The organism is Pseudomonas sp. LB3P93 (assembly GCF_054898025.1).
In genome coordinates, this window is the sequence record NZ_CM142713.1 from 5,099,109 (window position 1) to 5,329,794 (window position 230,686).

A 230,686-nucleotide genomic window follows, 5' to 3' on the forward strand; every position below is an offset into this window, starting at 1 on the left:
GCCTGCTGAACGTGGTCGACAACACCCGCGTCTACCCCGACTTCGCCCGCCTCTACGGCGGTGAACTGCTGGCGGTGGATAACTGGCTCAGCCAACTCGGCGTGCGCCAGCGCCAACGTCGCGGCCTGGGTCTGGAATTCCATCAACTGCGCGAATTCCGCGAAGGCGACAGCCTGCGCCAGATCGACTGGAAAGCCACCGCCCGCCAACGCACACCCATCGCCCGTGAGTATCAGGACGAACGCGACCAGCAGATCATTTTCATGCTCGATTGCGGCCGCCGGATGCGCAGCCAGGACGGCGAACTCGCCCATTTCGATCACGCCCTCAATGCCTGCCTGTTGCTCAGCTACATCGCCCTGCGCCAGGGCGATGCGGTGGGCCTGAGCACCTTCGCCAGCGACCGACCGCATTACCTCGCCCCGGTCAAAGGCACGGGCCAGCTCAACGTATTGCTCAACACTGTCTACGACCTCGACAGCACCCAACGCCCGGCCGACTACCAGGCCGCCGCCACGCAACTCCTGGCCCGACAAAAACGTCGGGCACTGGTGGTGCTGGTCACCAACTTGCGAGATGAAGACGACGAAGAACTGCTGACCGCCGTCAAACGCCTGAGCAAACTGCATCGGGTGCTGGTGGCGAGCCTGCGCGAAGACTTGCTCGACAATTTGCGGCACGCGCCGGTGCAAACCTTGCCGGAAGCGCTGGCCTATTGCGGGACGGTGGATTACCTGAATGACCGGGCGCAACTCCATGAGCGGTTGAGTGCTCATGGAGTGCCGGTGGTGGATGCCCGGCCCTCAGAATTGGGGGCCGAGTTGGTGACGCGGTATTTAGGGTGGAAGAAATCAGGAGCGATGTAATAGCGATAGTCGTGGAAGTAGCCATTCCTTGGTAAAAAAACGTGGCAATGTCAGGTAACGGCGATGTGCAACGCTGCAGTTAATACTTTCAATGATTGTAAAAATCCGAAAAACCAAAGAGCTAGCAAGGAGTAAATCATGGACGATAAATATCTATTCGCCTCTGTACTAACCAAAATCAACCAGAACCTGCTGGCACTGGGGGCGGCTATAGATGAGCTCACTATCTGGGCTGAGCAGAGAGGTGCGATCGAAGTCGCAGGTCACGTAAGAGATGTGCTAGAAACACTGGATCAAAATCAAGAATTTATCTCTTTGGCACTTCTCTCTGTATCAACTGATTTCAAAGGTGAGTAGGCATTCAAGTTTCTAGACCTTTTGCCCAAAGCTAAGAGTGACGCAGTGGAGATAAACGCTTTAGCAGTGGCTTATGGTCATGGTTAAAGTCCGCATTCACTCTGGTCCTACACGTACATTCAAGCAGCGGTACAACGGCTACATAACCAGGCGCATCTGCCTACAACCTGCGATGCCCCCGACTGACTGCGGTCGAGGGTCATCCCGATTTAAGGTTCTCCTATCGCTGCTCATCAGCGATCCAACAAGGAGTAACCCAATGTCGAAGGCTATACCTGACCCTTCCGAGCCTCCGTGCTCACCCTATGCCACTTTCGATCCAAAAAAACTTCATGCGGCCGCCCAAAAAGCTCTGAGCCACTATCTCACTCAAAAAAACACCAAATCGTGCTTTGCTAACGAACGCACCACCGAGGAACGCTCCATGAAAATGTTCACCGTTGTCCACGATGCCAATCCCGAGGCCCTGACCATCGAGACCTACGAAACCTTTTCTACGGTCAGCACGTTGCTACTCGACCTGGCCGACAGCCTGGAAGACAAGCCGCGGCATCTGGCGATGGCGATTTACCGGATGAGTGAGTTGGGGTTGATGCTGGTGGAGCGGTCGCTGGATAACGAGAAGGCGATCAAAGTGACCTGAGCTTTAGATATCAGGCGCCTGATCTGACGCCATCGCGAGCAAGCTCGCTCCCACAGGGTTCTGCGGCGTACACACGTTTTGCGAACGACGCCAGACACTGTGGGAGCGGGCTTGCCCGCGATGGCGGTAGTGAAAGCACCGCAGGGCTCACGCCGAGGCAGGCAACGGCTGAAAACTGAAGTACTGCGTCAACGCCTCCACCAATTGCCCATACTCCGGCGGTGCCCGTTGCAGGCTGAACCCGGCGTCGTAATGGTGGGGGGTTTCGTCTTCGTGGCACCACAGACAACACGCCGTCAGGTCAATGATCTGCTGGCAACCGTCGAGGGTGGGGATTTTCAAACGCAGGTCAAAGTCGACGCCCACCATCATGGGCAACTGGCTGATGAGCATCAGCCCGTCGGCGGACACATTGCCCAGGAAGCCGATGGGTTTGTCGGTGACGCTGTTGAACACTTTCAGAAAATACGGCAGTTGATGCCGCTCGATCCGGCGGTCGGTAAACATGCGCAATGGCCCAGCAAGGCCCTTAAGCAGGGCCGCACTAATGCTTCGGAACGTGCCTGTTATTGCTCTTGTCGAAAAGCCTGGCGCGCTCTCCCCGATCCCGGTGCGTCAGTCCATGAAACCGCTGACGCTTATTGCTGCCGATCACAGGTATGACCTCGGTTTAGAAACAAGGCTCTAAAACCGATCTCTTCGACTATAGCTCACCACCGCAGGGCGGCCAGCCTTTGCATGACAGCTGCAATCAGAACTGCGTCGGGCGCACGGCCGCTGCACTGCGCATCGGGTAATGACCCAGGCTCTGCAAGGTCTCCAGACGCGCACGGGCGCGGTAGGCGTATTCGCTCTGCGGGTAGGACGCGATGATGTACTGGTACGTCTGCGCCGCATCAATGAACAGCTTCTGCCGTTCCAGGCACAGGCCGCGCATCATCGACACTTCCGGCCACACATAAGGCCGCGCACGGCTGGAGCGTTCGACTTTCGACAGTTCGAGCATCACCTGCTCGCAATTGCCGCGATCGTACGCGCTGTAGGCGTTATTCAAATGATGGTTCATCGACCAACGGGTACAGCCCGTGACGCTGAGAACGCTGAGGGCAAGGGCGGCAATGGGCACGAATCGCATGGGGGTTCTCCTGTCTTGAGCTCTGTATCGACCCGTGAGCAAAAATCTTCAGGAATGTTCGGTTAAAGATATAAACGAATAAGTAGTGCAAACGAACAATGACTACATCCCCGGACCATAGTAGCCTCACTCAGCGCTTGAACTCAGGAGTCTTTGCATGTCCGTCCGTCGTACCAAAATCGTCGCTACCCTTGGCCCGGCCAGTAACTCGCCGGAAGTTCTCGAACAGCTGATTCTGGCTGGCCTGGACGTCGCCCGCCTGAACTTCTCCCACGGCACCCCCGACGAGCACAAGGCTCGCGCGAAGCTGGTGCGGGACCTCGCTGCCAAGCACGGCCGCTTCGTTGCCCTGCTGGGTGACCTGCAAGGCCCGAAAATCCGTATTGCCAAATTCGCCAACAAGAAGATCGAGCTGAAGATCGGTGATCAATTCACCTTCTCCACCAGCCACCCTCTGACCGAAGGCAACCAGCAAGTGGTCGGCATCGACTACCCGGACCTGGTCAAGGACTGCGGCGTGGGCGACGAGCTGCTGCTCGACGACGGCCGTGTGGTGATGCGCGTTGATACCGCCACCGCCACCGAACTGAACTGCACCGTGCTGATCGGCGGCCCGCTGTCCGACCATAAAGGCATCAACCGTCGCGGCGGTGGCCTGACGGCGCCGGCCCTGACCGAGAAAGACAAGGCCGACATCAAGCTCGCTGCCGAAATGCAGGTCGACTACCTTGCCGTGTCCTTCCCGCGTGACGCCGCCGACATGGAATACGCCCGTCAACTGCGCGACGAAGCCGGCGGTACCGCCTGGCTGGTGGCGAAGATCGAACGCGCCGAAGCCGTGGCCGACGACGACACCCTCGATGCCCTGATCGAAGCGTCCGACGCGGTGATGGTGGCTCGTGGTGACCTCGGTGTGGAAATCGGCGACGCCGAGCTGGTGGGCATCCAGAAGAAAATCATTCTGCATGCACGCCGCCACAACAAGGCTGTGATCGTCGCGACCCAGATGATGGAGTCGATGATCCAGAACCCGATGCCGACCCGCGCCGAAGTGTCCGACGTGGCCAACGCTGTGCTCGACTACACCGACGCCGTGATGCTCTCCGCGGAAAGTGCTGCCGGCCTGTATCCGCTGGAAGCTGTGCAAGCGATGGCGCGCATCTGCGTCGGCGCTGAAAAGCACCCGACCAGCAAGACCTCCAGCCACCGCATCGGCAAGGTCTTCGAAAGCTGCGACCAGAGCATCGCCCTGGCGGCCATGTACACCGCCAACCACTTCCCGGGCGTGAAGGCGATCATCGCCTTGACCGAAAGTGGCTACACGCCGTTGATCATGTCGCGCATCCGTTCTTCGGTGCCGATCTACGCGTTCTCCCCGCACCGCGAAACACAGGCCCGCGCGGCCATGTTCCGTGGTGTCTACACCGTACCGTTCGACCCGGCATCGTTGCCGCCTGAGCAAGTCAGCCAGGCCGCGATCGACGAGTTGCTCAAGCGCGGCGTAGTCGAGAAAGGCGACTGGGTCATCCTGACCAAGGGCGACAGCTACCACACCATCGGCGGCACCAACGGGATGAAAATCCTGCACGTTGGCGATCCGATGGTCTGAGTGACCGGTTGCTGAAAAACAAAAGCCCTGCCATGTGAATGGCGGGGCTTTTTGGTTTCTGATCCAGAAGATGTATAGCCTGGGCTAACGCCTTCGCGGGCAAGCCCGCTCCCACAGGGAGTGAGGTCGCCCACAAAATCGGAACCCAATGCAAAACCTGTGGGAGCGGGCTTGCCCGCGAAGGGGCCGGCCCAGTCACCGCATTATTCAATGCCGTTTGATAAAGGCTGACAACGCCGCCATCGCCTCAGGCGAGCGCAACCGCTGGGTGAACAACGCGCCCTCTTCCTCTATGACTTTACGCAGCTGTTCCCGGTCCGGGGCTTTCATCAATTGCTTGCTGATCCGCACCGCTTCCGGCGGCAACGATTCGAACCGCAACGCCATCTCCCGCGCCTTGGCCAACGCGTCTTCGCCACTGCCCAGTGCCTCGGTCGCAATGCCCCAAGCAGCGGCTTGTTCACCGCTGAAGCTCTCTCCGAGCAGCAGCAACTCCGCCGCTTTGGCATGCCCGAGCAGTCGCGGCAGGATCAGGCTGGAACCAAACTCAGGGCACAACCCGAGATTCACGAACGGCATGCGCAACCGCGCATCACGACTGACGTACACCAGATCGCAATGCAGCAACATCGTCGTGCCGATCCCCACCGCCGCGCCCGCCACGGCGGCGATCACCGGTTTGCGGCACTCCAGCAAGTTGAGCATGAAGTGGAACACCGGGCTGTCGAGGTTGTTCGGCGGTTGCTGGATGAAGTCGGCGATGTCGTTGCCGGCGGTGAAGCACTCGGCGTTGCCGGTGATCAGCACGGCGTTGATTTCGGGATCGGTGTCGGCCTGTTTCAGCGCTTCGGCCAGGTGGCTGTACATGGCGCGGGTCAGGGCGTTTTTCTTGTCGGGGCGGTTCAGGCGCAGGGTCAGCAGGCCGCGTTCGCGTTCAAGCTGGATGGCATCGGTCATGGCGAGTCCTGATCTGAGAGGTCAACTGTGGCGAGCGAGCTTGCTCGCGCTTGAGTGCGCAGCGCTCACAAAATTTTGGGGCCGCTGCGCAGCCCAACGCGAGCAAGCTCGCTCGCCACAAAATCAGCGCTCAACCACGGGGAACAAAGACATCCGCCAGCAGTTGGTTGCGCGGCAATCCGGCCAGGTACAAACGCCGGGCGAAGGCGTCGACACTGTCGGGGGCTCCGCAGACTAAGGCCAGTGTTTGCCGGGAAACAAGCCGCAGTTGCGCCAACGCCTGCGGCAACTCGGCCGGGGTCCAGCATTCGAGACTGAGGTTTTCACGCACATCGCACATGGCTTGCAGGGGTTTGGACAGGTAGTGCTCGCTGGCATCATGGGCCAGGTGAATGACGCGGATGGCGCCTTGGTGATCCTGACGCAACGCTTCGCGCAGCACACCGAACAACGGCCCCAACCCCGTGCCGGCGGCCATCAGCCACAGTGGCCGGGTGTTCCAGTCCGGGTCGTAGTGCAGCGCCCCGCCGCGCAGTTCGCCGAGGCGGATCGGGTCACCGATTTTCAGCTGTCGGGCCGCGTCGCTGAACTCCCCCGGCTGCCGACAGTCGAGGTGAAACTCCAGAAAGCGGTCTTCTTCCGGCAGGCTGGCCAAGGAGTAAGGCCGTGCGACTTTGCCCGCCCACAACACCAGATGCTGCCCGGCGCTGTAGCGCATCGGTCGCTCAGGAGTCAGACGCAGACGCAACACGCTGGCGCTCAGCCAATCGACGGCGGCGACCTGTGCCGGGCGGCCGTCGACTTGCGGATCGAAGGTATGCACCTGCAGGTCTTCGATGATTTGGCATTGGCACGCCAGTCGCCAGCCTTGCTGACGCTGATCGGCGCTCAAGGCATCGGGACGGCTGTCGCTGGGTAAGCCTTGAACGCATTGCACCAGGCACGCATGGCAACTGCCGGCGCGGCAACTGTAAGGCACGGCCACGCCGTTCTGATTCAGGGCATCGAGCAGGTTGCTGCCCGGCGCCACCAACCAGTGACGCTCGCCGACGCGCAACTCAGGCATCGACGTTCTCCCACGCCGCCGCGCATCGGTTGCGACCGTCACGCTTGGCGCGGTAAAGCGCCTGATCGGCGCGTTGCAAGGCGTCGTCGAGATCATCGCCCAGTTCCAGCAAGGTCATGCCGGCGGACAAGCTGAGGTGGGCGACGTTGAGTCCGATCAGTTCGACATCGGTGAACGCGATGCGCAGCCGCTCACAACAGGACGTCAGGCGTTCGGCATTGCAGTCGGGCAACAGCACCACGAACTCTTCGCCGCCATAACGGGCCAGTACGTCACCCTCGCGCAGGCAGGCCATGGCCACGGCGGCGAAGGCTTGCAGCACTTGATCGCCCGCGGCGTGGCCGTGAACGTCGTTGATGCGTTTGAAGTGGTCGAGGTCGATCAACGCCAGGCCATGCACCACACCGGCGTCCATCGCGTTCAGCTCGCGAGAGGCCAGGCGCAGGAAATGCCGGCGATTGAACAGCCCGGTGAGTTCGTCGGTGGCAACCAGGTCTTCGAGCTGGCGCATCATTCCGCGCAGGGTGTCCTGGTGCGCCTGCAAGGCAAACCGTCGTTGGCGCATACGCTGGCGCGAAGCCTGGACGTAACGGGCATACAGTTCCAGCCAGATCAGCACGATGAACAGCACGCACACCTGCAATGCGGCGAGCGCCGGGTCGGTCAATTCGAAGTGGTAACCCTCCCACAACGTGATCGCGCTGAAACTGAAAAACACCAGCAGCGCGCAGCGCACAAACGCACGACGCGAAAGATGGAACAGCCCGAACAACATGATCAGCAGGTAGAACACCAGGAACGCGCCGCGAGCCTCATCCAGATTGGCAATCAGCCACGTCTGCCAGCCCAGGCCCATCAGGATCTGCGCTTCGGTCAGGCTCGGGTCGGAAAATCGCAGGTTGCAGCCGCTGTAAAACAGCGCGAATAACGTCGCCTGAGTGATCACCACCAGCGCACTGCCGATGGCCACGCTGGCCAGCGGTTCATCGTAATGCCCGGTGAAAAACGCCAGCCACAGCAATACCAAAGCCAGGGCGTAGGTGCCGGCTGCGAGGGCAAAGCGTTTGAGCAAAAGCCGTTGGATGGCGTTATGGGTCAATCGTTGACTCACCGTGCGAAAGGAGGCTGATCGAGTGTCCTACTCTACAGACCGAATGCCACTTTAGTGGGGTGTCTGATAAATGACCATTCAATTTTCGGGGCAGAAAACTGGCGTCAAAAGCATGTCCCGTTTTCGCGTGAATCCTGGTTCCTTACACGGTCCCTGTAGCAGCTGGCGAAGCCTGCGTTCGGCGGCGAAGCCGTCGTAAAACCTGTGGTCATGGTCTGTCTGACACGCCAAGGTGCCCGGTCTCACGACGGCTTCGCCGCCGAACGCAGGCTTCGCCAGCTGCTACAAGGATCGTGGTGTTATGCGACCAACGATTGACTGTCGGCGGGTGTGCCCGGAACCGAGGCGCGGTATACTGCCGCGCCTTTTTAGCGTCGCGCCAGCATGCCCGGCGTGCCTTGAAAGGTGCTTGCGACCGACCGATGCACCCAAGCCGCAGGCACCTTATTGAATGTTCCCGAATTTTAGAGGAGCGCGACTCATGACCGTGATCAAGCAAGACGACCTGATTCAGAGCGTTGCCGACGCCCTGCAGTTCATTTCCTATTACCACCCCGTTGACTTCATCCAGGCGATGCACGAGGCCTACCTGCGCGAAGAATCGCCGGCAGCTCGTGATTCGATGGCACAAATCCTGATCAACTCGCGCATGTGCGCCACCGGCCACCGCCCGATCTGCCAAGACACCGGCATCGTTACCGTGTTCGTGCGCGTAGGCATGGACGTGCGTTGGGATGGCGCCACCATGGGCCTGGACGACATGATCAACGAAGGCGTGCGCCGGGCTTACAACCTGCCGGAAAACGTCCTGCGTGCCTCGATCCTCGCCGACCCGGCGGGCGCTCGCAAAAACACCAAGGACAACACCCCGGCCGTTATCCACTACTCCATCGTTCCGGGTAACACCGTGGAAGTGGACGTGGCGGCCAAGGGCGGCGGTTCCGAAAACAAGTCGAAAATGGCCATGCTCAACCCGTCCGACTCGATCGTCGACTGGGTATTGAAGACCGTTCCGACCATGGGCGCCGGCTGGTGCCCACCGGGCATGCTCGGCATCGGCATCGGCGGCACCGCCGAGAAAGCCGCTGTCATGGCCAAAGAAGTGTTGATGGAATCCATCGACATCCACGAGCTGAAGAAGCGCGGCCCGTCCAACCGTATCGAAGAGATGCGTCTGGAGCTGTTCGAGAAGGTCAACCAACTGGGCATCGGCGCCCAGGGCCTCGGTGGCCTGACCACCGTGCTCGACGTGAAGATCATGGATTACCCGACCCACGCCGCTTCGTTGCCGGTGTGCATGATCCCGAACTGCGCCGCCACCCGTCACGCCCACTTCGTGCTTGACGGTTCCGGCCCGGCTTCGCTGGAAGCGCCACCGTTGGACGCCTATCCGGAAATCGTCTGGGAAGCCGGTCCGTCGGCCCGTCGCGTCAACCTCGACACGCTGACCCCGGAAGACGTGCAGAGCTGGAAGCCGGGCGAAACCGTCCTGCTCAACGGCAAAATGCTCACCGGTCGCGATGCTGCGCACAAGCGCATGGTCGAGATGCTGAACAAGGGTGAAACCTTGCCGGTGGACCTGAAAGGTCGCTTCATCTACTACGTCGGCCCGGTTGATCCGGTGCGCGAAGAAGTGGTTGGCCCTGCCGGTCCGACTACCGCGACGCGGATGGACAAGTTCACCCGTCAGATCCTCGAGCAAACCGGCCTGTTGGGCATGATCGGCAAATCCGAGCGCGGCCCGACCGCGATCGAAGCGATCAAGGACCACAAAGCCGTTTACCTGATGGCAGTGGGCGGCGCGGCTTACCTGGTGGCGCAAGCCATCAAGAAATCCCGCGTGGTGGCTTTCGCCGAACTGGGCATGGAAGCGATCTACGAGTTCGACGTCAAAGACATGCCTGTGACGGTTGCTGTCGACAGCAAAGGCGAGTCGGTACACATCACCGGTCCTGCCATCTGGCAGCAAAAGATCAGTGAAAGCCTGGCGATTGAAGTGCAATAAGCGCTTTGGCTAACTAATAAAAAGGCGGCAGGAGCTATGCTCTTGCCGCCTTTTTTATTTGCCTTGCATATCTATGTCGAAGGTGGTGGATTTCAGCATGGGAATGCTCGACTTCGTCGTGATATGGTTCGCGCCCTCCGCAGACTTGTGTAATCCCCGGCATGTTTGAGTCTTCTCGCTCTTTGCGCATAACTCTATACACAATCTTTATCTTAGCTGGAGCCGCACTGGCTGCCGGTTTTGCCCTGCGTCACACCGAACGCCAAGCGCTGGTCGAAGACGCCGCGCGTGCCAATCAGCAATTGGCGCTCTACGCCAATTCCCTGCACACCCTGATTGATCGCTACCGCGCCCTCCCCGCCGTGCTGGCGCTGGACCCGGAGTTGCGCGGCGCGCTGAACGGTGAAGTGGGCCCCGAACAGCAGCTTGCGCTGAACCGCAAACTGGAAAAAATCAACGGCGCTGCGCAGTCCTCGACCCTGGAACTGCTCGACCGCACCGGCCTGGCCGTGGCCGCCAGCAATTGGCGTTTGCCCAGCAGTTACGTCGGCCACAACTACGGTTTTCGCCCCTATTTCAGCCAGACCCGCACCCAAGGCACCGGGCGCTTTTATGCCGTGGGCGTCACCAGCGGCATTCCGGGGTATTTCCTGTCCAGCGCGGTGACCAGCGACAGCGGCGAGTTCCTCGGCGCGATGGTGGTCAAGCTCGAGTTTCCAGAACTGGAACGCGAATGGCGTCAAGGCAGCGACACGCTGCTGGTCAGCGATGCACGTGGAATCATCTTCATCGCCAACCAGCCGGGCTGGCGCTATCGCCTGTTGAAACCCTTGAACGACAGCGATCATGCCGAGCTCAAGGTCACCCGCCAATACGACAAACAACCGCTGACACCGCTGGATTATCAATCGTTGCAGCGCTTCGACGATAACAGTGATCTGACCCGCGTCGTCGGTCCTGACGGCACGGCGAATTACCTGTGGGAATCCCTGCCGCTGACCACGGAAGGCTGGACCTTGCACTTGCTGCGCCGCCCGCAAGTCGCGTTCGAAGACAGCCGCAACGCCGCGCTCGCCGCTGCCGGGCTGTGGCTGGCGCTGGTGTTTCTGTTGCTGTTCCTCAACCAGCGCTGGCGTCTGGCCAAGATGCGCCAGCGCAGCCGTGAAGAACTCGAACAATTGGTGGAAGAGCGCACCCGCGACCTGCGCACCGCTCAGGACGGTCTGGTGCAATCGGCCAAACTCGCGGCCCTCGGCCAGATGTCCGCCGCCCTCGCCCACGAAATCAATCAGCCGCTGACCGCCCAGCGCATGCAACTCGCGACGTTGCGCCTGCTGCTCGATCACGGCCGGGTCGATGATGCTTACAAAGCGCTGAAACCGGTGGACGACATGCTCACGCGCATGGCCGCCCTCACCGGCCACCTGAAAACCTTCGCCCGCAAAAGCCCCAGTGGCTTACGCGAACGACTGGATTTGGCGGCGGTGGTGGACCAATCGCTGCAATTACTCGACGCGCGCTTGCGTGATGAGCAGGTCAGCACCGTGCTGCACCTGACGCGTCCGGCGTGGGTGCGCGGCGACGCGATTCGGCTGGAACAGGTGCTGATCAATCTCCTGCGTAATGCGCTGGACGCGATGCAGGACAAACCCTGCAAACGCCTGGAAATCCGCCTCGAAGCCGACGAGCAACTCTGGCGCCTGACCGTTACCGACAACGGTGGCGGCATCGCCGAAGAGCATCTGCCGAACGTGTTCGATCCGTTCTTCACCACCAAACCGGTGGGTGATGGCCTGGGCCTTGGCTTGGCCGTATCCTTTGCCATCGTTCACGAATCGGGCGGTCGCTTGAGCGCCGACAATCACGACAATGGCGCGGTGTTCACCGTGACCTTGCCCATCGACCTGGAGGCTCCCGGCCCATGCTGAACTCAGTGATGGTGGTCGACGACGAAAGCAGCATTCGCAGCGCCGTTGAACAATGGCTGAGCCTGTCGGGTTTTGAGGTGCAGCTGTTCAGCCGCGCCGATGAGTGCCTGGCGCAATTGCCCAGCCACTTCCCGGGCGTGATCCTCAGCGACGTGCGCATGCCCGGCATGAACGGGCTGGAGCTGCTGGCCGAAGTTCAGCGGCGCGATGCCGACTTGCCAGTGATTCTGCTGACCGGCCACGGTGATGTGCCGATGGCGGTCGAAGCGATGCGCGACGGCGCGTATGACTTTCTCGAAAAACCCTTCAGCCCGGAAACCCTCCTGAGCAGTTTGCGCAGGGCGTTGGACAAGCGTCGGCTGGTGCTGGAAAACCGCGCGCTGCATGAGCTGGCGGACAATCGCGCCAAACTCGACGCGACGCTGCTGGGCGTGTCCCGTGGCTTGCAGACGTTGCGTCGGCAGGTGCTGGACCTGGCGGCGCTGCCGGTCAACGTGGTGATCCGGGGTGAAACCGGCAGCGGCAAAGAGCTGGTCGCCCGCTGCCTGCACGACTTCGGGCCGCGTGCCGACAAGCCGTTTGTGGCGTTGAATTGCGCGGCGATTCCTGAGCAGTTATTCGAGGCTGAGCTGTTTGGCCACGAGAGCGGCGCGTTCACCGGCGCTTCGGGCAAGCGAATCGGCAAGCTCGAATACGCCGACGGCGGCACGCTGTTTCTCGATGAAATCGAAAGCATGCCGCTGGCCCAGCAAGTGAAATTGCTGCGGGTGTTGCAGGAGCAGAAGCTTGAGCGACTGGGTTCCAATCAGAGCATTCGCGTGGATTTGCGCATCATTGCCGCGACCAAACCTGATCTGCTGGATGAGGCGCGGGCCGGGCGGTTTCGTGAAGATTTGGCGTATCGCCTGAACGTGGCTGAATTGCGCCTGCCGCCCTTGCGCGAACGGCGTGAAGACATTCCGTTGTTGTTCGAATCGTTTGCGCAGAATGCCGCCGAGCGTTTGGGGCGGACATTTCCTCCATTGAGTGGCCCGCAGTTGAGCCATCTGCTGAGCCACGACTGGCCGGGCAATGTGCGCGAACTGGCGAACGTTGCTGAGCGGCAGGTGCTGGGGTTGGGTGAGCCGGAACCGGTCGGAATTGATCCCGGGCAGTCGCTGGCGGCGCAGGCGGAAGCGTTTGAAGCGCATTGCCTGCGATCGGCGTTGACCCGGCATAAAGGCGATGTGAAAGCGGTGCTTGAAGAACTGCAACTGCCGCGTCGGACCTTCAATGAAAAGATGCAGCGGCATGGATTGACGCGGGAGATGTTCTTCGGCGAATGATCGTTCCCACGCTCCGCGTGGGAATGCCTCAAGGGACGCTCCGCGTCCAGTGACGCGGAGCGTCACGGGCTGCATTCCCACGCGGAGCGTGGGAACGATCAATAGGCGGAAATCCGCTCATCCGCATATAAACCCTGAGCGACTATCCGCTCAACAAATCGTCCTACCCCCTCTAAACCGGCCCTCCTCCGATTGGCACACCTCCTGCTATAGCCCAGTCAGGCTGCGTTTCAACGCGCTCCACAAAAACAATTAAACGAAGGATCCTTCAATGGATAACTCCAACGCCCTGCCCCTTGGGTCGGCTGCCGTGCCCGCCAAAGAAAGAACCACCGCCAGTCGCATCAAGTCGATCTTCAGCGGCTCGGTCGGCAACATGGTCGAGTGGTACGACTGGTACGTCTACGCTGCCTTCTCCCTGTACTTCGCCAAGGCCTTTTTCCCGAAAGGCGACACCACCGCACAACTGCTGAACACCGCTGCGATCTTCGCCGTGGGCTTCCTGATGCGCCCGATCGGTGGCTGGCTGATGGGTCTGTACGCGGACAAGGCCGGTCGCAAGAAAGCACTGATGGCTTCGGTGTATCTGATGTGTTTCGGCTCGCTGCTGATTGCCCTGAGCCCCGGCTATGAAACCATTGGCATCGGCGCACCGATCCTGCTGATTTTCGCCCGCCTGCTGCAAGGCCTGTCGGTCGGTGGCGAGTACGGCACTTCGGCGACCTACCTCAGCGAAATGGCGACCAAGGAACGTCGCGGCTTCTACTCCAGCTTCCAGTACGTGACCCTGATTTCGGGTCAGCTCATCGCGTTGGCGGTGTTGATCGTGCTGCAACAAGTGCTGACCACCGAAGAGCTGTACGCCTGGGGCTGGCGCATCCCGTTCGCCATCGGCGCGCTGTGTGCCGTGGTCGCGCTGTACCTGCGTCGTGGCATGGAAGAAACCGAGTCGTTCACCAAGAAAGAGAAGGCCAAGGAAAGCGCAATGCGCACCTTGATGCGCCACCCCAAGGAACTGATGACCGTGGTCGGCCTGACCATGGGCGGCACCCTGGCGTTCTACACCTACACCACGTACATGCAGAAATACCTGGTGAACACCGTCGGCATGAGCATCTCCGACTCCACCACCATTTCCGCTGCCACGCTGTTCCTGTTCATGTGCCTGCAACCGATCATTGGCGGGCTGTCGGATAAAGTCGGTCGTCGTCCGATCCTGATTGCCTTCGGTGTACTCGGGACACTGTTCACCGTGCCGATCCTGACCACCCTGCACACGATTCAGAGCTGGTGGGGCGCGTTCTTCCTGATCATGGCGGCGCTGATCATCGTCAGCGGTTACACCTCGATCAACGCGGTGGTCAAAGCCGAACTGTTCCCGACCGAGATTCGTGCGCTGGGTGTTGGTTTGCCGTATGCGCTGACCGTGTCGATCTTCGGCGGCACCGCTGAATACATCGCGCTGTGGTTCAAGAGCATTGGTATGGAAACCGGTTACTACTGGTATGTGACGGCGTGTATTGCCGTGTCGTTGCTGGTGTACATCACCATGAAAGACACCCGCAAGCATTCGCGGATCGAGACGGACTGAGTCAGCCCGCGCAATAAAAACAGGGGCAGACCTTAACGGGTCTGCCCCTTTTCATTGAATAAACACAATCCCTGTAGGAGCCGGCTTGCTGGCGATGGTGTGTCAGCCAACACCCATGTCGCTGACATACCATCGCCAGCAAGCCGGCTCCTACAGGGATTGCGTCCGCTGGAAAATATGGGTTCATCCTTGCACTATGAACGCCATCCGCACAACGCCCAGGAATCCCTTCATGCCCGACGACATCCACTTCTACGAACCCGCCAACGGCCACGGCTTGCCGCATGACCCGTTCAACGCCATCGTCGGCCCACGCCCCATCGGCTGGATTTCCTCCCAGGACGCCAACGGCCGCTTGAACCTGGCGCCTTACAGCTTCTTCAACGCCTTCAACTACATTCCGCCGATCATCGGGTTTTCCAGCGTCGGCCGCAAAGACAGCCTGAACAACATCGAGCAGACCGGTGAATTCGCCTGGAACCTCGCCACCCGCCCGCTGGCCGAGCAGATGAACCAGAGCTGCGCCATGGTCGCGCCCGAGGTCAACGAGTTCGAACTGTCCGGCCTGACCCCGGTCGCCTCGAAAATCATTCAAGTGCCACGGGTAGCCGAAAGCCCGGTGTCCTTCGAGTGCAAGGTCACGCAGATCATTCAGTTGCAGCGGGCGGACGGTAACGTGGTGCCGAGCTGGCTGATTCTGGGCGAAGTGGTCGCCGTGCATATCGCCAAGTGGCTGTTGAAGGACGGGGTGTACGACACCGCCGCGGCAGAACCGATTCTGCGCGGCGGCGGGCCAGCGGATTACTTTCAGCTGGGGCCAGAGGCATTGTTCAAGATGTATCGCCCGGGGGCGGTCAAGTGATTACCAGAGCAGGTCGGCGTCTTCTTTGACGTCTTTGAGGCGGGTCAGCTCTTTGGCGGCGGCCAGATCAGCCTCGTTGGCAGTCTTGAAGATTTGCCCTTCAAGCACTTTGTGAAAACGTGGCGCACCGGTGCCACCGATGGCTTTGACGGCGATCGCGGCGTGGTAACCACCCTCGCCCGGTACTACAGCGGAAACAGCTTCGAAATGATCAAAGGCTTTACGTGCCATGTCGCGGATCCTGGCTGATTGAGAATGGAGCCATTAAACCCTCAACCCGCCATTTTGTGTACCCGTGACCGGGACTGCCACAGCGCCTGGTCGGCCGATACATCCTTGAATGTATGAAAATCCAGGCTGTTAACCACCAGCTCCTGCACCAGCTCGGCGAAAATCTCCATCGCAGGGGTGCCGAAATAAGCGGTCATCGCTTGCTGGTGAGTCCAGAAACCGGACACCAGCCACAACTCCGGATCGCATTGCGAATGCTGCAGGGAAAAGCTCAGGCAACCCGGCGCGTTGCGGGACGGCTCGATCAAGGCGCTCAGGCGCACACCGAGCTCCGCCGAACGCCCGGCGCGGGCACGAACAAACGCCATATGACTGACGGGGATCTGCGTAGACATGTTCAACCCTCCCAGGTACTCGAGTGGCAGCCGTGGGACGGGCTGCGACAGGATCAAAGGTTAAGCGCGCAGGTGGAAGCGCGGTTAGTCGATTCCTGCAGGCTTTTTGCACAATCCTGCGCGGCGTTTCGAATAACCTGTAACAACCTGTAAAAATCTTCATACCGATTAAACAAGGCTATCAAGCAAGTTTCCCTTGGCGGGCGCAGCCATAGAGGCACCGTTAATCCACTCAATGCAGAATCAGGCAAGGTTGAGGCAGGATGTGTCTACCGCTACGTCTTGCACAAACTTAAGCTCGGCTCATTACCCACCCCTCAGCGAGGATGCCCGGCATGTCGTCGTTCGATCACTTTCAAGCCCCGCTGGATGCCGACATGGAGAAACAGCGCGCTGAACTCGCTGCCATCATCCGTCGCAACACTACGGACGATGGCAATTATGCGACTGCCGTCGGCTCGCTGTTCATGTCCAGGCACAGCAAGTCCCATGACTTTGCCCCGGTGCTGGCCCAACCGGCGTTGTGCATCATGGCTCAGGGGCGCAAAGAGGTTCGGCTGGCCGACGAATTCTTCAATTACGACCCACTGAATTACCTGGTGGTCTCGGTCTCGATGCCGTTGAGCGGGCGCGTGGTGAATGTCACGTCTGAAGAGCCGATCCTCGCCGTGCGACTGGACATTGATCCAGCGGAAATCACCGCGCTGATTGCCGATGCCGGCCCCTTGGGCGTGCCCACCCGGCCGACGGGGCGCGGCTTGTATGTCGAACGGATCGATACGGCAATGCTCGACGCAGTGTTGCGTCTGGCCCGGTTGCTGGAAACCCCGAAAGACATCGCCATGCTCGCGCCGCTGATTCGTCGGGAGATTCTTTATCGGTTGTTGCGCAGTCAGCAGGGGCATCGGCTATATGAAATCGCGATCGCCAATAGCCAGAGCCACCGCATCAGCCAGGCAATCAAGTGGCTCAACGGCAACTATGAGCAACCGCTGCGCATCGATGATCTGGCGAAGGAAGTGAACCTGAGCGTGTCGACGTTGCATCACCGGTTCAAGGCGATGACAGCGATGAGTCCGTTGCAGTATCAGAAGCAGTTGCGACTGCAGGAAGCGCGGCGGCTGATGTTGGCTGAAGGGCTGGAAGCTTCGGCGGCGGGGTATCGGGTGGGGTATGAAAGCCCTTCGCAATTCAGCCGGGAGTACAGCCGGTTGTTCGGGGCGCCGCCGCTGCGGGATTTGGCGCGGTTGCGGTTGTCCGTCTGATCCGGATTCCGTGGAGTTGCGGATGACGCCATCGCTGGCAAGCCAGCTCCCACAGGGATTGTGGGTAATCACAAATTACGTGAACACCCATGAACCCTGTGGGAGCTGGCTTGCCAGCGATGAGGCCAGAAAATCCAGCAAGGCTCTAAAGTCAGGCGCCAAGCACGCGGCACGCCTCGGCCGGCAAGGTCACCGACACCGGATTGCCAATGCTCAACCCAAACCCCTGACACGGCGTGCTCAACGCCGTAAACGACACCCCGGAACACTCCACCGTCGTTTCAATCGTCGCGCCGATATCACGCACAAACGTCACCGTACCGAGCAATCGGTTCCCCGCCGTTGCCTGCGGATGCGACAGTTGCAGGTCCTCAGGACGAATCAGCATTTTCACTTTCTCACCGACCACAATGCTGCTGCAGATCGGCACTTCCAGCGCATCGCCACCCGGCAATCCAATCTTGCCGTTGCCCAGCGCAGTGGCCGGGAAGATGTTGCCCGAGCCGATGAAGTCCGCGACAAATTCGTTGGCCGGGTGCCGGTAGATTTCAATCGGCGTGCCCACTTGCTGCACCCGATGCTCACCCAACACCACCACGATATCGGCCATGGTCATCGCCTCGCGCTGATCGTGGGTCACCATGATCGTGGTGATGTTCAGGCGCTGTTGCAGCTGACGGATTTCCACCTGCATCGACTCGCGCAGCTTGGCGTCGAGCGCCGACAGCGGTTCGTCGAGCAGCAGAATTTTCGGGTGATTGGCAATCGCCCGGGCAATCGCCACGCGCTGGCGTTGACCGCCGGAGAGTTTGGCCACCGGGCGATCAATCATTTCCTGCAGCTGAATCAGCTCCAGCAACTCCACCACCCGCGCTTGCTGATCAGCTTTGCTGACGCCACGCAGTTTCAGCGGGTAGGCGATGTTCTCCCCCACCGTCATGTGCGGAAACAGCGCCAACGACTGGAACACCATGCCGAAATTGCGCTGATGCGCCGGCGTATGGCCGATGTCTTCACCGTCCAGGCGAATCTCGCCACCGCTCAGGGTTTCGAGCCCGGCGATCATTCGCAGCAAGGTGGTTTTACCGCAGCCCGACGGGCCGAGAAAACACACCAGTTTGCCTTCCGGCAAATGCAGGTTTACATCCTTTACCGCGCAGGCCGAGCCGTAATGTTTCTCGACGTTTTCCAGAATCAGACCAGACATATGAATCACCTCAAGAAATCAGAACGAAACGCCACCTTCACCGACCAGCTTCTCCAGCGCCCAGATCAGGACGAAGTCGATCAGCACGATCAGCACGGCAAACGAAAATACGGTGGGGTCGAGCGATGACACGGTGCGGCTGTACATCCAGATCGGCACGGTCATGACGTCGATGGTGTAGAGGAAATAGGTCACGGTGAATTCGTTGAACGAAACGATGAACGCCAGCAGCATGCCCGCCAGAATCCCCGACTTCATCAACGGCACCACCACATCAATAATCGCCCGCAGCGGTGAAGCACCGAGCATTTGCGCGGCCTCTTCGACTTCGCTGCCGATGGAGAGCATCGCCGCGGTGCAGTTCTTCACCACGAACGGCAACGCCAGAATCACGTGGGCAATCACCAGCCGCGACGTGGTCATCTGGAACGGCAGGCTGTCGAACACCAGCAGCAATGCCAGGCCCAATACCACCATCGGAAACACCAACGGCAGCGACATCAGTTGCAGCGCCACGGCTTTGCCACGGAACTCGCAACGGGTCAGCGCGTAGGCCGCCGGCACCGCCACAATCGTGGCGAAGACCATGGTCAGGCACGCCACCATCAGGCTGGTGGTCATGGCTTTGCCCAGGCTCAGCACATCACTGGAATCAGGCGACACGAAGGTGTGCCAGGCCGCCTTGTACCATTGCAGGCTGTAGCTGCTCGGCGGGAAGTCGAGGTTCGACGCACCGCTGAACGACATGACGATCATGGTCAGGATCGGCAACACCGCCAGCAGCAGGATGAAGCCTGAGAGGATGCCGGCAAACTTGCCGGTCTCGCCGGGCAGCAGGCCATAACGTTTCTTGGTCAACGTGCTCATTGCGAAGCCTCCAGCATGCGCCGACGACGGCCAGTGATGAATTCGGACAAGGTCATGATCGCGAGGGTGGTGACGATCAGCACCACGCCGGCAGCGGACGCGGCGGGCCAGTTCATCAGCGGGGCGATCTGGTCATGCACCATCACCGCCAGCATCGGCACGCGGCGGCCACCGAGCAGCAACGGCACCACGAAGCTGCTGGCGTTGTAGGCAAACACCAACGTCGCACCGGTGATGATCCCCGGCATGCTCATTGGCAGCACCACCTGGCGGAACACCTGGAAGCGACTCGCGCCCAGGGTAGCGGCGGCTTCTTCATACGTACGCGCAACGCCGCGCATGGCGCTGGCAATCGGCAGCACGGCCAACGGGAACGCTGTTTGCACCAGGCCCATCAATACGCCGTTTTGGTTGTAGAGCAGCATGATCGGGCGCTTGATCAGGCCCAGGCCCATCAGCGCCTGATTGAGCATCCCGCCCGGGCCGAGAATCACCAGCCAGCCGTAGCTTTGCAGCAGCAGGTTGACCAGCAACGGCAGCAGCACCGCCGCGAGGAAGATCCGTCGTACAAACGGTGAGGTCAGCCGCGACATGGTGTAGGCCACCGGGATCGCCAGCACCACCGCGATCACCGCGCTGATCAGCGCCAGGCGCAGGGTCAGCAGCAAGGACTTGAGGTAATAGGGTTCCAGCAATTGGGCGTAACTGGCCAGGCTGAACCCGGTCCATTCCGCGCCTTTGGTGCCGACGCTCATGCGCAGGACCAGCAGACTGGCGGCAATCAGCACGCCCAGAAACAGCATCGACGGCGTGAGGAAAAACCAGGCACGCGCCGTCGGCGAAACACCCCGGTTGGCGCGCGATGGAGCGGCGGCGACCGGATGAGTCAGAGGTTGGTGTTCCATAGCAAGGGTCTCGTCAATGGAAAGCAGCTGGCAAACACAGCCCTCAAAACCACCGAGCTTCCTGTGGGAGCTGGCTTGCCAGCGATGGCGGTCTGTCAGTCACATCTTGTTGACAGGACAGCCCTCATCGCGGGCAAGCCCGCTCCCACAGGGTTTTGCGGTGTTCGCGAGACTTGTGTTCGCCACTCGATCAGGAAGAAAAGATTTCCGTGTAACGACGAATCCATTGGTCATGCACAGAGGCCAGGAAGGCGTTGTCGTGCATGATCGCTTTCTCGGCAATCTGCTCCGGCGTGAGGATGTACGGGCTCTTGCGCGCTTCGGCGGAGATGATCGCCTTGGCGTTGACCGGGCCGTTGTAGATATCCTCAGCCATCTTGCCCTGCACCAGCGGGTCCAGAGAGTGGTTGATGAAGGCGTAGACCAGGTCGGTATCGCCCGGACGATTCTTCGGCATTACCGAGAGCATCAGGTCGGTGTAAAAACCTTCCTTCATGCCGAACGTGGCGCCCAGGCCGTAGGCCGGATCGCGAATCTGTTTCGGGAAGAAGGCCGGCGCGTACAGGCCGCCCATGTCCAGGGAACCGGTGCGGAACAGTTCGGCGATCTGGTTCGGGTTTTCACCCAGGGTCACCACACGATCTTTCAGCTCGGCGAGTTTCTTGAAGCCCGGCTCGATATTGTGCTCGTCACCACCGGCCAGTTTGGCGGCGATGATGATCAGGTCCATCGCTTCGGTCCAGTTCGGCGGCGGCAGGAAGATGTTCGGCGACAGCTCGGCGTCCCACAGGGCGGCGTAACTGTCCGGTGCTTCCTTGATGGTGCGGGTGCTGTAGACGAGGCTGTTGCACCAGAGCAAGTAACCGATGCCGTGGCCATTGGCGCCGGTGCGGTATTTCTCTGGTACGTCGACCAGGTTGGGAATGCGGTTGAGGTCGGGTTTTTCCAGCAGGTTGGCCGCGGCCAGGCCTTCAGCGCCGACGCCAGCCAGGGTGATGATGTCGTACTGCGGACGATCACCAGCTGCCTTGAGTTTCGCAACCATTTCCGACGTACTGCCGGTGCGGTCAGCGATGACCTTGCAGCCGTACTTGTCTTCGAAGGTGGCTGCGATATTTCGCAGTGCAGCGAGGCCGGTGTCATCGGACCAGGTCAGCAAGCGCAGGGTCTTGCCCTGAAAGCGCGTGTCGCTGGCATTGGCCTTTACGAAGGGCAGGCTCATGGCCGCCGCTGCCACCGAGGCCACGCCCACGGTTTTGATGAATTGACGTCTGTTCAGATCATGCTCGCCCATTACGGACTCCCTTTGTTTTTGTAGGTATAAGGCAGGTCGAAACTGTTGCATCCGCGCGCCCGGATCAGCGTTATCCCTCGTATTTTCGGGGGTTTGGCTGAACCAGCGGGTTCATCCTGAAGTCGTGTAAAACACCTGACTATCGATAAAAACTCATTGAAGCCATGACGCCAGCGCATGCCTCATCGCGAGGCATGCGCTGACCCTTTTCGAGCCGTCAGACCGCTCGAATCACGTGTTTGATTTCCTGGAAAGCCTGCAAACCCCACGGCCCCAATTCGCGGCCGATGCTGCTCTGTTTGTAGCCACCCCAGGCGGTCTGCGGAAAGATCACCTGCGGCGCGTTGATCCACACCAGCCCCGCCTGCAAGGCGTTGGCGACCCGATCCGCCGCCTCGGCGTCGCGTGTCACCACGCTGGCCACCAGACCGAACTGGCTGTCGTTGGCCAGGGCAATCGCCTCGGCTTCGGAGGCAAAACTGCGCACGCAGATCACCGGCCCGAAAATCTCTTCACACCACAACGCACTGTCGAGGGGCACTTCGGTGAAAATCGTCGGCTGCAAAAAATAACCGCGCGACAGGTCTGCCGGACGGTTGCCGCCGCAAATCAGCTTGGCGCCCGCGCTCAAACCACGATCGATGTGGCCCAGCACCCGCTGGTATTGCGCCTGATTGACCAGCGCGCCCATTTCCACGTTCGGGTCGAACGGGTCGGCGACGCGAATGGCTTCGGCGCGGGCCTTCAAACGAAGGAGGAATTCATCCGCCAGTTCATCAGCGACCAACACGCGGCTGGTGGCCGAACACATCTGCCCGGCGTTGAAGAAACCGCCGCCACAGGCCACTTCCACGGCCAACCCGATGTCGGCATCAGCCAACACCAGCAGCGAGGATTTGCCGCCCAGCTCCAGGCTCACGCCTTTGACGGTTTCCGCCGCGCGTTGCATGACCTGCACACCGACCGCGTTGCTGCCGGTGAAGGAGATTTTGGCGATGCGCGGGTCAGCCGACAGTGGCGCACCGACGGCCAGGCCCGTGCCACAGACGACGTTGAACACACCGGCGGGCAAGCCAGCCTCGGCAATGATCGTTGCCAGTTCCAGCTCTGGCAGCGGCGTGACTTCGGAAGGCTTGAGCACCACGCAGCAACCGGCTGCCAGGGCCGGGGCAAGTTTCCAGGCGGTGGTGACCATCGGGAAATTCCACGGCACGATCAGGCCGACCACGCCGCACGGTTCACGGCGCAAACGAGCGCTGAAATCGTCGGTCGGCAGCTCGACGTTGCTGTCTTGTCTGGCATCGAGGCCTTCGGCGAGACCTGCGTAATACTCGAACGTGGCGATCACGTCATCGACGTCGATGGCGGCTTCGAACAGCGGCTTGCCGTTGTTGCTCGACTGCAACTGCATCAAGTGGTCACGACCGGCCTGAACACCCGCAGCGATCTGGCGCAGGATCGCGCCGCGCTCGGTGCCGGTGGTTTTCGACCAGTCGCCGAAAGCCTTGGTGGCGGCGGTGACCGCTTGATCGACGGCTTGTCCATCGCCGCCATTCACGGTGGTCAACAGGGCTTCAGTCGCCGGGTTGATCACGCGCAAGTGTTCGTTGCCCGCCGACCATTGGCCATTGATATAAAGGCCGTCCAGAGTCGTCGGAAAGTTCATTTCGACACCGCCTTCATCCACGAAGTCTGATCGATTTCAATCAGGGTCGGGCCCTGACGATCAGCGGCGGTGCGCAAGGCACTGCGCAGTTGCTCGACACCGTTGACCGCTTCGGCAGCACAGCCCAACGCCTTGGCCACACCGATGAAGTCTGGGGTGTAGATGTCCACGCCCACCGGCTCGATGGCGCGGTTGACCATGTACTTCTTGATCTCTTCGTAGCCCTGGTTATTCCACAGCAGAACAATCACCGGGGTGCGCGCTTCAACCGCGCTGGCCAGTTCCGGCAGGGTGAATTGCAGGCCGCCGTCACCGATCAGGCACACCACCGGAGGACGCGCGCCGCCTTCAACGCTGCCACCGAGCCAGGCGCCAATCGCCGCCGGCAAGGCGTAACCGAGGGTGCCGTAACCGGTGGACGAGTTGAACCAGCGACGCGGGCGTTCCGGGTTGAAGGTCAGGTTGCCGGTGTACACCGGTTGGGTCGAGTCGCCGACGAAGACCGCGTCCGGCAATTCGTGCAGGACAGTTTCGAGGAAGCGGGTCTGGGCCAGGGCCGGCGCATCCCAAGTGGCGGCGAGGTCTTCGCGCAGACGGGCAGCACGGACCTGACCCCAATCGTTGCGGCGCTCGGCCAGCGAATGTTTGGACAGCTCGCTGAGCAAGGCTTGCGCGGCGTTGCGCGAGTCAGCCACCAAGGCGACTTTCGGCGGGTAGTTGCGCACGGTCTGGTCAGGGTCGATGTCCACACGCAGCAGCACGCCGGGAATTTCGAAGCCGCCGGCGAACGTGACGTCGTAATCGGTCTCGGCCAGTTCGGTGCCGATGGCCAATACCACATCGGCCTCGGCGACCAAGGCACGGGTGGCGACCAGGCTTTGGGTCGAGCCGATCAGCAACGGGTGATTGGATTCGAGCATGCCTTTGGCATTGATGGTCAGGGCCACTGGCGCGTCCAGCAGCTCGGCCAGTTCCGTCAGCTCCGCGGCCGCATCGATGGCACCGCCACCGGCAAGAATCAGTGGACGTTTGGCACCGGCCAGCAGCGCGGTCATGCGGCTGATCGCACTCGGCGAAGCACCGGCGCGGTCGATGTTCACGGGAAGGCTGGCGAGCAAGTCGTCAGCTTCTTCGACCAGCACGTCCAACGGAATTTCGATGTGCACCGGACGCGGACGACCGGCCTGGAACAGCGCGAAGGCGCGGGCCAACACGGCCGGCAATTCAGCCGCCGACATCAAAGTGTGAGAGAACGCCGCCACGCCGCCGACCAAAGCGCTCTGGTTCGGCAGTTCGTGGAGCTTGCCGCGACCGCCGCCCAACTGGCTGCGCGATTGCACGCTGGAGATCACCAGCATCGGGATCGAATCAGCGTAGGCCTGGCCCATGGCGGTGGTGATGTTGGTCATGCCTGGGCCGGTGATGATGAAGCACACACCCGGTTTGCCGCTGGTGCGCGCATAACCGTCGGCCATGAAACCGGCGCCCTGTTCGTGACGCGGCGTGACGTGGTTGATGCTCGAACGGGCCAGCCCGCGATACAGCTCCACGGTATGAACCCCAGGAATGCCGAACACCTGCTCGACCCCGTAATCTTCGAGTAACTTGACCAATACTTCGCCGCACGTCGCCATGTCTTTGCCCTTTTTGTTCGTTTGAGACGCCGGGCCTGCGCAGTGTTTATGATGCGTGGGCAGGTCCAGGGATGGCCTCATTGGAACGGGCGACACATAGCCGCAACAATGGATAAAAAGTCATACTAGCCATGTCCTCACGTCATACCTTGGATCCCCATGAAACGATTGCCTCCCCTGCCGGCGCTGCACACTTTTCTGATCACCGCGCAGTGCTGCAACTTCACCCGGGCCGCTGAACAGCTGTACATCACCCAGGGCGCGGTGAGTCGGCAGATCGCCGGGCTGGAAGAACATCTGGGTTATGAACTGTTTATCCGCCAGGCCCGCGGCCTCGACCTGACGGCCGAAGGACGCGAATGGCTGCCACGGGTCCAGCAGATTTTCGGCTTGATCGACGAGGCGGTTGAGCAGATCGGCGAGAAACGCAAAACCCTGCAACTCAAGGCGCCGACGTGCGTAATGCGCTGGTTGTTGCCGCGCCTGGTGCAGTGGCAACGGGAGCGTCCGGATGTGCCGGTGGAATTGACCACCACGGTGAAACACGGCGTGGATTTTCATCGCGAGCAGTTCGATGCGGCGGTGATTTATGGCGTACCGCCGGAGACGTCACTGACGTCCCATCGGCTTTTCGATGAGCAACTGACGCCGGTTTGCTCCCGGCCGTATCTCGAAGGGCCGGTGCCGTTGCAGGCGCCGGAGGATCTGGAACAACACATGCTGTTGCATCCGACCCGCGACGAGCGCGACTGGAAAGCCTGGCTGGCCAGCGCCAATATTCGCTTGAGCAATGTCGGCAAGGGTCAGCATTTCGAAACCCTGGACCTGGCGATGTCGATGGCGTCCCAGGGGACCGGTGTGGCGATTGGGGATTGGTCGTTGATCGGCGATGACCTGAGCGCTGGAAGGCTGGTCATGCCGTTTGAATTGAAGGTGAAAACGGGGTTGGCGTATTACCTGGTGTTCCCGGAAAAACCCGGGCCTTCGCCGAAGTTGCGCGAGTTGATGGGGTGGTTGGTGGAGCAGGCTCAGAGTCGCTGAGCCCCGAAAGCCTGACACGCCGATCGTTCCCATGCTCCGCGTGGGAATGCCTCTAGGGACGCTCCGCGTCCAGTGACGCGGAGCGTCACGGGCTGCATTCCCACGCAGAGCGTGGGAACGATCAGTGAGAGGGGATCAATACCCGACGGTGAACCGCTGCCGGGAGTGCTTCGGCGCTTCGACTTCATCAATCAGCGCAATCGCATAATCGGCGAACGTGATCCAGCTCCGCCCTGCACTGCTCACCAGTAAATCATCCTTCCCAACCCGAAACGAACCCGTGCGCTCACCTTCGACAAACTCTGCCGACGGCGACAGAAAGGCCCAGTCCAGATCCTGTTCCTGACGCAGGTTCTCCAGAAACAAAGCCCCGGCACCGGCCTCTGCCTTGTACTCGTCCGGGAAGCCCTTGCTGTCGATGACGCGAGTGCCGTCCGGCAGCAACAACGAACCCGCACCGCCCACCACCAGCAGACGTTTCACCCCGGCCCTTTTCACCGGCCCGACCACGGCGCTGGCGGGAAGGGTCGAAAAGTGCGCCGCGCTGATCACCACGTCATGACCCGCGACGGCCGCTTGCAACGCTTCGGCGTCAAGGGCATCAACGTTCCTGGCGACCACGCCAGCACGCGGGGTGATCTTCGAGGTGTCACGGGCGATGGCCGTGACGCTGTGACCACGACGCAGGGCTTCGTCCAGCAGTTGGCTGCCGGCACGGCCGGTGGCACCGATGATTGCGATTTTGCTCATGACGTTCTCCAGTTGGCTTGGGTATACGTGTATTCGTTTGGCACCCATCATTGTGGCGAGGGAGCTTGCTCCCGCTGGAGCGCGAAGCGCTCCCTGGCGCTGAGTCAGCCACACCGCATTCTCAGATTTTGCGACTGCTTCGCAGCCGAGCGGGAGCAAGCTCCCTCGCCACAGGTATCCTGCGGTTACATCAACTCACTCACCCCACTTCATCTCGCCCTTGGCGACTTTGGCGCTCAGCTCCAGCGAGCTCACTTCGCCCACTGCCGGGAAGCGTTTTTTCATCGCGGCGATCAGCGCGGCGGCGTCTTTGGCCTTGGGGGTTTCTTCGTCGAAGGCCTTGATGTAATCGGCGGTGAACTGCACGGCGGCCAGTGAACGGGCACTCTGACCCAGGTAATGACCCGGCACGATGGTTTTCGGTTTCAGGGTTTCGATGGAGTGCAGCGTAGCCAACCAATCGGCGTGGGATTGCGCGGTTTGGGTATCGGCCATCCACACGTGGATGTTTTCTGCGACGACCACGCCACCGACCACTGCCTTGATCGACGGGATCCATACAAAGGTCCGGTCCGGCTGCTTGCCGTCCAGGCCCACCACCTGCAACTTCTGCCCTTCCAGCATCAGGCTGTCGCCCTTGAGTACGCCTGGCACGATGGTTTTGGCCGGCACGTCGGTACCCATCTTCGGCCCCCAGAACGCCAGTTTGCCGTCGACGGTGTGCTTGATGTGATCAACGGTTGGCTGCGAGGCGAGCACTTTGGCGTCGGGGAACGCAGCGGTCAGGGTGTCGAGGCCGAAGTAGTAATCCGGGTCACCGTGGCTGATGTAGATGGTGGTCAGTTGCTTGCCGCTGGCGCGGATCTTTTCGACCACCTGTTCGGCCTGGGATTTGCCGAATTGCGCGTCCACCAGAATCGCTTCTTTCTCGCCGCTGACCAGCACCGAGGTCACCGGGAAGATCGCTTTGTCGCCCGGGTTGTAAACGTCCAGGGTCAGGGTCGATGCCGCCGCGGCATGGGCTGCGAAGCCGAGGGTGGCGGTGGCCAGCAAAATGCGCTTGAGAGAGGTGAGGCCGATCATCTGTTGCTCCGTGGTCCGAATGCCGTGTTTGGCGATGGGACAGAGCTTAGTTGCCTGACTCAGTACAAAAAATGCGATGCTTGAACATAGTTTGTTTCTGAAAGCGGGCAAATCATGGATCGTCTACAAGCAATGCGGGTGTTCGTCTCAGTGGTCGACCTCGGCAGCCAATCGGCCGCCGCCGATCATCTGGACCTGTCACGGCCGGTGGTTTCGCGTTATCTGGCAGAGCTGGAAGATTGGGTCGGCGCACGCCTGATGCACCGCACCACGCGCAAATTGAGCCTGACCGCCGCCGGCAGCGAAATCCTGCCTCGCTGTCGGCAGATGCTCGACCTGTCCACCGACATGCAAGCCGCCGTCAGCGAGCCGGATGAGGCGCCACGCGGCCTGCTGCGCATCAGCGTCAGCACCTCGTTCGGCCAGGCGCAACTGGCGGATGCCATGGCGGCTTACGTCAAACGCTATCCCGGTGTCAGCATCGACATGCAGATGCTCGACCGCACGGTGAACCTGGTGGATGAACGCATCGACCTGGCGATCCGCACCAGCAACGACCTGGACCCGAACCTGATCGCCCGGCGGCTGACGGTCTGCCGCTCGGTGATCTGCGCCTCCCCCGCTTACCTGCGCGAACACCCGACGCCGCAACGGGTCGAGGACCTGAGCCAGCACAACTGCCTGACCCATTCCTACTTCGGTAAAAGTCTCTGGCATTTCGAGGAAGACGGCGAGCCGGTGTCGGTGCCGGTGCAGGGCAACATCAGCGCCAACGAGGCCAGTACGCTGCTGCGCGCAACCATCGCCGGGGCCGGCGTGGCGATGCTGCCCAGTTATCAGGCGGGTGTGCATATCCACAACGGTGAGCTGATTCGCCTGCTGCCCCAGGCCGAGCCACGGCAGATGAGCGTGTACGCGGTGTACGCCTCACGCAAACACATGCCGGCGGCGCTGCGCAGCATGCTGGATTTTCTGGTGCTCAGATTCCCCGAAGAACCGACGTGGGATATCGGCTTGTAAACACTTCCCCTGTGGGAGCTGGCTTGCCTGCGATGGCGTCGTCACATCCAACAATGATGCCGACTGACAGCCCGCTATCGCGAGCAAGCTCGCTCCCACAGGGTTCATCAGTGTTCTGAATGGCGGGTTACATGCGCTGGACGTGTGACTGGCATCTCACCCGCGCTGACCTATGCTGAAAGGAGTACCTAAGGGTATTCGTTCAGAGGTCAACGCCATGAACATCAAAACAAGAAGATACCTCGCCATTTTCATCACCTGCGCGGCGACGTTGGCGCTGTATGGCACCGCCGCCTGGCGTGTCGAGCAGTTGCGACAACTGCCCCGTGAAACCGCGAGTTGTAATTACGAGCATTGCATTCCCCACAACGCGACCCTCAACGCCCTTCGGTAACGAAGGCGGTCAGGCCTCGTTGTCCTGATCGGCCTTCAAGCGGTCGCGAAACGCCTTGGGCGAGATCCCCACCCGGCGTCGGAACAGGCGCGTGAAGTTGGTCGGATCGGAAAACCCCAACACGTCAGACATTTCGTAAATGGTCATGCTGGTATAGGTCAGCAAGCGCTTGGCCTCCAGCAACTGACGCTCGTGCATGATCTGCAACGCCGGTTGCCCCGCCAGCTCACGGCAGGTGCCATTGAGGTGGGACACGGAAATCCCCAGCCGATGCGCCAGATCCTCGACCTTGACGTGCTGACGATACGTCTCCTCCACCAACTGGATAAATCCGTTGAGGTATTCCCGGGCCCGTTGCGGACGCTGACTGGCAGCGCGGCGCGAAATCACCTGACGGCTGACCCACACCATGATCACGCTGACCAGCGAATGCATGAGCATCTCGCGCGCGGGCTGGTGGCCGGTGTATTCGTCTTGCAGCGCCGAAAACAGGCTATTGAGGTAGTCGCTTTCCTTGCCCGCCGGGTAACTTTCGGCCTGGGCCAGTGCGCTAACCGAGTTGCCCAGTTGCGCCTGGAGATGGGCAACCAGCGGCGCGGCGAGGGTCACGACGAACCCTTCGACGTCCTCGGAAAACCGATAACCATGCACCGATAACGGCGGCAGGATCAGGATGGCCGGCTCAGTCAGTTGCGTCTGTTTGCCTTCGATTTCAAGCTCTGCCTGACCTTTGAAAACGAAGAGCAACTGGCATAAATCAGCATGACGGTGGGGTTTGATTTCCCATTGGTGTTCGCGGCTGCGTTTGGAAATGGTTTCACAGTGCAGCAAGTCGGGGGTCGGCCAGTCCAGGCTTTCACCGTAGAGCTTGAACACTGGAATCGAAGGCAGGTCAGGCTTGTTCATCACTTCAATCCAGGCCTCAAAGGGTTACGGGCGATAATCGCACCGATTGGCAGAATGTACAGGTATCGGCTCAGTTTTCACCTTCAATTGACAGACCCGCAAGAGAAAAATGCAAGCACTCGATCCATAAAAATCATTCACCGGCCGTGGTCGCGTGAAGCTTGCGAGTCATAAAAACAATGAAAATGCTGAAAACCCAAATCGCCATCATTGGCGCCGGTCCCGCTGGTTTGCTGCTCGGCCAGTTGCTGCATAACGCCGGAATCGACACCCTGATCCTCGAACGCCAGGCCCCCGACTATGTGCTCGGGCGTATCCGCGCCGGTGTCCTCGAACAAGGCATGGTAGAGCTGTTGCGCCAGGCCGGGGTGGGTCAACGCATGGACGCCGAAGGACTGGTCCATGGCGGTTTCGAACTGGCCCTAGACGGGCGTCGGGTGCACATCGATCTGCAAGCACTGACCGGTGGCAAAACCGTGATGATCTACGGCCAGACCGAAGTCACCCGCGACCTGATGGCCGCTCGTCGGGAGGCTGGCGCGCAGACCATTTACCAGGCCGCCAACGTCGTGCCGCATGGGATGAAAACCGCAGAACCGTTCGTGACGTTCGAGAAGGATGGCGAGACGTATCGCCTCGATTGCGACTACATCGCCGGGTGCGACGGCTTCCATGGTGTGGCGCGGCAGTCGATTCCCACGGAATGCCTGAAGGTCTTCGAGCGGGTCTATCCGTTTGGCTGGCTCGGCATTCTCGCCGATACGCCGCCGGTCCACGCGGAGTTGGTCTACGCCCGCCACGAGCGCGGTTTTGCCCTGTGCAGCATGCGTTCGGCGACCCGCACGCGGTACTACCTGCAGGTGCCGGCGGATGAGAAAGTTGAGGACTGGTCAGATCAGCGCTTCTGGGACGAGCTCAAATTGCGTCTGCCCTCTGCGTTAGCCGAATCGCTGGTGACCGGGCCGTCTATCGAAAAAAGCATCGCGCCGCTGCGCAGTTTTGTGGTCGAACCGATGCAGTACGGGCGCATGTTTCTGGTCGGCGACGCCGCGCACATCGTCCCGCCCACCGGTGCCAAAGGCCTGAACCTGGCGGCCAGCGACGTCAGCACCTTGTTCACGATTTTGCTGAAGGTTTACCGTGAGGGGCGTCTGGATTTTCTGGAAAAGTACTCCGAAATCTGCCTGCGCCGGGTCTGGAAAGCCGAACGGTTTTCCTGGTGGATGACTTCGATGCTGCACCGTTTCGATGATCACGACGCCTTTAGTCAGCGCATCTGCGATTCGGAGCTGGACTACTTCGTGCACTCCGAGGCGGGTCGAAAAACTATTGCAGAAAATTACGTCGGGCTTCCTTACGAGGCTATCGAATAGCCTGCTACCGACTTACACTGGCGAGCATACCCGCTCGCCTTGCCCTTGCGGGTCAATCATTGCCCGCAGGTTTTTACCCGTGACCAATCTCAACCAGCCTGAAACGCCTAAACCGGCCATTCGCAGCGTGTTGATCGCCCTGATGCTGGCGATTTTTCTCGGTGCACTGGACCAAACCATCGTCGCCGTCTCAATGCCGGCCATCTCCGCGCAATTCAAGGACGTCAGCCTGCTGGCCTGGGTGATTTCCGGCTACATGGTGGCGATGACCGTGGCGGTGCCGATCTACGGCAAGCTCGGCGATCTGTACGGCCGGCGCAAGTTGATGCTGTTCGGCATGGGGCTGTTCACCCTCGCCTCGTTGTTCTGCGGCATGGCCCAGAGCATGGAGCAATTGGTGCTGGCGCGGATCATTCAAGGCATCGGTGCGGGCGGGATGATTTCTGTCAGCCAGGCGATCATCGGCGACATCGTCCCGCCCCGGGAGCGCGGTCGCTACCAGGGTTATTTCAGCAGCATGTACGCCGTGGCCAGTGTCGCTGGTCCGGTGCTCGGCGGCTACATGACTGAATACCTGTCCTGGCGCTGGGTGTTTCTGATCAATCTGCCGCTGGGGCTGGGCGCCTGGCTGGTGGCCAATCGCACGCTGGTGGGGTTGCCCGTGCCGCAACGCAAACCGATCATCGATTACCTCGGCACCTTGCTGATGATCATCGGTTTGACCGCTTTGCTGCTGGGCATCACCCAAGTCGGTCAGGGCCACTCGTGGCGCAGCGCCGAAGTGCTGGGCCTGCTCGGGTGTGCGGTGTTGGTGCTGGCGCTGTTCGTCTGGCATGAACGCCGGGCGCGGGAGCCGTTGCTGCCGATGCACCTGTTCGCCAACCGCAACGCGATCCTGTGCTGGTGCACGATTTTCTTCACCAGTTTCCAGGCCATCTCGCTGATCGTGCTGATGCCGCTGCGCTTCCAGAGCGTCACCGGTGCCGGGGCCGACAGCGCCGCGCTGCACCTGTTGCCGCTGGCCATGGGCTTGCCGATCGGGGCTTATTTCGCCGGACGCCGCACGTCAGTGACCGGGCGCTATAAACCGATGATCCTGGCCGGCGCCCTCCTCATGCCGATCTCGATTCTCGGCATGGCGTTCAGTCCGCCCCAGGCTTTCGTGCTCAGCAGTCTGTTTATGTTGCTCAGCGGGATCGCCAGCGGCATGCAGTTCCCGACATCCCTGGTCGGGACGCAGAACTCGGTGGAACAACGAGATATCGGCGTCGCCACCAGCACCACCAACCTGTTCCGCTCGCTGGGCGGCGCGGTGGGTGTGGCGTTGATGTCGGCGCTGCTGCTGGCGTTGCTGCAGGATTCGAGCTTCGCCCACCTGGCCGGTTCGTCGATGATTGCCGAGGGCAGTTCGGGGAATGTTCTGCTGGATGGGTTGAATGCTGCGCCGGGAGATGCGCAGAACGCCTTGCGCGCCGAGTTGCTGCTGACCTTTCGGCATTTGTTGATGGTCAGTGCGGCGGTGTCGCTGCTGGGGTTGGCGGCGGCGGTGGCGATGCCGAATATGGTGTTGCGGGGCAGGGAGGATAAAGTCCGCTGATTCCTCCGACTGATCGTTCCCACGCTCCGCGTGGGAATGCAGCCCGGGACGCTCTGCGTCCCAAAGAGCCGAACGCAGAGCGTCCGTTGAGGCATTCCCACGCGGAGCGTGGGAACGATCACCAAAAACTCAAGGGCTGTAATACCCGACCGCCACCAGAAAATGCCCAACCTTTTTCAGGTAGGCATGCTTGTCCTCAACCTTGCCGGTCACCGGGTTTTTCCAGCGGTATGCGTATTCGCCGTCATCCTGTTTGGCAATCAGTGCCAGGATCGGCTCGCCCACCGGTTTGCCTTCCGGGTCCTTGATCTTGCCGAAGTCGGTGTTGATCAGCCGCAGGTTGGTGCCGTGAGCCACGTAACGTTGGGTGTTCAGGTCGACCACGAATACGTACAGGTCATCCTGCAAGTAACCGCCCTTCAGGGAGTTGATCGCGGTCAGCGTGCCCTTCTCGTCCTTGTCCAGATCGGTCGACGCTTTGTTCAGCAAGGCCATCGCCTGTTCCGCCGACGCCCGTGGCAGGTAATAACCCACGGCGATAATCCGCTGGCCTACGCGCTGGTAGAACACATGCTTGCGCTCGACCTTGCCGTCGGACCAGTTCTGCCAGCGATATTCGGCCTGCTGAATGCCATTGCCCTCGGGCACGTTCAAGGCGTCCTTGAAGGCTTTCTGCAAATCCGGCCCGAGGGTTTCAGACACATCACGCCCGATCAACGCCGAAGATGGTCCCCCGCTGGCGAGCATCACACCCTTGGTATCGACCACGAAGACGTAACGATCCTTGTCGACAAACTCGCCTTGGCGGCTGAACGCCGCGAAGGCCTTGTCGCCGTTGTCGTGGTAATAGGCTAAAGCTTTTTCCAGCAAGGCTTTGGCGGCCTGACTGTCATCCTTTTCCACCGTGGCGGCTTGAACCGGCCCCAGGCACAGCAAAAGCATCCCGCCGAGCACGGCTAACTTGTGCAGCCCCCCCATAATGCATCCCTCGTTCTTTTCGGTGTTTCAAGAGCGTAGACGGGTTGGGGATATGTACGAATATTCAGGAAAGCGCAGGCCATTGCGGCAGACGGGGGTTGTGTGGCGAGGGAGCTTGCTCCCGCTGGGGCGCGAAGCGGCCCCAAAACCATTCACCGCCGATATTCAGTTAGATCGGTGGTGCCTCGTTGACGACTGCTTCGCAGCCGAGCGGGAGCAAGCTCCCTCGCCACAGGTGTGCAGCGAACGGGCTATTGCGCCCGGGCGCGCAGTTGTTGCTGCAAATTCTGGATCTGCGCCTGAAGGGTGTTGATGTTGCGGGTGGTTTGCCCGCGGAAAGCGTCGAACTCCGCAATATTGGTGGCGCCTTGCGCAGGCGCCGGACGGTTGTCCTGCTCGCTTTTGAGAACAATCATGTCTTGTTCCAGACGCTCGATGGCGGCGCTCGGGTTGCCTTGTTTCTTCAGCGCGACGATGTCGGCGCCGAGGCTTTTGAGCTGGGCGTCGAATTTGCTGCTGTCGTCCGGGGCGCTTTTCAGCGCGGCCAGCTCGGTGCTCAAGGCTTTGACCTGAGCCTGCAATTGCGTGTTGGCGGTCTGGTGTTCGGTGCTCTGGGCGGTGATCTGCGCCAGACGCTTGTCCAGATCGGTGGTTTGCGCGGTCATCTGTGCCAGACGCTTGTCCAGATCGGTGGTCTGACCGACAACACCCTGCTGCTGCTTGCCCTGATCCTGCAGTTGGGTTTCCAACTGCTTGATTTGCAGCTTCAAGGCTTCGCTGTCGCTGGTGACGTTGGTCTGGCTGGCGACCACCTTGCCGGAAATGTCCTGCAAGCGCCCCGCCGCATCCTCACTGATGCGCGCGAAACTTTCCTGGGTGGCCACGAGTTGCTGTTCCATCAGCGAAATCTGCTGAAAGCTCCACCAGGCAAGGCCGGCGAAGGCAAAGAACAAGGCGCCGACCAAGGCCCACAGAGGGCCGGTGCTGGCACTTTTGACTTTGACCACCGGCGCCGTCCGCGAATGCACGGAGGTGCGAGTAGAGGTCGGAAAATCATCGTCATCGGGGACGTCTGCGCGCAGGCTCGGTAAATCGAAATCGTCGTTGGCATCGTTACGCATGGACATTGAGTCAACCTTTGTGGAACGCGGTGATCGCTATATGCGGCGAGTATAAACCCCACTGCCGCACCGATTGACCCTCAACGCTAAACTCGGTTCAGTGCTGGCGGATGGGTGACTCGAAAGTCAGCGAATGTCCTGGGCCTTCCACCAGCCACAGAATTCATCAAGGGCCGTCCAGAGACTGACTTTCGGATCGTAATCCAGATAATGCCGGGCGCGGCTGATGTCCAGGGTGAAATTTTTGTTCATGACCTGCATGCCCAGTCGCGACAGCGTCGGCTCGGGACGCCCCGGCCACAACTTGCACACCCCTTCGTTGAGCGCGGCAACGCTGTAGGCCAGACCGTAGGAACGGTAGCGCGTCACTTGTGGGACTTCCATCTTGCGCATGACGTAATTGACCACGTCCCACAACGGCACCGGTGTACCGTTACTGATGTTGTAGGCCTTGCCCAGTGCCGAACCGCTGGCCAGCAAGCTGCTCAGTAACGCTTCATTGAGGTTTTGCATGCTGGTGAAATCGACCTTGTTCAGGCCGTTGCCGATGATCGCCAGGCGTCCCTTGCGCTGCATCTTCAGCAGGCGCGGGAAGATGCTCATGTCACCCGCCCCGGTCACGAAACGCGGGCGCAGGGCCAGGGTTTCGAGACCGAATTCCTGTGCGCCAAAGACTTTTTGCTCGGCGAGGAACTTAGTGGCGGCGTAGGGATGCTTGAAACGTTTAGGCACCTGTTCTTCGGTCAGCCCCAGATGATCACGGCCATCGAAGTAGATCGACGGCGACGACAAATGCACCAGACGCCTAACCCGCTGCTTCAGGCAGGCCTCGACCACGTTTTCGGTGACTTGCACGTTGCCTTGATGAAAGTCCTGATAACGCCCCCATAACCCGACCGCGCCGGCGCAATGCACCACGGCTTCGACATCGGAACACAGCTCGCGCGCCAGTTCCGGGTCGCTCAAGTCGCCCGGGATAAAATCGGCGCCACGGCGCACCAGGTGTTCGACGCTTTCGGCCCGGCGACCGTTGACCCGCACGTCCAGGCCTTGCTCCAGGGCGAAACGCGCAAAGCGTCCGCCAATGAAGCCGCTTGCGCCGGTGACCAGAATTTTCATGTAGAGCTCCGATGTGTTTCGTTTTGCGTAATGCGTGAGTCTTGACGCTGCCCGTCAGTCCAACGGCACCAGCCATTGTTTCGACGAGCGCACCAATTGATCGGTCAACAACCCCAGAAGCTGACCGCCGTTGCGCCAATGATGCCAGTACAGCGGCACATCGATGGGCTTATCTGGCAAAAGCTCCAGCAAAACACCGCGTTCCAGTTGCTCGCGCACCTGCAATTCCGGCACCAGGCCCCAGCCCAGTCCGGCCTCGGTCAAGCGAATGAAGCCTTCAGACGATGGGCATAAATGGTGCTCGAAACCGCCATCGACACCGAGGGACGCGAGGTAGCGATGCTGTAGGAAATCGTCCGGGCCAAACACCAGCGCCGGGGTTTTGGCCAGCAGATCAGCCCGCACGCCTTCAGGAAAATGTCGGGCGATAAATGCTGGACTTGCCAGCGCTCGATAACGCATGGCGCCCAATAACACGCTGCGCGCGCCAGCCACCGGACGCTCGCTGGCGCAGATGCACGCGGCCACTTCGCCAGCGCGCATGCGTTTAAGGCCGACCGTCTGGTCTTCGACGACCAGATCCAGCAGCAGGTGTTGCTCGGCGCAGAAATCACTGACGGCTGCGGCCCACCACGTGGCAAGGCTGTCGGCATTCAGGGCGATGCGCAGACGCTCCGGCTGGCCTTCTTCATCCAGCGCCGGGACCAGCGTCTGTAGATCGCGCTCAAGCAAACGCACCTGCTGGACATGGTTGAGTAAGCGCCGCCCAATCTCGGTGGGCGCCGGCGGTGTGACCCGCACCAACACCGGCTGGCCGACCCGCGCTTCCAGCAGTTTGATGCGCTGGGAGATCGCCGATTGCGACAAACCCAGCACCTGCGCGGCGCGTTCAAATCCGGCCTGCTCGACCACTGCGGCCAAGGCAGAAAGCAATTTATAGTCGAACATCAGTTTTCCTAATGAGCGATCAGCATGATTGGTTTTTCTTATACCGCGTTGCACCGGAGAATGGCCAGCAAGAACTCTTGAACAAGGATCACCGACATGGCTGGCGAAACTTCATTGGCAACGCTGCTGCGCAGCATGAGCCCGCAGCTCAACGACGGCGAATACGTGTTCTGCACGCTGCGCGACGGCCAGTTGCCCGCCGGTCTCGAGATCGTCGGCAGCTTTCGCGAGCAGGAAGGCCTGACAGTGATCCTGGAACGTTCCCACGCCGAACAGGCCGGTTTCAGCTTCGACTACGTCGCGGCCTGGATCACCTTGAACGTGCATTCGGCCCTCGAAGCCGTCGGCCTGACCGCCGCCTTCGCCACGGCACTGGGCCAGGCCGGCATCAGTTGCAACGTGATTGCCGGTTACTACCACGACCATTTATTCGTCGGTCAAACCGATGCCCAACGCGCCCTGCAAGTACTGCGGGATCTGGCGGCCAACGCGGAGTAAACCTTATGTGGCAAAGCTATGTGAACGGCCTGCTGGTGGCCGCTGGGCTGATCATGGCGATCGGCACGCAGAATGCGTTTGTGCTGGCGCAAAGCCTGCGACGTGAACATCACCTGCCGGTGGCAGCACTGTGCGTGACTTGCGATGCCTTATTGGTCGCCGCTGGAGTGTTCGGACTGGCGACGGTGCTGGCGCAAAACCCGACCCTTTTGGCGGTCGCCCGCTGGGGTGGGGCTGTATTTCTGATTTGGTATGGCAGTCAGGCGCTGCGTCGGGCGTGCTCGAAACAAAGCCTGCAACAAGGTGAAAACCAGACCGTGCGCTCACTGCGCGCAGTGATGCTCAGCGCCTTGGCCGTGACCCTTCTCAACCCGCACGTTTATCTGGATACGGTGTTGTTGATCGGCTCTCTCGGCGCGCAACAAACCGAGCCCGGTGCTTATGTGGTGGGGGCCGCGAGCGCGTCGTTGTTGTGGTTTTTCACCCTGGCACTGGGCGCAGCATGGTTGGCGCCATGGTTGGCCCGGCCGAGCACCTGGCGGATTCTCGATCTGTTGGTGGCGGTGATGATGTTTGCAGTGGCGTTTCAATTAATCGTCGCGCCCTGATTATTCCAAAAGGCTCTGGAACCTCTATTCCACACAGTTGTTGCGTGGTTATGCCGCACCCCCGGTGCTATGATCCGATCCGATGCGCCGCAAAGAGTACAAACTCCCCGGCGCTTGTCTGGCCGCCCGTGATCGGCCTTGCGCTCACCGCAACTGACCTGATTAGGAGAATCATCATGGCTTTCGAATTGCCGCCGCTGCCTTACGCACACGATGCCCTGCAGCCGCACATTTCCAAGGAAACTCTGGAATACCACCACGACAAGCACCACAACACCTACGTCGTGAACCTGAACAACCTGGTGCCAGGCACCGAGTTCGAAGGCAAGACCCTGGAAGAAATCGTCAAATCTTCCTCGGGCGGTATCTTCAACAACGCCGCTCAGGTCTGGAACCACACTTTCTACTGGAACTGCCTGGCGCCAAACGCCGGCGGTCAACCAACCGGCGCGCTGGCTGAAGCCATCAACGCTTCCTTCGGTTCGTTCGACAAGTTCAAAGAAGAATTCAGCAAAACCTCCATCGGCACCTTCGGTTCCGGTTGGGGCTGGCTGGTGAAAAAGGCTGACGGTTCCCTGGCCCTGGCCAGCACCATCGGCGCCGGCAACCCGCTGACCAACGGCGACACCCCGCTGCTGACCTGCGACGTCTGGGAACACGCTTACTACATCGACTACCGCAACGTTCGTCCGAAATACGTCGAAGCGTTCTGGAACCTGGTCAACTGGAAATTCGTGGCTGAGCAATTTGAAGGCAAAACCTTCAAGGCTTAAGATCGACGCCAGACAAAAAACCCGGCTTTTATGCCGGGTTTTTTATGGGCTGGAGAAAAGTCAGAGAGCCCTGAGCGGCCTTGAAAAATGGGTCGGCTGTCCGGCCGCCTCGCGAGCAGGCTCGCTTCTACAGTTAATTTGCGTCGTACGCAGAATTCGCGAACGACAACGCCCTCTGTGCGATTGAGCCTGCTCGCGATGAACGATTACGCGGTCCTTGAAACGCTACGCCGGATCGACGTTATCCAAGGCCCGGTTCACCGCCAACTCCGCCAGCATGATGACCTGCTGAATCGCCAGCACCGTGTGGCGCTGCGGGCCGATCAGATTCGCGGCGAAATCACTGGCCATGACGCTGGCCGAGGCCAGGGACTCACAGGCTTGGGCCAGGAGACTTTCGGTGTCCATGTCGGGGGCGATCATGAACATCGTGCTGGGGCGACGGGGTTTTTCCGTGTATTGGTCTGGCGGGTCGAGGTAGTAATCGAGGGCGCGTTTTATGGCTTCGCGGTCTTTGATGAGCGCTTCGGCTTCGGGGGTGGGGGGGGTGATATTGAACGGTGGATCGGGAATTAATTTGTCCATTGAATTTCTCCAGCGTTGGAGCCTCCACTTGCCGCTTCTCACACGGCGAAGAGGTGGCAGCTATGTGCGAGGTGAGAAGACCGGTTATGGACACCCGGCCGGACCGAAGTCCGCCCGCACACAGCCGCCATAACGCAATTACTGGCAGCGAGTAAGCTGGCGGCGATTATGCGTGTACAGACACTGGATGACCATAAGTTGCCGGGCTCTCACACCCGGTCGCTGAGTTTTCAGCGACACCCAGAGGTTAGAGAGACTGCTTCCTACCCGGCAACCTGAAAAATGCGTGGGAAATCGCTGTGTTTCTTACACATCTTTCAACACACAAAAATGGAACGCGGAGCGTCCCGGGCTGCATTCCCACGCAGAGCGTAGGGAACGATCAATCGGGGAATGCAGGAAAGAGAATGGTCGGCTGTCAGGCCGCCATCGCGGGCAGGCCAGCTCCCACAATGGATCTGCGCACACACTTCGCTCTTCACCACTCAATAGGCCGAGCGTTAGCTCGCCTGCTTTTGATTTTGATCTGCCCGCCCCGTCGGGAGGCTGAGTGGAGGTGTTCATCCGGGGAGTGGCGCGCAGCGCCGTTCGACGCAGTCGAACACGCTGCATGTAGGTCGTCGCGAAGCAGACCGGAGGGCAGTGTCCCCGGATGGATACCGGAGCGAAGGAACGCCGAGCCTAGGCGAGGGGCCGGACGTTGGGGCGAAGACCTTTGCTTCCTTTGGGGCGTTTGCCAAAGGGAGTCGCCGTAAGGGCGAAACCATAAGTGGCCGTTACCGCAGCAATGGATATGTACACAACCCACAAGAACATGGTCGGCTATAAGGCCGCCAAGCAACCAAGCCAATCTCCGACAATGAAACCAGCGTTCAGCCCCTTGCCCCCACGCCACAGCAGGCTACCATCAACAAACGGAAAAATAGTCCCAATCCCGCTCAAGTTGAAGGACCCAACAACCGACACAGTACTAATAGGCCAAATACTCAAAACAACAGCATTTCTGCCAAGCTACCGGCAAAAAACCCTGAGATTGATTGTCCCTTTGACTGCCAACACGGGATTGCCAATACTCATGGCAACTTGATGCTACCCGCACGGAACAAGGAATCCCCCTTTGAAGCTGGAACTCAAGAACAGCTTGTCGGTGAAGTTGCTCCGGGTCGTGCTCCTGTCGGCATTGATCGTCGGCGTAGTCTTGAGCTGCGCGCAGATCGTTTTCGATGCCTATAAAACACGCCAGGCCGTGGCCAACGATGCCGAACGCATCCTCGACATGTTCCGCGACCCCTCCACTCAGGCCGTCTACAGCCTGGACCGGGAAATGGGCATGCAGGTCATCGAAGGCCTGTTCCAGGACGACGCCGTGCGCCAGGCCTCCATCGGCCATCCCAACGAAGCCATGCTCGCGCAAAAATCCCGAGAGTTGCAGCATTCAAACAGCCGCTGGCTGACCGACCTGATCCTCGGCAAAGAGCGCACCTTCACCACCCAACTGGTAGGGCGCGGCCCCTACAGCGAGTATTACGGCGACCTGAGCATCACCCTCGACACCGCCACCTACGGGCAGGGTTTCATCGTCAGCTCGGTGATCATCTTCATCTCAGGCGTGTTACGCGCCCTGGCCATGGGCCTGGTGCTGTACCTGGTCTACCACTGGCTGCTGACCAAACCGCTGTCGCGAATCATCGAACACCTGACCGAAATCAATCCGGACCGCCCCAGCGCACACAAGATTCCGCAGCTCAAAGGCCACGAAAAGAACGAACTGGGTATCTGGATCAACACCGCCAACCAGTTGCTCGAATCCATCGAACGCAACACCCACCTGCGCCACGAAGCGGAAAACAGCCTGCTGCGCATGGCCCAGTACGACTTCCTCACCGGACTGCCGAACCGTCAGCAATTGCAGCAGCAACTGGACAAGATCCTGGTCGACGCTGGCAAATTGCAACGTCGGGTTGCGGTGCTGGTGGTGGGCCTGGACGACTTCAAAGGGATCAACGAACAGTTCAGCTATCAGACCGGCGACCAGCTGCTGCTGGCCCTGGCCGACCGACTGCGCGCTCACAGTGGTCGCCTCGGCGCCCTCGCCCGTCTCGGTGGCGACCAATTCGCCCTGGTCCAGGCCGATATCGAACAACCTTATGAAGCCGCTGAACTGGCGCAAAGCATTCTCGATGATCTGGAAGCGGCGTTTGCCCTCGACCATCAGGAAATCCGCCTGCGCGCGACCATCGGCATCACCCTGTTTCCCGAGGACGGCGACAGCACCGAGAAACTGCTGCAAAAAGCCGAGCAGACCATGACGCTGGCGAAAACCCGCTCGCGCAACCGTTATCAGTTCTACATCGCCAGCGTCGACACCGAAATGCGCCGCCGCCGCGAGCTGGAAAAAGACCTGCGCGACGCCCTGCGCCGGGACCAGTTCTACCTCGTCTACCAACCGCAGATCAGCTACCGCGATCACCGGGTGGTGGGCGTCGAGGCGCTGATTCGCTGGCAGCATCCCGAGCATGGCCTGGTGCCGCCCGACCTGTTCATCCCGTTGGCCGAGCAGAACGGCACCATCATCGCCATCGGCGAATGGGTGCTGGATCAGGCCTGCAAACAACTGCGCGAATGGCATGACCAGGGGTTCATCGACCTGCGCATGGCGGTGAACCTGTCCACGGTGCAACTGCACCACGCCGAGCTGCCGCGGGTGGTCAACAACCTGCTGCAGATGTACCGCCTTCCTCCTCGCAGCCTGGAGCTGGAAGTCACCGAAACCGGCCTGATGGAAGACATCAGCACCGCCGCCCAGCATCTGTTGAGCCTGCGTCGCTCCGGCGCATTGATTGCGATCGACGATTTCGGCACCGGTTATTCGTCCTTGAGCTATCTGAAAAGCCTGCCGCTGGACAAGATCAAGATCGACAAGAGCTTCGTGCAGGATCTGCTCGATGACGACGACGATGCCACCATCGTTCGGGCGATCATCCAGTTGGGCAAGAGCCTGGGCATGCAGGTGATTGCCGAAGGCGTGGAAACCGCCGAGCAAGAGGCCTACATCATCTCCGAAGGCTGCCACGAAGGTCAGGGTTACCACTACAGCAAACCGCTGCCGGCGCGGGAATTGAGTGCCTACCTGAAACAGGCACAGCGCACTAACGCGGCGATCCTCTAAAAAACGCCCCCTTTGTAGCGCTGGCGCAGCTCTTGTGGCGAGGGAGCTTGCTCCCGTTGGGTGGCGAAGCCGCCCCAAACCCTGCACCCACGGTTCTGACAGAAAACCCAGTCAATCTGATGCGACTGCTGCGCAGCCGAGCGGGAGCAAGCTCCCTCGCCACAAGGCTGTGCCAGCCAGCCATCGTGTGAATAAGAAATATTTCCAGCTACAACCCTTTACACATAATGCGAAAGATTTGCATTATGTCGCAGTTTTGCGCACTCGCTGCGCCATACCACCCCCTCTCGAAGCAGGATGTTCGCCATGATTCGTATGCCTCTGGCTACCGCCAGTCTGTTGGCCATCGCTATTTCCCTCGCCGGTTGTGGCGAAGGCAAAGACAAAGCTGCAGCTCCAGCGCCTACGCCGGCCGCCAGCACGACCGCGCCGGCTCCAGCCACCGCACCTGCCGCTACCAGCAAAGTCGACGAAGCCGCCGCCAAAGCCGTTGTCGCGCATTACGCCGACATCGTCTTCGCCGTTTACAGCGATGCCGAATCCACCGCGAAGACCCTGCAAACCGCCGTCGACGCCTTCCTCGCCAAGCCGAACGCCGACACCCTGAAAGCCGCCAAGGCTGCCTGGGTTGCTGCCCGCGTTCCTTACCTGCAGAGCGAAGTGTTCCGTTTCGGCAACACCATCATCGACGACTGGGAAGGTCAGGTGAACGCCTGGCCACTGGACGAAGGCCTGATCGACTATGTCGACAAATCCTACGAGCACGCACTGGGTAACCCGGGCGCCACGGCCAACATCATCGCCAACGTCCAGGTTCAGGTCGGCGAAGACAAGATCGACGTCAAAGACATCACCCCGGAAAAACTCGCCAGCCTGAACGAGCTGGGCGGTTCCGAGGCCAACGTCGCCACCGGCTACCACGCCATCGAATTCCTGCTCTGGGGCCAGGACCTGAACGGCACCGGCCCTGGCGCCGGCAAACGTCCAGCCTCCGACTACCTGGAAGGCAAAGGCGCCACTGGCGGTCACAACGATCGTCGCCGCGCTTACCTGAAATCCGTGACCCAGCTGCTGGTCAGCGACCTGGAAGAAATGGTCGGTAACTGGAAGCCGAACGTGGCCGACAACTACCGCGCCACCCTGGAAGCCGAACCGGTTGATACCGGCCTGCGCAAAATGCTGTTCGGCATGGGCAGCCTGTCCCTGGGCGAACTGGCGGGCGAGCGCATGAAGGTTTCCCTGGAAGCCAACTCCCCTGAAGACGAACACGATTGCTTCAGCGACAACACCCATAACTCGCAGTTCTACGATGCCAAGGGTGTGCGTAACGTCTACCTGGGTGAATACACCCGTGTCGACGGCACCAAAATGACCGGCGCCAGCCTGTCGTCCCTGGTGGCCAAAGCCGACCCGGCTGCCGACACCGCACTGAAAGCCGATCTGGCCGCCACTGAAGCCAAGATGCAGGTCATCGTCGATCGCGCCAACAAAGGTGAGCACTACGACCAGTTGATCGCCGCCGGCAACACCGCTGGCAACCAGATCGTCCGTGACGCTATCGCATCCCTGGTCAAGCAGACCGGCTCGATCGAAGCCGCCGCTGGCAAACTGGGCATCAGCGACCTGAACCCGGACAACGCTGATCACGAGTTCTGATCAACGCTGGCTGAGTAAAAAAGGCGACCTTCGGGTCGCCTTTTTCATACCCCGCGCCGATCGTTCCCACGCTCTGCGTGGGAATGCCTCAACGGACGCTCCGCGTTCGGCTGTTGATGTGACGCAGAGCGTCACGGGCTGCATTCCCACGCAGAGCGTGGGAACGATCAGCTGATGCACATCAACCAAACGATAATTCCTCTTATTCAATCCCCCCTGCCCTGTTAGACTTTGCGCCCTTGTTTTGCTCGTCTTGCAGGATGTCTGATGCCCTCGCTGCTTCTTCGCTTGTCCGCACTGTTTCTGGCCCTGGGCCTGAGTGCCTGCGATGACGCCCCGCGTTTTACCAAGGCCGAACCCGGTGAAGCCCGGTCCGGTGGCGCAGCGACCGTGCGCAAGACCGATCAGAATTCCTTCTCACTGCCCTCCGCTAACCTGTCGCCATCACGGCGCGTGGATTTCAGCGTCGGCAACAGCTTCTTCCGCAACCCCTGGGTAATCGCCCCCTCGACCACCACCGCCCGGGACGGCCTCGGTCCGCTGTTCAACACCAACGCCTGTCAGGGCTGCCACATCAAGGACGGTCGCGGTCATCCGCCGACGCCCGATGCGGCGAACGCAGTATCGATGCTGGTGCGCCTGTCGATCCCGGACGCGCCTGCCTATGCCAAAGTCATTGAGCAAATCGGCGTGGTCCCCGAGCCAGTCTACGGCGGCCAGTTCCAGGACATGGCCGTGCCCGGCGTGACCCCGGAAGGCAAAGTGCGTGTCGATTACACGCCCGTTCCGGTCCGTTTCAAGGACGGCACCGAAATCGAGCTGCGCAAGCCAAGCCTGAATATTACCCAGCTGGGTTACGGCCCGATGCACCCCGACACCCGTTTCTCGGCGCGTGTTGCCCCGCCGATGATTGGTCTGGGTTTGCTCGAAGCCATCCCCGACGAGGCGATCCTGGCCAACGCCGAGGCTCAGGCCAAGGACAAAAACGGCATCGCCGGACGTCCGAACCGGGTCTGGGACGACGTGCAGCAGAAGACTGTCCTTGGACGCTTCGGCTGGAAAGCCGGGCAACCGAACCTCAATCAGCAGAACGTTCACGCGTTCTCCGGCGACATGGGCCTGACCACCAGCCTGAGGCCGTTCGATGACTGCACTGAGGCACAAACCGCGTGCAAGCAGGCCCCCAACGGCAACGGCCCGAATGGCGAGCCGGAAGTCAGCGATAACATCCTGCGCCTGGTGCTGTTCTACAGCCGCAACCTCGCCGTACCGGCCCGTCGCGACGTCAACGCGCCTGAAGTGCTGGCCGGCAAGAACCTGTTTTTCCAGGCCGGCTGCCAGTCCTGTCACACGCCGAAATACACCACCGCCGCCAACGCTGCCGAACCTGAATTGGCCAATCAAGTGATTCGCCCTTACAGCGATCTGCTGCTGCACGACATGGGCGACGGCCTGGCCGACAACCGTAGCGAATTCCAGGCCAGTGGCAGCGACTGGCGCACCCCGCCGTTGTGGGGCATCGGCCTGACGCAGGCGGTCAGTGGCCACACCCAGTTCTTGCATGACGGTCGCGCGCGCAATCTGCTTGAAGCCGTGCTCTGGCATGGCGGCGAAGCGCAAGCGGCCCAGCAACAGGTTTTGTCTTTCAATGCCGAGCAGCGCGCTGCGTTGCTGGCGTTTTTGAATTCCCTTTAAACCGTATTCCATAGCGGGAGCCCGACATGTTCCGTCCCAAATTGTTGTTCACCAGCCTTGCCGCACTCGCCCTCGGCGCTTGCTCGCCACAGGACCCGCAAGCCGTCACCTCGGCCGCCATCGCCAAATCGGTGATCCTGCCGACGTACACCCGCTGGGTTGAAGCCGACCGCCAATTGGCCGTCAGTGCGCTCGCCTACTGCGAAGGCAAGGAAAACCTCGACACCGCCCGCGTCGATTTCCTGCACGCGCAGAAAGCCTGGGCCGAGCTGCAACCGTTGCTGATCGGGCCGCTGGCTGAAGGCAACCGCGCCTGGCAGGTGCAGTTCTGGCCGGACAAGAAAAACCTGGTCGGCCGTCAGGTCGAGCAACTGGTCACCGCGCAGCCGCAGATCGATGCCGCGGCCCTGGCCAAGTCCAGCGTCGTGGTGCAAGGCCTCTCGGCCTATGAGTACATTCTGTTCGACAGCAAACCGGACGTGGCCAACGACGCGCAAAAAGCTAAATACTGCCCACTGCTGAAGGCGATTGGCGAGCGTCAGAAACTGCTGGCCGAAGAGATTCTGCAGAGCTGGAACAACACTGACGGCATGCTCGCGCAGATGAGCAAATTCCCCAACCAGCGCTACGCCGACTCCCACGAGGCCATCGCCGATCTGCTGCGTGTCCAGGTCACCGCTCTCGACAGTCTGAAGAAAAAACTCGGCACGCCGATGGGCCGTCAGACCAAGGGCGTGCCGCAACCATTCCAGGCGGACCTGTGGCGCAGCCAGTCGTCCCTGACGAGTATGGAAGCGAGCCTTGCCGCCGCCAAAACCGTGTGGGAAGGCGTCGACAACAAAGGCCTGCGCGGACTGTTGCCGAGCGAGCAGAAACCGTTGGCCGACAAGATCGATGCCGCTTACGCCGCGTCCCTGAAACTGTTCGCAAGCAATCAGCGCCCGCTGACCGAGATGCTCAACGACGATGCCGGTCGCCAGCAACTCAACGATATCTACGACAGCCTCAACGTCGTCCATCGCCTGCACGAAGGCGAACTGGCCAAGGCGCTGGGCATCCAACTGGGCTTCAATGCCAACGACGGTGACTGATGAGGGCGAGTGCCATGCTGCGACGTCAGGCTCTGACTTTAGGTAGTTTGCTGCTGGGAGCAGTGACACTGGGCGGCTGGACGCTGTTCAAGCAAAAGGACAAAAGCCCGCTGCTGCTTTCGGCACGGGACGATGGCGACGGCAAGCATTACGCCGTCGGTTATCGGCTGGACGGCACCCGGGTGTTCGTCACCCAGGTCGGCCAGCGTTGCCACGACATCATCAACCACCCGACGCTGCCGATCGCGCTGTTTGTCGCCCGACGCCCAGGCACCGAGAGTTACCTGATCGACCTGCGCGACGGCACGCTGTTGCAAACCGTGGTCTCGTTGCCGAACCGGCATTTCTACGGTCACGCGGTTATTCACAAGAGCGGCGACTGGCTGTACGCCACCGAAAACGACACCTCCGATCCGGGTCGCGGCCTGTTGGGTGTGTATAAGTTCGAAGGTGAGCGGCTGGTGCACAGCGGCGAGATTTCCACCCATGGCATCGGCCCGCATCAGGTGTCGTGGATGCCGGACGGCGAGACGCTGGTGGTGGCCAACGGCGGCATTCGCACCGAGGCTGAAAGCCGGGTCGAGATGAACCTCAACGCCATGGAGCCGAGCCTGGTGTTGATGCAACGGGACGGCACCCTGCTGAGCAAGGAAACCCTTGCCCAGCAGATGAACAGCGTGCGGCATTTGGGGATCGCCAGCGACGGCACCATCGTCGCCGGGCAGCAATTCATGGGGCCGTCCCACGAGTCTTCGGAGCTGCTAGCAATCAAGCGACCCGGGCAACCGTTCGTGGCGTTCCCGGTGCCGGAGCATCAGTTGCAGGCGATGGGGCATTACACCGCCAGCGTTGCGGTCCACAGTGACTTGCGCCTGATTGCGTTGACCGCCCCGCGCGGCAACCGCTTTTTTATCTGGGACATGGACAGCGGCGAAGTGCGCCTGGATGCACCACTTCCCGATTGCGCCGGGGTTGGCGCGGTGGCGGATGGTTTTGTCGTGACCTCGGGTCAGGGACGCTGCCGGTACTACGATTGCCGCCAGACAACTCTGGTTGCAAAACCGCTGGAGCTTCCCGCAGGGCTCTGGGACAACCACCTCCACCTCATCTAAACACGGTCCTTGTAGCAGCTGGCGAAGCCTGCGTTCGGCGGCGAAGCCGTCGTTAATCCTTGCACCTCGGTTTGCCTGACACACCGCAGTGCCTGATTTCACGACGGCTTCGCCGCCGAACGCAGGCTGCGCCAGCTGCTACAGGTCGCGGTGCCGCTCGCCTGTAATATCTGCCAGTTGGAATCCCCCTCCGACTCAGAGTAATGTGCCCCCCTGTCTCACCTGATTTTCTCCAAGGAAGTGGAAATATGCTGCGTCGCCGCATGCTGATCATGTTGGGTGTTGTTCTGCTGATCGTGCTGGTCCTGGCCGGTTATAAAGCCTTCTCCATCTACACGATGATCCAAGGCTTTTCCGCGCCGAAACCGCCGATCAGTGTCGCCGCGACCACTGCCGCCGAACGTCCGTGGCAAGCCCGCCTGCCCTCCGTTGGCACCCTCAAGGCGCTGCAAGGGGTCGACCTGAGCCTGGAGATTGCCGGCACCGTCATGGATGTGCAGTTCGAGTCCGGGCAGAAGGTCAAGGCCGGCCAACCGATCGTGCAGCTCGACAGCGGCGTGGAAAAGGCGTTGCTGGAAACCGCAATGGCGGACCTCGGGCTGTCCACCGTGAATTACAACCGCGGCAGCCAACTGGTGGGTAGCCAGGCGATCTCCAAAGGTGAGTTCGACCGACTCTCGGCGATCATGAAAAAGGATCAGGCCACGGTCAACCAGCTCAAGGCTTCGCTGGCGAAAAAGCGCATTCTCGCCCCGTTCAGCGGCACCATCGGCATTCGCCAGGTGGACGTCGGCGACTACGTGGCCAGCGGCACCATGATTGCCACCCTGCAAGACCTCAGCAGCCTCTATGTCGACTTCTTCGTGCCCGAGCAATCAGTGCCGAAGATCGGCGTCGGCCAGTCGGTGCAGATCATTGTCTCGGCCTACCCGACACAGACCTTCCCCGGCACCATCAGCGCCATCAACCCGAAAGTCGAAAACAGCACCCGCAACGTGCAGGTCCGCGCGACCCTGGCCAACCCGGACGGCAAACTGCTGCCGGGCATGTTCGCCAGCCTGCAAGTGATGCTGCCCGACCCGCAGCCGCGCATCGTCGTGCCGGAAAGCGCGATTACCTACACGCTGTACGGCAACTCGCTCTACGTCGTCGCGCAGAAAAAAGCCGAAGACGGCAGCCTCGAAAAAGACGACAAAGGCCAGCCGATCCTGATCGCCGAACGGCGTTTCATCGAAACCGGCGAGCGCCGCGACGGGCTGGTGATGATTACCAAAGGCGTGCAGAACGGCGAAAAAGTGGTCACGGCCGGTCAGATCAAACTGGACAACGGCGCACACATTGCCATCAGCGACGACAAGACCCTAGCCGAGAAGAGCAGCCAGCCTCGCGTTGACTGATCAAGGAATCCACATGGCTTTTACTGACCCGTTCATCCGCCGCCCGGTGCTCGCCACCGTGGTCAGCCTGTTGATTGTACTGCTGGGCTTTCAGGCCTGGAGCAAGCTGCCGCTGCGCCAATACCCGCAAATGGAAAACGCCCTGATCACGGTGACCACCGCGTACCCCGGAGCCAACGCCGAAACCATTCAGGGCTACATCACCCAACCGATGCAGCAAAGCCTGGCCAGCGCCGAGGGCATCGACTACATGACCTCGGTCAGTCGCCAGAACTTTTCGGTGATCTCGATCTACGCGCGCATTGGCGCTAACAGCGACCGTTTGTTCACCGAGCTGCTGGCCAAGGCCAACGAGGTGAAAAACCAGCTGCCTCAGGACGCCGAAGACCCGGTGCTGAGCAAGGAAGCCGCCGACGCCTCGGCACTCATGTACATCAGTTTCTTCAGCAAGGAGCTGAGCAACCCGCAGATTACCGACTACCTTTCGCGGGTCATCCAGCCAAAACTGGCGACCTTGCCGGGCATGGCTGAAGCCGAGATTCTTGGCAACCAGGTGTTCGCCATGCGCCTGTGGCTGGACCCGGTGAAGCTGGCCGGTTTCGGCCTGAGCGCCAGCGACGTGACTAACGCGGTGCGCCAGTACAACTTCCTCTCCGCCGCCGGTGAAGTGAAAGGCGAGTATGTCGTCACCAGCATCAACGCCAACACCGAGCTCAAATCCGCCGAAGCATTTGCCGCGATTCCACTCAAGGTCGATGGCGACAGTCGCGTGCTGCTCAGCGATGTCGCGCGGGTCGAGATGGGCGCGGAAAACTACGACTCGATCAGTTCCTTCGGTGGCACCCCCTCGGTGTACATCGGCATCAAGGCCACACCGGGCGCCAACCCGCTGGACGTGATCAAGGAAGTACGCAAGATCATGCCGGACCTGGAAGCCCAGCTCCCGCCCAACCTCAAAGGTGAAATCGCCTACGACGCCACACTGTTCATCCAGGCCTCGATCGACGAAGTGGTGAAAACCCTCTTCGAAGCCGTGCTGATCGTGATCGTGGTGGTGTTTCTGTTTCTCGGGGCACTGCGGTCGGTGGTGATTCCGGTGGTGACCATTCCGCTGTCGATGATCGGCGTGATGTTCTTCATGCAGATGATGGGTTACTCGATCAACCTGCTGACCCTGCTGGCGATGGTGTTGGCCATCGGGCTGGTGGTGGACGACGCCATTGTGGTGGTGGAAAACATTCACCGGCACATCGAGGAAGGCAAGACGCCGATGGATGCAGCCCTCGAGGGCGCCCGGGAGATCGCCATGCCGGTGGTCTCGATGACCATCACCCTGGCGGCGGTCTATGCGCCGATCGGCTTCCTGACCGGGCTTACGGGGGCGCTGTTCAAGGAGTTCGCCCTGACGCTGGCCGGGGCGGTGGTGATCTCCGGCGTGGTCGCACTGACCCTGTCGCCGATGATGTGCGCCCTGCTCCTGCGTCACGATGAAAACCCGAGCGGTCTGGCCCATCGTCTGGACATGATTTTCGAAGGCCTCAAGCGCCGATACCAAAGCATGCTGCACGGAACCCTCAACACCCGGCCGGTGGTGCTGGTGTTTGCGGTGATCGTGCTGTGCCTGATTCCGGTGCTGCTCAAGTTCACCAAGTCGGAACTGGCGCCCGACGAGGACCAGGGCATCATTTTCATGCTGGCCAACGCCCCGCAACCGGCCAACCTCGACTACCTGAACACCTACACCGACGAATTCATCACGATCTTCAAGGAGTTTCCCGAGTACTACTCCTCGTTCCAGATCAATGGATTCAACGGCGTGCAATCGGGGATCGGTGGTTTCCTGCTCAAACCGTGGAACGAACGTGATCGCACGCAGATGGCAATCCTGCCCGAGGTCCAGCGCAAACTGGAGAGCATCTCGGGTTTGCAGATCTTCGGCTTCAACCTGCCCTCCCTGCCCGGCACCGGCGAAGGGTTGCCGTTTCAGTTCGTCATCAACACGGCCAACGATTACGAAGCGCTGCTGCAAGTGATGGACCGGGTGAAAAAACGGGCGATGGAGTCCGGCAAGTTCGCCTTCGTCGACGTCGACCTGGCCTTCGATAAACCCGAGGTCGTCGTGGATATCGACCGCGCCAAGGCTGCGCAGATGGGTGTGTCCATGCAGGACCTGGGTGGAACACTGGCGACGTTGCTGGGTCAGGCGGAAATCAACCGTTTCACCATTGAAGGCCGCAGCTACAAGGTCATCGCTCAGGTCGAACGAGCTTTCCGGGACAACCCGGACTGGTTGAACAACTATTACGTGAAGAACACCCAAGGCGAATTGCTGGCCCTGTCGACCCTGATCACTGTCACCGACCGCGCGCGGCCGCGGCAGTTGAACCAGTTCCAGCAACTCAACTCGGCCATCTTGTCGGGGGTTCCGCTGGTCAGCATGGGTGAAGCCATCGACACCGTGCGCCAGATCACGCTAGAAGAAGCGCCGGCTGGTTTCGCCATGGATTACGCCGGCGCGTCGCGGCAATACGTTCAGGAAGGCAGCGCGCTGTGGGTGACCTTCGCCCTGGCGTTGGCGATCATTTTCCTGGTGCTGGCAGCCCAGTTCGAAAGCTTCCGTGATCCGCTGGTGATCCTCGTGACCGTGCCGCTGTCGATCTGCGGCGCGTTGATTCCGTTGTTCCTGGGCTGGTCGAGCATGAACATTTATACCCAGGTGGGGCTAGTGACCTTGATCGGGCTGATCAGTAAGCACGGCATCCTGATCGTCGAATTCGCCAACCAGCTACGCAAAGAGAAAGGCCTGACCCCGCGCGAGGCTGTGGAAGAAGCGGCGGCGATTCGATTGCGTCCGGTGTTGATGACCACGGCGGCGATGGTGTTCGGCATGGTGCCGTTGATCATCGCCACGGGCGCGGGGGCGGTCAGCCGGTTCGATATCGGCATGGTGATCGCCACCGGGATGTCGATCGGGACGTTGTTCACATTGTTCGTGCTGCCCTGCATCTACACCCTGCTGGCCAAGCCCGACTCTAAAGCGAACCCATAACCCCCTGTGGGAGTGAGCCTGCTCGCGATGGCTGTTTAACATTCAACAAATGATCGTTCCCACGCTCTGCGTGGGAATGCAGCCCGGGACGCTCTGCGTCCCATCAACAGCCGAACGCGGAGCGTCCGTTGAGGCATTCCCACGCGGAGCGTGGGAACGATCGGCACATCCGGGCAAAAAAAAAGGCCTCGCATTTTGGCGAGGCCTTTTATGTTGGCTTCAATGTGTTCAACTCTGTGGCCTCATTCCTTGAGAAAGTCCGAACATGAACAGCAATAGATCATGATCGGGTTGTGATGCCACGGCTGCCTTGGCAACCCGTGGCAACGGACAGTGAGCATCAGTGCTCACTGAACTGAGGACTTGCGTGCGGGGCTGCTCCCACGCCGCCACCGCCAATGAAGCAACTGCCAAGGCTCCTATCAAAAAAACACCTCGCGCAATTTCTAGTTTCATTGCTATAAACCTTTGATAGCGCTGCCAAACGCCGTCTCATAAAAATAGACGAGTTTGCGCCAGTCCGTCGTGCTGAACGACGAGTGGCGACGCAGTTGCTTCATGTCATGAGCGGCCGCGCGATAGGCGGTCAAGCGCTGTCGGCACTTCTCCAGATCGATCAAGGCAATCTCGACCTTGGCCGAGTCGTCTTCGCCGGTAACCCGCACGAATACGTGCTTGATATAGATGCAGCTGTGCTGCCAACGGCCCTTGTGCATGCGGGCCAGATTGTCGGCCAGTTCCTTCAAGACGCGATCATGCACCACCTCGCCGTGGCGCTCGCGACCGCCCCCGGCGTACCAATGTTCGAGCTCCTCAAAGCCGTCCAACGACTTGGTCACCAGCAATGCGCGCCATTTGTGCACAGGGTCGCGCTGTGCGCCGCAGAAAACGATTTCCGGAACTCGCACATCAAGCGCGCGCAGGCCAATGAGCGCATCCTGCTCGCGCAACACGGTCGGGCGGCCGAATGGGTGCTGCCAGCTGCGATAGATATGCCCGGTCTGCCGCTTGGCGTAGAGCAGTTGTCCATCGCTGCCCATGACACGCTCCACGCCACTTTCTCCACCGCGACGGACGTTGGGTTCTTCTACCCATTCACCGCGCTGATTCCAGAAGTAGTCGAAGCGGTCCTGAGAAGCGACGTCCGTTTCTGCTGCACATTGCACTGCCATCCTGTTACCTCTTGCGTAATACGTAAACTCGCCACATGGCATAGAGCGGTAAAAAGTCCAGTTGTTCCTGGATACGGAACCCCGCCTGTTCGAACTCCTTCTCTACCGTGGCCGCCGGTAACACAAACCGGTTTTGGTAACCTTCCTGCCCACGCCGCTTCTCTGAACGCTTGCGTTTCCAGGCCTTGAAATTGCCGTCCACCCACAACGAAAGGATCACGCTGTCACGCGTGACTCGTTCAAATTCGCGCAGAATGGCCAGTCGATGCTCGGCTTCACCGATGTGATGGAGCAAACGCATGCAGAAAATGCTGTCGACGGCGTTGTCGGGCAAGGCGATGTCGAATGCAGAAGTGTGCAAGGGTTGTACCCGCTTTACCACATCGGCAGGTTGCGCCTGGGTGGCAATCTTCAGCATTGACTCGGAGTTGTCGGCCCCGATGATCGCGCGATTGGCCTTTTCAGCCAGCAATGGCCAGAAACGCCCCGCACCACAAGGCAAATCAAGGACCAGCCCAGGCTCGCCGACCAGCGCCAGCGCCTTTCGCGCCAGCTGCTCGTCACGCCAGTGGGACAGTCGACGACCGAGGCCATCCTGATGCTTTCGCAAGTATCGTTGAGCGTGCTGATCGTCGTATTTTTCGGAAAAATCTAGTTTGATCGGGCCGTCCATCATTAAGGTCTCCTGAACTTCTGATGACATCTACCTTAGGTAGCGTAGTGTCAGCGTCAGGTCATGCCTTTGTGAAAAAATTGTTATGTAAACGCGCAATCATTTCAAGGTTTTTCAGAGTGACAGTCATGGCTCGGGACGGCTCGATTTCTAAGCACCGCTATCCTTGACTCAACGCCACTTCAAAACGACAGCCATTGGGCTCCATGTTGGTCAGGCTGACGGTCCAGCCCTGGTTCTCGCAGATCCGCTGCACCAGTGACAGCCCAAGTCCCAGGCCTTCGCCGCGCTTTTCGCTGCCGCGCACGAAAGGTTCGAACATCGCCTCGCGTTTTTCCTCGGGAATGCCCACGCCGCTGTCCTCGACCGTGAAACCGGTGGCCGTGAGGGTCAAGCGGATGAACCCGCGTTCGGTGTAATGCAGTGCGTTACGCAACAGGTTGCCCATGACGGCGTGCAAGAGGGTTGCGTTGTAGCAGGTGCCGGGCGGACTGCCCGGCTCAAAGATCAGATTCAACCCCTTGGCTTCAATCGGTTCGCGCCATTGGTTGAGCAGCCCATCGGCGACCTGACTCAGCGACTGCTGCGGCGCGATGCTGGCGTCTTCTCGCTGGGTCCGGGCCAACATCAGAAACGTCTGCACCAACTCGCGCATCTCTGCGCACGCGCGGGCAATTCGTTCGACCTGGGCACGGCCGCGCTGGTCGATACCGGGGTTTTCCAACAGCAGCTCACAGGAGCTGGCCAGCACCATCAACGGCGTGCGCAGTTCGTGGCTGACGTCGCTGGTAAACAATCGTTCACGGGTCAACGCCTGGCGCAAACGCCCAAGGGTGGCGTCGAACGCAACGGCCAGCTCGCCCACTTCGTCGGCGGCATAATCCGGTGCCAGAGGAGGCGCCAGCCCCAGCAGTTGATCGCGATGACGCACCTGACGGGCCAGGCGCACCACCGGCGCCATCACTTTGCGCGCCAGCACCCAGCCGAGAAAGACCGCCAGCGCCAGGCTCAGCACGAAGCCCACCAGCACTACGGCAAACAGCACCCGCTCACGCTCTTCAAAATCGCTTTGGTCCTGAAGCAATACGTAACGCCGTCCATCGACGATTTCGACCATCGCGTGATACGACAGTTGCTCGCGAAAAACCTCGTGGAAACCGGAGTCCAGGTGCCGCAGATCCTTGGGCAACTCGAAATCCCCCGGCCCGCCGCTGAAATAGAACAGCTGATCCGGCTCGGGACGGTGGCTCCAGTCCGAGACGCTGTCCATCAGCAACAGCCGTTGCAGATCGCCGCCCAGCCCGGCCGAAATCAACTTCTCTTCGACCAGGTGCACGGTCGCCACGATGCCCATGGCGAAGGCGCCTGCCACCAGTGCGCTCATCAGCGCAAAGGCGATGATGATCCGCTGGGCAAGGCTCTGCTTAAACTCCATCACGGCCCTCGGCCAAGCGATAACCCACACCGTGCACGGTTTGCAGCAAGGGCTTGGCGAATGGCTTGTCGATCACCTGACGCAGTTGATGGACGTGACTGCGCAAGCTGTCGCTGTCCGGGCAGTCATCGCCCCACAGGGCTTCTTCGAGAATTTCGCGGCGCAATACATGCGGGCTTTTCTGCATCAGCACGGCCAGCAACTTCAGGCCCACCGGGTTGAGTTTCAGCAGACGACCTTCGCGCGTCACCTCCAGGGTGTCGAGGTCGTAGCTCAAATCGCCCACCTGCAAGGTTCGACGACCGCCGCCTTGGGCACGACGCATGACCGCCTCGATGCGGGCCGCCAGTTCAGACAGGGCGAACGGCTTGATCAGGTAGTCATCGGCACCGGACTTGAAACCTTGCAGCCGGTCATCCAGCTGATCGCGCGCGGTGAGCATGATCACCGGCGTGTCACGGCGGGCGTCTTCGCGCAGGCGTTTGCACAGGGTGTAGCCGTCGATGCCGGGCAACATGATGTCGAGCACGATCAAGTCGTAATGCTCGGTAGCCGCCAGGTGCAGGCCCGACAAACCGTCCTGCGCGCAATCCACGGTGTAGCCCTTGAGCCCCAGGTAATCGGCCAGATTGGCCAGGATATCGCGGTTGTCTTCAACCAATAGAATTCGCATGGGCACCTCCTCCGTACACAGTAACGGCCGTCGTGGCCCGCGCAGCTTAAGGCCAAGTGTGGCTCAGGGCTAGGACTGCGTGCAGTTGTAAATCCGATAGAAAAAGCCGATGACGGCTTAACAAGTTTTTCACTATCGATTCACACGCCGACGACAGTACGAGGTTCAGACTCCGCGCGGATGCGCTCTCCAGAACCCTTCACCGACCAAGGAATTGCCATGGCTTCGACCGCTGCCCGCCCCGCTTCCAGACCGCTCAATTTTTGGGTGTGCCTGGGTGTGCCCGCTATCACGGCGATCATATTGGTGCTGCTTGAACTGACGTCGCTGGACATGGACCTGGCCAAATTGTTCTACGACCCGGTCGCCGGGGATTTCATCGGGCGCCACAGTTACTTCCTTGAAAACATTCTGCATGACCGCGCCAAGCAAGTGGTCATCGCGTTTTCGGTGTTTGCCATCTTCGGCTTCATTGGCGCCTTTTTCGTGGACCGGCTCAAACCGTTCAAACGTGAACTGGGCTGCCTGGTGTTGTCTCTGGCGCTGGCGACCTCGTTTGTGACACCGGTCAAAGCGGTGACGGCGGTGCAATGTCCGTGGAGTCTGGAGGAATTCGGCGGCCACGAAACCTACAGCGAATTGCTTAGCCCGCGCCCGCCCACCGACAAGCCTGGCCGTTGCTGGCCGGGCGGTCATGCGGCAACCGGGTTTACGCTGTTTGCGCTGTTCTTTGTACTGCGTGACCGGCGTCCGCGCCTGGCGCGCCAGGCGTTTGTGTTTGCGTTTGCACTGGGGACGGTGTTTTCGGTGAGCCGGATGATGCAGGGAGCGCACTTCTTTTCGCACAACGTGTGGACGGCGATTTTTTGCTGGTTGATTTGCTTGGGGTCGTATTACTACATCTTGTACCGACCGGCGACCAGGATTGAGGCGATGGCCAAGACCAATCCGGTTAACGCCTAAAATACAAACCAATGTGGGAGCGAGCCTGCTCGCGATAGCGGTGTGTCAGCCACATCCATGTTGACTGATCCACCGCTATCGCGAGCAGGCTCGCTCCTACAGGGGTCTGGTGTGGTCTCAGAATCCGGGCAATAAAAAACCCCGCCTGCTTTCGCAGGCGGGGTTTTTATGTACGGGGTAAGGCTGGCTTACATCATGCCGCCCATGCCGCCCATACCACCCATGTCTGGCATACCGCCGCCAGCTGGGCCGTCTTCCTTGATCTCGGCGATCATGGCTTCGGTGGTGATCATCAGGCTGGCAATCGACGAAGCCGCTTGCAGAGCCGAACGAGTCACTTTAGCCGGGTCCAGGATACCCATTTCGATCATGTCGCCGTATTCGCCGGTTGCAGCGTTGTAACCGTAGTTACCCGAACCCTGCTTGACCTTGTCGACCACTACGCTTGGCTCGTCGCCGGAGTTGGCAACGATCTGGCGCAGTGGCGCTTCAACAGCGCGACGCAGCAACTGGATGCCAACGTTCTGGTCATCGTTGTCGCCTTTGAGCTCGGAGATAGCCTGCAGAGCGCGAACCAGTGCCACGCCGCCGCCAGGTACCACGCCTTCTTCAACGGCTGCACGGGTAGCGTGCAGGGCGTCTTCAACGCGGGCTTTCTTCTCTTTCATTTCAACTTCGGAACCCGCGCCAACCTTGATCACTGCAACGCCGCCGGACAGCTTGGCCAGACGCTCTTGCAGTTTTTCACGGTCGTAGTCGGACGAAGTGTCAGCCACTTGCTGACGGATTTGCAGAACGCGAGCCTGGATATCAGCTTCAACGCCGGCGCCGTCGATCACGGTGGTGTTTTCTTTGGACAGGATCACGCGCTTGGCATTACCCAGGTGTTCCAGGGTAGTGCTTTCCAGGCTCAGACCGATCTCTTCGGAAATAACGGTACCGCCAGTCAGGACAGCGATGTCCTGCAGCATGGCCTTGCGACGGTCGCCGAAGCCTGGAGCCTTGACGGCTGCGACTTTAACGATGCCACGCATGTTGTTCACAACCAGAGTCGCCAGGGCTTCGCCTTCAACGTCTTCGGCCACGATCAGCAGTGGACGGCCGGCTTTGGCAACGGCTTCCAGTACTGGCAGCATTTCGCGGATGTTCGAGATCTTTTTGTCGACCAGCAGGATCAGCGGACCGTCCAGCTCGGCAGTCATGGTCTCTGGCTTGTTGACGAAGTACGGGGACAGGTAGCCACGGTCGAACTGCATGCCTTCAACAACCGACAGTTCGTTTTCCAGGCCCGAGCCTTCTTCAACGGTGATCACGCCTTCTTTACCGACTTTTTCCATGGCTTCGGCAATGATGTCGCCGATGGAGCTGTCGGAGTTGGCCGAGATGGTGCCGACCTGAGCGATGGCCTTGGTGTCAGCGCAAGGCTTGGACAGGGCTTTGAGCTCTTTGACGATCGCGATGGTCGCTTTGTCGATACCGCGTTTCAGGTCCATCGGGTTCATGCCGGCAGCGACGGCTTTCAGGCCTTCGTTGACGATCGATTGAGCCAGAACGGTAGCGGTGGTGGTGCCGTCGCCTGCGTCATCGTTGGCACGGGAGGCAACGTCTTTGACCAGCTGCGCGCCCATGTTTTCGAAGCGATCTTTCAGCTCGATTTCTTTGGCAACGGACACGCCGTCCTTGGTGATGGTCGGAGCGCCGAAGCTCTTCTCGATGATCACGTTACGGCCTTTAGGGCCCAGGGTCGCTTTTACTGCGTCAGCCAGGACGTTGACACCGGCGAGCATTTTTTTACGGGCGGAATCGCCGAATTTAACTTCTTTAGCAGCCATGATCGATATTCCTTAAATACTTTGTAGTAGCGGGAAAATGAGCGGGGAATCAGCCTTCGATAACAGCGAGGATTTCGTTCTCGCTCATTACCAGCAGGTCTTCGCCGTCGACTTTCACGGTGTTGCTGCCGGAGTAAGGACCGAACACAACCTTGTCGCCGACCTTGACGGCCAGTGCACGCACTTCACCGCTATCCAGCACTTTGCCGGTACCGACAGCGAGGATTTCACCGCTGTTGGCTTTCTCGGCAGCCGAACCTGGCAGGACGATACCGCCAGCGGTTTTCTTTTCTTCTTCGCTGCGACGGATGACGACGCGGTCATGCAGAGGACGAAGCTTCATTGTCGATCTCTCCTAATTGTGGTTTTCATCGGCCGGTGTATTCCCGGCGGGTTTAACAAATCCGGCGGTGCCGGGTGCGGTTCGTCAAGCGAACCGCGGAAGTCTGTCTGGCGTGATCGCCAGAAACCTTGCGGTGACCGTTACATAAGGGCGCATAAGCTTATTACAAGGGCGGGGATCGAAATTTTTTGCATCAATGCCCTGAAAACGAACACGGCACCCGAAGGTGCCGTGCAGCTGAAACGCTTTACTTGGAATCGCGATGTTCGAACTCGCCTTCGATCACGTTGGGCTCACGGCCCAGCGGCTGCTGAGGAGCAGGACCGCCACGTGGTTGAAGATCGTCGGCGAACGCACGCTGACGGATCGCCGCCTCTTCGGCGCGCTGGCGCATTTTATTGGCCAGCAATCGACGGGAGATCGGCAGCAGCATGATCAGACCCAGCACGTCAGTGACGAAGCCCGGCAGGATCAACAGACCGCCCGCCAGGGCCAGCATCAAACCTTCCAGCATGGTCTGGGCCGGCAGCTCGCCGCGGTTCAGGCTTTCACGAGCACGCAGCGCGGTGGCCAGTCCGGCGATACGCAGCACGAACACGCCGAGCATCGAGCCGAGAATGATCAGCAGCAGGGCCGGGAAAAACCCGATGGCCCCGCTGACCTTGACGAATACGAACAGCTCCAACACCGGAAACAGTACAAAGAGCAATAAAAAAGGGCGCATCAAATGGTTCCTCAACGCAAGAATGCCTTGCCAGTCTTCCCTAGATGACGTCGCCGTTTCGTGAATTCAAGCGTCGGCCACTTCATTTTTCGGCCAATGCTCGGCGTGAGCCAGGAAAACCAAGGCTTCCCGCACTTGTGTCGGCGTATTACAAGGCGCTTGAAACGGTAGCCAGTACAGGGCCTGACCGATGCGCAGGTGCATGCCTTCGCTGTCGATACCCGCCAGTTGCGCCGGCTCGGTTTTCGGCAGGCCTGCCAACTCGACGTAATGGGCGATGGCTTTGGCGTGATCGGCATTCATGTGCTCGACCATGCTCAGTTCGGCCTTGCCGGCGAACGGGTTGGCCAGGGTCAGATGATCGACCCAGTGAATCGCACCGAAACCGCCAATGTAGCGGTGACGCACAGGCTTGAGCACCCAGAAATCGAAATCGTGGGCCTTGTGGTAGCTCTGCGAATCCGGGAAAAAACGGTAGTAACGCTCGGCTGCCGCTTCGATCGCGACCTCGTCTTCGAGCTTTTCCGCTTCAGCCAGGTAAGTCAGACGACCAACGGCTTGTACGTCGTCGGCCTCACGCTCACCCACAAACAGCGAGCATTTCGGATCTTTCTGCAGGTTGTGGGTGTGCTGGGCGATGCGGCTGATCAGGATCAGCGGCCGGCCCTGCTCGTCGAGGCAATAGGGAACCACGGAGCCAAACGGGAAACCGGGCATCGACTTGGAGTGCGTCGACAGCACCCCGCGGTATTCCTTGAGAAGCAATTCTCGGGCATTCTTGGCCGCTTCAACGCTCAATTTATGACTCCTTATATAGAATCCGTCAAAAAAACGGACAGGCGCCTGGGGATAAGTTCCAGTACGCCATCGGGGCAGTTCTCATGTGCAACCAGGCCACATCAGGTGCAGATCGAGAGGCCCTCTAGGAAGGAAACCACTCTGAACCTGCTATTGGGGCATGCGAATGCAACTCACTGACAAAGTAATCATTATCACTGGCGGTTGCCAGGGTTTAGGCCGTTCCATGGCCGAGTATTTCGCAGGTAAAGGCGCGAAGCTGGCATTGGTGGACCTGAACCAGGAAAAGCTCGACGACACCGTCGCGGCCTGCAAAGCCAAGGGCGTCGAAGCTCGGGCTTATCTGTGCAACGTTGCCAATGAAGAGCAAGTGACGCACATGGTCGCCCAGGTGGCCGAAGATTTCGGCGCGATTCATGGCCTGATCAACAACGCCGGGATCCTGCGTGACGGCCTGCTGCTGAAGGTCAAGGATGGCGAAATGACCAAGATGAGCCTGGCCCAATGGCAGGCCGTCATCGACGTCAACCTGACCGGCGTGTTTCTGTGCACCCGTGAAGTCGCGGCGAAAATGGTCGAGCTGAACAACAGCGGTGCGATCATCAATATCTCCTCGATCTCCCGTGCCGGCAACGTTGGCCAGACCAACTACTCCGCCGCCAAGGCTGGCGTGGCTGCGGCGACCGTGACCTGGGCCAAGGAACTGGCGCGTTATGGCATTCGCGTGGCGGGCATTGCGCCGGGCTTTATCGAAACCGAGATGACGTTGGGCATGAAGCCTGAAGCGTTGGAGAAGATGACGGCCGGGATTCCGCTCAAGCGCATGGGCAAACCGGAAGAGATCGCCCATTCGGCGGCGTACATTTTCGAGAACGACTACTACACCGGCCGGATCCTGGAAATGGATGGCGGGTTGCGGATCTAAGGCCCCCATAGATCAATGTGGGAGCTAGCCTGCTAGCGATTGCGGTGGTTCAGCCAACATATTTGTTGAATGCGAATCCGCTATCGCTAGCAGGCTAGCTCCCACAGTTGATTGTGTTTCAGATCATCAATCGTCGCTGATGGTGATGTTCGGCATCGCCGGTGTCGCCGCTTCCTGCAACACAATCCGCGCGCCAACGTGGCGGGCGAGTTCCTGGTACACCAGCGCAATCGGGCTGTCCGGCTCGGCGATCACCGTTGGCTTGCCGCCATCTGCTTGCTCGCGGATTGCCATTGCCAGCGGCAACGACGCCAGCAGTTCGACGCCATATTGATTGGCCAGCTTCACCCCGCCACCTTCACCGAACAGATGCTCGGCATGCCCGCAGTTGGAGCAGATGTGCACGGCCATGTTTTCCACCACGCCCAGCACCGGGATGTTGACCTTGCGGAACATCTCCACGCCTTTGCGTGCGTCCAGCAGCGCCAGGTCCTGCGGCGTGGTGACGATGACGGCCCCGGCCACCGGGACTTTCTGCGCCAGGGTCAACTGGATGTCACCGGTGCCTGGCGGCATGTCGATGACCAGGTAATCCAGATCGCCCCAGGCGGTTTGCGTGACCAGTTGCAACAGCGCGCCGGAGACCATCGGCCCGCGCCAGACCATCGGGGTGTTGTCGTCGGTCAGGAAGGCCATGGACATCACTTCGACGCCATGGGATTCGATCGGTACGAACCACTTCTGATCCTTGACCTTTGGTCGGGTGCCTTCAGGAATGCCAAACATGATGCCTTGGCTCGGACCGTAGATGTCCGCGTCGAGAATCCCGACTTTGGCGCCTTCACGGGCCAGGGCCAGGGCGAGGTTGGCGGCGGTGGTGGATTTGCCTACACCGCCCTTGCCGGAAGCCACGGCCACCACGTTCTTGACGTTGGCCAGGCCCGGAATCTGCGCCTGGGCCTTGTGCGCGGCGATCACACTGGTGATGTCAACGCGAGCGCTGGTCACGCCGTCGAGGCCTTCGATCGCCATTTGCAGCATCTGCGACCAGCCACTTTTGAACAGACCGGCGGCATAACCCAGCTCCAACTGAACGCTGACGCGATCGCCCTGGATGTCGATGCCGCGCACGCACCCGGCGCTGACCGGGTCCTGGTTCAGGTAAGGGTCGGTGTATTGGCGAAGGACGGCTTCCACCGCTGCGCGATTGACGACGCTCATGGGCAACTCCGATAGCAAGACTGGAAAATCAGGCGGGTATCCTACGCCGGAGACTCATTTGTGGCGAGGGAGCTTGCTCCCGCTCGGCTGCGAAGCAGTCGCAATCAGGTTGACGCGATCCTTCTGACAGAGCCGGGTTGTAGGTTTTGGGGCGGCTTCGCCACCCAGCGGGAGCAAGCTCCCTCGCCACAAAAGCTCCCCCCCACCAAACTAATCCATAACTGCAGTTTTTTGCGATCGCCGCATCTGGATACAGGCACACGGGGTGAAAAATATGCGCCGGCGCTTTATAGTGGCCGACCTCCGTTTCATCAAGTAGCCGAGCCCCATGTCCGAGCCACGCAAGATCCTCGTCACCAGCGCCCTGCCCTATGCCAATGGTTCGATCCATCTTGGCCACATGCTGGAATACATCCAGACCGATATGTGGGTGCGCTTCCAGAAGCACCGCGGCAATCAATGCATTTATGTCTGCGCCGACGACGCCCACGGTTCGGCCATCATGCTGCGCGCGGAAAAGGAAGGCATCACCCCGGAACAACTGATCGCCAACGTCCAGGCTGAACACAGCGCCGACTTTGCCGAGTTCCTGGTGGACTTCGACAACTTCCACTCCACTCACGCCGAAGAAAACCGTGAGCTGTCGAGCCAGATCTACCTGAAGCTGCGTGACGCCGGGCACATCGCCCAGCGATCGATAACCCAGTATTTCGACCCGGAAAAGAAAATGTTCCTGGCCGACCGCTTCATCAAGGGCACCTGCCCGAAATGCGGCACTGAAGACCAGTACGGCGACAACTGCGAAAAATGCGGTGCAACCTACGCACCGACCGACCTGAAGGATCCGAAGTCGGCGATCTCTGGCGCCACCCCGGTGCTCAAGGATTCCCAGCACTTCTTCTTCAAGCTGCCGGACTTCCAGGAAATGCTGCAAGCCTGGACCCGCAGCGGCACGTTGCAAGAAGCCGTCGCCAACAAGATCGCCGAATGGCTGGATGCCGGCCTGCAACAGTGGGACATCTCCCGCGATGCGCCGTACTTCGGTTTCGAGATCCCCGACGAGCCAGGCAAGTACTTCTACGTCTGGCTGGACGCGCCGATCGGCTACATGGCGAGCTTCAAGAACCTCTGCGATCGTACGCCGGAGCTGGACTTCGACGCGTTTTGGGGCAAGGACTCCACCGCCGAGCTGTACCATTTCATCGGCAAGGACATCGTTAACTTCCACGCCCTGTTCTGGCCTGCAATGCTCGAAGGCGCCGGTTTCCGCAAGCCTACCGGCATCAACGTGCACGGCTACCTGACCGTCAACGGTCAAAAAATGTCCAAGTCCCGTGGCACCTTCATCAAGGCCCGGACCTACCTGGACCACCTGTCGCCGGAATACCTGCGCTACTACTACGCGGCCAAGCTGAGCCGTGGCGTCGATGACCTCGACCTGAACCTCGAAGACTTCGTGCAGAAGGTCAACTCCGACCTGGTCGGTAAAGTCGTCAACATCGCCAGCCGTTGCGCCGGCTTCATCCAAAAGGGTAACGGCGGTTTGCTGGTGGCCGGCAACGCAGCGCCAGAATTGACCGAAGCGTTCCTCGCTGCAGCACCGAGCATTGCCGAGGCCTACGAGGCTCGTGACTTCGCCCGTGCCATGCGCGAGATCATGGGCCTGGCCGACCGTGCCAACGCCTGGATCGCCGACAAGGCGCCGTGGTCGCTGAACAAACAGGAAGGCAAGCAGGACGAAGTCCAGGCCATCTGCGCCCTGGGCGTCAACCTGTTCCGCCAACTGGTGATCTTCCTCAAACCGGTTCTGCCGTTGCTGGCCGCCGATGCCGAGGCGTTCTTGAACGTCGCGCCGCTGACCTGGGACGACCACGCCACCCTGCTCAGCAACCATCAGCTGAACGAGTTCAAGCCGTTGATGACCCGTATCGACCCGGTAAAAGTGCAAGCCATGAGCGACGCCTCGAAAGAAGACCTGACCGCCAGCCAGACCGACACCGGTGATGCTGCGCCTGCCGGCAACGGCGAACTAGCCAAGGATCCGCTGTCGCCGGAAATCGAGTTCGACGCCTTTGCTGCGGTCGATCTGCGCGTTGCGTTGATCGTCAAGGCCGAACACGTGGAAGGGGCCGACAAACTGCTGCGCCTGACCCTGGATATCGGTGACGAGCAACGCAACGTGTTCTCCGGGATCAAGAGTGCTTATCCGGACCCGTCCAAGCTCGATGGCCGCCTGACCATGATGATCGCCAACCTCAAGCCGCGCAAAATGAAGTTCGGTATCTCTGAAGGCATGGTGATGGCAGCCGGCCCTGGCGGTGAAGAAATCTACCTGCTCAGCCCCGACAGCGGCGCCAAGCCGGGTCAGCGCATCAAGTAAGGTTCTGCGGTAAATCGATCCCACAGTCGTGCCTGGCGCGACTGTGGGATTTTCATATCTGGCCCCACCCTCCGTCCTTGCCGGATAATGCCTAAGCTTTTTAGACCGCTCTGTTAAAAAGCCCTATTTCTACCGGCACGATCATGACCGAGATGCTTCTTACGCTTATCAGCGCTGCCCTGATCAACAACCTCGTGTTGCACTGGCCGCTGGGCGTCGATCCGTTGCTGGGCAGCGAGCGCGATCAGGTTCATGCCCTGGGCATAGCGACGACGTGCCTGATGCTGGTTGTCGGCCTGTTGAGCTACTCGGCCTGGCACTGGCTGCTAGTGCCGCTGGAACTGACTTCGCTGCGTCTTTTCGTGTTCCTGCCATTGAGCGTTCTGCTGATTGGCCCACTGCTGAAGCTGCTGTCGCGGTTACTTCCCAGACTTGCGTTCGATGGCCTCTGGCCTCTGCTGCTGGGCAACGCGGGTGTTCTTGGGCTGACATTGCTCAACGCCCGGGACGACCAAGGATTTTTTCACGCCACTGCCCTGTGCCTCGGCGCCGGGCTGGGGTTCTGGCTGGTGCTGAGTCTTTTCAGCGACCTGCGCCAGCGCACTCTCGATAACGATGTTCCCCTGCCCTTTCGTGGCCTGCCGATCGAGTTGATCGGTGCCGGATTGATCGCAGTGGCTTTTCTCGGATTCAGCGGGCTGATCAAAACATGAGTCTGATTCAACGCATCGACGCCCTCTTGCCGCAGACCCAATGCGGCAAGTGCGGCCACCCCGGATGCAAGCCGTACGCCGAAGGCATCGCCAGCGGCGAGCCGATCAACAAGTGCCCGCCAGGGGGCAGCGAAACCATCTCGGCGCTGGCTGGCTTGCTGAAAGTGCCGGTGCTGGAACTGGACGTCAGTCGCGGTTCGGCACCGGCGCAGATCGCCTATATTCGTGAAGCGGAGTGTATTGGCTGCACCAAGTGCATCCAGGCGTGCCCGGTGGATGCGATCGTCGGCGCGGCCAAATTGATGCACACGGTGATCGTCGACGAATGCACCGGTTGCGACCTGTGTGTCGCGCCCTGCCCGGTGGACTGCATCGAGATGCGGCCGCTGCCCTTGGCCACGGTGCTGCCGATTGTCGGTGGCCTGGCGTTCAGCCTTGAAGAACAACGCGCCCGGACGGCCAAACGCAATCATGCGCGGCGCCGCTTCGAACAGCGCAACGCCCGATTGCAGCGTGAAGAAGAACAGAAACTCGCCGAACGTCACGCCCGCGCCCAGCGCGCCGTGCCGCACAAGGATGTGACGACGCTCGACCCGGTTCAGGCTGCGCTTGAGCGGGTGCGCGCGCAGAAAGCGGCAAACGCCGATGCGGCGTTGAAAAAAGCCAAGATCGATGTGGCGATGAGTCGCGCACAACTGAACAAGTCGCTCAAGGCTTTCGGGCATCCGCCGACCTTCGAGCAGCAGTCGCAACTGATCGTGCTGCAACAGCAGTTCGAAGCGGCGGAGCAAGCCTTGGCGCAGTTGGAAAGTAGCGCGCCGCCAACACCGGCGCCGGTCGCTCCAGCGAAGGACGCCGAGCTGAAACGGGCGAAGATCCAGCTGGCCATGCGCCGCGCCGAACTCAATAAAGCGCGAGCCAGCGAAGCCGCGGTCGAACAGATTGCAGCGCTGGAGCTCGCGGTGAAGGACGCCGAGCGCCAGGTGGATGCTTATGTCGCCCCTTGAATCGGTGGACGAACGCCTTCAGCAGGCCATGAAGCTGGTGTTGCTGGCCACCGTGCCGGGCATGCTGGTGTTGTTTTGGTTGTATGGCTGGGGCGTGTTGATCAACCTGATTCTGGCGACCGTCACCGCATTGGCCGTTGAAGCAGCGGTGTTGCAGCTGCGCAAGCGATCGATCAAACCAACCTTGAGCGATGGCAGCGCCCTGGTCAGCGCGACGTTGCTGGCGTTGGCCTTGCCGCCTTATTGCCCGTGGTGGCTGACGGTCAGTGCGGCGGCGTTCGCGATGCTTGGCAAACACCTCTACGGCGGCGTCGGCAAGAATCCGTTCAACCCGGCGATGCTCGGTTTTGCCCTGGTGCTGGTGACCTTCCCCCAACAGATGACCCTTTGGCCGTCATCTCACGGCATGAATCTGCTCGGTGGTTTGCAGCAGGTCTTCGGCTTCGGCCAGACGCCGGATGCCTGGGTCCAGGCCACGGCGCTGGACAGCCTGCGGATCAACAAAAGCCTGACCATGGACGAACTCTTCGCCGGCAACCCGGCGTTCGGCCGCCTCGGCGGACGCGGCGTGGAATGGGTCAACCTGGCCTTTCTCGCTGGTGGCGCGTTTCTTCTGCAACGGCGGGTGTTCACTTGGCACGCACCGGTCGGCATGCTCGCCAGCCTGTTCATCATCAGCCTGCTGTGCTGGAACGGGTCGGGCTCGGACTCCCATGGCTCGCCGCTGTTTCACCTGCTCACCGGCGCGACCATGCTGGGTGCATTCTTTATTGCCACTGAGCCGGTGTCCGGCGCGAAAAGTCCCGGTGCCCGACTCCTGTTCGGTGCCGGCGTGGGATTGCTGACCTACCTGATTCGAACCTGGGGCGGTTACCCGGACGGCGTGGCGTTTGCCGTGTTGCTGATGAACCTTTGTGTCCCGGCGCTGGAGCGGTTTGTCGCGTCCAGGCAGGAGCAGGTTGCCCCATGAACCGAGCGACGAGCGTTGTGATGCTGGTGCTGCTGGCCGGGCTGGGGATTGGCGCGACGTACTTCGTGCAACACACCAGCGAACCGCGCATCAGCGCGCAACAGCGCTTGATCGACAGCCGCAACCTGCTGGACCTGCTTGCGCCCGACAGCTACGACAATCAACCGCTGGACCAGCCGCTCGCCCTCGAAGACATCCGCTTGGCTAACAGTATGCTGCTGGGTGGCTATCTGGCGACCAAGACCGGCCAACCTCGTGCGGTGTTACTGCGCAGTCAGACGCTGGGCTACGAGGGCTCCATCGAGCTGCTGATCGCCATCGGCGCAAACGGCAAGTTAATCGGGGTCAAAACCCTCAAGCAATCGGAAACCCCTGCACTGGGCGGCAAGATCGCAGACTGGCCCAATGCCTGGCTTCAGTCATTTATCGGCAAGTCTCGAGCCGACCCCGGCGACATGGGCTGGGCCTTGAAAAAAGACCAGGGCCAATTTGATCAGATAGCGGGCGCGACCATTACTTCAAGAGCAGTGATCAGCGCCGTCCATGACGCGTTGCGCTACTTCGATGAACATCCGCAGCAGCTGATCGGGAGCAGTGTTCATGAGTAAGTCAGCAACGCTGCGCAACTCACTGATGCTTGCGCCTTTGATCGGCGCTACGGATGCCTGGCTGACGGCTCTGGGCCTGTGGGTGATGTTCTTCGTGGTGATCAATGCTTATGACATCAGCATGGGCGTCTTGCGATCACGGCTGGTCCCGTCCACCCGCTTGCTTGCCAGCATCCTTTTGGCTGCCACGTTGACCAGTTGTGCGGAGCTTGCCGCGCAGGTCGGGTCACTTCAATGGCATCAGCACGTGGGGATCTATGCAGGATTGATCGCCGTGCAATGCGTGGTGCTGGAACACAATGGCTTTTTTCAGGGATCGCGACTTGATCGACTGCGCTTGTGTAGCCTGTTTGGCGCGCTGATAGTCGGCATTGGTCTGCTGCGCGAACTTATCGGCACCGGCGGCCTGCACTTGGCCACGCTGGTCCCTGGCGGATTCATTCTCCTGGGACTGCTGATTGCCGCCTGGCAAGCCTGGAACCGCCCGACTCCCTCACACTGACTGATTTCGAGGAAACGCACTGCCCATGAATGCCGCAAAACGTCTGGAAATTTTCCGCAGGTTTCACGAAGACAACCCGGAACCGAAGACCGAACTGGCCTATTCCTCGCCGTTCGAATTGCTGATTGCCGTCATTCTCTCCGCCCAGTCAACCGATGTCGGCGTGAACAAGGCCACCGCCAAACTCTACCCGGTGGCCAATACACCGGCGGCGATTCATGCCTTGGGGGTTGAAGGGCTGTCTGAATACATCAAGACCATCGGCTTGTTTAACAGCAAAGCAAAAAACGTGATCGAAACCTGTCGCTTGCTGGTGGAGCGCCATGGCGGCGAAGTACCGCAGACCCGAGAAGAGCTGGAAGCGCTGCCCGGCGTCGGCCGCAAGACCGCCAACGTGGTGCTCAATACCGCTTTCCGCCAACTGACCATGGCCGTAGACACCCACATCTTCCGGGTCAGCAACCGTACAGGCATTGCGCCAGGCAAGAACGTGGTCGAGGTGGAGATGAAGCTGATGAAGTTTGTCCCCAGGCAATACCTGCTCGATTCCCACCATTGGCTGATCCTTCATGGACGCTACGTTTGCCTGGCCCGCAAGCCTCGTTGCGGTAGCTGCCGGATCGAAGACCTGTGCGAATACAAGCAAAAGACCTCGGACGATTGAGGCGCTATTAGATTTATTGATGCATCGATTGAAAAAATCTTTTTTACCCGCCGGGAGATTGTCGATATAAGGGGCGCCAAAGGCAGTCTTAGCCTGGAGTTAACCTTATGAGCACTGGCAAAGAGCAATTGGACGTAGAAGACGACTTCACACCCGTTGAGGCCGATGACGCTGAACCGGTGGTTGAAGTGGCGAAGACCAACCTGAGCAAACGCCGCACCATCGACAATCTACTGGAGGAGCGCCGACTGCAAAAGCAATTGGCCGATTACGATTTTGACTTGTGACACCTAAAAGCCTCCCGAAACGGAGGCTTTTTACTAAGTGCCAATCCCTCAATCACCCGTGCACTCATACCAGCCCATTGCGTTGAGCCAGCTCAATCAGGTCGACCAGGGAGCGAGCATTGAGTTTCAACAACAGGCGGGTCTTGTAAGTACTGACGGTTTTATTGCTGAGAAACATTCCATCGGCAATCTCCTTGTTTGTCTTTCCTCGGGCCAATTGTTGCAGCACCATCATTTCGCGCCCGGACAGACGATCAACCATATCGGCTTCACTGGCATTCCCAAGACTTGAGCGCACCGTATGCAGTGCTTGATTCGGGAAGTAACTGTAGCCAGACAGTACGGCCTTTATCGCACTGAGCAATTCAGTGAGATCCTGCTGTTTGCAGACATATCCCGCGGCACCGGATTGCATGCAACGCATGGAAAAATGTCCGGGTGCCTGAGAGGTCAATATCAGAACTTTAAGAGGCATGGCCGTCGATGTCAGGCGCGCTATGACTTCCAGCCCATCCAGCTTGGGAATTCCAATATCCAGAATGACAATATCCGGCATCAGTTCGCGGGCTAGTTGTAACGCATCCACACCGTTATCTGTTTCTGCAATGACTTCGTAGCCATGACGCTCCATCAGCATACGTACCGCAAGACGAATGACGGGGTGATCATCCACGATCAGCACTTTATTCATGGGCAAGTCCAATTTCGCTGTTCGAATTTTTAGAGCCCGCACAATAGCCTAGTCGTTTCATCCGTGGCATGCCGCCCCCCTCGGCCACCTGCAGCGAGAGACATTCCCTACAAACAAGAAGGATAAGTCTTACAAAAATCCGAGGAATACTGTGTGTCTTAAATTTTACCGCCCACTCGAGGCTCAGCCTTTTAGAATATTTTTTTATCGATTTACATCAGGAAATCAAAGAAACGGGATTCTATCCGAACGACCCTGCAAGTACTGACGATTGAGCTACGCTTAAAAAGCAACCGATTTTGTCAAATCAAGATTCACGCTAGATAGTTAAAACCTCAGTTTCCACTCAGTCCTGCACAACAAACTCAATATCAAGCAACACTTCAAAAACAGAAACCAACACACTTATTAAAACAAGCACAACAACAGTACCCAGCTCGCAAACAATACAGCTATTATGGCACCCATTAAAAAACCAACTAACAGGAAAACCAAAAAAACAGTATAAGCCCTTCCCCGCCACACCTTAACTTACCAATAACCGAAGCCTCTCCATAAATCTATCGAGAAAAGACAATCTTTCATGAGCAAAAAACATGATCAAATTCAAAACCAGAATTACCAACCCCATGACAATCATTGCTATATTTGCAACCTTATCTGAGACATCGGCCGCTATTTCTCTTCCCTTTCTTGGCAATGAGGAACGAGAGATCTATATCTGGTTCCTGATCAGCTTCCCCTTTTATTTGCTTTTTCTATTCTTCGCCACACTCAACTTCAACTATCGATCACTTTACGCACCCTCTGATTTTGAGAAAGGAAAGCATTTCATAAAGGCCATGACCGATGCCGATCACTCGCAAAGCAACACACCCGAGCATTTAGTGGAGCATCACATACGCTCAACGGTGTCGCTAAAGGATCTGCATATCATCGACGCACGGTGGATGAGTAACAAAGTGGATTTCAACACCTTGATGGAGAAGGTCCAGCAACCACAGGAAAACCCTGCACGCGTGATCGTGTTTCTCACGTGTACCGATTCAGAGGCATTGCTGATGGATGGCGCGCACAAGCATTCGAAACAAACCAGGAAACGCAACAGCACTACGTTCTGGATTGCTTACAATCTGAGCTCACATGGCATGACGACTATGGCTTGAAAACCGATTGCAGAAGATCGCTCTCGAAGGACGATCAGAGAGCAAAGGCAGACGAAATCAAAACAACAAGAAAGTTGAAACATAATGCCCGGCAGGAATACTCCCTTCTTCAGATATGTGGCCTTGTCATCGACAAGGCCACATTTCCATTACCGTCGTTACAGCTTCAAAGGTCTCAGAAAAGCTTCCGGCCTTTGTTTGCAGCAATGCGCATACGCAAGGCGTTGAGCTTGATAAAGCCCGCCGCGTCGGCCTGGTTGTAGGCGCCGCCGTCTTCTTCGAAGGTCGCGATGTTGGCATCGAACAACGATTCGTCGGACTTGCGACCGGTGACGATCACATTGCCCTTGTACAGCTTCAGGCGCACAACGCCATTCACGTGTGCCTGGGAAGCATCGATCATCTGTTGCAGCATCAGACGCTCAGGGCTCCACCAGTAACCGGTGTAGATCAGGCTGGCGTATTTAGGCATCAGCTCGTCTTTGAGGTGAGCCACTTCGCGGTCCAGGGTGATCGATTCGATCGCACGGTGAGCGCGCAGCATGATCGTGCCGCCAGGGGTTTCGTAGCAGCCACGGGACTTCATGCCCACGTAACGGTTCTCGACGATGTCGAGACGGCCGATACCGTGTTCGCCACCGATACGGTTCAGGGTCGCCAGCACGGTGGCCGGGGTCATTTCGACGCCGTCCAGTGCAACGATGTCGCCGTTGCGGTAGGTCAGTTCCAGGTATTGCGCCTTGTCTGGAGCCTTCTCCGGGGAGACGGTCCATTTCCACATGTCTTCTTCGTGCTCGGTCCAGGTGTCTTCCAGCACGCCGCCTTCATAGGAGATGTGGAGCAGGTTGGCATCCATCGAGTACGGGGATTTTTTCTTGCCGTGGCGCTCGATCGGGATGTTGTGCTTTTCAGCGTAATCCATCAGCTTTTCACGGGAGAGCAGGTCCCATTCGCGCCACGGAGCGATCACTTTCACCCCTGGCTTCAAGGCGTAGGCGCCCAGTTCGAAACGAACCTGGTCGTTACCCTTGCCGGTGGCGCCGTGGGAAATGGCGTCAGCGCCGGTTTCGTTGGCGATTTCGATCAGGCGTTTGGCGATCAACGGACGAGCGATGGAAGTACCCAGCAGGTACTCGCCTTCGTAAACGGTGTTGGCGCGGAACATCGGGAAAACGAAATCGCGCACGAACTCTTCGCGCAGATCGTCGATGTAGATCTCTTTCACGCCCATGGCCTGTGCCTTGGCGCGTGCAGGTTCGACCTCTTCACCCTGACCCAGGTCAGCGGTAAAGGTCACCACTTCACAGTTATAAGTATCCTGCAGCCACTTGAGGATCACCGAAGTGTCCAGGCCGCCGGAATACGCCAGAACGACCTTGTTTACGTCCGCCATGCCATCACTCCACGGGGTTCTACGGAAAGCCGTGAAGTCTACCGGTCATACGGAATAATTTACAGAGGCGCGACAGCTTATGACGACGAAGCGACAGATTCTGTCGAGCGAGCGACGATTTCGTCGGGTTCAGGAAGTCGCCGGGGCGCTTCCCGGTGTCGTGGTTTGCGGCGCAACTTTCTCGGTCGGTGCTACCCGCTCCAGGCGCACTGCAACCCGGCGATTCTTCGCGCGATTGCTGGCATTGGTGTTTGGCGCCACAGGGTATCGCTCACCGTGGAAACGCATGGTGATCTGCGATTCCTGAATGCCATTGGCCTTGAAATAGTCCATCACCGCCAGCGCCCGGCGGCGTGACAGCTCGCGATTGGTCAGGCGATTGCCGCTGTTGTCGGAGTGCCCGTCGAGCTCGATGTGATTGACCGTCGGATCAGCCTTCATGAACTCCAGCATCACCTGCAACTGAGACTTGGCTTGCGGATCGAGATCGACGCCTTCACCCGGGAAGCCAATCTCGGACTGTTTGACCTGCTCGAAATTCTTCGGCAGCAGTTTCGCCACGCACACCTGATAGTCGTTGAAGGCCTTGCTGAACTTGACCGGCAACAGGCGCACTTCAGACACCCGGCCATCGCCTGAGGAATGCCGAATGACCGGACTGCGGCCGTCCATCAACCCGCTGATCAGGCGCCCGGCCTGCACTTGCGAACTGTTGAACAACACGTTGCCGCTGCCGATTCTCACCGAACCCAGGTTGATATCGCCACGTCCCGGCTGCCACGGCGCGGCGGCCGCCAGCAAGGTCGCGGAACCACCGCCGATCATCGCGTTGTAGGCTTTCAGACGAAACGTCGCCTGCTCGCCGGCACGGCGCACGAATTCACCCGAACCAAAATCGGTAATCGGTTGAGTCAGGCGGCATTCGAACTTGTCACCTTCGACCGTCCACTCGATGCTCTCCAGACGGGTCTGGAAAGTGAGCGCCATCGCAGGGAGGCTGGCAAACACACTGAGCAAGGCTAAATAACGCTGGCGCACGGGAGGCTCCACTGGCTTCTACAACAAAAAGACCGACACACATATTTACGGCATACCTGTTGGATATCGGAAGGTTCCTGCAAAACTTGATAGCGAGTGCCTGAGAGAGTCTTTTCCGGTAGCATTCCCCTCAGTTTGACCCGCCTGGAATCCCCTCATGTCCGACCGCCTGACCCTGCTGCGTCCCGACGACTGGCATATTCATCTTCGCGATGGTGCTGTGTTGACCAATACCGTTGCGGATGTCGCGCGCACCTTTGGTCGCGCCATCATCATGCCCAACCTCGTACCTCCGGTGCGTAACGCCGCTGAAGCCGACGGCTATCGCCAGCGGATTCTCGCTGCACGCCCGGCCGGCAGTCGTTTCGAACCGTTGATGGTGCTGTACCTGACCGACCGTACCCAGCCCGAAGAAATTCGCGAGGCCAAGGCCAGCGGTTTCGTTTACGCCGCCAAGCTGTACCCGGCCGGCGCGACCACCAACTCGGACTCTGGTGTCACCAGCATCGACAAGATTTTCCCTGCACTTGAGGCCATGGCCGAAGTCGGGATGCCTTTGTTGATTCACGGTGAAGTCACCCGTGGCGATGTCGATGTGTTCGACCGCGAAAAAATCTTCATCGATGAGCACATGCGTCGTGTGGTCGAGCGTTTCCCGACGCTCAAAGTGGTGTTCGAACACATCACCACCGCGGACGCCGTGCAGTTCGTCAACGAGGCTTCGGCCAACGTTGGCGCGACCATCACTGCGCATCACCTGCTGTACAACCGCAACCACATGCTGGTGGGCGGGATTCGGCCGCACTTCTATTGCCTGCCGATCCTCAAGCGCAATACCCACCAGGAAGCCCTGCTCGATGCCGCCACCAGCGGCAGCGACAAGTTCTTCCTCGGCACCGACTCGGCGCCCCACGCCCAGCACGCCAAAGAAGCGGCCTGCGGCTGCGCCGGCTGCTACACCGCTTATGCGGCGATCGAGATGTATGCCGAAGCGTTCGAACAACGCAACGCGCTGGACAAGCTCGAAGCCTTCGCCAGCCTCAACGGCCCGCGTTTCTACGGCCTGCCGGTGAACACCGATCACATCACCCTGGTCCGCGATGAGTGGACCGCCCCAACCAGCCTGCCATTTGGCGAGCTGACCGTAATCCCGCTGCGCGCCGGTGAAAAACTGCGCTGGCGCCTGCTGGAGGAACACGCGTGAGTGAAGACCATTTCGACGACGAACAGGACGGTCAAGGCGGCGGAGGTGGTTCGCGCCACCCGATGGCTGCTCGCTTCCGTGGGTACCTGCCAGTTGTTGTCGACGTTGAAACCGGTGGTTTCAACTCTGCCACTGACGCCTTGCTGGAAATCGCCGCGACCACCATCGCCATGGATGAAAAAGGGTTTGTGTTCCCCGATCACACCTATTTCTTCCGCGTCGAGCCTTTTGAAGGCGCGAACATTGAAGCGGCCGCGCTGGAATTCACCGGGATCAAACTCGATCATCCGCTGCGTATGGCTGTGAGCGAAGAAGCGGCCCTGACCGATATCTTCCGCGGCATCCGTAAGGCCCTGAAAGCCAACGGCTGCAAACGGGCGATTCTGGTCGGGCACAACAGCAGCTTCGATCTGGGTTTCCTCAACGCAGCTGTCGCGCGTCTGGACATGAAACGTAACCCGTTTCATCCGTTCTCCAGCTTCGATACCGCGACCCTCGCCGGTTTGGCCTACGGTCAAACCGTACTGGCCAAGGCTTGCCAGGCGGCGGACATCGACTTTGATGGTCGCGAGGCTCATTCGGCACGCTACGACACCGAGAAGACGGCCGAGCTGTTCTGCGGCATTGTCAATCGCTGGAAACAAATGGGTGGCTGGGAAGACTTCAACGACTGATCACGGTCGCTGGATTTATCCCGCCCATAAAAAAACCGGCCTCAGCGGCCGGTTTTTTTATGCCTGACGCTTGGGCTTACAGCGCCGCAGCGTGCTCGGTCAGGTAAGCCGAGACGCCTTCTGGCGAAGCGTTCATGCCTTTGTCGCCTTTTTTCCAGTTGGCAGGGCAAACTTCGCCGTGCTCTTCGTGGAATTGCAGCGCGTCGACCAGACGGATCAGCTCTTCCATGTTACGGCCCAGCGGCAGGTCGTTGATGATCTGTGAACGGACAACGCCTTTGTCGTCGATCAGGAACGCGCCACGGAAAGCCACGCCGCCTTCGGACTCAACGTCGTAGGCCTTGGCGATTTCGTGCTTCATGTCGGCAGCCATGGTGTAACGAACCTGGCCGATACCGCCATTGTTCACCGGGGTGTTGCGCCATGCGTTGTGGGTAAAGTGCGAATCGATCGATACCGCGACCACTTCAACGTTACGAGCCTTGAAGTCAGCCATGCGGTTGTCCAGAGCGATCAGCTCGGACGGGCAAACGAAGGTGAAGTCCAGTGGGTAGAAGAACACCAGGCCATATTTGCCTTTGATGGCCGAGGACAGGGTGTAGCTGTCTACAATTTCGCCATTGCCGAGAACGGCAGGTACGGTGAAGTCCGGGGCTTGTTTGCCTACGAGTACGCTCATTGAATATCTCCTGGTCTATTAACGTGAAGAACTGGGTTCGCGTCAGCCTGCCACCCTCAGGCGACAGCCCTGTGACACGACCCCCTTCGCAAGGACCGACCATCATACACGGCGTTTTTGAGCTGTCCTCAACGGTTTTTCACCGGTGCATCAAATTGACCGTCGCGGCAGCTAATGGCAGATCGCCTGGCGGAAAACCGTTCGTCAGTCTCATGCGCTTATAACGCAAAGCTTTCAGAAACCACTTTGACAATCATTCTCGTTAACATTAAGATCCATCGCAATTGAGTCACAACCAGCGACGGTTCTCACTTATGTATGTCTGCCTCTGCACTGGCGTCACCGACGGTCAAATCCGCGATGCAATCTATGAAGGTTGCTGCAGCTATAAAGAGGTCCGTCAGGCTACCGGCGTAGCCAGCCAATGTGGTAAATGCGCCTGCCTTGCCAAGGAAGTGGTGCGTGAAACCCTGACCAAATTACAATCGGCCCAGGCTGCGATTCCTTTCCCTGTAGAATTTACTGCCGCGTAAATACCGTATTCCAAAGAACCGGACTTGATGTCCGGTTTTTTTATGTCTGGAAATCAACTGCTTACGCTCTAGACGCGGAACACAAACATTCTTATTCCGATTAATTTTCACTTAAGTTTCAATAACTTAGGTTTGACACTCTTAGTTGTGCGGCTCAAACTCAGCCGTATAGACAGCTAATACAGGGCAGGACCCCATCATGAAAGGCGACATTACAGTCATCCAGCATCTCAACAAGATCCTTGCCAATGAGCTGGTCGCGATCAATCAATACTTTCTGCATGCGCGCATGTACGAAGATTGGGGTCTGAACAAGCTCGGCAAGCACGAATACCACGAATCCATCGACGAGATGAAGCATGCGGACAAGCTGATCAAGCGCATCTTGTTCCTTGAAGGCCTGCCGAACGTCCAGGACCTGGGCAAGCTGCAGATCGGCGAACACACCCAGGAAATGCTTGAGTGTGACCTGCGTATCGAAAAAACCGGTCACGCCGACCTCAAGGTCGCCATCGCTCATTGCGAAACCGTTGGTGACTTCGGTAGCCGCGAACTGCTCGAAGACATTCTTGAATCCGAAGAAGAACATATCGACTGGCTGGAAACCCAACTAGGCCTGATCGATAAAATCGGTCTTGAGAACTATCTGCAATCGCAGATGGGCGAAGACGAGTAAGTTAGCACCCGCTAAATTCGAGACAATAAAAAGCCCCGCACTCTTTAAGAGGCGGGGCTTTTTTATGCCTTTGCTCTTGTAGGAGCGAAGCTTGCTTCGCTCCTACAAGTATCGGATCAGGCTTCGGTCTTGTTTGCAGCAGCCGCTTCAACAGCCGCCTTGATCGTGGTCTGCAACGAACCGTCAGCAGCCATCTCGGTCATGATGTCGCTACCGCCGACCAGCTCACCACCGACCCACAGTTGCGGGAAGGTTGGCCAGTTGGCGTATTTTGGCAGGTTGGCGCGGATTTCCGGGTTCTGCAGGATGTCCACGTACGCAAACTTTTCACCACATGCCATCACGGCCTGCGCGGCTTTCGCGGAGAAGCCACACTGCGGGGCATTCGGCGAACCTTTCATGTAAAGCAGAATGGTGTTGTTAGCAATCTGCTCTTTAATCGTTTCGATGATATCCATGAAGCACCTCGGCTGAACTTTCCGACTCAAGGGTCGGCACGGTGGCGCATTGTAACGGAAAGCCGAGCGCCATGCTCGGTCTCCCCGACAGACACGATCAAGCCGCCGCCACGGTCACCGGAACACCGTTCAACGCCGCATTCCCCGACAACTCGTCGAGCTGACACTCATCGGTCAGGTCATTGGCGCTAGAACCGGGTTGACCACTGGCAATTGTCATCTGCACGCCAGGGCGGGCATGGCCCCACCCGTGAGGAAGGCTGACCACGCCTTTCATCATATCCAGGCTGGCGACCACTTCAACTTCGATCACGCCGACCCGCGAACTGACCCGTACACGCTGCCCATCGCTGAGTCCCCGACTGCCCAGGTCGTCCGGGTGCATCAACAATTGATGACGCGGCTTGCCCTTCACCAGACGGTGGTAGTTGTGCATCCACGAGTTGTTGCTGCGCACATGGCGGCGGCCAATCATCAACAATTCATCAGCAACTGGTGCTTGCAGCGCGGCGAACCGGGCCAGGTCAGCGAGGATCACGGCCGGCGCGGCCTGGACTCGCTGATTCGCTGTTTTCAGGCGCGGTGCCAGGTTGGATTTAAGCGCGCCCAGATCGACGCCATGCGGGTGATCGAACAGCGTCGCCAGCGAAAGCTTATGTGCCGAGGCATCGCCATAAAACCCCATCCGCAGACCACGATCAATCATCTGCGCGGGAGGAATGGTCGGTTTCAGTTCCTTGCCGGTCTTCGCGGCAAAAGCCTGGGCCAGGCCGACAAAGATCTCCCAGTCATGTAACGCACCTTCGGGTTTGCCCAGGATCGCCCGGTTGAAACGGGTCACGTTGCGCACCGCGAACATGTTGAACGTGGTGTCGTAGTGATCGTTTTCCAGTGCCGAGGTCGATGGCAGGATCAGGTCGGCATAGCGCGTGGTTTCATTGATGTACAGGTCGATACTGACCATGAACTCCAGCCCGTCCAGCGCCTGTTCCAACTGTCGGCCATTGGGTGTGGACAGCACCGGATTGCCGGCCACGGTGATCAGCGCACGAACCTGCCCTTCCCCACCCGTCAGCATCTCTTCCGCCAGGGCCGACACCGGCAACTCGCCGCCGTACTCGGGACGCCCGGACACGCGGCTCTGCCACAGATTGAAATGTCCGCCCGATGTCGAGGCCACCAGATCCACCGCCGGTTCGGTGCACAACGCACCTCCGACACGGTCGAGGTTGCCGGTGACCAGGTTGATCAGTTGCACCAGCCAATGACACAACGTGCCGAAGGCCTGGGTCGAGACGCCCATCCGGCCATAGCAGACCGCTGTCGGGGCCGCCGCGAAATCCCGGGCCAGTTGGCGAATCTGTTCTGCCGGCACCGCGCACAAGGGGCTCATGGTTTCAGCGGTAAAGGTTGCGATCGCCTGACGCACCTCTTCCAGACCATCCACCGGTAAATGGCTGTCGCGGGTCAGGCCTTCGGTGAACAAGGTGTTGAGCAACCCGAACAACAGCGCCGCATCGCCACCGGGGCGCACGAACAGATGCTGATCGGCCATCGCCGCCGTTTCGCTGCGACGCGGATCAACCACCACCACTTTACCGCCCCGGGCCTGAATCGCCTTCAGGCGCTTCTCCACGTCCGGCACGGTCATGATGCTGCCGTTGGAGGCCAGCGGATTACCGCCCAGGATCAGCATGAAATCGGTATGGTCGATGTCCGGAATCGGCAACAGCAAGCCGTGGCCGTACATTAAATGGCTGGTCAGGTGATGAGGCAACTGATCGACCGAGGTCGCGGAAAACCGGTTGCGGGTTTTCAGCAGGCCCAGGAAGTAATTGCTGTGGGTCATCAAGCCATAGTTGTGCACGCTGGGGTTGCCTTGATAAACCGCCACTGCGTTCTGCCCGTGACGCTCCTGAATCGCGGCCAGGCGCTCAGCGACAAGGCTGAACGCGTCTTCCCACTCAATAGGCTGCCATTCGCTGCCCACTCGCAGCATCGGCTGCCGCAGGCGATCCGGATCATTCTGAATGTCTTGCAGGGCAACCGCTTTGGGGCAGATGTGCCCGCGGCTGAACGTATCCAGCGGGTCGCCTTTGATTGAGGTGATTTGCACGCCATTGCCTTCGACCTCAGAGGTCTCGATGGTCAGGCCGCAGATGGCTTCACACAGGTGGCAGGCACGGTGATGGAGAGTCTTGGTCATGGCCAGTCTCTGTTTTATTCTGGGCGGGCAATATCGACCGCGGGAACAAAACTATGGCGCGTGACCCGCGACTGCGCCAGCGACGTTCGTCTTGTGAATCGGCCACCATCAGGCCAGCCGATGGCCGCGCACAATCAGTTCGGCGGCAACCGGGGCGGCGCCTGCAACTGGATCTCCTGAACGGTTTCGATCTGTTCCTGGGCGACATGTACGCCGGTGAGCTCGCCGATCAGTCGCCAGTGCTCGTCGAGCCCGGTGCTGATGGTGGCCATGCGGTCGATCATGCGTCGACCGGCCGCCTTGGTCACTTCGTCTTCACTGCGCATCAACTCGAAGGACATCGACGTCATGGAAGCAGTGAGGTGGGTCAAGGAACGGGCCGTGAGGCCGAGTAAATCCATTAACAGCTGTTCTTTCGATTCCATTCCGAAGGCTTCCTGCGTCACTCGTGAGTTAGTTATAACCCAGCACTTTGCATAAGCAAATGTTTCAGGCCAGACACAGGGACGGCCGGCGCCATGAAGACTTGTCAAAACATGATTACGACCGCACGGAGACTCTCTGAAACCTCACTGCGGCTGAGAAATCTTCAATGCCTTCTTTTTAAGTGGTGAGGTCAATGCCGTCCATATTCCGCCGACAGCCAGCCAAAGCATGACGCCGGACCCGATCAGGATGATCGCTTTCTGGTTTGCCAGGATGCCCAGCTGATGAGGCTCGGCTTGATAAACCTGCAAAGCAATATCAATGACGCTCACCACGGTGAACCACGCGACCACCAAGGCAGCGCCATGCTTCAGGTCGGGCGTCGATCGGGCGAGTAGCGAAGCCCCCAGATAGATTCCAATTGCGATCAATCCCCCCATTACCAAAAACTGGGTCGAATCAATCTGCAATCGCGTCATCCTTGAAATTCTTCACACCGATAAAAGCGCCAACGATGGCGCCGACCACTGCGCTCGGGACGCCCGGGTAAATCGTGCTGGCGATAATCGCGAAGCCCATGACCGTGGAAATCACCGCCATATCGAATGCCGGGGAAACACGACGAAGTCGTGTAAGGCCAGTGTGTCCGGTTCTATTGATCGCCATACAGCGCTCCCTCCCTGGGAGTGTTTGACTTTACGCAGTCGAGAATCCGCAATGGGGCGGATAATACCCGAGCGCAGCCCGATACCCGGCACCTGAAAACGTAACAGCAAACGACTCCGCCACGCTGAAACGGCCCATTAACGCAGCGCTGCTCAAAGGCAAAGAGCTGTGCACAACGGGCCACTTACTCTTCGCCGGATGGCGGCATTTATTGCATTCCAGCTTCGGCAACGTGTACAAATGTTGCTCTGGGCCTGCGCAACCTGGATCAATGCCACGGTGCACAGCTCAAACGGTTGTAAAGCTTGAAACATGTTGGAAGCTGTAAAAACAGCCCCTATTGGAAAAACGCGACATTTAATGTCAATATCGCGCCTCCCCCTATTTCGTCGCCCCGTGCGGCTTACGCCGCAGGTCTCGCCCGTTTTTCAGTTAAACAAGGCTTTGAGTATCTGCGGTCTGTTGCAAAAAGGTAGTCAATGATGAGCGCAAGGCACTTTCTCTCCCTGATGGATTGCACGCCCGAAGAGCTGGTCAGCGTGATCCGTCGAGGCGTTGAGCTCAAGGACCTGCGTAACCGCGGCGTACTGTTCGAGCCTCTGAAAAACCGCGTGCTCGGGATGATTTTCGAGAAGTCCTCGACCCGTACCCGGATCTCGTTCGAAGCCGGCATGATCCAGCTCGGCGGTCAGGCGATCTTCCTGTCGCCGCGCGACACTCAGCTGGGCCGTGGCGAACCGATCGGCGACGCCGCCATTGTCATGTCGAGCATGCTCGATGCGGTGATGATTCGTACGTTTTCCCACAGCACATTGACCGAATTCGCCGCCAATTCGCGCGTCCCGCTGATCAACGGCCTGTCCGATGATCTGCACCCGTGCCAATTGCTCGCCGATATGCAGACCTTCCTCGAACATCGCGGCCCGATTCAGGGCAAGACCGTGGCCTGGATCGGCGACGGCAACAACATGTGCAACAGCTATATAGAAGCGGCGATCCAGTTCGACTTCCAGTTGCGCATTGCCTGCCCTGAAGGTTTTGAACCCAACCCGCAATTCGTGGCCACGGCCGGTGATCGCGTGACTATCGTTCGCGATCCGAAGGAGGCCGTGCGTGGCGCTCATCTGGTGAGCACCGACGTCTGGACGTCCATGGGCCAGGAAGAAGAAACCGCCAAGCGCCTGAAGCTGTTCGCACCGTACCAGGTGACTCGCGCCCTGCTCGACCTGGCTGCCGAGGATGTGCTGTTCATGCACTGCCTGCCAGCCCACCGGGGTGAGGAAATCAGCCTCGACGTGCTCGATGACAAGCGCTCTGTGGCCTGGGATCAAGCGGAAAACCGTCTTCACGCACAAAAGGCCCTGCTCGAGTTTCTCGTCCCGCCTTCGTACCACCACGCATGAGCCATCCACTACTGCTTAACCTGCGCAACCTCGCCTGCGGCTATCAGGACCAGCGAGTCGTGCAGAACCTCAACCTGCATTTGAATGCCGGCGATATCGGTTGCCTGCTAGGGTCTTCAGGTTGCGGCAAGACCACTACGTTACGGGCGATTGCCGGTTTCGAACCGGTGCACGAAGGTGAAATCACGCTGGCGGGCGAGACCATCTCCCGCGCCGGTTTTACCCTCGCCCCGGAGAAACGCCGGATCGGCATGGTGTTCCAGGACTACGCGCTGTTTCCACATTTGAGCGTGGCCGAAAACATCGCCTTCGGAATCCGCAAGCATCCACAAAAGGATCGCGTCACCGAAGAACTACTGGAACTGGTCAACCTGAAAAACCTGGGTAAGCGCTTCCCGCATGAGTTGTCCGGTGGCCAGCAACAGCGTGTCGCACTCGCCCGCGCACTGGCACCGGAACCGCAATTGCTGTTGCTCGACGAACCGTTCTCCAACCTCGATGGCGAACTGCGGCGCAAACTCAGCCATGAGGTGCGCGATATTCTCAAGGCCCGCGGCACCAGCGCTATTCTGGTGACCCACGACCAGGAAGAAGCCTTCGCAGTGAGCGATCACGTGGGGGTGTTCAAGGAAGGTCGGCTGGAGCAGTGGGACACGCCCTACAACCTGTATCACGAACCGCTGACGCCGTTTGTGGCCAGTTTCATTGGCCAGGGTTATTTCATTCGTGGCCAGTTGAGCAGCCCGGAGTCGGTGCTGACCGAGTTGGGTGAACTGCGCGGCAATCGTGCTTATACCTGGCCGACTGGCAGCGCGGTGGACGTGTTATTGCGCCCGGACGATATCGTTTACGCACCCGACAGTAGTTTGAAGGCGCGGATTGTCGGCAAGTCTTTCCAGGGTGCGTCCACGTTGTACCGTTTGCAGATGCCAACCGGTGCACAACTGGAGTCGATTTTCCCGAGCCATGCTGATCATCAAGTCGGTGCCGAGGTCGGTATTCGCGTCGAGGCTGAACACCTTGTGTTATTCCAGGCGTCGGGCAGCACGGCGGCGCAGATTCCGGTAGTAGAGTCCGGTGTCCGCCGCTACAGCACCGCCAGCTGAAGCATAAAGACTAAATGTGGGAGCTTGCTCGCGATGGGTGCGTGTCAGTCAACGATGATGCTGACTGATACACCGCTATCGCGAGCAAGCTCTCTCCCACATTGGATTTTGTGGTTAACCGAGGATGAGGATTCCACTCGCCACCAACGTCGTATTCCCACCAATCGTCACCCAATCCCCTTCCAGCCGGCAGAACAACTCCCCCGCCTCGCCTCGAGCACTCACAAGCGTTGAGGCTCAACTTACCCCTGCCAGATTCAACTGCGACCTATGTCGGCAAACTTTGCCTGAGTGTGTTCGGCTAACACGGCCGGCGCCAATTCAACTTCCAGACCGCGCCGACCGGCACTGACAAAAATGCTGGCAAAGGGCTGTGCCGAATTGTCGATGAAGGTGCGCAAACGCTTTTTCTGCCCCAACGGACTGATACCGCCCAACAGGTAACCCGTCGCGCGTTGCGCAGCGGCAGGATCGGCCATTTCGACTTTTTTCACGCCCGCAGCGTGAGCCAGATGCTTCAAGTCCAGACTTCCGACGACCGGCACCACCGCCACCAGCAATTCACCTTTCTCACTGGCTGCCAGCAGGGTCTTGAACACTTGCGCCGGGTCCAGTCCCAGTTTCTCTGCAGCCTCCAGCCCATAGGACGCAGCCTTCGGATCATGTTCATAACTGTGCACGCGATGTTCGGCTCGAACTTTTTTCAACAAATCCAATGCGGGGGTCATGGCAGCTCCAGACTGGGCGGCAGTAGAAAAATCCTGCGCTGGATTCTAGGACATTGATCGGCAAAAGGCTCTATTACGTCACTGTTTCAAAGGCTTGGCAGCGCCTTGCGCCGTTCGTCCAGGTTGAGGCTGCTGCGTGAACGATACGATCATTCACGTGACTAATAGTTGAAATGTGACTGACGGTTCACTTTCGACCTTTGACAGCGGCGTTTCTTGTCTATATTTTTTCGAATCTGAATACTGTACGAATGTGTCATCGTAGCACCCAGCAGCAGGCCGAGAGCAGAATGGGGATTCTGCCTCGGTGGAAAACGCGCTTTGGCCATGATGAAAGAAGCGCCAGACAACAACAAAAACGAGGTTTTCAATGACAACTGCTTTACAACAACCGTCGCTCTCAAGCCAATGCATGGCCGAGTTTCTGGGCACTGCACTGCTTATCTTTTTCGGCACCGGTTGCGTTGCTGCGCTCAAGGTCGCGGGTGCCAGCTTTGGCTTGTGGGAAATCAGCATCATCTGGGGCGTCGGCGTGAGCATGGCGATCTACCTGACCGCCGGGGTTTCCGGGGCTCACCTCAATCCTGCCGTGAGCATTGCCCTGAGCATTTTTGCCGACTTCGAAAAGCGCAAACTGCCGTTTTATATCCTCGCTCAAATTGCCGGCGCGTTCTGTGGGGCATTTTTGGTCTACACGCTGTACAGCAATTTATTCTTCGATTTCGAACAAACTCACCATATGGTTCGTGGCACCCAGGCCAGCCTCGAACTGGCGTCGGTGTTCTCCACCTTCCCCAACCCGGCCCTCTCCACCGCCCAGGCTTTCCTGGTTGAAGTGATCATCACCGCTATCCTGATGAGCGTGATCATGTCCCTGACCGACGACAACAATGGTCTGCCAAAGGGGCCTCTGGCACCGTTGCTGATCGGCCTGCTGATAGCAGTGATTGGCAGCTCGATGGGCCCGCTGACCGGTTTTGCGATGAACCCGGCGCGTGATTTCGGTCCGAAGCTGATGACTTTTTTCACAGGCTGGGGTGAAATTTCCCTCACTGGCGGCCGTGATATCCCGTATTTCCTGATTCCGATTTTTGCACCGATTGTCGGTGCCTGCCTCGGCGCTGCCGCGTATCGCGGGCTGATTGCCCGTCATCTGCCCAACGCCACAGCTGCTACAAAGGACGCAACACCGGCCATTGACGGCAAACCAAGAACTTCTTGATACCGTAGGCGCGTGATCCTGCCCATAAGATCGCGCGCCGGACCTCTCTCCCTTTTTTCGTCCAAGGCAATCGACATGACCGACATTCAGAATAAGAACTACATCATTGCCCTCGATCAGGGTACGACCAGCTCCCGCGCGATCATTTTTGATCGTGACGCGAACGTGGTCTGCACCGCCCAGCGCGAATTCGCCCAGCATTACCCGCAAGCCGGTTGGGTCGAACACGACCCGATGGAAATCTTCGCCACCCAAAGCGCCGTGATGGTCGAGGCCCTGGCGCAAGCCGGCCTGCATCACGACCAGGTCGCGGCCATCGGCATCACCAATCAGCGCGAAACCACCGTGGTCTGGGACAAGACCACCGGCCGCCCGATCTATAACGCGATCGTCTGGCAGTGCCGCCGCAGCACCGAGATCTGCCAGCAGCTCAAGCGCGATGGCCACGAGCAATACATCAGCGACACCACTGGCCTGGTCACCGACCCGTACTTCTCCGGCACCAAACTCAAGTGGATCCTCGACAACGTCGAAGGCAGCCGCGAGCGTGCACGCAAAGGCGAACTGCTGTTCGGCACCGTCGACAGCTGGCTGATCTGGAAATTTACCGGCGGCAAGGTTCACGTTACCGACTACACCAACGCCTCGCGCACCATGCTCTTCAACATCCACACGCTTGAGTGGGACGCGAAGATGCTGGAGGTGCTGGATATTCCGCGCGAGATGCTGCCGGAAGTTAAGTCCTCGTCCGAAATCTATGGCCATACCAAAAGCGGCATCGCCATCGGCGGTATCGCCGGCGACCAGCAAGCGGCTCTCTTCGGCCAGATGTGCGTCGAGCCTGGCCAGGCGAAAAACACCTACGGCACCGGCTGTTTCCTGCTGATGAACACCGGCGACAAAGCCGTGAAGTCCAAGCACGGCATGCTCACCACCATCGCTTGCGGCCCGCGTGGCGAAGTGGCTTACGCGCTGGAAGGCGCGGTATTCAACGGTGGTTCGACCGTTCAGTGGCTGCGTGACGAACTGAAGATCATCAACGACGCCCACGACACCGAATACTTCGCCAACAAGGTCAAGGACAGCAACGGCGTGTACCTGGTGCCAGCCTTTACCGGTCTCGGCGCACCGTACTGGGACCCGTATGCCCGTGGCGCCCTGTTCGGCCTGACCCGCGGCGTACGCGTGGATCACATTATTCGTGCAGCGCTGGAGTCGATCGCCTACCAGACCCGTGACGTTCTGGACGCCATGCAACAGGATTCCGGCGAACGCTTGAAATCCCTGCGCGTGGACGGCGGCGCGGTCGCGAACAACTTCCTGATGCAGTTCCAGGCCGACATCCTCGGTACCCAGGTCGAGCGTCCGCAAATGCGCGAAACCACCGCATTGGGCGCGGCTTACCTGGCCGGCCTGGCGTGCGGCTTCTGGGGCAGCCTGGATGAGTTGCGCGGCAAGGCGGTGATCGAACGCGAATTCGAACCGACCCTGGACGAAACCGCCAAGGAAAAACTCTACGCCGGCTGGAAAAAAGCCGTCAGCCGCACCCGCGACTGGGAACCGCATGAAGGCGCTGAATAAGCTAACAGCAGGGTTGTAACTGGTAGGGAGCGGATTCCTGCGGCATCATGGGCAAATTTTGCACGGCAGCCAAAGGAAGCCCCATGAATCTGCCTCCCCGTCAGCAGCAAATCCTCGAACTGGTTCGCGAACGCGGCTACGTCAGCATCGAGGAAATGGCCACGCTGTTCGTCGTTACACCGCAGACCATCCGCCGCGATATCAATCAGCTCGCGGAAGCCAATTTGTTGCGTCGCTACCATGGCGGCGCGGCCTACGATTCCAGTGTCGAAAACACCGCTTACGCCATGCGCGCCGACCAGATGCGCGATGAAAAGCAGCGTATCGGTGAAGCCATTGCGGCGCAGATCCCGGATCACGCCTCGCTGTTCATTAATATCGGCACCACCACCGAATCGATCGCCCGGGCGCTGCTCAACCACAATCACCTGAAAATCATCACCAACAACCTGCACGTGGCCTCGATGCTCAGCGCCAAGGACGACTTCGACGTTCTGCTGACCGGTGGCAATGTGCGGCGCGACGGCGGTGTGGTCGGCCAGGCGAGTGTCGACTTCATTAACCAGTTCAAGGTCGACTTTGCCCTGGTCGGCATCAGCGGTATTGATGAAGACGGCAGCTTGCTGGACTTCGATTATCAGGAAGTGCGGGTATCACAGGCGATCATCGCCAATGCTCGGCAGGTGATTCTGGCGGCTGACTCCAGCAAATTCGGGCGCAACGCCATGATTCGCCTGGGGCCGATCAGCCTGATTGATTGCCTGGTCACCGATCAGCAGCCTGTGCCGGCGTTGGCGCAGTTGTTGAGTCAGCACAAGATTCGACTGGAAGTCGTTTAACCTCCCCTCGCATCTTAGTCGTCAGTACCGACGCCATCGCGGGCAAGCCCGCTCCCACAGGTTATGTGCAAACCCTGTGGGAGCGGGCTTGCCCGCGATGGCGATCATTCAAGCAATACACCTTTTGCGCTCTATCGCGCCTTTAAATGTTCGTAAATTTTCCTTTCGCGGCCCTTCGATCAGTATTTTCAATCGAAGTTGACTGGCTGTGGGCGGTTTAATGGGCTACTATTTTCGCAAATGAACATTAATGTTCGTATTCCAATACAGAAAATCAAAAGAGCCCGAGGCCAGCCGATGCCCACTTCTACCTTGCCTACGCCCCCTCTCGCTGAGGTCTACGACATCGCCGTCATCGGTGGCGGGATCAATGGCGTGGGGATCGCAGCGGATGCCGCCGGCCGCGGTCTTTCGGTGTTCCTTTGCGAAAAGGATGACCTGGCCAGCCACACCTCGTCGGCCAGCAGCAAGCTGATCCACGGGGGCCTGCGCTACCTCGAACATTACGAATTCCGCCTGGTGCGCGAAGCCCTCGCCGAACGCGAAGTGCTGTTGGCCAAGGCGCCACACATCGTCAAGCAAATGCGCTTCGTGTTGCCGCACCGTCCGCACCTGCGTCCGGCCTGGATGATTCGCGCCGGCCTGTTCCTGTATGACAACCTCGGCAAGCGGGAAAAACTCGAAGGTTCGAAAAGCCTGAAGTTCGGTCCGGCCAGCCCGCTGAAAAGCGAAATCACCAAAGGCTTCGAATACTCCGATTGCTGGGTCGACGATGCGCGCCTGGTGGTGCTGAACGCCATGGCCGCCCGCGAGAAAGGCGCCCACGTTCACACCCAGACCCGTTGCGTCAGCGCCCGTCGCACCCAGGGCCTGTGGCATCTGCACCTGGAACGCGCCGATGGCAGCCTGTTTTCGATTCGCGCCAAGGCCCTGGTAAACGCCGCCGGCCCGTGGGTTGCCAAGTTCATCCGCGATGACCTGAAGATGGAATCGCCGTACGGCATCCGTCTGATCCAGGGCAGCCACCTGATCGTGCCGAAACTGTACGATGGCGAAAACGCGCACATTCTGCAAAACGAAGATCAGCGCATCGTGTTCACCATTCCGTACCTGAACCACTTCACCCTGATCGGCACCACCGACCGCGAATACACCGGTGATCCGGCAAAAGTAGCGATCACCGAAGGTGAAACCGATTACCTGCTCAAAGTGGTCAACGCCCACTTCAAGAAGCAGATCAGCCGCGACGATATCCTGCACAGCTATTCCGGCGTTCGTCCGCTGTGCAACGACGAATCCGACAACCCGTCGGCCGTCACCCGCGACTACACCCTGGCGCTATCGGGCACTGGCGAAGAAGCGCCGTTGTTGTCGGTGTTCGGCGGCAAGCTGACCACCTACCGCAAACTGGCCGAGTCGGCACTGGCACAACTGGCGCCGTACTTCACGCACATCAAGCCAACCTGGACCGTCAGCGCGACACTGCCAGGCGGCGAAGACATGACCACCCCGCAGGCGTTGAGCTCGCTGATTCGCGACAAGTACGACTGGGTCCCGACTGAAATTTCACGCCGCTGGGCGACCACTTATGGCAGCCGCACCTGGCGCATGATGGAAGGCGTGCAGAACCTCAGCGACCTGGGCGAACACATCGGCGGCGGTCTCTACACCCGCGAAGTCGACTACCTGTGCAGCGAAGAGTGGGCGACCACCGCGCATGACATTCTGTGGCGTCGCAGCAAGCTGGGTTTGTTCACCACCACTGCCGAACAGCAGAAACTGGCGGATTACCTGAGCAAGGTCGAGCAGAACCGCAGCAAGATCGAAGCGGCCTGATCGCCGATCCGCTTGAACGAAAGCCCCTGAATCTCACGATTCAGGGGCTTTTTTGCAGGGGCTCATTGCGCCAGATGCAACAGCAGGAAATCAATGAACGCCCGCGATTTGTGGGGCAGATGCGGACTGTTGGGGAACACCACGTTGACGGACTGCGAGGGCAGCGAATAGTCGGGCAACAGGCGGATCAGCCGCTCGCTGGCGATGTCATCCTTGACCACCCACGCGGGCAGCACTGAGACGCCTAGCGACGACAACGTCATGGAGCGGATGGCCGTGGAAGAGTTGGATTCATATTGATTGATCCCGTTAATCTCGACAGTCCCCAATTGTGGATGGCGCAACCTCCACTGGGTCGGTGCCTGCAAGTTGCTGTTGGCAATCCACGGCAGCGAATTCAGGTCCTGAGGACTTTGCACCGGGTGACGCGCAAGAAACGCCTCGGTAGCCACCAGGACAATTTCATAATCCGCCAGTTTACGGCTCTTGAATGCCGAGTCCGCCAAGTTGCCTAAACGGATAACCAGGTCTAACTTTTCCGCCACCAGGTCATTGAGTGACGAGTTAAAGTTATAACAGAGTTTTATCTCCGGGTAGCGTTCTATGAATTGTGGTATCAACGGCAGAATATAAGCCTCTCCGTATTCACTGGTGGAACTGAAGCGCAACTTTCCGGAGACTCGGTTATGCCCTTTTAATACATTATCAAAGGCGTTATCGATATCCGCGACAATACCTTTGAATTCTTCATAAAAATCCTGACCGATTTCGGTTAGGGATATATTTCGGGTATTTCTAATCAACAGCGTCGCTGACAGCACGTCCTCCAGCGCCTTGACATGCAGGCTGGCCATGGCTTTGCTGATGCTCAGGTAATTGGCCGCCTTGGTGTAAGAACCAAAATCAACCACAGCCAGAAATGTCTGGACCCGATTAAGATGAGTGTGCATAGCAATATGGCTCACTGTTAAATCCTGTCAAACATTGTTTCAAGGATAGTCGTATCGACAGTTCAAGTCCACCGCCCCTATGCTTTGCGGCAAAGGGGAAACACCATGACCTATCGCTACAAAGTTGCACTGATATTCCTGATCGGCTTTTTTATAGACTGCATTAACATCTTTATGTCGGCGGTCGCATTACCGAGTATATCGGCGGCGCTACACGTAAGTACTTCAGACGTTGCCTGGGTGGCCAATGCTTATATTCTGGGGCTGACGCTGATCATTCCGGTCAGCACCTGGCTGGCCGGTCGTTTTGGCAGCCGGGAAATCCTCACCGCCTCGATGCTCGTGTTCACAGGCTCCGTGTGGATGTGCGGGCTGGCCAACAGTTTCAACGAGCTGGTGATCTGGCGCTTCGTCCAGGGGATTGGCGGTGGCCTGTTGATTCCAGTCGGCCAAGCGCTGACGTTCAACCTGTTCAAGGGTGAGCAGCGGGCGAAAATATCCACTTTGGTCATGGCCGTTGCCCTGATAGCCCCCGCTATTTCACCGACCATCGGCGGTGTCATCGTCGACAGCAGCTCCTGGCGCTGGGTGTTCTACAGCAACATCCCGTTCTCGCTGATCGCGGCATTGCTGTCCTGGTTCTGGATCAATGAAGCGCGGCCAACGAGTTTGCCCCGGCCCGACATCAAGGGCTTGCTGCTGGTCAGCGCGGCACTCGGCAGCCTGCTGATGGGTATGTCGTTGTACGGCGGCGACGCTCCGGCATGGGTGGCCGCCCTCTTCGTCATGGCCGGCGTTGCTTTCGTCGTGCTGTACGGGCTGCATTACCGCACCTGCAAAAACCCGATCATTGAACTGAGCCTGCTCAAAAGTAAAAAACTCAGCACCTCCATCTTTATCTATTACGCGATACCCGGTGTGTTCACGGGGGTCAACTTGATGAGCATCTTCTTCCTGCAAAACACCCTGCACTTCAGCGCCCGCCTGACAGGGATGTTCATGATCCTCTACGCCATCGGCGCGTTCATCGCGATGCTGATCTGTGGCCGGGTCTACAACCGGATGGGCGCAAAGCGCCTGTTTGCCCTCGGCATGCTGTTGCACAGCGCCGGCATCGCCACCCTGCTACTGGTGAACAATCCCTCAGATCTTCTGGTGATTGTCATCGCCTACAGCTTGATGGGGATCGGCGGCGGCATCGGAGCCAACACAGCACAAACCACGTCATTGATGGACTTCGAGGGCGGTGAAACCCACAAGGCCAGTGTCATCTGGAACATCAACCGACAGATGTCATTCAGCATCGGCGCCGCCCTCTTCCTGATGGTTTTCAACCTGCTCCTGAAGCATTTCGATACCACCCAGGCCTACCACGTGACGTTCGCCATTGCCGCGCTGGTGGGCCTGTTCCCACTCTTTCAACTGAGTCAGTTGAACACTCAAAAGGACTGTCATGCACAACAAAATAGTTGAACAGGCGCACCACAGCATTCATCACGTGCACGAGCTGATCCACACCCTGTTCACCGATGCCAACGGTAAGGGGCAGGCCGCGCTCGAACCGCTGATGTCGGCATTCGCCGAACACTTCACCATGGTCACCACCTCGGCCGCCATCGTCAGCCGCGCGACGGTCGAACAGATGTTCAAGGGCGCGGTCGGCGCCAAACCTGGCCTGGAAATCGTCATCAGCGACCTGCAGACGGTGTGGCAAGAAGGCGCCAGCGTGGCGATCCGCTACAAGGAAACCCATCGCCTCGACCAGCGCGAAAGCTCACGGATTTCGGTGGCGATCATTGGCCTGCATCACCACAACGCCCAATGGATCTACCTGCATGAAACGCCGCTAAGCCAGGAAAGCTGATTTTCGTATGAACTACACAATCACTGATTGCCGAATGCTCTCGGCCTCTATCAAAGAAATCACCGTCAGCCCGCAAACACCAGGGTGTGCAGCGCTGGACGCGGGCGCGCATTTCAAATGGTTCATCCCCGAACTGAATGAATGGCGGCACTACTCGGCGGTACAACTGGCGGACCGCATGACGCCGCATGGCAGCGTCGTCTTTGCCATCCGGCTCTCGGCCGACTCGGCCAGCAGTCGCTACATTCGTTCGCTGGCAGTCAACGACACGGTGCAGCTCGATGGCCCGTTCAATACGTTCACCTTCCCGCTCATTGAAGGCCTCGGCAGGGACATTGCGATTGCCGGCGGCATCGGTATTACGCCACTGACCGGGATCCTTCTTCACCTGACGTCATTGAATCGAAGCGCACACCTGCACTACTTCGCCAGGAGCGACGACGACGCGGCCTATGCCTTGCCCATGCAGGCACTGTTGCAGGAACGCCTGCACTTGCACTTCTCTGGCCAGCCCGATGGTCGCCCCTCTGTCAGCCAGGTGCTGGCAGATCTGGCACCACACGACCGGCTCTACGTCTGCGGTCCACAGGAGATGCTCAACGACGTGTTTTGCCATGCCGAGGCCAATGGCCTGGCGCGCGAGCGCATCCACTTCGAAATCTTCAACGTGGTTCGGGAAGACGATGCGTCAGCCTTTGTGATTGATGCCGTCGAGTCGGGTATCAGCGTCAACGTCAATCAAGACCAAACCTTGCTGGAGGCGCTGGAGGCTGCCGGCCTGGATCCGCTCTACGACTGCCGGCGCGGTGAGTGCGGTGTCTGCGCGCTGGAGGTCCTTGAGGGTGAAGTCGACCATCGCGATTTCATCATGAGCGAAAAAGAAGCTGCCTGTAGCGCAAGGATTTATCCCTGCGTCTCCCGGGCCAAAAGCCAACGCCTGAAGCTGGCGATCTAACGAGGAACACCGTTTGGACAATTACTTCAACGGCAGAGAAGTGCATAAATCGCTCTTCCTTGATCAACAGCTCTTCGACCAGGAACAACACAGCGTCTTCGCCGCCAGCTGGTGTTACGTGGGGCACGACAGCCTGATCCCACAGCCCGGCGACTTTTTCACCACCGACATTGCACAGCAACCCTTGGCAATGGTCCGGCAAAAAAATGGCGAGATAGTTGTTCTGCATAACCGCTGCCCGCACAAAGGCGTAAAAGTGCTGGCCGAGCCTCGCGGCAATGTCGGTCGGTTTATCCGCTGCCCTTACCATGCGTGGACATTCAAGACCGATGGCGAACTGTTGAGTATTCCAGTGAAAAAGGAATACGACGATTGCGACCTCAGCGCCTGCTCCGCCCACAAAGGCATGCAAGCCGTCGCGGCGGTGGAGAATTATCGCGGTTTTGTGTTTGTCCGCCTCCAGGCGGAAGGCATCGACTTCAACACCTTTTTCGGCGAGTCGTTATCGACGCTGGACAACATGGTGCTGCGCTCGCCCCTGGGCCAGTTGCGCGTCGTTGGCCAGCCGCTCCTGCACCGCCATCGCTGCAACTGGAAAATGGTTGTCGATAACCAGACCGACACCTGTCACCCGATGATTGCCCATGAGTCCTCGGCGGGCGAAGCGATTCGCTTGTGGAAGGAAACGAGCGACCAGACCAGCCCTTCGCCCATGGCGGTCGAGCTGTTTTCACCGTTCATGGCGTCCTACGAGTTCTTCGCCAACATGGGTATTCGCATCTGGCCCAACGGCCATGGGCATACCGGCGTCAGCAACTCAATCCATAAAGCCTATGCCGATATTCCGGGCTATTGGGACTTGATGGTCCAGAGCTATGGCGAACGCCAGGCCACCGAGATTCTCGAAGACACCCGACACAACACCGTCTATTTCCCCAACCTGATGGTCAAGGGACCGATCCAGACGTTACGGGTGATCAAGCCGATCAGCGCCGAGGAGACGGTGGTCGAGTCGTGGATCTTTGAATTGGTGGGCGCCCCCATCCAGTTGCTGGAACGAACCGTCCAGTACAACAACCTGATCAATTCCCCCTGCTCGATGGTTGCCCACGACGATGTGGAAATGTACGAGCGGGCAACGCAAGGGCTACGCAGTGATTCCAACGAGTGGGTCAACGTGGCGCGACTCTTTGAATCGAACGAATCCTATGAGCGGACCCAAGTGGTTTCGGGCACCAGCGAAATGGCGATGCGCAACTTTTACAACAGCTGGCAGCACTTGATGCGGGATAACCATGCAACTCGATCAGAACAATAAACACGCCATCGAACAGTTGATCGCCAGCGAAATCCATCTGTTGGACCAACAAGACTTCAGTGCCTGGCAACAACTGCTAACCCCCGAATACACCTACTGGATACCGTTGAGACGAGAACAGACCAGTCCTCTTCATGAGTCCTCTCTGCTGTATGAAGACCGGTTTCTGACCACGTTGCGCATCAACCGATTGGCCAACGCGCGTAACTACTCGCAACAGCCCAAGAGTCGCAGTTTGCATATTGCCCAGTGTTCGTCGATCCGCATGGAAGACAACGAAATGAGCGCATCGAGCAGCACCAACATGCTCTATTGCGAAGCCCGAGGGGACAGCGAATGGCATTACCCGGTCACCGTCGAGCATCAACTGATTAACGTCGAAGGCACCTGGAAAATCCAAGGCAAAAAAGTACTTCTGCTCAATCCCTCCCGAGCGATTGAAAGCCTGCAGTTAATCATCTGATTTATCGAGAACCCCACGTGAACGTAATGAGTAACGGCTTCGACGAAGCCACATTTCCCTGTTCTTTTCCGTATGTCGACTTGCTGTACGACTACGGCCAGTTTTTGCGCAATGCCATCGATGCAATTGGTTACTTGCCACCCGAAGTGGCCAGCAAACACATTGGCATCGTCGGCGCCGGGCTGACCGGGCTGGTCGCCGCCTACGAACTGCTCCGTGCCGGTGCCCAGCGAGTCACGCTGTTCGAGGCCGCCGAAGAACACTTGGGCGGTCGCTTGCTGACCCAGCGCTTTGACGATGACCACCCGCAATTCATCGCCGAAATGGGCGCGATGCGCTTTCCTCCCAGCGAGGTCGGGTTGTTTCACTACCTGAACCGTTTCGGCATCGAAACCACCGAAGCGTTTCCTGACCCCGGTGTCGTGGACACCGAAATCCACTACCGCGGCGAGACTCATCACTGGGCGGCCATGCAACCGCCACCGGCCATTTTCAGCACGGTCCATCGGGGCTGGAGTGCGTTTTTGAAAGAGGGCGTGACCTTCGATGACGGCACCTGCCTGGCGCCACCGTTATTACTGACCGAGTTACTCAAGCAACACAACTACGCGGAAGTGCAGCCGGAATGGCAGCGCTATCTGGATTACTTCGGCGACAGCTCGTTCTATTCGGCCATGGTGCAGATTTTCACCGGCAGCAACCCGCCCGGTGGACAACCGTGGCGCAAACCCGAAGATTTTCATCTATTCGGTTCGCTGGGGATTGGCTCGGGCGGTTTCCAATCGGTATACCGCGCCTCCTTTACCGAGATTCTGCGGCTCGTGGTCAATGGCCTCGAAGTCAATCAACGGCTGGTGCCGATGGGCATCTCATCGCTGTCGGAGTTGATTGCCGATACGTCATTCAACGGCATGCCCCTGCGCGACCGAATCTGCCGCACCCGCATCGAGTCCATCAACAAGGGCAAAAACGGTGAAATCCTGCTGGCCGGCAGCAATGGCGAAACCTATGCCTGCGACCGGGTGATTACCACGACCACCACCCGGGCGCTGCAAGTGAACATGAAGCTCACGCAGAACCAGGCCTTCGTGAATCGTGACGTGGCCCGGGCGATCAACGAAACCCACATGGTCGGTTCGTCCAAGCTGTTCATCCTGACCAAAGACAAGTTCTGGTTGAAACACGGTCTGCCACAAAACATTCAGACAGACACCTTGGTGAAGGGCGTGTATTGCCTCGATTACGCACCGCAGGACCCCGAGTCCTGGGGCGTGGTATTGATCAGTTACACCTGGGAAGACGACTCCCACAAGATGGTTTCAATGACCGACAAAGTTCAACGCTGCTTGCGCCTTGTCGATGAACTGGCCATGAGCGCACCTGAGTTTGCCAGCCACCTTCTACCGCTCAATGGCAACTACCAGCGCTATGTCCTGGAGTATGACTGGCTGACCGACAAGCATTCGCTGGGGGCCTTCAAACTCAACTTTCCGGGTGACGATATCTACTCGGAGCGCTTGTTCTACCAATTCAAAACAGCCCTCGATCCACAACAGGACACGGGATTGTACCTCGCCGGGTGCGGCTGCTCTTTCACCGGTGGCTGGGCGGAAGGCGCCATTCAAACAGCGCTCAACGGTGCCTGTGCGGTGATCAGCAGTCTGGGTGGCGACTTGATTGCCGACAATCCGCTGGACGGACTGCACGCTCAATACCGTTATTGCTGATGCCTTCATCGCAAGCCTCCCTCTCTATCGCCGAGACCGTTTTATGTACAGCCAGCTTTCAATTGAAGAACTTGTCAGCGGATTTCGCAGTGGTCGCCACTGCCTGGACACCTGGCACCAATCCCTGCGCGACAAACAGCTTGATCATCAACACCTGAACAGCTTCATCACCTTCGTCCCGGCGGCGTTCGAAGGCGCCCCGGGCGCCGACCGAGACGCTGGCCTGTATGGCATTCCCGTTTCCTTCAAGGACAACATCAATGTCAGCGGCATGCCGACCACCGCAGGAACGCCAGGCCTGGCCGCTTACTACCCGTTGTCCGATGCCGGGATTGTCGAGCGTTTCAAGACCCTGGGCGCGAGGGTCGTTGGTAAAAACAACATGCATGAACTGTCGTTCGGGGTGACGTCGGCCAATCAAACCCACGGCGCCGTGGTCAACCCGGCCGACGAACGCTACAGCGCGGGCGGTAGCAGCGGCGGATGTGCCGCAGCCGTGGCCGCCGGTCTGGTGCCCTGCGCCGTGGGTACCGACACCGGCGGGTCGGTGCGCATACCCGCGGCGTTCTGCGGGATCGTCGGGTTTCGTCCCACCACGGGGTGTTACCCGGTGGACGGCATCGTGCCCGTCTCCCAGACCAAGGACACGCCGGGGCTATTGACCCGCACACTGCAAGACTGTCAGTACATCCACCGTCACCTGACCGGGAACCACCCCGCGCCCCCGGACGACAACAGACCGCTACGGGTGGGCATACCGGAAAAATTCTTCTGGGCCGACCTCGACGAAAAAGTCCGACGCGATTGCTTTGCGGCTATCGAGTTGTTGGCAGATCGGGGCGTGGAGCTGGTTCCGATCGATGACCTGTTGATCGGGGAAATCAATGAGAGCATTCAGTTCCCATTGCCGATTTATGAGTTCTTTATCGACTTCCCGCGCTTCTTGATGAAAGAAGGCTGGGGCGACCAATTCCTCAGCATCCTGGCGCAGATCCAGGACCCGGGCATCAAGAAAATACTGACGGCGCAACTCGAGAGCCCGGCGATTTCGTACACCGACTATGTACAGGCATTGATGAGCAAACTGCAGCTGGGTCGTGAATACAACCGTCTGTTCAACGCCCATCAACTGGATGTGATTGCCTACCCCACCGTCAGTTGCACGGCACCGTTACTCACGGAGTGCGAGGCAGAAAGCAACTTCGAGACCTTCGTGCGCAACACTGACCCGGCGAGCAACCTTGCGGCCCCCAGTGTCACCCTTCCGGTAGCGGAAAAACACTCGCTGCCGGTGGGTCTCTCGTTCGACGCGTTGCCCGGGCAGGACAGTCTGCTGTTGGAAAGAGCCCGTCAGTTATCACGCTTGCTGGCCATGCGCTAACGCGCTGTCGGCGCCATTCACTGAATGGCGCTGATCCTTTCTCACGCGCGCCTGCCTCTTGGCCCGCCGAAAGAACAGCCCTCTAATAATTCAGATGCAGGCCTTGCCATGCGCAGCACTTCTACGTCCACTTCCACTCCCCCCGTCGCACTCGAACGGTCGCCCTCGGTGCTCGGCGGCGCCATGATGATCGGTGGCACCATCGTCGGCGCCGGCATGTTCTCGCTACCGGTCGTCATGTCCGGCCTGTGGTTTTATGGCTCCGTCGCGGTCTTGTTGTTTGCCTGGTTCTGCACCTTGCATTCCGGACTGATGATTCTTGAGGCCAACCTTAACTATCGCCCCGGTGCCAGTTTTTCAACGATCACCAAAGACCTGCTGGGTCGTCGCTGGAATGTGTTGAACGGCTTGAGCATCGTCTTTGTCCTGTACACGCTGACCTACGCTTACATCTCGGCCAGCGGTTCGGTGATTCATCACAGCGCCCAATCATTGGGAGTGAATCTGTCGGCACGCGCCGGGGGCTTGTATTTCACCCTGACGGTCGCGCTCATCGTGTGGCTGAGCACGGCAGCGGTGAGCCGGGTGACCACAGTGATCTTCGGTGCAAAGATCATCGCGTTCTTCCTGACCTTCGGCGGGCTGCTCGATCACGTGCAACCGGCGACACTGCTCAATCGAAACGCCACGGATAGCCACTACCTTCCTTACCTGCTGATGACCCTGCCCTTCTGCCTGACCTCCTTCGGTTTTCACGGCAACGTTCCCAGCCTGATGAAACACTTCGGCAAAGACCCGCAGCGTATCCGTGCCTGCCTGGTCAGCGGCACCCTCATCGCGCTTGGGCTGTACGTCGTCTGGATGGTTTGCAGCATGGGCAACATTCCCCGGGACGGGTTCAAAGACATCGCTCAGCGTGGCGGCAATATCGACGTGCTGATCAGCGCGTTGGGGACGATGCTCAACAGCGCGAAAATCGACGTATTCCTCAGCCTTTTTTCCAACTTCGCCGTTGCCTGCTCCTTTCTCGGCGTGACCCTGGGGCTCTTCGATTATCTGGCCGATGTGCTGGGGTTTGACGACAGCTCGCGAGGTCGCCTGAAAACCGCAGCCACCACCTTCTTACCACCCATGCTCTGTGGACTGTTGTGGCCCGAAGGGTTTATTCATGCCATCGGTTTCGCCGGTCTGGCGGCGACCCTCTGGGCCGTCATTACCCCGGCATTGCTGGCCCGCGCATCACGCAAACGCTTTGGCAGCCAGCGGTATCGCGTCTGGGGAGGCCAGCCCATGATTGCCCTGGTGTTGTTTTTCGGCATGATCAGCGCGATTTCCCATGTGCTGTTTTCACTGGGTTTGTTGCCGGTGTGGCGTTAGCGGTCTCGAACACCATTCGGTTTTCCGAACGCGACTTGCCGGTCGATTCGGTTAACCGGATTATCCTGCGCGAAAATTAACGCCACAAATATTTAATACCCTTATAAATCAATAACTTAATCTATATCGCCTGGCCTGGCACGAGTCATGCTCTACACTCTTGGACGAATGCCTGTTGCACCCCACTTCAGGAGCCGTCAGGCATTCGAAGCACAAAAGGGCCGATGAACTGGCTCCATAAAAAAAACAATGTCGAGGAAAATTTGATGCGCATCGTTCCCCATATCCTGGGCGCAGCCATTGCTGCCGCTCTGATTAGCACTCCAGTTTTCGCTGCCGAGCTCACCGGCACACTGAAGAAGATCAAAGAGTCCGGCACCATCACCCTCGGGCATCGTGACGCTTCCATTCCGTTTTCCTATATCGCGGACGCTTCCGGCAAACCGGTCGGCTACTCCCACGATATCCAGCTGAAAATCGTCGAAGCCATCAAGAAAGACCTGGACATGCCGAACCTCCAGGTCAAATACAACCTGGTCACCTCGCAAACCCGTATCCCGCTGGTGCAGAACGGCACCGTGGACGTCGAGTGCGGCTCCACCACCAACAACGTAGAACGTCAGCAACAAGTTGATTTCTCCGTCGGTATCTTCGAAATCGGTACGCGTCTTCTCTCCAAGAAAGACTCCGCGTACAAGGACTTCGACGACCTGAAAGGCAAGAACGTCGTGACCACCGCGGGCACCACGTCGGAGCGCATCCTCAAGTCGATGAATGCCGACAAGCAGATGGGCATGAACGTCATCTCCGCCAAAGACCACGGCGAATCCTTCCAGATGCTGGAATCGGGCCGTGCCGTCGCGTTCATGATGGACGACGCCCTGCTGGCCGGTGAAGCAGCCAAAGCCAAGAAGGCGGATGACTGGGCCGTGACCGGTACTCCACAGTCCTACGAAATCTATGGCTGCATGGTGCGTAAGGGCGACGAGCCGTTCAAAAAGGCTGTGGATGACGCCATCAAGGCCACCTACGCTTCGGGCGAGATCAACAAGATCTACGAAAAATGGTTCATGTCGCCAATCCCGCCAAAAGGCCTGAACCTGAACTTCCCGATGAGCGACGAGCTCAAGAAACTGATCGCCAGCCCGACCGATAAAGCGGCTGACGACAAGAAATCCTGATTTCTGACTAACCTTACCTCCTGAGAGGGCTACTGCTCTTTCAGGAGGTTGTCACTCCCTGCTGGCATTTTTGGAAACACTCGAACCGGTGGCTGTCGAGCCGCTCGTGTGTGCCTGACTACTATGGTTGGGCGGGAACGGAGCTTCCCCAGGCGGGCACTTGTACATCGATCGATCTGAGGGGAGACCCTAATGAATTACAACTGGGACTGGGGCGTGTTCTTCAAGTCCACCGGCGTGGGCAGCGAGATTTACCTCGACTGGTACCTCACCGGTTTGGGCTGGACCATTGCCATCGCCATCGTGGCCTGGATCATCGCCTTGACGCTGGGCTCGATTCTGGGCGTCATGCGCACCGTACCGAATCGCATCGTGTCGGGCATCGCGACCTGCTACGTCGAACTGTTTCGTAACGTACCGCTGCTGGTGCAGCTGTTCATCTGGTACTTCCTGGTACCCGATCTGCTGCCGCAAAACCTGCAGGACTGGTACAAACAGGACCTGAACCCGACCACCTCGGCGTTCCTCAGCGTTGTTGTCTGCCTGGGCCTGTTCACCACCGCCCGCGTTTGCGAACAAGTGCGCACCGGCATCCAGGCGCTGCCCAAAGGCCAGGAAGCTGCCGCTCGCGCCATGGGCTTCAAGCTGCCACAGATCTACTGGAACGTGCTGCTGCCCCAGGCCTATCGCATCATCATTCCGCCGCTTACCTCGGAATTCTTGAACGTGTTCAAGAACACCTCCGTCGCCTCGCTGATCGGCCTGATGGAATTGCTCGCACAGACCAAACAGACCGCCGAGTTCTCCGCGAACCTGTTTGAAGCTTTCACCCTGGCGACGCTGATCTACTTCACCCTGAACATGAGCCTGATGCTGCTGATGCGCATGGTCGAGAAGAAAGTTGCCGTACCGGGCCTGATCTCCGTAGGGGGTAAATGATGGAATTCGACTTCTCGGGCATCATCCCGTCCCTGCCGGGTTTGTGGAACGGCATGGTCATGACCCTGCAACTGATGGCGCTGGGCGTCGTCGGCGGGATCATCCTCGGCACAATCCTGGCGCTGATGCGCCTGTCCCACAGCAAGGTGCTGTCGAACATTGCCGGCGCCTACGTTAACTACTTCCGTTCGATCCCGTTGCTGCTGGTCATCACCTGGTTCTACCTGGCGGTACCGTTCGTGCTGCGCTGGATCACCGGCGAAGACACCCCGATCGGCGCGTTCGCCTCCTGCATCGTGGCCTTCATGATGTTCGAAGCGGCGTACTTCTGCGAAATCGTCCGGGCCGGCGTGCAGTCGATCCCCAAGGGCCAGATGGGTGCTGCCCAGGCACTGGGCATGACGTACGGCCAGATGATGCGTTTGATCATCCTGCCGCAAGCGTTCCGCAAGATGACCCCGCTGCTGCTGCAACAGAGCATCATCCTGTTCCAGGACACCTCGCTGGTCTATGCGGTCGGCCTGGTGGACTTCCTCAATGCCTCGCGTGCCAGTGGCGACATCATCGGTCGCTCCAATGAGTTCCTGATCTTCGCGGGTCTCACGTACTTCACAATCAGCTTTGCCGCCTCGCTGCTGGTCAAGCGTCTGCAAAAAAGGTTTGCCGTATGATCTCTATCAAGAATGTCAACAAGTGGTATGGCGACTTCCAGGTACTGACTGACTGCAGCACCGAGGTCAAAAAAGGCGAAGTGATCGTGGTGTGCGGGCCGTCCGGCTCCGGCAAATCCACCCTGATCAAATGCGTCAACGCCCTGGAACCGTTCCAGAAAGGCGACGTGGTGGTCGATGGCACGTCCATCGCCGACCCGAAGACCAATCTGCCGAAACTGCGCTCGCGCGTCGGCATGGTGTTCCAGCATTTCGAACTGTTCCCGCACCTGACCATCACCGAAAACCTGACCATCGCGCAGATCAAGGTGCTCGGCCGCAGCAAGGAAGAAGCCACCAAGAAAGGCCTGCAACTGCTTGAGCGCGTCGGCCTCTCGGCTCATGCCCACAAGCACCCGGGCCAGCTCTCCGGTGGCCAGCAACAGCGTGTGGCAATTGCCCGGGCGCTGGCGATGGACCCGATCGTCATGCTGTTCGACGAACCGACCTCGGCGCTGGACCCTGAAATGGTCAACGAAGTGCTCGACGTGATGGTGCAACTGGCCCACGAAGGCATGACCATGATGTGCGTGACCCACGAAATGGGCTTCGCCCGCAAAGTGGCGGATCGCGTGATCTTCATGGACCAGGGCAAAATCATCGAAGACTGCAAGAAAGAAGAGTTCTTCGGCGACATCAGCCTCCGCGCCGAACGTACACAGCATTTCCTTAACAAGATTCTGCAGCACTAAGAAAAACACCGCTCCCCTTGTAGGAGCCGGCTTGCTGGCGATCAACTATAACGCGGTGTTTCAGGTTAACCGCGGTGATGCGATCGCCAGCAAGCCGGCTCCTACAGGGGGCGGTGGTGGTCTTGAGATTTGTGTTGTGGTTGACCCAAGGCATCTGTGATGAAATGCGACCCCACTCTCTATCGCGCCGCGCCGCCATCACTCGCCGTGAAACCCCGTCTGATTCGCCATCTGTTCCTGCCACCGCTGGTCATCGCCCTGATGATCGGATTGGGTTACCTCGGCTTCTGGGTCAGTGAACACTACGGGATTCGCAGCCTCAGCGAGAACGGCCAGCGTCAGCTAGAACTGCACGCCCGCGCCGTCGAGAGCGAGATCAGCAAGTACACCTACCTCCCCAGCCTGCTGGAACTTGAATCCAGTGTTTCAAAACTGCTGGCCGACCCGTCACCGGAACACCGGCAGACCGTCAACGACTACCTCGAAGGCCTGAACCGGCGAAGCCGCAGTCGGGCTATCTACGTGATGGACACCACCGGCCGCGTCATGGCCAGCAGCAACTGGCGTGATGTTGACAGTTACCTGGGTGAAGACCTGTCCTTTCGCGCCTATTTCCAGAACGCCGTGCGCGGTCAGCCGGGGCGCTTCTACGGCATCGGCAGCACCAGCGGCGAACCCGGTTACTACCTGGCCCACGGCTTGGAAGAACACGGCAAGATCATCGGCGTCGCGGTGGTCAAGGTGCGCCTCGAAGCCATGGAAGAACGCTGGCAGCGCGCACGCCTCGAAGCCTTCGTCAGCGACGAGAACGGCATCATCATTCTCTCCAGCGATCCGGCGCGACGACTCAAGTCGGTTGTGCCATTGAGCGACGAAACCAAGGAAAAACTGGCTCGCAGTCTTCAGTACTACTGGTTCCCGCTGAACGAATTGCAGCCGCTGGCCCGGGAAAAACTGGCCGAAGGCGAGGAAAAACTGACCTTCCCCGCCAATAGCGAAGTGGAATCAGATGAAGAGGACATCAGCTACCTCTCGCAAACCCGCCCCTTGAGCGACACCCCGTGGAACTTCACCTTGCTCACGCCGCTCCAGGATTTACGCCGTGAAGCGATCAATCAGGGGATTCTGGTGGCGGTGGCGTTTGCCCTCGTGGCGTTCCTGCTGATCGCCTGGAACGAGCGGCGCAAAGTGATCGCCACCCGCCTCGCCGCCCGTGAAGCCCTGCAGGAAGCCAACAATCAACTGGAGCGTCGGATTACCGAACGCACCACCGACCTGCGTGCCAGCAACGAACGCCTCAAAGGCCAGATCCGCGAACGGCGTCAGGCCGAAGAGACGTTGCGCCGCGCCCAGGATGAACTGGTGCAGGCCGGTAAACTCGCGGCCATCGGTCAGATGTCCACCAGCATTGCCCACGAACTGAACCAGCCGCTGGCGGCGCTGCGCACCTTGTCCGGCAACACCGTGCGCTTTCTCGAACGCGGTCAACTGGACGTCGCCAGCACCAACCTCAAGACCATCAACGAATTGATCGACCGCATGGGCCGGATCACCGCCAGCCTGCGTTCCTTCGCCCGTCGCGGTGACGACAAAGGCCGGGCCAGCCTCGGCAAAGCGATGGATGCTGCCTTGCAACTGCTGGGCGGTCGCGTGGAGAGCGCGCATCTGCAAGTGCATCGTGACTTTAATGATGTGCAGGTGCAGATCGACCAGACCCGCCTCGAGCAGATTCTGGTCAACCTGATCGGCAACGCCCTCGACGCCATGCAGGCTCAACCTTTGCCCGAGCTGTGGCTGGAAGGCGAGGAGTTCGATGGCAAATATCGCCTGCGGGTACGCGACAACGGCCACGGAATCGACGCCGAAGCGCGCAAGCACTTGTTCGAACCCTTCTTCACCACCAAACCCGGCGAACAGGGCCTGGGCCTCGGCCTGACCCTTTCCGCCAGCCTGGCCGCCGCCACCGGCGGGCATCTGGGTGTCGAACACCCGGCCAGCGGTGGCACCACCTTCGTCCTCAGTTTACCGTTGGTAAGCCCCACTCACGCCGAGCCAATATGAACAACGACCTTAGTGTGCTGATCGTCGAAGACGACCCCCATGTGCTGCTCGGCTGCCAACAGGCGCTGACCCTGGAAGACATTCCCTGCGTGGGCGTGGGCAGCGCCGAAGAAGCGCTGGAACGGGTGGGCGACAACTTTGCCGGCATCGTCATCAGCGACATTCGCCTGCCGGGCATCGATGGCCTGGAATTGCTGACCCGGCTCAAGGCCCGCGACCGCAGCCTGCCGGTGGTGCTGATCACCGGTCACGGCGACATCTCCATGGCCGTCGGCGCGATGCAGAAAGGCGCCTATGACTTCATGGAGAAACCCTTCTCCCCGGAACGCCTGGTGGATGTCGCCCGTCGCGCGCTGGAGCAACGCAGCCTGGCCCGGGAAGTCTCTTCGTTGCGCCGGCAACTGGCGGAGCGGGACTCCCTTGAAGGCCGGATCATCGGTCGCTCGCCAGCCATGCAGAATCTGCGCGAACTGATTGCCAACGTCGCCGATACGTCGGCCAACGTGCTGATCGAGGGCGAAACCGGCACCGGCAAGGAATTGGTTGCACGCTGCCTGCACGACTTCAGCCGTCGGCACACCAAACAGTTCGTCGCGCTGAACTGCGGCGGCCTGCCGGAGAACCTGTTCGAAAGCGAGATCTTCGGCCACGAGGCCAATGCCTTCACCGGTGCTGGCAAACGGCGCATCGGCAAGATCGAACACGCCGACGGCGGCACGCTGTTCCTCGACGAAGTCGAAAGCATGCCCCTGCCCTTGCAGATCAAACTGCTGCGGGTGTTGCAGGAACGCACCCTTGAACGCCTGGGTTCGAACCAGAGCGTGGCCGTGGATTGTCGGGTGATTGCCGCGACCAAGTCCGACCTCGACGAGTCGAGCAAGGCCGGCGAGTTTCGCAGCGACCTGTATTACCGCTTGAACGTGGTGACCCTCGAATTGCCACCGCTACGCGAACGTCGCGAAGACATCCTGCAACTGTTTGAACATTTCCTGCAGCAGTCGTCCCTGCGCTTCGACCGCGCAGTGCCGGACCTGGACAACCAGACCCTGTCGAACCTGATGAGCCACGACTGGCCGGGCAACGTGCGCGAACTGCGTAACGTTGCCGAACGTTTTGCCCTCGGCCTGCCGGCGTTCAAGAAGTCCGGCGCCAGCGGCAGCAATCAGGGCCTGGCCTTCGCCGAAGCGGTGGAAGCGTTCGAACGCAATTTGCTCAGCGACGCGTTGCAACGCAGCGGCGGCAACCTGACCCAGGCCAGCCTGGAACTGGGGATGGCCAAGACCACGCTGTTCGACAAAGTCAAAAAGTATGGGTTGAGCCACTGATGGACCTGATGCTGAAAGCGGCGCTGGGTGCGGCTGTCGTGGTGATTCTGGCTGCACTGGCCAAGACCAAAAACTATTACATCGCAGGCCTGGTGCCGCTGTTTCCGACCTTTGCGCTGATTGCGCATTACATCGTCGGCAAAGGACGTTCGCTGGATGATTTGAAGACCACCATCGTGTTCGGGATGTGGTCGATCATTCCGTACTTCGTCTATCTGGCGACGTTGTATGTGATGGTCGACCGGATGCGGTTGGAAGCTTCGTTGGCAGTCGCGGCCGTCGCATGGCTGATGGCGGCCACCATCCTCGTCACCGTCTGGGTCCGCCTCCACGCCTGAGGCGCGCTGGGTTGTGTGATCGTTCCCACGCTCTGCGTGGGAATGCAGCCCGTGACGCTCCGCGTCACTGGACGCGGAGCGTCCCTTGAGGCATTCCCACGCGGAGCGTGGGAACGATCATCATCCCAGCGTTTCGTGGCTGGCCCGTCCCTTGCATTTACCCCCGAAAGCCCCCTCGGCCGGCCTTCATGATCGATGAAGCCGGTGTCTGGGAGGGTCTGCCAAGGGTGAATTGCGACCTTGAACATTTTAGATCTCGACCACAGCCTGACGGCCCAGGCGCCCATCAAGTGGCTGCTGGAAAGCGGCCGTGCGAAACGCCTCGACTTGCTCGACCTCGGCCCGAAACTGCGCCTGTGGTCCAGCGAACGGACCTGGCGGCGCTTCGCCGAACGCTTGCAGCAACGGCCACGCCACAGTGGCCCGCAACCGGAAATCTTCTTCGTCGGCTCCGGCGATTACCACCACCTGACCCCGGCCTTCCTGACTGATTTGCCGGAACCGGTGAGCCTGATCCATTTCGATAACCATCCCGACTGGGTCCGCTTCGCGCCGCGCCGGCATTGCGGTTCGTGGGTCAATCAGGCGCTGAAACTGCCGAAAGTCCAACGCATCGTCACCCTCGGCCCGTGCAGCGACGACCTGCAAAATCCGCAGCTCAAGGGCGGCAATGTAAAAGCGCTCAAGCGCGGCGTGTTGCAGCTGTTTCCGTGGCAGCACGCTCCCTCGAAAGTGTGGGGGCGGGTCGGTGACGGCGCCGGCCATCAACAGCAGGAAAACCTGCTGCACTGGCGCAATCTGGCGGAGCTTGACTGGCCAGTGTTTCTTGAACAGATGATCGCCAGCCTGCCCACTCGCGCGGTGTGGATCACCCTCGACAAGGATGTGTTGTCCAGCGAGGACGCGGCAACCAATTGGGATCAGGGCGGCATGCGCCTGAGCCATTTGTTGCAAGCCATCAGGGCCTTGGCCGCCAGCAAGCGAATCATCGGCATCGACATCTGCGGCGAGTACGCCCACCCGGCCTTCAGCAACGCACTAAAACGCTGGGAAGCCAAGTCCGACCAGCCCCCGGCCGAACGCTGGAGCGAAGCGGATCTGCTGCGCAATTCGGCGACCAATCAAGCGTTGATCGATCTGTTCGAGGAGTTGTTTCCATGACCTACACCGTGATTGTGCTGGTGGCGTTTTCCATTGTGCTGGACGTCATCGGCCAGCTCTGTTTCAAGCTCGGCCTGGACCGTTTGCCGGAACTCGAAGGCGGCTTTCGCCTGAATGCGTTCTGGGGCCAGGTGTTCAACGCGCCGCTGTTGTGGTGCGGGATCGGCGCTTACGTGATCGAATTTTTCGTCTGGCTCGAAGCCCTGTCCCGGGCGCCTCTGAGTCTGTTATTTCCGGCGGCGGCGCTGGCGTACTGCGGCGTGGTGCTGGCCGGCAAGCTGATCCTCGGCGAGACCGTCAGCCATCGGCGCTGGCTCGGCACCCTAGTGATTACGGCGGGCGTGATGCTCGTGTGTGTCACCCATGCATGAGGTTCAATCGATGATCAGAGGGAAGACCGACTGGCTGCAAGAGCGCCTCGGTACGGTGGTGCTGTGGGCGTTGTTGATCGGCTTTGAAAGCGCCGGCCAGATCGCCACCAAGGTCGGTGGTGATCAGCTGGGACAGATGGATTTCAACCTGCAATGGCTGCTGGCCGTGGCGGTTAATCCGGGGGTGTGGTTCGCGATTGCCTGCTACATCGGCGCGTTTTTCGTGTGGATGCTGATCTTGCGACGCAGCAGTTTGTCCCTGGCGTTTCCGCTGAGTTCGCTGGTGTTTGTCGGGGTTTTGCTCGGGTCGTGGCTGGGGTTGGGGGAGCAGATCAGTGTGCTGCACTGGGTGGGGGTGGCGGTGATTATGGGCGGGATTGCGTTGCTGGCCGAAGGCGAAGAAACCTGAAAATCACCTCAACTCCTGTGGCGAGGGAGCTTGCTCCCGCTCGGCTGCGCAGCAGTCGTAAAACAGGCTAACGCGGTACTCCTGGAGGAACGAGTTATCAGGTTTCGGGGCCGCTTCGCAGCCCAGCGGGAGCAAGCTCCCTCGCCACAAGTGCTCAGTTGAATTTGTAGGCCAGTGCCGCCTGCACTTCACCCTGGTTGGTATCCCCGACCTCTTTGACAATGCTGCTGTCCGCCGCAGACCCCGTCAGGTGAATCCAGCTCGCGCTCGTCAGCAACGACCACTGCGGCGCCAGCGGGAACTCAAAACTCTGGGTCAACGCCACATTCTGCAATCCACCACCGGCGTTATACGGGCGTATCCCTGAAGCCTGAGACTCTTCGCCACTCACTCCAAAAAACGTCTGATTCTGCCGGGCATCCGCAAAATGCGCGGTCAGATTGGAGCTGCCAATCACCCCGCCACCCAGTGGATAACCCACCTCCCCGCCGACGCGCCCCAGCACCCCGCCCTGGCCGCCGCGCCCGCCCACCGCTTGCCCGACCGACGCAAACACCCGCCAGAAATCAGCCGGCGCGTACTGCACGTAGCCGCCCACTTCGCCCATGTCCGGTACGTCGCGCAAGCCATGCAGCTCGCCGTTGGAGGTGCGCCCCGGCAGGTAATTCACGAACGGTCCGGCGCTAAAACCCTTGGCGTTCAACGCGTCCCAGGTCAGCCCGTCATCGGTACTGAGACTGACATCGCCCCAATCGAGATCGAGGTACGGCACCGGTCGGGTTTCGTAGCGGCTGCCGGTCGGATCGTGTGGCTGATAGCTGAGGCCAACCCCTGCCTCACCGGTAATGCCGTCCGCTGAAACGTTGGCCGAGAGGCACGTCAGCGCGGCGAATAGAGCAACAGTAATCCTCGACATGAGGCAATTCCTTGAGCTGGATATGCGCGCATCAATCCCCGAATCTCACTTCCCACGCAAGCACTCATGTTGTTTGTAGCGACCTACAAAAATTGTAGCTTCGCCGACACCCACACACGCAAAAACCCCAGCCCCACTGGGCCAAACCCGGTTGGCACAGTCCCTGCTCTACCCCCTTGGCAAGCGCAAACAGCGCATTCTGCCCAATAGGTACCGAGATGAATGACTGGCATATCGTGTGTGATTTCGACGGGACCATCACCCGCACCGACGTGATCGACAGCATCCTCCAACGGTTCGCCGACCCGAGCTGGGAAGCGATCGAAAACGAGTGGCGGGCGGGCGACATTGGTTCCCGTGAATGCCTCAGCCGCCAGCTCTCGCTGGTCAAGGCCACACCTTCCGAGCTGCTCGGATTCTTCGACACCATCGAGATCGATCCGGACTTCCCCGACTTCGTCGACCACGTCATCGGCCTCGGCGCGTCCCTTGAAGTGGTCAGCGACGGCATCGAGCAAGGCATCGCACGGATCCTGGCGCGCAACTACGTCAGCCTCTTGCCGATCCTCGCCAACCGCTTGCGCCAACTCGACCACCAGAGCTGGCGCATCGACTTCCCGCATGCCAGCGACGCCTGCCGCGCCGCCTCCGGCAACTGCAAATGCAAATCCACCCCCAGCACCAAACGGGTGCTGGTGATCGGCGACGGCCAGTCCGACATGTGCGTGGCGTCCACCGCCGATTTCGTGTTCGCCAAGGATCGCCTGGCCGAGCACTGCGAGCGCAACGGCATCGCCTACGCACGCTTCGACAGCTTCGCCGAACTGCCTGCGTTGCTGGCCCTGCTGCCAAGCGCCAACGCCGCCAACGCCACCTCTTTCAATGTAGAAACACAGGAACTCTTCCACCATGTCTGATATTCGAATCGCCACCGCAGAAGACCAGGTCCTTCTGGATAAAGAAGCCAAATACTGCTCCTACGGCGACACCGTTCACTACATCGATCCGCCACGCATCTTCAGCCGTTGCGAAGGTTCCTACGTCTGGGACACCGAAGACCAGGCCTACCTCGACCTGCAAATGTGGTACTCGGCGGTCAACTTCGGTTACGCCAACCCGCGCCTCAACAACGCGCTGAAACAGCAGATCGACACCCTGCCGCAGATCGCCAGCCAGTACCTGCACAAAGGCAAGATCGAGCTTTCGGAAATGATCGCCGTGGATGCGAAGAAGAAATTCGGCCTCGACGGTCGCGTGCACTTCAACGTCGGCGGTTCGCAGTCCATCGAGGACTCGCTGAAAGTCGTGCGTAACGCCACCAACGGCAAAAGCCTGATGTTCGCCTTCGAGGGCGGCTACCACGGTCGCACCCTCGGCGCCTCGTCGATCACTTCCAGCTACCGCTACCGCCGCCGCTACGGCCACTTCGGCGAGCGCGCCAATTTCATCCCGTTCCCGTACCACTTCCGTGGCCCGAAAGGCATGACCAAGGAAGAGTACGGCAGCCATTGCGTGCAGCAATTCGCCCGCCTGTTCGAGACCGAATACAACGGTGTCTGGGACCCGAAAGTCGGCCAGAGTGAATACGCCGCGTTCTACGTCGAGCCGATCCAGGGCACCGGAGGCTACGTGATTCCGCCGATGAACTTCTACAGCGAACTCAAGCATGTGCTGGATCAGCACGGCATTTTGATGGTGGTTGATGAAATCCAGATGGGCTTCTACCGCACCGGCAAACTGTGGTCGATCGAGCACTTCGACGTCAAACCGGACGTCATCGTTTTCGGCAAAGCGCTGACCAATGGCCTCAATCCATTGGGCGGTATCTGGGCCAAGGAAGAGCTGATCAACCCGAAAATCTTCCCGCCGGGTTCGACCCATTCGACCTTCGCCTCCAACCCGTTGGGCACGGCGGTGGGCCTGGAAATGTTCAAGATGACCAGCGAAGTCGACTACGGCGCAATGGTGATGAACAAGGGCAAATACTTCCTCGAAGGCCTGAAAGACTTGCAGAAACGCTACCCGATCATCGGCGACGTCGACGGTCTGGGCCTGGCCCTGCGCTGTGAAATCTGCGGGCCGGACGGTTTTACGCCGGACAAGGCAACACTGGATTTCATGGTCGAAGAAGGCATGAAGGGCGACATCGAAATCGACGGCAAACGCCTGGGCCTGATCCTCGATGTGGGCGGTTACTACAAGAACGTGATCACCCTCGCGCCGTCGCTGGAAATCAGCTACCCGGAAATCGACTTGGGCATCGCACTCCTCGACCGTTTGCTGCACCGGGCGATGAAAAGATGAGCCAGCCTGAGATCGACATGGGCGAAGGCAGCGCCGGTTTCGTTCTCGGCAACGGGGAGGTCGCGGTGTTGTTGATCCACGGCCTCACCGGCACGCCGACCGAACTGCGTCGGGTGGCCATGGGCCTGGCGAAGGCCGGTTGCACGGTCTACGTGCCGACACTCGCCGGCCACTGCGGGGACAACGCCGACCTGCAAGCTACCGGGTGGCGCGACTGGTACGAGAGCGCGCGCAACACCTTCATCGGTGTTCGGCGCAAACACCAGCATGTGTTCGTCGGCGGCTTGTCGATGGGCGCGGTGCTGTCGATGTACCTGGCCGCCGAGCATCCGGGGCAGATCGAAGGCTTGCTGCTGTACTCGACCACCCTGCGCTACGACGGCTGGAACATGCCCAAAGTCGCCGTGCTCACGCCGTTGCTGATGGCGATTCCGTATGGCGTGCACCTGTGTCGCTTCAACGAAAAATCACCGTTCGGCATCAAGGACGAACGCTTGCGCGCCATTGTCGAACGGCAGATGAAGGCCGGTGAAAGCAGCAATGCCGGGCTGCTGACCATGTCCGGGGTGAGTGTCCGGGAACTGCATCGGCTGGTGGCCGCGGTGAAAAAACGCATGCCGCAGATCACCACTCAAGCGCTGGTTTTGCACTCACGGGAAGACGACATCACCAGCCGCTGGAACGCTGACTATGTGGAACGCAAACTCGGCGGCCCGGTGGTGAAGATTCTGCTCGACGACTGCTACCACATGATCACCGTCGACCTGCAATACCGCCGTGTCGTGGAGCTGAGCGCGGACTTTATCCAGCACCGTTTCATGCAACAGGTATCCGCCCCGCAACCCGTGCGCCAGGACTACCGACAGCTGGCCTGACAGACGAACCTCACACGATCCCTGTAGCAGCTGGCGAAGCCCGCGTTCGGCTGCGCAGCAGCCGTAAAATCATGCGCTGCGGTGTATCAGACAAACCGAGTTGTCAGGGTTTACGACTGCTTCGCAGCCGAACGCAGGCTTCGCCAGCTGCTACATGAATTGCGTAACGACGCAACGTTGTGGGAGTCGGGCGATGGAGAAAACCGTGGGTAAATTTTAAGGAAACGATGTGATCACTGCCCTTGCCTTTTCGACGATCGAAGCCATCGACCGCGGTGCCTGGAATGACTGTTTCCCTGCTGAACTGGAGGACTGGGATTATTACCGGGCCGTTGAACAGGCGGGCATTGCTGATTTTCAGTGGCGTTATCTGGCGCTGTACGAAGACGAGGTGTTGGTCGCCGCCGCGGTAGCGTTCACCACTTCGTATTCGCTGGACACCACGGTTCAGGGTCCCGGCAAACGCGTCACCGAACAATTGCGTCGCTGGTGGCCGGGGCTGTTCGACGTACGCCTGTACGCCCTCGGTTCGCCGGTGGCCGAACAATGCCATGTCGGGACCGCACGCCAGATCGACCCCGCCCGGCGACCCACCTTGCTTGAGCAATTATTGACGCTGGCCCGCAACGACGCCGATCAGGCGGGCATCGGTCTGCTGGCGGTCAAGGATGCGTCCCACCGGGACCCGCAGTGGTTGCAGGTGTGCCAGGAGGCCGGCCTGCAAAGCATGCCCGGTCTGCCCAGCGCCGAACTGCCGATCCGTTTTGGCTCCGTGGACGCGTACCTCGGCACCCTCGGCAAATCCACGCGTAAAGACCTGCGCCGTACCTTGCGCGGGCAAGGTCCGCGCATCGAATGGCGGCGTTCTGTCGAAGACCTGCTGCCGCGAATGATGGCGCTGTACGAAGCCACCCTTGAGCGCAGCGACCTGACCTTCGAACGTCTGCCGCCGGGCTACTTTCGCCAGGTCCTTGAACACCTCGATCAACGCGCCGCGTGCGTGCTCTACTGGGTCGGCGAAGAGCTGGTCGCGTTCAACCTGGTGCTGCTGGACGAGCAACGCCTGGTCGATAAATTCTTCGCCCATGACCTGAGCCGAACCCGCGATCACAACCTGTACGTGCGCAGCTGGCTGGCCAATGTCGACTACTGTATTGAACACGGCATCCCGATCTACGCGTGCGGTCAGGCCGGCTATGCCAGTAAGCTGCGCCTGGGTTGCTCGTTTACCGGCAACACCGTGTTTTTCCGCCACCGCAACCGAGTGCTCGACGGCCTGCTGCGATGGGTGAAAATGTTCATTCGACCGGACCGTTCCGATTCCGCCATGGCTGCTGCGATAAGCGAAGCACGATGACCAAAGACCCACGCGCCACCACCCGACCTTTCGCCCTCTCCGGCTGGAGCCTGCAGCGCAAGCTGGTGCTCGCGTTCTGGCTGGTCAGCGTGATCCCGACCATGATCGCGGCTGAACTGGCGGCCACCACCCTGTCGCAGATTTTCGACAGCAACGTGCGGATCTGGCTGCAGGAATCGACCAAGATCGTCGAGGACGAGATCAGCGAGATCCTGCGGGATAACGCGCGGGCCGCGCAGTTGTTCCTGCGCTACACGCGCCCGCCCACAGATCGGTTGTCGAGCAAACACGACAAATTGACCAGCGACATCGCCGACTCCATGGGCATCGATGTCGTGGCGCTGGTGCGCAACAGCGATCACAAAGTGGTGTTCAGCACCGCCGCCGATGACATCGTCCGGCAAATCAGCACCGAGCCGAAAGCGGTGTTGCAGACCCTGCAAGTCGGCGGCGTCGCAACCGGCACCGTGGTGTCGACCTTCGAGACCGATCAGGACGGCGTCGATTACAAATTGGTGATCGCCACTTACCTGGACAGCAGTTTTCTCACCAGCGTCGCCGATGTGCATTCCCTCGACCTGCGCCTGTACCTGGCCAAGGCCAATGACTTCTCGGAGATCTTCTCCACCCAGCGCTTCGAAGATCACCCGGCCGCCGTGCCGGAAAAAATCGAACAGATCCTGCGCAACACCAAACAACCCATAGAACAATTCACCAATCGCTACAGCGGCATCTACCGGCCGATCCTCAACGAAAGCGGTGAACTGCAAGGCGTGATCTTCAGCGGTCTGTTGCGCCACACCAGCCTGGTCGGGCTGGTGAACCAGAGCAACCTGTTCATCCTGATTTTCCTGCTCAGTTCCGCGGCGTCCCTGGCGGTCGGCTGGTTTGTCTCGCAGCGCCTGACCAAGCCGTTGCGCGGGCTGTCCAAAGGCGTGCAAGCAGTGATTGCCGGGGATTACCGCCAGCGCCTGCCGGTCACCGGCGGCGACGAACTGGCGGAACTGAGCAGCACCTTCAACCACATGAGCGAACGCCTCGCCGAGTTGCAGCACCTGGAATCGCAACTGCGCCGCCGCGACCGACTGCATGCGCTGGGCGAAGTCGCCATGGGCCTGGCCCATGAAATCCGCAATCCGCTGGGCATCATCAAAACCGCCACGCAATTGCTGCACCGGCGAGCCGATTTGCCCGAGACCGACAAGCGTCACCTGGAATACGTGGTCAGTGAAGTCAGCCGCATCAACGACCTGATCACCGATTTCCTCGACTTCGCCAAGCCCAGCGCGCCGATGCGTTCGACCCAAGCGGCGCGACCGCTGGTGGATGAACTGATCGGCTTCTGCGCCCCGGAACTGGCCAGCCACAACATCGATGTGCGCATCGACGATCAGACCCCCGGCGCAACCCTTCACGCCGATGCGCGACAACTCAAGCAGGCCGGCCTGAACCTGATCGTCAACGCCATCGACGCCATGCCCGACGGCGGGCGGCTGACGGTCGGCATCAGTAGCGACGAGCACTACACCGTGATCAGTGTCTGCGACACCGGCCAGGGCATTGAACCGGACATGCTCGAACGGATCTTCACACCGTTCGTCACCACCAAGGCCTCGGGCACTGGCCTGGGGCTGGCCAAGGTATTCTCGATCATGGAAAGTCATGACGGGCGCATCGAATGCGTCAGTGAAAAAGATGCCGGGACCACCTTCACGCTGTACATTCCGGCCAACGGTGAAGACTTCGACGAGGGCAGCGATGACACATAACGTACTGGTGGTCGACGACGAGCCCAAGCTCTGCGACTTGCTGGCATCGGCCTTGGGTCAGAACGGCATTGTGGTGTTCACCGCCGGCAATGGCCTGCACGCACTCAAGGTGCTGGAGTGCGAGGACATCGACCTGGTGATCAGCGATTGGCGCATGCCCGGCATGGACGGCCCGCAATTGCTGGCGGAAATCAAAAGCCGTTTTCCGCAGCTGCCAGTGATCGTCATGACCGCCTACAGCACGGTGAAAAACGCCGTACAGTCGATGCGCAACGGCGCCTTCGACTACATCGCCAAGCCGTTCGACATCGACGAACTGGACATCACCGTCAGCAAGGCCCTGCAATTTCGCGACATCCTCAAAGACAACCAGCGCATGCGCGCCGAGCTCGATGAGCATCAGCAGATCGACAGCCTGATCGGCGACAGCCCGAGCTTCCGCCGGGTGCTGCACGCCATCGATTCGGTGCGCGAAAGCAACGCGACGATTCTGCTGACCGGCGAGAGCGGCACCGGCAAGGAAATGGTCGCCCGGGCGATCCACAAACATGGCAACCGCGCCGACAAACCCTTCGTCGCGGTCAACTGTGCGGCGATCCCGGAAGGGTTGCTGGAAAGTGAAATGTTCGGCCACCGCAAAGGCGCGTTCACTGGCGCAGTGGCGGATCGGGTCGGGCGTTTCATGCAGGCTGACAAGGGCACATTGTTTCTCGATGAAATCGGCGAAATGCCGCTGGCCTTGCAGGCGAAAATCCTCCGGGCGTTGCAGGAACGGGTGATCGAACCGGTGGGCGATCCGCGCGAGCGTAAAGTGGATGTGCGGGTGATTGCCGCGACCAACAAGAACCTGCTGGACGCGGTGGCGAACAAGGAGTTTCGCGAAGACCTTTATTACCGCCTCAACGTGTTCCCGATCCCCCTGCCGGCCCTGCGCGAACGGGCGGAAGACATCGCGCCGCTGGCCCGGCATTTTGCTCACACCCTGGGCGGTGCAGCGGGCAAGCGTTTTACCGGGTTCAGCCCGGAAGCCTTGCAGGCGATGGCCAATTACTCGTGGCCGGGGAATATTCGCGAACTGCAAAACTGCGTGGAGCGAGCGACGATTGTGGCGTCGGGGGCGGTGATTGAAGAGGAAGATTTGCCGGCTTATCTGTTTGCCTCAAACGCTGGCAGCAGCGGTGCCCTGATCACCGAAGGCAACGTGCCGGCGGATCTGGAAGCGGCGTTGGCCGAGGTCGAAAAGGCCTACATTCTCGCGGCGCTTGCACAGAGCAATGGCGTGCAGGCCGCAGCGGCGCAGTTGATCGGGATCTCCGAGCGCAGCTTCTGGTATCGCCTGAAAAAACTGGGCATCCACGTAGACAAAATCGTCAGGTAACCGCCCCCCTGTGGCGAGGGAGCTTGCTCCCGCTCGGCTGCGCAGCAGTCGTAAATCCAGCGAATGCGGTCTGCCTGGCTACAACGGTGCTGACATTGGGGCCGCTTCGCAGCCCAGCGGGAGCAAGCTCCCTCGCCACAGAAGCATTCCCGGTAATTAGCTCACGGTCCCGCCTTTTGATTCGCTCATGATCTGCCGAATCGCTCCGACGAATGTCTCAACCGGCTGCCCGCCACTGACCGCATACTGCCCGTTAAACACCACCGTCGGCACCGAACTCACCCCACGCGACAGCCAAAGCTGCTCTTCTTCGAGCACCTCTTTGGCAAACTCATCGGACGCCAGAATCGTCGCCGCCCGCTGCCGCTCCAGCCCGACGCTTTCAGCAATCTGCGCCAACTGCTGGTGATCGGACGGATTACCGCCATCGGTGAAATACGCCTTGAACAGCGCTTCTTTCAAATTGAACTGCAACCCTTCCAGCCCCGCCCAAAACAGCAACCGATGGGCATCAAAGGTGTTGTAGATACGGCTGTTGCCATCGGTGCGAAACGCAAACCCGACCTCGGCGCCACGGGCGCGGATCATCTCGCGGTTCTTCTGCGATTGCTCAGGGGTCGAGCCGTACTTTTCGCTGATGTGTTCGGTGATGTTCTGCCCTTCCGGCCCCATCTTCGGGTTCAGCTCGAACGGCTGAAAACGGATCTCGGCCTGGACCTCATCACGCAGCACTTCCAGCGCCCGGGTCAGGCCATACAGGCCAACCACGCACCACGGGCAAGACACGTCGCTGACGAAATCGATTTTCAAAGGGGTACTCATCATTCACCTCGCAGGCTGGAAAGACGGCGGAAAGTTTGAACGATACACCTGACAGCACTGAGGTGGGAGCCGTTGCTGCATTCCCTGTGGGACAGAGGTTTCAGCCATTCCACTATTCCTGTGGGAGCGGGCTTGCCTGCGATGGCGGTGTATCAGAAAAGTAGATAGCGACTGACACGCCGCCATCGCGGGCAAGCCCGCTCCCACAGGGTTTAGTGGTGTTTTGGAGGGTGTGTTTAGTTCTGTTTAAGGTTACTTCCTGAAAGCTACAGCGCCTTGCGCCGTCGCCTACAACCACGTCAGAATCCGCCGGCTTGTGCGCCTTGGGGGCCGTCGGTAACTTGGTTCGTGTCACTGATTCCCAGTGATCGGGTTTAGTAGCCCGGGTAGGTTTTGACGGCTGCACAAGTGTCATTCAGTCAGGTTTGTGCCTGCATTCGATGGCGGCTGTGCGCTTGGCGCCCTCGGGCGCGCCGGTTTTGAATCCTCCCGGTCTACTAACTTGCGCACAGCTGCCTCCCTCTTCGTTTAGTAGCGAGATGAATGCGGCTCAACCTGAGGATTTACTTATGTTCAAACTTACTCCGAACCCACCGGAAACCGACGACGTTTCGCCTTACGAAGCCCCGGACTCCAAAAAACTCAACGAAGCCGCCGACCGCGCCCTCGATTACTACCTCAAACCGGTCATCCCCAAAGACACTCCACGCCGGCCCAGCACCATCTACACCATCGCCCCCGACATCGATCACGAAACCCTGCTGGCCAACGCCTGTGAATCACTGGCGTCAGCCAGCGTCATGCTCAGTGATTTCGCCGGGTTGCTGGAAGGCCCGCAGCGCAACACTGTGCTTGGCATTCAGCAGTCGGTGATGCTGGGTGAACTGGCGGTGAACCGGATGCTGGATAACTTCGTTCCATCGACATAACCAAACTCCACGGTGAGTGAGGAGCTTTTGTGGCGAGGGAGCTTGCTCCCGCTCGGCTGCGCAGCAGTCGTAAAATCAGCCAATGTGGTTTGCCTGATACACCGCATGCGCAGGATTGGGGCCGCTTCGCAGCCCAGCGGGAGCAAGCTCCCTCGCCACAGGGTTTTGTCCACAGGTTTGATTGGGGGTTACAGGAGATTTGGGGTGGCTACCGGATCAATCTGCGCCCAATGCGAAGTGTCTTCGCGATGGGCCTGCAAGTACGGCAACACCGCCGCCAGCAACGGTGCCTTGAACGCTTCCTGGAATCGATGCGCCAACCCCGGAATCAGCTTCAACTGACTGCCGCGAATATGTGCGGCAAGGTGCACGCCATGCATCACCGGCAACAGCGGATCGGCAGTGCCGTGAACCACCAGCGTCGGAACGCGCAATTGGTTGAGTAATGCCACACGACTGCGCTCAGCCAGGATCGCCATGATCTGGCGCTTCACGCCTTCCGGGTTGAACGCACGGTCATAAGACAGCGCCGCCTGATGCAGCAACGCCTGCCGATCATCGCTCACGGTCGGGCTACCCAACGCCGCCAGCAAATCCGCCTGCTGTTCCAGCGCCACTTCGCGATTCGGTGCGCCACGACGGGACAACAACTGCACCAACGCCGCACTCGGCGCCGGCAAGCCTTCGGCCCCGGAGCTGGTCATGATCAGGGTCAGGCTCTCGACCCGCTGCGGCGCCATTGCCGCCATGTGCTGGGCAATCATCCCGCCCATGCTCGCGCCCAAGACGTGGAATTGCTCAACGTGCAACGCATCCATCAGACCAAAGGCATCGTCTGCCATGTCCGTCAGGGTGTACGGCGCCGACACCGGCAGACCGAGTTTGTAGCGCAGCACTTCGAAGGTCAGGTTGGCGTCAACGGGCGCTTGCCGCCAGGTCGACAGGCCGACGTCACGATTGTCATAACGAATCACCCGAAAACCCTGCTGACACAGCGCGACCACCACCTCGTCAGGCCAGTGAATCAACTGCCCGCCCAGGCCCATTACCAGCAGCAACGCCGGGTCGGACGCACGGCCGATGCTCTGGTACGCCAGGCTCACCTGCGCCAGATCGGCCTGTTGGGTGGGAACGTTGACATCGCAACGCGAAGCCGCCAAGGACGGCAGGCTGAATAACGCGGTCAGAAGAATGGCCGCCGATAAAAACAAAGCACGCATGAAAAACACCGAAACGCAGAACCCCAGTAGAGCGCGAGTTTGATGATGTTTGATCAAGCGCGCTGCCACAGTTACGTGACAGTTTGATGAAGATTGCCGAGCGGTCGTATTCGGACAGAAGATCGTTCCCACGCTCTGCGTGGGAATGCCTCAATGGACGCTCCGCGTCCGCTTCGGCAGGGACGCGGAGCGTCCCGGGCTGCATTCCCACGCAGAGCGTGGGAACGATCAGATCAAATCAGGCCAACTGACTGCGCAACTGCCGCGCCGCCGCCACCATGTTGACCAACGCCGCCTCAGTCTCCGGCCACGCCCGGGTCTTCAACCCGCAATCCGGGTTCACCCACAACCGCTCGGCCGGAATGCGTTTAACGGCTTTGCTCATCAACTTGACCATCTCCGCCGTGTCCGGCACCCGTGGCGAGTGGATGTCATAGACCCCCGGCCCGATGTCGTTCGGGTAGTCGAACGCTTCAAAGGCTTCCAGCAATTCCATGTCCGAACGCGAGGTTTCGATGGTGATCACGTCGGCGTCCATCGCCGCGATGGACTCGATCACGTCGTTGAATTCGCTGTAGCACATGTGGGTGTGGATCTGGGTTTCGTCCCGCACGCCGGAGGCGCTCAAGCGGAAGGCCTCCACCGCCCAGTCCAGATACTCCTGCCACTGCGCCCGGCGCAGCGGCAAGCCTTCGCGGAACGCGGCTTCGTCGATTTGCACGATCTTGATGCCGGCGTTTTCCAGGTCGACCACTTCGTCACGCAGGGCCAACGCCAATTGCTGCGCCTGGATTTTGCGCGAGACGTCTTCGCGGGGGAACGACCACATCAGCATGGTCACGGGACCGGTGAGCATGCCTTTCATGACCTTGTCGGTCAGGCTCTGTGCATACGTGATCCAGTCAACGGTCATGGCGTTCGGACGGCTCAGGTCGCCGTAGATGATTGCCGGTTTGACGCAGCGCGAACCGTAGCTCTGCACCCAACCGAAACGGGTGAACAGGTAGCCATCCAGTTGCTCGGCGAAGTACTCGACCATGTCGTTGCGTTCGGCTTCGCCGTGCACCAGCACGTCCAGGCCCAGGCGTTCCTGAACTTGCACCGCGTGGCGGATTTCACTGTGCATGGCGTCGGTGTAATCGTTGGCCGACAGCTTGCCTTGCTTGAAGGCCTGGCGTGCCAGACGGATCGAACCGGTTTGCGGAAACGAGCCGATGGTGGTGGTCGGGAACGCCGGCAGTTTCAAGCGCGCACGTTGCTGCTCGATGCGTTTGGCAAACGGCGAATGACGTTGGCTGTCCTTCTCAATGATGGCGTTTATCCGTGCCTGCACTTGGGCTTTGTGGATACGCGGTGACTCGGCGCGGCTGGCCTGGATCGCACGGCTCTCGGCAAGGGCGGTTTGCACCTTGGGCGATTGCGGATCGTTGAGCGCATCACGCAGCACGGCGATTTCCCCGCACTTCTGCACCGCAAAGGCCAGCCAGCTTTTCAACTCTGGGTCGAGTTTGTCTTCGCGTTCCAGGTCCACCGGGCTGTGCAGCAGCGAGCAGGAACTGCTCACCCACAGGTTGTCGCCAAAACGCTCTTGCGCCGGTTGCAGTTGCGCGAGGACTTGCTCCAGTTCGCAGCGCCAGACGTTGCGGCCGTTGACCAGGCCCACCGAGAGAATTTTGTATGTCGGCAGACGATCCAGCACCTGGCCGAGTTGATCCGGCGCACGCACGGCGTCGATGTGCAGGCCTTGCACCGGCAGGCCGACCGCCAGGCCGAGGTTGTCTTCCAGGCCACTGAAGTAGGTCGCCACGAGCTTTTTCAGCGGCGAGTATTGAAGGATGTGGTAAGCGCGTTCGAAGGCGTTTTTCCATTCTTGCGGCAGGTCGAGGGTCAGGATCGGTTCGTCGATCTGCACCCATTCCACGCCTTGAGCGGCGAGGCGGCCGAGGATTTCACCGTAGATCGGCAGCAGTCGTTCCAGCAGGTCGAGCTTGTCGAACTCGTTGCCTTTGGCCTTGCCCAGCCACAGGTACGTCAGCGGGCCGATGATCACCGGCTTGACGTTGTGGCCCAGCGCCTTGGCTTCGTCGACTTCGTCGAACAGCTGTTCCCAGCTCAGTTTGAATTGCTGGTCAGCGGTGAATTCCGGGACCAGGTAGTGGTAGTTGGTATCGAACCACTTGGTCAGCTCCTGGGCGTATTGCGCTTTGCTGTGTTCACCGCCGCAACAGGCAGCCGTGGCGCCTCGGGCCATGGCGAACAGGGTGTCGAGGGTCGGCAGGCCGCGCGAGTCCTTGGCACCGTCGAAACGCTCGGGGATCACACCGAAAGTCAGGGAATGGGTCAGCACCTGGTCGTACCAGGCGAAGTCGCCGACGGGCAGCAGGTCGATGCCGGCGTCTTTCTGCAATTGCCAGTGGGTGGCGCGCAGTTGGCGGCCGACGCTTTTCAGCGCGTCCTGGTCGAGGTCGCCCTTCCAGTAGGATTCGAGGGCTTTTTTCAGTTCGCGGTCAGCGCCGATGCGCGGAAAACCAAGTGTGTGGGCCAGAGCCATGGTGAATTTCTCCCTGTAAAAGATGGCGCTATTGTCGACAGCCAACCCAACATGAGACAAACTCAACCTTTTCGTGTTGATCACAAGTTTTCCTCATGGAGCCATCCGGTGCTTGAAATCCGTCACCTGAAGACCCTGCACGCCTTGCGCGAAGCGGACAGCCTGGTCGATGCCGCCGACCGCCTGCACCTGACCCAGTCCGCCCTGTCCCACCAGTTCAAGGAGCTTGAGGAACGGCTGGGGATGCCGCTGTTCGTGCGCAAGACCAAACCGGTGCGGTTCACCAGCGCCGGTTTGCGCCTGCTGCAACTGGCCGACGCCACCCTGCCGCTGCTGCGCGGCGCCGAGCGTGATATCGCGCGCCTGGCGGGCGGCACGGCGGGCCGATTGCACATGGCCATCGAGTGCCACAGTTGCTTCCAGTGGCTGATGCCGACCATCGATCAATTCCGCGATGCCTGGCCGGAAGTCGAGCTGGACCTGGCGTCGGGCTTCTCCTTCGCCCCGCTGCCGGCCCTGGCCCGTGGTGATCTGGATTTGGTGGTGACCTCCGATCCGCTGGAACTGGCGGGCATCACGTACGTGCCGTTGTTCACTTATGAAGCAATGCTCGCGGTGGCCAACCAGCACCGTCTAGCGAGCAAGGCCTACATCGTTCCGGAAGATTTGCTCACGGAAACGCTGATCACCTACCCGGTGGAACGCGATCGACTGGACATCTTCACCCGCTTCCTCGAACCGGCCGACATCGAACCGGCACAAGTCCGCACCTCGGAACTGACGGTGATGATGATGCAATTGGTGGCCAGCGGACGCGGCGTGTGCGGCATGCCCCATTGGGCGCTGCATGAATACAGCTCACGGGGTTACGTGAAGGCCAAGCGGCTGGGCGAGAAAGGATTGTTTGCGACGCTGTATGCGGGGATTCGCGCGGACATGCTGGATGCGCCGTACATGCGCGACTTTTTGCTGACGGCCAAGGACACATCGTTCTCGACACTCGACGGGGTCAGCGCCGTCCGTTAATACACTACATACCCCTGTGGGAGCGAGCTTGCTCGCGATGGCGTCGTGTCAGTTGATATCTGTATTGGCTGATACACCGCTATCGCGAGCAAGCTCGCTCCCACAGGGATTTCGTGATCCTCAGAGTTCACGCCACATGTGGATTTTGTCGAAGTAGTCTTCGCCGACGCGTACCGCCATGGGTTCTAGGCCGTACTGGATGAAGCCGCATCGCTGGTACAGGTTGAACGCGGCTTCGTTGCCGGCGGTGACGGTCAGCTGGATCAACTGCAGGCCTGTATGGTTCTGCGCTTCAGCCAGCGCCGCTTGCACCAGTTGCTGACCCAACCCTCGCTGCCGGACCTTTCCAGACACGTACATGCCAAACAGCGTTGCCTTGTGCCGGGCCTTTTCCCGGGGTTCCAAGGCCAGACCGACGATGCCTGCCAACTTGCCCTCGTCAAACGCCCCAAGCACCACATCAAGCTTGCTGGTCAGGCGCGACTCCCACCAACTCAGCGGCATCGCGGCGCGCTCGCGCACACTCGAGGTGAAAGCCTGCGGATGCAGGTCGTAGGCTTCCAGCATCAGTGCCCGATAGTCCAGGGCATGGCTGGCATCCAGTCGTTCAATCCACATGATCAAGCCGTCCGTCGTTGCTCAAGCATCAGTCGCACCGCCAGCGCTGACAGGACAAAGCCCATGAAATAACGCTGCACCGCCAGCCAGGTCGGGTTGTTGACGAACCATGACGCGATGCCCGCAGCGAAAATCGCGATCAGCAGATTGACGCAGAAACTGACGCTGATCTGGGTCAGGCCCAGCACAATGCTTTGGGTAAACACCGAGCCATGTTCAGGTGAGATGAATTGCGGAAACACCGACAGGTAAAACACCGCAATCTTCGGGTTCAGGGCGCTGGTGAGAAACCCCATGGTGATCAGTTTGCGCGACGAGTCCGGCGGCAACTGCTGCGCTTCGAACGGTGAACGCGCCCCGGGTTTGACTGCCTGCCAGGCCAGCCACACCAGGTACAGCGCACCGGCCCACTTCAACACTTCGTAGGCCATCGGCACAGCCAGAAACACCGCGGTCAAACCGGCCGCGGCGGCGAACAAATGCACAAAAAAACCCGCTACCACACCAAGCAACGACGTCACGCCGGCCTTGCGCCCCTGGCAGATCGAACGGGAGATCAGGTAAATCATGTTCGGCCCCGGCGTCAACACCATCAGCAACGCGGCAGCGGCGAATATCAGCAAATCTTGAAGCGGGATCATGGGGGCAATCCTAGTCCGTGAATGATCAGGCGATCGCAGTCAGCGAAGCTCGATAAAACGGCAGGATCAGGTCCCGTGTCAATGGCGCCAGCGTGAGATCGCCGTCGGTGGCCGGATCGATCCAGCACACTTCTTCGATCTCCGCGGCAGGCGATACGTCGGAATCGATGGTCAGCTGAAAGAGTTCGGCCTGTACGACAAAACCCGGCTCGTTGGCGGCCGGTGCCGAGAAAGGTCCCAGGTAGGTGGCGTGAGCGGGGTCGATGACCAGTCCAAGCTCTTCTTCCAGTTCACGGGCCAGGGCATGAACCGGTTGCTCGTGGGCCTCGATCTTGCCGCCGGGTTGCATGAAGGCCTCTGTGCCGCGCTTGCGGACCAACAGCGTGCGCCCGTCGGGGCCGATCAGCAGGGCGGCGGCAATGCGGATGATGCGGGGGGAAGTTGCGGTGGGAAGGGTCATGGATCGGAAAGGGCCTTGGGTGAAAGGCGCGAAGGATCACATGGGTATGGGTTCTGCGTCACCCCGAAAAAATCTCTGCACGGCACTGACCCCTCTGTGGGAGCGTGGCTTGCCCGCGATTCAGGCGCCGCGGTCTATCACGCACACCGCGTCATCGTTCATCGCGGGCAAGCCACGCTCCCACAGAGGATCAGTGCGGCTGAACGACCTCTGGCGCTTCGAGAATCGAAGCCGCAGGCTCCTCCGGCACTTTCACAAAAACACTGTACTTCGCCCCTTCCATCGCCTCGAAAGCGATCAGTTTCTCCACCAGCGGTCCGCTCAGCACCTTGCCTGCATTGAGCAGCAACATGCCGTTATCGGCATTGAGGTTGTGCGCCAGGATCATGCCGGCCACCAGGTCCCGGGTAGCCAAGACCTTGACCGTCGGATCGGCCAGCGACACATCGCTCAGGTAGGCGGCACAAACCTTAATGAAGTCCTCGACCAGATCAGGATCGTAGAGACGACCGGCGTACTGGCGGATATAAACCAAGGCTTCATCGCTGTTCATCTGGCGTTCAAGGATCAGCCCACGCTGCAACTCGATGAAATCCACCGCCAGTTTCAGCCACCGCGAACCGAGCGGAATCGCCTCGCCCTTGAGCCGGTCGGGGAAACCAGTGCCGTCCCAGCGCTCCTGATGGTGAAGGATCAGGCGCGCGGCATCTTTCATCGGGTCGAGGGTCATCAACAGCGATTCACTCTGCTTCGGATAACCGCGATAGCGCTCTTGATCGCTGTGGTGCAGCAGGTCCGCAGGCGTGGTCATCATGCTGTCGGTCCAACTGAGCTTACCGATGTTGTAGAGCGCCGCGGCCATGGTCAGGTCGCGGGTGCTGCCCTCGTCCAGGCCATGGCGTTTGCAGTACACCCGCACCAGTTCGATGATCTGCCGGTTCGTCTGCTTGGCCGGCGGTAAACGCAGGTTGGCCAGCAACGAAAACACCTCAGTGCCGGTGACATAACTGTGTTTGAGTTCTTCGTAGGCCAGGTCGAGCATGTCGGCGGTCTGCTGCAGCTCGGAGGTGCGGGACGCGACGTGTTTTTCCAGGGTCGCGTTGAGTAACTTCAATTCCTCGTTCCGATCCCACGTCTCCTGCACCAGGCGCAACCGTTCGCGCTCGGAATGCTGGTAGGCGAGGGATTGTCGCAACGTCAGCAGCAACTCCTCATCGTGCCAGGGTTTGCTGATGTAACGGTCAATCTGCCCCTCGTTGATCGCTTTGACGATCATCGTCAGGTCGGCATAACCGGTCAGCAAAATGCGCAGGGTGTCGGGATGGCGCTGGTGGATGTGCGCCAGCAGCGTCGCGCCATCCATATTGGGCATGCGCGCATCGCTCATCACCAGGTCGACGGGCTGTTTGCCCATGATGTCGAGGGCCTGGGCTCCGCTGGTGGCCAGCAGCACCTCGTAGGGTTGGCCGCGCAGGAGCCGGCGCAGACTATTGAGGATCGATTCCTCATCGTCGACCAGCAGAATGGTAGGTTTATAGGTGACAGTCGTGGGGAGTTGCTCTTCCATGGCATTACCTCAAGCGAAACGGGCGTTGTTGCGTCAGTCATCAGCCAAAACACTCCGTTTCTGGCCGTGCCTGAGCTACAGGCTAGATGATTTCCAGCAAGCCCCTGGAAATGATTCGTTTCAGTCACCCGGGCGAAGTGCTGCACGGGCGACTATGCTCTGCTAACTCGGATCCATTATCTGTACCGTTGCCACGTGATCAGGGAAAGGATGCCCCTATGAGCACACCGCTCCACACTGCCACCGCTCCCGGCGTATGCCTATGAATACGCTGCTGGCGCGTACCAACCGTCGGATTCTTATCGTCGATGACACCGCGTCGATCCATGCGGACTTCATCAAGATCCTCAGCCCGCCATCGATCGATGACGACGACTTGATCAGCGCTGAAAACGCCCTGTTCGGGACTCAAGCGACGGCCACACTGCAAAGCTTCATCCTCGATTCGGCGTATCAGGGCCTCGAAGCACTGGACAAGGTCGAGCGAGCGCTGGCCAACGACCTGCCCTACGCAATGGCCTTCATCGACATGCGCATGCCGCCGGGCTGGGACGGTCTGCAAACCATCGAACGGCTGTGGCAGGTCGATCCCAAGCTGCAAGTGGCACTGTGCACCGCCTATTCCGACTATTCCTGGGAAGACATCGATGAACGCCTGGAGCTGGGCGATCGTCTGCTGATCCTGAAAAAACCCTTCGATGCCATCGAAATCCGGCAGATGGCCAGCGCATTGACCGCCAAATGGCAGATGACCGAAGACGCAGCGCTGAAGATGTCGCTGCTGGAACAGGCCGTCGAAGAGCGCACCCGGGAGCTGTCCGATGCCAACATCATCGTGCAGAACAGCCCGACCATCCTGTATCGCCTGCGGGGCGAACCGTTGTTTCCGCTGATGTACATCTCCCACAACATCACCAAGTACGGTCACGTCGCGGCGAACCTGGTCGCCTCGGCCAATTGGGCCCAGGAGCTGATCCACCCGGACGACCAATCGAAGGTCGACACGGCCATGGCCCGGGTGCTGGACCGCCATGCGGCAGGCGCTTCCATCGAATTCCGGATGCGCACCGGCGACGGTGCCTGGCGCTGGGTCGAAAACCGCTATATCCCGGTGCGTGACGCCGAAGGACGTTTGCTGGAAGTCGAAGGCATCATCATCGACATCACTGAACGCAAGGTCGCCGAGGAGAAAATCGCCCTGCTGGCCCGCACCGACGGGCTCACGGGGCTGGCCAACCGGGCCACCCTGATCGAGCGCCTGCACCAGGCGTTCGCCGCGGCGCGTCGGGGCGCGACACCGTTCGCGATGTTCTACCTCGATCTGGATCACTTCAAACGAATCAACGATACCCTCGGTCATCCGGTGGGCGACCTGTTGCTGCAGGAAGTCGCCCGGCGCATCAAGGCCTGTGTGCGCGAAAACGATGTGGTCGCCCGCCTCGGCGGCGACGAGTTCGCCATCCTGCAACTGGACGTCGGCGACCCGACACAATCTGCATCTTTAGCCGCCAAGGTCCGCGATGCGCTGGTGCTGCCCTACTCCCTGGCCGGCAATGACGTACGCGTTTCGGTCAGCATCGGCATCAGCAGCTATTCACCGCTCATCACCAGCGCCGAAGGCCTGCTGAACCAGGCCGACATGGCGCTCTATCGCTCCAAGGAAAAGGGCCGCAACCAGTATCACTTCCACTCCGAGGAGATCAATCAGGAGGTGGTCGAGCGCATGACCATCGCCAACGATCTGAAAACCGCCATTGAACATGAAGAACTCGAACTCAATTACTGGCCGGAAGTCGACCTGAGCAGCGGCAGGATCCTCGGCATGGAAGCCCAGGTCAGCTGGAACCACCCCGAGCGTGGGTTGCTGGAAGCGCCGGCGTTCCTGCCGGCCGCGGAAAAAACCGGCACCATCATCGCCCTCGGTCACTGGGTGCTGGATCGCGCCTGCCAGCAAATGCGCCAGTGGCGCGACGAAGGCATGGCCCCGCCGGTCATTGCCATCAAGCTGTCCCTGGCCCAGCTGAAAAGCGGGCCCGAGCTGATCTATGACGTGCTGCGCACCACCGCGCGCTGGGAACTGTGCGCTTGGGACCTGCGCTTCGATGTCACCGAAGCGACCCTGGCCCAGACCAAATGGACCCACAACGATGTGCTGCCGCGCCTGCGGGAGCTGGGGGTGAAGATCGCCATCGATGACTTCGGCACCGAATATTCCTCGTTCGACTACCTCAAGACTTACCAGGTCAATCACCTGAAACTCGCCCAGGCCTTCATCGACACGGCGGCCCGCGACCCGGCGAGCGCCAATACTTTGCGTGCGATTATCAATTTCGCTCGCGATGTAGGGATCGGAATCATCGCTGAAGGTGTCGAAACCCAGGAACAGCGCAGTTCGCTGATGGCCACAGGCTCACCAATGAACGCTCAGGGTTACTTCTTCAGTAAAGCGGTCAGCAGCCAACAGGCCGCTAAATTGCTCAAAGCCGGCAGCATCATGCCCGCAAGCAACTACACCGGACCGATCCTGGACAACCCGCACGCCACGGAGGACAAGGAATGAAATCTCCGTCCGTCCAGACCAACCGGCGCATCCTGATCATCGATGACACGCCGTCGATCCATCAGGACTTTCGCAAGATCCTCGGCCCCGATTCCGAAGATGAGCGGACCCTGGCCGGTACCGAAGAAGCGTTGTTCGGCACGCAACAACGGGCTCGACTCGCCTTCCAGCTCGATTCCGCCTATCAGGGTCAGGAAGCCCTCGAACTGGTCAAGCGTGCCCAGGCCGAAGGGCGCCCCTACGCCATGGCGTTCACCGACATGCGCATGCCGCCGGGTTGGGACGGGCTGGAAACCATCGAACAACTCTGGAAGATTGACCCGCATCTGCAAATCGCGTTGTGCACCGCCTTTTCGGATTACAGCTGGGAAGACATGGCTGAACGGCTGGAGTTCGGCGACCAGTTGCTGGTGTTGAAAAAGCCCTTCGACAGTCTGGAAATCCGCCAGATGGCCAGCGCCCTGACCTGGAAATGGCAGATGACGCACGACGCGGAGACGAAAGTGCAAAGCCTGGAGCAAACCATCGAGGCGCGGGTCCACGAACTGCTGAAGGTATCCCACTTACTGCAATATGACGTATTGACCGAACTGCCCAACAGCACGCTTCTCGGTGATCGATTGAACCAGTCGCTGGCGTTGTCCCGCCGCCATGACAAGCAACTGGCGGTGATGTTTCTGGGCCTTGATCGCTTCAAGCGCATCAATAATGCCTTGGGCCATCCGGCCGGTGACGAGATGCTCAAACGGGTCGGGCATAGCCTGGTGTCCACGGTGCGCGAGTCAGATTCGGTGTTTCGCTACGGCGCTGACGAATTCGTGGTAATCCTCGCCGATATCCGCCATCCCCAACAGACCAAAGGCATCGCCGAAAAACTCTTGAACGCCATCTGCACGCCCCAGCACATCGCCGGCCATGACCTGAGCGTGACCGCCAGCCTGGGCATCAGCATCTACCCCGATGACGGCTTCGATGCCATCGCACTGATCAAGAAAGCCGAAACCGCGATGCGCAACGTCAAGGAAAGCGGCCCCAACGACTTCCGATTTTTCATCGACGAGATGAACCAGCGCGCCCGGGATCAGCAGAGCATCGAGTCGGGTATTCGCCTGGCATTGGAGCGGGACGAATTTGTCCTGCATTACCAGCCAAAACTGGACCTGAGCAACGGTGAGGTGGTCGGTGCAGAGGCCCTGATTCGCTGGCAGAAACCGGGGCATGGCCTGGTCTATCCGTCGGATTTCATTGGGGTGGCCGAAGACAGCGGATTGATCGTGCCGTTGAGCAAATGGGTGCTGGCCCAGGCCTGTCGACAAGCCTGCGCCTGGCAGGCAGCCGGCCTGCCGAAGCTGTGCATGTCGGTGAATGTGTCGGCCATCGATTTTCGCCAGCGAGGCTTTGTCGAAGGCATTGAACAGGTCCTCGAACAGACCGGCCTGGACCCGTCATTGCTGGAGCTGGAAATTACCGAAGGCGTGCTGATGCAGAACATCGATGCCACGGTCACCGCCCTGAACCGGATCAAGGCAATGGGGGTGCGGCTGGCCATTGACGACTTCGGCACCGGTTATTCCAGCCTGAGTTACCTGCGGCGTTTTCCCATCGACGTGCTGAAAATCGATCAGTCGTTCATTCGCGGCCTGAGCCGTGACAGCAACGACGCGGCACTGGTAAGCGCCATCATCAGCCTGGGCAAGAGCCTCAAGCTGACCATCATCGCCGAAGGGGTGGAAACCCTCGAACAGCTGGATTTCCTCAAGGCCCATCAGTGCGAGGAAGGCCAGGGTTATTACTTCAGCAAAGCCGTGGCGCCGGATGCGTTCGTGCAATACCTGACGTCGGTGAAATCCCCTCCTCCTGCCGCCACATGAACGATAAGCAGCGACACACAGGCCATCAGCCAAGGAATCATCAGATGTCGCCATCCTTCCATCGTCTTCTTCTGCTGCCCTTGCTCGGGTTTTGTTTGATCGCCAGCGGTGCGCCACTGAACGAGCCGCTCAAACCGCTGCCGGCCGTCCCACAGCAAAATCCTCTGCGGGTCGAATTGGGTCGCCAGTTGTTCAATGAGCCACGTTTGTCGGTCAACAGCAGCATTTCCTGCGCCAGTTGCCACCGCCTGGAAAGCGGCGGTGCCGACAACAAGGCGTTTTCCATCGGCTTCAACGGCCTTCCAGTCGCCATCAACACCCCCAGCGTATTCAACGCCAGCCTGAACTTCCGGCAGTTCTGGAACGGTCGCGCCGACACCCTGGAAACCCAAATCCACACCGTGGTGCAGAGCCCCAGTGAAATGGGCAGCAACTGGGAACACGTGGTGCAAACGCTGTCCGCCGATCCGGCTTATCAAACCGCGTTCGGCGACGCCTACCCGGACGGCGTGACCATGAACAATGTGCAAAACGCCCTGGCCACCTACGAGCGCACGCTGATCAGCGCCAACTCGCGTTTCGACCAATACCTGCTGGGTGACACCGACATTCTCACCCGCGAGGAGAAATACGGTTACCAACGCTTCAAGGACTACGGCTGCATCACCTGCCATCAAGGGGTCAACATCGGCGGCAACATGTTCCAGAAGTTCGGGGTGATGGGCGATTACTTCAAGACCCGAGGCAACTCGACCGAAACCGACCTGGGTCGCTACCTGGTGACCAAGGACGAGGAGGACCGCAACGTGTTCAAGGTCCCGAGCCTGCGCAACGTTGCGGTGACCGCGCCGTACTTTCACGACGGTTCGGCCAAAACCCTCGAAGACGCTGTGGACGTGATGTTCACGTTCCAGCTGGGGCGCATCCCCTCCGCCGAGGACAAGGTGCTGATCATCAAATTCCTCAAGACCCTGACCGGTGAATGGGAGGGCAAGCCGTTATGAAAATGTCCCGCCGACGCAGCCTGGCACTCCTCGGTGTCGTGGCCCTGATACTCGCCTCGATACTGCTGTTTCTGTACCTCAAATCCAGTTCGGACCAGACGTCGACCTACACCGAGTCCCGGGATCTGGTTTCCCGGATGAAACAGCTGAACGCGCAATGGGAAACGGAAATCCTCAAGGCCCGGATTGCCATCAACCATAACTACGATCCGCTGGTCGCACCGCTGACCGAGATGACGAAGCTGTGGCAACGGTTCGACACGATGGAATCGAATCACGGCCGCAACGACTCGCCCGTGTGGCTCACCAGCCATGATGCGTACCTGAGCGCCATCGAGGAAAAGACCCGGCTGGTGGAACAGTTCAAGTCCCACAATGCTGTGTTGCGCAACTCACTGGCGTTTCTGCCGACCGCCGAAGACGACATTCAGGAACCCCTCGCCCAGTTGCAGGACGGAGACAAACTGCAACTGCAAAACATCGCCAACGACACGTATGACCTGGTACTGAGCACCATGGAATTCGCCATGGTCACCTCTGACGGCAAGGCCGCCGAAATTCTGGTGGGCCTGAGCAAACTGAAAGTGAACAAACTGCGACTGCCGGAGCAATTCCACAGTCCGCTGGATATTCTCGACAGCCACATCCAGCTGATCCTGCGTGAACAACCGGTGGTCAACCGCTTGCTGGAAAACATCGAGGCCATTCCCGTGGCCGAAAGGCTGGACGACATCACCGATCTGCTGAACAACGATCAGCAGCGCACCGATGCCATCGACCAGCGTTATCACTTTTACATGCTGGTGTTTTCAGTGCTGCTGGTGCTGTTGCTGGTGTACCTGGCGATTCACCTGATGCGCAGTTTCACGGTGATCAATCGCGTCAACAAAGCCCTGAAAACCGCCAATGATGACCTCGAAAAACGGGTCGAGGAGCGCACACGCGAGCTCAAGGATACCCAGAGTGAACTGCTGGACACCGCGCGCCAGGCCGGCATGGCCGAAATCGCCACCAATGTGTTGCACAACGTTGGCAACGTGCTTAACAGCGTGAATATTTCCGCCGACCTGGTCAGTCGCAAACTGCGCAGCAGCAAGGCCCAGGGGCTGGGCAAGGCGATGCAGCTGGTCAACGAACATCAAGGCGATCTTGGCGCCTTTTTGACCCAGGACGAGAAAGGCAAGTTGCTGCCCGGCTACCTGAATCAACTGGTCGACGCCATTGCACTCGAACAACAAAGCATGACCGAAGAACTGGCCCAACTGACCAAAAGCGTCGACCACATCAAGGACATCGTCGCCACCCAACAATCCTATGCCGGCGCCAACAGCCTGATGGAACCGCTGCACATCAGCGAACTGCTGGAAGACGCTTTGCGCATGAACTCCGGCGCCCTGACCCGGCATCACGTCACGGTGGTCAAGGAATACACCGATGTGCCGCAGGTCATGGGTGACAAGCACCGGCTGCTGCTGATCCTGATCAACCTCATCAGCAATGCAAAATACGCCATGTCCGACCTCAGTAATCGTCCGCGACAAATGACCCTGGGGGTGAAAATCGTCGAAGACGCCACCCTGCAAATCAGCGTCAAGGATGATGGCGAAGGCATCGCGCCGGAGAACATGACGCGAATCTTTGCCCACGGTTTTACCACCCGCAAGGAAGGCCACGGCTTTGGCCTGCACAGCTGCGCACTGGCGGCTATCGAGATGAACGGCCATCTCAGCGCCCACAGCGACGGGCCTGGCAAGGGTGCGCAGTTCACCCTGCAGATCCCGCTGAAAACCGTTACGGAGGAGGCATGAGTGAACTTTCGAACCGGCGCATTCTGCTGATCGACGACACGCCGTCGATTCATGATGACTTTCGCAAGATCCTCACACCGGTTTCGGTGCAGCACGTCGAACTGGACGAGATGGAAGCCACGCTGTTTGGCAGTGAAGTCAAACCCGCTACCGCCCTGTTCGAACTCGATTCGGCCTATGGCGGGCAGGAAGGCCTGGGCAAACTCACCCAGGCCTTGCAGGAAAGTCGCCCCTACGCCCTCGCGTTCGTGGACATGCGCATGCCTGAGGGTTGGGACGGCGCGCAGACCATCGAACATCTGTGGCAGCAAGACCCGCGCCTGCAAGTGGTGGTGTGTACCGCGTACTCTGACTATTCCTGGGATGAACTGCTCGACCGGCTACAGGCCCATGACCGTTTGCTGATCCTGAAAAAACCCTTCGACAACATCGAAGTCCAGCAGATGGCCAACACCCTGCTGAACAAATGGGAAATGACCGAACGCGCCTATGTGCAGATGAGCCACCTGGAGCATCTGGTAGATCAGCGCACCACCGAGTTCAAACAGGCCAGCGAGGCGTTGCAGCGGGAAATCGACGAACGCAAACAGCTTGAATCGCAACTGGTGCAATCGGAAAAACTCGCCTCCCTGGGGCAATTGGCCGCCGGCGTCGCCCATGAAATCAACAACCCCATCGGCTTCATCTCCTCCAACCTCGGCAGCCTTGATGGCTACTTCAAGCAATTGCAGGAAATGCTCGATGCCTATCGCGAGGCCGAAGAAGCGATTGCTTCAAACGAGGTCATCGAACGGCTTGGGCAGTTACGTGAGCGGATCGAACTGGAATTTCTGCGCGACGACATCCCGTTGCTGATCAAGGAATCCAAGGAAGGCATCATCCGCGTCGGGCAGATCGTCAAAGACCTGAAGGACTTCTCCCGCGTGGACTCCAACCAGGAATGGCAGTGGACCAATCTGCAACAGGGCATCGAATCGACCCTGAACATCGTCGCCAATGAGCTCAAGTACAAGGCCGACGTGGTGAAGGCGTATCAGCCGCTGCCCGATATCGAATGCCTGCCGTCGCAAATCAATCAGGTGATCATGAACCTGATCGTCAACGCGTCCCAGGCGATGGGCCCGCAGCGCGGCACCATCACCCTGCGCACCGGGGTTGAAGGTGAACGGGTGTGGATTGAAGTGGCAGATACCGGGTCGGGTATTGCGCCGGACAGCCTGCAGAAAATCTTCGACCCGTTCTTCACCACCAAACCGGTGGGCCAGGGGACAGGGCTTGGGTTATCTCTGTCTTATGGGATTGTGAAGAAGCATCAGGGGGATATTTCGGTACGTAGCGAGGTGGGCGTGGGCAGCACGTTCCGCGTCGAGTTGCCCGTGCATCAAACAAATTCAGCGGCCTGAACACAATCCAAACTGTGGGAGCGAGCCTGCTCGCGATGGCTGCGTGTCAGTCACTATTAATGTTGTCTGACACGGCCTCATCGCGAGCAGGCTCGCTCCCACAGGGTTTCTCGGTGTCGGCGGGTTATGTGGCCTCCTGGAAATCCATCTCCGGTGGCTGGCGGCGGAAACCTCCGGTCAGCACCGCCAGGTACACCATGCCAATCGCCAGCCAGCTCAGGCCCAGGTAAATCGCCAGGTGATCGAGGCTGACCATCAGCCACAAATCTGCCGCCAGGCCAATGAAAGGGAACAACAGGAACAGCACGAATTCGCGCAGGCCTTTGTTCTCACCGCCGATCCAGTAGTGAAAGATCACCGACAGGTTCACCAGACTGAACGCCAGGAACGCGCCGAAGTTTATGAACGAGGTCGAGGTGGTGACGTCCAGTTTCAGTGCCAGCAAAGCCACCACCGCGCACAAGAGGATGCTGTTGACCGGGGTGCCAAAGCGTTCGTGCAAGGTGCCGAAGAACGATTTGGGCAGCACACCGTCGCGGCCCATGGCAAACAACAGGCGCGAACCGCTGGCCTGAGCCGACAAGCCCGACGCGAACTGGCCGACGATCAGGCCGATCAGGAAGATCGACACGAACAGGTCACCACCGATGTTGCGGGCGATTTCATAAGCCGCCGAGTCGACGCTGTCGAACTGGAACGATGGGTGCGCGATCTGCACGAAGTACGAGACGCTGACGAAGATCAGCCCGCCGATCAGGGTAATCAACATGATCGCCCGCGGGATGGTGCGGCGCGGGTCGCGGGTTTCTTCAGTCAGGGTGCTGACTGCGTCGAAACCGAGGAATGAGTAACAGGCGATGGCCGCGCCGCTCATGATCAGCGGCATCTGCATGTCGCCGTTGAAAAACGGTTTGATCGACCACAACGGCGTGCTGGCATCGCCACCGACGTAGTGGATGCACAACGCGACGAAGGCAATCAGCACCAGGAACTGCACCAGCATCAGCAAGGCGTTGATGCCGTTGGCCAGTTTCAGCCCGACGATGTTGATCGCGCTGGTGATGCCGATAAACGCCAGCACCCAGATCCACTGCGGCACGGCCGGGAACGCGGAGTTGAGGTAGGCGGCGCCGATCAGCCAGATCGCCATCGGCAGGAACAGGTAATCGAGCAGCACTGCCCAACCGGCGATGAAGCCCAGTTTCGGGCTGATGGCCTTGCGTACATAGCTGTAGGCCGAGCCTGCGACGGGGAACGCCGAGGCCATTCGGCCGTAGCTCATGGCGGTGAAAAACATCGCCACCAGTGCCGCCAAATACGCGGCGGGGACCATGCCGGTGGTGGATTGAGCGAGGATGCCAAACGTGCCGAGCACAATGATCGGCGTCATGTAGGCGATGCCGAACAGCACCACCGAACCCAACGACAGGGTGCGTTGCAAACGAGCCATGAGCGACTACTCCGAATTTATTAGATTTATGGGCAGAGCCGAGTTCGGCGCAAAATGATCGTTCCCACGCTCCGCGTGGGAATGCAGCCGGGGACGCTCCGCGTCCCAAAAGCGGACGCGGAGCGTCAGTTGATGCATTCCCACGCAGAGCGTGGGAACGATCGGTCATCTTCAGTTTTTAGGAATCAGCAACTCCCACACGCCACTAGCCCGCTCGACAATCTCACCCGGCAACTTCAACCGTTGATCATCCAGATACCGATAATCCTTGCGTGCCGCCTCCAACCGGCTGAAATCCAGCTCAACCGCAAACTGCCCTTCCTCCCGCCCGGCCTCGAACAACAAGGTGCCCAGCGGATCGACCAGCGCACTGCCACCGGCAAACACCAACCCGTCGTCGCTCTCTTCCACCCGGTTGACCATCAGCGCAAATGCCTGGTTTTCCTGGGCGCGAGCCATGATCGCGGTGCGGTGAGTCGGGCCGTATGGGTCCATGTTGCCGTTGGTGACGATCAGCAATTCGGCGCCCAGTTGCGCCAGGGCGCGGGCGGTTTCCGGGAACTCGATGTCGTAGCAGATCAACAGGCCGACCCGCACGCCGTTCCACTCGCAGGTGGCGTAACGGTCGCCCGCCTCGAACACGCCGCGATCCGACGCCCACAGGTGGGTCTTGCGGTATTTCAGGGCGATGCCTTCAGGGGTAATCAGCAGCGTGGTGTTGTAGAAGCGTCCGTTGTCGTTCTCGGCCATGCCGATCACCACGGCGATGTTGCGCTCGCGGGCAGCCGCTACGACGGCGCTGACCGTCGGTCCGTCCAGCGGTTCGGCGGTTTGGGCCACGGTGGTGGCGGACGGAAAGCCCATCAGGTGGGTTTCCGGGAAGACGATCAGTTGCGTGTCCGCATTGCAGGCAGCGATGGCCGCCAAGGCCCGTTCGAGGTTGTACGCTGTGCCGTTGTCACGGCCCGCCAACTGGGCGAGTTCGACTTTCATGGGTAGTCCTTGTTATGGGCCGGGCGGCAGAAAGATTGCCCGGTCTGTGTCTGTGCGCCAGTATGCGCAGCAAGCCACCGGCCGGGGAATCACGCCGCTGGGGTAACCCGATAGGGGTAGAGGCATGACACTTTCATTAGACGATATCGCTTGGCACCGCTCGGTCGGGCAACTGATCGACGCCCTGGACAAGCCCAATTTCTGGACGCAGCTGGTGCGCCTGCTGGATCAGTACGTGACCTTCGACAGCTGGGTTGCCCTGCTTTTCAGCGCTGACCAGCACCCGCAAGTGTTCGCCGAATGCCCGGGCGAGGACGGCAGCCCTGATCAGTTGTTCCAGGATTACCTGCGCGGCCTGTACCTGCTCGACCCGTTCTACATCGCTTGCCGCGAGCAGTCGCGCACCGGGCTTTATCGCCTGTCGGAAGTGGCGCCGGAGCATTTCGAGCTGACCGAGTATTACCAACGCTACTTTCGTCTGAATGTGGTGGCCGATGAAATCCAGTTCAATTGCCAGCTCGAAGGCGACCGCACGCTGTGCCTGTCGTTGGGCAGCAAGCAGCGTTTCAGCGGCCAGCAGATTGCCTTGTTGTCGCTGATCCAGCCTTGGGTACTCGGCCTGTTGCGCCAGCGCCTGCCCTACGAAATCAACGAAGCCGTGGCCCTCGCGCCAGCGCCGGTCCAGGGCGACTGGCGCGTTCAGCTGGAGGCTTCGGTGCAACAACTCAAAGGCGCGCAATTGACCGCCCGGGAGCTGGATGTCGGGCGATTGATGCTCAGCGGTTGCTCCAGTAAAGAAATCGCCCGTAAGCTGGAAATCTCTGCTGAAACCGTGAAAGTCCATAAAAAACACATGTACAGCAAGCTGGGGATCAAATCCCAGTCCGAGCTGTTTTCGATATTCCTCCAGGCGCAGAATGCCTGAGTGCGCAGTGGAGCGCTTTCGCTTTACTGTGGGAGCGGGCTTGCCCGCGATGAGGCCATCACATTCAACATTGATGTTGGCTGATAGACCGCCATCGCGGGCAAGCCCGCTCCCACAGGGATCTTCGAATCCGCTACACCTTGTGCGCTACACATGACCGAGTCCGAACCCAAGGAACCCGTATGAGCCTGTCACTCCTGAGCCGCTACGCCTTCTTTGCCGCTTGCGTGATATTCACCCTCGCCAGCCTGCCCTTCCTGGAACACGACTGGCTGTGGCCGATCACCGCCGTGACCGGCGTCTTGAGCCTCGTGGGCCTGTTCGATCTGCTGCAAAGCCCTCACGCGGTGCGGCGCAACTACCCGATCCTGGGCAATATTCGCTATCTGGTGGAGGGCATTCGCCCGGAGATCCGCCAATACCTGCTCGAATCCGACAGCGACGCCCTGCCCTTCTCCCGGGCCCAGCGCTCGCTGGTCTATTCGCGGGCCAAGAATGAAAGTGCCGACAAACCCTTCGGCACGCTGATCGATGTGTACCAATCGGGTTTCGAATTCATCGGCCACTCGATGCGCCCGGCACCGTTGAGCGATCCGAGTGCCTTTCGCGTCATCGTTGGCGGACCGCAATGCACCCAGCCGTACTCAGCCTCGGTGTTCAACATCTCGGCCATGAGCTTCGGCTCGCTCAGCGCCAACGCCATTCGCGCGTTGAACCAGGGCGCCAAACTCGGCAACTTCGCCCACGACACCGGCGAAGGCAGCATCAGCGCTTATCACCGGGAAAACGGCGGCGACCTGACCTGGGAACTCGGCAGTGGCTACTTCGGTTGCCGCACCCCTGACGGCCGTTTCGACCCGGAGCGCTTCGCCGCCCAAGCGCAAACGCCGCAAGTGCGGATGATCGAAATCAAAATGAGCCAGGGCGCCAAACCCGGTCACGGCGGCATTTTGCCCAAGCACAAGGTCACCAAAGAGATCGCTGAAACCCGTGGCATCCTGATGGGCGAAGACTGCATCTCGCCGTCGCGGCACAGCGCGTTTTCCACGCCGATCGAACTGATGCACTTCATCCAGCAATTGCGCGAACTGTCCGGCGGTAAACCGGTGGGCTTCAAGTTCTGCCTCGGTCACCCGTGGGAATTCATGGGCATCGCCAAGGCCATGCTGGAAACCGGCATTCTCCCGGACTTCATCGTGGTCGACGGCAAGGAAGGCGGGACCGGCGCGGCCCCCGTGGAGTTCACCGACCACATCGGCGTACCCATGCGCGAAGGTCTGTTGTTCGTGCACAACACGCTGGTGGGCCTGAATCTGCGCGACAAAATCAAACTCGGCGCCAGCGGCAAGATCGTCAGCGCCTTCGACATTGCCAGCGTCCTGGCCATCGGCGCCGACTGGGCCAACTCGGCGCGCGGCTTCATGTTTGCCATCGGTTGCATCCAGTCACAAAGCTGCCACACCAACAAATGCCCGACCGGCGTCGCCACTCAAGACACCCTGCGCCAGCGTGCGCTGGTGGTCCCGGACAAGGCCCAGCGCGTCTTCAACTTTCACCGCAACACGCTCAAGGCCCTCGCGAAAATGCTCGCGGCCGCCGGCCTCGACCATCCTTCGCAACTGTCGGCCAAGCATCTGGTGCGGCGCATGTCGGCAACCGAGATCAAGTTGTTCTCGCAGTTGCATGTGTTCTTGAAACCGGGGGAATTGCTCACCGGGGAAGTGAATGGCGAGTTTTACTCGCGGATGTGGCAGATGGCACGAGCGGACAGTTTTGAACCTAATGAGGTGATTGCTGCGTAAGGATCGACCTGCATGCCAGCCTTATGGGCAAGGCTGGCATCAGCGACACCTTCACGCTTCGCGCTCGCCATACAGGACAAATCTGGAAAAGAAGAACCCGCAGATCAGACTCAACAGCGAGAACGACGCGACGGTCACCAGCCCGTGGATTTTCCAGACATCGGCGTAATGTCCGACCACGAAACTCATTACTCCCATAAAGAACACATAGATCAGATAACGAACCACCGACGCCCCGGCCTCAAACGTGTAAAGCGCATGCACATAAAATGAAAACGTCGCTGCCACACAAAACGCCGAAAAATTGCTGGAGGCCTGGCTAAACTCGGCCGCTGTAGTCAGTACGTAAAATATCTGCCAATGAATCAGCGTATTGGCCACGCCAACAATCGCGTAAGTGGAAAACTCTTTCCATAAGGCTTTCATGTTCGTTCCTTGAACTCATTCCCGTTTCAGGTGGGTTTCAACCTAAAGACCGGGCCGGTGCGCGTCTACTGTTAGAACTAACAGGTAGCGCGGCATTCCAGACCAATGGTCACAGGGTTCACCACTGGAGAGAGGGGATCCGGGCGGGTTCTTTCATGACGATAAAACCGTAATCCCCCAACAGATAAATGCGATAGAACAGGCTGTCCACCAGCGGTGGATAACCCTGATACCCCACCAGCGTGGCGTTGCGCCGCTCCTTTTCCCTGACCACATTGGCGATGCCTGCCTTGGGCAGGTTTTCCGCGAGCATGAAAAAGTCGTTGTTCAGCAGGTAATGCAAAACCGGCATCTGCCTGAACGACCCGGCAGCCCCAATCAGCCAGTGATCGGAGTAAGTCACCGACATGTAAATACGCTTGGCTTCGCGCAACGCCGGACGAGATGCAATGTCGGCACTCAAGGTATACAGCGCCTGGCTCGCGAACGTCTTTTGTAACGTCAGCACCCGTCCATAAGCGAAGGCAAGCGAGAGCATCGCAATGAGCGGAACCAGCAACAGCAACGGCAGTTTTTCATGCACCGGCGCCAGCGCCCGATGACTCAGGTAGAACAGCAATACCAGCACGACAGCAAAGCCCATCAAGGTGCGGGCGCCTTCGTTGAAGTCACGGAAAAATAGCGAGGCCCCAGGCACCAGCAACATCAGGACGGGCAAGATCAACAGGCACAGCAAGCCGATCACGGTTTTTGTCAGCCCCGTATCCTCTCGCTCCAGTACACGTTGTCCTACGTGCACGGCACCGACGATGGCGCACAGCAACAACGCGGCGAACACCCAGGTAAAGCCGCCATGGAACAACAGCACGATTTTTTCCAGCACCCTCCCCGCATTGGTTTCAATTTGCTGCAACGGAGCCGCTGCCCCGTTCAACAACGCAGTACGGCCTTGAGTCATGAAGGAATAGGCGGTGGCGTAATAGATCAACCCGGCCAGCCCCACTTGTGCGACTTTGCTGCCGATCAATCGGTAGCACGCAGGCCATGCCAATTTGTCGTTCACCCCCCGCAACCACTCCAGGCAACAGAGCCCGAGAAACACATTGAAGCTGACCTGATAAAGCCCGATGGCCAATGCAATCAACGTGGCGGGGATCAGCAGTTGCTGGATGCGCGAAGGGCTTCGAAACGTGATCGCATAGATGACCGCCACCAGGCTCAGCGCCATGGTCGGCCCGTCGTATTGATACGACAGGTTTTGCAGGAAAAACGGGTTGTACCAAAGCGGCAGCAGCACCAGGCAATGGGCAAACGTGGGTTCGGGGAAGTAGTGGAACGTCAGCCGGGTCAGGGCCGTGCTCATCGCCAGCGTGGCGATCAACAGCGGTAACGGGAAAATATTCGGCGCGGCGCCGCTGAAGGTCAGCAGGTTGTAGAACCACTGCGCGAACAACCGGCCCTCCTGCGCCCAGCCAGTGCCGGCGGCCAAGGCACGCCAGTTGTCATCGATGTAGGGAAAATCTGCGAGGATCAACGGCAGGATGTAAATCAGCGTCGCAAAAACAAACATCAACCAGACCTGACGGCCTGTGAGCTCTTTGTCGAGCCATTCGCTGATCCGCATGCCGGCGCCTCTTGGGAATTCCGCCTTCAATCGATAAAGCTTTGAATCTCGACGGTAGTCAGAGATCGCCGACCTGCGCAGCTTTTAGACAAGCGGTTGCTCCCTCGGCGATGCACTGAGACATTCCGTAATATCCGCACTTTGCAATTGCCGGCGAATCCCTTCACCCTGCGCGCCGCCAATGTGCGGTGCGCAACCTTTTGTATCGCCGGCGTTCCTACTTCAACATCCGTTCAAGAGCCCGCAGCCATGACGAATGAACGCGATCACCGGATCGACTTTTTCCGTGGCCTGGCACTGATCTTCATTTTCTGGGATCACGTGCCCCACAACCCGCTGGGTCAGATCACCCTGCGTAACTTCGGCTTCAGTGATGCCGCCGAAATCTTCGTGTTCCTCGCCGGCTACGCCGCCGTTCTGGCCTACGGCAAGATCCTGGCCCGCGACGGTTACCTGATTGCCTGCGTAAAAATCCTGCGTCGTGCCTGGGTCCTGTATGTGGTGCATATTTTCCTGCTGGCAATGCTGATGGGCATCGTGTTCTTCGCCAACAGCCACGTGGAAACCCGCGATCTGGTCGAGGAAATGGGCATGCACCACTTCATCAGCAATCCGCAGCAAGCCTTGATCGATGAGTTGCTGTTGCGCTTCAAACCGAACCTGATGGATCCGTTGCCGCTCTACATCGTGCTGCTGGCAGGCTTGCCGCTGGTGCTGCCGATATTTGTGCGCAAGCCATGGATGGTGGTGGCGATGTCGTTCGCGGTGTACCTGACGGTGCCGTTGTTCGGCTGGAATCTGGCTGCCATCAAGGACGGCGTGTGGTACTTCAACCCCGTCGCCTGGCAACTTTTGTTCGTCCTCGGTGGTGCCGCTGCGATTCACGCGCAGCGCCCAGGCTTGCCCGACAGGCGCCCCTTACTGCGCCAGCCTCTGTTTTTGAGTGCGGCGTTGTACGCCGGCGTTGCCGCGGTGCTGACCGTATTATGGCGGTGGCCACAACTGCATGATTCGATGGTACCGGCCAGCCTGAGCAACTGGCTGTACCCGATCAGCAAGACCGACCTGTCGCCGGTGCGCCTGCTGCACTTTCTGGCGCTGGCGTATGTCACGGCGAAATTGTTGCCGGACACTGGCTGGACGCAGAACTGGCTGGCACAGCAATGCAGTCGCATGGGGCGTTACTCGCTGGAAGTGTTCTGCCTCGGGGTGTTGCTCGCGCCGCTGGCCGACATGGTCAATGCCCTGACCGACGATGCGTTTGCCATGCAGATCTTCACTGCGTTGGTGGGTGCGGGGTTGATGGGGTTGCTGGGTGTCTGGCTCGACTTCAACAAGCGGTTGAATACGCGAATTTCGGTGGTAGCCGCTTAAAGTCAAAACGTAAAAAGCCCCGCCTCTTTAAAGAGCGCGGGGCTTTTGCGTTTCAGGCGTTTCGACTTATGAAGCCGAGCGCACCGCACCTTGCGACACATTGGTCGGTTGCAACTTGAACACGTAGAACAACACCGTCAGCAATACCAGGAACGCCGGGCCGACATACAGCGCCACGCGGGTGTCCGGGAAGTACGCCATCAGGCCGACCACCAGCACCAGGAACGCCAGCGCCAGATACGAACTGACCGGGTACAGCCACATACGGTATTTGAGGCCGGCACGTTCGCTGGCACTCAGGCCTTGGCGGAATTTGAGCTGGGCCAGCAGGATCATTACCCAGGTCCAGATCGCGCCGAAAGTGGCAATCGCCGTCACCCAGACGAAGACCTTCTCAGGCACCAGGTAGTTGAGCAACACGCCCAACAACAACGCGCCTATCGACAGCAGCAGCGCACGACGTGGCACGCCGTTGTTCGAGGTCTTGGCGAAACCGGCCGGGGCCTGGCCATTCTGCGCCAGGCTGTAGAGCATGCGCCCGGTGCTGAAGATGCCGCCGTTGCACGACGACAACGCAGCAGTGATCACCACGAAGTTGATGATGCCGGCCGCGGTCTTGATGCCCAGGCGTTCGAACGTCATCACGAACGGACTGCCCTGAGTGCCGATTTCGTTCCACGGGTAGATCGACAGGATCACGAACAACGCACCGACGTAGAACAGCAGAATCCGCCAGAACACCGAGCCGATGGCATTAGGAATGGTCTTCTGCGGGTTCTTTGCTTCACCGGCAGTCAGGCCGATCATCTCGACGCCGAGGTAGGCGAACATCACCATTTGCAGGGACATCAACACGCCTTGCACGCCGTTGGGCATGAAGCCGCCGTGGGCCCAGAGATTGGAAATCCCCAGCGCCACGCCGTCGTTGCCGAAGCCGAACGCGATTACGCCGATGCCACCGATCACCATCGCGATGATGGTGACGATCTTGATCAGGGCGAACCAGAACTCGAATTCACCGAAGGCTTTTACTGCGATCAGGTTGATCGAACCCATGCTGATCAACGCGGCGAGCGCCCAGATCCAGCGCGGCACATCGGGGAACCAGACGCCCATGTACACCGCCACGGCGGTGATTTCCGCGACGCAGGTCACCAGCCACAGGAACCAGTAATTCCAGCCGGTCAGGAAGCCCGCCAAGGGGCCGAGGTAGTCTTGGGCGTAACGGCTGAAGGAGCCGGCAACCGGGTTGTGCACGGCCATCTCGCCGAGGGCGCGCATGATCACCAGGATCGCCAGACCGCCGATGATGTAGGACAGCATGATGGCGGGGCCGGCCATTTCGATGGCCTTGGCCGAACCGAGGAACAGACCGACACCGATACAGGCGCCGAGCGCCATCAAGCGAATATGCCGTTCGCCGAGTTCACGTTTAAGCGGGCCGCCCTGAGCGGTCTCGCCGTGGGGCAGGTGATTGCCGACTGGCATAGGGGTACAACCTCGTCTTGTTATTGGATATGACCACCGAGTGTCGAAGCGCTGACCGGTAAGTCATTGCTTCTGAGAAACCGGGCCTGCTTCGTGAGCAAACCCGTCCTGCAGGGACAAAACCTGCAAGATCAGCGGGGCGTGCAGTATAAAAAGCTTCCTACAGGGTTTTTCACTCTATAAACCACAACATTCAGCCGGAACTCTCGGGAAAAGCCCGGTTTGCGGAGGGGCATTACCTGGCTTTGTAAGATTTTTCACCGGCTGGAACGGCGCAGAGTATTGCACAGCATTGGTGCATCGTCATGTCCCTGCTCTGGCCTTACTTACCGCTCGACATGTCTAGCAAAGGCATTACAGACAGACTCGCACCTGTGGCGAGGGAGCTTGCTCCCGCTCGACTGCGCAGCAGTCGCAAAACCCGTGATCGCGGTTCTACTGAAACACCGCGTTGGCAAAATCCGGGTCTGCTTCGCAGCCCAGCGGGAGCAAGCTCCCTCGCCACAAATGCAACGTTTACGATTGAATCCTGCAGAAGTTTCGGAAATTTCAGTCAGCAAATACCGCTTCGTGTAGGCAGATTGGGAATTAGGGTTAGTGGCATTCACTGCACAAGGAAGCAACGGAATGCGTCCACACCCAAACTCACATCGCCTACGGCATGGGCGCTTTTCAGAACGAGGTCGGGCCTACCTCATCACTGCGGTTGTGCATCAACGACGCCCTCTTTTCACTGATTGGCAGTTGGGACGCTTGCTAGTAGCCGAGTTCAGGCGGGCTCATGACCAGGAATGGGTCAATTCTATTGCCTGGGTGATCATGCCTGACCATTTTCACTGGCTGGTGCAGCTGGAACAACGCTCTCTGACGCGACTCATGCAAGCCATCAAATCCCGCAGCACGCTCACTATTAACAAAGCATCAAACCGTCGAGGGGCTTTCTGGCAAATCGGCTATCACGACCGCGCAATCCGCGATGGAGAAGAACTTCTTCCGTTCGCTCGCTACATCGTTGCAAACCCTTTGCGCGCAGGGCTTGTGGATAAAATCGGTGACTATCCTTTATGGGACGCCTGCTGGCTTTGAAAACACGGTCTTAAAACTACATATCTCATTGTGGCGAGGGAGCTTGCTCCCGTTCGGCTGCGCAGCAGACGCAAACCTGCCATCTATTTTTATCAGACGAACCGCGATGGCCGGGTTCAGGGCCGCTTCGCAGCCCAGCGGGAGCAAGCTCCCTCGCCACAGGAGAGTGGGGATTATTTGAGATCTGTGTATCCACAATTTTTTCACCATCGCCAACCACCGACTAAGCTTCAGACAAGTCCGATCAATCTGCGTGAATGGATCAATCGACTATGGGCGCGTTATGGCAAACCGATACGAGTAAAACTGTGGTTCCGACTGAACGTGTGGATGAAGCGCCTATACCTGAAAAACCCCCTCGCAGTCGTACGAAACACGGCTGGGGGGCTTTCTGGTTGTTGCTGTTGATTATCCTGATTGTCCTGGGGCTCGCTGCCGCCAAGGAAATGCGCACCTCGAAGTTTCAATCCCGAGAGGTGAGCAAATTTGCTGCGTCTCTGAGTTATGAAATGAAACCCGGCCCCAGCGACGCGATTCGCTATCCAGGCGCGGGTCCTTTCGATTTGCGTCTGGGCTACAGCTCCCTGGGTGAATTCCTGCCGCGTTTAATCAAGCGTGACTACGTCATCGCGTCACAAACCCGCTTTTCTCAAAAGCTGATGGACTACACAGACAACGGCTTTTTCGTGCCCTACGCGGAGAAAATACAGACGGGATTGTCGATTACCGATTGCCAGGCGGCACCGCTGTACCAATACAAATACCCACAACAACTCTATTCAAGCTTCGACGCGATCCCGCCGGTGGTGGTCAGCAGCCTGCTGTTTATCGAAAACCGATTTTTGCTCGACCCCAAACAGCCCTTGGCCAACCCCGCCGTGGACTGGCCGCGGTTCGGCATGGCGATTTGGTCGCAAGTTGCCAAGCTGATACACCTGCCGGGCCAGTCGGCGGGCGGCAGTACGCTGGCGACGCAACTTGAGAAATACCGGCACTCGCCCGACGGCCTGACGGTGTCGGGCGCGGAAAAGATCCGGCAGATGATTTCCGCCACCGTGCGGGCCTATCAAGCGGGACCGGAAACCTTGCAGGCCCGGCAAAATGTGGTTCGCGATTACCTCAACAGCGTGCCGCTGTCGGCAGTACCGGGCCACGGTGAAGTGCATGGCATGGCCGAAGGTTTGCGCGTCTGGTACGGCGCCGATTTCAACCAGGCCAATGAACGGCTGGCCAGCACTGACACGGATCCCAAGAGCATGGCCGAAAAAGGCCTGGCCCTGCGTGAAATGCTCTCGCTGATGATCGCCCAGCGCCGCCCTTCTCACTACCTGACCAAGGGTCACGATGAACTGGCCGACCTCACCGACAGCCATATCCGCCTGCTGGCGGCGAATGGTGTGATCGATGCGCCCTTCGCAGCGGCAGCGCTGGCTAGCAAGGTGACGTACCGCGACTGGCAAACCCAGCCGACCATTCAGCCGATTGAAACCAACAAAGGCATCAGTGTGGCGCGCAGCCGCCTGGGCGGGCTGCTCAATCGTCCCCTGTACGATCTCGACCGCCTCGACCTGTCCGCCACCAGTACCCTGCAAGGCAATTTGCAAACCCAGACCACCGAGTACCTCAAGCACTTGGCCGACCCGGCGTTTGCGACACAAATCGGTCTGATGGGCGAACGCTTGCTCACCCCCACCAGCACCACCCAGGTGCGTTACAGCTTCACGTTGTTTGAACTGACACCGGACGGTGCGCGCGTGCGGGTGCAGACCGATAGCACCGACCAGCCGTTCGACATCAACGAAGGCAGCAAGCTGGAACTGGGCTCTACCGCGAAAATGCGCGTGCTCACCACCTACCTGCAAATCATGGCCGAGCTGCACGATAAGTACGCCGAAATGACGGTTCCGGAATTGAAGAAAGTCGACGTCCCGGATCAGGACCGCCTGAGCCGCTGGGCCGTCGATTACCTGATTCAGAACAAGGACCGCAATCTGTCGACCATGCTGGGCGCCGCGCTGGACCGCAAATATTCCGCCAGTCCCGGCGAAGCCTTTTTTACCGGCGGCGGGCTGCACACCTTCGTCAACTTCCGCAAGGAAGACAACGGCCGCATTCCGACCTTGCGCGATGCCTTGCGTGAGTCGATCAACCTGCCGTTCATTCGGTTGATGCGTGACCTGGTGCGCTACACCACGTATTCGGGCCCCAACAACAGCGCCGAATTGCTCAAGGATGATCGTGACCCGCGGCGTCAGGAATACCTGGCCAATTTCGCCGACCGCGAAGGCACCTCGTTCCTGCTCAAATTCTGGAAGAAGTACAAAAACAAGGACACCCAGGCGCGGCTCGATACCTTCCTCGACAGCATGCGCCCGACCCCGATTCGCATGGCGGCGGTGCACCGTTACCTGCTGCCGCAGGCCAGCCAGGAAAGCTTCAACACCTTCGTGCGCTCGCACCTCAAAGGCGCCAAGCTCACCGAAAAACTCACCGACGAACGCCTGCAACGGCTCTACGAGAATTACAGCCCCGGCGCCTACGACCTGCCGGATCAGGGCTTCATCGCCAAGGTTCACCCGCTGGACCTGTGGCTGATGGGCTACCTGCTGAACAACCCGGATGCGAAGTGGAGCCAGATCGTCAAGGCCAGCCAGTTCGAGCGTCAGGAAGTCTATAGCTGGCTGTTCAAGAGTCGTCACAAGGGCGCCCGCGACAGCCGTATTCGCACCATGCTGGAGATCGAAGCCTTCCTCGACATTCATCAGCGCTGGCAGAAAGTCGGTTACCCGTTCGATCACCTGGTGCCGTCGCTGGCCACCGCCATCGGCAGCTCCGGCGACCGTCCGGCGGCGCTGGGCGAGCTGATCGGCACCATCCTCAACGACGGTGTGCGCATGCCGACATTGCGCATCGACACCCTGCACTTCGCGGCGAATACGCCGTACGAAACCAAACTGATCAACGACCCGGACGCCGGCAAACGGGTAATGCCGTCCGAAGTCGCCACGGCCATGCGCGAGGCCCTGTCGCAAGTGGTGGATGCCGGTACCGCCAAACGTGTTTCCGGCAGTTTCATTACACCCGATGGCAAACCATTGGCCATGGGCGGCAAGACCGGGACCGGGGATAACCGCATCGAAGCCATTGGTTCCGGCGGGCGGATCCTGAGTTCGAAGTCGATCAACCGCACGGCCACCTTCGTGTTTTTTATCGGGGATAACCACTTCGGTACGCTGACCGCCTTCGTACCGGGGCGCACCGCCGAAGCCTTCAAGTTCACCTCGGCGCTGCCCGTGCAAGTGCTCAAGGGCATGGCGCCGATTCTCACGCCGTATCTGCAACCGGGTACGCATACACAATGCCTGCCGGTGGAGGTGGCACGACGCTGAGAAACGAGGGCGGTAATTAATTGTTTTCGGCATTGATAATTCCAATGCTTTACGAGGACGAACACTTATTAAGCAGCTGTAATTGAGACTTTTACTTTGAGCCTCGGGCGTTAGGCTGGTCACTCCACTTAACGCTCAAGGTTCATTAAAAGCATGACTGACTTACACGGACGTATATCAGCGCTACCGGCACCCGGGGCCGACAACAATAAGGGTCGCCACTACGGGTTCATCAATAGCCGAATCCACCCAACGTTCAAAGGCGCTTCACTGCAACGGATTCGGGAACTGAGCCTCACACAAACGGCTTCAGGGCATTGGGTACAAACCACCAAAGATTTCGATCACACGCCGTTACAAGACGCCAACCTTGAACTCTGGTCCGCTCAAAACACAGTCGACCGGGTAATGGATAAGGTACAAAGCGTCTATGAGTTCGCCGAACCGTTACTGACCGAGGCGTTACTGAAACAGTTCGGGGTCGACGTCGATGTAACGACAACGTGTTTGTATCTCTATCTACCGAAAAAGCTGCCCTGGTATGCCAGCGATCTCGGCGGTGTCGTTACCCGAACCGTTTCACTGCTGGACGCCGCCCTGCACAACTTCGCGAGCACAGAAACCTGTGAGGCAGACTCGAACTTCATCAGCCAGCCCGATGCGCGCGGGCACTTCGATATCCTGCCGATCAAACGCAAAATGTCCATCGCCCAGTTCCAGTCCCTGTGTCGCCAACTGGACATTGGCGCGCGCTACACGAAATACCTCGAGGAACAATTGCTGCCCAGTGACGGCCTCGCCCAGGGTTACCTGAAGCTCAAAATCGTCGAGAGCGAAAAAGCCGCATTCAAAGCGGCGGCTCAACTGGCCGTTCTGACGGGCGACATCGATGCCGATGCCAGTGACCTGGTCCTGAAGATGCTCGAAGGCCAGCGCAACCTCACCCGCAAAGGCCGGGTGATGCAATTCGCAGAATTGTCCATCCTTGACAGCCTGCTGACCGGCATCGTGTTGATCACACCGAGGCCGGAACAACGCATCAGGGACGTGACACCGGTGATTGTTTACGTCCCGCAAGACCCTGAGCACCCACTGAAAGAGTACCCCTCGACCGTCGCCTTCATGGATGAACTGACGCGTCAGCTGCGCGACAACGACGTCGTGTCGTCCACCGGCATGACCTACCAGCAATTCTTCAGTCGGTTCGTCGATCAATCAGACCGAGGGCATTTTTTCGGCGGGCTGCAACAACGCCTGTTCGAAGTGAAATGGCATCAGAAAGAGCCATTGGAGCAAGGGCCGAGCTGGCGGGAAGTTGCCGTCACCCATCCCAGCCTGCATTTCAAAGCCGCACCGATCCCCGACGAACTCTGGGAGTACCTCTTTCAGCAAAAGCTCAACAAGGTGCTCAATGACGCCCGACACATCGCCGTATCCACCGCCGATGCCGATACCGATGCCCGATGGGCCTGGTGGGAGAACTTCAAGAAAATAGCCTCGGACCTCTTCAACATCGCCCTGATGGTCGTCACGCCGTTCGTTCCGGGGCTGGGTGAATTGATGATGATCTACTCCGTGTATCAGATGACCAGCGACGTCATCGAAGGCATCGTCGACATGGCAATGGGGCTGTGGACCGAAGCCGCCGAGCATATTACCGGTGCAGTCACAGACTTTCTTTCTCTGGTGGCGTTTGCCGCCGGCGCGAAGATCGGTGAGCTTGCACGCCTGAAACTGTCGCCGCTGATCGAAGGCATGAAACCGGTGACACTGCCCAATGGCGAACCTCGTCTGTGGAATCCTGACCTCAAACCTTACGAGCTACCCGAAGTGAAGCTACCGGCGGATTCCAGCCCTGACGCGCAGGGGCTTCACGCTCACGAAGGCCAGGACATTCTGCCGCTGGATGACAAACACTATGCCGTGCAAAAGGACCCGCGAACCGGCAACTACCGCATCAAACACCCGCACCGCGACAACGCTTATTTACCCGAGTTGAAACACAACCGCCGCGGCGCCTGGACTCACGAAGGCGAAAACCCGCGAGCATGGGAGCGCCCGACATTGATGCGGCGTCTGGGCCACTCCGTGGACGGTTTCAGCGATGCAGAACTTGAGGACGTTCGTATCGCCAGCGGCACCGACGACGCTGCGTTGCGCCGGATGCACGTCGACAACACGGCCCCGCCACCGTTACTGGACGACAGCCTCACCCGCTTGAAAATTCAGCGCCAGACCCGCCAGGCCATTGAAAAAATTCGATCGGGACAGCCCCTGGATCCGTCCTCCTACTGGTTTGAACCGCTGGCGACTTACCTGGACGGCTGGCCCGCGGACAAAGCCCTGAAGGTCTACGAAAACACCGACAGGACCGGCCGGTTCCGCCAGTATGGCAATGCCGATGCAACCGACGAGCAGACGCTGTCCACCAGTTTGTCCAACCTGATGAGCGAGCAATTTGCGCCCAACCTTGTCGAGTTTCTCAGCGAAGACGAGCTGCAAACCCTGCTCGGTCGGTCAACCGCCAAAAGTGAACGGGTGCAAGCATTGCGCAATCGACTGGCGGATGAAGCCAGTCGACTGGACGCTGATATCGTCAATCAGCTTTACCAAGGAGCAGAAGCGTCCGACGATCCGCAGATCCGACTCATCCGTCAGACATTTCCCGAGCTGCCAACCCGTGCTGCAGAGACGCTGCTCAACAATGCCGACGCTGCCGACCTCAAGCGCATGAACCAGGAGCAGCGCCTACCGTTGAGCCTCAAAAGCCGTGCGCGTGAAGCCGCCTTCGAAGCCCGGACCAACCATGCCTATGAAGGTTTTCACGACGGCGCGCAGTGGGTGGCGGAAACCGAACGCCTGGTATTGAACGCACTGAGAATTCATACCGACACGTTCGCGCAATTGCGCATCGAGGTTCGCGAAGGCAGCGATGCTGGCCCCTTGCGCAGCAGTGTGGGTGCGCAGGACGCGTCGACGGTCCGGATGCTGGTCAAGGATGAGGGGAATCTGTTTGAAGTCTGGGACGCCGACAACCACAAGCTGCATGACGCCGCTGATTTTTACGAAGCCGTCCTCAACGCCTTGCCGAAAAACAAACGAGCGCAGATGGGTTATCGGCCGGGCCAGGGTGAATTTTTCAAGCAATGGGTGATGGCAAAGACCGAGACACCCGCGCAGCGCCGCACCGCGCTCGCCTCACCGCCGATCCGTCCGATGGCGGACCATGAAGACATGATGCTGTTGCGCGGCCCCCGCTTATCGACCACCGCCGCCACACTCACCCATCGGGTGGAAGATTTGTACCCTCACTTCAACGAACGAGAGGTCAATACCTTCGTTCGATCCCTGGGTTCGCCAGAGCAAGGGCGTCAAACACTGGAGAGACTGGACCGAGAGCTGTATGACCTTCAAAAGCTGCTCCATCGGTGGCAAACCCAGCAACCTGATGCGTGGGGGCCTGATCGAGAAGGGTTCGTGCGCGGTGGCGGGCTGCATATTGCCGATCGACTCATCGACTGTTTCTCAAGAAAACCCACTGTATTTGGTGAACGCAGTATCACGGCCGACGGCGGTTATGCGCTGGACCTGTCCGTAGAGTTCGATACGCCCGATCTCGAACGCTGGTGGAAGGAGCTGCCGGATATCAAGCGCTACCTCGATCAGATCAGCACCTTGAATCTGGACCGCACGGGCTTTTCCGAAACAGCCTCCGGCCTGTTGAGCGACTTCCCTCATCTTCGGCAATTGAGCGCACGCAGTTGCGGGTTGACGCGACTCCCCGAAACCATCGGCAAGATGCACTACTTGCGAACGTTGCGGCTGATGAACAACGACATCAGGTTGACGCCATCAGCCGTCGAGCAACTGCGAAACCTGACCCACATGGAAACACTCAGGCTCGATGACAACACGCAACTGGGCAGGCTCCCGAACGTCGGGCGCATGCCCAAACTGAGGATCCTGAGTTTGAGCAACACCGGGGCAACCACCTGGCCCGATGGTCTTCTCGGGCCCTCCAGCAAGCGCCGACCGCGTGGCTTCTTTCTGGATTTGCAGGAGAACCCGATCAGCGTTATTCCGACCGTCGTGCCCGGCTCGGAGGATGCCTTCCTTGTGGCGCGAACCCGCTTGTACGAAAAGCATCTCTCGGACGCAAACCTGGTCATTTTCAAGGCGTATCGACGGTCAGTCGGCATCGCTCCCAACCAGGTCTACGCCGATGCTGCAAGAGACGCGATGAACCTGTGGCCGATGAAAGACGACTCTGTCTGGTGGAGTGCCGAGGTCTCGGGGCTGGGCACTTTCCGGGAAGAAGCCTGGCACGAGTTGATGACCGAGCCTGGCTCCGAAGATTTTTTTGCCTTGATCCAGAAACAGACACGCTCGGCCGATTACCAGGCCGGTGGTGATTTGCGTCAACAGCTCAGCAGCCGGGTATGGCGCATGATCGAAGCCATCGACCTGGACACCGGGTTGCGCAAGGAGCTTTTCGAAATGGCCAAGGCGCCCACTACGTGCGCCGATGCCGGGGCTCAGGTGTTCAACCACATGGGCATCAAGGTGCTCGCCTCCGAAGCCTATGCCTTATCGACGTCCAACGCCGTCCTGGAGAGCAAATTGGTGAACCTGGCAAAAGGTGCCGCACGCCTGGCGCGCGTGGATGACATTGCCCGCGCTGATTTCGGCAGCCGTGAGGGCAATCCCGATGAGGTGGAGGTGTACCTCGCTTACGAAACCGGCCTGGCTCAACGCCTCGGTTTGCCGTGGCAATCGGAGTCGATGATGTTTCGCCCCCTGGCCAAAGTGAGCGCCAAAACCCTCGACACCGCCTTCGATACGGTGATGTCGATGGAAGCAGGCGACGGGTTGATCAACGACATGATCGAACAGCCGTTCTGGCAGAAATACTTGCATGACACGTACCCGAACGAGTTCAGTCGCAGTACCCGGTTTTACGAAACCAAGAGTGACTTGCTGGAGGAGTTGCGCGAAGCACAACAGGCCTGGGCCAGATCCAAGGGTCAACAAATTGCGCAGCGACGAGCCCTCAAACAGCGCGTGCTGGACCTCGCACGGCGACTGAATGTCGACGAAAGCGTGGTGCTGACCGATCAAGACATGACCGACGAGGTCTACGGCCGATTGCTTCACGACATGGGCTACGAAGAAAAAGAGCTCAGCAGAAAGCTGACCCGCGCAGCGCTGCAAAAAGACGCACAGCAGTAATCGGTAAACCCTGATGCATCGGGTGATGCATCAGGCTTCAACCCTTAACCCACTTGCGAATCCCAGATCACCGTTACATTGCCCGAGTAAGACCTGGCGACACCAGGCTTGAGCATTTCCTCGACCTCATCCTGCGCAATCTCGAAGTGCAGCGTTCCCGGTTTGCGATCGACATAAAAGCGCGGCTGGAACAGCTCAGTACCACTGCCGTCGCGCCGCAACGGTCGGCGACTGACCGGTTGCGCGGCGGCATCCACCAGGCCATTGGGCAGGGTCAGGCTGACGTCGAGCGGCACGACATGACCTGAAACCGGGTCGCGCACCGAGCAGCGGTTGCCATCCAGGCTGTACTGGCAGTCCAGGCTCATCTTGAAGCGACTCGACGAAGACAGATTGAACGTCTGATCCCGAAACAGCCGTGTCGGCTTGCGCCCCTGCGTCAGCCAGGCTTGCCAACCGCCCTGAGGGACCAGTTCAACGCGATTGCCGCCCGGCGGTATCTCGACCTTGAGGGTGTGCCGCACATCCAGAGAGAAGTTGAGGGTCAGTTGGTTATCACTGGGAATCATGACATCGCCCATGTCGAAGTCCTGATGCGGACCGACCGTATAGGGCATGGTGCCGGTGTATTTGCCCGACTTCATGGCCAGTGGATCAGGTGTTCGCAGCTCATAGGCAAAGACGAAGTACAGGTAGCGAAAAGAAAGCGGTATGTCGAACTTTGCCTTTTTGCTGCACACCCCTGCGCCTCTGGCGACTCTCCAAAAACTGTTGTAACCAGAGGGCCCCGCCGAGTACCAGCCAACACTCGAACAGGGTGCGGGCGCATGTGCCCAACCACCACCTACCCACAAGTCGTCCCACCATCCTCCCCCGGTCAACTCATTGACGGGACTGGGTGTTGCGGCTTCGTGCCCAATCCCGCCGATGCGTATGGAAAGGATTTGCGAATCACCCGATTCATGGGTGACCACGACGTCTCTCCAGTTCGAGGGCACGCGGGCCATCCCTCCTTGCCGCGGGTCCGTATGGTTGGCCAGGATTGGCGCATTCGCCGTGAATGAAATCGGCGCGCCAAGACTGAACAGGTTATAGGGCGCACAGGCTTGCGGTATCTGCCGGCAAAAACCCTCGGAGGGCGTCATGTTGACGAATACGTTTTTATTCGGCTTCGATGAGTCGGGCTCGAACACCGCTTCGATCTCGATAACGGCTGCCTGCACAGGCAGCGCAAACATGGTGCAAATCAGACTGGCCAACACGCAGCGGCGCCCTGCTGAAAATGATTGTCTACGTGAAAAATTCATCATCGTTCCTTCAAAACCGTGAACGGATTAAATCCAGGAAAACGTGTGCTCCGAACGCCCCAATGGCCGATCTCGCCTGGCATCACTCACCCGGCAACACCGCGTTGAAAACCATGTTGACGCTGCCAAAATAGTTGCCGGGCTTATAAACCCCATCGACAGGTGGCACGGGCACGATTTGCAGTAAAACCCGCTTGCCCTGCGCCGCTTCGCTCAGCGAAACCACCTCGCTGCTTTCCCCCTCGCTCAACAACTTGTCGTTGAACAGGACACGCAAACCAATGTCATGGGCGTCAGTCCCGTTGGACAAGTAGGGCCTGCCTTCAAGGCGGGCTTCGATGGAACCGGCTTCGTTCTTCACATCGAAATACTTGCGCAAGCCGCCCAAAGTCGAGGTCGCCAGATTCCACGGTAATGACTGTTCGCGGTGAATCCAGTCGGGGTCTGCGGGAATGACGTAGAACGCCTGGCTCGGGATCGTCACGAACACCTCGAAGTGCTGCACTTCGCGGGCGGCAAATGCTGAATCGCAGGCCATTGCCGACACCATCAGAACCGTGAGTTTTCTGAACATGGTCATCAGCCTTTCACATCGAGTTTCTTGCTGCTCTCGCCTTCAACCAAGGTGAAGCGATACTCGCGACCGGCCTGTTTCTCGAACTCGAAACTGCGCCCGGCCAGAATGTGATGCTTGGTGGTTGGCTGGCAGTCTTGCTCGTTCTTGACCGAGCAATCCTTGAATTCATCGATCACCACCACGGTGTTGCCGTTGTTACGGATCCGGTACCTGGCCGCCTCGTTTTCGATCACGCTGGCGTAACGCGTGTCCTTGGGACGGACAAAAAACACCGCGCCATACCCGGCCAGCACCGTAACCCCGGCGGAGAGGGTTTTCTTGTACGCCTCACGGTCTTCAACGGAGACCGCGAATTCGTCTTCTTTCTCGGGCACCACCGGCACGAAACGCACGCGGAAATAGCGCTCTTTGTCGCGTTCGCCCATGTACAGCAAGCGCGTGCCCTGCATGCCACTGGCGGGCACGATCAGCCGCGCCGGGCTGGCCATCAAGCCATCCCGGGCGGTGCCGTCGGCACTGGATTTGAGCGGCACCTCCCGGGATTTGCCCTCGGCGTCGTAGAGGATTTCAAGGATGTTGACCTTGACGAATGCAGTGCTGTCACCACCGTTGAAGACGCGTTTCAAGAACGTACTTTTGTCGCCGTCCAGGTAGTCGTAAACCGAGCCGATATTGATGCTCGGTCCGGCGTGCGCCGTCTGGGTGAACAAACAAAAACCAATCAGAACCAACCGACGTTTCATCGTCATTTACCTCATAAAAAAGTGCGTTTCGCCGGGCATCAGCCTGCCGTCGGCGTCTCAAGCGTCAGGTCCGCCAATGTGTCCGGCGTGCAACGCAGATCGCCAATCATCAGCACATTGTTTTCCGTGCGACCGCTGCTCGGATCGAGTCGGAACTGGCACAGCAACTGATTGCCATAGCGCACTTCCAGGGTCGGTGAACCGGCGTTCATTTCCATGGAGAAGAAGCCGTCCACCTCACTCACCCCGCGACTGGCGTGGTTGATGATGTGATGGCCCTTGAGCGGGTTGCCCTGGGGGTCGATCAAGCGGCCGAGTACGGTGAGGGTTCGCATCACGCGAATCTGCCGATAATCCACGCCACCCTTGTTCAGGTGATAGCTGGAACGGGCCGGTTGGATGGTCGCGGCAGGCACGTCATTGCCTTCGAAATCGAAACTGACCGAGCTGCTTTTGTAAGCCGTGATCGGCACGAAATTGCGCCCGGGCTTAAGGACCGCGCTGCCGCCGCTCAAATCGTCGGCGCGCAACGTGATGTCGTCGATATCCGATTCGACATCGATGATCATGCCCGCACCGTTGCGGTGGTATTGGCTGGTCATGATTATTTTTTGCCCGCCAACCGCCACGGTGCTATCGAGGTTCAGGCCGCCGGTGAGATCGTTGTTGAAGGACGAGCGCTGGATAAAGCCGTCGCCGTTGACCAGGTCCGATTGCATCGTCGCCAGCGCGTTCAAACCGATGCCATAGGTGTCGGTGATGGCCGTGGCGGAAACGCTTTGCAGCAAGTGATCCTGCAAGCTTTTTCGGTAAGTTATCGAGGCATTGTTATCGCGCCCGCCGTCACGATCGGTACGGGTGCCGATGCTGCCGGACAGTTGTTCTCCCGGGCCACCAAGGGCGATGTTCACGCTCAAATCCAGGCCACGATTTCGATCATCTCCCGAGCTGAAACTGCCCGGCCTTTCGAACAGCGACAGGCGCCAATTGGCGTCGCTGCCGAACAGTTGCGTGCGTTGGGTCCAGCCCAGATCAACGCCGACGCCTTCGGTGTTGCCTTCGCTGTGGGACACCCGGGCATTGACCGAACTTTTGCTGGTGAGTCGATGATTCACCGACAACGACGAGTTGCTGGTCTGGCCGATAAACACGTTACGCTGCCGCACTCGCGTGCCATCGGGCAGGGTGTCGTAGAGCCTCGTGGTGTCGAGCCAACTGCGGTTATGGCTGGCGACGATGCTGCCGCTACCGTAGGAATAAAGCCCCTGCACGTCGAGGCCAGTGCCGTAGTCCTGAGTTTGATAAATGTTGGCATAGACGCTGGCGTTGTTGACGATGGCCCAGTCGACCGACGTGCCGTATTGCAGGGTGTCTTTCACCTGTCGACCCGACAGGCCGAGGATCACCCGTGGGTGTAACAGGAAGTTGAAGGCGGCGCCGGCGGTCATGTCGCCGTCGGCCTGCTCATCCCAGTTACTGAGCATTTTCGATTCACGGCCGGCGAACAGGTTGTAGCGCCAGCGCTCGTCATGATTGCGCCAGTTGTTGGGTTTGTAGACCAGTTCCTGAGTGCTGGAGGTGATCTGGCCGTCTTCGATCAGGCGCACTTCCACTTCATAGGTGCCGCCGGGCAATGGCCGCGTATCGAGAGTCTGCAAACCGGCCGGCATGGCCTGTGTGTTGATCAACAAACCGTCTCGATAGATTTCCACCGAGCCCTGGCGATTGGCCGTGACGTAGATCGGGTAGACCGCCGGTTTCGGGTTGTTGATGGCCAGGCTGTCGGAGCTGCCGTACATGACGCCCACCGCGGTGTCGGGGCTGGCGCCAAAGGAGCGCGGCTGACGGGTCAGGCCTTCCGAGGAGGGTGTGAATAAGCCCAGCCGCACAAAGCTGCCTTGCAGTTCGCGCTGGGTGAAGAGCTCATGCACGGCGTGATAGGTCTGGTTGTCCACACCGCCCAGGCGGGACAGCTGCAAATTGACCGCTTGGGTCCAGTTGCCCAGGCTGCTACTGGCTTCCAGGCCGTATCGACCACCGAGGTCCTGGTTCTGGCCGCCATTGAGGTTCAGCTGGTTGCGCACGATCAACCCGGTGCTGCCACCTTCGGGCTGGTTGTAATACAGCTGCACCTGTTCGTCGCGCTCGGCGTTTTCCGTGAGGATCGACACCAGAGAGTTTTCCAGGCTGTAGTGAATGGCCAGCAGTTGATCGGGGCAGTTGGCCTGGCAAGCACCCAGCACCACGCCTTGTTTCAGGTAGGTGGCCCAGATATCGCGCTCACTGGGCTTGATCGTGCTGTCGCTGACATCGGAGAAGTCAACGAGGGTGATGCGATCGTCGCGGGTCAGCACGACCATCGCCTCACCGAGAAACTGTTGATCAAGTTCCACGCGCACCGCCAGCGGCACATCAAAGAAATGCTCTTCGAACTCGCTCGGTAAACCCTTGGCTTGCGCAAGCAAACTTCGAGGTGTGTGACCGTTGTCCGTTGGCGCGGCCAAGGCAGTTGCACAAAAACACAAGGCAAGTGCCGTCGCGATGGGAGTCATCGGGAACATGAAAGAAATACTCTATGGATAAAGACGGTGGAGCCCGATCGGCAGGGAGACGGCCCTGTCGATCGGTGAACGTTGCCAAGTAAGACAGAACTTACTTACAGAACGCGCTTTGGTTTAGATGCGCGGAATGGCATCAAATATGACGACCGGATTGGCGGTGTAGATCCCCACCTGATTGTTGCCAGGTTTAGCGGCAGTAATGACCAGGTCTGCGCGCATGCCACCATTGGACTCTATGTCACCGACCACTTCCTGAGAATCGGCGGTCAATTCCTTGCCATTGAAGGTGTAAGTCAGAGGAATGTTCAAGGTCGCATTGCCGTTGAACAGCGGCGTAGGACCGCCGACGACATAAGCGCCTACCGAGCCATTGGTGTGTTGAATATCAAAGGTTCCACGGACCTCCGACAGGACGCCGGTACCGACGACGTACTGCATTTTCTCGTCCTTACCGAAGTCTTTGTCTACAGGCTGAGCGTGGAAAACCTTGCTCGGGATGTCAGCGGTAATGTTGATGGAGGTGCGCGATTCTTCCGCAGCGAACGCCATCGAAGCGCTCAGGGCCAGGAGGGTCATCGGAACGGCGATTGCAAGCTTCTTGAACATTATTGAGTACCTGTCTTTTTCAAAGGATTGGGCCGAGGAAAGTTTGAACAAGCCATCGCCATTCACTCCTGTGTTGGCGATTTCGCTTAACTTTCGACGCCGGAGAATGATCGTCCAATCCTTTGAGAAAGTAAGTACGCAACTTCCGAAGAACATGTAGTAACAATGGCTTTCGAACAGCAGGAAAAAAGTTAAAAAAACACCAACTTGATTGTTTGACCCTCAGAGAAATACTACACACAGTTTTAACTGAAAAAGCACACAGACAAGAACTAATTAAACTTCCGTAAGATCGGGACTACTTCTCTCACGACAATGTAATAAATATAACCAGCGAACTTCTATGATTAGTTCAATTACTCTAAAAGAGCAACAGATGCTTCATCCCTGGTCGCTCATTGGGCCTGGCACCGAAGCGGTGACCGGGGCAGACAGGATTTCCGACCGTTGGTCCAGAACGCTTGCACAAGCCTAAAGATATATCTTAAGTTGTATCTAAACACGACGAGAGAAGACGAAAAATGAGAGACCATCATTCCCATCGAGACCACAGCGACAGCCGCGACGGCTTCGAAAAACGCCCGGGCCCCGGCCGTGAACGCGGCGGACGCGGACCCCGGGTGTTCGCCCCCGGCGACCTGAAACTGCTGCTGTTGGCACTGATCGCCGAGCAGCCCTGCCACGGCTACGACCTCATCCGCCAGATCGAAAGCATGTTCGACGGCGCCTACAGCCCCAGCCCCGGGGTGATCTACCCGACGCTGACCTTTCTTGAAGAAAGCGAGATGATTCTGGGCGACGCCGAGGGCGGCAAAAAACGCTACAGCATCACCGACGCCGGACGCCTGTCGTTGACCGAGCAAGCCATTGCGCTGGACGGCGTGCGGATGCGCATCGAGGTCAGCAAGCGCTCATTGCGCGGCCATGATCGTCCGGCGGAGATCCACGAGGCTGTGCACAACTTGCGTCACGCCTTGCAAATGCACCACGGCCGCTGGAGCCCGGAAGAAATCCTGCGGGTTCGCGACCTGCTCAACAACACCGCCAAAGCCATCGTCGATGGCCCTGCCGTTCAACCCGTTCCGGAGAAAGCCGAATGACTGAAGTGATCGAGCAATCCATTCACCGTGTCATGCATGAGATCAAACGCCGTCGTCTGCAAGTGCTGCGGGTGGTCGACCTGACCCCGCGGATGCGCCGGATTACCCTCGGTGGCGCGGAACTGGCCGGTTTCGTCAGCCTCGGCACGGACGACCACGTCAAACTGCTGTTCCCGCAAAACGCGGCGGAACACGCGGCACTGGAAACCCTGGTGCTCGGCGCCGGTAAAGACAACGGGCCGATGCCGGCGATGCGCGACTACACGCCTCGTCGCTACGACCTCGATACCCTGGAACTGGACATCGATTTCGTCCTGCACGGCGACGGCCCCGCCGCGACTTGGGCCGAGCAGGCCACACCCGGCCAGTTCCTGCACATCGGTGGGCCACGCGGCTCGATGATCGTGCCCGACATGTTCGACAGCTACCTGCTGATCGGCGACGAAACCGCCCTGCCCGCCATCGCCCGCCGGCTCGAAGGTCTGGCCGCCAATCGGCGTGCGCTGGTGATTGTGGAAGTGGAGAACGGCGCCGAGCAGCAGCGCCTGGAAAGCGCTGCACAGGTCAATGTGATCTGGGTCTTGCGCGAGGGTGGCAAAGACAATTTGCTGACCACCGTGAAGCAACTGCAAGTGCCGGGCGGCAATCTGTATGCGTGGGTGGCGACCGAGACCAAGGTGTCACGGCAGATTCGTCGGGTGCTGCTGGATGAGCATGGTTTGAATGAGCAGTTTGTCAAAGCCGTGGGTTACTGGCGCCTGGATGACAGCGACGAAGAGTGACCGCGACTCAGTATTGTGGCGAGGGAGCTTGCTCCCGTTGCGCTGCGCAGCAGTGCTAAAACCAGCAACCGAATTTTACCTGAAACGCCGCGTATGCTGATTTTACGACTGCTTCGCAGCCGAACGGGAGCAAGCTCCCTCGCCACAAAAGCGCTCTAAATAACCATCAGTGTTCTTCGGCCACGCCACCTATCCAACGCGATAATAATTAGGGCGATCACCACAAACCCCGCCAACAATCCCCCCGCATTCACAAACACCTGTGGATAACCCAGCGTGCCGACGTCAATGAACGGATAGGGGTAAACCGCCAACTCGTGCCCTCGCAGCAGCGAATAGGCAAAGTACACCAGCGGATAAATCACCCACAGGCCGATATGCCGCAGCCGCAACGTGCCTTTGGGCACACACAACCACCAATACGCCAGAAACAGCAGCGGCATGACGTCATGCATCAGCTCGTCGGCCAAAAACTGCCAGCCTTCGGGATGCCACAAGTGGCGCAACAGCAGGCTGTAGGCCAGACCGACGACAACGATGCTCACGGCAATCGCGCTACTGACCCACGGTTGCAAAAACCAGCGTCGCGCCGCCGACTCACGAGGCGTCCACTCACAGGTCAGCACCACCGCCACCAACGTATTGGTCAGCACGGTGAAGTAGCTGAAAAAGCTTAGCAGCCCACCCAGCAAACTGGCTTCCAGCGTCCACCGTGAGTAGAGAATCAGGTACAGCTGAATGGCCAGTCCCGACCAGCCCAGCACCGCGCCCACCGCAACAAAACGACGCCTCGCGGCAGAACCTGGCGTCGAGAGGATGACCATATTCAGAGCGGGCGCTTGGTGCGCATCAGCTTCACGTACAAATGTTCGACCTTCTCCCGGGCCCACGGGGTTTTGCGCAGGAACGTCAGGCTTGACTTGATGCTCGGGTCACTCTTGAAACAGCGGATATCGATGCGCTCGGCCAGCCCCGACCATTCGTAATGTTCAACCAGGGCATTGAGGATTTGCTCCAGCGTCACGCCGTGCAGCGGGTTGTTGTTCTGTTCGGTCATGCCGGGCCTTCGAGCGATGTAAGGATGGGAAGCCGCGCACCTTAGCCGAGGGTGTGGTCGGGTGGAAGCGCTCTGTGCGCTATCCGGTAAATGTAGGTGACCTTGAACAGATCGCTGCCCTGCACTGTTACCAAATACGAAATAAATCATGTCACTAAAAGCGCTTTCTCTATTTGTAACAGGACATTATCCTTGCGCCCGTCAAGCTGAAACGCTTCATCTGCCCGCGTCATAGTGCCGCTTTCGATTAACTCCCCCAGAAAAAGATCAAGAATTCCTTCTCTATGCCTGATTTTCCAACTCCGCGAGACAGCGCTGTCTGCACCGCTATTGCCAGCCGAAAAACCCTGACCCTGATCGCTGGGTTCAGCGCTTTTGGCCTCGCTACCTGCACCCAGGCCGCCCCCGCTTTCGATAGCGAATCCCCCTGGATGCTCGGTGACTGGAACGGCACGCGCACCGAACTTTCGGAAAAAGGCTACGACTTCAAAGTCGATTACACCGGCGAAATGGGCAGCAATCTGCACGGCGGCTACGATCACGATCGCACCGCGCGTTACAGCGACCAGTTTGGTTTCGGCACGCATCTGGACTTGCAGAAAATCCTCGGCTGGGACGACGCTGAGTTTCAACTGACCATCACCGAGCGCAACGGCAACAACATCAGCAACGACCGGATAAACGACCCGCGCGTCGGTGGTTTTACTTCGGCTCAGGAAGTCTGGGGCCGTGGGCAAACCTGGCGCCTGACGCAGATGTGGTATCAGCAGAAATTCTTCGACCAGAAGCTCGACATCAAGGTCGGCCGTTTCGGCGAAGGTGAGGACTTCAATAGCTTCCCCTGCGACTTCCAGAACCTGGCGTTTTGCGGTTCGCAGGTCGGCAACTGGGTGGGTGGCATCTGGTACAACTGGCCGGTCAGCCAGTGGGCGATGCGCGTCAAATATCACCTGACGCCGGAGCTGTATGCGCAAGTCGGCGCATATGAGCAGAACCCGTCGAACCTCGATCGCGACAACGGTTTCAAGCTCAGCGGCAGTGGTACCCAAGGCGCGATTTTGCCGGTCGAACTGGTGTGGTCGCCGAAGCTCAACGGCCTGCCGGGCGAATACCGCGCCGGTTACTACTACAGCAACGCCAAGGCCACGGATGCCTACAAGGACAGCAACGGTCAGCCGGCAGCCCTGAGTGGTGAGGCCTACCGCAGCGCTTCGAGCAAGCACGGTGTTTGGCTGGGTGTGCAACAGCAAATCACCAGCCGTGCCAGCGACAACTCTCGCGGCTTGAGCGTGTTCGCCAACGGCACGATGCACGACAAGAAGACCAACGCGATCGACAACTACGTCCAGGCCGGCGTCGTCTATAAAGGCCTGTTCGATGCTCGCACCAAGGACGACATCGGTTTTGCCCTCGCCCGGGTGCACGTCAACCCGGCCTATCGCAAGAACGCCGAAGCGACCAATCAGGCCCGTGCCGTCTTTGACTACGACGACCCCTCGTTCCTGCCGCCCCAGGACACCGAATATAGCGCCGAACTCTATTACGGCGTGCACGTCACCAATTGGCTGACCGTGCGCCCGAACCTGCAATACATCCGTCACCCCGGTGGCGTGGACAAGGTCGATGACGCGCTGATTGGCGGGATCAAGATCACCTCGTCCTTCTGACCAACACCACAAAACCCTGTGGGAGCTGGCTTGCCTGCGATTGCAGTGTGTCAGTCAGTGCAGATGTCGACTGGCTCACCGCTATCGCAGGCAAGCCAGCTCCCACAGGGATTGCGTCAACCCAACACTTTCAACTGAACCATGCCCACGCGGGATCGTCATCTACAGTGAACTTGCGCGGGACTACTTAAAACGTCACGGAGAATCACACTATGAGCACTGATGGTGCTTTGAGTCGAAGCCGTCTGTTGCCGACGCTGCTCGGTATTCTGCTTCTGCTAATGGGCCTGGCCATGCTGGCCGGCGGGATCAAGCTGAGCATGCTCGGCGGCTCGCTGTATTACCTGCTGGCCGGTATCGGCCTGACGCTGACCGGCGTGCTGCTGATCCTGGCCCGCCGCGCCGCGCTGGGCCTCTACGCGCTGGTGCTGTTCGCCAGTACCGTTTGGGCCCTGTGGGAAGTCGGCCTCGATTGGTGGCAACTGGTGCCGCGTCTGGCGATGTTGTTTGCGCTGGGCCTCGTCATGTTGCTGCCGTGGTTCCGCCGTCCGCTGCTGATCACCGGCCCTGCGCCGATGGGCACTGGCGCACTGAGCGTGGCGGTGGTGCTCGCTGGCGTTGCTGCCCTGGCCAGCCAGTTCACCAACCCCGGTGAAATCAAAGGCGAACTCGACCGCGACAGCGTGCCAGGCATGACCAACACCGCCCCGGCCATGCCCGACGGTGACTGGAATTCCTACGGCCGCAGCGCCCATGGCGATCGTTACTCGCCACTGGCGCAGATCACGCCGCAAAACGTGAACAAACTGGTGCCGGCCTGGACCTATCGCACCGGCGACCTGCCAGGGCCGAACGATCCGGGCGAAACCACGGCCGAAAACACCCCGCTGAAAGTCAACGGCATGCTGTACGTGTGCACGCCGCACAGTCAGGTGATCGCCCTTGACCCGGACACTGGCAAGGAAATCTGGCGTTTCGATCCGAAGCTCTCCACGCAAAACGCGGCGAACTTCAAGGGTTGGGCGCACATGACCTGCCGTGGCGTGACCTATCACGATGACGCCGCTTACGCGTCCGAGCAGAGCCCGACGGGCGCCGCCAGCCCTGCGCCAGTCAGCACCGTCTGCCCACGCCGGATCTTCCTGCCGACCGCCGACACCCGCCTGATCGCCCTCGACGCCGACACCGGCAAGATGTGCGAAGACTTCGGTAACGGCGGCCAGGTCGACCTGAGCGCCAACATCGGCGGCTTCAACGCCGGTGGTTACTACTCCACCTCACCTCCAGCGGTCACTAAAGACCTGGTGGTGATTGGCGGCCACGTCACCGACAACGTTTCCATCGACGAGCCAAGCGGCGTGATCCGCGCGTTCGACGTGCACACCGGCAAACTGGTGTGGAACTGGGACAGCGGCAACCCGGACGACACCACGCCGATTGCCGAAGGCAAGGTCTACACCCGTAACTCGCCGAACATGTGGTCCATGTTCGCCGTCGACGAAAAACTCGGCATGCTCTACCTGCCGATGGGCAACCAGACCCCGGACCAGTTCGGTGGCGCGCGCACCCCTGAGTCGGAACTGCACGCCGCCGGCCTGACCGCACTGGACATTGCCACCGGTAAAGTGCGCTGGCACATGCAGTTGACCCACCATGACCTGTGGGACATGGACGTCGGTGGCCAGCCAACCCTGATGGACCTGAAAACCGCTGACGGCGTGAAGCCAGCGGTACTCGTGTCCACCAAGCAAGGCAGCATCTACGTGCTGGACCGCAGCACCGGCAAGCCGATCGTGCCGATCAATGAAGTGCCGGTTCCGCAAGGCGCTGTCGAAGGTGATCGCACCTCGCCGACCCAACCGAAATCCGACCTCAACCTGATGCCACCGCCGCTGCAAGAGCGCGACATGTGGGGCGTGACCCCGTTCGACCAACTGATCTGCCGGATCGACTTCAAATCCATGCGCTACGACGGCCCGTTCACGCCGCCATCGCTGCAGGGTTCGATCGTTTACCCAGGTAACTTCGGCGTGTTCGACTGGGGCGGCATCTCGGTTGACCCGGTGCGTCAGATCGCTTTCGTGAACCCGAGCTACATGGCGTTCAAATCGAAAATGATCCCGGCCGCCGAAATCGCTGCCCAAGGCCCGCGCAAAAGTGAAACCGAAGGCGTGCAGCCGAACAAAGGCGCGCCGTACGGCGTCGTCCTAGAAGCCCTGCTCTCGCCAATGGGCCTGCCGTGTCAGGCACCTGCCTGGGGCTACGTGGCGGCAATCGACCTGACCACGTCGAAAGTCCTGTGGAAGCACAAGAACGGCACCGTGCGCGACAGCTCGCCGGTTCCGATCCCGCTGAGCATGGGCGTGCCTAGCCTGGGCGGCACCTTCACCACCGCCGGTGGCGTCGGCTTCCTCAGCGGCACCCTCGACCAATACCTGCGCGCCTACGACGTGAAAAACGGCAAGCAACTGTGGGAAGGCCGCCTGCCAGCCGGCGCGCAAACCACACCAATGACCTACACCGGCAAGGACGGCAAGCAATACGTGCTCGTTGTGGCTGGCGGTCATGGCTCGCTTGGTACTAAGAAGGGTGACTATGTGATTGCGTACAAACTGTCGGAATAAGTTATAGCGGCAGTTAAAGGAAAGGCGACTCCTGCGAGGGGGTCGCCTTTTTTGTGGCCGCCAATTTTGTTGCCACACCACTGAACAAATGTGGGAGCGAGCCTGCTCGCGATGGCGGACTGTCAGCCGCCCTGGATGTTGAATGTTAAACAGCCATCGCGAGCAGGCTCGCTCCCACTTTTGGCCGAGTTTGGCCTGAGAAATACTGCGAACGTCCTACAGCCGTTGCTGTTCTAGAGGACGATTCCGACAGGTTCTATCGGTTGTCGTGTCAGAAGCCCGGACGATAGGCTTTCGAGGTCGCTGCAAATTCAGCGGCCGGGTTTGGTCGCCCAGGTTTAGAATGGCGCACTTTTCGTGCTTGCTTTATGGCGAGCTGTGCGTGGGAGGGCTTCGGCCCTGCCGGGTTCCATTCCCTGGTCGACCAACCTGCGTACGGTTCGCCACCCAACTGCTTGGTCGCAGTCGTGGCGAACTCCCTGTCCCCGAATGGAGCTTCACCATGTTCAAAGAAACCCCGAATCCCCCGCATACCGACGACGTTTCCCCCTACGAATCCCTCGATTCCAAAAAACTCAACGACGCCGCCGAACGCGCGCTGGATCACTACCTCAATCCCGCCGCCCTCAAATCCCCTGCCACCCGCAAACCCAGCACGATGTTTGTGATTGCCCCGGATATCAAAGACGAAGACCTGTTGGCCCACACCTGCGAATCATTGGCCCAGGCCAGTGTCATGGCGAGCGATTTCGCGGACTATCTGGAAGGCCCGCACCGGCACAAGGCGATGGCGATTCAACAGATCGTCATGCTGGCGGAACTGGCGGTGAACCGGATGCTGGATAACGTCGCCGTACCAAAACCTCAGCCGCACAGCTAATCCCCTGTAGGAGCGAGCCTACTCGCGATTGCAGTCTGACATCCGGCATTGAAGTCGTCTGACACTCCGCCATCGCGAGCAGGCTCACTCCCACATTGGGACGGTGTACAGCCTTTGATTCTCACCACTCAACAGGCCGAGCGTTAGCTCGCCTGCAGCTTTTGATCTTGATCCACCCGCCCCTTCGGGAGGCTGAGTGGAGGTGTTCATCCGGGGAGTGGCGCGCAGCGCCGTTCGACGCAGTCGAACACGCTGCATGTAGGTCGTCGCGAAGCAGACCGGAGGGCAGTGTCCCCGGATGGATACCGGAGCGAAGGAACGCCGAGCCTAAGCGAGGGGCCGGACGCTCGGGGCGAGCCTTTTTTTGCTTACTTTTTTTTGGCGTTTGAAAAAAAAGTTAGTCGCCGTAAGGGCGAAACCGCCAGCCGCCGTTACCGCAGAAATGGATATATACCCGGTCAACCACAACATGGTCGGCCCAAAGGCCGCCAAGTCAAAAGCACCTGTCCAAACCCTGAACACACACCCAGAAATATCCCGCCCCATTGAAACCACCCCCCACCTGCCCCATCTAAGACCCATACCCCATTGCGCAGGTGCCCCATGAGCGACCAGCAAGAATTCCCCGAAGACCCGAGCGACTACGCCGACCCAGAGAACGCCGAACACCACTCCACCGGCAAAGGCCTGGCCCTGCCCGGCCAGAACCTGCCGGACAAGGTCTACATCATCCCGATCCACAACCGCCCGTTCTTCCCGGCCCAAGTGCTGCCGGTCATCGTCAATGAAGAACCCTGGGCCGAAACCCTCGACCTGGTCAGCAAATCCGACCACCACTCCCTGGCCCTGTTCTACATGGACACGCCCCCGGAAGACCCGCGCCATTTCGACACCTCCGCCCTGCCGCTCTACGGCACGCTGGTCAAGGTGCACCACGCCAGTCGCGAAAACGGCAAACTGCAATTCGTCGCCCAAGGCCTGACACGCGTGCGCATCCGCACCTGGCTCAAGCACCATCGCCCGCCGTACCTGGTGGAAGTCGAATACCCGCACCAGCCCACCGAGCCGACCGACGAGGTCAAGGCCTACGGCATGGCGCTGATCAACGCGATCAAGGAACTGCTGCCGCTCAACCCGCTGTACAGCGAAGAGCTGAAAAACTACCTCAACCGCTTCAGCCCCAACGATCCATCACCCCTGACCGACTTCGCCGCCGCCCTGACCTCTGCCACCGGCAACGAGCTGCAAGAAGTGCTCGATTGCGTGCCCATGCTCAAGCGCATGGAAAAAGTCCTGCCGATGCTGCGCAAGGAAGTCGAAGTTGCGCGCTTGCAGAAAGAGATTTCCGCCGAAGTTAACCGCAAGATCGGCGAGCATCAGCGCGAGTTCTTCCTCAAGGAGCAACTCAAGGTCATCCAGCAAGAGCTGGGGCTGACCAAAGATGACCGCAGCGCCGACATCGAACAGTTCGAGCAACGCCTCACGGGCAAAGTGCTGCCGCCCCAGGCGCAAAAACGCATCGAAGAAGAAATGAACAAGCTGTCGATCCTCGAGACCGGCTCACCGGAGTACGCGGTCACCCGCAACTACCTCGACTGGGCGACCTCGGTGCCGTGGGGCGTGTTCGGCGAGGACAAACTCGACCTCAAACACGCGCGCAAGGTGCTCGACAAACACCACGCCGGCCTCGACGACATCAAGGACCGCATCCTCGAATTCCTCGCGGTCGGTGCCTATAAAGGCGAGATCAGCGGCTCCATCGTCTTGCTGGTCGGCCCACCGGGCGTGGGTAAAACCAGCGTCGGCAAGTCCATCGCCGAATCCCTCGGCCGGCCGTTCTACCGCTTCAGCCTCGGCGGCATGCGCGACGAAGCCGAGATCAAGGGCCATCGCCGCACCTACATCGGCGCGCAGCCGGGCAAACTCGTGCAGGCGTTGAAAGACGTCGAAGTGATGAACCCGGTAATCATGCTCGACGAGATCGACAAGATGGGCCAAAGCTACCAGGGCGACCCGGCCTCGGCGCTGCTGGAAACACTCGACCCGGAACAGAACGTCGAATTCCTCGACCACTACCTGGACCTGCGTCTGGATTTGTCGAAAGTGCTGTTCGTCTGCACCGCCAACACCCTGGACTCGATCCCCGGCCCATTACTGGACCGGATGGAAGTGATTCGCCTGTCGGGTTACATCACCGAAGAAAAAATCGCCATCGCCAAGCGTCACCTGTGGCCCAAGCAGCTGGAAAAGGCCGGCGTGTCCAAGGGCAGCTTGAGCATCAGCGACAGCGCGTTGAAAGCCTTGATCGACGGTTATGCCCGTGAAGCCGGGGTGCGCCACCTGGAAAAAGAACTGGGCAAACTGGTGCGCAAGGCCGTGGTGAAATTGATCGACGAGCCGAAAGCGGTGATCAAAATCGGCCCGAAAGACCTCGAAGCCTCACTCGGCCATCCCGTGTTCCGCAACGAACAAGTGCTGTCCGGCACCGGGGTTATTACCGGGTTGGCCTGGACCAGCATGGGCGGCGCAACCTTGCCGATCGAAGCCACACGCATCCACACACTCAACCGTGGCTTCAAACTCACCGGGCAACTGGGCGACGTGATGAAAGAGTCAGCGGAAATCGCCTACAGCTACGTCAGCTCCAACCTGAAGTCGTTTGGCGGTGATCCGAAATTCTTCGACGAGGCCTTCGTCCACCTGCACGTCCCGGAAGGCGCCACCCCGAAAGACGGCCCGAGCGCCGGCGTGACCATGGCCAGCGCCCTGCTCTCGCTCGCCCGCAACCAGCCGCCGAAAAAAGGCGTGGCCATGACCGGCGAACTGACACTGACCGGGCATGTACTGCCGATTGGCGGGGTTCGTGAAAAAGTGATCGCGGCGCGGCGGCAGAAGATCTTTGAATTGATTTTGCCGGAGCCTAACCGCGGAAGCTTTGACGAACTGCCGGATTACCTGAAGGAAGGGATTACCGTGCACTTTGCCAAGCGCTTTGCGGATGTGGCGAAGATTTTGTTTTGATCATTCGCTTTATGTACAACGACCGCCTGTCGGAACTGTTATTTCTAACAGGTGGGATTCTTTCCCCGTTTTGATAGAACGGTTGCTCATCCCATTTAAGTGTGAGCAATCATGGAAGAAAAAACGCAATTAGCCCCTCCAGCTATCTCGAGTCCAGAAGAGGGAGAGGACGTGGAATATCTGCTAGTGAAAGGGATTGGTGTACCCGGGGCTTCTATTTTCTTTAGCGCATCTCAGGATGGAGCCTGGACTTTCGGGACTGACGTAAAGCAGGACACCAACTGGAGTTTCAATCCCCACGGAGAATCATTTAAAGAACCTGGGGATCAGTGGATTCGTGTTAGGCAAGAACGGCATTGGCCTCCCGAAACGTCTGAGCCAAGCGAAAAAAGATTCTACAAAAAACTGCTGGAACGACCAGTAATAGTAGAGCCCGCCAGGGGTGGGTCACTTCCTCCGATCAAACAGACTATCAGTGGGCGGGGATACCCCATCCCTTACAAAAACGTGATCGAAATTGAGCTAATAAAGATAAGCCCCCTACCCAGCTGCACTTACACGACTAGCATTGAAACTGATACCGCCGGTTCGTGGAGGGCAACACCGGACTGGGTAGTGATCCCCGGCGAATATGTACTGAAGGCCAGGGAAGTATTTACGGACTTTTGGGGAAAAGAACACCTATCAAAATGGACTGAAGACTTGGAGATAACCGTACAAAGTGACTTTATCCATGCTCCGTAAAATACAGACCAGTGCATAGCGCATATAGCGAAACATCTTTACTTGATAGTCAGGCAGGCGAACCTCGCACCGAAAGGCGCTACACCGAAGGTTGGCCCATGAGCGAGTGTGAAAATGGCCAGCGCCCCAAGCCCGCTCCCACAGGGAAAGTGAAAAACCTGTGGGAGCGGGCTTGCCCGCGAAGACGTCGGCACTGACAACGCCACCTCAGGTATGGCTGTCACACTTTGTCTCATCTTAAGTTATGCTCGCCGTTCGTCGTGAACGCCGGAGCCACAGACCTTATGTCCCCCACTCGCCTGTTTGTCCCTCTCACCCTCTCCCTGCTGGCCGCTTGCTCCACGCAACCCAAACAGAACCTGACCGTGGAAAAACAAAGCGAATGCCCGGTGCAAATGCGCAACGGACAGAACCTGATCGTGACCTTGCCGAGCAACCCGACCACGGGTTATCGCTGGGCGATCCAGGATTCGGCCGGTGGCGTGCTGCATGCGCTGAGCCCCGAGGTGTACAGCAATCCGGAAGACGCCGGGATTGTCGGCAGTGCCGGGATTTCGACCTGGCGTTTTCAGGCATTTGCCGCCGGTACAGGCCGGTTGCGTTTGACCTATTCACAGCCATGGGCGCCGGAAGTGCCGGCCGTGAAAACCTTCGACTGCGCGATCGCGGTTAACTGATCGTGGGCTGGCTGATTCTGGCGCTGATGGGCGCGGTGACCTTTCTGTATGGCTTGAGCGTGCATGCCGCGCTGCTCTGCCTGTTGGTCAAACCGTTGCCGGTGTTGGCCTTGCTCGGCTGGTTGCACGACGCACCGCCCAGTGAGTACCGGCGCTGGATCAGCCTGGGATTGATCTTCTCCCTGCTCGGCGATGTGTTGCTGGCATGGCCGGGGGATTTGTTTGTGTTTGGTCTGGGGGCTTTTTTGGTCGCCCACTTGGCGTATCTGAAGGCTTACCTGAGCGATTGCCGGCGGTTGGCGTTGTTGCCATTGCTGATAGCCTTGGGTGTTGGCGCGGTGCTGTTGGGGATTTTGATTTCCCACGGACTGGGCCCATTGCTGATTCCGGTAATTATTTACGGCTTGGCCATCAGCGCAATGCTCTGGCGGGCGCTCGCCCGGCTCGGGACCGAAGTGCCCAAACGCTCGGCGCTGCTGGCGGCGGCCGGTGCGGTGGCGTTTGTGTTTTCTGATAGCGTGATTGGCATCAGTCGCTTTGTGGTGCCGTTCGATGCGGCGCCTTATGTGATCATCCTCAGCTATTGGTTTGGACAGTGGGGGATTACAGCCTCGGCGTTTTCCCGAGAAGCTGCGCCTTTATCGAGTACAGAAAACAAGTATTAATCGAATGCGTTATATCCAACAAATATAGACACCTGTCAGTTCTGACAGTAGGCGCTCCCCCAAACACGTTTGTATTCTCCATGGGTTGAATTTAATTTTTCACTCAAGGAAAGACTCATGACTCAGCAACTAAACTCAAACGATACTGTAGACACAAGCACGTTCATCAGTGGAGAAACAGAAGCCACAATCCTTGGCCGGGTAAAGTTCTATGGCCAAGAGATGGAGTACGTGACAGATGGAAAATTATTTTTATTAACGACCCATGCAAACTGGCGAACCCGTAAAAACGCCAAGTCCTTCAGGTTTCTGTTGGATTGCAACATCCAGACAGGAAGCTACGCGCTTGATGGCACATCCCCACTTGTCCATGAAGTATCCTACGAAGAGCACACCACGCGAGGAACCTTAACTTTCAGGGCGGAACTCGGCACCATGAATATAATCGTCGACCCCGACAATCGGCATTACGTGGCCACGTTCGATTTCAAAGGAAAATCCCAAAAAGGGTCACAACTTAAAATTGCGGGGTCGTTCGATAGCCGCATTTTTATCGATTAACCATAAACTTTTTATATATGCCGACAGTGTATGGCTTATCCCCAAATCTAAGGGCTGAGCCATCCAACATGCTTTATACGCACGCGGTTCCAGACTAGACGATGCATTGTCGTCAGCCAGGCCCTCCTGCCCTGCGTTCACTCCAGACACGGTTTATCAGACAACCCGCGCATCCCCCCGTCAATTTGGCTAAAATGCCGGCCTTTTCCACCAATGCCGCCGGAACCGCCGTGAGCAAAGACCCCGATCGCCTTTTCGCCCAGCCTTTGGCCCAGGTGCCTGACTTCGCCTTTAACGAGGACGTGGTGCGGGTGTTCCCGGACATGATCAAGCGCTCGGTGCCGGGTTATCCGACCATCGTTGAGAACCTCGGCGTGCTCGCCGCGCAATTCGCTCAGCCCAACAGCGTGCTCTACGACCTCGGCTCGTCCCTGGGCGCCGTGACGCAAGCGTTGCGCCGTCACGTGCGCACCGACGGTTGCCGCGTCATCGCCGTGGATAACTCCGCGGCGATGGTCGAACGCTGCCGCGAATACCTCAACGGTCAGGACTCAATGTTCCAGGAGTTGCTGCCTGTAGAGGTGATCGAAGGCGACATCCTCGCCCTCGACTTCCAGCCAGCCTCGGTGGTGGCGCTGAACTTCACCCTGCAATTCATCGCCCCGGACCAGCGCACCGCGTTGCTCTCGCGTATCCGCCAATCGCTGCTGCCCGGCGGCGCGTTGATCCTTTCGGAGAAGCTGCGCTTCAACGACCTCGAAGAACACGCGCTGCTCACTGACTTGCATGTCGCGTTCAAACGCGCCAACGGTTACAGCGAACTGGAAATCGCCCAGAAGCGCAGCGCCATCGAAAACGTCATGAAGCCCGACAGCCTCGAAGAACACCGCGAGCGCCTGTTGGCTGCCGGGTTCTCGAAAGTCGTGCCGTGGTTCCAGTGTCTTAACTTCGCCTCGTTGATTGCCTTGCCATGATTGATCTGTCCCCCCTCGCCCGCCGTCTGGCTGGCACCCCGCTGGCCGAATGGGCCAACACCCTGCAAGCACAACTCGACAAGAAAATGGAAAAGGGTCATGGCGACCTGGAACGCTGGCAAAGTGCGCTGGACGCTTTGCCGAAGATACAACCGAGCGAAATCGATTTGCTCAATGGTCTGATGCTGGACACCGATTGCGACGTTGAGACCCGTGCGCAAATGCGTACCGCGCTGATGGGTTTGTCGCCGTGGCGCAAAGGGCCGTTTGATCTGTTTGGTGTGCATGTCGACACGGAATGGCGCTCGGACTGGAAGTGGTCGCGGGTGGCTCCGCACCTTGATCTGAAGGGTAAACGCATCCTCGATGTCGGTTGCGGCAACGGTTACTACATGTGGCGCATGCTCGGTGCCGGCGCGGACAGCGTGATCGGAGTCGATCCGAACTGGCTGTTCTTCTGCCAGTTCCAGGCGGTGCAGCGTTACTTGTCAGAACCCAACGCCTGGCACCTGCCCTTCCCTTTCGAAGACCTGCCGCCGAACATGGAAGGCTTCGATACGGTGTTTTCCATGGGCGTGTTCTACCACCGTCGTTCGCCGATCGAGCATTTGCTGGCGCTGAAGGATTGCCTGGTCAAGGGCGGTGAACTGGTGCTGGAGACGCTGGTGATCGAAGGCGATCAGCAACAGGTGCTGGTACCGGAAGACCGCTATGCGCAGATGCGTAACGTGTGGTTCTTGCCATCGGTGCCGGCGCTGGAGTTGTGGTTACGGCGTGCCGGGTTCACGGATGTTCGTTGTGTCGACGTGAGCGTGACCACGGTCGAGGAACAGCGCGGGACGGAGTGGATGAAGTTTCAGTCGCTCAGCGATTTCCTGGATCCCGAGGATCACAGCAAGACAGTTGAAGGGCTGCCGGCGCCGATGCGGGCCGTCATCGTTGCCCGTAAATAAACACAAAAGTTTCCAGACACCAGAAAAACCTGTGGGAGCGAGCTTGCTCGCGATGAGGCCTTTTCAGTCAACGAAGATGTTGAATGTCAGTCCGCCATCGCGAGCAAGCTCGCTCCCACATTGGGACGGTGTTCAGTCTGTTGGTTTCGCGCGGCGGGCCTTGAAGAACTCACTGAGCACCGCGCCGCACTCCTCCGCCAACACCCCGCCCTCATAAAGCACCCGGTGATTCAAAAAGCCCTGGGTAAAAAACTGCCCCTGACTCTGCACGATCCCCGCTTTCGGCTCCAATGCGCCATACACCACCCGCGCAATCCGCGAATGCACGATCAGCCCGGCGCACATGCTGCACGGCTCAAGGGTCACGTACAGCGTGCTCCCCGGCAGGCGATAGTTGCTGGCCGCCAACGCCGCAGCGCGGATCGCGACCATCTCGGCATGAGCACTCGGGTCGTGGCCGCTGATCGGGCAGTTGAAGCCTCGACCGATGATCTCGCCGTCTTGCACCAGCACCGCGCCCACGGGCACTTCACCCAGCGCCGCGCCTTGTGCGGCCAGGGCCAGTGCTTCGCGCATGAAGTCGCGGTCGCGGCTGCGGTCGATGATCGCGGCGGGACGTATCTGACGCATCAGGCCACCTCGATGGCGGCCATCAGGCCGGTTTCCATGTGGTCGATCACATGGCAATGGAACATCCACACGCCGGGGTTATCCGCCACCAACGCGACTTGCGCGCGCTCGTTCTTGCCCAACAGGTAGGTGTCGGTGAAGTACGGGATGACCTTGTGCCGGTTCGAGGCGATGACCTTGAAACTCATGCCGTGCAGATGAATCGGGTGCTGATACTGAGTCATGTTCTTCAATTCGAAAATGTAGCTCTTGCCCTTCTCGAGCTTGGCAATCGGGCGGTCGGCGCAGGTCTTGTCCGTGATGTCCCAGGCCTTGCCGTTAATCTGCCACAGGCTGGGCGGCTTGCCGTTGTCGACGTTGACTGACACCGAGCCCACCCATTCGAAATTGAAGTTGAGTTTCTCGGCATTGGCCAGGTCCGGCTCGGCCACCGGGTTGGCCGGCAGCGCGGGCGGCCATACGGTGGGGGCCTCAGTGTTCGCCACCGAGCGGAACGTGCCCAGGCGAACCGGGCCGTTGCGCAGGGCCAATTCTTCGCCGGCGGGCGGCGCCTTGATCGCCAGGCAAATGCGCATGCCCGGGCCGAGCCAGTATTCCTTGCCCATTGGGCGCGGCGCCACGGGATTGCCGTCCAGCGCGTAGATCTGCGCTTCGACGCCGGGAATGTTGAGGCGATACGTCAGCGTGTTGTCGAGGTTGAGCAAGCGTACGCGGGTGATTTGCCCAGCGGGCAAGTCGATCACCGCTTGCGAGACACCGTTGATGGTCGACAGACGCCCCGCAGTGCCACCACGGGCGGCTTCGCGAGGAATGCTGAAGGCTACGAAAGCGCCCTCTTCATCGACGTGCCAGCTCTTGAGGCTCAGGGTTTTCTCGTACTTGAAACCGGTGGGCTCGCGCTCTTCGATGATCAGCGGGCCGACAAGGCCGCGACCGAGTTCTTCGCTGCTGTTCACGTGCGGGTGATACCAGTAGCTGCCGGCGTCCGGCACGCGGAATTTGTAGTCGAAGTATTCGCCCGGCAATACCGGTAGCTGCGATACGTAGGGCACGCCGTCCATTTCCAGTGGCAGGCGGATGCCGTGCCAGTGAATAGTGGTCGCCACCGGCAGATGATTGATGAAGCGCACCCGCAGCCATTCGCCCTGACGAACCCGCAGTTCAGTGCCCGGCGCTGACGGACCGAACGCCCAGGCCTCGGTCTTGTGCCCGGCGACCAGCTCGACGTCCAGCGGTGCCGCGATCAGCTCATAGTCATGGCCGGCGTCAGCGTCGGCCATCTTGCCCAGCCAGTACCTCGACGCGCCCCCCGCTCCGACTCCAACGACAACAAGACCGGCCAGGCCACCGAGAATTTGGCGACGGGTAAAGGACATGAACTCAACTACCTCACGTATCAGCGACAGGCCCGAGGGCCTGTAAAAGGCGAATACGATACACCTGCGGTTGAGAAACAGTAAGGGTGGGGCGGCAATGGGACACAGGGATATCCGTGCTGGCAAAGCACCTGTGGCGAGGGAGCTTGCTCCCGCTCGGCTGCGAAGCAGTCGTAAACCATTCATCGCGGAGTGTCAGATGGAATGCGATTACAGGTTTTGGGGCCGCTTCGCGACCCAGCGGGAGCAAGCTCCCTCGCCACAGGGTTCCGGTTATGGCTGGAGGCCGGTGATCAAATGCACCACTCCGTCATCCAGCATCATCACGCCCGGCACACCGGTCACACTCAAAGCCTGCCGATCTATCCGCGCCACATCCCGCAACTCAACGCGAACCCGGGTCAGCGCCACAGGCTGCTGCGACTTGAGGTTATCCACACCACCCAGCGCGGCGACAACATCCGGAGCCAGCCCGGAAACAGGTTGAGCAACCACCTTCGGCTCATCCACCACCAGATCCGGCGTCAACGCTTTCCAGAACGCTCGCTGCATTTTCTCGAACATGTTCAGTTCTCCAGAACCAGTGAAGTATTGACCGTCGCCTCGTGATACAGCCGCAACGCCTCGCGCACCTGTCCGGCACTTTCCAGGCCCAGCACTTGCTGGGCGATGGCCTGGCAGTCCACCAGGTCCACTTCGCGAACGGCCGACTTGATGGCCGGAATCAACGGCACACTCACTGACAGCTCATCCACTCCAAGCCCCAGCAATAGCGGCACGGCCAGTGTCTCGGAGGCCATGGCGCCACACACCCCGACCCATTTGCCATGGGCGTGCGCGGCCTTCACGGTGCTGGCAATCAACCGCAGAACCGCCGGATGAAAGCTGTCGGCCTGACTGGCCAGACGCGGGTGATCGCGGTCCATGGCCAGGGTGTATTGGGTGAGGTCGTTAGTGCCAATGGAGAAGAAATCCACCTCGGGCGCAAACAGGTCAGCCATCAGCGCCGCGGCCGGCACTTCAATCATGATCCCCAGTTTCGGCAACTCGGTGAGCCCCAACGCAAGCGCCTCTTCTTCCAGCAGTTGCCGGGCCAGACGCAACTCCGAAAGTTGCGTGACCATCGGCAGCATGATGTGCAGCCGGACCAACCCGGCGCTGCTCAGGATGGCCTTGAACTGATCGCGCAACAGCTGCGGACGCTCCAGGCACAAACGAATCCCGCGCAGCCCCAGGAATGGATTGGTTTCGCTGTCCATCGGCACGTAGGCCAGCGGTTTGTCGCCGCCGACGTCCAGCGTGCGCACCACCAGATTACGCATCGGCCCGAGCGCCCTGGCGATGGCGCTGTAGGTGGACGCCTGCTCGTCGTGGCTCGGCGCATGATTGCGATCCAGATAAAGAAACTCCGAGCGCAACAACCCGACGCCCTCGCCTCCCAGCGCCATGGCCTGTTCGGCTTCAGCCAACGACGCGATGTTGGCCGTCACTTCAAAATGATGACCATCGCGGGTACAGGCGGCCAACGTTGCGTGCGCCAACTCATGCTGCTGGCGTTGCTGTTGAAGCTGCCGCCTGGCTTGCAGCTGTTCGATGGCCTGCAGATCCGGATCCAGTTGCAACTCGCCCTTGTCGGCGTCTAGCAACACCTGGGTTCCGTTGACCAGCGCCAGCACTTGCACAGGCAGCCCGCAGATGGCCGGCAAACCGAACGCCCGGGCGAGGATCGCGACGTGGCTGGTGGCGCCGCCGCCGACCGTGGCGAAACCCAGCACCTTGCGGGTATCAAGCCCGGCGGTTTGTGACGGCGTCAGTTGTTCGGCAATCAGGATCGCCCCTTCAGGTAGCTCCATCGCCTGATCCCGTACGCCGAGGATCAGCTTGAGCACCCGCTGGCCCACATCGGCCAAGTCCGCTGCCCGCTCCGCGAGCAAGGCATTACCAAGGTTTTTGAACAAAGTGGCTGTCGACTCGGTGGCCGCGCGCCAGGCAAACCCGGCGCTTTTGCCTTCGTGGATCAGCACGTGAGCCATGTCCAGCAAACCCGGGTCTTCGAGCAGTTCCTGATGTGCCTTGAAGATGTCTGCCTGCGCGTCACCAATGGCGTTGTCGCGCAATTGTTGCAAGGCCACCAGCGCCTCGGCCAGGGCGCGGGACAGATGATCGCGTTCAACCTGCGGTGTGGCGCCCAGTTCATTCACTTCCAGGTTTTGCTCGGCTATCTGCACCACGTGACCAAACGCCGATCCGGGCGATGCGCAAACCCCGCGCAGCACCGGCAGCGATGAAGCCTCGATCACATTCACCTCGACCTGCGCCGAGGCCACCACCGTTTCACCGCATCCACTCACCAAAAGATCGGCCAGCGACTTGATCGCCGCTTCAGCGTCCGGGCCCGCCGCGCTGACTTGCAAAACGTCACCGTGAGCCGTCTGCAACGCCATGATCGCCACCAAGGATTTCGCGTTCGCGCTCTCCTGCTTTTTATGCAGGTAAATGCTCGCCGAAAAACCTTTCGCCGCTTGTGCGAACACCGCTGCCGGACGGGCGTGCAATCCGTTCGGGTTGGCCAGTGTCAGCGGTTTGGAAAACAGTGCCTCATCCTCCGGTACCGGCGCATCCGCTGTTTGCTCGACAGGGTTCAAACTCAGTAGCGGCTGGCCACTGTCTACCAGACCCGTTTCCGGCGTCAGCCAGGTGAACGGCTCCCCGCTGACCACCAGCATCAACGTCAGCAGGCTGCGGGCATTTAATGCAACAAAATCGGCATCGAACTCGATCAACGACTGCCCAACGTCAACCTGCTGGCCCTCCTCCACCAGCTGCGTAAACCCCTTCCCTGCCAGGTTCACCGTGTCGAGGCCGATGTGCAGCAACACCTGCACGCCATTTTCGCCGGTGATGCTGACCGCATGCCCACTTGCCTGCACATTGCTGACAACCCCTGCCAGCGGCGCGCACAAGGTCGTTGAGGTCGGATCGATGCACAGGCCATCGCCGATGACCCGGCTGGAAAACACCGGATCAGGTACGAGGTCCAGTGGCATCAATACGCCGGACAGGGGGGCGTGCAGTTGCAATTGTTGGGATGTGGCCATGACGTCACCTGCTGTTTTGTTCTTTGAAGTGCCGATGGAGCGCGAGGCCCCGACAGCATCGCTTATTTCCACCAATACTCGACCTGCAATCCGACATTCGCACCGTGCCGAGCCGTGCCGAAGGCGCCGGTATCGGACAACGCCGAACCCGCCGCCAGCTCATTGGCCGCCCGTTTCGCCGCCTCGTTCCAGCTGGCATAGGTGTAATACAGACGCACCTCGGGCCGAGCCCAGAATTCCGGGCCTTTGGGCGACCACGTCGGGGCGAAGGTGAACTTGCTCAGCTTGCGTGTGCCGCCCGTGGCGTCGACCTGATCGTGACCCAGTTCGGTCACCAGTTTGAACTGCTCGGAGATCGCGTACGCCGGGCGAATCCCCAAGGACATCCAGTTCTGATCGGCACCGTCCGGACGAATGTCTTTCTGGTAAACCGCCTCGACTTGCCCGCCAAATCGTGGCGTCACTTGCCAGTCGAAGAACTCCACCACCCGGTAACTTTTGTTGCTGTCATCCAGCTTTACGTTACCGGTATAACCCAATCCGGTGCCGGGGCCTTCGCCGTACTGGAAGGCCAGTTTGTTCTTGCCGCCCAGAAAGCCTTTTTGCACATGCTGAGCGGTGATTGCCCAGCCGTGCTGTGCATTGCGGCTGTCGGGTTTGTCGATGTAGCTCAGCCCGAGTTCCAGCTCACCACCGGGGTTTGTGTGGAAACCGGCGACGTTGAAATCGTGCCGATTGATGTAGTCCTTCTGGTACAGGTTGTCCTTGCGCGAAAAGGCGTAGCTGTACTTCAGATCGCCGATCAGCACATCCTCGATACCACCGCCCGTGGCGCTCTGGTTCCAGTAGTAGAAGTCGGAAATGTGGATGTCGTTCCGTTTGTAGTAACGCCGGCCGGCCCACAGTGAACCGCCGTTGAGGCGGGGCATGTTCGACCACTGCGCGTACATCTGCGGCATGCGCACCGAGCCGTTATCGCCGTTGAACGTCAGGTCCTTGTCGTACTGGTTATACAGCGAAGCCATGCCGTCGACGCTCAGCACCGAACCGTCGTCCAGAGTGTACAAATCCTGGCGTAGTTCGAGTTCGGCGTACTGCTCACATTCGTTGCCCAAGCGGTATTTGGTCTGCGCTCCGGGCAGTTGGAAACACTGCTGTTTACCACTGTTGACCGATGTCCCGACGCCGCTGCGCAAGTACCCACCGAATTCCATGGCCTGCGCCGACAACGGCAACGCCAGGCAAACGCTCGCAGCGACAAGGCTGCGATTTATTGTTGTTTTCAAGAACCACCCCATTATTTTTATTGTGTTGTTCCGCAAAATCGACGCGCAAAACTCCCCCGCGCAGCGTTCTGCGTGTTTTTTTGAATCGTTGTTTTTTTAGTGGCTGGTCAGTCGGTCAGGTGCACAACGAATGACTCATACGGCCTTAAAAGAATCTGCCGGTTTCGCGGCGGACAGTCCGGGTAGTTGCTGATGACCAAGCGTTGAGCCATCTCGTCACTGATCACTTCATCCGGCAGTTCCACTTCGCACGGCATGCCATAGAAGTTACTCAGAACCAGCAAACGCTCACCGTCACCTTCACGCACATACGCCCAGAGTTGCGTGTGCTCCGGCAACAATTGCCGGTAGACGCCATCAGACATCAGCGCTTCGCTGCGGCGCAGGGCAATTAGCTGACGGTAGTGATGCAGCACGGAGTCCGGGTCTTCGAACTGAGTGGCGACGTTGATCTGCGCAGCGTTGGCCGGCACGCCAATCCAGGGTTCTGCGGCGCTGAATCCTGCGTTCGGCTCGGCGTTCCAGTGCATCGGCGTACGGCCGTTGTCCCGAGACTTCTGCATGATCGCCGCCATGTTCTCGGCATCATTGGCTCCCGCCTCGCGCTTGAGCCGGAAGATGTTCAACGTCTCGACATCACGGTACTGATCGATGTGATCAAACCCCGGATTGGTCATGCCCAGTTCTTCGCCCTGGTACACAAACGGCGTGCCCTGAAGGAAGTGCAGCGCGGTGCCAAGCATCTTCGCCGAGATCACCCGATATTCACCGTCGTTGCCGAAACGCGAGACCACTCGTGGCTGGTCGTGGTTACACCAGAACAGCGCATTCCAGCCACCGCCAGCCTGCATGCCGGTCTGCCAGTCGGACAGAATGCGCTTGAGCTGGAGGAAGTCGAAGTCAGCGCGAATCCACTTCTGCAGGTTCGGGTAATCGACCTTCAGGTGATGGAAGTTGAAGGTCATCGACAGTTCTTTCGAATCCGGTTTCGAGTAGCGAATGCAGTGTTCCAGGCTGGTGGAGGACATCTCGCCGACGTTGATCAGGTCGTGACCTTCGAAGACTTCGCGGTGCATTTGCTGCAAGTACTCATGCACGTTCGGGCCGTCGGTGTAGAAGCGTCGACCGTCGGAGTTGTCCTCGGGGAAATCCGCCGGTTTGGAGATCAGGTTGATCACATCCAGACGGAAACCGCCCACGCCTTTATCGCGCCAGAAACGCATCATTTTGAAGACTTCGGCGCGGACCTTCGGGTTGTCCCAATTCAGGTCGGCCTGGGTGTGATCGAACAGGTGCAGGAAGTACTGACCAGTCTGCGCCTCGTATTCCCACGCCGAACCGCCGAACTTGGATTCCCAGTTGTTTGGATGATCGCGCCAGATGTAGAAGTCTCGGTACGGGTTGTCGAGGCTGCTGCGAGCCTGCTGGAACCAGGTGTGTTCGATCGAGGTGTGGTTGACCACGATGTCGAGCATCAGCTTGATCCCGCGCTTGCCGGCCTCGGCGATCAGCAATTCGCAATCGGCCATGGTCCCGTAGCTCGGGTCGATGGCGTAGTAATCGCTGATGTCGTAACCGTTGTCGCGCTGGGGTGAACGCAGGAACGGCGTGATCCACAGGCAATCGACACCCAGCCAGTGCAGGTAATCGAGCTTGGCCACGACGCCGAGCAAATCACCCGTGGGGTTGCCGGCGTGGCTGTGAAAACTCTTCGGGTAGATCTGGTAGATCACCGAACGTTGCCAGTCTTGCATGGCGCTATTCCTTCAATAATTTTGGTACCGGCCCTAAGGGCCTGATCGCGGTAGCGATCTGTCAGGCAACCCGATATCCAGGCCGGACAATCTTCATGCTCAACCCGCAGGTCAGAACAAACGGCACAACCATGGCGATGACCATCCCGATCACGAACATCGGGATGAACTGCGGAATGATCGAGATGAAACCGGGCAAGCCACCGACACCGATGGCCGAGGCCTGGACCTTGTTCAGCGACAGGAAGATGCACCCGAGGGCTGAGCCGGTCAGGGCCGCATAGAACGGAAACTTGTAGCGCAGGTTGACCCCGAACATCGCCGGCTCGGTGATGCCGAAATAAGCAGAAATCGCCGAGGTCGAGGCCATGCTTTTGTCGCGCACATTGCGGGTCATGTAGAACACCGCCAATGCCGCGCTGCCCTGAGCGAGGTTGGACATGACGATCATCGGCCAGATGAACGTGCCGCCCTGGGTGGAGATCAGTTGCAAGTCGACCGCGAGGAACATGTGGTGCATGCCGGTGATCACCAGCGGCGCGTAGAGCAAACCGAAAATCGCGCCACCGACCATCGGTGCCAAGTCAAACAGGGTCACCACGCCTTCGGTGATGAGAATGCCCAGATGCCGGGTCACCGGGCCAATCACGGCCAGTGCCAGCACGCCGGTGACCACGATGGTGGTAATCGGCACCACCAGCAATTGCACCGCGTTCGGCACCCGAGCCCGCAGCCATTTCTCGATGACGCTCATGACGTAGGCCGCCAGCAGGATCGGCAAAATCTGGCCCTGATAACCGACCTTTTCAATCTGGAACAAACCGAGGATGTCGAAGTACGGAAGGCTCTGGCCGTCGAGACCCGCGACTGCCTTGCCGTAGTTCCAGGCGTTGAGCAGATCGGGATGCACCAGCATAAGGCCCAACACGATGCCGAGGATTTCGCTGCCGCCAAACCGCTTGGCCGCCGACCAGCCCACCAGCGCCGGCAGGAACACAAACGAGGTGTTGGCCATGAGGTTGATCAGGCTCCAGAGCCCGTCAAGTTTAGGGTAGGCGTCCAGCAGGGTCTGGCCCTCGATGAACATGCCTTTCGCGCCGATCAGGTTGTTGATGCCCATCAACAGCCCCGCAATGATCAACGCCGGCAGGATCGGCATGAACACATCGGAAAACACCCGCACCAGACGCTGCATGGCGTTTATCTTGTCGGCGCTTTTTTGTTTAACGTCGGCGATGGTTGAAGCGGCCAAACCGGTTTGACGGCGCAGTTCGGCGTAGACCTTTTCAACCTCGCCGGGGCCGATGACCACCTGGAACAAGCCACCGGTGAAGAACGAACCTTTCACGAGATCAATCTGATTCAGCGTGGCGCTGTTGACCAGGCTCGGGTCCTTGAGGGCCAGGCGCAGACGTGTGACGCAGTGCGCGGCCTGCTCAAGGTTGTCGCTGCCACCGAGGCTTTGCAGCAGCTCGCTGGCGATGTTCGAATAATCGTGGCTCATGCTTTTCTTCCGCTGTAGTTTTTTGTTTTTGGCAGCACGCCGAAGCGAAAAGTACTCGTCTGTACGAGTTAAAGCAACAACTCGTACAGACGAGTTTGATTTTGTTTACCTCCAACCCGACAGTCGGCGATTTTTCCTACCTCCCGGAACGATGAAACCTAAACCCGCATGGACAAACCCCTACCCTGCCCTTAAGGTTCGAAACCTTGAGTACATCGCGGCACAGAGCCATCCCCATGAGTAAATACAACCAGATCTACAGCGATCTGCTTGCCAGCATCACCACCGAACGTCTGGAACAAGGCGCCCGGTTGCCTTCCGAAACCGAATTGATGGACAGCTATCAAGCCAGCCGCGGCACCGTGCGCAAGGCCATCGAGCAATTGCAGGAGCGCGGTTTCGCCCAGAAAGTCCACGGTAAAGGCACCTTCGTGCTGTCGACCAACCCGATCGAATTCCAGTTGGGCGGCATCGTCAGCTTCCAGGAGACGTATCCGCGACTGGGCAATGACGTCAGCACCGAGGTGGTCGAATTCACCCAGATCCCCCTCGAAGGCGCCCTGCTCGAACACATCAAGGCTGAAGAAGGCAGCCTGATCACGCGGATCAAGCGAGTGCGGCGGATCGATGGGAAACGCGTGATCCTCGACATCAACCATTTCGTCAGCGACGTGATTCCCGGCCTGTCCCGCGACATCGCCGAGCAGTCGATCTACGCCTTCATCGAACAGACTCTGCAACTGCAAATCGCCTACGCCCAGCGCACCATCGAAGCGGTGCCTCGGAGCAAGGACGACCAGCACCACCTGGACCTCGACGGCCAGAGCCATGTGATCGTGGTCAGCAACCAGACCTTCCTGCAGGACGGTCGCCAGTTCGAGTACACCGAATCACGGCACACCCTCGACAAATTCTACTTTTCGGATGTGGCACGGCGCTGACCCTACACGGTCACGAAATGCATGTGGGCATAACTATGTAGTGCACTTGCCTTGAGCAAATGGGTAATCCTCACGGCCCATTTCTCAAGGAGCGAGAGCATGCCTGTTGATCAGAATACTGAAACGTTACCCAATGCGGCCGACAAGGAGCAGCTGAAAACAATTGCCCCCGTCGTCGTGACAGCCTGCCCGGGCTTGAAAGAAGAAGCCCATGGGGTGGCCAGCGAAATCCTGAAAAAATACGGTATCACCGACATGGACCCGGATCAGGTCTGGTGGCATCGGTTCGACAACGTTTCGGCCAGCAGCACCAAGACCTTCCTGAGTTGGGAGCACGCCCCAAAACCCTGCGAATCATTGACCCTGACGCAACTGGTCATCCATGGCTACCGCGTGACCGATCAAGACGACGCCCTCGAACTGAACAGTAATGGCGGGTTTTACACTGCGGATGCAAACGCCAGTATTTTCAATGAAACAAACGAAGTGCGGATGTACCCCAGCAAGGTCCTGACGGATCTGTGGGAGATGAACCTCAGTGAACGTTATCTGAACAAACTGAACGCTTTCTGGACGACTCATTTCGATGACTTCCGGGCCCTGGCCAAATGTAACTACTTCAGCAAAGCCGTCGAGGCGAGGCAAAACGGTCAACTTGAAGAGGAGGATTTCCAGACCGTCGTAAGGGCCGTCGTCGGTGGCGCAGTATGGCCAATCACCTTGGCGAGCCTGCAGTCGCAAACCTCCTCGCCTTCGGATCTTCGTGTCTGCGCCCTGGATGTCGCAGGGCATGCCGCCACCGATATTCTGCGCATCGTTGACCAAAAGGGTCGGCAGATCACCTACGTCCCCGGCGCCGCGCAGCCCTTCCACGTGCATCCGACACTGACGGACATGCACTGGTGGATCCTGCTGCAAATGAATGAGGAGCAGCCACGCACCGAGTTCATGACCCATTTCCCGCTGTCGGTCCGTAAAGAAGTCCACGACACCATCACCCCGCTGATGAACCAGCTGGTCGGCACCTGGGGCAAGTACGACCACCACTTGATCAATCAAAAAGACATCACCATCGACGGCGATGCCTTCACCTGGCAGAGCCGGGCGGTCCAGAGCACGATGCTGGAAGAGGCTGACCTGACACTGGTGACCCATGGGCAGATGCGCAAACAGCTTTGGCTGGGCTACCTGACTGCCGGCCTGCATGTGTTTGGGCCATTGACCGTTCTGGGCTGGCCAATCGCGTTGCCGGTGATCGGGGCCAGCATCGCCGCGATGGGTTTGAACATCGACAAAGCGGTCAATGGCAAAACGGCGGAGGAACGCAAGGCCGGCGTCATTGGCGCGGTGCTCGACGGCATCAATGCCCTTTTCAACATTCCGCTGCTCAAGGAAGTCCGTGTATTGGAGGACGTGGGAGCTTCGGTCGATGCAGCCGAAGCGGCTGAGATGGCAGATCTGAGGGCGGCCGGACATCCGGATGAACCTGTCGGCACACAAGCGTCCGATGATGCTCAGGGAGTAATCCGTCAGCTTGAGGAGTTCACTCCCCTGCCCAAAGATTCCGGGCAAGCGTTAGAAGTGCCCGAGCATTGGCAGAGCAATGAAATCCTGGAAAGCCAGACGCCTCTGGCCACGAGTGGAAAATTCCAGGGCATCTACTCGCTGGACTCAAACCCTTCCACCGCCATCCTGATGAAAGACCAGGCTTACTACGTGCGTTATGAAGCCGACATCAACGGTGGCGGCACGTGGGCGATCATTGATCCGGAAAAGCCTCTCGCGTCTTCAGGTTCCATGCCTGTACGCCTGAATGCCGAGGGTGAATGGGAACTGGTGCCGAAAAGCGGGCTAAAGGGCGGCGGCAAGGACCTCGTCGACCCCGTTCCCGGATCCTCCACGGGAACCACCCAAGCCCGGCCACCGGCTGAGTTGTTCCGACACCTGACGAAATACGATGCTCCTAACGGACGTTCAATGACCCAAATTGCACTGGGCGAAAAAGAAACGCACGTCAAACTCGTCACCCTTCCCGATGGGACCTTGAAAGGGGTGACTTCGTACGAAGAATACATCGCCGCACGGCGCACGGCCCTGATAAGAGATGCGCGCACATTCCACTCTCCAAGAAACTTTTTCGCCTCATTGCCAGCACGGCCGGTACAGCCCGTCATCACCCCAGCCACGACTGTCCCGGAACTCATTGAGAAAATATTCGATACCGCGCCCGGGTTAGTAGTCGGTGAAAGTCAGGATCGCATTGCGAGTATGCGGTTCCTTATCGAAAACATGCCGATACTGGCGAAACAAGGCGTCAAGACGATCTACATGCACCGTTTGCTTAACGACTTCAGTCAAGTCGACCTGAACAATTTCGCAGAAACCGGGAAAATGGAAGGCATGCTGGGACTGTATTTGAAACAACTTAAGAGCGATCCTGCCGGGCAGTTCACACCACTGGAAGTTGTCCGTACGGCCCAACAGTACGGCATTCGAATCCAGGCCACTGATTGCCTGGCAAGCTATCGTTACGAAGGCGCATCCTTTGGCACCCTGTCGCAACAATCTATCAAAAACTACCTCACTCACACGATCATCCAGGCCAACGAAGCCTACAGCCCAGGAAAATGGATGGTGCTGACCGACCAGGAAAACACCAACACGTTCAGGGGCATTGCTGGCATCAGCGAAATGGAGGGGGGTATCGGTTTGCGGATCGAAGAGGTCAGTCCTGACCAGAGTCTGCACATCGAGATAGACCATGGCATCGAGGTGGGCCGTGACGTTCAGCCGCCACCACCGCCGATGCGTGGAGACTTTGACACCTTGTATGCCGACATCAGCCTGGAAATACCCACTCCAGTCATTCAGAGAACACAGGAATCACTCCTCCGGCACCTGTACCGCCCAGGCATGTTCACCATCGAGAAATCAGAGGGCTTCTGGATGTTGATCCATCGAAGCAGAACCGGCGAGCTTGTGCGTACGATGATTGAGCGAACGGAAGGTGGCGGCTTTCTGATCAACCGTCCCGCCTGGACCGATTTACATCAGGTCAACTACCAGAATATTGGCCTCCTTGTACGAGCACTCAACCGCATGGGCATGACACTCGAAGGGCGTCTGCCGATGTAACCCAGTAGACTCTGATACGCAAAAGGCCCCGTGAACTCACGCTCACGGGGCCTTTCAGGTGTTACGGACGATCAGTCAGACCGGGATCACTCCCACTCGATCGTCGCTGGCGGCTTGCTCGACACGTCGTAGGTGACGCGGGAGATGCCTTCGATTTCGTTGATGATCCGGCCGCTGACGGTTTCCAGAAGTTCGTAAGGCAGGTGTGCCCAACGCGCGGTCATGAAGTCGATGGTTTCCACGGCACGCAGGGCAACGACCCAGGCGTAACGACGGCCATCACCGACCACGCCAACCGATTTCACCGGCTGGAACACCACGAAGGCCTGGCTGACCTTGTGGTACCAGTCGGCCTTGCGCAGTTCTTCGATGAAGATGTGGTCGGCGCGACGCAGCAGGTCGGCGTATTCCTTCTTCACTTCACCGAGGATCCGCACGCCCAGGCCCGGGCCCGGGAACGGGTGACGGTAGACCATGTCGTACGGCAGGCCGAGTTCCAGACCCAGACGACGGACTTCGTCCTTGAACAGCTCGCGCAGGGGTTCAACCAGCTTGAGGTTCATTTCTTCTGGCAGGCCACCCACGTTGTGGTGCGACTTGATCACGTGAGCCTTGCCGCTTTTCGCGCCAGCCGACTCGATCACGTCCGGGTAAATGGTGCCTTGGGCGAGGTACTTGATGTTGTCCAGTTTGTTGGACTGGGCATCGAAGACGTCGATGAAGGTACGGCCAATGATCTTGCGTTTTTTCTCTGGGTCGGACTCGCCGGCCAGGTTGTTCAGGAACTGATCTTCAGCGTTGGCGCGGATTACCTTGACGCCCATGTTCTCGGCGAACATGGCCATCACTTGCTCGCCTTCGTGCAGACGCAGCAGGCCGTTGTCGACGAAGACGCAGGTCAGCTGGTCGCCGATGGCTTTGTGCAACAGCGCGGCAACCACCGAGGAGTCAACGCCGCCGGACAGACCGAGCAATACGTTGTCGGTGCCGACCTGAGCGCGAATGTTGGCGATGGCGTCCTCAGCAATCTTCGACGGTGTCCACAGCGCTTCACAGCCGCAGATGTCGAGGATGAAGCGCGACAGGATACGACCGCCCTGCTTGGTGTGGGTCACTTCCGGGTGGAACTGCACGCCGTAGTAGCCGCGAGCATCGTCGAACATGCCGGCAATCGGGCAGCTCGGGGTGCTGGCCAGGATGTGGAATTCCTGCGGCATCTTGGTGACTTTGTCACCGTGGCTCATCCACACGTCGAGGCCGAACAGGCCGTCGGCGTCGATGTGGTCTTCGATGCCGTCGAGCAGGCGGCTCTTGCCGACCACGTCGACACGGGCGTAACCGAACTCACGCAGCTCGGAACCTTCAACCTTGCCACCCAGCTGTTCAGCCATGGTCTGCATGCCGTAGCAGATGCCGAAGACCGGCACGCCCAGGTCAAACACCGCTTGCGGGCAGCGAGGGCTGTTGGCTTCGTGCACGGACTCGGGGCCGCCGGCGAGAATGACGCCTTTTGGAGCGAATTCGCGAATCGCGTCTTCATCCATATCGAACGGATGCAGTTCGCAGTACACGCCGATTTCACGCACGCGGCGGGCAATCAGCTGGGTGTACTGGGAACCGAAATCGAGGATCAGGATGCGGTGGGCGTGAATGTCGAGGGCCATGGAGTCAGTCTCGTCTATGGAATTCAGAAACAACTCGGGGCTGAATCAAACAGCCCCGGTTACTTAACTTTTTGCTGGAAGCCTCAACCTACGCGGTAGTTTGGCGCTTCTTTGGTGATCTGTACGTCGTGGACGTGGGACTCGGCCATGCCGGCGCCGGTGATCCGCACGAACTCAGGCTTGGTGCGCATTTCTTCGATGTCGGCACTGCCGGTGTAGCCCATCGAGGAACGCAGGCCGCCCATCAGTTGGTGGATGATGGCGCTCAGGCTCCCCTTGTAAGGAACACGCCCTTCGATGCCTTCCGGAACCAGTTTCTCGGCGCCTGCCGAGGAGTCCTGGAAGTAACGGTCGGAGGAACCTTGAGCCTGGGACATGGCGCCCAGCGAACCCATGCCGCGGTAAGCCTTGTACGAACGACCCTGGAACAGTTCGATCTCGCCTGGCGCTTCTTCAGTACCGGCGAACATCGAGCCCATCATCACGCAGGAAGCACCGGCCACGATGGCCTTGGACAGGTCACCGGAGAAACGGATGCCGCCGTCGGCGATCAACGGAACACCTGTGCCTTCAAGGGCAGCGGCGACGTTGGCGATGGCACTGATTTGCGGGACGCCGACACCGGCGACGATACGGGTGGTGCAGATCGAGCCAGGGCCGATACCGACCTTGACCGCATCGGCGCCAGCTTCGGCCAAGGCCTTGGCGGCAGCGCCGGTGGCGATGTTGCCGCCGATGACCTGCACTTCAGGGAAATTCTGTTTGACCCAGCGAACGCGGTCGATCACGCCTTTGGAGTGACCGTGTGCGGTGTCGACCACCACCACGTCAACGCCGGCATTGACCAGGGCGGCTACGCGGTCACCGGTGTCTTTACCGGTACCGACTGCAGCGCCAACGCGCAGACGACCTTGATCGTCCTTGCTGGCCAGCGGGTAAGCCTTGGCTTTTTCGATGTCGTTGACGGTCATCATGCCTTTGAGGGCAAATTTGTCGTCGACGATCAGGACACGTTCGATGCGGTGCTTGTGCAGCAACTCGCGAACGTCGTTCTTGTCCGCGCCTTCCTTGACCGTGACCAGACGCTCTTTAGGCGTCATCACTTCGCGGACAGTGGCTTCCAGACGATTTTCGAAACGCACGTCACGGGAAGTGACGATGCCGACCAGGTCGCCATTGTGCAAAACCGGAACGCCGGAGATGTTGTGCTGGCGGGTCAGTTCGAACAGTTCACGAACCGTGGCGTCGGCCTCGATAGTGATCGGGTCCTTGACCACACCGGCTTCGTAACGCTTGACCTTGCGAACTTCGGCAGCTTGCTGCTCGATGGTCATGTTCTTGTGGATGATGCCGATGCCACCTTCCTGAGCCATGGCAATTGCCAGACGGGCTTCAGTAACGGTGTCCATGGCGGCAGAAACCAGAGGAATATTCAGCTCGATGCCACGGGTTAGGCGGGTCTTGAGACTGACTTCGTTAGGAAGCACCTCGGAATAACCAGGCACTAGGAGAATGTCGTCGAATGTCAGAGCTTCTTGGCTGATACGCAGCATCGCGGGGGCTCCCGAGCGGGAAAATGGAAGCGCGCCATTATAGTCAGACACCCCCTCGGGTTCAATGTAAAACTCTGTCTATTATCAGCATTACTGATATACGGGGATTGTCGCTTCCTACAACTCGACTTTCACCCAACTGACAGGCTGATCGAGCCAATCGGCAAACTCGTCGATAAAACTCTGCTTGAACCCGGCCTCGGCCCAATTATTAAAGATGAACCCCAGGTTGGAAAAACCGCATTCCTGCAGGAAAAGAAACCCGTTGATGTCGTCTTCATGCCCGCATTCCGGACAGGTGAAGTTATCGGTGCGCCCTGGCATCCAGTCCTCCAGGCTATCGAATAGTGCTTCGCCGACTTCCTTGCGGCATTCGGCGCAGCCCGCCTCCTCCAGGAATCCCTTGGCCGGTGTATAGATGCAACGCTTGGTGATGATCTCCAGGCCATTGATCGGCTCGCCGAACGGCAGCGCTTCAGGATGCAGCACCACCGCGCGGGCACCGTCGCCGATGGCGTGGGCCATGCGGTTGCCGGTACGACCACAGGTGGTCAGCTCTTCCTGGATGATGTTCTTGCGCACCAGCCAGCGCACGACCGCACGGGCCCGGGGTTCGTGCACCGGCAGCGTGGAGATTTTCGGGACGATGATGCTTTGCGAATTCATGGTGCAAGCCTACTGCGTCAAATGGATGTTCTGCGGTGTTCGTACTGACGCCTTCGCGGGCAAGCCCGCTCCCACAGGGGTTAGGGGTGTACATAAAAATAATGTTCACCTCGGTCACTGTGGGAGCGGGCTTGCCCGCGAAGGCGTCCGAGCGGCCGGCAGCTTAATCCCTGACGAAATCCGGTCAAGTACTCAAATAACGCCCGATCAAGGCAATCCCGCTCGCCAGCACCAACCACGTCACCAGCCGGACGAACGCCTCGCGGGACAATCTCATGGTCAACCGCCGGCCGATCCACAGCCCCAAGGCCATGGCCGGCAACAAACACAGCGCCAGTACCAACAAGGGTAGCTCGGCATAGACACCTGCGACGGCAAACAGGCTCAAGCGCACCACTGTGCTGCAACTGATCAGCGCACTCTGGGTCGCCCGCGCCGCCTCTTTCGGTAATCGACTGTTCAAATAGATTGCATATAAAAAGCCGCCACTGCCAAACAACGCCCCGAACATCCCGCCCACGGTGCCCATCGGCACGGCCCAACCGGCGGACAATTGCGTCGGCCGGGTTTTGACCCACAAGCTGTAAACCGCATAGGCGCTGATAAACAGCCCCATCAGCAGCAGCAAAACATCGGATTTGAGGTTCAACAGGAAGATTACCCCCAGCGTGCAGCCCACCGACATGCAGGGCAGCAGCCGCAGCAACTCGGGTTTCGCCACCTCCCGCCGCGAAGGCAACAGATTGCCGAACGCTGCGACGAAATCCAGCAGCACCAGCAATGGCACAATTTTCGACAGCGGCAGGAACAGAATCAGAATAGGCCCCGCCACCAACGCGGTGCCAAACCCGGCGATGCCAAACACGATGTAAGCCAAGGCAATGCCCAATCCGATCACCAGCCAATCCGTGGCGCCGAATGGCCATTGGCTCAACAACTCAAACACATTCATCTGCACAACTTCCTTGAATACCAAGGATGACTTTAGCCAGCGCCGAGTCTTGCGACTAATATCTTCAAAGCCACCCACCCATCTCAAAAAGGCATGACTGGTGCTTTCAACCCGCCAATTGCGTTACTTCGTGGAAATAGCCGACTGCGGGAGTTTCAGCGCGGCCGCAGAACGACTGTTCATTGCCCAGTCGGCCCTGAGCCGACAAATAAAGGACATGGAAACCCGCCTGCAAACGCCATTGTTCGAGCGCACCGCACGCCAGCCCCGTCTGACGGCGGCCGGTGAAGCCTTCCTGCCCCGGGCCAGAAACCTGCTGAACGAACTGACCAAAGCCAGCGAGATGGCCACTCAGGTCGGCAATGGAGAACTCGGCACCTTGCGCCTCAGCCACTCCAGCACCGTGCCTATGTGTGGCCGCCTGCTGCGAGGCATCAGTGACTATCTGGTTCAGCATGTCGGAGTGTCCATGGACATCGCCAAGCTGTCTTCCGAAGTGCAACTTGAAGCGTTGGCCGACGGTCGGCTGGATGTCGGACTGCTGCGCCTGCCGGTCTTGCGCCAACGTGAAGGCGTGCAGATTATTCCTTTGTACAGCGAACGATTGCTGCTGGCTGTTCCGCCCAATCATCGGCTGGCTGTGGATAAGTCCGCTCAGGGCATCGATCTGGCGCAACTGAAGGATGAAGCGTTTATCTCCATTCCTCATCCCCAGCGCGGCGGGTTGAGTTATCTGTCCGCCGAGCTGTGCATGCGTCAAGGATTCTTCCCGAAAGCGGCGCGGGTGGTGTCGCGCAAAACCACGCAACTGCAATTGATTCAGGCCGGTTTCGGCATCGCCCTGCTGCCGGAATCGATGCGGGACATTGCGCCGCCCGATATCCACTTCCTGCCGCTGGCCCACCCGGATTGCCACAGCACCGTCGCCCTCGCCTGCAAGCAAAATCCCACGGCGCTGGTTCAACACTTCATCAACACCTGCACATAGCTCGCTACCACAGGGGATTTTTGTTGGCTCATGGAGATTGTTAGCCGAATGCCTTTAAACTGCGCCCCATGATTAAAGATCCCTTTGCAAGACTCGGCCTGGACCGTGAAGTCCTGACTGTCAGCCAGCTCAACGGCCGCGCGCGGGTGTTGCTCGAAGACGTGTTCAGCAACATCTGGGTCGAAGGCGAAATCTCCAACCTCGCCCGGCCAGCGTCCGGCCACGTGTATTTCACCCTCAAGGACAGCGGCGCCCAGGTGCGTTGCGCGTTGTTCCGGCAGAACGCGGCGCGGGTTCGTCAGGCGTTGAAAGACGGTTTGGCGGTCAAAGTGCGCGGCAAGGTTTCGCTGTTCGAGGGTCGTGGCGACTATCAGTTGATCCTCGACACCGTGGAGCCGGCCGGTGACGGTGCCCTGCGGCTGGCCTTCGATGCATTGAAGGAAAAACTCAGCGCCGAAGGCCTGTTCAGCGCCGAGCGCAAAGTGCCGTTGCCGGCGCATCCGCAACGCATCGGCATTATCAGTTCGCCAACTGGCGCGGTGATTCGCGACATCATCAGCGTATTTCGCCGCCGTGCTCCGCAGATCCAGCTGACGTTGATCCCGACCGCCGTGCAGGGCCGCGAGGCGACTGCGCAGATCGTCCGCGCACTGAAACTGGCGGACGCTCGCGGATTCGATGCGCTGATCCTCGCCCGTGGCGGCGGTTCGCTGGAAGACCTCTGGTGTTTCAACGAAGAAGCCGTGGCCCGCGCCGTGGATGCCTGCGTAACGCCGATTGTCAGCGCCGTCGGCCATGAAACCGACGTCTCGATCAGTGACTTCGTCGCCGACGTCCGCGCCCCGACGCCGTCCGCTGCCGCCGAATTGCTTGCACCGGATTCCAGCGACCTGGTGCGCCGGGTCGAGAGCCTGCATCGTCGCCTGGTGATGCGCATCCGCGACCGTTTGATGCGTGACCGCCTGCGCCTGGAAGGCATGTCCCGTCGCCTGCGCCATCCCGGCGAACGCCTGCGCCAACAAGCGCAACGTCTGGATGACCTGGACATGCGCATGCGCCGCGCTTTCGAACGCCACCTCAACACCCGCCGCGAACGGCTGATTCGTCTGGAAACCCGCCTCGCCGGGCAACATCCCGGACGGCAACTGGCGATGCTGCGTCAGCACCTCGACAGTTTCGCCGAGCGCCTGCCGCGAGCCATGCGCGAAGGGCTCAAGTCCCGTCGTCTGCAACTGCAAAGTCAGGTGCAGACGCTGCAGGTGGTCAGCCCGCTCGCGACGCTGGCCCGTGGCTACAGCATTTTGCTGGACGAACGCGGCAACGCGATTCGCAGCGCCGAGCAAACCCACACCGGTCAACGCCTGAAAGCCAAACTGGGCGACGGCGAACTGCAGGTCCGGGTCGAAGACAATCACCTGACACCTGTCACCCTTTCTTTACTGGATTGATCCATGCCGCGTTTTTTAGCTCCGCTGCTGTTGTTGTGCCTGACCTTCAATGCCCACGCCGACAGTTACATCACCCGCCTGTTGAACAAACCGGTGCCGGGTGGCGTGGCCGTGGTGGATCTGGGCACTTCTGCCCAGGCGCCAAAAGCCAGCTATCAAGGCAAACCGGTGCTGGTGGTCAAGGAACAGAACAATTGGCTGGCGATTGTCGGTGTGCCGTTGACGGTTAAACCGGGCACGCAGCAGGTCAGCAGCGGCGGGCGTAATCTGAGTTTCACGGTCGGCAGCAAGAAGTACCCGGAACAGCACATCACCCTGAAGAACACGCAGCAGGTCAATCCGAACCCGGAGAATCTGAAGCGCATCGAAGGCGAACTGGCCGAGCAGATCGCTGCCTACCGCACTTTCAGCCCGAACACGCCAAGCAACCTGCTGCTGGACAAACCGGTCAACGGGCCGCTGTCGAGCAAGTTCGGCGTACGCCGGTTCTTCAATGGTGAGGAGCGCAATCCCCACTCAGGCCTGGATTTCGCCGTGGGTGCCGGCACACCGATCAAGACACCGGCCGCGGGCAAGGTGATTTTGATCGGCAACTACTTTTTCAACGGCAATACAGTGTTTGTCGACCATGGGCAGGGCTTTATCAGCATGTTCTGCCATATGTCGAAGATTGACGTGAAGGTGGGACAGCAGCTGGCACGGGGTGGAGTGGTCGGGAAGGTTGGCGCCACCGGGAGAGCGACCGGGCCGCATATGCACTGGAATGTCAGCCTGAATGATGCGCGGGTGGATCCGGCGATTTTTATTGGGGCATTTCAGCCTTAACTAGTCGGTGAGGCTGCCGGCCCCTTCGCGGGCAAGCCCGCTCCCACAGGGTGATCGTTGTAAACACAAATTTTGTGTACCCCAATGTCCACTGTGGGAGCGGGCTTGCCCGCGAAGGAGGCAGCACTGACACCGCCTATTCCGCCTCAAGGTCCTCAATCCCATGGGCTTCCCGGTCCGCCAGGCAATGCTTGATCCACTCCTGTGTCTCCACCGAGAAACCCGCCAATTCTTCAGACGTGATCAACTCCCGGGCACACAGCCCGAGCAAATGCGACCGAGCCTCATGCCGTGAGAACCTGAACACACCAAACGCCCAATACAGCTCCTTTTGCCTGGACTGAAGCAGCTCTTCAGTGGCTTCAATCCGCTCGTAAGGCGAGAGGCTTTTATCCAGCACTGTGCGCTCGACCTCCTCCATGATCCGGATACACATCCGCTCATGAGCCATCGGCCGCAACGCGCTATACCGCTTCCAGTCCGACTCGTTCATGTCCGACTCCTGCCTTGTTCAGGCTTTAAGCATAGCTGTGCTCGAAGGGCCATCGGCGCAATTCTCCAATTGCGCAGTGCTCAAACCTCGCGCAAACATAAAAACGATCACGATCATTCGAAGCAATAAAATCGCGGCATAAGCACTTTTTCGAGTATTCCTCTCAATTTTTTTCGACTGCTTGCCATCCTCAACCACGGCGGTTAGGGTTGAAGGCATGAAAACCTCGCACACCCTCATTCAGCTTCGCCAGCACCGCAGCCTGTGCCTCGTCAGCGCACGACTGCCAGGTTGAATTGCGGTGCCTCGCCCCATGCCTTTCCCCAAGAACAGTTGATCCACCGGCAGGCCGCCTTTTTTCGGCCCACACAATAAGGATTTCCCGATGAGCATGCTCAAAGACCCGTCTTCGAAATACCGCGCGTTCCCGACCATCGACATCCCGGACCGCACCTGGCCGTCGAAGACCATCACCGCAGCGCCGATCTGGTGCAGTTCCGACCTTCGTGACGGCAACCAGTCGCTGATCGAGCCAATGGACGCGGTCAAGAAGCTGCGCTTCTGGAAAACCCTGGTGCAGGTCGGCGTGAAAGAGATCGAAGCCTCGTTCCCGGCCGCTTCGCAAACCGACTTCGACTTCGTGCGCACCTTGATCGAAGGCAATCACATCCCGGACGACACCACCATTCAGGTGCTGACCCAGGGCCGTGAAGACTTGATCGAGCGCACCTTCGAATCCCTGCGCGGAGCGAAGAAAGCCATCGTTCACCTGTATAACGCGACCTCCCCTTCTTTCCGCCGCATTGTCTTTAACCAGGACAAGGAAGGCGTCAAGGCTATCGCCGTGAACGCGGCCAAGCTGTTCGTCAAATACGCGGCCCAGCAGCCAAATACCGAATGGACCTTCGAGTACTCGCCGGAAACCTTCAGTGCGACCGAACTGGAATTCGCCAAGGAAGTCTGCGACGCGGTGATCGAGGTCTGGAACCCGACGCCTGAGCACAAGATGATTCTCAACCTGCCAGCCACCGTCGAATGCGCGACCCCGAATATCTACGCCGACCAGATCGAATGGTTCGGCCGTCACATCAACCGTCGTGACAGCGTGATCATCAGCCTGCACACCCACAACGACCGTGGCACCGGCGTTGCGGCCACCGAACTGGGCTTGATGGCCGGCGCCGATCGTGTCGAAGGCTGCCTGTTCGGCAACGGCGAGCGTACCGGTAACGTCGACCTCGTGACCGTGGCGCTGAACCTCTACACCCAGGGCATTCACCCTGAGCTGGACTTCTCCGATATCGACGGCGTGCGCAAAGTCGTCGAAGAGTGCAACCAGATCCAGGTGCACCCGCGTCACCCGTACGTCGGCGACCTGGTTCACACCGCGTTCTCCGGCTCGCACCAGGATGCGATCCGCAAGGGCTTCGCCCAGCAGAAACCGGATGAGCTGTGGGAAGTGCCGTACTTGCCGATCGACCCGGCCGACATCGGCCGCAGCTACGAGGCGGTGATCCGCGTCAACAGCCAGTCGGGCAAGGGCGGGATCGCCTACCTGCTGGAACAGGAATACGGCATCAGCTTGCCGCGTCGCATGCAGATCGAATTCAGCCAGGTCGTGCAGCGTGAAACCGATCGCCTGGGCCTTGAGATGACGGCCCAACAGATCCACGCCTTGCTGCACAGCGAGTATCTGCAGGCCAACACCCCGTATGCGCTGGTCAGCCATCGCCTGCAGGAAGAGAACGGTCACAGCGCCGTGGAAGTGGAAGTCTCGGGCAAAGGTCAGGGCGAAACCAACCTGCACTGGCGCGGCAAGGGCAACGGCGCGCTGGAAGCCTTGGTGGCCGGCCTGCCGATTCCGGTGGAGATCATGGACTACAACGAACACGCGATCGGCGCGGGCACCAATGCCAAGGCGGCGGCCTACATTGAACTGCGCGTGAACGGTGAGCGTGCGGTGCACGGCGTCGGCATCGATGAAAACATCACCACCGCGAGCTTCAAGGCCCTGTTCAGCGCGCTGAACCGCTCCCTGAGCCAGCCGGAAGCGAAAGCGGCGTAAGCGTTCGCTGCAATGCAAAAGGCCCCTAGGTGAGAACCTTGGGGCCTTTTTGTTTGCCTGCCGTTTGATCGTTCCCACGCTCTGCGTGGGAATGCAGCCCGGGACGCTCCGCGTCCCATCTCAAGCCGAACGCAGAGCGTCCGTAGAGGCATTCCCACGCAGAGCGTGGGGACGATCGATTTCAGGTGAACTCGAAGGTATCGGCATCCAGATTGGCCGGGAAGCGCGTGCGGTAGGCTTGCAGGTCCGCCGCATTCAGCACGACCTGAAACACGCCATCGGCTTCACCGGCACTGAGCAATGTCTCACCCTGGAAATCCAGCACCTGGCTGTCACCGGTATACGCGAAGCCTTTGCCATCGGTGCCGATGCGATTCACCGCGGCCACGTAGCAGAGGTTTTCAATCGCCCGCGCCGGCAGCAAACGGTTCCAGTGCTGGCGGCGTGCGCCGGGCCAGTTGGCGGTGTAGAGCAGCAAGTCGGTGTCCTGGGCATCGCGGCTCCAGACCGGGAAACGCAGGTCGTAGCAAATCAGTGGCCGCACTCGCCAGCCCTTGAGCTCGAACTGCACCTGGCGCTCGCCCGGCGTGTAGTGGTTGTGCTCGCCGGCCATGCGGAACAGATGACGCTTGTCGTAGTGCCAGACCTCCCCGTCCGGCCGCGCCCACAGCAGTCGATTGCGATGGCTGCCATCAGCGGCCTGGACGATGACGCTACCGGTAATCACCGCGTCGAGTTTTGCCGCCTGGACGCGCAGCCATTTGCTGGTCGGGCCGTTTTCCGCTTCGGCGAGGGTTTCCGATTCCATGGAGAAACCGGTGGTGAACATCTCCGGCAGGATAATCAGATCCGCCCCACGCGCCTGCTCAAGCAATTGCTCGAAATGCTCCAGGTTGGCCTGACGGTCGTGCCAGGCCAGGGTGGTCTGGATCAGCGCGACATTCAGATTGGGGAGCGCACTCAGATCACGCATAGTTTTGCCGCTGCTTCACGCAACGTCTCCTCGCGTTTGGCGAAGCACAAGCGCACCAGGCGCTGGCCCTCGGGTGGCGTCTGGTAGAACACCGAGATCGGTATGCTCGCCACGCCATGTTCACGGGTCATCCACAGCGCCATCTCGACGTCATTGAGGTCCGGGCGAATCTGCGAATAATCGACCAACTGGAAATACGTGCCGGTCACCCGCTTGAAGCTGAAACGCGACGGCGCCAGCAGATCGCAGAACAGATCGCGCTTGGTCTGGTAAAAACCGGGCAATTCTTCGACGTGTTCAGGGTGTTCGGCCATGAAGTCGGCCAAGGCGTATTGCAGCGGGGTCACGCCGCAGAAACTGACGTACTGGTGCACTTTGCGCAGCTCGGCGGTGAGCGCCGGCGGGGCAACCACGTAGCCGGTTTTCCAGCCGGTGACGTGGTAGGTCTTGCCGAAGGAACTGACTACGAAGGCGCGTTGATACAGCTCTTCGTGATTCAGCACGCTGACGTGAGGCACGCCGTCGAAAACCAGGTGTTCGTAGACTTCGTCGCTGACGATGTAGATGTCGCGATCCCGAATCAACGTCGCCAACTGATCCAGTTCGGCACGACTGATCAGTGCGCCACTCGGGTTATGCGGGGCGTTGAGAACGATCATCCGGGTGCGCGGCGTAATCGCTTCGGCAAGCTTCTCGAAGTCGATGGCAAAGTCATTCAGACCGAGTTGCACATGCACGCAACGACCACCCGCCAGTTCGACCGACGGCTCGTAACTGTCGTAGCACGGATCGAACACGATCACTTCGTCGCCGCTGTGGATAACCGCCTGAATCGCACAGAAAATCGCTTGAGTGGCGCCGGGAGTGACCGTCACCTCATGGTCGGCATCCACATTAACGCCGTAGCTGCGGGCGATTTTCGCCGAAATCTGCTGGCGCAGCGCCGGCAGGCCGGTCATCGGTGAATATTGGTTGTGGCCACTGGCGATGTGCCGACCGACCGCATCGCACAGGGCTTGCGGGGCATCGAAATCGGGAAAACCCTGGGACAGGTTGATCGCCCCGGTTTGCGCCGCGAGCTGAGACATCTGAGTGAAGATAGTGATGCCGACATTCGGCAGCTTACTGGTGATCATCGGTGATTCCCTGCTCTACACCCGGCTCTAACGGCGGCGCGGGAGAGCCCGAGGATAGCCCATCCGGCGCCCATAAAAAAAGGGCGCCAACCGGCGCCCTTCTTCTAATACATTCACCACACACCTGTGGCGAGGGAGCTTGCTCCCGCTGGACCGCGAAGCGGTCCCAATATCTGCAACCGAGATCGTTCAGATAGAACGCGTCGGCTGGTTTTGCGACTGCTGCGCAGTCGAGCGGGAGCAAGCTCCCTCGCCACAAAAGCCCACCTCATGAAGTGGACAGTTGTGAATCAGCGCTTGTCGCGGCGCTTTTTGTCGGCCTTCTTGTGGTGCGACATCATGCGGCGCTTCTTGTTGACTTGACGGTCGGTCAGCGAGGTCTTGTTGCCTTCGTACGGGTTCTCGCCGCCCTTGAACTCGATACGGATCGGCGTACCGACCAGTTTGAGTACACGACGGTAAGTGTTTTCCAAGTAACGAACGTAGGACTTCGGTACTTTCTCGATCTGGTTACCGTGGATCACGATAATCGGCGGGTTTGCACCACCCAAGTGGGCATAACGCAGCTTGATCCGGCGGTTGTTGACCATCGGTGGCGCGTGCTCACCCACCGCATCTTCCAGAATGGTAGTCAGGCGGTTGGTCGGCCAGCGGGTGACCGCAGACTTGAACGAGTTCTGTACGGAGGCGTAGAGGTTGCCCACGCCCGTACCGTGCAGGGCCGAGATGAAGTGAATGTCGGCGTAGTCAACGAAGAACAGTCGACGTTGCAGCTCGACCTTCACGAAGTCGCGCTCGCTCGGCGTCATGCCGTCCCACTTGTTGATCGCGATAACCAGCGCACGACCCGACTCAATGGCGAAGCCCAGCAGGTTGAGATCGTGATCGACCACGCCTTCACGGGCGTCCATCACAAAGATCACCACGTTGGCGTCTTTGATCGCTTGCAGGGTTTTGACCACGGAGAATTTTTCGACTTCTTCGTGGATCTTGCCGCGCTTGCGCACACCGGCGGTGTCGATCAGCGTGTACTTCTCGTCGTTACGCTCGAACGGGATGTAGATACTGTCGCGGGTGGTGCCAGGCTCGTCATAGACGATGACCCGGTCTTCACCGAGCATGCGGTTGACCAGGGTCGACTTGCCCACGTTCGGGCGGCCGATGATGGCGATCTTGATCCCGTCTTTTTCGCTAGGGCCAGGAATGCGTTTGGCTTCCTCGCCTTCGGCAACGATCTCTTCCTCGCCTTCTTCCAGCCCGTCATCGTCTTTCGGGAAGTCGCTGAGGGCGATTTCCAGCATCTGAGTGATGCCACGACCATGAGCACCGGCGATCGGGATCGCGTGGCCCATGCCCAACGGGGCGAATTCGGCGCGGGCCATTTCAGGGTCGATGTTGTCGACCTTGTTGGCAACCACGTAAGAACGCTTGTTACGTTTGCGCAAATGCTCGGCGATCATCTGGTCGGCGGCAGTGAAACCGGCCTTGGCATCTACCAGGAACAGAACGACATCGGCTTCTTCAATGGCCAGCAGCGACTGCTCGGCCATTTTTTCGTCCATACCGTGCTCGTCACCGGAGATACCGCCGGTGTCGACCAGAATGTAGGAACGCCCTTGCCACTTGGCCTCACCGTATTGGCGATCACGGGTCAGACCGGACAAGTCGCCGACAATGGCGTCGCGAGTCCTGGTCAGGCGGTTGAACAAGGTGGACTTGCCGACGTTCGGTCGGCCCACCAGGGCGATTACGGGAACCATGCGGCTCTCCACTTCGTTATTTCAGAAAATACAAAAGCCGCTGCGAGGCAGCGGCTGGTGCTCGGGGCAGCACTTGGGAGTGCTGCGAACCCCTTGAACGGGGCTGCCTGGGGTTTAACCCCAAGCATAGTCAAATCTTTACTTGATGGTCAGGGCTTCCAGTTTGCCGCTGTTGCCATACAGATAAATCGTGTCACCCACCACCAGCGGACGGGCACGCAGGCCGTCGCTGTCGATGCGCTCGCGGCCGACGAAACGACCGTCCACCTGACTCAGCAGGTGCAGGTAGCCTTCCATATCACCGACTGCAACATAGCTGGAGAACACTTCCGGAGCCGACAGTTGACGACGGGCCAGCGAATCGTTGCTCCACAAAGCTGTGGTGGAACGTTCGTCGACGCCTTCAACGGTGCCCGAAGACAGGCTCACGTAAACGCTGCCGAAACCCTGAGCGACGCCGGCATAGCTGGAAGCATCACGCTGCCAGAGCTGACGGCCGCTTTCCAGGTCCAGTGCCGCAACGCGACCCTGATAGCTGGCGACATACAGAGTACCGCCGGACAGCAGCAAGCCGCCGTCGATATCGACCACACGTTCCAGTTCCGAACGGCCTTGTGGAATCGCAACCCGTTGTTCCCACACCGGCACGCCGTTGGAAATATCGAGAGCGACCACTTTACCGGTCGACAGGCCAGCCACCGCGAGGCGGTTGGTGACGATCGGTGCGCTGGTGCCGCGCAGGGTCAGGACCGCAGGGGTGCTGTCATACAACCAGCGCTGGTTGCCGGTGGCGGCATCCAGACCGATCAGACGGTCATCCTGAGTCTGAACCACTACTACGTCACCGTTGTTGGCCGGCGGTGCGAGAACTTCACTGGACACGCGAGCGCGCCATTTCTCTTCACCGTTGATCGCGTCCAGAGCAACGATTTCGCCCTTGATGGTACCGATCGTGAGCAGACCGTAACCCACGCCAACGGCGCCGGAAACAGGCAGGTCGAGATCTTTCTTCCATTTGACGTCGCCATTGCTGCGATCCATCGCCACGACTTCACCCGTGACGTCGGCGGCATAGATGGTATCGCCATCGATCGCCGGCACCAGCATGTTGTAGGTTTCGCCCTGACCGTCACCGATAGAACGACTCCACTGCTTTTGCAGAACCACTTCTTCTTTGAAGTCGGTCAACTCGGCCGGCGGCAGTTCTTTTTTGCTGTTGCTGCTGCAACCCGCGGCCAAAACGGCCAGAGCCAGCAATGCTGCATGTTTCCAACGGATCACGTCACGCATCCCCTTTGGCCAGGTCGTCCAGCTTGATTTGTAGGCCACCGACCGCCGCTTCATCCGACAGTGCCGCCTTGGCTTTTTGATACGCCGCGTTCGCTTCGTCGGTACGACCCAACTGCACCAGCAGGTCACCTTTCAGCTCTTCACGAGTGGCCAGGAATGCCTTGTCGGCATCACCTTCGAGCAGCTTCAGGGCTTCTTCGACCTTGTTCTGCGCGGCCAGTACCTGCGCCAGACGCTGACGGGCGATTTCGCCCAGCGCCGGGTTGGCCGGTTTGTCATTAATAGCTTTCAGCTCGCTGGCTGCGTCGTCCAGCTTGCCGCTGTCGACCGCGACTTTCGCCACGAACAGGCTGCCGTACTGCGCATAAGCGCTACCGCCGAACTCGCTGTTGAGCTTGCCGGCCAGCTCCGAAACACGGGCGGCATCAGGCTTGCCGTCAGGCGTCAGCGTGGTTTCCAGCAGTTGCTGATAGAGAATCGAGGCGCCTTGCGACTGATTGCTCTGATACTTTTGAAAGGCCTGCCAGCCGAACACGATGACCAGCGCCAACAGGCCGCCAGTGACCAGGGGCTTGCCGTTGCGTGTCCACCAGTCCTTCAAATCCGCCAGGTTTTCGTCTTCGGTACTCGACACCCCAATACTCCTTAATCGCTAAATCGGCTGTTTATGACAGCTTCAACCCTGCACGACGCAGGTGGCCAGGTGTGCAGCAAGCGCATCCCAGGCAATGCTTTGTTGTTCGCCCTGGCCACGCAGGGGTTTGAAACCTACCACTTGCTGGGCCATTTCATCGTCACCGAGGATCAGCGCATACAGCGCACCGCTCTTGTCGGCCTTCTTGAACTGGCTTTTAAAGCTGCCGGCGCCGGCATTGACTTGCAGGCGCAGGTTGGGCAATTGATCACGAACCTTCTCACTCAATGTCAGGGCAGCCAGTTCGGCAGCCTCGCCGAATGCGCAGAGATAGACGTCGACCTGACGGGAGATCTCTTCCGGGATTTGCTCCAGAGTTTCCAGGAGCAGCACCAGACGCTCGATGCCCATGGCGAAACCAACGCCCGTGGTCGGCTTGCCGCCCATCTGCTCCACCAGACCGTCGTAGCGACCGCCGGCACATACGGTACCTTGAGCGCCCAACTTGTCGGTGACCCATTCGAAAACAGTCTTGCTGTAGTAATCCAGACCGCGGACCAGCTTCGGGTTGATCACATAAGGAATGCCGGCCGCGTCCAAACGAGCCTTCAGGCCCTCGAAGTGCACGCGGGATTCGTCGTCGAGGTAGTCGGCCATTTTCGGCGCGTCGACCAGGATCGCTTGAGTGTCGGCGTTCTTGGTGTCCAGAACGCGCAACGGGTTGGTCTTCAGACGGCGTTGGCTGTCTTCGTCGAGCTTGTCCAGGTGAGCGGACAGGAATTCGACCAGCGCTTCGCGATAACGACCACGGGACTCGGCGGTGCCCAGGCTATTGAGCTCGAGCTTGACCGCATCACGGATGCCCAGTTCGCCCCACAGGCGCCAGGTCAGCACGATCAGTTCGGCGTCAATGTCCGGACCATCGAGGTTGAACACCTCGACACCGATCTGGTGGAACTGGCGATAACGGCCTTTCTGCGGACGCTCGTGGCGGAACATCGGGCCGATGTACCAGAGTTTCTGCACCTGGCCACCGCCGGTGATGCCGTGCTCGAGCACCGCACGCACGCAGGCCGCTGTGCCTTCAGGGCGCAGGGTCAGGGAGTCGCCGTTGCGGTCGTCGAAGGTGTACATCTCTTTTTCGACGATGTCGGTCACTTCACCGATGGAGCGCTTGAACAGCTCGGTGAACTCGACGATCGGCATGCGGATCTGCTTGTAACCGTAGTTATCCAGCAGACGCGAGACGGTGCCCTCGAAATGACGCCACAGGGGAGTCTGCTCGGGCAGGATGTCGTTCATGCCACGTATGGCTTGCAGAGACTTGCTCACTATAAATCCTTAAATTCGTTCGATCAGCCGCGCGCGATAACAGCTGCGTCAGCTTCGACCTTTTCGGCCGCTTTCTGGCGGATCAAGCGTTCAAGCTCATCCACCAGATTGTCATTCGTCAGTTTCTGCGCCGGCTTGCCGTCGATGTAAATCAGGTTTGGCGTGCCACCGGTCAAGCCGATATGGGCTTCCTTGGCTTCGCCCGGCCCGTTGACCACGCAACCGATGACCGCGACATCCAGCGGCACCAGCAGATCTTCGAGGCGCCCTTCCAGCTCGTTCATGGTCTTGACCACATCGAAGTTCTGCCGCGAGCAGCTCGGGCAGGCGATGAAGTTGATGCCACGGGAACGCAGGTGCAGGGATTTGAGAATGTCGTAGCCGACTTTCACTTCCTCGACCGGGTCAGCCGCCAACGAGATGCGGATAGTATCGCCAATCCCTTCGGCGAGCAGCATACCGAGGCCCACGGCGGATTTCACTGTGCCTGAACGCAAACCACCAGCTTCGGTAATGCCCAGGTGCAGCGGCTGGACGATTTCCTTGGCCAGCAGGCGGTAGGCAGCGACGGCCATGAACACGTCTGAGGCCTTCACACTGACCTTGAAGTCCTGGAAATTCAGGCGCTCGAGGTGCTCGACATGACGCAAGGCAGACTCGACCAGCGCTGCCGGGGTCGGCTCGCCGTATTTCTTTTGCAGGTCTTTTTCCAGGGAACCGGCGTTGACGCCGATGCGGATCGGGATCCCGCGATCGCGGGCGGCATCGACCACCGCGCGCACGCGGTCTTCGCGACCGATGTTGCCCGGGTTGATCCGCAGGCAGTCAACGCCCAGTTCGGCGACGCGCAGCGCAATTTTGTAGTCGAAGTGGATGTCGGCCACCAACGGCACTTTGACCAGTTTCTTGATCTTGCCGAAGGCTTCGGCGGCGTCCATGTCCGGCACGGAAATGCGCACGATATCGACGCCAGCCGCTTCCAGACGGTTGATCTGGGCCACGGTGGCGGCCACGTCATTGGTGTCGCTGTTGGTCATGCTCTGGACAGCGATGGGCGCATCGCCGCCAACAGGCACGTTACCGACCCAGATCTTGCGGGATTCGCGACGTTTGATTGGAGATTCGCCGTGCATGACTTATTGACCCAACTTCAGGCGAGCAGTCTCGCCACTGGTGAACGGAGCGACATCGACCGCCTGCCCGTTGTAGCTGACCTGCGCGCCACGGGCGAAGCCCAGACGCACGGAAAATGGCGGCTTGCCGCTGACGGAAACATTTTCACCTTTACGCTTGAGGCCGCTCAACAGCACCTTGCCGGTGCCATCGGTGACCTGGGTCCAGCAATCGGCGGTGAACTGCAGTTGAACCTGGCCTTGGCCGGCAACCGGAGCAACTGCGGCTGGAGCGGGAATGGTTGGAGTGACCGAAGCGCTTGCAGGCGGGGTCGATACAACCGGAGCCGTCGGGCTTGGCGCGACCGGTGTTGCGACAACAGGAGCGGTGCTGTGCGCCGGTGCAACTGGGGCTGGAGAAGCAGGTGCTGGTGCAGTAGAAGCCGCAGGCGCGGTCACTTCAGTTTCAGCCGGTGCCTCAGCCGAAGTCTCGGCTTGCGGCAACGCAAGCGCGGTTGTGCCTTCAGCCTGACCTTCCGCGACGGCCTGGTCTTCCGGCTCGTCCAGCGGATGGATCTGGGTGGTGCCATCGGCGCCTTCGACTTCAACGTGTTCCGGGGTGAGGCCGATCAGGTCCTTGGTGCGCAAGGAGGTTTGATCCTGCCACCAGATAAAACCGCCGCCGATCACTGCGATCAGCAACAGCAGGCTGACAATGCGCAAAATAGTGTGGGAAACCCGAACCGGTTCTTCGATACGACCCAGGCTGTGGACGTTGCTGCCCTGGGAGTCGGTGCCGGTGGATTGGTCGAACTGCTGGACCAGAACGGTCTGGTCCATGCCCAACAACTTGGCGTACGCGCGGATATAACCCCGAGCAAAGGTGTGCCCTGGAAGCTTGTCGAACGCGCCGGCTTCCAGATTGCTCAAGGAATTAACGGTGAGGTTGAGCTTGAGGGCCACTTCGGCCAGCGACCAGCCATTGCTTTCGCGGGCCTGGCGCAAAGTCTCACCGGGGTTAACGCGATTCGCTGCTACAACTTCGGGATGCGCCGCTTTCATCATTGCTCCGACAGGTATTGCTGATATTCCGGCGTACCGGGATAGAGTCGTTTTAGTTGCAGGCCAAAACTGGCGGCCTTGTCGCGATCTTCAAACACTTTTGCCAGCCGAACGCCGAGCAATAGACTACGTGCATTTTGCTCGGTGAGCAGGCTAAAACGGTCGTAATAGTCACGTGCGGGCACATAATGCCTGTCTTCGAAGGACAACTCAGCCATTTCCAGTAATGCACGCGGTTGTTGGCGGTTCAAACGCAGGGCTTTTTCCAGTTGCTGCTGCGCCAGATCACGCTGGCCCAGCTTCGAAGCGGTCATGCCCAGGTTCTCGAACACCCGCGAACGCTCAGGATACAGGGTATCGGCGGCCGCCTGTTCAAAGCGTTCGTAGGCCTCTTTGTAACGTTTTTCTTCGAAAAGAAAGCTGCCGTAGTTATTCAAGATTCGTGCATCGTTGGGACGGGAAGACAGCGCCTTGCGAAAGTGCTGGTCTGCGAGCTCAGGTTCCATTTCAGCCTGAAACACCAGCCCGAGCGCCGCATTGGCATCCGGATCCGAGTCATCCAGATCCAGGGCTTTCTTCAACGGCACTTTTGCCCGTTCGGTCATGCCTTGCTGCAAGTATCCCAAGCCCAGTTGCACGTAGGCCGTACGCGCTTCATCGCGCCCTTTGCTGGTTTTCATCGGGTTGAAATCGCCCGACAGAACGCAACCAGCACACAGGCTGGCCAATAGCAAAAGCAGCGCGAAGCGCAGGGACATAGAGATCCTCTCTTGATTTATTTCGCGGCGTTTTGCGCCATATCGTTCTCGGCGCTCAATTCGCGCACGGCGATATAACGTTCGCTGCGACGGGTGCGATCCAGCACCTGCCCTACCAATTGGCCACACGCGGCATCGATGTCTTCACCGCGGGTGGTGCGTACGGTGACATTGAAGCCTGCATGGTGAAGCTGATCCTGGAACCGGCGAATCGCGTTGTTGCTAGGACGCTCATAACCGGAATGCGGGAACGGGTTAAACGGAATCAGGTTGATCTTGCACGGGATGTTCTTGAGCAACTCGATCATTTCAACGGCATGTTCAACCTTGTCGTTGATGTCCTTGAGCAAGGTGTACTCGATGGTCAGCACGCGCTTTTCGCCCAGGGACGACATGTAGCGCTGGCACGACTCGAGCAGCATCTTAAGCGGATATTTCTTGTTGATCGGCACCAATTGGTTACGCAATGCGTCGTTTGGTGCGTGCAGGGACAACGCCAGGGAGACGTCGATGTGCTTGGACAGCTCATCGATCATCGGCACCACGCCCGAAGTGGACAGGGTCACGCGGCGCTTGGAGATCCCGTAGCCCAGGTCATCCATCATCAGATGCATGGCGGCCACGACGTTGTCGAAGTTCAGCAGCGGCTCACCCATGCCCATCATCACCACGTTGGTGATTGCACGGTCGGCGGTCGCCGGGATGCTGCCGAACGATTTATTGGCAATCCACACCTGGCCGATGACTTCGGCGGCGGTGAGGTTGCTGTTGAAACCTTGCTTGCCGGTGGAGCAGAAACTGCAATCCAGGGCACAGCCTGCCTGGGACGAAACGCACAGAGTGCCGCGTTTGCCCTGGGGAATGTACACGGTCTCGACGCAGCTGCCGGACGCCACACGCACCACCCACTTACGGGTGCCGTCGGTGGAAATGTCCTCGCTGACCACTTCAGGACCGCGAACTTCAGCAATGACCTTGAGCTTGTCGCGCAAGGCTTTGCTGACGTTCGTCATGGCGTCGAAATCATCGACGCCAAGGTGGTGAATCCATTTCATTACCTGACCGGCACGGAAACGCTTCTCCCCGATTGAGTCGAAGAATTTTTCCATTTCCAGCTGAGTCAGACCCAGCAGGTTAGTTTTAACAGTCGATGTAGTCATGGATTCACCTTCACTCATAAGCCAATGCTTAGCGAGTGGTTACTTCAGTAGCTGCGAAGAAGTACGAGATTTCGCGAGCAGCAGCGGCTTCGGAGTCCGAACCGTGTACAGCGTTGGCGTCGATCGAATCAGCGAAGTCAGCACGGATGGTGCCGGCAGCAGCTTCTTTAGGGTTGGTAGCGCCCATCAGCTCACGGTTCAGAGCGATAGCGTTTTCGCCTTCCAGAACCTGAACGACAACCGGGCCGGAGATCATGAAAGCAACCAGGTCGCCGAAGAAACCACGAGCGCTGTGCTCAGCGTAGAAGCCTTCAGCTTCAGCTTTGGACAGTTGCTTCAGTTTCGAAGCTACAACGCGCAGGCCTGCTTTTTCGAAACGAGTGGTGATCTCGCCGATGACGTTTTTTGCAACAGCGTCAGGCTTGATGATGGAGAAAGTACGTTGAACAGCCATGGTGTAACTCCAGAAACGGTAATTTGCGAAAAATTAAACCCGCGAATTATACGCGGGTTCTTTGGTATTGCCTAACTGCGTACGGCGCAGACTCAGTCTGCTTCTTCGATCCAGGCGGCCTGAATGGCTTCAAGCACCTTCTCGCCACCGCGGGTCGGATCATCACTGAACTCCGGCAATGCCAGCACCCATTTGTGCAGATCGACGAAGTTCACGTAACGCGGGTCCACATCCGGCTTGGATTCAGCCAGTTGGATCGCGATTTCCAGCACATCAACCCATTTCAGACTCATGACGCTTCCTTGAATCAGTGCGGCGCTTCGGCCGCATGGTTGAGCGAGTATTTCGGAATTTCGACGGTCAGGTCTTCGGTCCCGACTTTTGCCTGACAGGCCAGGCGCGACTGGGCTTCCAGCCCCCAAGCCTTATCAAGATAGTCTTCTTCCAGCTCATCAGCCTCTTCCAGCGAGTCAAAGCCCTCACGAATCAGGCAATGGCAGGTGGTGCAGGCGCAGACGCCGCCACAGGCACTTTCCATCTCGATATGGTGCTCATGCGCCAGTTCGAGGATGGACGTGCCGGTCTCAGCCTCCACGACCATGCCGTCCGGGCAAAACTTTTCGTGTGGCAGAAAAATGACCTGCGGCATCGTTATTCCTCAATCTCATTCAGGTTGCGCCCCGCCAGCGCGGCTTTCACCGTCGAATCCAGGCGGCGGGCAGCAAAAGCATCGGTCACTTGCGACAGACGCTTGGTCTGCTGCTCGATGGCGTAACCATCAGTACCTTTCATCAGTTCGGTCAGTTCCTGCATCTGCAGCTCGATCACCATGCGCTCATCGGCGTCGAGCAAGCGCTCACCGTCGACATCAAGGGCGGCCTGCACCGCTTCGATCAGGCGCTGGGCATCGACTTGCTGCTCACGCAGCACCCTGGCAACTTTGTCGTCGTTGGCGTGCTGGAACGAATCCTTGAGCATTTTGGCGATTTCGCCGTCGGTCAGGCCGTAGGATGGCTTGACCTGAATGCTGGCCTCGACACCCGAACCCAATTCGCGAGCGGAGACGCTGAGCAGACCGTCGGCATCGACCTGGAACGTCACGCGGATTTTCGCGGCACCGGCGACCATTGCCGGAATGCCACGCAATTCAAAGCGCGCCAGGGAACGGCAGTCACTGATCAGTTCACGCTCGCCCTGCAACACGTGAATCGCCATGGCCGACTGGCCGTCTTTGTAAGTGGTGAAGTCCTGGGCACGGGCAACGGGGATGGTGGTGTTGCGCGGAATCACCTTCTCCATCAGGCCGCCCATGGTTTCCAGCCCCAGGGACAACGGAATGACGTCGAGCAAGAGCAATTCGCCGCCATCGCGCTTGTTGCCAGCCAATGTATCGGCCTGGATCGCAGCACCAATGGCCACCACTTGATCCGGATCGATTTCAGTCAGCGGCTGACGACCGAAGGCTTCAGCGACGGCTTCACGAACGCGAGGTACGCGCGTCGAGCCGCCGACCATAACCACGGCGTGCACTTCGTCCAGTTCGATGCCGGAATCACGCACTGCACGACGGCAGGCCTTCAGGCTGCGAGCAACCATTGGTTCGATCAGCGCATCGAAGGCTTCGCGAGTCAGTTGCGCTTTCCAGTCACCGCAAGCGACTTCAACAGTCGCGACATTGGTCAGGGCTTCTTTGGCTGCGCAAGCGGTTTGCAGCAGATGACGCTGCGCGCCCGGGTCGAGGTCAGCCGACAAACCGGCGCTCTCGATGATCCAGCCAGCGATGGCATGGTCGAAGTCATCGCCACCCAGGGCGCTGTCGCCGCCGGTGGCCAGCACTTCGAACACACCGCCGGTCAGGCGCAGGATCGAAATATCAAATGTACCGCCGCCCAGGTCGTAAATCGCGACCAGGCCTTCGGCGTGCTGATCCAGACCGTATGCCACAGCGGCAGCGGTAGGCTCATTGAGCAAACGCAGCACATTCAGACCGGCCAGCTTGGCCGCATCCTTGGTCGCTTGACGCTGAGCATCGTCGAAATAGGCCGGAACGGTGATCACCGCACCCACCAGCTCGCCGCCCAATGCCTCTTCGGCGCGCTGACGCAGCACTTTCAGGATATCGGCAGAGACTTCCACCGGGCTTTTCGGCCCCTGAATGGTGTCGATGAACGGCATGTGCGACTCGCCGCCGACGAAGCGGTACGGCAGTTGATCGCCCAATTGCTTGACGTCGGACAAACCACGACCCATCAAGCGCTTGACCGACAGCACGGTGTTCAAAGGATCGGTAGCGGCCGCCAGCTTGGCCGACTCGCCGACTTCGACGCGATCGGCGTGGTAGCGCACGGCAGACGGCAGAATGACCTGCCCGTCAGCGTCGGCCAGAGGCTCGGAAAGACCACTGCGCAATGCAGCGACCAGCGAATTGGTAGTGCCCAAGTCAATCCCCACAGCCAGACGACGCTGGTGCGGTTGAGGACTTTGGCCGGGTTCGGCGATCTGCAGTAGGGCCATCGTTATCAGGACTTATCTGTATATCAGGCGTGCGACCGGAGCGGCACTGGGTTAATCGTCGAGGCGCTCTTCTAACTGGCGCACTTCGTAGGTGAGCTTGTCGAGGAACTGCATGCGCCGCATCAGGCGTTCGGCCTGTTCACGTTGCGCTGCATCATCCCAACAGGCTGCGAAGCTTTCGTTCAGTTCATCCTGAGCCGTCTTCAGGCGACGCTTGAACACTGCAACACCCGCCAGGTCGGCGCTGTCTTGCAGGTCTTCGAGCTCTTCACGCAGCTCCATCTGCTGCAGAAGAAACTCCGGATCATGCACCGTGACCTCCAGCGGCAGCTCGCGACCACCCATGGCGAGCAGGTATCGCGCGCGCTTTGGGGGACTTTTGAGCGTCTGGTAGGCCTCGTTGAGGCTCGCGGATTGCTCTAGCGCCAGCCGTTGCTCACGCTCGGAAGCGTCTGCAAAACGGTCTGGATGAACACCCCGCGCCAACTCACGATAGCGCGTGGCCAACTGATCGAGATCCAGGCGGAAGCTCGGTTGCAGTTCAAATAAAGCGTAATGACAAGGAGTACCCACGAGCAGCCTCAGATGTTGAAGCTTTCGCCGCAGCCACACTCACCGCGTACGTTGGGGTTGTTGAACTTGAAGCCTTCGTTCAACCCTTCCTTGACGAAATCGAGTTCGGTGCCGTCCAGGTAGGACAGGCTTTTCGGGTCGATGATCACTTTCTCGCCGTGACTTTCGAACACCTGATCCTCTGCAACCACCTCGTCGACAAACTCCAGCACGTAGGCAAGGCCGGAACAGCCCGTGGTGCGAACACCCAGACGAATCCCCTCACCTTTGCCGCGCCCGTCAAGGGAGCGTCGCACGTGTCGAGCAGCCGCTTCTGTCATGCTGATAGCCATCGTTGACTCCTTACTCGTCGCTTAATGCTTAGATCAAGCCTTTCTTCTGCTTGTAGTCGCGAACGGCCGCTTTGATAGCGTCTTCAGCAAGTACGGAGCAGTGAATTTTTACTGGCGGCAGGGCCAGTTCTTCGGCCAGCTGAGTGTTCTTGATGGTCTCTGCTTCATCCAGAGTCTTGCCTTTCATCCACTCGGTCGCCAGAGAGCTGGAGGCGATTGCCGAACCGCAACCGTAAGTCTTGAACTTGGCGTCTTCGATGATGCCTTGCTCGTTGACCTTGATCTGCAGACGCATCACGTCGCCGCACGCCGGAGCACCGACCATGCCGGTGCCGACATCAGGGTCTTCCGCGTCCATCTTGCCGACGTTGCGCGGGTTTTCGTAGTGGTCGATGACCTTTTCGCTGTAAGCCATGATTCTTAATCCTCACTCATCAGAGAGTCGCTCTTGAGCCCTGCGAACCGAAATCCTGCAGGGCCGGTTTGCGGCGACTTGAAATCAGTGTGCCGCCCACTCGATTTTCGAAATGTCGACACCGTCTTTGTACATGTCCCACAGCGGCGACAAGGTGCGCAGCTTGGTAACGGCCTCGCAGACTTTCTGCGCGGCGTAGTCGATTTCTTCTTCGGTGGTGAAACGGCCGAAGGTGAAGCGGATCGAGCTGTGTGCCAGTTCGTCGTTGCGGCCCAGGGCGCGCAGAACGTACGAAGGCTCAAGCGATGCCGAGGTGCAGGCCGAACCGGACGAAACCGCCAGATCCTTGAGCGCCATGATCAGCGACTCGCCTTCAACGTAGTTGAAGCTCAGGTTCAGGTTGTGCGGAACGCGGGCGGTCATGCTGCCGTTGATGTACAGCTCTTCCAGGTCTTCGACCTGCTTGAAGAAACGGTCGCTCAGGGCTTTGATGCGGATGTTCTCGACCGCCATGTCTTCCTTGGCTACGCGGAACGCTTCGCCCATGCCAACGATCTGGTGGGTCGCCAGGGTGCCGGAACGCATGCCACGCTCGTGACCGCCGCCGTGCATGGTCGCTTCGATGCGAACACGCGGCTTGCGGCTGACGTACAGCGCGCCGATGCCTTTTGGGCCGTAGGTTTTGTGGGCGGAGAACGACATCAGGTCGACTTTCAGCTTCGACAGGTCGATCTCGACCTTGCCGGTGGACTGAGCGGCGTCAACGTGGAACAGAATGCCCTTGGAGCGGGTCAGTTCGCCGATGGCTTCGATGTCGTTGATGGTGCCGATTTCGTTGTTCACATGCATGACGGAGACCAGGATGGTGTCGTCGCGCAGGGCGGCTTCGATCATCGCCGGGGTCACCAGACCATCGGTCTGAGGCTCGAGGTAGGTCACTTCGAAGCCTTCACGCTCCAGTTGGCGCATGGTGTCGAGGACAGCCTTGTGCTCAATCTTGGTGGTGATCAGGTGTTTGCCTTTAGTGGCGTAGAAATGCGCCGCACCCTTGATTGCCAGGTTGTCGGACTCGGTGGCACCGGAGGTCCAGACGATTTCACGCGGATCGGCGTTGACCAGGTCAGCGACCTGACGGCGAGCGTTTTCGACGGACTCTTCAGCTTTCCAGCCAAACACGTGGGAACGGGACGCCGGGTTACCGAAGTTTCCGTCGACCAGCAGGCATTCACTCATTTTTTGCGCAACACGCGGATCAACCGGGGTGGTCGCAGAGTAATCAAGGTAAATCGGCAATTTCATGGACTATCTCCTAAATCAGGCTGGCTGGCGTGCCGCTAGCTCTTTGGCTGTCATTCGACGGCGGACGCTTCAATCTTGTCCAGGCGTGGCGTCTTGCTGTTGCAACGACGCTGGTCCTGACGCTGGGCTACTTCTTGTACCTCACGGCGAGTGACAAGATCAGCCAAGCTGATACCGCTCAGAAATTCGTGAATCTGCAGGCTCAGATCGCACCACAAGTGGTGGGTCAGGCAGGTATCGCCTTGATGGCAATCACCTTGACCCTGGCATTTGGTGGCATCAACCGATTCGTTTACCGCATCGATCACCTGGGCGACCTGGATGCCCTGCATGTCGCGGGACAATTGGTAGCCGCCACCTGGACCACGAACACTGGAGACCAAATTGCTGCGGCGCAATTTGGCGAAAAGCTGTTCGAGGTAGGACAGGGAGATGCCTTGGCGCTCGGAGATATCGGCCAGGGACACCGGCCCGTGCTGCGCGTGCAACGCCAGGTCGAGCATGGCGGTTACGGCGTATCGGCCTTTTGTAGTCAGTCGCATGGACAATTACCACGGAGTTCGGAATGGGGCGAGTATGCAATTCCCGAGTATTTAAGTCAACTATAAGACCTAGTACTTTAGTCAGGATTACCCGCAAAAGAGCGGGCGCATCATAGCAAAGGCTGGCCCGTTACAGCCAGCAATTGCGCGTTATCGTTCATCGCGGGCAAGCCCGCTCCCACAGGGGCCTTTGTCTGCCTTCGATGGCATGCATGGCGCAATTCATGTGGGAGCGGGCTTGCCCGCGATTGAAGTCGACTCGATCTAGCTGGCCTGACTCTGATCCTTGTCCTTCACACACGCAAAGTCTTCTTCGCGCAGCTCAGGCAGATCTTTCGCACAGTAATTACTGCCCAGATCCTTCAACGCCCCGCACATCCCCTCCAGACGACCATCAACGGCCTGCAGGTGATCAAGCAACTGGTTAATAGCGCGCGCCACCGGGTCAGGCATGTCTTCGCCAACACCGTAGGCATCGAAGCCGATCTTCTCGGCCATAGCCTTGCGCTTGGCGTCCTGCTCTTCATCGGATTTGACGATGATCCGCCCTGGAATCCCGACCACGGTCGCGCCGGCAGGCACAGCCTTGGTCACCACGGCATTGGAACCGACCTTGGCACCCGCACCCACCGTGAAAGGACCGAGCACCTTGGCGCCCGCCCCTACCACCACGCCATCTTCCAGCGTCGGGTGGCGCTTGCCCTTGTTCCAGCTGGTACCGCCAAGGGTCACGCCCTGATAAAGGGTGACGTCGTTGCCAATCTCGGCGGTCTCGCCGATGACGATGCCCATGCCATGGTCAATAAAGAAGCGACGACCGACCTTGGCACCCGGATGGATTTCGATCCCGGTCAACCAGCGACCGAAGTTCGACACCAGCCGCGCCAGCCATTTCCAGCCCATGCCCCACAGGGCCGACGAGAGGCGATGGATCCAGATGGCGTGCATGCCCGGGTAGCAGGTCAGAACTTCAAAGGCGTTGCGCGCAGCCGGGTCACGATGGAAAACACTCTGGATATCTTCACGCAAACGCTCGAACATTTTTAATCCTTCCGCTTTAGAAGCTCGCCACGGGCCGCTTTCTGGGTTTCCGTGAGGATGCCACGCAATATATTCATTTCCGCCCGGCTGACCGAGCTGCGACCGTACAACCGGCGCAGGCGCGCCATCAAGTGCCGAGGTTTTTCCGGATCGAGGAATTCGATGGCCACCAGGGTTTGCTCCAGGTGCTCATAGAATCGCTCCAGCTCATCCATGGTCGCCAGCTCACCACTTTTGGTGGACGCCACTTCATCCTTCTCGACCTTGCTCGGCTGGCCTTGGGCCGCGAGCCAGGACATCCGCACTTCATAGCTCAACACCTGCACCGCTGCCCCAAGGTTCAGCGAACTGAACTCAGGGTCTGATGGGATGTGCACGTGATAATGACATCGCTGCAGCTCTTCATTGGTCAGGCCGGAATCCTCACGACCAAAGACCAAGGCAATCTCGGCACCCGACGCCGCTTCCTCGACCACTTTCACACCGCACTCGCGGGGATCGAGCAATGGCCAGGGAATACGACGGTCACGGGCGCTGGTGCCGAGCACCAGATTGCAGCCGACCAAGGCATCTTCCAAGGTGGCGACGACTTGCGCGTTTTCAAGGATGTCCCCGGCGCCGGAAGCACGAGCATCGGCCTCGTGGTGCGGGAACAGCCGCGGTTCGACCAGCACCAGCCGCGACAGGCCCATGTTCTTCATGGCACGCGCAGCCCCGCCGATGTTGCCGGGGTGGCTGGTATTGACCAGGACGACACGAATGTTATGCAGCAAGGTAGGCGCTCTCGAACACTTTAATGGGGAGCAGAATCTTACAGCTCAACAGGGTGCCCCGCCTCAAAAATAACGATTCACTTTTGACGGCGCTCAATGTCGGCATGCTGCGTTGCCGCTTCTCCCCATAGCGAGCTATGAGTCGGCGCGGCGCCTTGCCCGCCAACATTGATCACTCGTCAAAAGTGACCGTATTTCTGAGGCGGGGCACACCGTTCAGCTATGAAAGCGAACACCAACCTTCACCTGTAGAAAAGTTCTGATAGAATGCCCGGCTTTCTTTAACAACCTTAGGTGACACATCCATGCAGCCCATGCTGAATATCGCGCTGCGCGCCGCCCGCAGCGCCAGTGAATTGATCTTCCGCTCCATCGAGCGCCTGGATACCATCAAGGTCGACGAAAAAGACGCCAAGGATTACGTATCCGAGGTTGATCGCGCTGCCGAACAGAAAATCATCGACGCGCTGCGCAAGGCCTACCCGAACCACTCGATCATGGGTGAAGAAACCGGCATGCACGCCGGCACCGGGATCGAAGGCGAAGAATACCTGTGGATCATCGATCCGCTGGACGGCACCACCAACTTCCTGCGCGGCATTCCTCACTTCGCCGTCAGCATCGCCTGCAAATACCGCGGTCGCCTGGAGCACGCTGTTGTTCTGGACCCGGTTCGCCAGGAAGAATTCACCGCCAGCCGTGGTCGCGGCGCTCAACTGAACGGTCGTCGTCTGCGCGTCAGCGGTCGCACCAGCCTGGACGGCGCCCTGCTGGGTACCGGCTTCCCGTTCCGTGACGACCAGATGGACAACCTCGACAACTACCTGGGCATGTTCCGCGCCCTGGTGGGCCAGACCGCCGGCATCCGCCGCGCTGGTTCGGCGAGCCTGGACCTGGCCTACGTGGCTGCCGGCCGTTTCGACGCTTTCTGGGAGTCGGGCCTGTCCGAGTGGGACATGGCTGCAGGCGCCCTGCTGATCCAGGAAGCTGGCGGCTTGGTGAGCGACTTCACCGGCGGTCACGACTTCCTTGAGAAAGGCCACATCGTTGCCGGTAACACCAAGTGCTTCAAAGCAGTATTGACGGCCATCCAGCCGCACCTGCCAGCTTCGCTGAAACGCTAAGCGACCGGCCCAAGAAAGCACCCTTCGGGGTGCTTTTTTATGCCTGGAATTTGCCCCTGCCCCACCACTGATCCATGTGGGAGCGGGCTTGCCCGCGATGGCGGCATTACCTGCACCATCATTGTTGCCTGACACACTGCTATCGCGGGCAAGCCCGCTCCCACAGGGTCTTGTGGTGGCTTCGAACCTGCATTGCGGGCACAAAAAAAGCACCCCGCAGGGTGCTTCTTTTTAAACCTGAGCTACTTAATGAGCCTGCTCGTTCTGCGACAGAACCAGCTTGCCTTCCTTGTCGACCGGAATCTGGTTGCCCGGATCGCGATCCATCCGCACCTTGCCTTCCTTGCCATCCAGCGAATAACGAACGTCGTAACCTACGACCTTGTCGCTGATGTCATTCACCGTATTACAACGGGTTTGAGTCGTGGTGTAGGTGTCACGCTCCTGCATGCCCTCCTGAACCTTGTTGCCGGCATATCCGCCGCCAACCGCGCCCGCAACCGTGGCAATTTTCTTGCCGGTGCCGCCGCCGATCTGGTTACCCAGCAGACCGCCTGCCAGTGCACCCACCACCGTACCGGCGATCTGGTGTTGATCTTTCACCGGCGCCTGCCGGGTCACTGCTACATCCTTGCACACTTCACGTGGCGTCTTGATTTGTGTCTTGACCGGTTCAACGGCTAGCACTTGCGCATACTCAGGGCCGCTTTTAACCAGGCTGTAGGTGGCAACAGCACCCCCGGCAGTTACACCGACAGCACCCAATACCGCACCAACCAGCAACGACTTGTTCACATGAACCTCCTGACCATCACCCGCGGAACATGTCCGCGCTTCTCCCAGCCTTGGAGCATAAAAAAAGGCGCGAGTTCAACTCGCGCCTTTTTCGGCTGACAGCTGGAAAAGCGATGGCCGTTATGGACGGTCGTCGACTTCCTTATCGGTAGCCACTGTAGGAATCAGATCCTCAGTGCTCAGGTTCAGCCAGATCAGCACGACGTTGGCGATGTAGATCGACGAGTAGGTACCTGCCAACACACCGATAAACAGCGCGATGGAGAAACCGAACAGGTTGTCGCCACCGAAGAACAACAGGGCAGCAATCGCCAGCAAGGTGGAGATCGACGTCGCCATGGTCCGCAACAGGGTTTGCGTGGTCGAGATGTTGATGTTCTCGATCAGGCTGGCCTTACGCAGCACACGGAAGTTCTCACGAACCCGATCGAATACCACGATGGTGTCGTTGAGCGAGTAACCGATGATCGCCAATACCGCCGCCAACACCGTCAGGTCGAAGGTGATCTGGAAGAACGACAGAATACCGATGGTCACGATCACATCGTGGATCAGCGAAACGATGGCACCGACCGCGAACTTCCACTGAAAGCGGAAAGCCAGGTAGATCAGGATGCCGCCCAGCGCCATCAGCATGCCGAGGCCGCCCTGGTCGCGCAGCTCTTCACCCACCTGCGGGCCGACGAACTCGACGCGCTTGACCGTCGCCGGGTTGTCGCCGCCGACTTTCAGCAGCGCTTCTGCCACTTGATGACCCAGCTGCGGGTCTTCACCCGGCATGCGCACCAGCAAATCGGTAGTCGCACCGAAGCTCTGCACGATTGCCTCGTGATAACCCGAAGTGGTCAGTTGCTCACGCACCTTGGTGACATCGGCCGGACGCTCGTAGGTCAGCTCGATGAGCGTACCGCCGGTGAAGTCCAGACCCCAGTTCATGCCCTTGGTGGCGACACTGAACAAAGCCAGCACGGTAAGGAACAATGTGACGCCGAACGCAAAGTTGCGAACGCCCATGAAGTTGATTGTACGTAACATGGCAGCCCCTTAAATCCACAACTTCTTGAAGTCACGACCGCCGAAGATCAGGTTGACCATCGCGCGGGTCACCATGATGGCCGTGAACATCGAGGTAAAGATCCCGAGGGACATGGTCACTGCGAAACCTTTGACCGGGCCTGTGCCCATTGCAAAGAGAATCCCGCCGACCAACAGTGTTGTCAGGTTGGCGTCGAGAATCGCGGTGAATGCCCGGCCGAAGCCTTCGTTGATTGCCCGCTGTACGGTCATGCCCGCCGCGATCTCTTCACGAATCCGCGAGAAGATCAGTACGTTGGCGTCGACCGCCATACCCATGGTCAATACGATACCGGCGATACCCGGCAGTGTCAGCGTTGCACCCAGCAGCGACATCAGGGCCAGCAGCAGCACCATGTTCACTGCCAGCGCGACGGTGGCAATGATGCCGAAGAAGCGGTAGATGGCGATGATGAACAGCGAGACAAACAGCATGCCCCACAGCGATGCATCGATACCTTTGACGATGTTGTCCGCACCCAGGCTCGGGCCAATGGTGCGCTCTTCAGCGAAGTACATCGGAGCCGCCAGACCACCGGCACGCAACAGCAGCGCCAGTTCGGACGACTCGCCCTGACCGTTCAGGCCAGTGATGCGGAATTGAGCACCCAGCGGCGACTGAATGGTCGCCAGGCTGATGATCTTCTTCTCTTCTTTGAAGGTTTGAACCGCTACGTCTTTCTCGACGCCGTTAACCATTTGCTTGACGTAAGTGGTAACCGGACGCTGCTCGATGAAGATCACCGCCATGCTGCGACCGACGTTGCTGCGCGTCGCACGACTCATCAGCTCGCCACCGTGGCCATCCAGACGGATGTTCACTTCTGGCGTACCGTGCTCGCCGAAGCCAGCCTTGGCGTCAGTCACCTGGTCACCGGTGATGATCAGGCCACGCTCGATCTGTGCCGACGGACGATTGCCTTCACGGAACTCGAAGCTTTCGGAAGTGGCTTTCGAAGCACCCGGCTCTGCAGCCAGACGGAACTCAAGGTTGGCCGTCTTGCCGAGGATACGCTTGGCTTCTGCGGTGTCCTGCACACCCGGCAGCTCAACCACGATGCGGTTGGCGCCCTGACGCTGAACGATCGGTTCGGCAACACCCAGCTCGTTGACGCGGTTACGTACCGTGGTCAAGTTCTGCTTGATGGAGTATTCGCGGATTTCCGCCAGCTTGGCCGGGGTCATCGCCAGACGAAGCACCGGTTGACCATTGAGGTCGGCCGGAACAATGTCGAAATCGTTGAAGTTCTTGCGGATCAGCGTGCGGGCTTGCTCGCGAGCGGCTTCATCGGTGAAGCCCAACTGAATGGCACCGTCGATTTGCGGCAGGCTGCGATAGCGCAGTTTCTCTTTACGCAACAGGCTCTTCACATCGCCTTCGTACACTTTCAAGCGTGCGTCGAGGGCTTTGTCCATGTCCACTTCGAGCAGGAAGTGCACACCACCGGACAAGTCCAGACCCAGCTTCATCGGGTGCGCGGCGAGGCTGCGCAGCCATTGCGGGGTGGTTTGCGCCAGGTTCAGTGCAACGACGTAGTCATCACCCAATGCCTTGCGCACGACGTCTTTGGCCGGCAGCTGGTCTTCAGCCTTGGTCAGACGAATCAGACCGCCCTTGCCATTCGCAGCCAGAGTGGCCGCCTTGACGTTGATCCCGGATTCCTTGAGCGCAGCGCTCACACGATCCAGATCAGCCTGATTGACTTGCAGTGCAGTGCTTGCACCGCTGACCTGAATGGCCGGGTCATCAGGATATAAATTGGGAGCGGAATAAATCAGACCGACCGCCAGCACCGCCAGGATCAGAATGTATTTCCACAGAGGGTATTTGTTCAGCATCACGCCGCCCGCTTATGACGCGGGGCGCCTTGCGCGCCCCGTCGATTGAGTAGAAGTTGAAACTTAGATCGCTTTCAGCGTGCCTTTTGGCAGCGTGGCGGCAATGGCGCCTTTCTGGAACTTCATTTCGACGGTGTCGGAAACTTCCAGAACAACGAAGTCGTCGGACACTTTGGTGATCTTGCCGGCGATACCACCGGTGGTCACAACTTCGTCACCTTTTTGCAGGCTGCCCAGCAGGGTTTTCTGCTCTTTGGCGCGCTTGGCCTGTGGACGCCAGATCATCAGGTAGAAGATGACCAGGAAACCGACCAGGAAAATCCACTCAAAACCGCCACCCATTGGGCCGGCAGCAGCCGGTGCAGCAGCGTCAGCCATGGCATTAGAGATAAAAAAGCTCATTTAGCACTCCAGTTGCAAATGTTGAATCTTGGGGTCAGAAAACTCAGTCCAAAGGCGGAACAGGCAACCCGCGTTTGGCGTAGAAGGCATCGACAAAGGCGGCCAATGTACCCTGTTGAATAGCCTCGCGCAAACCAGCCATAAGCACTTGATAATGACGCAAGTTATGGATGGTATTGAGCATACTCCCCAGCATTTCGCCGCACTTGTCCAGGTGATGCAGATAAGCGCGGGAGAAGTTCTGGCAGGTATAGCAATCGCAGGTCGGATCGAGCGGCGAATCATCATGGCGATGGAACGCGTTACGGATCTTCAGCACGCCTGTATCAATGAACAGATGCCCATTGCGGGCATTACGGGTTGGCATCACGCAATCGAACATGTCCACACCGCGGCGCACACCCTCAACCAGATCTTCCGGTTTGCCAACGCCCATAAGGTAACGAGGTTTGTCAGCCGGCATCTGGCCCGGCAGGTAATCCAGCACCTTGATCATCTCGTGCTTGGGCTCGCCCACCGACAGACCACCGATGGCCAGGCCATCGAAGCCGATCTTGTCGAGGCCTTCGAGGGAGCGCATGCGCAGGTCCTGGTGCATGCCGCCCTGAACGATGCCGAACAGCGCAGCGGTGTTGTCGCCATGGGCTTCTTTCGAACGCTTGGCCCAACGCAACGACAGCTCCATGGAAATGCGCGCGACGTCTTCATCAGCCGGGTACGGCGTGCATTCGTCGAAAATCATCACGATGTCCGAGCCCAGGTCACGCTGGACCTGCATCGACTCTTCCGGGCCCATGAACACTTTGGCGCCATCAACCGGAGAGGCGAAGGTCACGCCCTCCTCCTTGATCTTGCGCATCGCGCCCAGGCTGAACACCTGAAAACCGCCGGAGTCGGTCAGAATCGGGCCTTTCCACTGCATGAAATCGTGCAGGTCGCCGTGCTTCTTGATCACTTCAGTGCCAGGACGCAGCCACAAGTGGAAGGTGTTGCCCAGAATGATTTCCGCGCCGGTCGCGGTGATGTCCCGCGGCAGCATGCCCTTCACGGTGCCGTACGTGCCCACCGGCATGAAGGCCGGGGTCTCGACGGTACCGCGCGGGAAGGTCAAACGACCGCGACGAGCCTTGCCGTCAGTAGCAAGCAACTCAAACGACATACGACTTTGGCGACTCATTCTTTGTCCTCAGGGCCACGTGGTGCGGGATTACGGGTGATAAACATCGCATCACCGTAGCTGAAAAAGCGGTATTGATGCTCGACGGCGGCTTTATAAGCAGCCATGGCTTCGGGATAACCGGCGAACGCCGAAACCAGCATCAACAGCGTGGATTCGGGCAAATGAAAGTTGGTGACCAAGGCATCGACCACATGAAACGGCCGGCCCGGGTAGATAAAGATGTCTGTATCGCCACTGAACGGCTTGAGCACGCCATCGCGCGCGGCGCTTTCCAGGGAACGCACACTGGTGGTCCCCACCGCGATCACCCGACCACCGCGAGCACGGCAAGCCGCGACGGCATCGACCACGTCCTGGCCGACTTCCAGCCATTCGCTGTGCATGTGGTGATCTTCGATCTTCTCGACGCGCACCGGCTGGAACGTGCCAGCGCCGACGTGCAAGGTCACGAATGCCGTCTCGACGCCCTTGGCGGCAATCGCCTCCATCAGCGGCTGATCGAAATGCAGCCCCGCCGTCGGCGCCGCCACCGCGCCCAGGCGCTCGGCGTACACCGTCTGATATCGCTCGCGGTCCGAGCCTTCATCCGGGCGGTCTATATAAGGAGGCAACGGCATGTGCCCGACGCGGTCGAGCAGCGGCAACACCTCTTCGGCAAACCCCAGCTCGAACAGCGCATCGTGACGCGCCAGCATTTCAGCTTCGCCACCGCCATCGATCAGGATCTTCGAACCCGGCTTCGGCGACTTGCTGGACCGCACATGGGCCAGCACGCGATGACTGTCGAGCACCCGCTCCACCAGAATTTCCAGCTTGCCGCCGGAAGCCTTCTGGCCAAACAGCCGCGCCGGAATCACCCGGGTATTGTTGAACACCATCAAATCGCCGGGGCGCAAATGCTCCAGCAAATCAGTGAATTGACGGTGCGCCAGGGCGCCGCTGACCCCATCAAGGGTCAACAGGCGACTGTTGCGACGCTCGGCCAAAGGATGGCGAGCGATCAGCGAATCAGGGAGTTCGAATGTAAAGTCAGCAACGCGCATGATGGGGTTCGTCTAGCAGGGGCCGGAAGTCTAGCCGAAATAGTGAAAATTCTCTATGTACCTGATTGACCGACGGTAATCTCATCTCTATACTTCGCCGCCATTGAGCCCTGATGGCGGAATTGGTAGACGCGGCGGATTCAAAATCCGTTTTCGCAAGAAGTGGGAGTTCGAGTCTCCCTCGGGGCACCAAAATTAAGAAAGGTCTTGCTTTGGCAAGGCCTTTTTTTTCGCCTGCGATAAAGTGGCTGACAACCCGCCGACCTGTAGGAGCCGGCTTGCTGGCGATGCTTTTGATCCTCTCGCTTGTTTCGGCGGGTACGACAATTCTCAAGGATTCATCCCATGGAACTGCTGCTGGAAACTGTTGCTCTGTTCTGTCTCAAGCTTGCTTATGAGACGGAGGATTCGAGTCCGATTCTTCGGGATGATTTGATGATGAGTGATTATGAGCGGGAGGTTTTTGGGTTGTTGGTGCGGCGGGGGGATGTTGAGGGGGTTCAGCTTAAAGTAGCGCACTGCGTAGATTTGGCGCTGAACGCTATTGGCGGTGCTGATACGCCGCTAGGGCGTGAGCTGCATCGATTGTCAGCTGATTTCAGCAAGGCGCAGACAATGGAGCAGCTTGATGTTCCGCTCATCGCACTGAAGAGCTATCTGAAAGATATTCAATGAATGAGGAGCGCACGGCCAAAAAAGTGGGTCTACCCGATAGGTTGAACCCTAGCTGCCGGAAGTTCAGTCATACCTGGTCGCAAGCTTCAATTACCGAGCTACACTCCAACGACTTGGATTGCGATGGTTTACT

At 59.3% G+C, this 230,686-nt stretch carries 205 protein-coding genes, 1 tRNA gene and 2 pseudogenes (1 of these 208 running past the window's edge); 105 read left to right on the plus strand and 103 right to left on the minus strand.

The genetic code is table 11. The features are described from left to right. From ACYZT8_RS23205 to ACYZT8_RS23215, 3 genes are all read left to right on the plus strand, one after another. Positions 1–866, plus strand: partial view of a DUF58 domain-containing protein gene (locus ACYZT8_RS23205; protein WP_461976250.1) — the 3' portion only. It extends 466 nt beyond the left edge of the window; the window shows 866 of its 1,332 coding nt (coding positions 467–1,332); its start codon lies off the left edge, out of view; it ends in the stop codon at positions 864–866. A gap of 138 nt (positions 867–1,004) precedes the next feature. Then, positions 1,005–1,223, plus strand: coding sequence for a hypothetical protein (locus ACYZT8_RS23210; protein WP_461976253.1), 219 nt, complete (start codon positions 1,005–1,007; stop codon positions 1,221–1,223). A gap of 259 nt (positions 1,224–1,482) precedes the next feature. Then, positions 1,483–1,866, plus strand: coding sequence for a DUF6124 family protein (locus ACYZT8_RS23215; RefSeq protein ID WP_461976255.1), 384 nt, complete (start codon positions 1,483–1,485; stop codon positions 1,864–1,866). Between the two features lie 147 nt (positions 1,867–2,013). Here ACYZT8_RS23215 and ACYZT8_RS23220 read toward each other — a convergent pair whose 3' ends face one another. Together ACYZT8_RS23220 and ACYZT8_RS23225 are read right to left on the minus strand one after the other, a co-directional pair. Then, entirely contained in the window at positions 2,014–2,373 is a 360-nt protein-coding gene (locus tag ACYZT8_RS23220; protein ID WP_461976257.1) for a PilZ domain-containing protein, read from the minus strand. A gap of 244 nt (positions 2,374–2,617) precedes the next feature. Next, the gene (locus ACYZT8_RS23225; RefSeq protein WP_461976259.1) at positions 2,618–3,001 is read right to left on the minus strand and encodes a tetratricopeptide repeat protein; all 384 of its coding nucleotides are present in this window, start codon (positions 2,999–3,001) and stop codon (positions 2,618–2,620) included. Between the two features lie 157 nt (positions 3,002–3,158). Between ACYZT8_RS23225 and pyk the strand changes: the two genes are divergently transcribed. Then, on the plus strand, positions 3,159–4,610 hold the full coding sequence (gene pyk / locus ACYZT8_RS23230; protein WP_461955422.1) for a pyruvate kinase: 1,452 nt from the start codon (positions 3,159–3,161) through the stop codon (positions 4,608–4,610). Between the two features lie 207 nt (positions 4,611–4,817). Here pyk and ACYZT8_RS23235 read toward each other — a convergent pair whose 3' ends face one another. The 3 genes from ACYZT8_RS23235 to ACYZT8_RS23245 form a co-directional block, all read right to left on the minus strand. Continuing rightward, positions 4,818–5,567: an enoyl-CoA hydratase-related protein gene (locus tag ACYZT8_RS23235; protein ID WP_461976261.1), complete on the minus strand. Its 750-nt coding sequence runs from the start codon at positions 5,565–5,567 to the stop codon at positions 4,818–4,820. A 130-nt stretch (positions 5,568–5,697) separates the two neighbouring features. After that, positions 5,698–6,633: an iron-sulfur-binding ferredoxin reductase gene (locus tag ACYZT8_RS23240; RefSeq protein WP_461976263.1), complete on the minus strand. Its 936-nt coding sequence runs from the start codon at positions 6,631–6,633 to the stop codon at positions 5,698–5,700. After that, a complete protein-coding gene (locus ACYZT8_RS23245) occupies positions 6,626–7,732 on the minus strand; it encodes a GGDEF domain-containing protein (protein ID WP_461976265.1) in 1,107 nt (368 codons plus the stop codon). Before ACYZT8_RS23245 ends, ACYZT8_RS23240 begins: the two co-directional genes overlap by 8 nt. A gap of 493 nt (positions 7,733–8,225) precedes the next feature. Here ACYZT8_RS23245 and ACYZT8_RS23250 point away from each other — a divergent pair, with 493 nt between their 5' ends. The 5 genes from ACYZT8_RS23250 to ACYZT8_RS23270 all read left to right on the plus strand — a co-directional run bounded on the left by ACYZT8_RS23250 (position 8,226) and on the right by ACYZT8_RS23270 (position 15,455). Further along, positions 8,226–9,749 (plus strand): fumarate hydratase, encoded by a 1,524-nt coding sequence (locus tag ACYZT8_RS23250; protein WP_461976267.1) that lies wholly within the window; start codon positions 8,226–8,228, stop codon positions 9,747–9,749. Positions 9,750–9,910: 161 nt separating this feature from the next. Further along, on the plus strand, positions 9,911–11,677 hold the full coding sequence (locus ACYZT8_RS23255; RefSeq protein ID WP_461976269.1) for a sensor histidine kinase: 1,767 nt from the start codon (positions 9,911–9,913) through the stop codon (positions 11,675–11,677). Beyond that, a complete protein-coding gene (locus tag ACYZT8_RS23260) occupies positions 11,671–13,002 on the plus strand; it encodes a sigma-54-dependent transcriptional regulator (RefSeq protein ID WP_461976271.1) in 1,332 nt (443 codons plus the stop codon). The genes ACYZT8_RS23255 and ACYZT8_RS23260 overlap by 7 nt, the downstream gene beginning before the upstream one ends. 271 nt (positions 13,003–13,273) lie before the next feature. Further along, positions 13,274–14,593, plus strand: a complete 1,320-nt coding sequence (locus tag ACYZT8_RS23265; protein WP_461955433.1) for an MFS transporter — start codon at positions 13,274–13,276, stop codon at positions 14,591–14,593. Positions 14,594–14,825: 232 nt separating this feature from the next. After that, a complete protein-coding gene (locus tag ACYZT8_RS23270; RefSeq protein WP_461976273.1) occupies positions 14,826–15,455 on the plus strand; it encodes a flavin reductase family protein in 630 nt (209 codons plus the stop codon). Here ACYZT8_RS23270 and ACYZT8_RS23275 read toward each other — a convergent pair whose 3' ends face one another. Beyond that, positions 15,456–15,686 (minus strand): hypothetical protein, encoded by a 231-nt coding sequence (locus tag ACYZT8_RS23275; RefSeq protein ID WP_083375873.1) that lies wholly within the window; start codon positions 15,684–15,686, stop codon positions 15,456–15,458. A gap of 41 nt (positions 15,687–15,727) precedes the next feature. Continuing rightward, a complete protein-coding gene (locus ACYZT8_RS23280) occupies positions 15,728–16,081 on the minus strand; it encodes an antibiotic biosynthesis monooxygenase family protein (RefSeq protein WP_461976276.1) in 354 nt (117 codons plus the stop codon). Positions 16,082–16,416: 335 nt separating this feature from the next. Here ACYZT8_RS23280 and ACYZT8_RS23285 point away from each other — a divergent pair, with 335 nt between their 5' ends. After that, positions 16,417–17,346 (plus strand): AraC family transcriptional regulator, encoded by a 930-nt coding sequence (locus ACYZT8_RS23285; RefSeq protein ID WP_461976278.1) that lies wholly within the window; start codon positions 16,417–16,419, stop codon positions 17,344–17,346. 151 nt (positions 17,347–17,497) lie between these two features. Here ACYZT8_RS23285 and ACYZT8_RS23290 read toward each other — a convergent pair whose 3' ends face one another. The 6 genes from ACYZT8_RS23290 to ACYZT8_RS23315 form a co-directional block, all read right to left on the minus strand. Next, positions 17,498–18,553 carry an ABC transporter ATP-binding protein gene (locus ACYZT8_RS23290; protein ID WP_461955438.1) on the minus strand — a complete coding sequence of 352 codons (1,056 nt, stop codon included), beginning with the start codon at positions 18,551–18,553 and terminating at the stop codon, positions 17,498–17,500. Between the two features lie 18 nt (positions 18,554–18,571). Beyond that, positions 18,572–19,420 (minus strand): ABC transporter permease, encoded by an 849-nt coding sequence (locus ACYZT8_RS23295; protein ID WP_094470951.1) that lies wholly within the window; start codon positions 19,418–19,420, stop codon positions 18,572–18,574. Further along, a complete protein-coding gene (locus ACYZT8_RS23300; protein ID WP_461976281.1) occupies positions 19,417–20,325 on the minus strand; it encodes an ABC transporter permease in 909 nt (302 codons plus the stop codon). Before ACYZT8_RS23300 ends, ACYZT8_RS23295 begins: the two co-directional genes overlap by 4 nt. A 190-nt stretch (positions 20,326–20,515) precedes the next feature. Further along, complete coding sequence (locus ACYZT8_RS23305; protein ID WP_131063254.1) at positions 20,516–21,619, minus strand: extracellular solute-binding protein; 1,104 nt, start codon at positions 21,617–21,619, stop codon at positions 20,516–20,518. A gap of 217 nt (positions 21,620–21,836) precedes the next feature. After that, positions 21,837–23,285, minus strand: a complete 1,449-nt coding sequence (locus ACYZT8_RS23310) for an aldehyde dehydrogenase family protein (RefSeq protein WP_461976283.1) — start codon at positions 23,283–23,285, stop codon at positions 21,837–21,839. Continuing rightward, positions 23,282–24,919: a 5-guanidino-2-oxopentanoate decarboxylase gene (locus ACYZT8_RS23315; protein ID WP_461976285.1), complete on the minus strand. Its 1,638-nt coding sequence runs from the start codon at positions 24,917–24,919 to the stop codon at positions 23,282–23,284. The genes ACYZT8_RS23310 and ACYZT8_RS23315 overlap by 4 nt, the downstream gene beginning before the upstream one ends. Positions 24,920–25,078: 159 nt before the next feature. Between ACYZT8_RS23315 and ACYZT8_RS23320 the strand changes: the two genes are divergently transcribed. Continuing rightward, complete coding sequence (locus tag ACYZT8_RS23320; protein ID WP_461976286.1) at positions 25,079–25,960, plus strand: LysR substrate-binding domain-containing protein; 882 nt, start codon at positions 25,079–25,081, stop codon at positions 25,958–25,960. A 135-nt stretch (positions 25,961–26,095) separates the two neighbouring features. Here the strand turns inward: ACYZT8_RS23320 and ACYZT8_RS23325 are convergent, their stop codons facing one another. Next, the gene (locus tag ACYZT8_RS23325; RefSeq protein WP_461976288.1) at positions 26,096–26,710 is read right to left on the minus strand and encodes an NAD(P)-dependent oxidoreductase; all 615 of its coding nucleotides are present in this window, start codon (positions 26,708–26,710) and stop codon (positions 26,096–26,098) included. Between the two features lie 195 nt (positions 26,711–26,905). Continuing rightward, positions 26,906–27,793, minus strand: a complete 888-nt coding sequence (locus ACYZT8_RS23330) for an MBL fold metallo-hydrolase (protein WP_461976290.1) — start codon at positions 27,791–27,793, stop codon at positions 26,906–26,908. A gap of 114 nt (positions 27,794–27,907) precedes the next feature. Here ACYZT8_RS23330 and ACYZT8_RS23335 point away from each other — a divergent pair, with 114 nt between their 5' ends. Together ACYZT8_RS23335 and ACYZT8_RS23340 are read left to right on the plus strand one after the other, a co-directional pair. Then, on the plus strand, positions 27,908–28,813 hold the full coding sequence (locus ACYZT8_RS23335; RefSeq protein WP_461976292.1) for a LysR family transcriptional regulator: 906 nt from the start codon (positions 27,908–27,910) through the stop codon (positions 28,811–28,813). A 217-nt stretch (positions 28,814–29,030) separates the two neighbouring features. Then, a complete protein-coding gene (locus ACYZT8_RS23340) occupies positions 29,031–29,207 on the plus strand; it encodes a hypothetical protein (protein WP_461976294.1) in 177 nt (58 codons plus the stop codon). 9 nt (positions 29,208–29,216) lie between these two features. Here the strand turns inward: ACYZT8_RS23340 and ACYZT8_RS23345 are convergent, their stop codons facing one another. Continuing rightward, positions 29,217–30,113 carry a helix-turn-helix domain-containing protein gene (locus ACYZT8_RS23345; RefSeq protein WP_461976296.1) on the minus strand — a complete coding sequence of 299 codons (897 nt, stop codon included), beginning with the start codon at positions 30,111–30,113 and terminating at the stop codon, positions 29,217–29,219. Positions 30,114–30,301: 188 nt separating this feature from the next. Here ACYZT8_RS23345 and pobA point away from each other — a divergent pair, with 188 nt between their 5' ends. Both pobA and ACYZT8_RS23355 read left to right on the plus strand, forming a co-directional pair. After that, positions 30,302–31,486 carry a 4-hydroxybenzoate 3-monooxygenase gene (pobA, locus tag ACYZT8_RS23350; protein WP_461982594.1) on the plus strand — a complete coding sequence of 395 codons (1,185 nt, stop codon included), beginning with the start codon at positions 30,302–30,304 and terminating at the stop codon, positions 31,484–31,486. Positions 31,487–31,565: 79 nt separating this feature from the next. Continuing rightward, positions 31,566–33,083: an MDR family MFS transporter gene (locus ACYZT8_RS23355; RefSeq protein ID WP_461976298.1), complete on the plus strand. Its 1,518-nt coding sequence runs from the start codon at positions 31,566–31,568 to the stop codon at positions 33,081–33,083. A gap of 129 nt (positions 33,084–33,212) precedes the next feature. On the opposite strand, the gene ACYZT8_RS23360 is transcribed toward ACYZT8_RS23355, so the two are convergent. From ACYZT8_RS23360 to ACYZT8_RS23375, 4 genes are all read right to left on the minus strand, one after another. Continuing rightward, on the minus strand, positions 33,213–34,061 hold the full coding sequence (locus ACYZT8_RS23360; RefSeq protein ID WP_461976300.1) for a cache domain-containing protein: 849 nt from the start codon (positions 34,059–34,061) through the stop codon (positions 33,213–33,215). 251 nt (positions 34,062–34,312) lie between these two features. Continuing rightward, on the minus strand, positions 34,313–35,188 hold the full coding sequence (locus ACYZT8_RS23365; protein ID WP_461976301.1) for an ATPase: 876 nt from the start codon (positions 35,186–35,188) through the stop codon (positions 34,313–34,315). 120 nt (positions 35,189–35,308) lie between these two features. Continuing rightward, positions 35,309–36,301 (minus strand): NAD-dependent epimerase/dehydratase family protein, encoded by a 993-nt coding sequence (locus tag ACYZT8_RS23370; RefSeq protein WP_461976303.1) that lies wholly within the window; start codon positions 36,299–36,301, stop codon positions 35,309–35,311. A 54-nt stretch (positions 36,302–36,355) separates the two neighbouring features. Next, positions 36,356–37,249 (minus strand): LysR family transcriptional regulator ArgP, encoded by an 894-nt coding sequence (locus tag ACYZT8_RS23375; RefSeq protein ID WP_461976305.1) that lies wholly within the window; start codon positions 37,247–37,249, stop codon positions 36,356–36,358. A 96-nt stretch (positions 37,250–37,345) separates the two neighbouring features. Here ACYZT8_RS23375 and ACYZT8_RS23380 point away from each other — a divergent pair, with 96 nt between their 5' ends. The 3 genes from ACYZT8_RS23380 to ACYZT8_RS23390 all read left to right on the plus strand — a co-directional run bounded on the left by ACYZT8_RS23380 (position 37,346) and on the right by ACYZT8_RS23390 (position 39,128). Then, on the plus strand, positions 37,346–37,747 hold the full coding sequence (locus ACYZT8_RS23380) for an ACT domain-containing protein (protein ID WP_461976307.1): 402 nt from the start codon (positions 37,346–37,348) through the stop codon (positions 37,745–37,747). 5 nt (positions 37,748–37,752) lie between these two features. Continuing rightward, complete coding sequence (locus ACYZT8_RS23385; protein WP_109634398.1) at positions 37,753–38,355, plus strand: LysE/ArgO family amino acid transporter; 603 nt, start codon at positions 37,753–37,755, stop codon at positions 38,353–38,355. 176 nt (positions 38,356–38,531) lie between these two features. Continuing rightward, positions 38,532–39,128 carry a superoxide dismutase gene (locus ACYZT8_RS23390; RefSeq protein WP_461955453.1) on the plus strand — a complete coding sequence of 199 codons (597 nt, stop codon included), beginning with the start codon at positions 38,532–38,534 and terminating at the stop codon, positions 39,126–39,128. A gap of 225 nt (positions 39,129–39,353) precedes the next feature. Here ACYZT8_RS23390 and ACYZT8_RS23395 read toward each other — a convergent pair whose 3' ends face one another. Then, positions 39,354–39,713, minus strand: a complete 360-nt coding sequence (locus ACYZT8_RS23395) for a DUF6124 family protein (protein ID WP_461976310.1) — start codon at positions 39,711–39,713, stop codon at positions 39,354–39,356. 1,117 nt (positions 39,714–40,830) lie between these two features. Here ACYZT8_RS23395 and ACYZT8_RS23400 point away from each other — a divergent pair. From ACYZT8_RS23400 to ACYZT8_RS23430, 7 genes and pseudogenes are all read left to right on the plus strand, one after another. After that, positions 40,831–42,892 (plus strand): annotated as a pseudogene (locus ACYZT8_RS23400) (putative bifunctional diguanylate cyclase/phosphodiesterase); the annotation flags it as partial. Positions 42,893–43,188: 296 nt separating this feature from the next. Beyond that, complete coding sequence (locus ACYZT8_RS23405) at positions 43,189–44,538, plus strand: imelysin family protein (protein ID WP_461976312.1); 1,350 nt, start codon at positions 43,189–43,191, stop codon at positions 44,536–44,538. Positions 44,539–44,805: 267 nt separating this feature from the next. Beyond that, the gene (locus ACYZT8_RS23410; protein ID WP_461976314.1) at positions 44,806–46,233 is read left to right on the plus strand and encodes a di-heme oxidoreductase family protein; all 1,428 of its coding nucleotides are present in this window, start codon (positions 44,806–44,808) and stop codon (positions 46,231–46,233) included. Positions 46,234–46,259: 26 nt separating this feature from the next. After that, on the plus strand, positions 46,260–47,324 hold the full coding sequence (locus ACYZT8_RS23415) for an imelysin family protein (protein WP_461976316.1): 1,065 nt from the start codon (positions 46,260–46,262) through the stop codon (positions 47,322–47,324). A gap of 14 nt (positions 47,325–47,338) precedes the next feature. After that, positions 47,339–48,436, plus strand: a complete 1,098-nt coding sequence (locus ACYZT8_RS23420; RefSeq protein ID WP_461976318.1) for a DUF1513 domain-containing protein — start codon at positions 47,339–47,341, stop codon at positions 48,434–48,436. 248 nt (positions 48,437–48,684) lie between these two features. Further along, positions 48,685–49,833 (plus strand): efflux RND transporter periplasmic adaptor subunit, encoded by a 1,149-nt coding sequence (locus tag ACYZT8_RS23425; protein WP_461976320.1) that lies wholly within the window; start codon positions 48,685–48,687, stop codon positions 49,831–49,833. Positions 49,834–49,846: 13 nt separating this feature from the next. Then, positions 49,847–52,882 carry a multidrug efflux RND transporter permease subunit gene (locus ACYZT8_RS23430; RefSeq protein WP_461976322.1) on the plus strand — a complete coding sequence of 1,012 codons (3,036 nt, stop codon included), beginning with the start codon at positions 49,847–49,849 and terminating at the stop codon, positions 52,880–52,882. 228 nt (positions 52,883–53,110) lie between these two features. Here the strand turns inward: ACYZT8_RS23430 and ACYZT8_RS23435 are convergent, their stop codons facing one another. The 5 genes from ACYZT8_RS23435 to colR form a co-directional block, all read right to left on the minus strand. Then, positions 53,111–53,338 carry a hypothetical protein gene (locus tag ACYZT8_RS23435; protein ID WP_461976324.1) on the minus strand — a complete coding sequence of 76 codons (228 nt, stop codon included), beginning with the start codon at positions 53,336–53,338 and terminating at the stop codon, positions 53,111–53,113. A 2-nt stretch (positions 53,339–53,340) separates the two neighbouring features. After that, positions 53,341–54,054 carry a lipopolysaccharide kinase InaA family protein gene (locus tag ACYZT8_RS23440; protein WP_461976326.1) on the minus strand — a complete coding sequence of 238 codons (714 nt, stop codon included), beginning with the start codon at positions 54,052–54,054 and terminating at the stop codon, positions 53,341–53,343. Between the two features lie 4 nt (positions 54,055–54,058). Further along, positions 54,059–54,727: a class I SAM-dependent methyltransferase gene (locus ACYZT8_RS23445; protein WP_461982596.1), complete on the minus strand. Its 669-nt coding sequence runs from the start codon at positions 54,725–54,727 to the stop codon at positions 54,059–54,061. 160 nt (positions 54,728–54,887) lie between these two features. After that, a complete protein-coding gene (locus ACYZT8_RS23450; protein ID WP_461976328.1) occupies positions 54,888–56,162 on the minus strand; it encodes a sensor histidine kinase in 1,275 nt (424 codons plus the stop codon). After that, positions 56,152–56,835, minus strand: coding sequence for a two-component system response regulator ColR (gene colR, locus ACYZT8_RS23455; RefSeq protein ID WP_008032118.1), 684 nt, complete (start codon positions 56,833–56,835; stop codon positions 56,152–56,154). Before colR ends, ACYZT8_RS23450 begins: the two co-directional genes overlap by 11 nt. Before the next feature lie 219 nt (positions 56,836–57,054). Between colR and ACYZT8_RS23460 the strand changes: the two genes are divergently transcribed. Next, positions 57,055–57,798 carry a phosphatase PAP2 family protein gene (locus tag ACYZT8_RS23460; protein ID WP_461976330.1) on the plus strand — a complete coding sequence of 248 codons (744 nt, stop codon included), beginning with the start codon at positions 57,055–57,057 and terminating at the stop codon, positions 57,796–57,798. Between the two features lie 188 nt (positions 57,799–57,986). Here ACYZT8_RS23460 and groL read toward each other — a convergent pair whose 3' ends face one another. The 4 genes from groL to ACYZT8_RS23480 form a co-directional block, all read right to left on the minus strand. After that, positions 57,987–59,630, minus strand: coding sequence for a chaperonin GroEL (gene groL, locus ACYZT8_RS23465; protein ID WP_008155543.1), 1,644 nt, complete (start codon positions 59,628–59,630; stop codon positions 57,987–57,989). Between the two features lie 49 nt (positions 59,631–59,679). After that, on the minus strand, positions 59,680–59,973 hold the full coding sequence (locus ACYZT8_RS23470; RefSeq protein WP_090180803.1) for a co-chaperone GroES: 294 nt from the start codon (positions 59,971–59,973) through the stop codon (positions 59,680–59,682). 247 nt (positions 59,974–60,220) lie between these two features. Then, on the minus strand, positions 60,221–60,697 hold the full coding sequence (locus tag ACYZT8_RS23475; RefSeq protein WP_010457646.1) for an FxsA family protein: 477 nt from the start codon (positions 60,695–60,697) through the stop codon (positions 60,221–60,223). A 66-nt stretch (positions 60,698–60,763) separates the two neighbouring features. After that, positions 60,764–61,495, minus strand: a complete 732-nt coding sequence (locus ACYZT8_RS23480) for a HugZ family pyridoxamine 5'-phosphate oxidase (RefSeq protein ID WP_461976333.1) — start codon at positions 61,493–61,495, stop codon at positions 60,764–60,766. Positions 61,496–61,661: 166 nt separating this feature from the next. Here ACYZT8_RS23480 and ACYZT8_RS23485 point away from each other — a divergent pair, with 166 nt between their 5' ends. Further along, entirely contained in the window at positions 61,662–62,420 is a 759-nt protein-coding gene (locus ACYZT8_RS23485) for an SDR family oxidoreductase (protein WP_077749886.1), read from the plus strand. 126 nt (positions 62,421–62,546) lie between these two features. Here the strand turns inward: ACYZT8_RS23485 and apbC are convergent, their stop codons facing one another. Beyond that, complete coding sequence (gene apbC, locus ACYZT8_RS23490) at positions 62,547–63,641, minus strand: iron-sulfur cluster carrier protein ApbC (protein WP_438662431.1); 1,095 nt, start codon at positions 63,639–63,641, stop codon at positions 62,547–62,549. A 328-nt stretch (positions 63,642–63,969) separates the two neighbouring features. Here apbC and metG point away from each other — a divergent pair, with 328 nt between their 5' ends. From metG to ACYZT8_RS23530, 8 genes are all read left to right on the plus strand, one after another. Continuing rightward, positions 63,970–66,021, plus strand: a complete 2,052-nt coding sequence (gene metG / locus ACYZT8_RS23495; protein WP_461976335.1) for a methionine--tRNA ligase — start codon at positions 63,970–63,972, stop codon at positions 66,019–66,021. 143 nt (positions 66,022–66,164) lie between these two features. Then, entirely contained in the window at positions 66,165–66,734 is a 570-nt protein-coding gene (locus ACYZT8_RS23500) for an Rnf-Nqr domain containing protein (protein ID WP_461976337.1), read from the plus strand. Further along, entirely contained in the window at positions 66,731–67,741 is a 1,011-nt protein-coding gene (gene rsxB, locus ACYZT8_RS23505; RefSeq protein ID WP_461976339.1) for an electron transport complex subunit RsxB, read from the plus strand. The genes ACYZT8_RS23500 and rsxB overlap by 4 nt, the downstream gene beginning before the upstream one ends. Then, entirely contained in the window at positions 67,728–68,711 is a 984-nt protein-coding gene (locus ACYZT8_RS23510; RefSeq protein ID WP_461976341.1) for an RnfABCDGE type electron transport complex subunit D, read from the plus strand. The genes rsxB and ACYZT8_RS23510 overlap by 14 nt, the downstream gene beginning before the upstream one ends. After that, positions 68,708–69,319, plus strand: a complete 612-nt coding sequence (locus ACYZT8_RS23515) for an RnfABCDGE type electron transport complex subunit G (protein WP_461976343.1) — start codon at positions 68,708–68,710, stop codon at positions 69,317–69,319. The genes ACYZT8_RS23510 and ACYZT8_RS23515 overlap by 4 nt, the downstream gene beginning before the upstream one ends. Continuing rightward, positions 69,312–69,821 (plus strand): Rnf-Nqr domain containing protein, encoded by a 510-nt coding sequence (locus tag ACYZT8_RS23520; protein ID WP_461976345.1) that lies wholly within the window; start codon positions 69,312–69,314, stop codon positions 69,819–69,821. The genes ACYZT8_RS23515 and ACYZT8_RS23520 overlap by 8 nt, the downstream gene beginning before the upstream one ends. A gap of 25 nt (positions 69,822–69,846) precedes the next feature. Then, positions 69,847–70,485, plus strand: coding sequence for an endonuclease III (gene nth, locus ACYZT8_RS23525; protein ID WP_461976347.1), 639 nt, complete (start codon positions 69,847–69,849; stop codon positions 70,483–70,485). A 107-nt stretch (positions 70,486–70,592) separates the two neighbouring features. Beyond that, positions 70,593–70,772, plus strand: a complete 180-nt coding sequence (locus ACYZT8_RS23530; protein ID WP_007898493.1) for a PA3496 family putative envelope integrity protein — start codon at positions 70,593–70,595, stop codon at positions 70,770–70,772. A gap of 64 nt (positions 70,773–70,836) precedes the next feature. On the opposite strand, the gene ACYZT8_RS23535 is transcribed toward ACYZT8_RS23530, so the two are convergent. After that, on the minus strand, positions 70,837–71,463 hold the full coding sequence (locus tag ACYZT8_RS23535) for a response regulator transcription factor (protein WP_007943575.1): 627 nt from the start codon (positions 71,461–71,463) through the stop codon (positions 70,837–70,839). A 596-nt stretch (positions 71,464–72,059) separates the two neighbouring features. Between ACYZT8_RS23535 and ACYZT8_RS23540 the strand changes: the two genes are divergently transcribed. Then, positions 72,060–72,629: a hypothetical protein gene (locus ACYZT8_RS23540; RefSeq protein WP_461976350.1), complete on the plus strand. Its 570-nt coding sequence runs from the start codon at positions 72,060–72,062 to the stop codon at positions 72,627–72,629. Between the two features lie 175 nt (positions 72,630–72,804). On the opposite strand, the gene ACYZT8_RS23545 is transcribed toward ACYZT8_RS23540, so the two are convergent. Then, positions 72,805–74,022, minus strand: a complete 1,218-nt coding sequence (locus ACYZT8_RS23545; protein WP_007898502.1) for an argininosuccinate synthase — start codon at positions 74,020–74,022, stop codon at positions 72,805–72,807. Positions 74,023–74,151: 129 nt separating this feature from the next. Further along, a complete protein-coding gene (locus ACYZT8_RS23550) occupies positions 74,152–75,060 on the minus strand; it encodes a flagellar protein MotY (protein ID WP_461976352.1) in 909 nt (302 codons plus the stop codon). Between the two features lie 157 nt (positions 75,061–75,217). Here ACYZT8_RS23550 and pyrC point away from each other — a divergent pair, with 157 nt between their 5' ends. Together pyrC and rnt are read left to right on the plus strand one after the other, a co-directional pair. Next, on the plus strand, positions 75,218–76,264 hold the full coding sequence (gene pyrC / locus ACYZT8_RS23555; RefSeq protein WP_461976354.1) for a dihydroorotase: 1,047 nt from the start codon (positions 75,218–75,220) through the stop codon (positions 76,262–76,264). Continuing rightward, entirely contained in the window at positions 76,261–76,938 is a 678-nt protein-coding gene (gene rnt, locus ACYZT8_RS23560; protein WP_131060881.1) for a ribonuclease T, read from the plus strand. The genes pyrC and rnt overlap by 4 nt, the downstream gene beginning before the upstream one ends. A 76-nt stretch (positions 76,939–77,014) precedes the next feature. Here rnt and ACYZT8_RS23565 read toward each other — a convergent pair whose 3' ends face one another. Next, positions 77,015–77,617, minus strand: a complete 603-nt coding sequence (locus ACYZT8_RS23565) for a peroxiredoxin (protein WP_131060882.1) — start codon at positions 77,615–77,617, stop codon at positions 77,015–77,017. A gap of 314 nt (positions 77,618–77,931) precedes the next feature. On the opposite strand from ACYZT8_RS23565, the gene ACYZT8_RS23570 reads away from it, so the two are divergent. After that, positions 77,932–78,150, plus strand: coding sequence for a bacterioferritin-associated ferredoxin (locus ACYZT8_RS23570; RefSeq protein WP_007943567.1), 219 nt, complete (start codon positions 77,932–77,934; stop codon positions 78,148–78,150). Positions 78,151–78,349: 199 nt separating this feature from the next. Further along, positions 78,350–78,826: a bacterioferritin gene (gene bfr, locus ACYZT8_RS23575; RefSeq protein WP_461976357.1), complete on the plus strand. Its 477-nt coding sequence runs from the start codon at positions 78,350–78,352 to the stop codon at positions 78,824–78,826. 116 nt (positions 78,827–78,942) lie between these two features. Here the strand turns inward: bfr and grxD are convergent, their stop codons facing one another. The 5 genes from grxD to ACYZT8_RS23600 all read right to left on the minus strand — a co-directional run bounded on the left by grxD (position 78,943) and on the right by ACYZT8_RS23600 (position 82,582). Continuing rightward, entirely contained in the window at positions 78,943–79,284 is a 342-nt protein-coding gene (gene grxD, locus ACYZT8_RS23580; protein ID WP_007943565.1) for a Grx4 family monothiol glutaredoxin, read from the minus strand. 97 nt (positions 79,285–79,381) lie between these two features. Beyond that, entirely contained in the window at positions 79,382–81,490 is a 2,109-nt protein-coding gene (locus ACYZT8_RS23585; protein WP_461976359.1) for a molybdopterin oxidoreductase family protein, read from the minus strand. A 134-nt stretch (positions 81,491–81,624) separates the two neighbouring features. Then, positions 81,625–81,915 carry a hypothetical protein gene (locus ACYZT8_RS23590; RefSeq protein ID WP_461976361.1) on the minus strand — a complete coding sequence of 97 codons (291 nt, stop codon included), beginning with the start codon at positions 81,913–81,915 and terminating at the stop codon, positions 81,625–81,627. Between the two features lie 144 nt (positions 81,916–82,059). After that, complete coding sequence (locus tag ACYZT8_RS23595) at positions 82,060–82,386, minus strand: hypothetical protein (protein WP_461976363.1); 327 nt, start codon at positions 82,384–82,386, stop codon at positions 82,060–82,062. Then, complete coding sequence (locus ACYZT8_RS23600; RefSeq protein WP_461976365.1) at positions 82,376–82,582, minus strand: hypothetical protein; 207 nt, start codon at positions 82,580–82,582, stop codon at positions 82,376–82,378. The genes ACYZT8_RS23595 and ACYZT8_RS23600 overlap by 11 nt, the downstream gene beginning before the upstream one ends. Before the next feature lie 482 nt (positions 82,583–83,064). On the opposite strand from ACYZT8_RS23600, the gene argF reads away from it, so the two are divergent. Then, positions 83,065–83,985, plus strand: coding sequence for an ornithine carbamoyltransferase (gene argF, locus ACYZT8_RS23605; RefSeq protein WP_461976367.1), 921 nt, complete (start codon positions 83,065–83,067; stop codon positions 83,983–83,985). Next, positions 83,982–85,091: an ABC transporter ATP-binding protein gene (locus ACYZT8_RS23610; protein WP_461976368.1), complete on the plus strand. Its 1,110-nt coding sequence runs from the start codon at positions 83,982–83,984 to the stop codon at positions 85,089–85,091. Before argF ends, ACYZT8_RS23610 begins: the two co-directional genes overlap by 4 nt. Before the next feature lie 114 nt (positions 85,092–85,205). On the opposite strand, the pseudogene ACYZT8_RS23615 reads toward ACYZT8_RS23610, so the two are convergent. Continuing rightward, positions 85,206–85,338: pseudogene (locus ACYZT8_RS23615) on the minus strand (isomerase); the annotation flags it as partial. Positions 85,339–85,348: 10 nt separating this feature from the next. Next, entirely contained in the window at positions 85,349–85,819 is a 471-nt protein-coding gene (gene ybaK / locus ACYZT8_RS23620) for a Cys-tRNA(Pro) deacylase (RefSeq protein ID WP_461976370.1), read from the minus strand. 370 nt (positions 85,820–86,189) lie between these two features. Here ybaK and ACYZT8_RS23625 point away from each other — a divergent pair, with 370 nt between their 5' ends. The 4 genes from ACYZT8_RS23625 (at position 86,190) to glpD (ending at position 91,297) form a co-directional block, all read left to right on the plus strand. Beyond that, on the plus strand, positions 86,190–87,041 hold the full coding sequence (locus ACYZT8_RS23625; RefSeq protein ID WP_461976372.1) for an MIP/aquaporin family protein: 852 nt from the start codon (positions 86,190–86,192) through the stop codon (positions 87,039–87,041). A gap of 75 nt (positions 87,042–87,116) precedes the next feature. Further along, positions 87,117–88,622, plus strand: a complete 1,506-nt coding sequence (glpK, locus tag ACYZT8_RS23630; RefSeq protein WP_008009318.1) for a glycerol kinase GlpK — start codon at positions 87,117–87,119, stop codon at positions 88,620–88,622. Positions 88,623–88,705: 83 nt separating this feature from the next. Then, positions 88,706–89,461 (plus strand): DeoR/GlpR family transcriptional regulator, encoded by a 756-nt coding sequence (locus ACYZT8_RS23635; protein ID WP_007916700.1) that lies wholly within the window; start codon positions 88,706–88,708, stop codon positions 89,459–89,461. A gap of 297 nt (positions 89,462–89,758) precedes the next feature. Beyond that, positions 89,759–91,297, plus strand: coding sequence for a glycerol-3-phosphate dehydrogenase (glpD, locus tag ACYZT8_RS23640; RefSeq protein ID WP_461976375.1), 1,539 nt, complete (start codon positions 89,759–89,761; stop codon positions 91,295–91,297). 62 nt (positions 91,298–91,359) lie between these two features. Here the strand turns inward: glpD and ACYZT8_RS23645 are convergent, their stop codons facing one another. After that, positions 91,360–92,247: a LysR family transcriptional regulator gene (locus ACYZT8_RS23645; protein ID WP_461982597.1), complete on the minus strand. Its 888-nt coding sequence runs from the start codon at positions 92,245–92,247 to the stop codon at positions 91,360–91,362. Positions 92,248–92,352: 105 nt separating this feature from the next. Here ACYZT8_RS23645 and ACYZT8_RS23650 point away from each other — a divergent pair, with 105 nt between their 5' ends. From ACYZT8_RS23650 to ACYZT8_RS23735, 18 genes are all read left to right on the plus strand, one after another. Continuing rightward, positions 92,353–93,720, plus strand: coding sequence for an MFS transporter (locus ACYZT8_RS23650; RefSeq protein ID WP_461976377.1), 1,368 nt, complete (start codon positions 92,353–92,355; stop codon positions 93,718–93,720). Further along, a complete protein-coding gene (locus ACYZT8_RS23655; RefSeq protein ID WP_461976379.1) occupies positions 93,701–94,111 on the plus strand; it encodes a DUF4440 domain-containing protein in 411 nt (136 codons plus the stop codon). The genes ACYZT8_RS23650 and ACYZT8_RS23655 overlap by 20 nt, the downstream gene beginning before the upstream one ends. A 7-nt stretch (positions 94,112–94,118) precedes the next feature. After that, positions 94,119–95,066 carry a flavin reductase family protein gene (locus tag ACYZT8_RS23660; RefSeq protein ID WP_461976381.1) on the plus strand — a complete coding sequence of 316 codons (948 nt, stop codon included), beginning with the start codon at positions 94,119–94,121 and terminating at the stop codon, positions 95,064–95,066. A 13-nt stretch (positions 95,067–95,079) separates the two neighbouring features. Beyond that, positions 95,080–96,384: a Rieske 2Fe-2S domain-containing protein gene (locus ACYZT8_RS23665; protein WP_461976383.1), complete on the plus strand. Its 1,305-nt coding sequence runs from the start codon at positions 95,080–95,082 to the stop codon at positions 96,382–96,384. Continuing rightward, on the plus strand, positions 96,362–96,847 hold the full coding sequence (locus ACYZT8_RS23670; protein ID WP_461976385.1) for an aromatic-ring-hydroxylating dioxygenase subunit beta: 486 nt from the start codon (positions 96,362–96,364) through the stop codon (positions 96,845–96,847). Before ACYZT8_RS23665 ends, ACYZT8_RS23670 begins: the two co-directional genes overlap by 23 nt. A gap of 17 nt (positions 96,848–96,864) precedes the next feature. After that, a complete protein-coding gene (locus tag ACYZT8_RS23675) occupies positions 96,865–98,574 on the plus strand; it encodes an NAD(P)/FAD-dependent oxidoreductase (protein WP_461976387.1) in 1,710 nt (569 codons plus the stop codon). Positions 98,575–98,617: 43 nt separating this feature from the next. Continuing rightward, the gene (locus ACYZT8_RS23680; protein ID WP_461976389.1) at positions 98,618–99,955 is read left to right on the plus strand and encodes an amidase family protein; all 1,338 of its coding nucleotides are present in this window, start codon (positions 98,618–98,620) and stop codon (positions 99,953–99,955) included. Positions 99,956–100,063: 108 nt separating this feature from the next. Further along, positions 100,064–101,332, plus strand: a complete 1,269-nt coding sequence (gene mtr / locus ACYZT8_RS23685) for a tryptophan permease (RefSeq protein ID WP_461976391.1) — start codon at positions 100,064–100,066, stop codon at positions 101,330–101,332. A 266-nt stretch (positions 101,333–101,598) separates the two neighbouring features. Further along, positions 101,599–102,513, plus strand: a complete 915-nt coding sequence (locus ACYZT8_RS23690; protein ID WP_461976393.1) for a glutamate/aspartate ABC transporter substrate-binding protein — start codon at positions 101,599–101,601, stop codon at positions 102,511–102,513. A 192-nt stretch (positions 102,514–102,705) separates the two neighbouring features. Next, complete coding sequence (locus ACYZT8_RS23695; RefSeq protein ID WP_461955493.1) at positions 102,706–103,452, plus strand: amino acid ABC transporter permease; 747 nt, start codon at positions 102,706–102,708, stop codon at positions 103,450–103,452. Further along, positions 103,452–104,123: an amino acid ABC transporter permease gene (locus tag ACYZT8_RS23700; RefSeq protein WP_461976395.1), complete on the plus strand. Its 672-nt coding sequence runs from the start codon at positions 103,452–103,454 to the stop codon at positions 104,121–104,123. Before ACYZT8_RS23695 ends, ACYZT8_RS23700 begins: the two co-directional genes overlap by 1 nt. Then, positions 104,120–104,854, plus strand: coding sequence for an amino acid ABC transporter ATP-binding protein (locus ACYZT8_RS23705; RefSeq protein ID WP_461976397.1), 735 nt, complete (start codon positions 104,120–104,122; stop codon positions 104,852–104,854). Before ACYZT8_RS23700 ends, ACYZT8_RS23705 begins: the two co-directional genes overlap by 4 nt. A 159-nt stretch (positions 104,855–105,013) precedes the next feature. Next, a complete protein-coding gene (gene aauS / locus ACYZT8_RS23710) occupies positions 105,014–106,915 on the plus strand; it encodes a two-component sensor histidine kinase AauS (protein ID WP_461976399.1) in 1,902 nt (633 codons plus the stop codon). A gap of 44 nt (positions 106,916–106,959) precedes the next feature. Further along, positions 106,960–108,240, plus strand: coding sequence for a two-component response regulator AauR (gene aauR, locus ACYZT8_RS23715; protein WP_232252234.1), 1,281 nt, complete (start codon positions 106,960–106,962; stop codon positions 108,238–108,240). 8 nt (positions 108,241–108,248) lie between these two features. Beyond that, positions 108,249–108,578 carry a GlpM family protein gene (locus ACYZT8_RS23720; protein ID WP_461982599.1) on the plus strand — a complete coding sequence of 110 codons (330 nt, stop codon included), beginning with the start codon at positions 108,249–108,251 and terminating at the stop codon, positions 108,576–108,578. 240 nt (positions 108,579–108,818) lie between these two features. After that, positions 108,819–109,739, plus strand: a complete 921-nt coding sequence (locus tag ACYZT8_RS23725) for an arginase family protein (protein WP_461976401.1) — start codon at positions 108,819–108,821, stop codon at positions 109,737–109,739. Further along, positions 109,736–110,110: a DMT family transporter gene (locus ACYZT8_RS23730; RefSeq protein WP_461976403.1), complete on the plus strand. Its 375-nt coding sequence runs from the start codon at positions 109,736–109,738 to the stop codon at positions 110,108–110,110. The genes ACYZT8_RS23725 and ACYZT8_RS23730 overlap by 4 nt, the downstream gene beginning before the upstream one ends. Before the next feature lie 10 nt (positions 110,111–110,120). Continuing rightward, positions 110,121–110,519 carry a DMT family transporter gene (locus tag ACYZT8_RS23735; RefSeq protein ID WP_461976405.1) on the plus strand — a complete coding sequence of 133 codons (399 nt, stop codon included), beginning with the start codon at positions 110,121–110,123 and terminating at the stop codon, positions 110,517–110,519. A 154-nt stretch (positions 110,520–110,673) separates the two neighbouring features. Here the strand turns inward: ACYZT8_RS23735 and ACYZT8_RS23740 are convergent, their stop codons facing one another. Beyond that, positions 110,674–111,435 carry a MipA/OmpV family protein gene (locus tag ACYZT8_RS23740; RefSeq protein ID WP_461976407.1) on the minus strand — a complete coding sequence of 254 codons (762 nt, stop codon included), beginning with the start codon at positions 111,433–111,435 and terminating at the stop codon, positions 110,674–110,676. 218 nt (positions 111,436–111,653) lie between these two features. Here ACYZT8_RS23740 and ACYZT8_RS23745 point away from each other — a divergent pair, with 218 nt between their 5' ends. The 6 genes from ACYZT8_RS23745 (at position 111,654) to ACYZT8_RS23770 (ending at position 119,118) form a co-directional block, all read left to right on the plus strand. Further along, a complete protein-coding gene (locus ACYZT8_RS23745) occupies positions 111,654–112,352 on the plus strand; it encodes an MtnX-like HAD-IB family phosphatase (protein WP_461976409.1) in 699 nt (232 codons plus the stop codon). Next, positions 112,345–113,739 carry an aspartate aminotransferase family protein gene (locus ACYZT8_RS23750; protein WP_461976411.1) on the plus strand — a complete coding sequence of 465 codons (1,395 nt, stop codon included), beginning with the start codon at positions 112,345–112,347 and terminating at the stop codon, positions 113,737–113,739. Before ACYZT8_RS23745 ends, ACYZT8_RS23750 begins: the two co-directional genes overlap by 8 nt. Next, positions 113,736–114,614: an alpha/beta hydrolase gene (locus tag ACYZT8_RS23755; RefSeq protein ID WP_461976413.1), complete on the plus strand. Its 879-nt coding sequence runs from the start codon at positions 113,736–113,738 to the stop codon at positions 114,612–114,614. The genes ACYZT8_RS23750 and ACYZT8_RS23755 overlap by 4 nt, the downstream gene beginning before the upstream one ends. A 229-nt stretch (positions 114,615–114,843) precedes the next feature. After that, positions 114,844–115,971 carry a GNAT family N-acetyltransferase gene (locus tag ACYZT8_RS23760; protein WP_461976415.1) on the plus strand — a complete coding sequence of 376 codons (1,128 nt, stop codon included), beginning with the start codon at positions 114,844–114,846 and terminating at the stop codon, positions 115,969–115,971. After that, the gene (locus tag ACYZT8_RS23765) at positions 115,968–117,740 is read left to right on the plus strand and encodes a sensor histidine kinase (RefSeq protein WP_461976417.1); all 1,773 of its coding nucleotides are present in this window, start codon (positions 115,968–115,970) and stop codon (positions 117,738–117,740) included. Before ACYZT8_RS23760 ends, ACYZT8_RS23765 begins: the two co-directional genes overlap by 4 nt. Next, positions 117,730–119,118, plus strand: a complete 1,389-nt coding sequence (locus ACYZT8_RS23770; protein WP_461976419.1) for a sigma-54-dependent transcriptional regulator — start codon at positions 117,730–117,732, stop codon at positions 119,116–119,118. The genes ACYZT8_RS23765 and ACYZT8_RS23770 overlap by 11 nt, the downstream gene beginning before the upstream one ends. Positions 119,119–119,274: 156 nt before the next feature. On the opposite strand, the gene ACYZT8_RS23775 is transcribed toward ACYZT8_RS23770, so the two are convergent. Next, the gene (locus ACYZT8_RS23775; RefSeq protein WP_461976421.1) at positions 119,275–119,940 is read right to left on the minus strand and encodes a DsbA family oxidoreductase; all 666 of its coding nucleotides are present in this window, start codon (positions 119,938–119,940) and stop codon (positions 119,275–119,277) included. A gap of 569 nt (positions 119,941–120,509) precedes the next feature. Here ACYZT8_RS23775 and ACYZT8_RS23780 point away from each other — a divergent pair. Further along, positions 120,510–120,869 (plus strand): DUF6124 family protein, encoded by a 360-nt coding sequence (locus ACYZT8_RS23780; protein ID WP_461976423.1) that lies wholly within the window; start codon positions 120,510–120,512, stop codon positions 120,867–120,869. A gap of 188 nt (positions 120,870–121,057) precedes the next feature. On the opposite strand, the gene ACYZT8_RS23785 is transcribed toward ACYZT8_RS23780, so the two are convergent. Both ACYZT8_RS23785 and metE read right to left on the minus strand, forming a co-directional pair. Then, positions 121,058–122,089, minus strand: coding sequence for an alpha/beta fold hydrolase (locus ACYZT8_RS23785; protein ID WP_461976425.1), 1,032 nt, complete (start codon positions 122,087–122,089; stop codon positions 121,058–121,060). A 238-nt stretch (positions 122,090–122,327) separates the two neighbouring features. Beyond that, positions 122,328–124,640: a 5-methyltetrahydropteroyltriglutamate--homocysteine S-methyltransferase gene (gene metE, locus ACYZT8_RS23790; protein ID WP_461976427.1), complete on the minus strand. Its 2,313-nt coding sequence runs from the start codon at positions 124,638–124,640 to the stop codon at positions 122,328–122,330. 108 nt (positions 124,641–124,748) lie between these two features. Between metE and metR the strand changes: the two genes are divergently transcribed. Beyond that, positions 124,749–125,666 (plus strand): transcriptional regulator MetR, encoded by a 918-nt coding sequence (gene metR, locus ACYZT8_RS23795; RefSeq protein ID WP_131060908.1) that lies wholly within the window; start codon positions 124,749–124,751, stop codon positions 125,664–125,666. 120 nt (positions 125,667–125,786) lie between these two features. Here metR and ACYZT8_RS23800 read toward each other — a convergent pair whose 3' ends face one another. From ACYZT8_RS23800 to ACYZT8_RS23815, 4 genes are all read right to left on the minus strand, one after another. Further along, positions 125,787–126,284, minus strand: a complete 498-nt coding sequence (locus ACYZT8_RS23800; RefSeq protein WP_461976429.1) for a GNAT family N-acetyltransferase — start codon at positions 126,282–126,284, stop codon at positions 125,787–125,789. Positions 126,285–126,286: 2 nt separating this feature from the next. Then, on the minus strand, positions 126,287–126,925 hold the full coding sequence (locus tag ACYZT8_RS23805; RefSeq protein ID WP_131060909.1) for a LysE family translocator: 639 nt from the start codon (positions 126,923–126,925) through the stop codon (positions 126,287–126,289). 25 nt (positions 126,926–126,950) lie between these two features. Further along, positions 126,951–127,385, minus strand: coding sequence for an NUDIX hydrolase (locus tag ACYZT8_RS23810; protein WP_461976431.1), 435 nt, complete (start codon positions 127,383–127,385; stop codon positions 126,951–126,953). A gap of 190 nt (positions 127,386–127,575) precedes the next feature. After that, positions 127,576–128,952 carry an HD domain-containing phosphohydrolase gene (locus tag ACYZT8_RS23815; RefSeq protein WP_461976433.1) on the minus strand — a complete coding sequence of 459 codons (1,377 nt, stop codon included), beginning with the start codon at positions 128,950–128,952 and terminating at the stop codon, positions 127,576–127,578. 256 nt (positions 128,953–129,208) lie between these two features. Between ACYZT8_RS23815 and ACYZT8_RS23820 the strand changes: the two genes are divergently transcribed. The 5 genes from ACYZT8_RS23820 to ACYZT8_RS23840 are packed head-to-tail and all read left to right on the plus strand — an operon-like array spanning position 129,209 to position 137,598. Beyond that, positions 129,209–131,512: an EAL domain-containing protein gene (locus ACYZT8_RS23820; protein ID WP_461976435.1), complete on the plus strand. Its 2,304-nt coding sequence runs from the start codon at positions 129,209–129,211 to the stop codon at positions 131,510–131,512. Further along, positions 131,509–133,383: a putative bifunctional diguanylate cyclase/phosphodiesterase gene (locus tag ACYZT8_RS23825; RefSeq protein WP_461976437.1), complete on the plus strand. Its 1,875-nt coding sequence runs from the start codon at positions 131,509–131,511 to the stop codon at positions 133,381–133,383. The genes ACYZT8_RS23820 and ACYZT8_RS23825 overlap by 4 nt, the downstream gene beginning before the upstream one ends. A 44-nt stretch (positions 133,384–133,427) precedes the next feature. Further along, the gene (locus ACYZT8_RS23830; protein ID WP_461976439.1) at positions 133,428–134,387 is read left to right on the plus strand and encodes a cytochrome-c peroxidase; all 960 of its coding nucleotides are present in this window, start codon (positions 133,428–133,430) and stop codon (positions 134,385–134,387) included. Continuing rightward, positions 134,384–136,195 carry a DAHL domain-containing protein gene (locus tag ACYZT8_RS23835; protein WP_461976441.1) on the plus strand — a complete coding sequence of 604 codons (1,812 nt, stop codon included), beginning with the start codon at positions 134,384–134,386 and terminating at the stop codon, positions 136,193–136,195. Before ACYZT8_RS23830 ends, ACYZT8_RS23835 begins: the two co-directional genes overlap by 4 nt. Further along, the gene (locus ACYZT8_RS23840; protein ID WP_461976443.1) at positions 136,192–137,598 is read left to right on the plus strand and encodes an ATP-binding protein; all 1,407 of its coding nucleotides are present in this window, start codon (positions 136,192–136,194) and stop codon (positions 137,596–137,598) included. The genes ACYZT8_RS23835 and ACYZT8_RS23840 overlap by 4 nt, the downstream gene beginning before the upstream one ends. Positions 137,599–137,722: 124 nt before the next feature. On the opposite strand, the gene ACYZT8_RS23845 is transcribed toward ACYZT8_RS23840, so the two are convergent. Further along, complete coding sequence (locus tag ACYZT8_RS23845) at positions 137,723–139,048, minus strand: APC family permease (protein ID WP_461976445.1); 1,326 nt, start codon at positions 139,046–139,048, stop codon at positions 137,723–137,725. Positions 139,049–139,219: 171 nt separating this feature from the next. Continuing rightward, positions 139,220–140,041, minus strand: a complete 822-nt coding sequence (locus ACYZT8_RS23850; protein ID WP_461976447.1) for a carbon-nitrogen hydrolase family protein — start codon at positions 140,039–140,041, stop codon at positions 139,220–139,222. 124 nt (positions 140,042–140,165) lie between these two features. On the opposite strand from ACYZT8_RS23850, the gene ACYZT8_RS23855 reads away from it, so the two are divergent. Next, positions 140,166–140,966, plus strand: a complete 801-nt coding sequence (locus ACYZT8_RS23855; protein ID WP_438662499.1) for a helix-turn-helix transcriptional regulator — start codon at positions 140,166–140,168, stop codon at positions 140,964–140,966. 182 nt (positions 140,967–141,148) lie between these two features. Further along, positions 141,149–142,768, plus strand: coding sequence for an FMN-binding glutamate synthase family protein (locus ACYZT8_RS23860; RefSeq protein WP_461976450.1), 1,620 nt, complete (start codon positions 141,149–141,151; stop codon positions 142,766–142,768). 51 nt (positions 142,769–142,819) lie between these two features. Here ACYZT8_RS23860 and ACYZT8_RS23865 read toward each other — a convergent pair whose 3' ends face one another. Further along, entirely contained in the window at positions 142,820–143,194 is a 375-nt protein-coding gene (locus tag ACYZT8_RS23865) for a GtrA family protein (protein WP_461976451.1), read from the minus strand. Between the two features lie 118 nt (positions 143,195–143,312). Further along, positions 143,313–144,818: a glucosyltransferase domain-containing protein gene (locus ACYZT8_RS23870; protein WP_461976452.1), complete on the minus strand. Its 1,506-nt coding sequence runs from the start codon at positions 144,816–144,818 to the stop codon at positions 143,313–143,315. Between the two features lie 249 nt (positions 144,819–145,067). Here ACYZT8_RS23870 and ACYZT8_RS23875 point away from each other — a divergent pair, with 249 nt between their 5' ends. Then, the gene (locus tag ACYZT8_RS23875; RefSeq protein WP_461976454.1) at positions 145,068–146,192 is read left to right on the plus strand and encodes an OpgC family protein; all 1,125 of its coding nucleotides are present in this window, start codon (positions 145,068–145,070) and stop codon (positions 146,190–146,192) included. A 66-nt stretch (positions 146,193–146,258) separates the two neighbouring features. Here ACYZT8_RS23875 and ACYZT8_RS23880 read toward each other — a convergent pair whose 3' ends face one another. Beyond that, on the minus strand, positions 146,259–147,680 hold the full coding sequence (locus ACYZT8_RS23880) for an amino acid permease (protein WP_461976456.1): 1,422 nt from the start codon (positions 147,678–147,680) through the stop codon (positions 146,259–146,261). Positions 147,681–148,307: 627 nt separating this feature from the next. Between ACYZT8_RS23880 and ACYZT8_RS23885 the strand changes: the two genes are divergently transcribed. The 3 genes from ACYZT8_RS23885 to ACYZT8_RS23895 all read left to right on the plus strand — a co-directional run bounded on the left by ACYZT8_RS23885 (position 148,308) and on the right by ACYZT8_RS23895 (position 157,384). Then, positions 148,308–148,766: an REP-associated tyrosine transposase gene (locus tag ACYZT8_RS23885; protein ID WP_461976458.1), complete on the plus strand. Its 459-nt coding sequence runs from the start codon at positions 148,308–148,310 to the stop codon at positions 148,764–148,766. Between the two features lie 272 nt (positions 148,767–149,038). Next, positions 149,039–152,155 (plus strand): transglycosylase domain-containing protein, encoded by a 3,117-nt coding sequence (locus ACYZT8_RS23890; protein ID WP_461976460.1) that lies wholly within the window; start codon positions 149,039–149,041, stop codon positions 152,153–152,155. A gap of 408 nt (positions 152,156–152,563) precedes the next feature. Beyond that, complete coding sequence (locus ACYZT8_RS23895; RefSeq protein ID WP_461976462.1) at positions 152,564–157,384, plus strand: NEL-type E3 ubiquitin ligase domain-containing protein; 4,821 nt, start codon at positions 152,564–152,566, stop codon at positions 157,382–157,384. 44 nt (positions 157,385–157,428) lie between these two features. Here the strand turns inward: ACYZT8_RS23895 and ACYZT8_RS23900 are convergent, their stop codons facing one another. Beyond that, on the minus strand, positions 157,429–158,607 hold the full coding sequence (locus tag ACYZT8_RS23900) for a hypothetical protein (RefSeq protein ID WP_461982601.1): 1,179 nt from the start codon (positions 158,605–158,607) through the stop codon (positions 157,429–157,431). Here ACYZT8_RS23900 and ACYZT8_RS23905 point away from each other — a divergent pair. Then, positions 158,528–158,713, plus strand: a complete 186-nt coding sequence (locus tag ACYZT8_RS23905) for a hypothetical protein (RefSeq protein WP_461982657.1) — start codon at positions 158,528–158,530, stop codon at positions 158,711–158,713. The genes ACYZT8_RS23900 and ACYZT8_RS23905 overlap by 80 nt on opposite strands. A gap of 60 nt (positions 158,714–158,773) precedes the next feature. Here ACYZT8_RS23905 and ACYZT8_RS23910 read toward each other — a convergent pair whose 3' ends face one another. From ACYZT8_RS23910 to ACYZT8_RS23925, 4 genes are all read right to left on the minus strand, one after another. After that, positions 158,774–159,265, minus strand: coding sequence for a CS1 type fimbrial major subunit (locus ACYZT8_RS23910; RefSeq protein ID WP_461976464.1), 492 nt, complete (start codon positions 159,263–159,265; stop codon positions 158,774–158,776). Between the two features lie 5 nt (positions 159,266–159,270). Continuing rightward, a complete protein-coding gene (locus ACYZT8_RS23915; RefSeq protein ID WP_461976466.1) occupies positions 159,271–160,011 on the minus strand; it encodes a molecular chaperone in 741 nt (246 codons plus the stop codon). Positions 160,012–160,049: 38 nt separating this feature from the next. After that, positions 160,050–162,572, minus strand: coding sequence for a TcfC E-set like domain-containing protein (locus ACYZT8_RS23920; protein ID WP_461976467.1), 2,523 nt, complete (start codon positions 162,570–162,572; stop codon positions 160,050–160,052). A 114-nt stretch (positions 162,573–162,686) separates the two neighbouring features. Further along, entirely contained in the window at positions 162,687–163,178 is a 492-nt protein-coding gene (locus ACYZT8_RS23925; protein WP_461976469.1) for a CS1 type fimbrial major subunit, read from the minus strand. Positions 163,179–163,699: 521 nt separating this feature from the next. Here ACYZT8_RS23925 and ACYZT8_RS23930 point away from each other — a divergent pair. Both ACYZT8_RS23930 and ACYZT8_RS23935 read left to right on the plus strand, forming a co-directional pair. Continuing rightward, the gene (locus ACYZT8_RS23930; protein ID WP_461976471.1) at positions 163,700–164,278 is read left to right on the plus strand and encodes a PadR family transcriptional regulator; all 579 of its coding nucleotides are present in this window, start codon (positions 163,700–163,702) and stop codon (positions 164,276–164,278) included. Continuing rightward, positions 164,275–165,060 carry a siderophore-interacting protein gene (locus ACYZT8_RS23935; RefSeq protein ID WP_461976472.1) on the plus strand — a complete coding sequence of 262 codons (786 nt, stop codon included), beginning with the start codon at positions 164,275–164,277 and terminating at the stop codon, positions 165,058–165,060. Before ACYZT8_RS23930 ends, ACYZT8_RS23935 begins: the two co-directional genes overlap by 4 nt. Before the next feature lie 155 nt (positions 165,061–165,215). On the opposite strand, the gene ACYZT8_RS23940 is transcribed toward ACYZT8_RS23935, so the two are convergent. Together ACYZT8_RS23940 and ACYZT8_RS23945 are read right to left on the minus strand one after the other, a co-directional pair. Continuing rightward, positions 165,216–165,884 carry a Pr6Pr family membrane protein gene (locus ACYZT8_RS23940; RefSeq protein WP_461976474.1) on the minus strand — a complete coding sequence of 223 codons (669 nt, stop codon included), beginning with the start codon at positions 165,882–165,884 and terminating at the stop codon, positions 165,216–165,218. Between the two features lie 2 nt (positions 165,885–165,886). Then, entirely contained in the window at positions 165,887–166,117 is a 231-nt protein-coding gene (locus tag ACYZT8_RS23945) for a VF530 family protein (RefSeq protein ID WP_131060937.1), read from the minus strand. 284 nt (positions 166,118–166,401) lie between these two features. Here ACYZT8_RS23945 and ACYZT8_RS23950 point away from each other — a divergent pair, with 284 nt between their 5' ends. The 10 genes from ACYZT8_RS23950 to cmoB all read left to right on the plus strand — a co-directional run bounded on the left by ACYZT8_RS23950 (position 166,402) and on the right by cmoB (position 178,883). Next, the gene (locus tag ACYZT8_RS23950) at positions 166,402–167,784 is read left to right on the plus strand and encodes a carbohydrate porin (RefSeq protein ID WP_461976476.1); all 1,383 of its coding nucleotides are present in this window, start codon (positions 166,402–166,404) and stop codon (positions 167,782–167,784) included. Positions 167,785–167,996: 212 nt separating this feature from the next. Continuing rightward, positions 167,997–170,408 (plus strand): glucose/quinate/shikimate family membrane-bound PQQ-dependent dehydrogenase, encoded by a 2,412-nt coding sequence (locus tag ACYZT8_RS23955; RefSeq protein ID WP_461976478.1) that lies wholly within the window; start codon positions 167,997–167,999, stop codon positions 170,406–170,408. A 502-nt stretch (positions 170,409–170,910) separates the two neighbouring features. Then, positions 170,911–171,288, plus strand: coding sequence for a DUF6124 family protein (locus tag ACYZT8_RS23960; protein WP_461976480.1), 378 nt, complete (start codon positions 170,911–170,913; stop codon positions 171,286–171,288). Positions 171,289–171,891: 603 nt separating this feature from the next. After that, positions 171,892–174,309: an endopeptidase La gene (lon, locus tag ACYZT8_RS23965; protein WP_461976482.1), complete on the plus strand. Its 2,418-nt coding sequence runs from the start codon at positions 171,892–171,894 to the stop codon at positions 174,307–174,309. A gap of 111 nt (positions 174,310–174,420) precedes the next feature. Continuing rightward, positions 174,421–175,053: a hypothetical protein gene (locus ACYZT8_RS23970; RefSeq protein WP_461976484.1), complete on the plus strand. Its 633-nt coding sequence runs from the start codon at positions 174,421–174,423 to the stop codon at positions 175,051–175,053. Between the two features lie 284 nt (positions 175,054–175,337). Then, entirely contained in the window at positions 175,338–175,730 is a 393-nt protein-coding gene (locus tag ACYZT8_RS23975) for a protease inhibitor I42 family protein (protein ID WP_461976486.1), read from the plus strand. A 2-nt stretch (positions 175,731–175,732) separates the two neighbouring features. Then, positions 175,733–176,395, plus strand: coding sequence for a lysoplasmalogenase (locus ACYZT8_RS23980; RefSeq protein WP_461976487.1), 663 nt, complete (start codon positions 175,733–175,735; stop codon positions 176,393–176,395). A 117-nt stretch (positions 176,396–176,512) separates the two neighbouring features. Next, positions 176,513–176,956, plus strand: coding sequence for a hypothetical protein (locus ACYZT8_RS23985; RefSeq protein ID WP_461976489.1), 444 nt, complete (start codon positions 176,513–176,515; stop codon positions 176,954–176,956). A 194-nt stretch (positions 176,957–177,150) separates the two neighbouring features. Continuing rightward, complete coding sequence (gene cmoA / locus ACYZT8_RS23990; protein WP_461976490.1) at positions 177,151–177,930, plus strand: carboxy-S-adenosyl-L-methionine synthase CmoA; 780 nt, start codon at positions 177,151–177,153, stop codon at positions 177,928–177,930. Then, positions 177,927–178,883 (plus strand): tRNA 5-methoxyuridine(34)/uridine 5-oxyacetic acid(34) synthase CmoB, encoded by a 957-nt coding sequence (cmoB, locus tag ACYZT8_RS23995; RefSeq protein WP_461976492.1) that lies wholly within the window; start codon positions 177,927–177,929, stop codon positions 178,881–178,883. Before cmoA ends, cmoB begins: the two co-directional genes overlap by 4 nt. A gap of 132 nt (positions 178,884–179,015) precedes the next feature. On the opposite strand, the gene tadA is transcribed toward cmoB, so the two are convergent. The 7 genes from tadA to treP form a co-directional block, all read right to left on the minus strand. Next, entirely contained in the window at positions 179,016–179,513 is a 498-nt protein-coding gene (tadA, locus tag ACYZT8_RS24000; protein WP_461976494.1) for a tRNA adenosine(34) deaminase TadA, read from the minus strand. Continuing rightward, positions 179,513–180,889 carry a multicopper oxidase family protein gene (locus ACYZT8_RS24005; protein WP_461976496.1) on the minus strand — a complete coding sequence of 459 codons (1,377 nt, stop codon included), beginning with the start codon at positions 180,887–180,889 and terminating at the stop codon, positions 179,513–179,515. The genes tadA and ACYZT8_RS24005 overlap by 1 nt, the downstream gene beginning before the upstream one ends. 273 nt (positions 180,890–181,162) lie before the next feature. Then, positions 181,163–181,453, minus strand: coding sequence for a PTS transporter subunit EIIB (locus ACYZT8_RS24010; protein ID WP_461976498.1), 291 nt, complete (start codon positions 181,451–181,453; stop codon positions 181,163–181,165). A gap of 2 nt (positions 181,454–181,455) precedes the next feature. Next, positions 181,456–183,987: a phosphoenolpyruvate--protein phosphotransferase gene (gene ptsP, locus ACYZT8_RS24015; protein ID WP_461976500.1), complete on the minus strand. Its 2,532-nt coding sequence runs from the start codon at positions 183,985–183,987 to the stop codon at positions 181,456–181,458. Positions 183,988–184,049: 62 nt separating this feature from the next. Further along, positions 184,050–185,273, minus strand: coding sequence for a carbohydrate porin (locus tag ACYZT8_RS24020; RefSeq protein ID WP_461976502.1), 1,224 nt, complete (start codon positions 185,271–185,273; stop codon positions 184,050–184,052). Positions 185,274–185,380: 107 nt separating this feature from the next. Further along, positions 185,381–187,027, minus strand: a complete 1,647-nt coding sequence (treC, locus tag ACYZT8_RS24025) for an alpha,alpha-phosphotrehalase (protein WP_461976504.1) — start codon at positions 187,025–187,027, stop codon at positions 185,381–185,383. 61 nt (positions 187,028–187,088) lie between these two features. Further along, positions 187,089–188,531 (minus strand): PTS system trehalose-specific EIIBC component, encoded by a 1,443-nt coding sequence (treP, locus tag ACYZT8_RS24030; RefSeq protein WP_461976506.1) that lies wholly within the window; start codon positions 188,529–188,531, stop codon positions 187,089–187,091. Positions 188,532–188,767: 236 nt separating this feature from the next. On the opposite strand from treP, the gene treR reads away from it, so the two are divergent. Together treR and ACYZT8_RS24040 are read left to right on the plus strand one after the other, a co-directional pair. Then, on the plus strand, positions 188,768–189,472 hold the full coding sequence (treR, locus tag ACYZT8_RS24035) for a trehalose operon repressor (protein ID WP_461976508.1): 705 nt from the start codon (positions 188,768–188,770) through the stop codon (positions 189,470–189,472). Positions 189,473–189,571: 99 nt separating this feature from the next. Beyond that, the gene (locus ACYZT8_RS24040) at positions 189,572–192,607 is read left to right on the plus strand and encodes a membrane-targeted effector domain-containing toxin (protein ID WP_461976510.1); all 3,036 of its coding nucleotides are present in this window, start codon (positions 189,572–189,574) and stop codon (positions 192,605–192,607) included. An 86-nt stretch (positions 192,608–192,693) separates the two neighbouring features. On the opposite strand, the gene guaA is transcribed toward ACYZT8_RS24040, so the two are convergent. The 4 genes from guaA to ACYZT8_RS24060 form a co-directional block, all read right to left on the minus strand. Further along, positions 192,694–194,271, minus strand: a complete 1,578-nt coding sequence (gene guaA, locus ACYZT8_RS24045) for a glutamine-hydrolyzing GMP synthase (RefSeq protein WP_046054681.1) — start codon at positions 194,269–194,271, stop codon at positions 192,694–192,696. Between the two features lie 83 nt (positions 194,272–194,354). Further along, a complete protein-coding gene (gene guaB, locus ACYZT8_RS24050; RefSeq protein WP_109634587.1) occupies positions 194,355–195,824 on the minus strand; it encodes an IMP dehydrogenase in 1,470 nt (489 codons plus the stop codon). A 117-nt stretch (positions 195,825–195,941) separates the two neighbouring features. After that, on the minus strand, positions 195,942–196,490 hold the full coding sequence (locus tag ACYZT8_RS24055; protein ID WP_461976512.1) for a sugar ABC transporter ATPase: 549 nt from the start codon (positions 196,488–196,490) through the stop codon (positions 195,942–195,944). A gap of 184 nt (positions 196,491–196,674) precedes the next feature. After that, entirely contained in the window at positions 196,675–197,442 is a 768-nt protein-coding gene (locus tag ACYZT8_RS24060) for a sulfite exporter TauE/SafE family protein (RefSeq protein WP_461976514.1), read from the minus strand. A 100-nt stretch (positions 197,443–197,542) separates the two neighbouring features. Here ACYZT8_RS24060 and ACYZT8_RS24065 point away from each other — a divergent pair, with 100 nt between their 5' ends. From ACYZT8_RS24065 to ACYZT8_RS24075, 3 genes are all read left to right on the plus strand, one after another. Next, complete coding sequence (locus ACYZT8_RS24065; protein ID WP_461976516.1) at positions 197,543–198,430, plus strand: LysR family transcriptional regulator; 888 nt, start codon at positions 197,543–197,545, stop codon at positions 198,428–198,430. A 68-nt stretch (positions 198,431–198,498) separates the two neighbouring features. Continuing rightward, on the plus strand, positions 198,499–199,878 hold the full coding sequence (gene xseA / locus ACYZT8_RS24070; RefSeq protein WP_461976518.1) for an exodeoxyribonuclease VII large subunit: 1,380 nt from the start codon (positions 198,499–198,501) through the stop codon (positions 199,876–199,878). A gap of 3 nt (positions 199,879–199,881) precedes the next feature. Further along, positions 199,882–200,703: a peptidoglycan DD-metalloendopeptidase family protein gene (locus tag ACYZT8_RS24075; protein ID WP_461976520.1), complete on the plus strand. Its 822-nt coding sequence runs from the start codon at positions 199,882–199,884 to the stop codon at positions 200,701–200,703. Positions 200,704–200,839: 136 nt separating this feature from the next. Here the strand turns inward: ACYZT8_RS24075 and ACYZT8_RS24080 are convergent, their stop codons facing one another. Beyond that, complete coding sequence (locus ACYZT8_RS24080; protein WP_461976522.1) at positions 200,840–201,196, minus strand: hypothetical protein; 357 nt, start codon at positions 201,194–201,196, stop codon at positions 200,840–200,842. Positions 201,197–201,214: 18 nt separating this feature from the next. Next, a complete protein-coding gene (locus ACYZT8_RS24085) occupies positions 201,215–201,415 on the minus strand; it encodes a hypothetical protein (RefSeq protein ID WP_461976524.1) in 201 nt (66 codons plus the stop codon). Between the two features lie 166 nt (positions 201,416–201,581). Between ACYZT8_RS24085 and leuA the strand changes: the two genes are divergently transcribed. Further along, complete coding sequence (gene leuA, locus ACYZT8_RS24090) at positions 201,582–203,261, plus strand: 2-isopropylmalate synthase (protein WP_461976526.1); 1,680 nt, start codon at positions 201,582–201,584, stop codon at positions 203,259–203,261. Positions 203,262–203,442: 181 nt separating this feature from the next. On the opposite strand, the gene ACYZT8_RS24095 is transcribed toward leuA, so the two are convergent. The 21 genes from ACYZT8_RS24095 to trmJ all read right to left on the minus strand — a co-directional run bounded on the left by ACYZT8_RS24095 (position 203,443) and on the right by trmJ (position 222,421). Continuing rightward, positions 203,443–204,234: an amidohydrolase gene (locus ACYZT8_RS24095; protein WP_109634599.1), complete on the minus strand. Its 792-nt coding sequence runs from the start codon at positions 204,232–204,234 to the stop codon at positions 203,443–203,445. Further along, positions 204,222–205,370, minus strand: a complete 1,149-nt coding sequence (locus ACYZT8_RS24100; RefSeq protein WP_461976528.1) for a pyridoxal phosphate-dependent aminotransferase — start codon at positions 205,368–205,370, stop codon at positions 204,222–204,224. The genes ACYZT8_RS24095 and ACYZT8_RS24100 overlap by 13 nt, the downstream gene beginning before the upstream one ends. 290 nt (positions 205,371–205,660) lie before the next feature. Beyond that, positions 205,661–207,130 (minus strand): ribosome biogenesis GTPase Der, encoded by a 1,470-nt coding sequence (gene der, locus ACYZT8_RS24105; RefSeq protein WP_461976530.1) that lies wholly within the window; start codon positions 207,128–207,130, stop codon positions 205,661–205,663. A 138-nt stretch (positions 207,131–207,268) separates the two neighbouring features. Continuing rightward, positions 207,269–208,420, minus strand: a complete 1,152-nt coding sequence (gene bamB / locus ACYZT8_RS24110; protein WP_461976532.1) for an outer membrane protein assembly factor BamB — start codon at positions 208,418–208,420, stop codon at positions 207,269–207,271. After that, complete coding sequence (locus ACYZT8_RS24115) at positions 208,413–209,054, minus strand: tetratricopeptide repeat protein (protein WP_461976534.1); 642 nt, start codon at positions 209,052–209,054, stop codon at positions 208,413–208,415. The genes bamB and ACYZT8_RS24115 overlap by 8 nt, the downstream gene beginning before the upstream one ends. Before the next feature lie 42 nt (positions 209,055–209,096). After that, positions 209,097–210,386: a histidine--tRNA ligase gene (hisS, locus tag ACYZT8_RS24120; RefSeq protein WP_461976536.1), complete on the minus strand. Its 1,290-nt coding sequence runs from the start codon at positions 210,384–210,386 to the stop codon at positions 209,097–209,099. A 23-nt stretch (positions 210,387–210,409) separates the two neighbouring features. Further along, complete coding sequence (gene ispG, locus ACYZT8_RS24125) at positions 210,410–211,519, minus strand: flavodoxin-dependent (E)-4-hydroxy-3-methylbut-2-enyl-diphosphate synthase (RefSeq protein ID WP_162438253.1); 1,110 nt, start codon at positions 211,517–211,519, stop codon at positions 210,410–210,412. 3 nt (positions 211,520–211,522) lie between these two features. Continuing rightward, positions 211,523–212,560: a RodZ domain-containing protein gene (locus ACYZT8_RS24130; protein WP_461976538.1), complete on the minus strand. Its 1,038-nt coding sequence runs from the start codon at positions 212,558–212,560 to the stop codon at positions 211,523–211,525. Then, on the minus strand, positions 212,560–213,318 hold the full coding sequence (pilW, locus tag ACYZT8_RS24135) for a type IV pilus biogenesis/stability protein PilW (protein ID WP_403100083.1): 759 nt from the start codon (positions 213,316–213,318) through the stop codon (positions 212,560–212,562). The genes ACYZT8_RS24130 and pilW overlap by 1 nt, the downstream gene beginning before the upstream one ends. Positions 213,319–213,335: 17 nt before the next feature. Then, entirely contained in the window at positions 213,336–214,478 is a 1,143-nt protein-coding gene (rlmN, locus tag ACYZT8_RS24140; RefSeq protein WP_054045377.1) for a dual-specificity RNA methyltransferase RlmN, read from the minus strand. Positions 214,479–214,506: 28 nt separating this feature from the next. Further along, positions 214,507–214,932 carry a nucleoside-diphosphate kinase gene (gene ndk, locus ACYZT8_RS24145; protein ID WP_007916882.1) on the minus strand — a complete coding sequence of 142 codons (426 nt, stop codon included), beginning with the start codon at positions 214,930–214,932 and terminating at the stop codon, positions 214,507–214,509. A gap of 92 nt (positions 214,933–215,024) precedes the next feature. Further along, a complete protein-coding gene (iscX, locus tag ACYZT8_RS24150) occupies positions 215,025–215,225 on the minus strand; it encodes a Fe-S cluster assembly protein IscX (protein ID WP_008147746.1) in 201 nt (66 codons plus the stop codon). A gap of 14 nt (positions 215,226–215,239) precedes the next feature. Continuing rightward, a complete protein-coding gene (gene fdx / locus ACYZT8_RS24155; protein ID WP_131059381.1) occupies positions 215,240–215,581 on the minus strand; it encodes an ISC system 2Fe-2S type ferredoxin in 342 nt (113 codons plus the stop codon). Between the two features lie 2 nt (positions 215,582–215,583). Further along, on the minus strand, positions 215,584–217,446 hold the full coding sequence (gene hscA / locus ACYZT8_RS24160; protein WP_461976540.1) for a Fe-S protein assembly chaperone HscA: 1,863 nt from the start codon (positions 217,444–217,446) through the stop codon (positions 215,584–215,586). A 51-nt stretch (positions 217,447–217,497) separates the two neighbouring features. Further along, a complete protein-coding gene (gene hscB / locus ACYZT8_RS24165) occupies positions 217,498–218,019 on the minus strand; it encodes a co-chaperone HscB (RefSeq protein WP_131059383.1) in 522 nt (173 codons plus the stop codon). Between the two features lie 8 nt (positions 218,020–218,027). Continuing rightward, positions 218,028–218,351, minus strand: coding sequence for an iron-sulfur cluster assembly protein IscA (gene iscA, locus ACYZT8_RS24170; RefSeq protein ID WP_028620147.1), 324 nt, complete (start codon positions 218,349–218,351; stop codon positions 218,028–218,030). Between the two features lie 28 nt (positions 218,352–218,379). Beyond that, a complete protein-coding gene (gene iscU / locus ACYZT8_RS24175) occupies positions 218,380–218,766 on the minus strand; it encodes a Fe-S cluster assembly scaffold IscU (protein ID WP_003443374.1) in 387 nt (128 codons plus the stop codon). A gap of 84 nt (positions 218,767–218,850) precedes the next feature. After that, positions 218,851–220,065, minus strand: coding sequence for an IscS subfamily cysteine desulfurase (locus ACYZT8_RS24180; protein WP_461976542.1), 1,215 nt, complete (start codon positions 220,063–220,065; stop codon positions 218,851–218,853). A gap of 50 nt (positions 220,066–220,115) precedes the next feature. After that, positions 220,116–220,607, minus strand: coding sequence for a Fe-S cluster assembly transcriptional regulator IscR (iscR, locus tag ACYZT8_RS24185; protein ID WP_008042436.1), 492 nt, complete (start codon positions 220,605–220,607; stop codon positions 220,116–220,118). A gap of 264 nt (positions 220,608–220,871) precedes the next feature. Beyond that, complete coding sequence (gene cysE / locus ACYZT8_RS24190; protein WP_033061461.1) at positions 220,872–221,648, minus strand: serine O-acetyltransferase; 777 nt, start codon at positions 221,646–221,648, stop codon at positions 220,872–220,874. 2 nt (positions 221,649–221,650) lie between these two features. Further along, positions 221,651–222,421 (minus strand): tRNA (cytosine(32)/uridine(32)-2'-O)-methyltransferase TrmJ, encoded by a 771-nt coding sequence (trmJ, locus tag ACYZT8_RS24195; protein ID WP_010457884.1) that lies wholly within the window; start codon positions 222,419–222,421, stop codon positions 221,651–221,653. A gap of 305 nt (positions 222,422–222,726) precedes the next feature. Here trmJ and suhB point away from each other — a divergent pair, with 305 nt between their 5' ends. Further along, a complete protein-coding gene (gene suhB / locus ACYZT8_RS24200; RefSeq protein ID WP_008014726.1) occupies positions 222,727–223,545 on the plus strand; it encodes a type III secretion system regulator SuhB in 819 nt (272 codons plus the stop codon). 246 nt (positions 223,546–223,791) lie between these two features. Here the strand turns inward: suhB and ACYZT8_RS24205 are convergent, their stop codons facing one another. The 6 genes from ACYZT8_RS24205 to queA all read right to left on the minus strand — a co-directional run bounded on the left by ACYZT8_RS24205 (position 223,792) and on the right by queA (position 229,878). Beyond that, complete coding sequence (locus tag ACYZT8_RS24205) at positions 223,792–224,340, minus strand: glycine zipper 2TM domain-containing protein (RefSeq protein WP_010457893.1); 549 nt, start codon at positions 224,338–224,340, stop codon at positions 223,792–223,794. 120 nt (positions 224,341–224,460) lie between these two features. Then, positions 224,461–225,375, minus strand: a complete 915-nt coding sequence (secF, locus tag ACYZT8_RS24210; RefSeq protein WP_131059387.1) for a protein translocase subunit SecF — start codon at positions 225,373–225,375, stop codon at positions 224,461–224,463. Positions 225,376–225,384: 9 nt separating this feature from the next. Continuing rightward, complete coding sequence (gene secD, locus ACYZT8_RS24215) at positions 225,385–227,253, minus strand: protein translocase subunit SecD (RefSeq protein WP_461976544.1); 1,869 nt, start codon at positions 227,251–227,253, stop codon at positions 225,385–225,387. Positions 227,254–227,316: 63 nt separating this feature from the next. Further along, positions 227,317–227,655, minus strand: a complete 339-nt coding sequence (yajC, locus tag ACYZT8_RS24220; RefSeq protein WP_109634621.1) for a preprotein translocase subunit YajC — start codon at positions 227,653–227,655, stop codon at positions 227,317–227,319. Positions 227,656–227,698: 43 nt separating this feature from the next. Beyond that, positions 227,699–228,814, minus strand: coding sequence for a tRNA guanosine(34) transglycosylase Tgt (gene tgt / locus ACYZT8_RS24225; protein WP_162130724.1), 1,116 nt, complete (start codon positions 228,812–228,814; stop codon positions 227,699–227,701). Positions 228,815–228,828: 14 nt separating this feature from the next. Then, on the minus strand, positions 228,829–229,878 hold the full coding sequence (gene queA / locus ACYZT8_RS24230) for a tRNA preQ1(34) S-adenosylmethionine ribosyltransferase-isomerase QueA (protein WP_461955570.1): 1,050 nt from the start codon (positions 229,876–229,878) through the stop codon (positions 228,829–228,831). A gap of 107 nt (positions 229,879–229,985) precedes the next feature. Here queA and ACYZT8_RS24235 point away from each other — a divergent pair. Together ACYZT8_RS24235 and ACYZT8_RS24240 are read left to right on the plus strand one after the other, a co-directional pair. Then, a tRNA-Leu gene (locus ACYZT8_RS24235) sits at positions 229,986–230,070 on the plus strand. A 153-nt stretch (positions 230,071–230,223) separates the two neighbouring features. Further along, positions 230,224–230,553 carry a hypothetical protein gene (locus ACYZT8_RS24240; protein WP_461976546.1) on the plus strand — a complete coding sequence of 110 codons (330 nt, stop codon included), beginning with the start codon at positions 230,224–230,226 and terminating at the stop codon, positions 230,551–230,553. The last annotated feature ends 133 nt before the right edge of the window (positions 230,554–230,686 follow it).

What these genes read in the sequence shown, in the direction of transcription:
- ACYZT8_RS23845 (WP_461976445.1), bottom strand. Translation starts at nt 139,048, where the DNA reads ATGGCTCGTTTGCAACGCACCCTGTCGTTGGGTTCGGTGGTGCTGTTC.
- ACYZT8_RS24100 (WP_461976528.1), bottom strand. Translation starts at nt 205,370, where the DNA reads ATGATCACCAGTAAGCTGCCGAATGTCGGCATCACTATCTTCACTCAG.
- ACYZT8_RS23430 (WP_461976322.1), top strand. Translation starts at nt 49,847, where the DNA reads ATGGCTTTTACTGACCCGTTCATCCGCCGCCCGGTGCTCGCCACCGTG.
- glpD (WP_461976375.1), top strand. Translation starts at nt 89,759, where the DNA reads ATGCCCACTTCTACCTTGCCTACGCCCCCTCTCGCTGAGGTCTACGAC.
- guaB (WP_109634587.1), bottom strand. Translation starts at nt 195,824, where the DNA reads ATGCTGCGTATCAGCCAAGAAGCTCTGACATTCGACGACATTCTCCTA.
- ACYZT8_RS23235 (WP_461976261.1), bottom strand. Translation starts at nt 5,567, where the DNA reads ATGACCGATGCCATCCAGCTTGAACGCGAACGCGGCCTGCTGACCCTG.
- ACYZT8_RS23865 (WP_461976451.1), bottom strand. Translation starts at nt 143,194, where the DNA reads ATGAAAGCCTTATGGAAAGAGTTTTCCACTTACGCGATTGTTGGCGTG.
- grxD (WP_007943565.1), bottom strand. Translation starts at nt 79,284, where the DNA reads ATGGATATCATCGAAACGATTAAAGAGCAGATTGCTAACAACACCATT.
- groL (WP_008155543.1), bottom strand. Translation starts at nt 59,630, where the DNA reads ATGGCTGCTAAAGAAGTTAAATTCGGCGATTCCGCCCGTAAAAAAATG.
- ACYZT8_RS23240 (WP_461976263.1), bottom strand. Translation starts at nt 6,633, where the DNA reads ATGCCTGAGTTGCGCGTCGGCGAGCGTCACTGGTTGGTGGCGCCGGGC.
- argF (WP_461976367.1), top strand. Translation starts at nt 83,065, where the DNA reads ATGAGCGCAAGGCACTTTCTCTCCCTGATGGATTGCACGCCCGAAGAG.
- ACYZT8_RS23510 (WP_461976341.1), top strand. Translation starts at nt 67,728, where the DNA reads ATGTCGCCCCTTGAATCGGTGGACGAACGCCTTCAGCAGGCCATGAAG.
- iscR (WP_008042436.1), bottom strand. Translation starts at nt 220,607, where the DNA reads ATGCGACTGACTACAAAAGGCCGATACGCCGTAACCGCCATGCTCGAC.
- ACYZT8_RS23785 (WP_461976425.1), bottom strand. Translation starts at nt 122,089, where the DNA reads ATGCGTGCTTTGTTTTTATCGGCGGCCATTCTTCTGACCGCGTTATTC.
- ACYZT8_RS23695 (WP_461955493.1), top strand. Translation starts at nt 102,706, where the DNA reads ATGAATTACAACTGGGACTGGGGCGTGTTCTTCAAGTCCACCGGCGTG.
- ACYZT8_RS23610 (WP_461976368.1), top strand. Translation starts at nt 83,982, where the DNA reads ATGAGCCATCCACTACTGCTTAACCTGCGCAACCTCGCCTGCGGCTAT.
- ACYZT8_RS23775 (WP_461976421.1), bottom strand. Translation starts at nt 119,940, where the DNA reads ATGAGTACCCCTTTGAAAATCGATTTCGTCAGCGACGTGTCTTGCCCG.
- glpK (WP_008009318.1), top strand. Translation starts at nt 87,117, where the DNA reads ATGACCGACATTCAGAATAAGAACTACATCATTGCCCTCGATCAGGGT.
- ACYZT8_RS23660 (WP_461976381.1), top strand. Translation starts at nt 94,119, where the DNA reads ATGAACTACACAATCACTGATTGCCGAATGCTCTCGGCCTCTATCAAA.
- ACYZT8_RS23770 (WP_461976419.1), top strand. Translation starts at nt 117,730, where the DNA reads ATGACACATAACGTACTGGTGGTCGACGACGAGCCCAAGCTCTGCGAC.
- ACYZT8_RS23975 (WP_461976486.1), top strand. Translation starts at nt 175,338, where the DNA reads ATGTCCCCCACTCGCCTGTTTGTCCCTCTCACCCTCTCCCTGCTGGCC.
- ACYZT8_RS24085 (WP_461976524.1), bottom strand. Translation starts at nt 201,415, where the DNA reads ATGCCTTCAACCCTAACCGCCGTGGTTGAGGATGGCAAGCAGTCGAAA.
- ACYZT8_RS23475 (WP_010457646.1), bottom strand. Translation starts at nt 60,697, where the DNA reads ATGCGCCCTTTTTTATTGCTCTTTGTACTGTTTCCGGTGTTGGAGCTG.
- ACYZT8_RS23545 (WP_007898502.1), bottom strand. Translation starts at nt 74,022, where the DNA reads ATGGCGGACGTAAACAAGGTCGTTCTGGCGTATTCCGGCGGCCTGGAC.
- ACYZT8_RS23440 (WP_461976326.1), bottom strand. Translation starts at nt 54,054, where the DNA reads ATGGCAGTGCAATGTGCAGCAGAAACGGACGTCGCTTCTCAGGACCGC.
- ACYZT8_RS23880 (WP_461976456.1), bottom strand. Translation starts at nt 147,680, where the DNA reads ATGCCAGTCGGCAATCACCTGCCCCACGGCGAGACCGCTCAGGGCGGC.
- ACYZT8_RS23395 (WP_461976310.1), bottom strand. Translation starts at nt 39,713, where the DNA reads ATGGACAAATTAATTCCCGATCCACCGTTCAATATCACCCCCCCCACC.
- ACYZT8_RS24080 (WP_461976522.1), bottom strand. Translation starts at nt 201,196, where the DNA reads ATGAACGAGTCGGACTGGAAGCGGTATAGCGCGTTGCGGCCGATGGCT.
- ACYZT8_RS23385 (WP_109634398.1), top strand. Translation starts at nt 37,753, where the DNA reads ATGTGGCAAAGCTATGTGAACGGCCTGCTGGTGGCCGCTGGGCTGATC.
- ACYZT8_RS23325 (WP_461976288.1), bottom strand. Translation starts at nt 26,710, where the DNA reads ATGAGCAAAATCGCAATCATCGGTGCCACCGGCCGTGCCGGCAGCCAA.
- ACYZT8_RS23945 (WP_131060937.1), bottom strand. Translation starts at nt 166,117, where the DNA reads ATGACCGAACAGAACAACAACCCGCTGCACGGCGTGACGCTGGAGCAA.
- ACYZT8_RS23925 (WP_461976469.1), bottom strand. Translation starts at nt 163,178, where the DNA reads ATGTTCAAGAAGCTTGCAATCGCCGTTCCGATGACCCTCCTGGCCCTG.
- ACYZT8_RS23520 (WP_461976345.1), top strand. Translation starts at nt 69,312, where the DNA reads ATGAGTAAGTCAGCAACGCTGCGCAACTCACTGATGCTTGCGCCTTTG.
- ACYZT8_RS23755 (WP_461976413.1), top strand. Translation starts at nt 113,736, where the DNA reads ATGAGCCAGCCTGAGATCGACATGGGCGAAGGCAGCGCCGGTTTCGTT.
- ACYZT8_RS23570 (WP_007943567.1), top strand. Translation starts at nt 77,932, where the DNA reads ATGTATGTCTGCCTCTGCACTGGCGTCACCGACGGTCAAATCCGCGAT.
- ACYZT8_RS23210 (WP_461976253.1), top strand. Translation starts at nt 1,005, where the DNA reads ATGGACGATAAATATCTATTCGCCTCTGTACTAACCAAAATCAACCAG.
- ACYZT8_RS23835 (WP_461976441.1), top strand. Translation starts at nt 134,384, where the DNA reads ATGAAAATGTCCCGCCGACGCAGCCTGGCACTCCTCGGTGTCGTGGCC.
- ACYZT8_RS24040 (WP_461976510.1), top strand. Translation starts at nt 189,572, where the DNA reads ATGCCTGTTGATCAGAATACTGAAACGTTACCCAATGCGGCCGACAAG.
- treR (WP_461976508.1), top strand. Translation starts at nt 188,768, where the DNA reads ATGAGTAAATACAACCAGATCTACAGCGATCTGCTTGCCAGCATCACC.
- ACYZT8_RS23950 (WP_461976476.1), top strand. Translation starts at nt 166,402, where the DNA reads ATGCCTGATTTTCCAACTCCGCGAGACAGCGCTGTCTGCACCGCTATT.
- ndk (WP_007916882.1), bottom strand. Translation starts at nt 214,932, where the DNA reads ATGGCTGTTCAACGTACTTTCTCCATCATCAAGCCTGACGCTGTTGCA.
- ACYZT8_RS23380 (WP_461976307.1), top strand. Translation starts at nt 37,346, where the DNA reads ATGGCTGGCGAAACTTCATTGGCAACGCTGCTGCGCAGCATGAGCCCG.
- ACYZT8_RS24180 (WP_461976542.1), bottom strand. Translation starts at nt 220,065, where the DNA reads ATGAAATTGCCGATTTACCTTGATTACTCTGCGACCACCCCGGTTGAT.
- ACYZT8_RS24075 (WP_461976520.1), top strand. Translation starts at nt 199,882, where the DNA reads ATGCCGCGTTTTTTAGCTCCGCTGCTGTTGTTGTGCCTGACCTTCAAT.
- ACYZT8_RS23960 (WP_461976480.1), top strand. Translation starts at nt 170,911, where the DNA reads ATGTTCAAAGAAACCCCGAATCCCCCGCATACCGACGACGTTTCCCCC.
- ACYZT8_RS23815 (WP_461976433.1), bottom strand. Translation starts at nt 128,952, where the DNA reads ATGGAAGAGCAACTCCCCACGACTGTCACCTATAAACCTACCATTCTG.
- bfr (WP_461976357.1), top strand. Translation starts at nt 78,350, where the DNA reads ATGAAAGGCGACATTACAGTCATCCAGCATCTCAACAAGATCCTTGCC.
- rsxB (WP_461976339.1), top strand. Translation starts at nt 66,731, where the DNA reads ATGAGTCTGATTCAACGCATCGACGCCCTCTTGCCGCAGACCCAATGC.
- ACYZT8_RS23365 (WP_461976301.1), bottom strand. Translation starts at nt 35,188, where the DNA reads ATGTCCATGCGTAACGATGCCAACGACGATTTCGATTTACCGAGCCTG.
- ACYZT8_RS23390 (WP_461955453.1), top strand. Translation starts at nt 38,532, where the DNA reads ATGGCTTTCGAATTGCCGCCGCTGCCTTACGCACACGATGCCCTGCAG.
- nth (WP_461976347.1), top strand. Translation starts at nt 69,847, where the DNA reads ATGAATGCCGCAAAACGTCTGGAAATTTTCCGCAGGTTTCACGAAGAC.
- ACYZT8_RS23890 (WP_461976460.1), top strand. Translation starts at nt 149,039, where the DNA reads ATGGGCGCGTTATGGCAAACCGATACGAGTAAAACTGTGGTTCCGACT.
- leuA (WP_461976526.1), top strand. Translation starts at nt 201,582, where the DNA reads ATGAGCATGCTCAAAGACCCGTCTTCGAAATACCGCGCGTTCCCGACC.
- iscU (WP_003443374.1), bottom strand. Translation starts at nt 218,766, where the DNA reads ATGGCTTACAGCGAAAAGGTCATCGACCACTACGAAAACCCGCGCAAC.
- ACYZT8_RS23825 (WP_461976437.1), top strand. Translation starts at nt 131,509, where the DNA reads ATGAAATCTCCGTCCGTCCAGACCAACCGGCGCATCCTGATCATCGAT.
- ACYZT8_RS23745 (WP_461976409.1), top strand. Translation starts at nt 111,654, where the DNA reads ATGAATGACTGGCATATCGTGTGTGATTTCGACGGGACCATCACCCGC.
- ACYZT8_RS23800 (WP_461976429.1), bottom strand. Translation starts at nt 126,284, where the DNA reads ATGTGGATTGAACGACTGGATGCCAGCCATGCCCTGGACTATCGGGCA.
- ACYZT8_RS23330 (WP_461976290.1), bottom strand. Translation starts at nt 27,793, where the DNA reads ATGATCGGCCTCACCTCTCTCAAGCGCATTTTGCTGGCCACCGCCACC.
- ACYZT8_RS23670 (WP_461976385.1), top strand. Translation starts at nt 96,362, where the DNA reads ATGCAACTCGATCAGAACAATAAACACGCCATCGAACAGTTGATCGCC.
- ACYZT8_RS23375 (WP_461976305.1), bottom strand. Translation starts at nt 37,249, where the DNA reads ATGTTCGACTATAAATTGCTTTCTGCCTTGGCCGCAGTGGTCGAGCAG.
- ACYZT8_RS23905 (WP_461982657.1), top strand. Translation starts at nt 158,528, where the DNA reads ATGTTGACGAATACGTTTTTATTCGGCTTCGATGAGTCGGGCTCGAAC.
- ACYZT8_RS23895 (WP_461976462.1), top strand. Translation starts at nt 152,564, where the DNA reads ATGGATAAGGTACAAAGCGTCTATGAGTTCGCCGAACCGTTACTGACC.
- ACYZT8_RS23410 (WP_461976314.1), top strand. Translation starts at nt 44,806, where the DNA reads ATGCCCTCGCTGCTTCTTCGCTTGTCCGCACTGTTTCTGGCCCTGGGC.
- ACYZT8_RS23405 (WP_461976312.1), top strand. Translation starts at nt 43,189, where the DNA reads ATGATTCGTATGCCTCTGGCTACCGCCAGTCTGTTGGCCATCGCTATT.
- ACYZT8_RS23215 (WP_461976255.1), top strand. Translation starts at nt 1,483, where the DNA reads ATGTCGAAGGCTATACCTGACCCTTCCGAGCCTCCGTGCTCACCCTAT.
- pilW (WP_403100083.1), bottom strand. Translation starts at nt 213,318, where the DNA reads ATGTCCCTGCGCTTCGCGCTGCTTTTGCTATTGGCCAGCCTGTGTGCT.
- cmoB (WP_461976492.1), top strand. Translation starts at nt 177,927, where the DNA reads ATGATTGATCTGTCCCCCCTCGCCCGCCGTCTGGCTGGCACCCCGCTG.
- ACYZT8_RS23540 (WP_461976350.1), top strand. Translation starts at nt 72,060, where the DNA reads ATGATCAAATTCAAAACCAGAATTACCAACCCCATGACAATCATTGCT.
- ACYZT8_RS23970 (WP_461976484.1), top strand. Translation starts at nt 174,421, where the DNA reads ATGGAAGAAAAAACGCAATTAGCCCCTCCAGCTATCTCGAGTCCAGAA.
- ACYZT8_RS24005 (WP_461976496.1), bottom strand. Translation starts at nt 180,889, where the DNA reads ATGTCCTTTACCCGTCGCCAAATTCTCGGTGGCCTGGCCGGTCTTGTT.
- der (WP_461976530.1), bottom strand. Translation starts at nt 207,130, where the DNA reads ATGGTTCCCGTAATCGCCCTGGTGGGCCGACCGAACGTCGGCAAGTCC.
- iscA (WP_028620147.1), bottom strand. Translation starts at nt 218,351, where the DNA reads ATGGCTATCAGCATGACAGAAGCGGCTGCTCGACACGTGCGACGCTCC.
- ACYZT8_RS23320 (WP_461976286.1), top strand. Translation starts at nt 25,079, where the DNA reads ATGAAACGATTGCCTCCCCTGCCGGCGCTGCACACTTTTCTGATCACC.
- ACYZT8_RS23740 (WP_461976407.1), bottom strand. Translation starts at nt 111,435, where the DNA reads ATGTCGAGGATTACTGTTGCTCTATTCGCCGCGCTGACGTGCCTCTCG.
- ACYZT8_RS23270 (WP_461976273.1), top strand. Translation starts at nt 14,826, where the DNA reads ATGCCCGACGACATCCACTTCTACGAACCCGCCAACGGCCACGGCTTG.
- apbC (WP_438662431.1), bottom strand. Translation starts at nt 63,641, where the DNA reads ATGAGCGTCGTCAATCGCGCAGCGGTGGAAGCCGTCCTTCGCCAATAC.
- ACYZT8_RS23885 (WP_461976458.1), top strand. Translation starts at nt 148,308, where the DNA reads ATGCGTCCACACCCAAACTCACATCGCCTACGGCATGGGCGCTTTTCA.
- fdx (WP_131059381.1), bottom strand. Translation starts at nt 215,581, where the DNA reads ATGCCGCAGGTCATTTTTCTGCCACACGAAAAGTTTTGCCCGGACGGC.
- cysE (WP_033061461.1), bottom strand. Translation starts at nt 221,648, where the DNA reads ATGTTCGAGCGTTTGCGTGAAGATATCCAGAGTGTTTTCCATCGTGAC.
- metE (WP_461976427.1), bottom strand. Translation starts at nt 124,640, where the DNA reads ATGGCTCTGGCCCACACACTTGGTTTTCCGCGCATCGGCGCTGACCGC.
- ACYZT8_RS24095 (WP_109634599.1), bottom strand. Translation starts at nt 204,234, where the DNA reads ATGCGTGATCTGAGTGCGCTCCCCAATCTGAATGTCGCGCTGATCCAG.
- ACYZT8_RS23370 (WP_461976303.1), bottom strand. Translation starts at nt 36,301, where the DNA reads ATGAAAATTCTGGTCACCGGCGCAAGCGGCTTCATTGGCGGACGCTTT.
- ACYZT8_RS24010 (WP_461976498.1), bottom strand. Translation starts at nt 181,453, where the DNA reads ATGTTCGAGAAAATGCAGCGAGCGTTCTGGAAAGCGTTGACGCCGGAT.
- ACYZT8_RS23250 (WP_461976267.1), top strand. Translation starts at nt 8,226, where the DNA reads ATGACCGTGATCAAGCAAGACGACCTGATTCAGAGCGTTGCCGACGCC.
- ACYZT8_RS23780 (WP_461976423.1), top strand. Translation starts at nt 120,510, where the DNA reads ATGTTCAAACTTACTCCGAACCCACCGGAAACCGACGACGTTTCGCCT.
- colR (WP_008032118.1), bottom strand. Translation starts at nt 56,835, where the DNA reads ATGCGAATTCTATTGGTTGAAGACAACCGCGATATCCTGGCCAATCTG.
- mtr (WP_461976391.1), top strand. Translation starts at nt 100,064, where the DNA reads ATGCGCAGCACTTCTACGTCCACTTCCACTCCCCCCGTCGCACTCGAA.
- ACYZT8_RS23750 (WP_461976411.1), top strand. Translation starts at nt 112,345, where the DNA reads ATGTCTGATATTCGAATCGCCACCGCAGAAGACCAGGTCCTTCTGGAT.
- queA (WP_461955570.1), bottom strand. Translation starts at nt 229,878, where the DNA reads ATGCGCGTTGCTGACTTTACATTCGAACTCCCTGATTCGCTGATCGCT.
- ACYZT8_RS23650 (WP_461976377.1), top strand. Translation starts at nt 92,353, where the DNA reads ATGACCTATCGCTACAAAGTTGCACTGATATTCCTGATCGGCTTTTTT.
- ACYZT8_RS23450 (WP_461976328.1), bottom strand. Translation starts at nt 56,162, where the DNA reads ATGGAGTTTAAGCAGAGCCTTGCCCAGCGGATCATCATCGCCTTTGCG.
- ACYZT8_RS23955 (WP_461976478.1), top strand. Translation starts at nt 167,997, where the DNA reads ATGAGCACTGATGGTGCTTTGAGTCGAAGCCGTCTGTTGCCGACGCTG.
- ACYZT8_RS23470 (WP_090180803.1), bottom strand. Translation starts at nt 59,973, where the DNA reads ATGAAGCTTCGTCCTCTGCATGACCGCGTCGTCATCCGTCGCAGCGAA.
- xseA (WP_461976518.1), top strand. Translation starts at nt 198,499, where the DNA reads ATGATTAAAGATCCCTTTGCAAGACTCGGCCTGGACCGTGAAGTCCTG.
- ACYZT8_RS23830 (WP_461976439.1), top strand. Translation starts at nt 133,428, where the DNA reads ATGTCGCCATCCTTCCATCGTCTTCTTCTGCTGCCCTTGCTCGGGTTT.
- ACYZT8_RS23445 (WP_461982596.1), bottom strand. Translation starts at nt 54,727, where the DNA reads ATGGACGGCCCGATCAAACTAGATTTTTCCGAAAAATACGACGATCAG.
- ACYZT8_RS23285 (WP_461976278.1), top strand. Translation starts at nt 16,417, where the DNA reads ATGTCGTCGTTCGATCACTTTCAAGCCCCGCTGGATGCCGACATGGAG.
- ACYZT8_RS23765 (WP_461976417.1), top strand. Translation starts at nt 115,968, where the DNA reads ATGACCAAAGACCCACGCGCCACCACCCGACCTTTCGCCCTCTCCGGC.
- ACYZT8_RS24240 (WP_461976546.1), top strand. Translation starts at nt 230,224, where the DNA reads ATGGAACTGCTGCTGGAAACTGTTGCTCTGTTCTGTCTCAAGCTTGCT.
- ACYZT8_RS23335 (WP_461976292.1), top strand. Translation starts at nt 27,908, where the DNA reads ATGGATCGTCTACAAGCAATGCGGGTGTTCGTCTCAGTGGTCGACCTC.
- ACYZT8_RS23265 (WP_461955433.1), top strand. Translation starts at nt 13,274, where the DNA reads ATGGATAACTCCAACGCCCTGCCCCTTGGGTCGGCTGCCGTGCCCGCC.
- treP (WP_461976506.1), bottom strand. Translation starts at nt 188,531, where the DNA reads ATGAGCCACGATTATTCGAACATCGCCAGCGAGCTGCTGCAAAGCCTC.
- ACYZT8_RS23300 (WP_461976281.1), bottom strand. Translation starts at nt 20,325, where the DNA reads ATGGAACACCAACCTCTGACTCATCCGGTCGCCGCCGCTCCATCGCGC.
- ACYZT8_RS23985 (WP_461976489.1), top strand. Translation starts at nt 176,513, where the DNA reads ATGACTCAGCAACTAAACTCAAACGATACTGTAGACACAAGCACGTTC.
- ACYZT8_RS23805 (WP_131060909.1), bottom strand. Translation starts at nt 126,925, where the DNA reads ATGATCCCGCTTCAAGATTTGCTGATATTCGCCGCTGCCGCGTTGCTG.
- yajC (WP_109634621.1), bottom strand. Translation starts at nt 227,655, where the DNA reads ATGAGCTTTTTTATCTCTAATGCCATGGCTGACGCTGCTGCACCGGCT.
- metG (WP_461976335.1), top strand. Translation starts at nt 63,970, where the DNA reads ATGTCCGAGCCACGCAAGATCCTCGTCACCAGCGCCCTGCCCTATGCC.
- ACYZT8_RS24060 (WP_461976514.1), bottom strand. Translation starts at nt 197,442, where the DNA reads ATGAATGTGTTTGAGTTGTTGAGCCAATGGCCATTCGGCGCCACGGAT.
- ACYZT8_RS23600 (WP_461976365.1), bottom strand. Translation starts at nt 82,582, where the DNA reads ATGGCGATCAATAGAACCGGACACACTGGCCTTACACGACTTCGTCGT.
- ACYZT8_RS23255 (WP_461976269.1), top strand. Translation starts at nt 9,911, where the DNA reads ATGTTTGAGTCTTCTCGCTCTTTGCGCATAACTCTATACACAATCTTT.
- ACYZT8_RS23915 (WP_461976466.1), bottom strand. Translation starts at nt 160,011, where the DNA reads ATGAAACGTCGGTTGGTTCTGATTGGTTTTTGTTTGTTCACCCAGACG.
- ACYZT8_RS23420 (WP_461976318.1), top strand. Translation starts at nt 47,339, where the DNA reads ATGCTGCGACGTCAGGCTCTGACTTTAGGTAGTTTGCTGCTGGGAGCA.
- ybaK (WP_461976370.1), bottom strand. Translation starts at nt 85,819, where the DNA reads ATGACCCCCGCATTGGATTTGTTGAAAAAAGTTCGAGCCGAACATCGC.
- ACYZT8_RS23625 (WP_461976372.1), top strand. Translation starts at nt 86,190, where the DNA reads ATGACAACTGCTTTACAACAACCGTCGCTCTCAAGCCAATGCATGGCC.
- ACYZT8_RS23585 (WP_461976359.1), bottom strand. Translation starts at nt 81,490, where the DNA reads ATGACCAAGACTCTCCATCACCGTGCCTGCCACCTGTGTGAAGCCATC.
- ACYZT8_RS23720 (WP_461982599.1), top strand. Translation starts at nt 108,249, where the DNA reads ATGCTGAAAGCGGCGCTGGGTGCGGCTGTCGTGGTGATTCTGGCTGCA.
- lon (WP_461976482.1), top strand. Translation starts at nt 171,892, where the DNA reads ATGAGCGACCAGCAAGAATTCCCCGAAGACCCGAGCGACTACGCCGAC.
- ACYZT8_RS23260 (WP_461976271.1), top strand. Translation starts at nt 11,671, where the DNA reads ATGCTGAACTCAGTGATGGTGGTCGACGACGAAAGCAGCATTCGCAGC.
- pyk (WP_461955422.1), top strand. Translation starts at nt 3,159, where the DNA reads ATGTCCGTCCGTCGTACCAAAATCGTCGCTACCCTTGGCCCGGCCAGT.
- ACYZT8_RS23340 (WP_461976294.1), top strand. Translation starts at nt 29,031, where the DNA reads ATGAACATCAAAACAAGAAGATACCTCGCCATTTTCATCACCTGCGCG.
- ACYZT8_RS23485 (WP_077749886.1), top strand. Translation starts at nt 61,662, where the DNA reads ATGCAACTCACTGACAAAGTAATCATTATCACTGGCGGTTGCCAGGGT.
- ACYZT8_RS23295 (WP_094470951.1), bottom strand. Translation starts at nt 19,420, where the DNA reads ATGAGCACGTTGACCAAGAAACGTTATGGCCTGCTGCCCGGCGAGACC.
- ACYZT8_RS23225 (WP_461976259.1), bottom strand. Translation starts at nt 3,001, where the DNA reads ATGCGATTCGTGCCCATTGCCGCCCTTGCCCTCAGCGTTCTCAGCGTC.
- ACYZT8_RS23655 (WP_461976379.1), top strand. Translation starts at nt 93,701, where the DNA reads ATGCACAACAAAATAGTTGAACAGGCGCACCACAGCATTCATCACGTG.
- ACYZT8_RS23500 (WP_461976337.1), top strand. Translation starts at nt 66,165, where the DNA reads ATGACCGAGATGCTTCTTACGCTTATCAGCGCTGCCCTGATCAACAAC.
- ACYZT8_RS23275 (WP_083375873.1), bottom strand. Translation starts at nt 15,686, where the DNA reads ATGGCACGTAAAGCCTTTGATCATTTCGAAGCTGTTTCCGCTGTAGTA.
- ACYZT8_RS23645 (WP_461982597.1), bottom strand. Translation starts at nt 92,247, where the DNA reads ATGCACACTCATCTTAATCGGGTCCAGACATTTCTGGCTGTGGTTGAT.
- ptsP (WP_461976500.1), bottom strand. Translation starts at nt 183,987, where the DNA reads ATGGCCACATCCCAACAATTGCAACTGCACGCCCCCCTGTCCGGCGTA.
- ACYZT8_RS23515 (WP_461976343.1), top strand. Translation starts at nt 68,708, where the DNA reads ATGAACCGAGCGACGAGCGTTGTGATGCTGGTGCTGCTGGCCGGGCTG.
- ACYZT8_RS23280 (WP_461976276.1), bottom strand. Translation starts at nt 16,081, where the DNA reads ATGTCTACGCAGATCCCCGTCAGTCATATGGCGTTTGTTCGTGCCCGC.
- tgt (WP_162130724.1), bottom strand. Translation starts at nt 228,814, where the DNA reads ATGTCGTTTGAGTTGCTTGCTACTGACGGCAAGGCTCGTCGCGGTCGT.
- ACYZT8_RS23690 (WP_461976393.1), top strand. Translation starts at nt 101,599, where the DNA reads ATGCGCATCGTTCCCCATATCCTGGGCGCAGCCATTGCTGCCGCTCTG.
- cmoA (WP_461976490.1), top strand. Translation starts at nt 177,151, where the DNA reads ATGCCGGCCTTTTCCACCAATGCCGCCGGAACCGCCGTGAGCAAAGAC.
- ACYZT8_RS23345 (WP_461976296.1), bottom strand. Translation starts at nt 30,113, where the DNA reads ATGAACAAGCCTGACCTGCCTTCGATTCCAGTGTTCAAGCTCTACGGT.
- ACYZT8_RS23425 (WP_461976320.1), top strand. Translation starts at nt 48,685, where the DNA reads ATGCTGCGTCGCCGCATGCTGATCATGTTGGGTGTTGTTCTGCTGATC.
- ACYZT8_RS23700 (WP_461976395.1), top strand. Translation starts at nt 103,452, where the DNA reads ATGGAATTCGACTTCTCGGGCATCATCCCGTCCCTGCCGGGTTTGTGG.
- ACYZT8_RS23855 (WP_438662499.1), top strand. Translation starts at nt 140,166, where the DNA reads ATGACACTTTCATTAGACGATATCGCTTGGCACCGCTCGGTCGGGCAA.
- ACYZT8_RS23305 (WP_131063254.1), bottom strand. Translation starts at nt 21,619, where the DNA reads ATGGGCGAGCATGATCTGAACAGACGTCAATTCATCAAAACCGTGGGC.
- guaA (WP_046054681.1), bottom strand. Translation starts at nt 194,271, where the DNA reads ATGGCCCTCGACATTCACGCCCACCGCATCCTGATCCTCGATTTCGGT.
- ACYZT8_RS23415 (WP_461976316.1), top strand. Translation starts at nt 46,260, where the DNA reads ATGTTCCGTCCCAAATTGTTGTTCACCAGCCTTGCCGCACTCGCCCTC.
- ACYZT8_RS23535 (WP_007943575.1), bottom strand. Translation starts at nt 71,463, where the DNA reads ATGAATAAAGTGCTGATCGTGGATGATCACCCCGTCATTCGTCTTGCG.
- ACYZT8_RS23680 (WP_461976389.1), top strand. Translation starts at nt 98,618, where the DNA reads ATGTACAGCCAGCTTTCAATTGAAGAACTTGTCAGCGGATTTCGCAGT.
- ACYZT8_RS24130 (WP_461976538.1), bottom strand. Translation starts at nt 212,560, where the DNA reads ATGAAAGCGGCGCATCCCGAAGTTGTAGCAGCGAATCGCGTTAACCCC.
- ACYZT8_RS23705 (WP_461976397.1), top strand. Translation starts at nt 104,120, where the DNA reads ATGATCTCTATCAAGAATGTCAACAAGTGGTATGGCGACTTCCAGGTA.
- ACYZT8_RS23735 (WP_461976405.1), top strand. Translation starts at nt 110,121, where the DNA reads ATGATCAGAGGGAAGACCGACTGGCTGCAAGAGCGCCTCGGTACGGTG.
- pyrC (WP_461976354.1), top strand. Translation starts at nt 75,218, where the DNA reads ATGTCCGACCGCCTGACCCTGCTGCGTCCCGACGACTGGCATATTCAT.
- suhB (WP_008014726.1), top strand. Translation starts at nt 222,727, where the DNA reads ATGCAGCCCATGCTGAATATCGCGCTGCGCGCCGCCCGCAGCGCCAGT.
- treC (WP_461976504.1), bottom strand. Translation starts at nt 187,027, where the DNA reads ATGCAAGACTGGCAACGTTCGGTGATCTACCAGATCTACCCGAAGAGT.
- ACYZT8_RS23940 (WP_461976474.1), bottom strand. Translation starts at nt 165,884, where the DNA reads ATGGTCATCCTCTCGACGCCAGGTTCTGCCGCGAGGCGTCGTTTTGTT.
- ACYZT8_RS23850 (WP_461976447.1), bottom strand. Translation starts at nt 140,041, where the DNA reads ATGAAAGTCGAACTCGCCCAGTTGGCGGGCCGTGACAACGGCACAGCG.
- ACYZT8_RS23910 (WP_461976464.1), bottom strand. Translation starts at nt 159,265, where the DNA reads ATGTTCAGAAAACTCACGGTTCTGATGGTGTCGGCAATGGCCTGCGAT.
- secF (WP_131059387.1), bottom strand. Translation starts at nt 225,375, where the DNA reads ATGTTACGTACAATCAACTTCATGGGCGTTCGCAACTTTGCGTTCGGC.
- bamB (WP_461976532.1), bottom strand. Translation starts at nt 208,420, where the DNA reads ATGCGTGACGTGATCCGTTGGAAACATGCAGCATTGCTGGCTCTGGCC.
- ACYZT8_RS23360 (WP_461976300.1), bottom strand. Translation starts at nt 34,061, where the DNA reads ATGGGGGGGCTGCACAAGTTAGCCGTGCTCGGCGGGATGCTTTTGCTG.
- ACYZT8_RS23875 (WP_461976454.1), top strand. Translation starts at nt 145,068, where the DNA reads ATGACGAATGAACGCGATCACCGGATCGACTTTTTCCGTGGCCTGGCA.
- aauS (WP_461976399.1), top strand. Translation starts at nt 105,014, where the DNA reads ATGAAATGCGACCCCACTCTCTATCGCGCCGCGCCGCCATCACTCGCC.
- ACYZT8_RS23315 (WP_461976285.1), bottom strand. Translation starts at nt 24,919, where the DNA reads ATGGCGACGTGCGGCGAAGTATTGGTCAAGTTACTCGAAGATTACGGG.
- ACYZT8_RS23290 (WP_461955438.1), bottom strand. Translation starts at nt 18,553, where the DNA reads ATGTCTGGTCTGATTCTGGAAAACGTCGAGAAACATTACGGCTCGGCC.
- ACYZT8_RS23460 (WP_461976330.1), top strand. Translation starts at nt 57,055, where the DNA reads ATGGCTTCGACCGCTGCCCGCCCCGCTTCCAGACCGCTCAATTTTTGG.
- iscX (WP_008147746.1), bottom strand. Translation starts at nt 215,225, where the DNA reads ATGAGTCTGAAATGGGTTGATGTGCTGGAAATCGCGATCCAACTGGCT.
- ACYZT8_RS23590 (WP_461976361.1), bottom strand. Translation starts at nt 81,915, where the DNA reads ATGGAATCGAAAGAACAGCTGTTAATGGATTTACTCGGCCTCACGGCC.
- ACYZT8_RS23310 (WP_461976283.1), bottom strand. Translation starts at nt 23,285, where the DNA reads ATGAACTTTCCGACGACTCTGGACGGCCTTTATATCAATGGCCAATGG.
- ACYZT8_RS23220 (WP_461976257.1), bottom strand. Translation starts at nt 2,373, where the DNA reads ATGTTTACCGACCGCCGGATCGAGCGGCATCAACTGCCGTATTTTCTG.
- ACYZT8_RS23810 (WP_461976431.1), bottom strand. Translation starts at nt 127,385, where the DNA reads ATGACCCTTCCCACCGCAACTTCCCCCCGCATCATCCGCATTGCCGCC.
- ACYZT8_RS23935 (WP_461976472.1), top strand. Translation starts at nt 164,275, where the DNA reads ATGACTGAAGTGATCGAGCAATCCATTCACCGTGTCATGCATGAGATC.
- ispG (WP_162438253.1), bottom strand. Translation starts at nt 211,519, where the DNA reads ATGCACGGCGAATCTCCAATCAAACGTCGCGAATCCCGCAAGATCTGG.
- ACYZT8_RS23530 (WP_007898493.1), top strand. Translation starts at nt 70,593, where the DNA reads ATGAGCACTGGCAAAGAGCAATTGGACGTAGAAGACGACTTCACACCC.
- ACYZT8_RS23565 (WP_131060882.1), bottom strand. Translation starts at nt 77,617, where the DNA reads ATGAGCGTACTCGTAGGCAAACAAGCCCCGGACTTCACCGTACCTGCC.
- ACYZT8_RS23820 (WP_461976435.1), top strand. Translation starts at nt 129,209, where the DNA reads ATGCCTATGAATACGCTGCTGGCGCGTACCAACCGTCGGATTCTTATC.
- ACYZT8_RS23730 (WP_461976403.1), top strand. Translation starts at nt 109,736, where the DNA reads ATGACCTACACCGTGATTGTGCTGGTGGCGTTTTCCATTGTGCTGGAC.
- ACYZT8_RS23860 (WP_461976450.1), top strand. Translation starts at nt 141,149, where the DNA reads ATGAGCCTGTCACTCCTGAGCCGCTACGCCTTCTTTGCCGCTTGCGTG.
- ACYZT8_RS24055 (WP_461976512.1), bottom strand. Translation starts at nt 196,490, where the DNA reads ATGAATTCGCAAAGCATCATCGTCCCGAAAATCTCCACGCTGCCGGTG.
- ACYZT8_RS23635 (WP_007916700.1), top strand. Translation starts at nt 88,706, where the DNA reads ATGAATCTGCCTCCCCGTCAGCAGCAAATCCTCGAACTGGTTCGCGAA.
- tadA (WP_461976494.1), bottom strand. Translation starts at nt 179,513, where the DNA reads ATGCGTCAGATACGTCCCGCCGCGATCATCGACCGCAGCCGCGACCGC.
- ACYZT8_RS23840 (WP_461976443.1), top strand. Translation starts at nt 136,192, where the DNA reads ATGAGTGAACTTTCGAACCGGCGCATTCTGCTGATCGACGACACGCCG.
- rlmN (WP_054045377.1), bottom strand. Translation starts at nt 214,478, where the DNA reads ATGACTACATCGACTGTTAAAACTAACCTGCTGGGTCTGACTCAGCTG.
- ACYZT8_RS23930 (WP_461976471.1), top strand. Translation starts at nt 163,700, where the DNA reads ATGAGAGACCATCATTCCCATCGAGACCACAGCGACAGCCGCGACGGC.
- hscA (WP_461976540.1), bottom strand. Translation starts at nt 217,446, where the DNA reads ATGGCCCTACTGCAGATCGCCGAACCCGGCCAAAGTCCTCAACCGCAC.
- secD (WP_461976544.1), bottom strand. Translation starts at nt 227,253, where the DNA reads ATGCTGAACAAATACCCTCTGTGGAAATACATTCTGATCCTGGCGGTG.
- ACYZT8_RS23920 (WP_461976467.1), bottom strand. Translation starts at nt 162,572, where the DNA reads ATGTTCCCGATGACTCCCATCGCGACGGCACTTGCCTTGTGTTTTTGT.
- ACYZT8_RS23435 (WP_461976324.1), bottom strand. Translation starts at nt 53,338, where the DNA reads ATGAAACTAGAAATTGCGCGAGGTGTTTTTTTGATAGGAGCCTTGGCA.
- ACYZT8_RS23870 (WP_461976452.1), bottom strand. Translation starts at nt 144,818, where the DNA reads ATGCGGATCAGCGAATGGCTCGACAAAGAGCTCACAGGCCGTCAGGTC.